This window comes from Bartonella sp. AA126HLJHH (genome assembly GCF_042197425.1).
GTDB lineage: Bacteria > Pseudomonadota > Alphaproteobacteria > Rhizobiales > Rhizobiaceae > Bartonella.
This window is the reverse complement of record NZ_JBHIRU010000003.1, coordinates 1-183,626: the sequence shown is the minus strand read 5'-3', so window position 1 is coordinate 183,626 and position 183,626 is coordinate 1. Positions and strand designations below refer to the sequence as shown.

General features: G+C 36.8%; 146 protein-coding genes, 6 tRNA genes and 7 pseudogenes. 99 read left to right on the top strand and 60 right to left on the bottom strand.

The window, feature by feature from the left end; translation table 11 throughout:
* The 32 genes and pseudogenes from ACFIQC_RS03205 to alaS all read left to right on the top strand — a co-directional run.
* Nucleotides 1-65 (top strand): annotated as a pseudogene (locus ACFIQC_RS03205) (elongation factor Tu); the annotation flags it as partial.
* Between the two features lie 61 nt (nucleotides 66-126).
* Nucleotides 127-435 carry a 30S ribosomal protein S10 gene (gene rpsJ, locus ACFIQC_RS03200; protein WP_005773267.1) on the top strand — a complete coding sequence of 103 codons (309 nt, stop codon included), beginning with the start codon at nucleotides 127-129 and terminating at the stop codon, nucleotides 433-435.
* Nucleotides 436-462: 27 nt separating this feature from the next.
* Complete coding sequence (gene rplC / locus ACFIQC_RS03195; RefSeq protein WP_375706728.1) at nucleotides 463-1,200, top strand: 50S ribosomal protein L3; 738 nt, start codon at nucleotides 463-465, stop codon at nucleotides 1,198-1,200.
* Nucleotides 1,201-1,202: 2 nt separating this feature from the next.
* Nucleotides 1,203-1,823 carry a 50S ribosomal protein L4 gene (gene rplD, locus ACFIQC_RS03190; protein WP_375706727.1) on the top strand — a complete coding sequence of 207 codons (621 nt, stop codon included), beginning with the start codon at nucleotides 1,203-1,205 and terminating at the stop codon, nucleotides 1,821-1,823.
* Entirely contained in the window at nucleotides 1,820-2,113 is a 294-nt protein-coding gene (locus tag ACFIQC_RS03185) for a 50S ribosomal protein L23 (RefSeq protein ID WP_375640528.1), read from the top strand. The genes rplD and ACFIQC_RS03185 overlap by 4 nt, the downstream gene beginning before the upstream one ends.
* A 20-nt stretch (nucleotides 2,114-2,133) precedes the next feature.
* Nucleotides 2,134-2,967 carry a 50S ribosomal protein L2 gene (gene rplB, locus ACFIQC_RS03180; RefSeq protein ID WP_375706726.1) on the top strand — a complete coding sequence of 278 codons (834 nt, stop codon included), beginning with the start codon at nucleotides 2,134-2,136 and terminating at the stop codon, nucleotides 2,965-2,967.
* Nucleotides 2,968-2,982: 15 nt separating this feature from the next.
* On the top strand, nucleotides 2,983-3,261 hold the full coding sequence (gene rpsS, locus ACFIQC_RS03175; RefSeq protein WP_004855734.1) for a 30S ribosomal protein S19: 279 nt from the start codon (nucleotides 2,983-2,985) through the stop codon (nucleotides 3,259-3,261).
* Nucleotides 3,262-3,263: 2 nt separating this feature from the next.
* Nucleotides 3,264-3,653, top strand: a complete 390-nt coding sequence (rplV, locus tag ACFIQC_RS03170) for a 50S ribosomal protein L22 (protein WP_375621437.1) — start codon at nucleotides 3,264-3,266, stop codon at nucleotides 3,651-3,653.
* Entirely contained in the window at nucleotides 3,653-4,363 is a 711-nt protein-coding gene (rpsC, locus tag ACFIQC_RS03165; RefSeq protein ID WP_273791408.1) for a 30S ribosomal protein S3, read from the top strand. Before rplV ends, rpsC begins: the two co-directional genes overlap by 1 nt.
* Before the next feature lie 36 nt (nucleotides 4,364-4,399).
* A complete protein-coding gene (gene rplP / locus ACFIQC_RS03160; protein WP_375611475.1) occupies nucleotides 4,400-4,813 on the top strand; it encodes a 50S ribosomal protein L16 in 414 nt (137 codons plus the stop codon).
* A gap of 12 nt (nucleotides 4,814-4,825) precedes the next feature.
* The gene (rpmC, locus tag ACFIQC_RS03155; RefSeq protein ID WP_375606714.1) at nucleotides 4,826-5,026 is read left to right on the top strand and encodes a 50S ribosomal protein L29; all 201 of its coding nucleotides are present in this window, start codon (nucleotides 4,826-4,828) and stop codon (nucleotides 5,024-5,026) included.
* A gap of 11 nt (nucleotides 5,027-5,037) precedes the next feature.
* Nucleotides 5,038-5,277 carry a 30S ribosomal protein S17 gene (gene rpsQ / locus ACFIQC_RS03150; protein WP_012231991.1) on the top strand — a complete coding sequence of 80 codons (240 nt, stop codon included), beginning with the start codon at nucleotides 5,038-5,040 and terminating at the stop codon, nucleotides 5,275-5,277.
* A gap of 144 nt (nucleotides 5,278-5,421) precedes the next feature.
* Complete coding sequence (gene rplN / locus ACFIQC_RS03145) at nucleotides 5,422-5,790, top strand: 50S ribosomal protein L14 (protein WP_004855715.1); 369 nt, start codon at nucleotides 5,422-5,424, stop codon at nucleotides 5,788-5,790.
* A 12-nt stretch (nucleotides 5,791-5,802) separates the two neighbouring features.
* Complete coding sequence (gene rplX, locus ACFIQC_RS03140) at nucleotides 5,803-6,117, top strand: 50S ribosomal protein L24 (RefSeq protein WP_375611476.1); 315 nt, start codon at nucleotides 5,803-5,805, stop codon at nucleotides 6,115-6,117.
* Complete coding sequence (gene rplE / locus ACFIQC_RS03135) at nucleotides 6,110-6,667, top strand: 50S ribosomal protein L5 (protein WP_375611477.1); 558 nt, start codon at nucleotides 6,110-6,112, stop codon at nucleotides 6,665-6,667. Before rplX ends, rplE begins: the two co-directional genes overlap by 8 nt.
* A 24-nt stretch (nucleotides 6,668-6,691) precedes the next feature.
* A complete protein-coding gene (gene rpsN, locus ACFIQC_RS03130; protein ID WP_273791412.1) occupies nucleotides 6,692-6,997 on the top strand; it encodes a 30S ribosomal protein S14 in 306 nt (101 codons plus the stop codon).
* Nucleotides 6,998-7,011: 14 nt separating this feature from the next.
* The gene (gene rpsH / locus ACFIQC_RS03125; protein ID WP_375611478.1) at nucleotides 7,012-7,410 is read left to right on the top strand and encodes a 30S ribosomal protein S8; all 399 of its coding nucleotides are present in this window, start codon (nucleotides 7,012-7,014) and stop codon (nucleotides 7,408-7,410) included.
* A 39-nt stretch (nucleotides 7,411-7,449) separates the two neighbouring features.
* Nucleotides 7,450-7,983 (top strand): 50S ribosomal protein L6, encoded by a 534-nt coding sequence (gene rplF, locus ACFIQC_RS03120; RefSeq protein ID WP_375621436.1) that lies wholly within the window; start codon nucleotides 7,450-7,452, stop codon nucleotides 7,981-7,983.
* 12 nt (nucleotides 7,984-7,995) lie between these two features.
* A complete protein-coding gene (gene rplR, locus ACFIQC_RS03115) occupies nucleotides 7,996-8,358 on the top strand; it encodes a 50S ribosomal protein L18 (protein ID WP_273791414.1) in 363 nt (120 codons plus the stop codon).
* A 111-nt stretch (nucleotides 8,359-8,469) separates the two neighbouring features.
* The gene (rpsE, locus tag ACFIQC_RS03110; RefSeq protein WP_015856574.1) at nucleotides 8,470-9,018 is read left to right on the top strand and encodes a 30S ribosomal protein S5; all 549 of its coding nucleotides are present in this window, start codon (nucleotides 8,470-8,472) and stop codon (nucleotides 9,016-9,018) included.
* A 31-nt stretch (nucleotides 9,019-9,049) separates the two neighbouring features.
* On the top strand, nucleotides 9,050-9,256 hold the full coding sequence (gene rpmD, locus ACFIQC_RS03105; protein WP_375611481.1) for a 50S ribosomal protein L30: 207 nt from the start codon (nucleotides 9,050-9,052) through the stop codon (nucleotides 9,254-9,256).
* A 20-nt stretch (nucleotides 9,257-9,276) separates the two neighbouring features.
* Nucleotides 9,277-9,744 (top strand): 50S ribosomal protein L15, encoded by a 468-nt coding sequence (gene rplO, locus ACFIQC_RS03100; protein ID WP_375706725.1) that lies wholly within the window; start codon nucleotides 9,277-9,279, stop codon nucleotides 9,742-9,744.
* A gap of 161 nt (nucleotides 9,745-9,905) precedes the next feature.
* On the top strand, nucleotides 9,906-11,252 hold the full coding sequence (secY, locus tag ACFIQC_RS03095; protein ID WP_375621434.1) for a preprotein translocase subunit SecY: 1,347 nt from the start codon (nucleotides 9,906-9,908) through the stop codon (nucleotides 11,250-11,252).
* Nucleotides 11,249-11,827, top strand: coding sequence for an adenylate kinase (locus ACFIQC_RS03090; protein WP_375640515.1), 579 nt, complete (start codon nucleotides 11,249-11,251; stop codon nucleotides 11,825-11,827). Before secY ends, ACFIQC_RS03090 begins: the two co-directional genes overlap by 4 nt.
* A 181-nt stretch (nucleotides 11,828-12,008) precedes the next feature.
* Nucleotides 12,009-12,377: a 30S ribosomal protein S13 gene (gene rpsM / locus ACFIQC_RS03085; protein WP_026500557.1), complete on the top strand. Its 369-nt coding sequence runs from the start codon at nucleotides 12,009-12,011 to the stop codon at nucleotides 12,375-12,377.
* Between the two features lie 114 nt (nucleotides 12,378-12,491).
* Nucleotides 12,492-12,881 (top strand): 30S ribosomal protein S11, encoded by a 390-nt coding sequence (gene rpsK, locus ACFIQC_RS03080; RefSeq protein ID WP_007347762.1) that lies wholly within the window; start codon nucleotides 12,492-12,494, stop codon nucleotides 12,879-12,881.
* Between the two features lie 94 nt (nucleotides 12,882-12,975).
* On the top strand, nucleotides 12,976-13,989 hold the full coding sequence (locus ACFIQC_RS03075; protein WP_375611485.1) for a DNA-directed RNA polymerase subunit alpha: 1,014 nt from the start codon (nucleotides 12,976-12,978) through the stop codon (nucleotides 13,987-13,989).
* 24 nt (nucleotides 13,990-14,013) lie between these two features.
* The gene (rplQ, locus tag ACFIQC_RS03070) at nucleotides 14,014-14,442 is read left to right on the top strand and encodes a 50S ribosomal protein L17 (protein ID WP_375706724.1); all 429 of its coding nucleotides are present in this window, start codon (nucleotides 14,014-14,016) and stop codon (nucleotides 14,440-14,442) included.
* Between the two features lie 267 nt (nucleotides 14,443-14,709).
* Nucleotides 14,710-16,104: a DegQ family serine endoprotease gene (locus ACFIQC_RS03065; protein WP_375621432.1), complete on the top strand. Its 1,395-nt coding sequence runs from the start codon at nucleotides 14,710-14,712 to the stop codon at nucleotides 16,102-16,104.
* An 8-nt stretch (nucleotides 16,105-16,112) separates the two neighbouring features.
* Nucleotides 16,113-17,438: a replication-associated recombination protein A gene (locus ACFIQC_RS03060; RefSeq protein ID WP_375632411.1), complete on the top strand. Its 1,326-nt coding sequence runs from the start codon at nucleotides 16,113-16,115 to the stop codon at nucleotides 17,436-17,438.
* Between the two features lie 989 nt (nucleotides 17,439-18,427).
* On the top strand, nucleotides 18,428-19,471 hold the full coding sequence (gene recA, locus ACFIQC_RS03055) for a recombinase RecA (RefSeq protein ID WP_375706723.1): 1,044 nt from the start codon (nucleotides 18,428-18,430) through the stop codon (nucleotides 19,469-19,471).
* Between the two features lie 204 nt (nucleotides 19,472-19,675).
* On the top strand, nucleotides 19,676-22,342 hold the full coding sequence (gene alaS / locus ACFIQC_RS03050; protein WP_375686133.1) for an alanine--tRNA ligase: 2,667 nt from the start codon (nucleotides 19,676-19,678) through the stop codon (nucleotides 22,340-22,342).
* A gap of 1,261 nt (nucleotides 22,343-23,603) precedes the next feature.
* Here the strand turns inward: alaS and ACFIQC_RS03045 are convergent.
* A complete protein-coding gene (locus ACFIQC_RS03045) occupies nucleotides 23,604-25,385 on the bottom strand; it encodes a glucan ABC transporter ATP-binding protein/ permease (RefSeq protein ID WP_375621429.1) in 1,782 nt (593 codons plus the stop codon).
* Between the two features lie 206 nt (nucleotides 25,386-25,591).
* On the opposite strand from ACFIQC_RS03045, the gene ACFIQC_RS03040 reads away from it, so the two are divergent.
* The 6 genes from ACFIQC_RS03040 (at nucleotide 25,592) to ACFIQC_RS03015 (ending at nucleotide 33,353) form a co-directional block, all read left to right on the top strand.
* A complete protein-coding gene (locus tag ACFIQC_RS03040) occupies nucleotides 25,592-26,575 on the top strand; it encodes an RluA family pseudouridine synthase (RefSeq protein WP_375621428.1) in 984 nt (327 codons plus the stop codon).
* Nucleotides 26,576-27,372: 797 nt separating this feature from the next.
* Nucleotides 27,373-28,392, top strand: coding sequence for an ATP-binding cassette domain-containing protein (locus ACFIQC_RS03035; RefSeq protein WP_375706722.1), 1,020 nt, complete (start codon nucleotides 27,373-27,375; stop codon nucleotides 28,390-28,392).
* Nucleotides 28,367-29,191, top strand: a complete 825-nt coding sequence (locus ACFIQC_RS03030) for an ABC-2 family transporter protein (protein WP_375630112.1) — start codon at nucleotides 28,367-28,369, stop codon at nucleotides 29,189-29,191. The genes ACFIQC_RS03035 and ACFIQC_RS03030 overlap by 26 nt, the downstream gene beginning before the upstream one ends.
* Nucleotides 29,175-29,963 (top strand): ABC-2 family transporter protein, encoded by a 789-nt coding sequence (locus ACFIQC_RS03025; protein ID WP_375630113.1) that lies wholly within the window; start codon nucleotides 29,175-29,177, stop codon nucleotides 29,961-29,963. The genes ACFIQC_RS03030 and ACFIQC_RS03025 overlap by 17 nt, the downstream gene beginning before the upstream one ends.
* A 2,120-nt stretch (nucleotides 29,964-32,083) precedes the next feature.
* Nucleotides 32,084-32,443: a hypothetical protein gene (locus tag ACFIQC_RS03020; protein ID WP_375706731.1), complete on the top strand. Its 360-nt coding sequence runs from the start codon at nucleotides 32,084-32,086 to the stop codon at nucleotides 32,441-32,443.
* Nucleotides 32,444-32,987: 544 nt separating this feature from the next.
* Nucleotides 32,988-33,353 carry a response regulator gene (locus ACFIQC_RS03015; protein ID WP_273724078.1) on the top strand — a complete coding sequence of 122 codons (366 nt, stop codon included), beginning with the start codon at nucleotides 32,988-32,990 and terminating at the stop codon, nucleotides 33,351-33,353.
* A 311-nt stretch (nucleotides 33,354-33,664) separates the two neighbouring features.
* On the opposite strand, the gene rpsI is transcribed toward ACFIQC_RS03015, so the two are convergent.
* Together rpsI and rplM are read right to left on the bottom strand one after the other, a co-directional pair.
* Nucleotides 33,665-34,150: a 30S ribosomal protein S9 gene (rpsI, locus tag ACFIQC_RS03010; protein WP_375630114.1), complete on the bottom strand. Its 486-nt coding sequence runs from the start codon at nucleotides 34,148-34,150 to the stop codon at nucleotides 33,665-33,667.
* A gap of 2 nt (nucleotides 34,151-34,152) precedes the next feature.
* The gene (gene rplM, locus ACFIQC_RS03005; RefSeq protein WP_015856544.1) at nucleotides 34,153-34,617 is read right to left on the bottom strand and encodes a 50S ribosomal protein L13; all 465 of its coding nucleotides are present in this window, start codon (nucleotides 34,615-34,617) and stop codon (nucleotides 34,153-34,155) included.
* A gap of 296 nt (nucleotides 34,618-34,913) precedes the next feature.
* Between rplM and recJ the strand changes: the two genes are divergently transcribed.
* Nucleotides 34,914-36,698, top strand: a complete 1,785-nt coding sequence (recJ, locus tag ACFIQC_RS03000; protein ID WP_375706721.1) for a single-stranded-DNA-specific exonuclease RecJ — start codon at nucleotides 34,914-34,916, stop codon at nucleotides 36,696-36,698.
* A gap of 17 nt (nucleotides 36,699-36,715) precedes the next feature.
* On the opposite strand, the gene parE is transcribed toward recJ, so the two are convergent.
* The 4 genes from parE to ACFIQC_RS02980 all read right to left on the bottom strand — a co-directional run bounded on the left by parE (nucleotide 36,716) and on the right by ACFIQC_RS02980 (nucleotide 41,222).
* Nucleotides 36,716-38,782 carry a DNA topoisomerase IV subunit B gene (gene parE, locus ACFIQC_RS02995; RefSeq protein ID WP_375621422.1) on the bottom strand — a complete coding sequence of 689 codons (2,067 nt, stop codon included), beginning with the start codon at nucleotides 38,780-38,782 and terminating at the stop codon, nucleotides 36,716-36,718.
* 78 nt (nucleotides 38,783-38,860) lie between these two features.
* Entirely contained in the window at nucleotides 38,861-39,598 is a 738-nt protein-coding gene (gene lipB, locus ACFIQC_RS02990; RefSeq protein WP_375613128.1) for a lipoyl(octanoyl) transferase LipB, read from the bottom strand.
* Between the two features lie 146 nt (nucleotides 39,599-39,744).
* Nucleotides 39,745-40,596 carry a TPM domain-containing protein gene (locus ACFIQC_RS02985; RefSeq protein ID WP_375621421.1) on the bottom strand — a complete coding sequence of 284 codons (852 nt, stop codon included), beginning with the start codon at nucleotides 40,594-40,596 and terminating at the stop codon, nucleotides 39,745-39,747.
* Nucleotides 40,596-41,222 carry a LemA family protein gene (locus ACFIQC_RS02980; protein WP_375706720.1) on the bottom strand — a complete coding sequence of 209 codons (627 nt, stop codon included), beginning with the start codon at nucleotides 41,220-41,222 and terminating at the stop codon, nucleotides 40,596-40,598. Before ACFIQC_RS02980 ends, ACFIQC_RS02985 begins: the two co-directional genes overlap by 1 nt.
* 420 nt (nucleotides 41,223-41,642) lie before the next feature.
* On the opposite strand from ACFIQC_RS02980, the gene ACFIQC_RS02975 reads away from it, so the two are divergent.
* From ACFIQC_RS02975 to ACFIQC_RS02935, 9 genes and pseudogenes are all read left to right on the top strand, one after another.
* On the top strand, nucleotides 41,643-42,419 hold the full coding sequence (locus tag ACFIQC_RS02975; protein WP_375621419.1) for a class I SAM-dependent methyltransferase: 777 nt from the start codon (nucleotides 41,643-41,645) through the stop codon (nucleotides 42,417-42,419).
* A 1,318-nt stretch (nucleotides 42,420-43,737) separates the two neighbouring features.
* Entirely contained in the window at nucleotides 43,738-45,276 is a 1,539-nt protein-coding gene (hutH, locus tag ACFIQC_RS02970; RefSeq protein WP_375706719.1) for a histidine ammonia-lyase, read from the top strand.
* Nucleotides 45,277-45,675: 399 nt separating this feature from the next.
* Nucleotides 45,676-46,035, top strand: a complete 360-nt coding sequence (locus ACFIQC_RS02965; protein ID WP_375621417.1) for a hypothetical protein — start codon at nucleotides 45,676-45,678, stop codon at nucleotides 46,033-46,035.
* Between the two features lie 449 nt (nucleotides 46,036-46,484).
* Nucleotides 46,485-47,867 carry an amino acid permease gene (locus ACFIQC_RS02960; protein ID WP_375706718.1) on the top strand — a complete coding sequence of 461 codons (1,383 nt, stop codon included), beginning with the start codon at nucleotides 46,485-46,487 and terminating at the stop codon, nucleotides 47,865-47,867.
* Nucleotides 47,868-48,587: 720 nt separating this feature from the next.
* A pseudogene (locus ACFIQC_RS02955) lies at nucleotides 48,588-48,874 on the top strand (hypothetical protein); the annotation flags it as partial.
* 222 nt (nucleotides 48,875-49,096) lie between these two features.
* Complete coding sequence (locus tag ACFIQC_RS02950; protein ID WP_375706717.1) at nucleotides 49,097-49,501, top strand: hypothetical protein; 405 nt, start codon at nucleotides 49,097-49,099, stop codon at nucleotides 49,499-49,501.
* A 366-nt stretch (nucleotides 49,502-49,867) separates the two neighbouring features.
* On the top strand, nucleotides 49,868-50,269 hold the full coding sequence (locus tag ACFIQC_RS02945) for a hypothetical protein (RefSeq protein ID WP_375706716.1): 402 nt from the start codon (nucleotides 49,868-49,870) through the stop codon (nucleotides 50,267-50,269).
* A 149-nt stretch (nucleotides 50,270-50,418) separates the two neighbouring features.
* A pseudogene (locus ACFIQC_RS02940) lies at nucleotides 50,419-50,868 on the top strand (hypothetical protein).
* A 946-nt stretch (nucleotides 50,869-51,814) separates the two neighbouring features.
* On the top strand, nucleotides 51,815-54,568 hold the full coding sequence (locus ACFIQC_RS02935; RefSeq protein WP_375706715.1) for an autotransporter outer membrane beta-barrel domain-containing protein: 2,754 nt from the start codon (nucleotides 51,815-51,817) through the stop codon (nucleotides 54,566-54,568).
* A 970-nt stretch (nucleotides 54,569-55,538) separates the two neighbouring features.
* Here ACFIQC_RS02935 and ACFIQC_RS02930 read toward each other — a convergent pair.
* From ACFIQC_RS02930 to ACFIQC_RS02910, 5 genes are all read right to left on the bottom strand, one after another.
* The gene (locus ACFIQC_RS02930; RefSeq protein ID WP_375706714.1) at nucleotides 55,539-56,804 is read right to left on the bottom strand and encodes an acetyl-CoA carboxylase biotin carboxylase subunit family protein; all 1,266 of its coding nucleotides are present in this window, start codon (nucleotides 56,802-56,804) and stop codon (nucleotides 55,539-55,541) included.
* Nucleotides 56,801-57,661, bottom strand: a complete 861-nt coding sequence (locus ACFIQC_RS02925) for a DMT family transporter (RefSeq protein ID WP_375706730.1) — start codon at nucleotides 57,659-57,661, stop codon at nucleotides 56,801-56,803. The genes ACFIQC_RS02930 and ACFIQC_RS02925 overlap by 4 nt, the downstream gene beginning before the upstream one ends.
* 80 nt (nucleotides 57,662-57,741) lie before the next feature.
* Nucleotides 57,742-58,359, bottom strand: coding sequence for a DUF6421 family protein (locus tag ACFIQC_RS02920; protein ID WP_375706713.1), 618 nt, complete (start codon nucleotides 58,357-58,359; stop codon nucleotides 57,742-57,744).
* 84 nt (nucleotides 58,360-58,443) lie between these two features.
* Nucleotides 58,444-58,941 (bottom strand): hypothetical protein, encoded by a 498-nt coding sequence (locus ACFIQC_RS02915; RefSeq protein ID WP_375706712.1) that lies wholly within the window; start codon nucleotides 58,939-58,941, stop codon nucleotides 58,444-58,446.
* Nucleotides 58,928-59,329 (bottom strand): prephenate dehydratase domain-containing protein, encoded by a 402-nt coding sequence (locus ACFIQC_RS02910; RefSeq protein ID WP_375706711.1) that lies wholly within the window; start codon nucleotides 59,327-59,329, stop codon nucleotides 58,928-58,930. The genes ACFIQC_RS02915 and ACFIQC_RS02910 overlap by 14 nt, the downstream gene beginning before the upstream one ends.
* 807 nt (nucleotides 59,330-60,136) lie before the next feature.
* Here ACFIQC_RS02910 and ACFIQC_RS02905 point away from each other — a divergent pair.
* Complete coding sequence (locus tag ACFIQC_RS02905) at nucleotides 60,137-60,919, top strand: ATP12 family chaperone protein (protein ID WP_375706710.1); 783 nt, start codon at nucleotides 60,137-60,139, stop codon at nucleotides 60,917-60,919.
* 34 nt (nucleotides 60,920-60,953) lie between these two features.
* On the opposite strand, the gene ACFIQC_RS02900 is transcribed toward ACFIQC_RS02905, so the two are convergent.
* The 4 genes from ACFIQC_RS02900 to uvrA all read right to left on the bottom strand — a co-directional run bounded on the left by ACFIQC_RS02900 (nucleotide 60,954) and on the right by uvrA (nucleotide 67,444).
* Nucleotides 60,954-61,499, bottom strand: coding sequence for a hypothetical protein (locus tag ACFIQC_RS02900; RefSeq protein ID WP_375621407.1), 546 nt, complete (start codon nucleotides 61,497-61,499; stop codon nucleotides 60,954-60,956).
* Between the two features lie 156 nt (nucleotides 61,500-61,655).
* Nucleotides 61,656-63,065, bottom strand: coding sequence for a type I glutamate--ammonia ligase (glnA, locus tag ACFIQC_RS02895; RefSeq protein WP_375706709.1), 1,410 nt, complete (start codon nucleotides 63,063-63,065; stop codon nucleotides 61,656-61,658).
* A 59-nt stretch (nucleotides 63,066-63,124) separates the two neighbouring features.
* Complete coding sequence (locus ACFIQC_RS02890) at nucleotides 63,125-63,463, bottom strand: P-II family nitrogen regulator (protein WP_015856528.1); 339 nt, start codon at nucleotides 63,461-63,463, stop codon at nucleotides 63,125-63,127.
* 1,065 nt (nucleotides 63,464-64,528) lie between these two features.
* Complete coding sequence (gene uvrA / locus ACFIQC_RS02885) at nucleotides 64,529-67,444, bottom strand: excinuclease ABC subunit UvrA (protein ID WP_375706708.1); 2,916 nt, start codon at nucleotides 67,442-67,444, stop codon at nucleotides 64,529-64,531.
* Nucleotides 67,445-67,774: 330 nt separating this feature from the next.
* On the opposite strand from uvrA, the gene ssb reads away from it, so the two are divergent.
* From ssb to ACFIQC_RS02850, 7 genes and pseudogenes are all read left to right on the top strand, one after another.
* Complete coding sequence (gene ssb, locus ACFIQC_RS02880; protein WP_375621405.1) at nucleotides 67,775-68,281, top strand: single-stranded DNA-binding protein; 507 nt, start codon at nucleotides 67,775-67,777, stop codon at nucleotides 68,279-68,281.
* A 241-nt stretch (nucleotides 68,282-68,522) separates the two neighbouring features.
* On the top strand, nucleotides 68,523-71,306 hold the full coding sequence (gene gyrA, locus ACFIQC_RS02875) for a DNA gyrase subunit A (RefSeq protein WP_375640469.1): 2,784 nt from the start codon (nucleotides 68,523-68,525) through the stop codon (nucleotides 71,304-71,306).
* Between the two features lie 24 nt (nucleotides 71,307-71,330).
* Nucleotides 71,331-71,850, top strand: a pseudogene (gene coaD / locus ACFIQC_RS02870) (pantetheine-phosphate adenylyltransferase).
* Nucleotides 71,840-72,433, top strand: a complete 594-nt coding sequence (locus tag ACFIQC_RS02865) for a peptidylprolyl isomerase (protein ID WP_375621402.1) — start codon at nucleotides 71,840-71,842, stop codon at nucleotides 72,431-72,433. The pseudogene coaD and the gene ACFIQC_RS02865 overlap by 11 nt, the downstream one beginning before the upstream one ends.
* An 18-nt stretch (nucleotides 72,434-72,451) precedes the next feature.
* On the top strand, nucleotides 72,452-72,964 hold the full coding sequence (locus ACFIQC_RS02860; RefSeq protein WP_375613107.1) for a peptidylprolyl isomerase: 513 nt from the start codon (nucleotides 72,452-72,454) through the stop codon (nucleotides 72,962-72,964).
* Between the two features lie 1,462 nt (nucleotides 72,965-74,426).
* Nucleotides 74,427-75,545 (top strand): tRNA guanosine(34) transglycosylase Tgt, encoded by a 1,119-nt coding sequence (gene tgt, locus ACFIQC_RS02855; RefSeq protein WP_375706707.1) that lies wholly within the window; start codon nucleotides 74,427-74,429, stop codon nucleotides 75,543-75,545.
* A gap of 1,217 nt (nucleotides 75,546-76,762) precedes the next feature.
* The gene (locus ACFIQC_RS02850; protein WP_375686142.1) at nucleotides 76,763-77,962 is read left to right on the top strand and encodes an MFS transporter; all 1,200 of its coding nucleotides are present in this window, start codon (nucleotides 76,763-76,765) and stop codon (nucleotides 77,960-77,962) included.
* Nucleotides 77,963-78,006: 44 nt separating this feature from the next.
* Here ACFIQC_RS02850 and ACFIQC_RS02845 read toward each other — a convergent pair whose 3' ends face one another.
* The 3 genes from ACFIQC_RS02845 to ACFIQC_RS02835 form a co-directional block, all read right to left on the bottom strand.
* Nucleotides 78,007-79,434, bottom strand: coding sequence for an MFS transporter (locus ACFIQC_RS02845; RefSeq protein ID WP_375706706.1), 1,428 nt, complete (start codon nucleotides 79,432-79,434; stop codon nucleotides 78,007-78,009).
* Nucleotides 79,435-79,552: 118 nt separating this feature from the next.
* A complete protein-coding gene (locus ACFIQC_RS02840; RefSeq protein WP_375706705.1) occupies nucleotides 79,553-80,767 on the bottom strand; it encodes an NADP-dependent isocitrate dehydrogenase in 1,215 nt (404 codons plus the stop codon).
* A 789-nt stretch (nucleotides 80,768-81,556) separates the two neighbouring features.
* Nucleotides 81,557-81,631 (bottom strand) — tRNA-Glu (locus tag ACFIQC_RS02835).
* A 1,341-nt stretch (nucleotides 81,632-82,972) separates the two neighbouring features.
* On the opposite strand from ACFIQC_RS02835, the gene ACFIQC_RS02830 reads away from it, so the two are divergent.
* Both ACFIQC_RS02830 and glpX read left to right on the top strand, forming a co-directional pair.
* A complete protein-coding gene (locus ACFIQC_RS02830; RefSeq protein WP_375706704.1) occupies nucleotides 82,973-84,289 on the top strand; it encodes a homoserine dehydrogenase in 1,317 nt (438 codons plus the stop codon).
* Nucleotides 84,290-84,429: 140 nt separating this feature from the next.
* Entirely contained in the window at nucleotides 84,430-85,416 is a 987-nt protein-coding gene (gene glpX / locus ACFIQC_RS02825; RefSeq protein ID WP_375706703.1) for a class II fructose-bisphosphatase, read from the top strand.
* Between the two features lie 105 nt (nucleotides 85,417-85,521).
* On the opposite strand, the gene ACFIQC_RS02820 is transcribed toward glpX, so the two are convergent.
* The gene (locus ACFIQC_RS02820) at nucleotides 85,522-86,628 is read right to left on the bottom strand and encodes a branched-chain amino acid aminotransferase (RefSeq protein WP_375630167.1); all 1,107 of its coding nucleotides are present in this window, start codon (nucleotides 86,626-86,628) and stop codon (nucleotides 85,522-85,524) included.
* Between the two features lie 304 nt (nucleotides 86,629-86,932).
* Here ACFIQC_RS02820 and ACFIQC_RS02815 point away from each other — a divergent pair, with 304 nt between their 5' ends.
* Nucleotides 86,933-87,208: a hypothetical protein gene (locus ACFIQC_RS02815; RefSeq protein ID WP_375630168.1), complete on the top strand. Its 276-nt coding sequence runs from the start codon at nucleotides 86,933-86,935 to the stop codon at nucleotides 87,206-87,208.
* A gap of 180 nt (nucleotides 87,209-87,388) precedes the next feature.
* Here ACFIQC_RS02815 and ACFIQC_RS02810 read toward each other — a convergent pair whose 3' ends face one another.
* From ACFIQC_RS02810 to ACFIQC_RS02800, 3 genes are all read right to left on the bottom strand, one after another.
* Nucleotides 87,389-89,905 (bottom strand): SPOR domain-containing protein, encoded by a 2,517-nt coding sequence (locus ACFIQC_RS02810; protein WP_375706702.1) that lies wholly within the window; start codon nucleotides 89,903-89,905, stop codon nucleotides 87,389-87,391.
* Nucleotides 89,906-90,056: 151 nt separating this feature from the next.
* Nucleotides 90,057-91,814, bottom strand: coding sequence for an arginine--tRNA ligase (argS, locus tag ACFIQC_RS02805; RefSeq protein ID WP_375706701.1), 1,758 nt, complete (start codon nucleotides 91,812-91,814; stop codon nucleotides 90,057-90,059).
* Nucleotides 91,815-91,844: 30 nt separating this feature from the next.
* A complete protein-coding gene (locus ACFIQC_RS02800; RefSeq protein WP_375706700.1) occupies nucleotides 91,845-93,047 on the bottom strand; it encodes a deoxyguanosinetriphosphate triphosphohydrolase in 1,203 nt (400 codons plus the stop codon).
* Nucleotides 93,048-93,155: 108 nt separating this feature from the next.
* Here ACFIQC_RS02800 and ACFIQC_RS02795 point away from each other — a divergent pair, with 108 nt between their 5' ends.
* The 5 genes from ACFIQC_RS02795 to glmS all read left to right on the top strand — a co-directional run bounded on the left by ACFIQC_RS02795 (nucleotide 93,156) and on the right by glmS (nucleotide 98,701).
* Entirely contained in the window at nucleotides 93,156-93,479 is a 324-nt protein-coding gene (locus ACFIQC_RS02795) for an iron-sulfur cluster assembly accessory protein (protein ID WP_273791197.1), read from the top strand.
* Between the two features lie 39 nt (nucleotides 93,480-93,518).
* Nucleotides 93,519-94,508, top strand: a complete 990-nt coding sequence (locus tag ACFIQC_RS02790; RefSeq protein WP_375621340.1) for a carboxypeptidase regulatory-like domain-containing protein — start codon at nucleotides 93,519-93,521, stop codon at nucleotides 94,506-94,508.
* Nucleotides 94,509-94,551: 43 nt separating this feature from the next.
* Nucleotides 94,552-95,340: a cytochrome c biogenesis CcdA family protein gene (locus ACFIQC_RS02785; RefSeq protein ID WP_375610470.1), complete on the top strand. Its 789-nt coding sequence runs from the start codon at nucleotides 94,552-94,554 to the stop codon at nucleotides 95,338-95,340.
* A 14-nt stretch (nucleotides 95,341-95,354) separates the two neighbouring features.
* Nucleotides 95,355-96,704, top strand: coding sequence for a bifunctional UDP-N-acetylglucosamine diphosphorylase/glucosamine-1-phosphate N-acetyltransferase GlmU (gene glmU, locus ACFIQC_RS02780; RefSeq protein WP_375610449.1), 1,350 nt, complete (start codon nucleotides 95,355-95,357; stop codon nucleotides 96,702-96,704).
* Nucleotides 96,705-96,877: 173 nt separating this feature from the next.
* Nucleotides 96,878-98,701, top strand: a complete 1,824-nt coding sequence (gene glmS / locus ACFIQC_RS02775; protein WP_375621326.1) for a glutamine--fructose-6-phosphate transaminase (isomerizing) — start codon at nucleotides 96,878-96,880, stop codon at nucleotides 98,699-98,701.
* A 354-nt stretch (nucleotides 98,702-99,055) separates the two neighbouring features.
* On the opposite strand, the gene recG is transcribed toward glmS, so the two are convergent.
* A complete protein-coding gene (gene recG, locus ACFIQC_RS02770; protein ID WP_375621325.1) occupies nucleotides 99,056-101,164 on the bottom strand; it encodes an ATP-dependent DNA helicase RecG in 2,109 nt (702 codons plus the stop codon).
* A 401-nt stretch (nucleotides 101,165-101,565) separates the two neighbouring features.
* Between recG and dnaE the strand changes: the two genes are divergently transcribed.
* A complete protein-coding gene (gene dnaE / locus ACFIQC_RS02765; RefSeq protein WP_375706729.1) occupies nucleotides 101,566-105,033 on the top strand; it encodes a DNA polymerase III subunit alpha in 3,468 nt (1,155 codons plus the stop codon).
* A 191-nt stretch (nucleotides 105,034-105,224) separates the two neighbouring features.
* Here the strand turns inward: dnaE and ACFIQC_RS02760 are convergent, their stop codons facing one another.
* Together ACFIQC_RS02760 and ACFIQC_RS02755 are read right to left on the bottom strand one after the other, a co-directional pair.
* Nucleotides 105,225-106,472 carry an FAD-binding protein gene (locus ACFIQC_RS02760; protein ID WP_375706699.1) on the bottom strand — a complete coding sequence of 416 codons (1,248 nt, stop codon included), beginning with the start codon at nucleotides 106,470-106,472 and terminating at the stop codon, nucleotides 105,225-105,227.
* A 52-nt stretch (nucleotides 106,473-106,524) separates the two neighbouring features.
* Nucleotides 106,525-106,773, bottom strand: coding sequence for a zinc-finger domain-containing protein (locus ACFIQC_RS02755; protein WP_375611536.1), 249 nt, complete (start codon nucleotides 106,771-106,773; stop codon nucleotides 106,525-106,527).
* A gap of 325 nt (nucleotides 106,774-107,098) precedes the next feature.
* Between ACFIQC_RS02755 and ACFIQC_RS02750 the strand changes: the two genes are divergently transcribed.
* Complete coding sequence (locus tag ACFIQC_RS02750; RefSeq protein ID WP_375706698.1) at nucleotides 107,099-109,279, top strand: RNA degradosome polyphosphate kinase; 2,181 nt, start codon at nucleotides 107,099-107,101, stop codon at nucleotides 109,277-109,279.
* A gap of 6 nt (nucleotides 109,280-109,285) precedes the next feature.
* Nucleotides 109,286-110,803 carry an exopolyphosphatase gene (ppx, locus tag ACFIQC_RS02745; RefSeq protein ID WP_375611538.1) on the top strand — a complete coding sequence of 506 codons (1,518 nt, stop codon included), beginning with the start codon at nucleotides 109,286-109,288 and terminating at the stop codon, nucleotides 110,801-110,803.
* A gap of 286 nt (nucleotides 110,804-111,089) precedes the next feature.
* Here the strand turns inward: ppx and ACFIQC_RS02740 are convergent.
* Both ACFIQC_RS02740 and rnd read right to left on the bottom strand, forming a co-directional pair.
* Nucleotides 111,090-111,260, bottom strand: a pseudogene (locus ACFIQC_RS02740) (helix-turn-helix transcriptional regulator); the annotation flags it as partial.
* Between the two features lie 646 nt (nucleotides 111,261-111,906).
* On the bottom strand, nucleotides 111,907-113,061 hold the full coding sequence (gene rnd, locus ACFIQC_RS02735; RefSeq protein ID WP_375706697.1) for a ribonuclease D: 1,155 nt from the start codon (nucleotides 113,059-113,061) through the stop codon (nucleotides 111,907-111,909).
* A gap of 132 nt (nucleotides 113,062-113,193) precedes the next feature.
* Between rnd and aspS the strand changes: the two genes are divergently transcribed.
* Nucleotides 113,194-114,987, top strand: coding sequence for an aspartate--tRNA ligase (gene aspS, locus ACFIQC_RS02730; protein ID WP_375632183.1), 1,794 nt, complete (start codon nucleotides 113,194-113,196; stop codon nucleotides 114,985-114,987).
* Nucleotides 114,988-115,767: 780 nt separating this feature from the next.
* Nucleotides 115,768-118,017: a DNA topoisomerase IV subunit A gene (gene parC, locus ACFIQC_RS02725; RefSeq protein ID WP_375706696.1), complete on the top strand. Its 2,250-nt coding sequence runs from the start codon at nucleotides 115,768-115,770 to the stop codon at nucleotides 118,015-118,017.
* Between the two features lie 467 nt (nucleotides 118,018-118,484).
* On the opposite strand, the gene ACFIQC_RS02720 is transcribed toward parC, so the two are convergent.
* The 10 genes from ACFIQC_RS02720 to rpe form a co-directional block, all read right to left on the bottom strand.
* Nucleotides 118,485-119,741: a multidrug effflux MFS transporter gene (locus ACFIQC_RS02720; protein ID WP_375611542.1), complete on the bottom strand. Its 1,257-nt coding sequence runs from the start codon at nucleotides 119,739-119,741 to the stop codon at nucleotides 118,485-118,487.
* 71 nt (nucleotides 119,742-119,812) lie between these two features.
* On the bottom strand, nucleotides 119,813-120,145 hold the full coding sequence (grxD, locus tag ACFIQC_RS02715) for a Grx4 family monothiol glutaredoxin (protein ID WP_375606638.1): 333 nt from the start codon (nucleotides 120,143-120,145) through the stop codon (nucleotides 119,813-119,815).
* A gap of 98 nt (nucleotides 120,146-120,243) precedes the next feature.
* Nucleotides 120,244-120,477, bottom strand: a complete 234-nt coding sequence (locus tag ACFIQC_RS02710; protein WP_375611543.1) for a BolA/IbaG family iron-sulfur metabolism protein — start codon at nucleotides 120,475-120,477, stop codon at nucleotides 120,244-120,246.
* A 58-nt stretch (nucleotides 120,478-120,535) separates the two neighbouring features.
* The gene (gene purL / locus ACFIQC_RS02705) at nucleotides 120,536-122,746 is read right to left on the bottom strand and encodes a phosphoribosylformylglycinamidine synthase subunit PurL (RefSeq protein ID WP_375630178.1); all 2,211 of its coding nucleotides are present in this window, start codon (nucleotides 122,744-122,746) and stop codon (nucleotides 120,536-120,538) included.
* Between the two features lie 293 nt (nucleotides 122,747-123,039).
* A complete protein-coding gene (gene purQ / locus ACFIQC_RS02700) occupies nucleotides 123,040-123,711 on the bottom strand; it encodes a phosphoribosylformylglycinamidine synthase subunit PurQ (protein ID WP_375613086.1) in 672 nt (223 codons plus the stop codon).
* Between the two features lie 11 nt (nucleotides 123,712-123,722).
* Nucleotides 123,723-123,962 (bottom strand): phosphoribosylformylglycinamidine synthase subunit PurS, encoded by a 240-nt coding sequence (gene purS, locus ACFIQC_RS02695; RefSeq protein ID WP_375611546.1) that lies wholly within the window; start codon nucleotides 123,960-123,962, stop codon nucleotides 123,723-123,725.
* A 78-nt stretch (nucleotides 123,963-124,040) separates the two neighbouring features.
* Entirely contained in the window at nucleotides 124,041-124,805 is a 765-nt protein-coding gene (gene purC, locus ACFIQC_RS02690; protein ID WP_273791179.1) for a phosphoribosylaminoimidazolesuccinocarboxamide synthase, read from the bottom strand.
* Nucleotides 124,806-124,978: 173 nt separating this feature from the next.
* Entirely contained in the window at nucleotides 124,979-125,527 is a 549-nt protein-coding gene (locus ACFIQC_RS02685) for an RBBP9/YdeN family alpha/beta hydrolase (RefSeq protein ID WP_375611547.1), read from the bottom strand.
* Nucleotides 125,528-125,595: 68 nt separating this feature from the next.
* Nucleotides 125,596-126,903 carry an adenylosuccinate lyase gene (gene purB / locus ACFIQC_RS02680; protein WP_375613148.1) on the bottom strand — a complete coding sequence of 436 codons (1,308 nt, stop codon included), beginning with the start codon at nucleotides 126,901-126,903 and terminating at the stop codon, nucleotides 125,596-125,598.
* Nucleotides 126,903-127,589 (bottom strand): ribulose-phosphate 3-epimerase, encoded by a 687-nt coding sequence (rpe, locus tag ACFIQC_RS02675; protein WP_375621318.1) that lies wholly within the window; start codon nucleotides 127,587-127,589, stop codon nucleotides 126,903-126,905. The genes purB and rpe overlap by 1 nt, the downstream gene beginning before the upstream one ends.
* Nucleotides 127,590-127,735: 146 nt before the next feature.
* Between rpe and ACFIQC_RS02670 the strand changes: the two genes are divergently transcribed.
* Entirely contained in the window at nucleotides 127,736-128,275 is a 540-nt protein-coding gene (locus ACFIQC_RS02670) for a flavin reductase (protein ID WP_375611549.1), read from the top strand.
* Nucleotides 128,276-128,582: 307 nt separating this feature from the next.
* Nucleotides 128,583-128,999 (top strand): RNA polymerase-binding protein DksA, encoded by a 417-nt coding sequence (dksA, locus tag ACFIQC_RS02665; RefSeq protein WP_015856486.1) that lies wholly within the window; start codon nucleotides 128,583-128,585, stop codon nucleotides 128,997-128,999.
* A gap of 52 nt (nucleotides 129,000-129,051) precedes the next feature.
* On the opposite strand, the gene ACFIQC_RS02660 is transcribed toward dksA, so the two are convergent.
* Nucleotides 129,052-129,528, bottom strand: a complete 477-nt coding sequence (locus ACFIQC_RS02660) for a hypothetical protein (RefSeq protein ID WP_375700802.1) — start codon at nucleotides 129,526-129,528, stop codon at nucleotides 129,052-129,054.
* 217 nt (nucleotides 129,529-129,745) lie between these two features.
* Between ACFIQC_RS02660 and ACFIQC_RS02655 the strand changes: the two genes are divergently transcribed.
* Nucleotides 129,746-132,280: a response regulator gene (locus ACFIQC_RS02655; RefSeq protein ID WP_375706695.1), complete on the top strand. Its 2,535-nt coding sequence runs from the start codon at nucleotides 129,746-129,748 to the stop codon at nucleotides 132,278-132,280.
* Between the two features lie 282 nt (nucleotides 132,281-132,562).
* Here the strand turns inward: ACFIQC_RS02655 and purN are convergent, their stop codons facing one another.
* Both purN and purM read right to left on the bottom strand, forming a co-directional pair.
* Entirely contained in the window at nucleotides 132,563-133,174 is a 612-nt protein-coding gene (gene purN / locus ACFIQC_RS02650) for a phosphoribosylglycinamide formyltransferase (protein WP_375640400.1), read from the bottom strand.
* Nucleotides 133,171-134,262, bottom strand: coding sequence for a phosphoribosylformylglycinamidine cyclo-ligase (gene purM, locus ACFIQC_RS02645; protein WP_375706694.1), 1,092 nt, complete (start codon nucleotides 134,260-134,262; stop codon nucleotides 133,171-133,173). The genes purN and purM overlap by 4 nt, the downstream gene beginning before the upstream one ends.
* 158 nt (nucleotides 134,263-134,420) lie before the next feature.
* Between purM and ACFIQC_RS02640 the strand changes: the two genes are divergently transcribed.
* From ACFIQC_RS02640 to ACFIQC_RS02620, 5 genes are all read left to right on the top strand, one after another.
* Nucleotides 134,421-135,632, top strand: a complete 1,212-nt coding sequence (locus ACFIQC_RS02640) for an AI-2E family transporter (protein ID WP_375700804.1) — start codon at nucleotides 134,421-134,423, stop codon at nucleotides 135,630-135,632.
* Nucleotides 135,629-136,318, top strand: coding sequence for a DnaA regulatory inactivator HdaA (gene hdaA, locus ACFIQC_RS02635; protein ID WP_375632189.1), 690 nt, complete (start codon nucleotides 135,629-135,631; stop codon nucleotides 136,316-136,318). Before ACFIQC_RS02640 ends, hdaA begins: the two co-directional genes overlap by 4 nt.
* A 712-nt stretch (nucleotides 136,319-137,030) precedes the next feature.
* Nucleotides 137,031-137,107: transfer RNA gene (locus ACFIQC_RS02630), tRNA-Pro, on the top strand.
* Between the two features lie 89 nt (nucleotides 137,108-137,196).
* Nucleotides 137,197-137,502: an ETC complex I subunit gene (locus ACFIQC_RS02625; protein ID WP_375611556.1), complete on the top strand. Its 306-nt coding sequence runs from the start codon at nucleotides 137,197-137,199 to the stop codon at nucleotides 137,500-137,502.
* A gap of 39 nt (nucleotides 137,503-137,541) precedes the next feature.
* Nucleotides 137,542-137,618, top strand: a tRNA-Arg gene (locus ACFIQC_RS02620).
* A gap of 1,875 nt (nucleotides 137,619-139,493) precedes the next feature.
* Here ACFIQC_RS02620 and ACFIQC_RS02615 read toward each other — a convergent pair.
* The 3 genes from ACFIQC_RS02615 to ACFIQC_RS02605 form a co-directional block, all read right to left on the bottom strand.
* Nucleotides 139,494-139,568 (bottom strand) — tRNA-Val (locus ACFIQC_RS02615).
* Between the two features lie 97 nt (nucleotides 139,569-139,665).
* Complete coding sequence (gene cpdR / locus ACFIQC_RS02610) at nucleotides 139,666-140,028, bottom strand: cell cycle two-component system response regulator CpdR (protein WP_005773448.1); 363 nt, start codon at nucleotides 140,026-140,028, stop codon at nucleotides 139,666-139,668.
* Between the two features lie 840 nt (nucleotides 140,029-140,868).
* Nucleotides 140,869-141,786 (bottom strand): serine aminopeptidase domain-containing protein, encoded by a 918-nt coding sequence (locus tag ACFIQC_RS02605; RefSeq protein WP_375621311.1) that lies wholly within the window; start codon nucleotides 141,784-141,786, stop codon nucleotides 140,869-140,871.
* Nucleotides 141,787-142,044: 258 nt separating this feature from the next.
* Between ACFIQC_RS02605 and ACFIQC_RS02600 the strand changes: the two genes are divergently transcribed.
* Nucleotides 142,045-142,512 carry an Hsp20 family protein gene (locus ACFIQC_RS02600; RefSeq protein WP_375611558.1) on the top strand — a complete coding sequence of 156 codons (468 nt, stop codon included), beginning with the start codon at nucleotides 142,045-142,047 and terminating at the stop codon, nucleotides 142,510-142,512.
* A 252-nt stretch (nucleotides 142,513-142,764) separates the two neighbouring features.
* On the opposite strand, the gene ACFIQC_RS02595 is transcribed toward ACFIQC_RS02600, so the two are convergent.
* A tRNA-Pro gene (locus tag ACFIQC_RS02595) sits at nucleotides 142,765-142,841 on the bottom strand.
* A 609-nt stretch (nucleotides 142,842-143,450) separates the two neighbouring features.
* Here ACFIQC_RS02595 and ACFIQC_RS02590 point away from each other — a divergent pair.
* On the top strand, nucleotides 143,451-143,816 hold the full coding sequence (locus tag ACFIQC_RS02590) for an iron-sulfur cluster assembly accessory protein (RefSeq protein WP_375618518.1): 366 nt from the start codon (nucleotides 143,451-143,453) through the stop codon (nucleotides 143,814-143,816).
* Nucleotides 143,817-143,886: 70 nt separating this feature from the next.
* On the opposite strand, the gene mazG is transcribed toward ACFIQC_RS02590, so the two are convergent.
* The 8 genes from mazG to ACFIQC_RS02550 form a co-directional block, all read right to left on the bottom strand.
* A complete protein-coding gene (gene mazG / locus ACFIQC_RS02585) occupies nucleotides 143,887-144,702 on the bottom strand; it encodes a nucleoside triphosphate pyrophosphohydrolase (protein WP_375621309.1) in 816 nt (271 codons plus the stop codon).
* Between the two features lie 33 nt (nucleotides 144,703-144,735).
* The gene (locus ACFIQC_RS02580) at nucleotides 144,736-145,665 is read right to left on the bottom strand and encodes a lipid A biosynthesis lauroyl acyltransferase (RefSeq protein ID WP_273791402.1); all 930 of its coding nucleotides are present in this window, start codon (nucleotides 145,663-145,665) and stop codon (nucleotides 144,736-144,738) included.
* Between the two features lie 6 nt (nucleotides 145,666-145,671).
* Entirely contained in the window at nucleotides 145,672-146,700 is a 1,029-nt protein-coding gene (locus ACFIQC_RS02575) for a zinc-binding dehydrogenase (RefSeq protein WP_375613072.1), read from the bottom strand.
* Between the two features lie 57 nt (nucleotides 146,701-146,757).
* Nucleotides 146,758-148,032 carry a beta-ketoacyl-ACP synthase gene (locus tag ACFIQC_RS02570; protein ID WP_375611561.1) on the bottom strand — a complete coding sequence of 425 codons (1,275 nt, stop codon included), beginning with the start codon at nucleotides 148,030-148,032 and terminating at the stop codon, nucleotides 146,758-146,760.
* A gap of 15 nt (nucleotides 148,033-148,047) precedes the next feature.
* Nucleotides 148,048-149,223, bottom strand: coding sequence for a beta-ketoacyl-ACP synthase (locus ACFIQC_RS02565; protein ID WP_375651261.1), 1,176 nt, complete (start codon nucleotides 149,221-149,223; stop codon nucleotides 148,048-148,050).
* Between the two features lie 10 nt (nucleotides 149,224-149,233).
* Complete coding sequence (locus ACFIQC_RS02560) at nucleotides 149,234-149,518, bottom strand: acyl carrier protein (protein ID WP_005773457.1); 285 nt, start codon at nucleotides 149,516-149,518, stop codon at nucleotides 149,234-149,236.
* 189 nt (nucleotides 149,519-149,707) lie between these two features.
* A complete protein-coding gene (locus tag ACFIQC_RS02555) occupies nucleotides 149,708-152,026 on the bottom strand; it encodes an NADP-dependent malic enzyme (protein ID WP_375706693.1) in 2,319 nt (772 codons plus the stop codon).
* A gap of 1,002 nt (nucleotides 152,027-153,028) precedes the next feature.
* Nucleotides 153,029-157,588, bottom strand: coding sequence for a hypothetical protein (locus ACFIQC_RS02550; RefSeq protein ID WP_375673784.1), 4,560 nt, complete (start codon nucleotides 157,586-157,588; stop codon nucleotides 153,029-153,031).
* 655 nt (nucleotides 157,589-158,243) lie between these two features.
* Between ACFIQC_RS02550 and hfq the strand changes: the two genes are divergently transcribed.
* From hfq to ACFIQC_RS02530, 4 genes are all read left to right on the top strand, one after another.
* Nucleotides 158,244-158,483, top strand: coding sequence for an RNA chaperone Hfq (gene hfq, locus ACFIQC_RS02545; RefSeq protein ID WP_005773461.1), 240 nt, complete (start codon nucleotides 158,244-158,246; stop codon nucleotides 158,481-158,483).
* A gap of 53 nt (nucleotides 158,484-158,536) precedes the next feature.
* A complete protein-coding gene (gene hflX / locus ACFIQC_RS02540) occupies nucleotides 158,537-159,880 on the top strand; it encodes a GTPase HflX (RefSeq protein WP_375611565.1) in 1,344 nt (447 codons plus the stop codon).
* A 144-nt stretch (nucleotides 159,881-160,024) separates the two neighbouring features.
* Nucleotides 160,025-161,851, top strand: a complete 1,827-nt coding sequence (locus tag ACFIQC_RS02535; RefSeq protein WP_375706692.1) for a hypothetical protein — start codon at nucleotides 160,025-160,027, stop codon at nucleotides 161,849-161,851.
* Between the two features lie 146 nt (nucleotides 161,852-161,997).
* Nucleotides 161,998-163,074 carry a COX15/CtaA family protein gene (locus tag ACFIQC_RS02530; protein WP_375630278.1) on the top strand — a complete coding sequence of 359 codons (1,077 nt, stop codon included), beginning with the start codon at nucleotides 161,998-162,000 and terminating at the stop codon, nucleotides 163,072-163,074.
* Between the two features lie 20 nt (nucleotides 163,075-163,094).
* Here ACFIQC_RS02530 and argC read toward each other — a convergent pair whose 3' ends face one another.
* A complete protein-coding gene (argC, locus tag ACFIQC_RS02525; protein ID WP_375621303.1) occupies nucleotides 163,095-164,027 on the bottom strand; it encodes an N-acetyl-gamma-glutamyl-phosphate reductase in 933 nt (310 codons plus the stop codon).
* Nucleotides 164,028-164,349: 322 nt separating this feature from the next.
* Here argC and glyA point away from each other — a divergent pair, with 322 nt between their 5' ends.
* The 6 genes from glyA to nusB all read left to right on the top strand — a co-directional run bounded on the left by glyA (nucleotide 164,350) and on the right by nusB (nucleotide 168,889).
* The gene (gene glyA, locus ACFIQC_RS02520; protein ID WP_375706691.1) at nucleotides 164,350-165,663 is read left to right on the top strand and encodes a serine hydroxymethyltransferase; all 1,314 of its coding nucleotides are present in this window, start codon (nucleotides 164,350-164,352) and stop codon (nucleotides 165,661-165,663) included.
* An 11-nt stretch (nucleotides 165,664-165,674) separates the two neighbouring features.
* Nucleotides 165,675-166,157, top strand: coding sequence for a transcriptional regulator NrdR (nrdR, locus tag ACFIQC_RS02515; protein WP_375611570.1), 483 nt, complete (start codon nucleotides 165,675-165,677; stop codon nucleotides 166,155-166,157).
* A complete protein-coding gene (ribD, locus tag ACFIQC_RS02510; protein WP_375613062.1) occupies nucleotides 166,150-167,280 on the top strand; it encodes a bifunctional diaminohydroxyphosphoribosylaminopyrimidine deaminase/5-amino-6-(5-phosphoribosylamino)uracil reductase RibD in 1,131 nt (376 codons plus the stop codon). Before nrdR ends, ribD begins: the two co-directional genes overlap by 8 nt.
* Nucleotides 167,262-167,879, top strand: coding sequence for a riboflavin synthase (locus tag ACFIQC_RS02505; protein ID WP_375621301.1), 618 nt, complete (start codon nucleotides 167,262-167,264; stop codon nucleotides 167,877-167,879). Before ribD ends, ACFIQC_RS02505 begins: the two co-directional genes overlap by 19 nt.
* Before the next feature lie 81 nt (nucleotides 167,880-167,960).
* Entirely contained in the window at nucleotides 167,961-168,416 is a 456-nt protein-coding gene (locus ACFIQC_RS02500; protein WP_375621300.1) for a 6,7-dimethyl-8-ribityllumazine synthase, read from the top strand.
* 2 nt (nucleotides 168,417-168,418) lie between these two features.
* Nucleotides 168,419-168,889, top strand: a complete 471-nt coding sequence (gene nusB / locus ACFIQC_RS02495; protein WP_375621299.1) for a transcription antitermination factor NusB — start codon at nucleotides 168,419-168,421, stop codon at nucleotides 168,887-168,889.
* A 75-nt stretch (nucleotides 168,890-168,964) separates the two neighbouring features.
* On the opposite strand, the gene ACFIQC_RS02490 is transcribed toward nusB, so the two are convergent.
* Nucleotides 168,965-169,444: an outer membrane protein assembly factor BamE gene (locus tag ACFIQC_RS02490; RefSeq protein WP_375607172.1), complete on the bottom strand. Its 480-nt coding sequence runs from the start codon at nucleotides 169,442-169,444 to the stop codon at nucleotides 168,965-168,967.
* Between the two features lie 221 nt (nucleotides 169,445-169,665).
* Between ACFIQC_RS02490 and ACFIQC_RS02485 the strand changes: the two genes are divergently transcribed.
* The 5 genes from ACFIQC_RS02485 (at nucleotide 169,666) to ACFIQC_RS02465 (ending at nucleotide 173,559) form a co-directional block, all read left to right on the top strand.
* Nucleotides 169,666-170,223: a DUF177 domain-containing protein gene (locus tag ACFIQC_RS02485; protein ID WP_375611573.1), complete on the top strand. Its 558-nt coding sequence runs from the start codon at nucleotides 169,666-169,668 to the stop codon at nucleotides 170,221-170,223.
* Nucleotides 170,224-170,372: 149 nt separating this feature from the next.
* Nucleotides 170,373-171,443: a phosphate acyltransferase PlsX gene (gene plsX, locus ACFIQC_RS02480; protein ID WP_375611574.1), complete on the top strand. Its 1,071-nt coding sequence runs from the start codon at nucleotides 170,373-170,375 to the stop codon at nucleotides 171,441-171,443.
* A 49-nt stretch (nucleotides 171,444-171,492) separates the two neighbouring features.
* Entirely contained in the window at nucleotides 171,493-172,467 is a 975-nt protein-coding gene (locus ACFIQC_RS02475; protein ID WP_375630275.1) for a beta-ketoacyl-ACP synthase III, read from the top strand.
* A 77-nt stretch (nucleotides 172,468-172,544) separates the two neighbouring features.
* Nucleotides 172,545-172,859, top strand: a complete 315-nt coding sequence (locus ACFIQC_RS02470; RefSeq protein WP_375611576.1) for an integration host factor subunit alpha — start codon at nucleotides 172,545-172,547, stop codon at nucleotides 172,857-172,859.
* Between the two features lie 196 nt (nucleotides 172,860-173,055).
* Nucleotides 173,056-173,559: a MerR family transcriptional regulator gene (locus ACFIQC_RS02465; protein WP_375607116.1), complete on the top strand. Its 504-nt coding sequence runs from the start codon at nucleotides 173,056-173,058 to the stop codon at nucleotides 173,557-173,559.
* Nucleotides 173,560-174,607: 1,048 nt separating this feature from the next.
* Here the strand turns inward: ACFIQC_RS02465 and thrS are convergent.
* From thrS to ACFIQC_RS02450, 3 genes are all read right to left on the bottom strand, one after another.
* A complete protein-coding gene (gene thrS / locus ACFIQC_RS02460; RefSeq protein ID WP_375613056.1) occupies nucleotides 174,608-176,584 on the bottom strand; it encodes a threonine--tRNA ligase in 1,977 nt (658 codons plus the stop codon).
* A 111-nt stretch (nucleotides 176,585-176,695) separates the two neighbouring features.
* Nucleotides 176,696-177,046, bottom strand: a complete 351-nt coding sequence (yidD, locus tag ACFIQC_RS02455; RefSeq protein ID WP_375607118.1) for a membrane protein insertion efficiency factor YidD — start codon at nucleotides 177,044-177,046, stop codon at nucleotides 176,696-176,698.
* The gene (locus ACFIQC_RS02450; RefSeq protein ID WP_375621296.1) at nucleotides 177,047-177,475 is read right to left on the bottom strand and encodes an iron-sulfur cluster assembly scaffold protein; all 429 of its coding nucleotides are present in this window, start codon (nucleotides 177,473-177,475) and stop codon (nucleotides 177,047-177,049) included.
* 125 nt (nucleotides 177,476-177,600) lie between these two features.
* Here ACFIQC_RS02450 and folE point away from each other — a divergent pair, with 125 nt between their 5' ends.
* The 4 genes from folE (at nucleotide 177,601) to ACFIQC_RS02430 (ending at nucleotide 180,444) form a co-directional block, all read left to right on the top strand.
* The gene (gene folE / locus ACFIQC_RS02445) at nucleotides 177,601-178,212 is read left to right on the top strand and encodes a GTP cyclohydrolase I FolE (protein WP_375611579.1); all 612 of its coding nucleotides are present in this window, start codon (nucleotides 177,601-177,603) and stop codon (nucleotides 178,210-178,212) included.
* 137 nt (nucleotides 178,213-178,349) lie between these two features.
* Nucleotides 178,350-178,434, top strand: a tRNA-Leu gene (locus ACFIQC_RS02440).
* Nucleotides 178,435-178,627: 193 nt separating this feature from the next.
* Nucleotides 178,628-179,800, top strand: a complete 1,173-nt coding sequence (locus ACFIQC_RS02435; protein WP_375607121.1) for an alpha/beta hydrolase — start codon at nucleotides 178,628-178,630, stop codon at nucleotides 179,798-179,800.
* 137 nt (nucleotides 179,801-179,937) lie between these two features.
* On the top strand, nucleotides 179,938-180,444 hold the full coding sequence (locus ACFIQC_RS02430) for a hypothetical protein (protein WP_015856440.1): 507 nt from the start codon (nucleotides 179,938-179,940) through the stop codon (nucleotides 180,442-180,444).
* Nucleotides 180,445-180,797: 353 nt separating this feature from the next.
* On the opposite strand, the pseudogene ACFIQC_RS02425 reads toward ACFIQC_RS02430, so the two are convergent.
* Together ACFIQC_RS02425 and ACFIQC_RS02420 are read right to left on the bottom strand one after the other, a co-directional pair.
* Nucleotides 180,798-181,821, bottom strand: a pseudogene (locus tag ACFIQC_RS02425) (tyrosine-type recombinase/integrase).
* A 394-nt stretch (nucleotides 181,822-182,215) separates the two neighbouring features.
* Nucleotides 182,216-182,437, bottom strand: a pseudogene (locus ACFIQC_RS02420) (hypothetical protein); the annotation flags it as partial.
* 722 nt (nucleotides 182,438-183,159) lie between these two features.
* On the opposite strand from ACFIQC_RS02420, the gene ACFIQC_RS02415 reads away from it, so the two are divergent.
* The coding region (locus ACFIQC_RS02415; RefSeq protein WP_375706690.1) for a POTRA domain-containing protein at nucleotides 183,160-183,626 on the top strand (467 nt) is incomplete at its 3' end.

The window sequence follows — 183,626 nt, the reverse complement described above, 5'->3', positions numbered from 1 at the left end:
GTTTTGCTATTCGTGAAGGTGGTCGTACTGTTGGTGCCGGTATCGTCTCTAAGATCATTGAATAAATAATGCTTGTTGAGTGCTTTGATTATTGAAGGCACTTTGTATAACAGGGAAATAAAGAGCATGAACAGTCAGAATATTCGCATTCGCTTGAAAGCGTTTGATCATAGAATTCTTGATACGTCGACGCGTGAGATCGTATCGACTGCTAAACGTACCGGTGCAAATGTCCGTGGTCCCATTCCGCTTCCGACGCGGATTGAGAAGTTTACGGTCAATCGTGGACCGCATATCGATAAGAAAAGTCGTGAGCAGTTTGAGATGCGAACACATAAGCGTCTTCTTGACATTGTTGATCCAACGCCGCAAACAGTGGATGCGCTTATGAAGCTCGATCTTTCTGCTGGTGTGGATGTAGAAATTAAGCTCTGAGGTTTGAGGACAGAAGGAACAGACCCGATGCGTTCAGGTGTAATAGCACAGAAGCTGGGCATGACCCGTATTTATAATGATGCTGGTGAGCATGTGCCGGTGACGGTACTTCGTTTGGAGAATTGTCAAGTCATTGCTCAGCGTACAGTTGAAAAGAATGGTTATACTGCTGTTCAATTAGGTGTAGGCTTTGCTAAGGTTAAGAATACTTCACAAGCTCTTCGTGGACATTTTGCTAAGGCTTCTGTTGAGCCTAAAGCCAAAATAGCAGAGTTTCGTGTGAGTCCCGACAATCTTCTTGATGTTGGTACTGAGATTACAGTGGAACATTTTGTTCCAGGACAAAGAGTTGATGTGACTGGTACCAGTATTGGTAAGGGGTTTGCTGGTGTTATGAAACGACATAACTTTGGTGGACATCGTGCTTCTCATGGTAATTCGATTACACATCGTGCTCATGGTTCTACAGGGCAGTGCCAAGATCCTGGTAAAGTTTTTAAAGGTAAAAAAATGGCTGGCCATATGGGGCAAGTGCGTGTAACAACACAGAATATTGAAGTTATTTCCACTGATAGTGAGCGTGGTTTAATTTTAGTGCGTGGTGCTGTTTCTGGTTCTAAAGGTTCTTGGATTTTGATACGGGATGCTGTGAAGAAGCGTCTTCCTGATAATGCTCCAAAGCCTGCTGGTATTCGCCGTCTTGTGAAGGAGAAAGCGGAAATGGTTACTCCGGTGATGGAAACCTCTGAGGTTGAGGGAGCCTAATAATGGATCTTGTAATTAAAACTCTTGATGGTAATGAAGCTGGCAAATTAAAGGTTTCTGAAGCTATTTTTGATCTTGTTCCGCGTGAGGATATTTTGCAACGTGTTGTTCGTTGGCAGCTTGCACGTCGTCAGCAGGGAAGTCATCAATCCCAAGGTCGTTCTGATGTGTCGCGAACAGGGGCAAAAATGTTTAAACAGAAAGGAACTGGGCGTGCTCGACATTCATCTGCACGTGCACCGCAGTTTAGGGGTGGGGGTAAGGCACATGGACCGGTGGTTCGTAGCCATGCGCATGATCTTCCTAAAAAAATTCGTGCTCTTGGGTTGCGTCTTGCTTTATCTGCAAAATTAAAAGCAAAAGATTTGATTATTGTGGATGAGTTGGCTGTTAAGAATGCTAAAACGAGGATGCTTGTTTCTCATTTTTCTAAGCTTGGATTTAATAACGCTCTCTTGATTGGTGGTAAAGAGATTGATATTAACTTTTTTCGTGCAGCCTCTAATATCCCTAATATTGACATTTTGCCTATTCAGGGAATTAATGTTTATGATATTTTGCGTCGCAGCAAACTTGTTTTATCAAAAGCAGCTGTTGAGGCTCTTGAGGAGCGTTTTAAATGACAGATATTCGCCATTATGATATAATTATTAGTCCAGTTATTACTGAAAAGGTGACTATGATTTCTGAATATAATCAAGTTGCTTTTAATGTCGCGCCGAAAGCGACGAAGCCTGAGATTAAGGCTGCTGTTGAAGCGCTTTTTAGCGTAAAAGTTAAAGCAGTTAACACGATAGTCCGTAAGGGTAAAGTGAAGCGTTTCAAAGGTATAGTTGGTCGGCAGAGTGATGTCAAAAAAGCGATCGTAACTCTGGCCAGTGGTCAGACTATCGACGTTTCGACAGGTCTTTAAGAGGCTCGGAGATAGGAATAATGGCACTTAAGCAATTTAATCCAACTACACCTGGGCAGCGTCAGCTTGTTATTGTGGAACGTTCTTGTCTTTATAAGGGAAAACCTATAAAGATGTTAACTGAAGGTTTGTCTTCAAAGGGTGGGCGTAATAATCGCGGTCGTGTTACTGCTCGTTTTCAGGGTGGTGGACATAAACGTAGTTATCGGTTTGTCGACTTTAAGCGTCTTAAACATGATGTTTCAGCAAAGGTTGAGCGTTTAGAATACGATCCTAATCGTACCGCTTTTATTGCTTTAATCCGCTATGAGGATGGGCAATTGAGTTATATTCTTGCGCCACAGCGTCTTGGTGTTGGTGATTCTGTTATGGCTGGTTTAAATGTGGATGTTAAACCAGGTAATGCTATGCCTCTTGGTAATATGCCTGTAGGCACAATTATTCATAATGTTGAGATGAAGCCAGGAAAAGGGGGGCAGATTGCACGTTCAGCAGGTGCTTATGCGCAGTTGGTTGGACGAGATCATGGTATGGCTATTCTTCGTTTAAATTCTGGTGAACAGCGTTTGGTTCCGAGTAGCTGTTTTGCAACTGTTGGCGCTGTTTCAAATCCTGATCATGGGAATATTAATGATGGTAAGGCGGGTCGGTCACGTTGGCGTGGTAAACGTCCACATGTTCGTGGTGTTGCTATGAACCCCGTTGATCATCCACACGGTGGTGGTGAAGGTCGTACATCGGGGGGACGCCATCCAGTTTCTCCCTGGGGTAAACCTACGAAAGGTAAGCGTACGCGCTCCAATAAAGCCACTGATAAATTTATTATGCGTACGCGTCATCAACGCAAGAAATGAGAAAGGTAGTCTGAGGTGGTTCGTTCAGTGTGGAAAGGTCCGTTTGTTGACGGCTATCTTCTTGGTAAAGCAGAGAAGGTACGTGCAAGTGGGCGCAATGAAGTTATAAAAATATGGAGTCGTCGCTCTACTATTTTACCGCAATTTGTTGGTTTAACTTTTGGTGTTTACAACGGTAATAAGCATATTCCTGTTTCTGTTTCTGAAGAGATGGTTGGGCATAAGTTTGGTGAGTTCGCTCCTACCCGGACTTATTATGGTCATGGTGCCGATAAGAAAGCGAAGAGGAAGTAGGAATGGGAAAAGCTAAAGTTTCGCGCCAGCTTAAAGATAATGAAGCAAGAGCTGTCACGCGGACAATTCGTGTTAGTCCGCAGAAGCTTAATTTAGTTGCTGCAATGATTCGTGGTAAAAGAGTTAATGTAGCGCTCGCTGATTTGATGTTTTCACGCAAGCGTATTGCTGCTACTGTGAAAAAAACGCTTGAATCAGCAATTGCAAATGCAGAAAATAACCACGATCTTGATATTGATTCGCTTGTTGTGGCGGAAGCTTATGTTGGTAAGTCGATAGTGATGAAGCGCTTTCATGTTCGTGGTCGAGGGCGTGCTAGTAGAATTGAACGTCCATTTTCGCATCTTACTGTTATTGTTCGTGAAATTACCGAAAAAGTGGAGGCCGCGTAATGGGGCAGAAGATCAATCCAATAGGGCTTCGTCTTGGTGTTAATCGGACTTGGGACTCTCGTTGGTATGCTGATAGTGGTGAATATGGGCGCCTTCTTCATGAAGATTTGAAAATTCGTTCATATGTGCTTGAGGAGCTTAAACAGGCGGCTATTTCTAAGGTTGTTATTGAGCGTCCTCATAAAAAGTGTCGTATTACAATTCATTCTGCACGTCCTGGTTTGATTATTGGTAAAAAGGGTGCTGATATCGAAAAGCTTCGTCGTAAGCTCTCAGAAATGACGGATGCTGAAACTTCATTGAATATTGTGGAGATTCGTAAACCGGAGATTGATGCGACAATTATTGCGCAATCAATTGCTCAACAGTTAGAGCGTCGTGTTGCTTTTCGTCGTGCAATGAAGCGTGCTGTTCAGTCTGCTATGCGTCTTGGTGCGGAAGGTATTCGTATCAATTGTTCTGGCCGTCTTGGTGGTGCTGAAATTGCTCGTATGGAATGGTATCGTGAAGGTCGTGTTCCACTTCATACCTTGCGTTCTGATGTTGATTACGGTACAGCAGAAGCTAAGACCGCTTATGGTATTTGTGGTATTAAAGTTTGGGTCTTTAAGGGTGAGATTCTTGAGCATGATCCGATGGCTTCAGAACGTCGTGCTACGGAAGCTGATCAATCTGGTTCTTCATCGAATCGTCGCCGCGAAAATGCTTAGTTTTTGAGATTGAACTAAAATTTGGAGTAGAGAACAATGTTGCAGCCAAAGCGCACAAAGTTCCGTAAACAGTTCAAAGGCCGTATTCACGGTTTTGCGAAGGGTGGTACGGATTTGAATTTCGGTGCCTACGGTTTGAAGGCTGTTGAGCCGGAGCGGGTTACTGCTCGTCAAATTGAAGCGGCGCGTCGTGCGATTACACGTTATATGAAGCGTTCTGGTCGTGTGTGGATTCGCATTTTTCCAGATCTTCCGGTTACATCTAAACCGACTGAAGTTCGTATGGGTAAAGGTAAGGGAAGTGTTGATTATTGGGCTGCACGTGTTGCTCCTGGTCGCGTCATGTTTGAGCTTGATGGAGTTCCGGAGGATGTTGCACGTGAAGCACTAAGATTGGGTGCTGCAAAGTTGCCTATAAAAACGCGTTTCATCCAGCGTATTGCTGAATAATGAGGTTAAGCGATGAGAGCCACAGAATTACGGGCGCAAACGCTCGACCAAATGAAAGATGAATTGGCTAAGTTAAAGAAAGAGCAATTTAATTTGCGTTTTCAAAAAGCAACAGGTCAATTAGAAAAGACAGCGCGCGTTAGACAAGTTCGTCGTGATATTGCGCGTATTAAAACTTTTCTTCGTCAAAAGATAAGTGAAAGTAAGGTTTAAGGAAATAAGAGATGCCTAAACGCGTTTTGCAGGGTGTTGTTATTAGCGACAAAAGTGATAAGACTGTTGTTGTCAAAGTTGAACGCCGTTATTCTCATCCGCTTCTTAAGAAGACTGTTCGGCAGTCTAAAAATTATAAAGCGCATGACGAAAACAACCAATTCAAGATTGGGGATCAAGTTTCTATTCAAGAATCTAGACCAATTTCGAAAGATAAATGTTGGATTGTTGTAAAAGACAATGTAGCGTAAAGAGTTAAGCTTATTGTTTTAGAATTTAACAGTGTGGTTATCATTGATAAATTTGAAGACGATAACTTTATCGTTATTTGGCAGGCAAATCCGAGTGTGTAAAAGATACAATCGGATATATGTATTAAGAGAAGGTGGCCAGTCATGATTCAGATGCAAACAAACCTCGACGTTGCTGATAATTCTGGAGCGCGTCGTGTCATGTGCATCAAAGTGTTAGGCGGTTCAAAGCGGAAATATGCTTCGGTCGGTGACATTATTGTTGTTTCGGTTAAGGATGCAATTCCTCGTGGCCGTGTTAAAAAAGGTGATGTTATGAAAGCTGTTGTGGTTCGTACTGCTAAGGATATTCGTCGCGCAGATGGTAGTGTCATTCGTTTTGATAGTAATGCTGCGGTTTTAGTGGATAACAAAAAAGAGCCGATCGGTACTCGTATCTTTGGACCTGTTCCCCGTGAATTGCGTGGTAGGAATCATATGAAGATCATCTCGCTTGCTCCTGAAGTTCTGTAAGGAGTAAATGTTATGCAAAAGATTCGAAAAGGTGATAAAGTTGTTGTTTTGTCCGGTAAGGATAAAGGATGTAGTGGTGAAGTAATTAAGGTTAATCCAAAAGAGAATAAGGCTTTTGTTCGTGGGATTAATATGATTAAACGTCATCAACGTCAAACGCAGAAGCAAGAAGCTGGAATTATTTCTAAAGAAGCTCCGATTCATCTGTCTAATTTGGCGATTGCTGATCCTAAAGATGGTAAGCCTACACGTGTAGGCTTTCGTATGAATGCAGATGGTAATAAAGTTCGTTTTGCCAAGCGTTCGGGAGAGTTGATTAATGGCTGAGGAAAGACAAATACCGCGTATGAAAGCGCATTATTTTGAAGTGATTCGTAAAGTGCTTCAAGAGAAGTTTAATTACAGAAATGCGATGCAAATTCCGCGGATTGATAAAGTTGTAATAAATATGGGGATAGGTGAAGCAACTGCTGATTCGAAGAAGCCTTCCCTTGCCGCTGAGGATTTAGGGCTAATAACGGGTCAGAAGGCTGTTGTTACGCGTGCGCGTAATTCTATTGCGACCTTTAAGGTTCGTGAAGGAATGCCTCTTGGGGCTAAAGTTACATTACGTAAAGATCGTATGTTTGAGTTTTTAGATCGTCTTGTGACGATTGCTCTTCCGCGGGTTCGTGACTTTCGTGGTTTAAATCCAAAGAGTTTTGATGGTCGTGGCAATTTTGCTATGGGTATTAAAGAACACATTGTGTTTCCAGAAATCAACTATGATAAAGTTGATCAAATTTGGGGCATGGATATTATCGTTTGTACGACAGCAAAAACGGATGATGAAGCTCGTGAGTTATTGCGTGCTTTTAATTTTCCTTTTCGTTCGTAACGGCAAACGTAGTGAGGTGAAATTATGGCCAAAGTAAGCGCCGTTGAAAAAAATAAGCGTCGTGAGGTGATGGTAAAGCGCTATGCTGCCCGTCGTGCACGTTTGAAAGCAATAGTTATGGATCAGAAGGTTTCTCTTGAGGAACGTTTTAAAGCTTCTGTTCAGTTGGCAGAGTTGCCGCGTAATTCTTCGAAAGTTCGTATTCGTAATCGCTGTGAGGTTTCAGGTCGTCCGCGGGCTTATTATCGTAAATTAAAAATGTCGCGAATTGCGTTGCGTGAGCTTGGCTCTATTGGCTATATTCCTGGTATTGTAAAGTCTAGTTGGTAAGAGGAGATTATTTAATGTCTATGTCAGATCCTCTTGGTGATATGTTAACACGTATTCGTAATGCACTTGGTCGTAAAAAAGGTAAAGTAGTTACTCCAGATTCGAAGCTTCGTGCGCACGTTCTTGATGTTCTTCAGTCGGAGGGTTATATTCGCGGATATAATCGAATTGATTTAGGTGATGGGAAAGCGGAGATTGAAATCGAATTGAAGTATTTTGAAGGGCTGGCTGCTATTCGTGAGATTTCACGTGTATCAAAGCCAGGGCGTCGTGTGTATGTTTCTGCTAAGTCACTTCCTCAGGTGGCAAATGGCCTTGGTATTTCGATTTTATCGACTCCTAAAGGCGTCATGGCAGATCATGAGGCGCGTGAACAGAATGTTGGTGGAGAACTCCTTTGTCGTGTTTTCTAAGTTATGTCAAGAAAACGGAAGAAAAAGTAGGTTAGAACAATGTCTCGTATTGGAAAGAAACCCATTTCAATTCCTTCTGGAGTTACTGCTACTGTTGAAGGACAGCTGGTTAAGGCAAAAGGTCCAAAAGGTGAGCTGAGTTACGTCGTCAATGATGAAGTCTTAGTCAAACTTGAGGAGAATATCATATCAGTTATGCCGCGGGATCAGTCAAAAGATGCGCGTTCTAAATGGGGTATGTCGCGCTCAATGATTGAGAACATTTTTTGTGGTGTGAAAGATGGTTTTGAAAAGAGGTTGGAGATTAATGGGGTTGGTTATCGTGCTGCTTTGCAGGGTAAGGATGTTCAACTATCTCTGGGCTTTTCGCATGATGTGGTTTATAAAGTTCCGTCGGGTGTTACTGTGACTGTTCCTAAGCCAACGGAAATTGTTGTTTCTGGAATTGATAAACAGCAAGTTGGACAAGTTGCAGCGGAGATTCGTGAGTATCGTAAGCCTGAGCCTTATAAAGGTAAAGGTGTTAAGCATGCAGATGAACGTATCTTCCGTAAAGAAGGTAAAAAGAAATAAGGATTTTGTATTATGGTTTCATCTAAGGACATTATCCAACGTCGTGCAAGGCGCGTTCGTCGTAGAATTAAAATGGTTTCTCATGATCGTCCTCGCCTTAGTGTTTATCGTTCAAATCAGAACATTTATGCTCAAGTTATCGATGATTTGCGGGGATGTACACTTGTTTCAGCCTCTACTCTTGAAAGTGATTTGAAAAAATCGTTAAAGAGTGGTGCTGATAAAAAGGCGGCCTTTGCTGTTGGTAAGTTAATTGCTGAGCGTGCGAAGAAAGCGGGTGTTAATGAGGTGGTTTTTGATCGTGGAGCGTATGTGTACCATGGTCGCGTCAAGGCTTTAGCTGAAGCTGCTCGTGAAGGTGGTTTGAATTTCTAAAATTTCTTATTTATGAATGAGTAAGGAGAGTTTAGAGTATTTCGTTTAAGTTCTTCCGGTTTGATGAGGGACTTTGTTATCGTGCTTCCGGAAAAGAAAAAGGAATGAGGAATGGCACAAAAAGAACGTGGTGAGAGAGAAGAACGCGATAATGAATTTGTCGATAGGCTCGTTCATATCAATCGTGTTGCTAAAGTTGTAAAGGGTGGTCGGCGTTTTGGTTTTGCTGCTCTTGTTGTCGTTGGAGATCAAAAAGGGCGTGTGGGTTTTGGACATGGTAAAGCCCGTGAAGTTCCAGAAGCCGTTCGTAAAGCAACGGAATCTGCAAAGCGTGGGATGATTTATGTTCCACTTCGGTCTGGGCGTACATTGCATCATGATCTTGAAGGTCGTCACGGAGCTGGGCGTGTTTTGCTACGCTCGGCTTCTGCTGGTACTGGTATTATTGCTGGGGGGCCGATGCGTGCTATTTTTGAAGCTCTTGGTATGCAGGATGTCGTTGCAAAATCACTAGGATCGTCGAATCCTTATAACATGGTTCGTGCAACATTTGATGCATTGAAACATCAAATGCATCCTAGAGATATTGCTGCTCAACGTGGTATAAAGTATTCGACTTTGCAGGCGCGTCGTCGCCATTTAGTCGACCTAGAAGGGTAGTTTCTGAGATTATCAGAAAAGGAATTAGGAAATGGTTCAGAAAAAATCTCAGAGTGGTAAAACTGTGACGGTGGAACAAATTGGAAGCCCTATTCGAAACTCACAGATTCAGCGTGCAACCTTAAAGGGGCTTGGACTAAATAAAATGCGTCGTCGGCGCGTTTTAGATGATACACTTTGTGTGCGGGGTATGATTGCTCGGGTTCGGCATCTTGTTCGCGTTATAGATGAAGGTTAAGGGTTGCGGGAGTATTAGATATGAAACTCAATGAACTACGTGATTGCGAAGGCGCAACAAAAAATCGTAAGCGTGTTGGGCGTGGTATTGGTTCCGGTACGGGTAAGACTGGTGGTCGTGGTGTAAAAGGGCAAAAGTCACGTTCTGGTGTTTCCCTTAATGGTTTTGAAGGTGGGCAAATGCCCATCTATCGTCGTTTGCCAAAACGTGGATTTAGGAATTTCTTTGCTAAAACCTACAATGAAGTTTCACTAGGACGTATTCAGTTGGCAGTTGATGTAGGTAAGTTGAATATTGAAAAGCCTGTTGATATGGTTTCTTTGAAAGAGGCTGGTATTATTCGTCGTGAAAAAGATGGGGTTCGTCTTCTTTCTGATGGTGATTTGAAGGCTAAGATTACCTTTCATGTTTCTGGTGCTTCACAAGCTGCTTGTGTTAAGATTGAAAAAGTGGGTGGTCAGGTTATTCTTCCTGATATTGCTCGATAATTTTTTAATATGAATAGAGACCTAAAGAAGAATAATATCTGTTTTGTGGGATCTTTTGTGGAGAATTGTTTAAGTTCTGCATTTGTTTGTGTATGCATATATGAATTTTAGGATTATACTTCTGTGATTTGAAGAACTGAAGTGTAAAGTGGAGACGTTTTATGGCATCAGCAGCAGAGCAATTTGCTTCCAATATAAATTTCGGCACCTTTTCGCGTGCAACTGAATTAAAGAAACGCATCTGGTTTACTCTGTTGGCGCTTCTTGTATATCGTTTTGGCACTTACATCTCTCTTCCAGGTATCAATATCGATGCTTTGCGGCAAACATTTGAACATCACGCGTCGGGTGTATTAGGACTCTTTAATATGTTTGCTGGAGGTGCCGTTGGGCGTATGGCTATTTTTGCGCTGGGTATCATGCCTTATATATCGGCATCTATTATTGTGCAATTGTTAACATCTATTATTCCTTCTTTGGAAACTCTTAAAAAAGAAGGGGATTTAGGTCGTAAGATTATCAATCAATATACGCGTTATGTAACAGTCGTATTGGCAATTCTACAAGCTTTTGGTATTGCGGTTGCGCTTGAAAGCGGTATAGGGTCGGGGCTTCAAATTGTTTTAGAACCAGGTCTTATGTTTCGTATTTCTTCTGTTATTACGCTTGTTGGCGGAACGATGTTTCTTATGTGGCTTGGCGAGCAAATTACGTCACGTGGTATTGGTAATGGGGTTTCTCTTATCATTTTTACAGGGATTGTAGCCAACTTTCCTTCTACTTTTGCTCAGCTTTTGACAGCTCATAGTCAGGCTGATTTATCAACTTTTCTTTTAATAGGAATCGTTCTTATTGCTGTTTTGGTTATTGGGCTTATTGTTTTTATAGAGCGTGCGCAACGGCGAATTCTTATCCAATACCCGAAACGTCAGGTCGGTAATCAAATGTTTCAAGGAGATATGTCGCATCTTCCTTTAAAGTTGAATACTGCTGGTGTTATTCCACCTATTTTTGCTTCATCTTTATTATTATTACCTGCCACTATTAATAATTTTTCTGATAAAATGCCACAATGGGTTCAGGAGATTTCTTATGCTCTTGGTCATGGACAGCCACTTTATATGATTGTTTATGCATTTTTAATGGCGTTTTTTTGCTTTTTTTATACAGCTATTGTGTTTAATCCAAGTGATACTGCAGATCAGTTGAAAAAACATTCTGGTTTTATTCCAGGGATTCGTCCAGGTGAGCGTACTGCCGAATATATTGATTACGTTTTGACGCGTATTACTGTTGTGGGCGCTATTTATATTATCTTGGTTTGTTTGTTACCTGAATTTATGATATCTGCATTACAGGTTCCTTTTTATCTTGGGGGAACATCCTTGTTGATTGTTGTTACTGTTACACTTGATACGGTTGCTCAAATTCAGGGGCATCTTGTTGCCCACCAATATGAAGGGTTGATAAAAAAATCAAAACTTCGTGGAGGTAAAAGGAATCGATGAGAGTTATTCTTTTAGGTCCTCCTGGAGCGGGAAAAGGTACGCAAGCAAAAATGTTGACTGAGGAATATAACATTCCTCATTTATCAACAGGGGATATGTTGCGTGAGGTGATTGCCAAAGAAACGGAGATTGGTAAAAAAGCTAAAGCTATTATAAGTTCTGGTACTTTGGTACCTGATAGTATTGTTAATCAAATCGTATCAGATCGGATTGATGAAGCTGATTGTGTAAACGGTTTTGTTTTGGATGGATATCCGCGAACTGTGGGGCAAGCAGAAGCGTTGCAACAGATACTGGATTCAAAAAATATGCGGCTTAATGCTGTTATTGAATTGTGTGTTGATGAAGACGTGTTGATTGAACGTATGAAGAAGCGCGTTGAGGAAACAATAGCGACTGGTGGACAGGTTCGTTTAGATGACAATCCTGTTGCTTTTGCAAAAAGATTAGTAGAATATCGTGAAAAAACAGCTCCCTTATCAAAATTTTATTCAGAGAGGGGAATGTTGAAGGTTATTGATGGAATGATTGGTGTTGCTGAAGTGACACGTATGATTAGAGGGTTTCTTTCATGAGATTTTTTTTTAGAAATAAATGAAAAGAGTTGACTTTTGAGATAAAATCTATCAAAAGTGAATTTAATTTATTTTAGTGAAATAATAGGATTCGGAAGAATTTTTTTCTGAGTCTATTTTTTTCTGTAAGGTATATCAGGTATTTTATAACAATTTGTCAAAATAACTAAGGAGAGTAGGCGTGGCTCGTATTGCTGGCGTCAATATCCCGACAAATAAGCGTGTAATTATTGCGCTTCAATATATCCACGGGATTGGACCAAAATTTGCTCAAGAAATTATTGAAAGAGTTGGCATTCCTTTGGGGCGTCGTGTGCATGAGCTTTCAGATGCTGAGGTGCTGCAGATTCGTGAGGCAATAGATCAGGGGTATCAAGTTGAAGGTGATCTTCGTCGTGAGGTTGCTATGAATGTTAAGCGTTTGATGGATCTTGGTTGTTATCGAGGATTGCGTCATCGCCGGTCTTTGCCTGTCCGAGGACAGCGTACACATACGAATGCCCGTACACGTAAAGGTCCGGCTAAGGCAATCGCCGGTAAGAAGAAATAAGGGCCTTTGTGGAAGGTTTTTTATATATTCTTTTTCTTGTTTGATTTTTTTGACAAGGAAAAAAGGTGGAGCTGCTGATGTTACGGCAGTGATGAGATCGTTGAAAGGGAAATTATGGCCAAGGAAGCCACACGTGTTCGTCGTCGCGAACGTAAAAATATTTCATCGGGTGTTGTGCATATTAATTCAACATTTAATAACACAATGATTACTATTACTGATGCTCAGGGTAATGCAATTGCTTGGTCATCTGCGGGAGCTCAGGGGTTTAAAGGTGCGCGTAAATCGACACCTTTTGCTGCTCAAGTTGCTGCGGAGGATTGTGCAAGAAAAGCGCAAGAGCATGGTATGCGTTCTTTGGAAGTTGAAGTTTGTGGACCTGGATCAGGGCGTGAATCTGCTTTACGTGCATTGCAATCTGTTGGTTTTGTCATTACTTCTATTCGCGATGTAACACCAATTCCTCATAATGGATGTCGTCCGCGGAAAAGGCGGCGTGTTTAATTGGGTGTTGTTTTTTGTTGTCGGAGATTTCTCTGATGTTCACATTGGTCGTTACGATTGAATGGTAACGGAACTAAAGAACGGGAATAAAAATATGATCCAGAAAAACTGGCAGGAACTTATTAAACCCAATAAGGTTGAATCATGTGCACATGATAATCCAAATATTATAAGTGTGATTGCTGAACCTCTTGAGCGTGGTTTTGGTTTAACGTTAGGAAATGCGCTTCGTCGCGTTTTGTTATCTTCGCTTCGTGGTGCTGCTATTACTGCTGTGCAGATTGACGGTGTCTTGCATGAATTTTCATCGATTCCAGGTGTGCGTGAGGATGTTACGGATATTATTCTGAATATAAAAGAAATTGCGCTTCGTATGGAAGAAGAAGGGCCTAAACGTGTCGTCGTTTATAAAGAGGGGCCTGGTGTCGTGAAAGCGGGAGATATCAGTACAGTTGGAGATATGGAAATTCTAAATCCAGATCATGTTATTTGTACTCTTGATGAAGAAGCTGAAATTCGTATGGAATTTATTGTCAACACAGGAAAGGGGTATGTTCCATCTGATCGTAATTGTGTTGATGATGCACGTATAGGGCTTATTCCAATTGATAGTCTTTATTCACCGATCCGTAAGGTATCTTATAAAGTAGAAAATACACGCGAAGGTCAAGTTCTCGATTATGATAAATTAACGCTCACGATTGAAACAAACGGTGCTGTTAATGGTGAGGATGCTGTTGCTTTTGCAGCACGCATTCTTCAGGATCAATTATCGTTATTTATTAACTTTGAAGAGCCACAGAAGGAGCCTGTTGAAGAGGCTGATTCTGAGCTTTCTTTTAATCCTGCACTTCTCAAAAAAGTGGATGAATTAGAACTTTCAGTTCGTTCGGCAAACTGTCTTAAGAATGATAATATTGTTTATATTGGTGATCTGATTCAAAAAACAGAATCTGAAATGCTTCGGACACCGAATTTTGGTCGCAAATCGTTGAATGAGATTAAAGAAGTTTTGGCGTGTATGGGTTTACATCTTGGGATGGAGATTCCTGCGTGGCCGCCTGAAAACATTGATGATCTTGCAAAACGTTATGAAGATCAATATTAAAATTAGAATTTAAGGAGAGGGCTTATGCGCCATAGTAAGTCAGGACGCAAGTTGAACCGTACTGCCAGTCACCGTAAAGCGATGTTTGCAAATATGGCAACTTCGTTGATCGAGCATGAGCAGATTGTGACAACGCTTCCAAAGGCTAAAGAAATTCGTCCTATTGTTGAAAAACTCGTTACTCTTGGTAAGCGTGGTGGTTTGCATGCGCGTCGGCAAGCTATTGCAGCACTTCGTGATGCAGGAAAGGTTGCAAAATTATTTGATACGCTTGCGCCACGTTATGCATCACGCAACGGTGGGTATTTGCGTATTATGAAAGCGGGGTTTCGTACCGGTGATAATGCGCCCATGGCTGTTATAGAATTTGTTGATCGTGATGTTGAAGCGAAGGGTGCTGGGGATCGTGCTCACATGGAAGCTTCTGAGAATGAAAAGGGAACATCTTCGTAGAGTTTTTTATTCTGTTGGATTTTTAAAGGCCGCCTTGTCTTGGGCGGTTTTTTTGTGAGCATTTTTAAGTTTGTTTTAGTTGAGAAATAGGTGCAGAGAGAAAATTATAGAATATTGAATTATCTTATTTTTATAATATTTATTGTTCAAATAGGTTGTTTTTATTCTCTATTATGAAATATTAATAGAGGTCCTTAATTTGCGGGGATACGTTTTTTTATTCTATTAATCTTCAACAGAATGTGCTGATTTTATAAGGAGTGGATTATGAGGTATTCTTTTTGGGTGCGGATTTTTTTTGCAATTATGATGCAGATATCATTTGATCATGTATATGCTCATGTTCCTCAAACACAAACAGAAATCACTCTTTCATTTGCTCCTTTAGTTAAAAAGACAGTTCCATCTGTTGTAAATATTTATGCAGCTCGACAAATTAGAGCTCGATCACCTTTTGAAGGCGATCCATTTTTTGAGCAATTTTTTGGTCGTTTTCAAAATAAATTTCCTGTTCGTAAGCAATCGTCATTAGGATCAGGGGTGATTGTTGATGCACGTGGTTTGATCGTTACAAATTACCACGTCATTAAAGATGCAAGCGAAATTAAAGTGGCTTTTTCTGATGGACGGGAGTTTGAGAGTAAGGTCGTGCTCAAAGATGAAGCAACTGATATTGCCATTCTTGAAGTTAAGGAAAAAGATGCTCAATTTCCGGTTCTTTCTTTGGGAAATTCTGATGCTGTTGAAGTTGGTGATCTTGTTCTTGCTATTGGTAATCCTTTTGGTGTTGGTCAAACAGTTACAAGTGGTATTGTTTCAGCGCAAGCGCGTACACGTGTTGGGGTTTCTGATTTTGACTTTTTTATTCAAACAGACGCAGCCATTAATCCAGGGAATTCTGGTGGCGCTTTAATTGATATGAAAGGTCAGTTAATCGGAATTAATACGGCTATTTATTCGCGTTCCGGTGGTTCTGTAGGGATTGGTTTTGCTATTCCAGTTAATCTTGTAAAAGTGATGCTTGATACTGTTAAACGCGGTGGAAAATATTTTGTGCCGCCTTATATTGGGGCTTCTTTTCAAAATGTTACAGCTGATATTGCTGGTGGTTTAGGTTTAGAACGTCCCTATGGTGCTCTGATTATTGAAGTTATCAAAGATAGTCCTGCTGAAAAAGCTGGATTGAAAGTAGGTGATGTTATTTTGAGTGTGCAGGGGGTACGCGTTGACAGTCCAGATAGTCTTGGTTATCGTTTGATGACAGCTGACGTTGAGCATAGTCTTGCTTTGGAATATTTACGAAGTGGAAAAACTTTAAAAACACAAATAACAGTTTCATCGATATCAGAAACTGCATTTTTAAAATCTGAAAAAATTACGGGTGACAGTCCTCTTGCTGGTGCTGAAGTGTTAGATTTGACACCGCAAAATAGTCGACGTTTTCATCTTCCTATATCTGCAAAAGGGGTTGTGATTACCAATCTTGATAAAATGAGCAATGCAGCTGGAATTTTTCAGTCAGGAGATATTCTACGTGTTGTAAATGGCCATAAAATTCAAACAGTTCATCAGTTGAAAAAGGTTCTTATGCAAGGTCGCTCAAATATGTGGCAATTGGAATATGAACGTGATGGTATGTATATTCGCCAATTTATTCGTTGAGGTTTTTTTTGAAGAAAGATTTTTTTACTTCGTCGTTTGATTTTCAAGTTAATAAAAATCAGCCACTTGCAGAAAGAATGCGTCCTTGTTCTCTCAATGATGTTGTGGGACAAAAGCATTTGATTGGAGAGGATGGTTTGCTTTCACGTATGGCGGCAACAGGCTCAATTGGATCGATGATTTTTTGGGGACCTCCAGGGACGGGAAAAACGACTGTTGCACGTTTGTTAGCCCTTGAAACAAATTTCGCGTTTGAACAGGTTTCTGCTATTTTTACAGGAGTTTCTGAACTTAAAAAGATTTTTGAAGTTGCGCAGAGGCGTTTTATATCTGGGGATAAAACACTTCTCTTTGTTGATGAAATTCATCGGTTTAATCGTGCACAGCAGGATAGTTTTCTTTCTGTAATGGAAGAGGGTACTGTGGTACTTATAGGTGCAACAACCGAAAATCCTTCTTTTGAGCTGAATGCTGCCCTTCTTTCGCGTGCACGTGTTTTAACATTTCTTTCTCATGATCATGAAAGTTTGGACATGCTTTTGAGGCGTGCTGAAGAAGTGGAGGGAAAAACTCTTCCCTTGGATAATGATGCCAGAGACGTTTTGATAGAGATGTCTGATGGTGATGCGCGGGTTGCGTTAACATTGGCAGAGGAAGTTTGGTCTATTGCACCATTGGGAGAGATTCTTGATGTTGTTGCTTTGCAAAAAGTTATTCAGCGTCGTGCGCCTATTTATGATAAAGGACGAGATGGGCATTATAATCTCATTTCAGCGTTGCATAAATCCGTTCGTGGATCTGATCCTGATGCTGCGCTTTATTATTTGGCACGTATGTTGGATGCTGGTGAAGATCCTCTCTATATTGGGCGAAGATTGGTTCGTATGGCCGTTGAAGATGTTGGTTTGGCGGATCCTCAAGCTCTTGTCATTTGTAATGCAGCAAAAGATGCCTATGATTATTTAGGATCACCAGAAGGAGAATTGGCCTTGGCGCAAGCATGTCTTTATGTTGCAACTGCGCCAAAGTCAAATGCAGCATATCTTGCGTATAAAGCAGCACTGCGTTGTGCGCGCAAAAATGGCTCTTTACCACCTCCTAAGCATATTCTTAATGCGCCTACGAAATTTATGAAGGAAGAAGGGTATGGAAGTGGTTATTGTTATGACCATGATGAACCAGACGCTTTTTCAGGACAAGAATATTTTCCCGAAAAACTTGGGCGTCAGAGTTATTATAAACCAGTTGAGCGTGGTTTTGAGCGTGAAATTGTGAAACGTCTTGAGTGGTGGCAACAGTTGCGCAAAAAACGTAAAGATCAAAATAAAATTTGAGTTGAAATACGTTTTTTATTGATCTTGGATTTATTATTTTATCTCTTATGTTATTGTATGAGAAATTTAGCTTATATTTTAAACATTTATTGCATTGCTTGTAGAGATTTTTTTTGATATTTTCAAAAGTGCATGTTTTTTCAAATTTAAATATGTCATTCAACTTTTAAGCTGCTGTATTTTTTTTTGGTTTTTATTAAATAATATATTGACTTATAATGATGATTGACTGTTTCGTAAGTTGAATGAAAGTTTCAAATACCGTAAATTTCTCTCATCCCAAGTCTGTTATTTGTTGAAGCAATCAAGTTATTCGCTTGCATGTTACAAGCAGGATTAGCGTGTGATAAAAACTGTACAAGAAAAGACTAAAAATCCCTCTTATGAATTGTCTCAAGTGCCGAGAGCTGTTGCAATATTGGAGGATGATAAATAGTGTGATGGTGCCGGCTTGCTCCTTCTATAGAGTAAAGATGGTGGTGCCTAAAGGGTTTTGCAGTATACCACATTCATAGGTGTTGTCACAAAATGAGCTTGGAAGTTTTGAGAGATGTTTCTTAAATCAAGTGCATGAATATGCAACACAATAGCGTTTTGTTCTTCGATGCAATAGGGTATGAGGTTGATTGATGATGCGTTTTTTGTGTGATCAATAGCGGGAGAATTCTTAGTCTCTCAAGTATTTAATCAAAGGGATAAGCAGAAGGGTTGTAGAACATTGTGTTTAAAATTAAATTGTTCCTTTTCTAGAGAGATATAAATATGTTAACTATGCTCCCATAGAGATATTACTTTATTGGAGTTTATTATGTGTCATAAGATAAGCAATGCCAATTCTTTATTGTGATGGTCATGAATGTTTATGGACATAATGTGGAGATAGGAATGGAAATAGTCTGTGAAACTCTAAACTCAAACCTTTAGTTAAATTAAAAGTACAGTGTACACTAAAGTTTTAGGTTATTATGAATTCGGTCAAGGATATAATCGTGGATAAAACAAAAGCTCTCGATGCTGCTCTCTCACAAATTGAACGTTCTTTTGGTAAAGGCTCGATTATGCGTCTTGGGCAAAAAGAGCAAGTTGTTGAAATTGAAACAATTCCAACAGGATCGTTATCCTTGGATATTGCTTTAGGGATTGGTGGATTACCGAAGGGGCGTATTGTTGAGATTTATGGACCAGAAAGTTCTGGGAAAACAACATTGGCTCTCCATGCTATTGCTGAGGCACAGAAAGGTGGTGGGATTTGTGCTTTTATTGATGCAGAGCATGCGCTTGATCCTATTTATGCGCGTAAGCTTGGTGTTGATTTAGAAAACTTGTTCATTTCTCAGCCAGATACCGGTGAACAGGCATTGGAAATTACAGAAACGTTGGTTCGTTCTGGTGCCGTTGATGTGCTTGTTGTGGATTCTGTCGCAGCTTTAACACCGCGAGCAGAAATTGACGGTGAAATGGGTGATGCTTTGCCCGGATTGCAAGCTCGGTTAATGAGTAAAGCGTTACGAAAATTAACCGCAGCAATTTTTCGCTCTAACTGTATGGTTGTTTTTATTAATCAAATTCGCATGAAAATTGGTGTGATGTTTGGTTCTCCTGAAACGACAACGGGTGGAAACGCTTTAAAGTTTTATGCTTCTGTTCGTTTAGATATTCGTCGCATTGGATCCATTAAAGATAGGGATTCAATCGTTGGTAATCAGACGCGCGTTAAAGTGGTGAAAAATAAATTGGCACCTCCATTCAAACAGGTTGAGTTTGATATTATTTATGGTGAAGGTATTTCCAAAGTAGGTGAGTTGATTGATTTGGGTGTCAAGGTTGGTGTTGTGGAAAAATCTGGTGCATGGTTTTCTTATAATTCTCAGCGTTTAGGGCAGGGGCGTGAGAATGCAAAGCAGTTTTTACGTGAACATGTGGAAATAGCTACAGAGATTGAAGCAGCTTTGCGCCAAAATGCTGGTTTGATTGCGGTTGAATTGTTAGAAAATGCAGGGTCAGAAAATATAGAAAGTGATGAAGCCATTTGATGGGGCGTTTTTTTCGTCTATAATTTTTTTTCTTTAAGATTTTCCTGTTTTTTGTTTGAGTTTTTAAATACGCAGTCATTTTTTTCTCAATTTTTTAAAACAAATATTCCATTTTTGATTAAATTGACTCCATGCGTGGCGAAGAGGATTTAATGAGGGGGGTTTTTCTTTTATGGTTTTGTGCTGTATTGAGCAGGTGTCAACATGAATAGTGTTAATAATATTCGGTCAACATTTTTGGATTATTTTCATCGTAATGGGCATAAAGTTCTTTCTTCTAGTCCGCTTGTTCCGCGGAATGATCCTACACTTATGTTTACAAATGCAGGGATGGTGCAGTTTAAAAATGTTTTTACTGGACTTGAACAACCTTCTTATACGCAGGCAACAACGGCACAAAAATGTGTTCGTGCGGGTGGAAAGCATAATGATCTTGATAATGTTGGTTATACGGCGCGCCATCATACATTTTTTGAAATGTTGGGTAATTTTTCTTTCGGTGATTATTTCAAAGAAGAAGCCATTTTTTTATCATGGAATCTTTTAACAAAGGAATTTTGCCTGCCAAAAGATAAATTGTTGGTGACAGTTTATCAGAGTGATGATGTTGCTGCTGAACTGTGGCGTAAAATTTCAGGTCTTCCAGATGAAAAAATTGTTCGTATTGCGACGGCTGATAATTTTTGGTCGATGGGAGAAACAGGACCTTGTGGGCCTTGTTCGGAGATTTTTTATGATCATGGTGATGAAATATGGGGCGGTCCTCCTGGAAGTGCTAATGAAGATGGGGATCGCTTTATTGAGATTTGGAATCTTGTTTTTATGCAGTATGAGCAAGTTTCCAAGGAAGAACGTGTTAACTTACCTCACCCTTCTATTGATACAGGCATGGGATTAGAGCGTATTGCTGCTGTTTTACAGGGCGTTCATGATAATTATGACATTGATCTTTTTCGTGCATTAATTGCTGCATCAGAAGAAATTACAGGGATTGAGGCAAAGGGTGATTTTATTGCCAGCCATCGTGTCATTGCTGATCATCTTCGCTCATCTGCATTTTTGATTGCTGATGGTGTGCTTCCTTCTAATGAAGGAAGAGGATATGTTTTACGTCGTATTATGCGTCGTGCTATGCGTCATGCGCATCTTCTTGGTGCTAAAGAGCCCTTAATGTGGCGACTTTTGACTGCTTTAATTCGCGAAATGGGACAAGCTTATCCTGAGTTGACACGTGCTGAATCTTTGATTTCAGAAACTTTAAGGTTAGAAGAAATACGTTTTCGTAAAACGCTTGAACGAGGACTTGGTTTGTTGAACGAAGCAAGTACCGATCTTAAAGAAGGAGACTATTTGAATGGTGAAGTTGCTTTCAAACTTTATGATACCTATGGTTTTCCGCTTGATTTGACGCAAGATGTTCTTCGTCGTCGCGGAATATCTGTTGACGTTGGTGCTTTTGATAAAGCGATGGAACGCCAAAAAGAGGAAGCACGTGCCAATTGGTCTGGTTCTGGAGAAGCTGTAACAGAGAAAATCTGGTTTTCTGTTCGTGATCAAGTGGGGGCCACAGAGTTTTTAGGTTATGAAACTGAGACAGCGAAAGGTATTCTTACAGCTCTTGTATGTGATGGTAAAATTGTTGATCATATTTCTTCAGATCAGAAAGCTATGCTTGTTGTTAATCAGACACCTTTTTATGGTGAATCTGGTGGGCAAATTGGTGATAGCGGTATCATTTCTGGTGAAAATTTTATTTTTAAGGTGCATGATACCCAAAGAAAGGGTGATGGTGTTTTTATCCATATTGGGGAGGTGAAATCTGGTCAGGCATCGAGGTCTGATTGTGTAGAATTAACGGTTGATATTGTTCGTCGTAAGAAAATTCGTGCGAATCACTCTGCTACTCATTTGTTACACGAAGCTTTACGCCAAACATTGGGGGACCATGTTACACAAAAGGGTTCTCTTGTATCGCCAGATCGGTTGCGTTTTGATTTTTCCCATCCAAAATCCGTTTCACCAAAAGAGTTGAAAAAAATAGAAGATTTAGCCAATGAGATTATTTTGCAAAATAGTAAAGTAATAACGCGCCTCATGGCTGTAGATGAGGCCATTTCTGAAGGAGCCATGGCATTGTTTGGTGAAAAATATGGTGATGAAGTTCGCGTTGTTTCTATGGGGGAGCCACTTGAACAGGAAAGATTAAAAAAGCGTTGGTCAATTGAGCTTTGTGGAGGGACACATGTGGAGCGAACAGGTGATATTGGTTTAATTCATATTGTTTCTGAAAGTTCTGTTTCAGCTGGAGTGCGGCGTATTGAAGCTTTAACAGGCAAAGAAGCACGTCTTTATCTTAGCCGCCAAGATGAACGTATTCATGAAATCGCTGATCTTTTAAAAACTTCTTCTGCTGGTGTGGAAGAACGGGTGCGAATTTTGCTTGATGATCGTCGTAAACTTGAAAAAGAATTGAATGATGTACGCAAGAAAATGATGTTGAGTGGTGGAATAACAGAAAGGAGCCAAGATGATATTATCATCATCAATGGGTTTTCTTTTACCGGACGCGTTGTTAAAAATATTTTACCACGGGATCTTAAGGCGCTCGTCGATTCTGAGAAAAAACAAATTGGATCTGGAGTGGTTGCTTTTATTAGTGTCTCGGAGGATGGAAAAGGGAGTGCTGTTGTCGGTGTTACGGATGATTTAACGGATAAATTAAATGCTGTAGATCTCGTTCGTATTCTTTCAGCGATGCTTGGTGGTAAAGGTGGAGGTGGCCGTCCTGATATGGCGCAGGCTGGTGGTCCTGAGGGGAACAAAGCTGATGAGGCATTTGCGGCACTAAAAGATTTTCTTGAAAAAAATTAAAGAATGAAATCATTCTGCATAGGTATTTTTCACATTGTTATATTTGGTTGGCATCTATGTATCATGAATATCTGTCTGGTGTATTTCTGAAATGCAGATACAGCGTAATTGGGGAAAATACAATTGTAAAGATAAAGACAGTGTTTGTCTTTATCACCACTTTATCATTTGGCTTTATAGCTTCCAAGCGTTTCAGGAGTCACCTTTTTAAGATAAGATAGATTATGCAGCACTTCATGCTTTACTGTGTATTCTTTTACTAGGAAGACTAGTTATTGTGTTGCTCTTATAGATTTTTTGAAGAAACATCTCTTTTTATGAAAGGAAAAATACAAGATTTATTGCATACGATTATCCTTATAAAGTTATAAGCTATCATTATTCTATTAGTTTTCAAATGAATAAAATCTCTTTTCTTGAAAAGGCTTATAAAAGAGTTGTTGTATCTTAGAGCTATTGTGTTGTTTTTATTTTGCTTGTTATGTACAAGAAAACAGTTTTTTGGTTTATTATTAAAAGGTTTGGAAAAGAATATTCTCCTATCTTTATAAATCTTTATTTCAAGTTATAAAGTAATGAATTATCAATATAAATCAAATGAATATCACATAAATCTAAAGATTTAGATTAACATCTAATTTATTTATGATAAAATTGCTTTAATATATTGAATTATAATGATAATTTATCGTTTTATCTTTTGAATAAGAGCTACGAATATTCGTAGGGTTTTATTATTTCAAATTCTGTGTATGTTAAATTAATCAAAACCACTCACGAATGTCGTTGTGAAATGGGCTTAAGAGCATTGAGAAATGTTTCTTAAAAAAAGTTATATGAATGTGCAAAACAATGATGTTCTGTTCTTTATGAGAGGACTATAAAGAAAGTGATAAACAAAAGTGCAACGCAATACATAATATTCATTATTTAAAAGATATTACTTTAGTTCGTTTTGAAATTCGTAAAGCTGAGTGAAAGGAAGACGGTAAAACTGGAAATTGTTTTTACCTTTACATCTTTACATTTTCCCTAAATGAGAATGTATACTCGTCAGTATGCACAGATATAGGAAAATATTTTTGTTCTAATCTAGTAAAATTGCAATAGCAGAGAAAATACTAAACTGTTTTAATATTTTTCTTAAATACCTAAAATGGATTGTGGCATTTTTAGAAATCTTTTTACTTGTATCATATATAAGAACTCTTATTGTATTGAAGAGGCATTTTTTGCATAAGATCTATGAAGAGTATCGTTTTTATGAAGCTATGGCTTCATGTAAGGGAATAACATTTTCTCCTTCTCTTTCTGGTGGTTTGATTGTTAAACCACTTGCCTTTAAAAAATTAGAGAAACGTCCCCCTTTATCGATCAATTCTTGAAAGTTTCCTTTTTCCATTAAGTGACCATGATCCAGAAAGAGTATCACATCAGCGTTGCGTACTGTTGAGAGGCGATGTGCTATAATAAAAGTAGTACGGTTATGGCTTATGCAATCGAGAGCATCTTTGACACGTGCTTCTGTTTCAACATCAAGAGCGCTTGTTGCTTCATCTAGAATGAGAATAGGGGCATTTTTTAAAACAGCACGTGCAATTGCTAGTCGCTGTTTTTCTCCACCGGATAATTGAGATCCTCGTTCGCCCACCATTGTGTTATAACAATCAGCTTTTTTTAGAATAAAATCGTGAGCTTCTGCTATTTTTGCTGCTTCATAAAGTTCTTCATTCGTTGCGCTCGCTTTTCCTATTGAAATATTGTCATGAATAGTACGGTTAAAAAGACCCGAGTCTTGAAATACTGTTGCTAGAGATTTGCGTAAAGATTCGCGATTGATTGAGCATATATTTATTCCATCAATGGAGATATGCCCAAGGGTAGGGTCGTATACGCGCTGTAACAGATTGATCAATGTTGTTTTTCCAGCCCCTGTTGGTCCTACAATTGCAACAGTTTGTCCTGCTTTAACCTCAAAGGAAATATCAAAAACACCTTGAGAAGAATTTGGGAATTGATAGGTCACGTGATGAAATTGTATGGCGCCTTTAACATTTTGGAGGGAAGGAAGATTTTGCGGTTCGTTAATATGAAAGGTTGAGTCTTCCATTTCAAAAAATTCTTGCAGTTTTGCTTGTGAGGATATTGCACAATTAATAAAATTGCTCATTTGGTCTAGGCGGCTAATCATGAGTTGTGCAAATCCAACAAAAGCAACGACTTCACCTACTCGTAATTGATCTTTTGCAACAAAAAAAGCTCCAAGGAGAAGAACACAAACGATTGAAATTGTTGAAGCCATTCGATTTAAGCCACTGGCGAGCGCCCACCAATTGAGAACAGGATTTTGTGCTTTAAGCAGAGCATTTGTATGTTGATGTAGTGTAGAAGCTTCTTCTTTTATTCGGTTATAACTTTGTACAATGGAAACATTAGAGATTGAATCACTGACATGTTTAAAAAGGTTATGATGATAGCATTCTACAGCAGCTTGTCCGTCTTTTGTTTTTCGCATCACTAAACGTGCAATTAATACATAGGTGATGGCAAGCACAACCAAGACTATTGAAAGACGCCAATTCATATTAAACGCTATGGGGATGAGAACCAATAAGGCGACAAGCGTTGAGAGATGTTGGCGCATAAAATCAAGCCATATGGTTGACATGGAATCTATTGCGCGCAAAAGTGTATGGAGTGCGTTGGAAGTTCCACGTTGTTGATGCCAAATTAAAGGCATAGCAATGATACGTTCGAAAGATTCCGTTAAAACCGTTAAGCGGCGTCTATGGGCTAAGCGGTCAGCACCGCGAGCAACAAGGACATAAGCAATAATATGTGAAAGTCCAAAACAAACCCAAATGGTAAGAGTAGGAATGATAGCTGATTTTTCTGAAATAGAATCAATAACACGTCCGAATAAAATAGGTTCTGCAATAGTGATAATAGCTAACATAACATTAGCGGTACAGATTAAAAGGGATGCATTTTTTTCTCTATTTAGGTAAGTGAGAACACGTGCATAGGTTTTAAATAAGGACACGGTTAATTATCTCCATTCGCTATTAAGCGTAAAGGCTGTTGATTTTTACAACGCTTAGTTTTTAGCTAATAAAATTTGGACGTTAAGAAAAGGCAATTTTGGATACTAACTGTAATATGGTGTGATAAAACCAACTAAAATATGAATTTTTGTGTTTATAAAGGCGCAAAAATAGATCAATAAAATTATCAGGTAAGGGAATTTTCATGGCAGGCATAGAAATAAAAAAAGTTGAGGCAGATGAAAATGGAATGCGCTTAGATCGCTGGTTTAAAGTGCATTATCCAGGACTTGGTTTTGGAGCTTTGCAAAAATTGTTGCGTTCTGGTCAGATACGGGTTGATAGTGGACGTGTTAAAGCCGATACGCGTCTTTGTATAGGACAGGCTGTTCGTATTCCACCTCTCCCTATTAATGACAAGGAAAGTCTTTCAATAACGGATAAAACACTTCGTGGGCAGGATGATGGGACCGTTTTGAAAAAAATGCTGCTTTATGAAGATCCAAAGGTATTTGTTTTTAATAAACCAGCTGGGTTGGCTGTACAAGGAGGCTCTGGTTTAACTCGTCATATGGATAGTATGCTTGAGGTATGGCGCAATAAAAAAGGTGAAAAGCCGCGTTTGGTTCATCGTCTTGATCGTGAGACGTCGGGTGTGCTTATTGTTGCGCGATCAAGGGGAGCTGCTCAGTTCTTAACTGCTGCTTTTAGAGCGCGAGAAACAAAAAAGACTTATTGGGCGTTGGTTCGGGGTGTGCCTAAAAAAAAGCAAGACAAAATTTCAACGTGGATGGTTAAGGAAATGACTGCACAAGGTGACAAAATGCGTGTTTGTGAACATGGGGAGCCAGATTCACATCATGCGGTTTCCTACTATCGCGTTTTAGATACGCGAGGGCGGGCTCTTTCGTGGCTTGAAATGGAACCCTATACAGGGAGAACACATCAGCTTCGTGTGCATGCAGCCCATATGGATCATCCTATCATTGGCGATACAAAGTATTTTTTTTCTGATAGTAATTGGACATTACCAGGAGGAATTCAAAATCGTCTTCATCTTCATGCACGTCGTATTCGTATTCCGCATCCTTCAGGAGGAATATTGGACATTGTTGCACCTTTACCACCTCATATGGTCCAAAGTTTTAATCTTTTATCTTTTAATGAGAGTGATGCTGAAACCGACTAAACAAACTTCATTTGTTCTTTTTGATTGATACAAATTTTGTCTATAAATTTGATAAGATGAATAGGGCATCTATTTGAAGAAAGTTTTTGATAAGTCAATCGCTATGAGAAAATTGTGTTTTTGAGTGATGAAATTTTCGAATATCATGGCTTTCTTTCTACAGTTCTTTATCCATAATTGATTGTATTGTTATTTTTGGATATGGTGTATCATTTAATAATCTGAGTTTATGAAGCTGATTCTTTGAATTATCTATAGAGGTCATATATTGGGAAGGCGTGTCTGTTGAGGGAGATGAGTTAGATAAAATCTGAAAGATATTTACTAAAATAGAGAAAGCGATTTTAGTTTTTTTATGGGGAATAATGGAGGCATTTTATAGTAATGCTGAGGAAAAGTAGCCTCTCAAAAATTCCTGTTGTCAAGGAAGTTTGTTTTATTATCAATGTGGTTTGATATGCTTATAGTATAGATTTATGCTTTGTATCTTTGCTTACACAATGAAGCTTTCTTAGCAAAGTTCTCCTTTCAATGAGCAATTATTTTTCTACTTACTTAGTTTATCCAAAAGACTATCGTTCATAAAAGAAGAAATAAGTTTTTAGTATCTTAATGCTGCATTGAAGTGAACTCATCACATTGAAAAAATATCTAGACAAAAAATTGGAGATAAAACGTCAGGCGCGTTTTATTGCTCTAGGGAGGGCTTGAACACTTTTGTTTTTTCTAGTGAACAAAAACAGATATTTATTATGGAAACATTCAAAGGGGGGATAAGTTGAAATGAGGAGTGACTGATGGGATCATTATTGATTGACGTTAATAACGTCTCAAAAATATATCGCAACATTGACAGAGGAATTGGTTTTAAAAACAAGGTCTTTTCTCTCTTCAAGCCGGTTTATACAAATCATCATGTGTTAAAAGATATGAGTTTTACCCTCTTTTCAGGGCAATCGTTAGCAATTCTTGGCCCTAACGGAGCGGGTAAATCGACACTGATTAAAATACTTTCTGGTATACAATACGCTGATGAGGGGTGTGTTAAAGTCCTTGGTGTTGATCCTTATAAAGCGAAGAAAAATCTGTTCAAGTCTTTGGGTGTGGTCTTTGGTCACAAGAATTGTTTATGGTGGGATTTGCCCTTACGCTACAGTTTGGATATGGTTCAACCATTATATGGTCTTGAACGCGCCTCTTTTACCCGTGATCTTAAAGAGATCGCTGAGTTGCTGGGTCTTGAGCATATTATGGATAAGCCAGTGCGGATGCTTAGTCTGGGTGAGAGAGTGAAAAGTGAATTGGCATTTAATTTCTCCTTTAAACCTAAACTGTTGTTTCTCGATGAGCCAAGTATTGGTCTTGATATTACATCTAAGCATGAAATCAGGGAGCTTCTTAAAAAACTGAAAAAGGAGCGTGGCACTGGGTATATCATCACAAGTCATGATATGGGAGATATTGATGGATACGTCGATGATATTATTCTTTTGCATAAAGGAAAGAAACAGTTTCATGGTAATCTTCATGCGCTTAAAAGTGTCATTCCTTCTTTGGTGAGAATGACACTTTTTTGTGAACATATGGCTGCACCTTCAGCTGTTGTAGAAAAAATTGATGAGATTGCGTTGAAATTATCTACTCCTTTAAAAGATAAGCACTTTAACGCTGAAGAATGCTCGCTGGAGGTTTCGCTGCCCCGTGAGGATTTTGTGCGTTTTGTACGCGAAATTACAACCGAATTGAACTGTACGTTCTCTGTATCCACTCCCTCGCTTGAAGAGATGCTCCGTGTTAAATTTAAAGAATTTATCTAACCACTGCTTTGGTATGTTTCTTTTTGCCAAGAATGGATTACTCACTGTTCTAAGTGATAGAGCAATGTTTTTTACCGATATTATCATTGGGACACTTTCGCCATTTGTTATTCAATTTCTATTATGGAATGCACTTTTCTCTGATACGGGCAACACCATCAATGGCTTTAGCTTTTATGATATGATGTATTATTATGCTTTTGCTTTAGTCCTAGGTCGCTTAAATAATGGTTATAATGTGATTAAGTTTTTCTCTCATCATGTTAAAGAAGGTCAATTAGAAGTATATCTTACAAAGCCCTTTAGTTATATGACACAAATGCTTTTTACTTTTTTAGGGGAGAGTGTATTATATAGCATCCCGTTATTGGCTTTTTTTGTTGTTAAGCTTGTTTTATCCTATGAAAATATTCTGGGATTGGTCATCGCTTTTCTGTTCTTTTTTCTGGTTGTTATTCTATCACAATTGCTTTGTTTTTTACTCTCTTTTGGAATTGCCTTATTAAGCTTTTGGGTGATTGAGTACAATATATTACTCTCTTTCAGTATTCTCAGTTCAACGCTTCTTGGGGGTGTTCTTTTACCACCATCTTTTTGGCCGGTGTGGCTTATTCCGCTTATGCAATTTAATCCCTATCGTTTCATGATATCAGCTCCTGCCGAGTTTTTCGCGACGCAAAATTTAGCGTTGTTTCAGCAGTTTATTTTCGGAAGTTTTACTTCTATTTTGTGTTTTTTATTCTTAATTTATATTGCTTGGAATAAAGGGATGAAAGCATATAATGGAGCAGGTGGTTGAGATGAAAATAATCCTTCATTTTATCATTTTGAATATCCGCCGACAGATTGTTTATGGTAAGAATTTGGCTGGGGAGTTTATTCTTTCTCTATGCTATTATTTTATTCAATTCATATTTATTGATAGAATATCTTCTTTTTCAGGAAAGATCGGTAACTATAGCAGAGATGAAATCCATTTTATCTTTGTTGTCTTTGTTCTACTTGGAATATTTTTGAATATTTTTACTAATTCTATTGAAACGTTTTTTGAAAAAGTAGCGGATGGTAAAATTGAACCATACTTGATAAAGCCTGTTTCAAGCTGGTTGTTGATGTTGTTTGGTTGGTGTAAATCTCTTAATTTGATCAAGCTCTTTGTTCTTTATGTTAGTGCCTATTTATTTGTATCATTACCGGATATTTCTGATCTTAAGCTCAGATGGATCTCTTTTGTTGTTGCAATATTTTGTGTTTTTATTGTCAATATTTGTTTTTTTCTGATGTTCAATTTTATAACATTTATTATTAGCCGTAAGATGCCTGTCGAATATTTTCATGAAATGATTTACGAGCTTTCATTTGTACCAATAGGAATTTATCCTTTAAGCATCGTAAAATGGCTTTTGTTTATGCTTCCTATGGCTTTTTCTGCTTCCTTGCCTGTGTCATTGTTGCTTGGTAAAGGCGAATGGAATATTGGATATCTTCTGTTGAGCGCTTTTCTTTCCATGGTCATGACTTTCATAAGTTATAAGAAAACAATGCGTAAATTTAATGGATTAGGGGGATGAGATGAAAGTCAGCATGATTATAAAAATAAAAAATTGAGTGAAAATTCTATCGTACTGTAAAATATCGTTATTTATGCTGGCGGTATAGGGTATGTAAAATTTACACATGAGGATTTTTATTAGACATATTCATGCATAAAATCGGTTGTATTTCTATAGCTATGAGCAAAGAATTTACAACAGAAATCATAGAGTTAAATTTCTTGGTTTTAAATCAGTTTTAGTTTGAGTTTGGATGGCTGCTTGATGACACAAGCCAATTGTAAGATGGTATACAATATTAGTAGTGCTTTTTCCTCCGAGCAAAATTTACTTTTGTTGCGTTTATAGTGCTAAAAAACTGTCAAAGATGGGTAATTTTTAGATGTGTAGAATGTGGTTATTCGTGCGGATTTTGTTGGTGCATTCAATATATTATTACGTGGATGAGTTTTTGCTTAAACAATAAGAAAATTGACAGAATAAAGCTTTTAAGTTGCCTGATAGAAAGCTAAGAGCTGCGCTAAACAACATAATAGCAATTATCAAGAAAACAATCACATAGAGATTTTTCAGCATGCTGAGCAGTCAAAGTTCAGTTAATAATTGCTTGGAAATAAAAGGATTCACCAATCCAAGCAGGCAAAAACGATGGCAACGCAACTGAGCTCAATAACATAATTAAATATATTTCTTTGTTGCACTTATAAACCAATAAAATTATACTTAATTTTATTATGAATTTCTTATTTCATGTTATGATTTTATTTAATAGAAAGATAATTATTATGTAATATTTTTATTATTATTATAAACATTATTATTTAATTGAAAATATACAATTTAAATATATACAATATAAACATAATATATTTATATTATTTTAAATAGGTTATTTTAAAAAGTAATTAAATAATATATTATTTTGTAAAAAAATATTTTCTATTTTTTAATTATTAATAAGATCATTTTTCAATTTTTCTTAACAAAGATAAGAGAAAAATGAAGTTTTACATCCTCTTTTACAATAAATAAAAATGATACTTTAATCTTGTGTTGCTCTTTAAGCTTAGAGCTATACAGATGTTATTGCTTATCATTAATAAAACTAATGTGATTGATGGCGTAGAGATTACAAAGGGCTAAATTTTTTTCAAAATATATATCTACGCTAATTTTCGTGATTGATATCTTTTCTAAGATGAAAAGGGGCATGAGCTGATTTGAATATCGATAAATTTTTCGTATCAACTCAAAAAATATACGATCATATAATTTTATGGCTATTCTAGATTATCATTTTGATAAACTGAAGAAGTATAACGATTAGCATTACAAAGGTTTGTGCAAAAATGCTTTTATTGGACATTATTAAATTTTTTATGATTTATATTTTAATCATTTTATCTTGGTTAGAAAGAAGGTGGACTCATTTTTATTTCTCTATTTTATCTTAAAATCGTGGAATTATATTAATGTTAGAAAGTTATAATTGTGGAAGACAATGAACTTTATTAAAATTATTCCATGTTCTGGTAGAAACGCATGGCTGTGAAAACGTTGAAATGTGTAATAGCTTATGGTATTAGATTTAGCGCATTCACCAAAGTTATCCCTTATCTTATCTAATTTAGCTTTTTCAATCAAAGAGTTAAGCTGGTTCTTACGCTAATTGTAGCTGGGGCAAATATTTTTTCTCAATCTATACTAAAGAAAAATATTTTATAAAAATATTTATTTTAATATATTATACAAAAAATAAAAACATTGCATGTAACTAAAAAAACAACATATTGATATTTTTTATATTATAAAATCATAATAATAGTTATGATAATAAAGCTAAATTTATAATAAAAACAATAAAATAACTTTTTTTAATATATTTTTATCTTTAAATTACTCAATGTAAATTACAAATAAAATAATTGACAATCCTTAAATAAACATGTAACGGATATATTGTAAGTGTAATATAATATAAAAATAACAATTAAAATAAAATTATTAATTAAATTTTGTATTATATTTTTATTATCAGAAGATAAATATACTTTATCGATAGATAACGGAATGTTTTCTATTTAGAGGGGGCGGTAAAGAAAATTTATTTTACTAAATATTGTAATTAGGTGGTTATGATGAAAATATTCAAGCATTGTATAGTATGTTTTGTTGCAGTAGCGATTTTCTTTTCACAGATTTTAAGAGCCAATGCTGATTCTTTAAATGGCAGATTTCAAAATGCTAGTTTTATTTCTGTAATGACACAGGAAAATAGAGTTATTAAAGCTGTTGATATGATTATTAGCCAGTTTGGAGGACAAGGGGGTGAGAAAAATGTCCAAAAAGTTGCGGGTTTAATGGGGTTGGAGACAGCGATTTTTGGTCTCATCGCATATCTTGTATATTTCTTTACTAGAAAGCCACCGAGTCCTAACAGAGAGACAGGTGGAAGAACATTCGATGCTTTTGCTCATAGTTCATGGGCTTTGAATTAAAAGATATTATCCTTGATAAACTTTGAATTATGCTGTTATTGAATGTTTTATATTAAATAAACCGTGATATTTAATCACGGTTTATTTATTTTTTTAATCTTAATGACCTTGATAAGTTTATCCTTTTATATCATTAAGATATTGTTTTGTGGATGCCAGTATATGGTGCATTAAATTCAGCTAATCAGTTGCTTTTTAAATTTACTTAAATTTTTTTCTCTTCAAAATGCGCATTTGAGCTAAGTTTGTGGTTGATATTTTTTTTATGATGAAAACGCGAATGCATTAATTGAGATATCCATAAACTTTGTATATCAACTCAAAAAATACAAGGTCACACAATCTTACGACTATTTGTGGGTTTTATGTTGATGAACTGAATAAGTATAGCGATGCGTCTTACAAATATTTGCAAAAATGCTTTTATTGGAATCTTTTAATCTCTTTGTGGTTTACAATTCATTTTATCATTTTATCTTAAGCAAAGAGAATGTGGATTCATTTCTATTTCTCTATTTTATCTGAGAAGGGTGGAGTTATACGAATGTCAAAAAAAGTCATGATCGTGGAAGATAATGAGCTTAATATGAAGTTATTTCGCGATCTTGTAGAAGCGAGTGGTTATGAAACCGTTGAAACACGTAATGGTCTTATGGCATTAGATTTGGCGCGTTCATCAATGCCATCTCTTATCCTTGTGGATATCCAGTTGCCAGAGGTCTCTGGAATAGATGTTATTAAACAATTAAAAGAAGATGAAGAACTTCGATCAATCCCCGTTGTTGCTGTAACAGCTTTTGCTATGAAAGGCGATGAGGAGCGAATTCGTGCCAGTGGATGTGAAGAATATATGTCAAAGCCTATTTCTGTCCCTCATTTTATTACAATGGTAAAGCATTTCTTGGACTAAAGCTTGTTAAGTGATGATAGAAAAAATATTGAAAAGCTTATAAGATTGCTAAAGTTGTCGCGTAAATATTTTTGTGCTTTAGCACGTCGATATATTACAAGTTAGTAAAACAGATTTAAAAAATTGAAACTGAAGTTTTGAATTTTTTCGGTCTATTTTTCTTGCCTTTTATCTTAAGAGAAGAGGTTGTTTTGCATTCTTGTTTTTTCTAATCGGTATAGATTTGTTCCTACATTCATCTAAAAGTCTGTTTTAGCAGTTTAAAAAAGCCCCGTTTTTGTCCGAGGCTTTATGCATTGCAAAAATTGAAATTAACGCTTTGAGAATTGGAAAGAACGACGTGCTTTTGCTTTACCGTATTTTTTACGTTCAACAACACGACTATCACGGGTAAGAAACCCACCTTTTTTCAAGATTGAGCGAAGTTCTGGTTCGTAATAGGTTAAAGCTTTGGAAATGCCATGGCGCACTGCACCGGCTTGTCCAGAAAGACCACCGCCTGCAACGGTTGCAATAATATCAAATTGGGTATCCCTATTTGTTGCAACAATTGGTTGACGAAGAATCATTCTAAGAACAGGACGAGCAAAATATTTGTCAAATTCCTTATTGTTGATCGTGATTTTTCCAGAACCTGGTTTAATCCATACACGCGCAACAGCGTCTTTACGCTTTCCTGTTGCGTAAGCACGTCCTTGTGAATCAAGCTTCTGCATGTGAACAGGAACAACATTTTCATGTGTTTCTGTAATACTTGTTACTATGCTAAGCTCAGAAAGAGAATTAATTTCAGCCATAATCAAGCAATCCTTTTGTTTTTGCGGTTTAAAGCACCAACGTCAAGAGATTCAGGCTGTTGTGCTTCATGTGGATGTTGGCTTCCAGCGTAAACACGTAGATTCTTCAATTGACGGCGACCAAGAGGTCCACGAGGAATCATGCGCTCTACTGCTTTTTCAATAACGCGTTCGGGAAAACGCCCCTCAAGAAGTTGACGTGCTGTACGTTGTTTGATTCCACCAATATAGCCGGTATGCCAATAATATTTTTTATCCGTATATTTTTTGCCAGTGAGAGCTATTTTATCTGCATTAATGACAATAACGTTGTCACCATCATCAACATGTGGAGTAAATGTAGCTTTATGTTTGCCACGTAAGCGGTTAGCAACAAATGTGGCAAGACGACCCAAAACAAGGTTTTCTGCGTCAATAATAACCCATTTTTTCACCACTTCAGTTGGCTTTTGTGAAAAAGTTGCCATAGAAGTATCCTTTATTAGAACCCTTTTAATATAAGGGAATTTTTACTGTTTTGCGTTGAAAATTGTTACCATAGCGAAATATTTAACGCATACTACTTGCTCTGATATAATGTCTTTTGATTAACGTCAAGAGAAAATAAAAACTTTATAAAACAACATGTTACAAGAAGGGTATTATAATACCCCATTAAAAGAAGTTTGTAGACCATTTAAACTTAAAATGAATGTTGCAAAAGACTATTTTATCTTTAACGCATGATTGTATTTTATCGTTCTTCATTATAAAATAAGCAATAATGCAGTGGTCTCGTTATTTTCTCAATGTTGAATCTTCTGCTTGTGGTCAAGCTTGGTTAGATGCCCTTGATGTTCAAGGGATAAATAACGCGCGCGCTATTTCTCAAAAATTTGGCTTTCCAGATCAGTTAGCTCGAGTACTTTCAGCAAGAGATGTGGATGAAGCTGAGGCTGTTGCTTTTATTAATCCAACATTACGTACGCTTATGCCTGATCCAGAAAGTTTTAGGGATATGCAATGCGCTGCAGAGCGTATTGTTAAGGCTCTTCTCAATCAAGAACAGGTTGCTGTTTTTGGTGATTATGATGTTGATGGTGCTTGTTCATCGGCACTCATAGCGCGTTTTTTTCGTTATTTTGGTATTGAAGTCAAAATTTATATTCCTGATCGTATTGTTGAAGGCTATGGTCCGAATGAACAAGCAATGAGGATGCTTGTGCAAGAAGGCGCTCGGTTAATTATCACTGTTGATTGTGGCGCAAACAGTCCAGATGCCGTAAAAGCAGCGAGGCTTGCTGGTGCTGATGTTGTGATTTTAGATCATCATCAAATGTCAGAGATTCATCAAGAAGCTGTTGCTCTTGTCAATCCTAATCGTCCTGATGATTTTTCTAAACAGGGGCATTTATGTGCAGCTGGCGTTGTTTTTGTTACGTTAGCTTGGGTTCATCATTTGCTGCGGAAAAAACAATTCCAAGGACCGCTGCCTGATCTTTTAAGTATGCTTGATCTTGTTGCATTGGCAACCATATGTGATGTCGTTCCATTACAGGGGGTTAACCGTGCTTTTGTGTTAAAAGGGCTTCAAGTTGCTCGTTCTATGCATAATCTAGGAATAACAGCTTTAACAAAGGTTGCACGAATAGGGGAGCCGCTTAATAGTTTTCATTTAGGTTTTTTATTAGGTCCTAGAATTAATGCAGGAGGGCGCATTGGTGATCAAGCTTTGGGAGCACGTTTGCTTAGCTGTGAGAATAAAGATGAAGCGGACAGAATAGCAGAACAATTAGATCGGCTTAATCAAGAACGCCAAGAAATGGAGAATATTCAATTAGCACAAGCGGAATCTTACATTTCTTCTCTTTATCAAGATCAAGAAATACCATTGTCACTTGTCATTTCTCATAAAGAATGGCATCCGGGGATTATTGGTATTCTTGCTTCCCGCCTCAAAGAGCGTTTTTTTTGTCCTGTTTTTGCTATTGCTTTGAAAGAAGATGGAAATGGCGTAGGGTCGGGACGCTCAATTAATGGTATAGATTTAGGAGCAATCGTTCGTGAAGCTGTTACATTAAATTTATTAGAAAAAGGAGGGGGGCATAGTATGGCAGCAGGAATTACAATTCAATCAACAAAAATTGAAATTTTTCGAAAATGGCTAGAAGAAAAAGTTTCTTTAATGGTTTCACAGTTGCGTGCAAAAAAATCTCTTAGTATAGATGGTTCTCTTTCTGCTTCTGGTGTTAATGAAGCGCTGTTTGAATTGCTTGAAAAAGCAGGGCCATTTGGGGCAGGGAATGCAACACCTGTTTTTGTTCTTCCCTCTCATCGACTGGTGAATCTATCTGAAGTTGGTAAAGGACATCTTCGCCTCATTGTATCTAATGTTGAAGGAAAAAAACTACAAGGAATAGCTTTTCGTGCTGTAGGGACATCGCTAGGTGATTTTCTTTTTGAAAATATTGGTGAAATGATTCATTTAGCTGGTCATCTTAGTTTGAATTATTGGAATGGAACGATCAATCCGCAACTGCGCGTGATTGACGCAGCTGCAGTGGTTTGAAAGGGATATTTTTTATATTAGATGTCTAGATTAGAAGCAAAAGTAGAGTTTTCTTGTATGAAACGAAATCGTGCTTCTGGTTTTGTTCCCATGAGACTTTCTACAGTCTTTTTCGTTTCTTGCATTTCCACGGCATCAATAGAAACACGAAGCAATGTACGTTTTTGAGGATGCATAGTCGTTTCTTTAAGTTGTTCTGCGCGCATTTCACCCAGCCCTTTAAAACGCCCGATTTCGATTTTAGCTTTTCCAGTAAATTCAGTTTTGAGCAATTCATCCTTATGAATGTCGTCACGAGCATAAGCAACTTTTCCTCCTTGCGATATTCTATAAAGGGGAGGGACGGCAAGATATAAATGTCCCTGATGAATAAGGTCAGGCATTTCTTGAAAGAAGAAGGTAATGAGCAGTGACGCAATATGAGCACCATCAACATCAGCATCTGTCATGATGATAATACGTTCATATCTGAGATCTTTTTCACGATACTTGGAGCGTGTTCCACATCCAAGAGCAAGGATCAGATCGCTAATTGTTTGGCTTGAGTTCATTTTTTCATGTGCAGCACTGGCGACATTTAAGATTTTACCACGAAGAGGTAAAATTGCTTGGTTTGCTCTATTTCTTGCTTGTTTAGCAGATCCTCCTGCAGAATCCCCTTCAACAATGAATAGTTCAGCACCCACAGCATGGTTCTGGCTACAATCTGCAAGTTTACCGGGCAGACGTAATTTACGGACAGCAGTTTTTCGACTTATTTCTCTATCTTGGCGTCGTCTAACACGTTCTTCAGCACGTTCGATAACCCAATCGAGAAGTTTTGTTGCTTCTTGTGGGGAATTTGCTAACCAATGATCAAAAGGATCGCGGATTGCATTCTCAACGATACGCTGTGCTTCAATGGTTGCTAATCGATCTTTTGTTTGTCCAACAAATTCAGGGTTACTGATAAAGACTGAAAGTATTGCGGCTGTTGAAATCATAATATCGTCAGACGTAATAATCGTTGCGCGCTTGTTTCCTATTAACTCAGCGTAGGATTTCAATCCACGCAAAAGAGCTTGACGTAATCCTATTTCATGTGTTCCGCCTTCTCCTGTAGGAATCGTATTGCAGTAAGATTGCACACAAGAATCACCACCATGCCAAGCGATAGCCCACTCAACGGAGCCATGGCCATTATTGTGTTGTGTTTTGCCAGAAAAAATTTCTGACGTTACTCGATATTCATCTTTTAGTGACGAAAGTAAATAGTCTTTAAGCCCATCGGGAAAATGAAAAACAGCTTTTTCAGGAATATTTTTTGCGCCTTCAAGTATGACGGGATCACAAGACCAGCGAATTTTTACGCCACCAAAAAGATAGGCTTTGGAGCATGTCATCTTATAGATTTTTTCTGGATCAAAAGCTGCTTTTTCACCAAAAATTTCATGATCAGGATGAAAACGAACGCGTGTACCACGACGATTATAAACATCTCCCAGATCTTCCAATCCAGATTGAGGAATACCGCGTGAGAAACGTTGGCGGTAAAGTTTTCGTTCTCGTGCAACTTCAACTTCCATATCATCAGAAAGAGCATTGACGACAGAAATTCCTACTCCATGAAGTCCACCTGCAGTTTGATAAGCCTTTCCATCAAATTTTCCCCCTGAGTGGAGTTGTGTCATAATAACTTCAAGAGTCGATTTCTCAGGCATTTGAGGATGATTTTCAACAGGAATACCGCGTCCATTATCTGTAACGGTTATATAACCGTTCCTATCTAATGAGACCTCAATAGAATCTGCATAACCCGCAACAGCTTCATCCATCGCGTTATCAATAATTTCGGCAAATAAATGATGAAGCGCTTTACTGTCTGTTCCACCAATATACATTCCAGGGCGTAAACGTACCGGCTCTAAACCCTCAAGAACTCGAATAGAGAGAGCATTATAGTCATCTTCTTGCGTATCTTTTGCACTTTTTCTTGAAATCATCGCGTTTGATTTCATTGGAGACTGCAGAGTGTTTTCTTTTGTATTTACCCGAGATTGGGCTTTATTTAAAACACTAAAAAGATCCTTTTTGTTATCGCTCATAGCGTTTAACTATCCACCTCATAAAATATTTCATTAAAATAAATTTTATGCCTGTTTTTTATTTAAAAATCAATGCACTTAGGAAACATCGATTGTTGGACCAAAAATTTTTTCAAAAGCGTGTTTGAGAGCAATATCAATATCATGCATTGCTACAGGGCAACCTAGATCAAGAAAGCTTGTTACACCGTGGTTTGTAATTCCACAAGGAACAATTCCTGAATAATGGGCTAAATTAGGATTAACATTGATAGAAACTCCATGAAAACTTATCCATTTGCGCACTCGAATGCCAATAGCTGCAATTTTATCTTCGGAAGAAAGATCATTTTGTTTTGATGGGCAATGAGACTGTTTAACCCAGACACCAACGCGATCTTCTCTGCGTTCGCCTTTAATATTAAAGTTGGCAAGCATCTGTATGATCCATTCTTCTAATGCACTAATGAAAGCACGAATGTCTTGTTTCCGGCGTTTAAGATCAAGCATGATATAAGCAATACGCTGTCCTGGACCGTGATATGTAAATTCACCTCCACGTCCTGCTTCATAAACAGGGAATAAATTAGGCGCCAAAAGATCTTTTTTATTTGCACTCGTTCCCGCTGTATAAAGGGAAGGGTGTTCGAGAAGCCAAACTTGTTCATGCGCAGTTTTTGCAAGAATTTTTTCTACACGTTCTTGCATATAACGCAGAGCTTCAGGATACTCAACTAGATGATCGCTTATTTTCCATTCGACGGGTGGATTTTCTAGAATTGCATTAAAATGATGTGATAAGTGATTACGATCTGTATGTTTCAATTCACATGTCATGGGTAATATTTATCTTGATGTTTGAGTTTATTTTGTAATCAATAAAAGTGATTACAGAGTAAGGTATAGAATTGTTGAATAAAAGAGAATACGTTCATAAATTTTATCTTAAGAAGATTTGCTACGCTTAAAAATCCACGTTCCTTTTACCATCTTCCTGTTGCACCACCACCACCTGATGATCCACCACCACCCCTAAATCCCCCTCCACCTCGAGGACCACCGAACCTTCCACCAGGATATCTGCCACCGGCACTTAAGTTAAGAAACCAAGGTGTGAAGATGATCCCCAGCCAGAGATACTTTTGTGGACCCACTTTTTTACCAAAAATCATTGCAAGAATGGGCAAACCAACGACTATAAAGAGAATGAGAAACATAATTGCATTGATTACCATTTCTTCTTTTTCAGCTTGTTTACGTTGTTCTTCAACGATTTTAGCTTTTTCTTTGATGCGAAAAGTAAAATCAGAATCACTTTCTGTAATAACTTTGATAATTGCATCAACTGCTTCAGCAATTCCTTTTTGATAATTTCCTTCGCGAAAATTAGGAATCATGAAGCTATTAATAATGACAGAGGAAAGAGCATCTGTTAGCTCTCCTTCCAAACCATATCCAACTTCGATACGTGCTGTGCGTTCATTCGGTGCAATGACCAGTAATACACCATTATTGATCTTCTTTTGGCCTAATCCCCATGTACGAAAAAGAGAATTGCTGTACGTTTCTATATCGTTGCCCGAAAGAGTAGGGAGTGTTACAAGAACAATTTGATCTCCCGTTTTCTCTTCGAGTGCTGCCAGTTTTTTTGTCAAGTCTTCCTTGGTTGCATTATCGAGCAAATGAGCCACATCATTAACATAACCTGTTAAATGAGGAAATTTTATTTGCGAACAAGCGATACTTCCTAATGCAGCAACTAAATACAGAGAGCAGATAAAAGCCCATAATTTTGGAAATACAATACGTTGCAAAGAGTATCGAAATGATTTCATTAATTAAAATTAACCTTTGGTGTTTGTTGGCTATCAGTATCGATGGTAAAAGTTGGCATAGGTTTAGCATCACGAAACCATAATTTTGCCCAAATCATCGTCGGCATTGTTTTGAGTGCAGTATTGTAGGCACGTACTGTTTCAATATAATCCCGGCGCGCAACGGAAATACGGTTTTCTGTTCCTTCTAATTGTGATTGAAGAGCAAGAAAGTTTTGGTTTGCTTTAAGATCCGGATAGTTTTCAACAACAGCCATAAGTCGCGAAAGTGCACTTGATAAATTTGCTTGATTTTTGAGATATTGCTGCATAATTTCTGGATTATTCAACATATCTGCATTAATGTTGACTTGTGTTGCTTTAGCACGTGCTTCAATTACATTTGTGAAAACACTTTGTTCATGAGCTGCGTAAGCTTTAACTGTTTCTACAAGATTGGGGATGAGATCTGTACGACGTTGATATTGATTGAGCACTTCACTCCATGCTGCATGTGCTTTTTCTTCATTTGTTGGTATCGTATTAAATCCGCAACCACTTAAAAATGGCACTAACCATGCCAAAAGAATCACGATTGGAAATTTTTTTAATATTTTAAACATTGAAGAAGTTTGTACATTTAACATAAAGATGTCTCCACAGATATTTTATGTATTATATAGGGTTTATTTTCTTGGTGGAAAGTATTTTGAACTTTATAAACAGGCGTATTTATCAATAAATTGATATCTCTCTGCGTTTTAGGTACGCTTAAGTGACTTGTTGATATTAAAATAATAATAGTAATATAGATGTCATCTTATAAAAGATCAATAATATTAATATTAATTATTATTACAGAAAATTATATTATTTTCGTAGGAGTTTTGGGTTTCAAAATGTGCAGATAATAACTGGAAAAGAGAAAAATGTAAGGATCAATTTTATAGAAAAATAGAAGGTAAGGGCAGTTCCTATTTTCTTCCTTTAGAAGTTATGCTTAACGTATTGGATAAAAAGACTTTTTAATTATGTATATCAGCAACTGTAAGGAGAGACAAAGTCCTATGATAGAAAGTGTTCAGCGGCAAAGTGAAAAGTTTGATGGATTGGCTAATGATTATGATCGTTATCGTCCTCGCTATCCCCTTACTTTATTTAAAACCATGCTCTTTCCTTTTAAGAACAAAAAGAATTTGTCCATCGTGGATATAGGCGCTGGGACAGGCATCGCATTAGAGGGGATTGTTAAATTTTTAGGCAACGAGCACCAATATCATGCTATTGATGTATCGGAAGATATGATTAAGCAGGGACGAAGAAAATTTCCGAACGTGCGGTGGTATCAGGGCCGAGCCGAAGATCTATTGCCTCAAATAGGCAAGGTAGATCTTATCGTTGCAGCGCAGGCATTTCAATGGATGGATCGCCCTAAATTGCTTTGCGTTATTTCAGATCAACTTCGGGTCAATGGTGTCATGGCGGTTATTCAAAATAATCGTGATTTCAAGCATAGCGAATTTCTAGAGGCTTATGAGACATTGTTAGAGAAGATGAGTCCAAATTATTCCCGTTATTATCGTAATTTTGATTTTTTACAGGAAATGAGTGATGGCTTTGGGGTAGATCCAGAAAAGATTTCTTTTCATACGCACAATTGGACGATGATGATCCCATCTGAAGCTTTTATTGGAATGAGCCGCTCTTCAACGCAAGTGCAACGCGCTATTGCTTGCTATGGGGAAGAATATTTGCGGCAATTGGTCGCATTGATAAAGAAATATGAAGTGCAAGGCAATTTGGAGCTTTTGTATCAAAGTGAGCTCTATATGTATGCAGGATAATCCGATATCGATGATTGCTTTTGCTCTTTTAACACATCAGAGTGGGCGGTATTCAGAAAATTAACGCCTTATTAAGTCAGACTTTGAGAGAGAAAGGTTTTTTCTTCTTCAGCATTCACATTGACATCTTATTACCGCTGATTTTCATTGTTCATTTAATATGAGAGAGTTTAAATAGAAAACTTATGCTCTGCATTATAGCATCGAAGCGCTTTCTTTACTGCAGTTTAACAACAGATTATTTTATAAAATGGAAAGAGGTAGATTGAATAGAAATGTTTGATAATTCTTTGTTTTTATGATTGCTTTTTATTATTAAATGAGAGTGTTTTTAATAAATTTTGACAAAAATAACTGAAAAAGTACAAAAAATTATCATAATCAGAAATTTGTAGTAAAAAAGGTAATGGCTTGGAAGAACCTTAAAAAAACAACTCATTTTGAAATTATCTCTAAATTTAGATTCAGTATAACAAAAAAGTAAAATATAAATATGCTATATGAAGCATTTCTCTGTTTAAAAGATATAATATAAAACAATATATTAATTATTTTTTTTGATATAAGAAAACTTCTTTTATTTTCTATTTTAAATAACGGGTTAGGCCGATTCTTATGTGGTTTTATTGAAGATGTGTTTTTCAAGATTTAATCTGGCGCTTTAAATACAATTTTAGAAGTGGCAAATAAGCTCAATTTCTTCTCTGTTGTGATGTGTTGAATAAGTTTTTTAATTTTCTATAGAGTTTAATTTTTGCAATCATGATAGATTGTGACAGCTATCTATTTAAGATTTTTATAAGTTTAGTAGGAATAGCTTGATGATAAATCCATTGAGTTCTCCATCTTTACGCTTCATAAAAGAATAAGCCTGCACCATCACACACTTTGTCATTTCCCAATGTTGTGACAGCTCTTGACACGGCTCATAAGAGGAGTAGTCCTTTTTTGTACAGTTTATCCATACGCCAATTTCGCTTATGACGTGCAAGCGAATGGTTTTGATTGATTCAACATACACAGATTTGGAATGAGAGAGTCTAAAGATATTCCGCTCTCTCATTTAATATGAATCATGCTAGATTATAATTATAAATTAATGCGTTATCTATTTTTAAAATCCATGACCTTGGTTGTGTTTGTCAATATTTCATTTTCATTTATCGTCAACTATTCTACTTTTGGATAATAACTCCATTGTAAGGAATACCTTTAAGAAAGCATTCTCGCTTTAAAGAGTCGTTATAGTTTTTTTTGTTTTATAGAAGGATCAATAATGCTAAACGTTATACTTTGATAAAAAAAAAGAAAGTAAATTATGACTATTATACTGAAACCGAGCGAGGTGACGCTTAGTGAGCTTGCAGCTATTTATTTTAATGATGAAGTAAGTAAACTTCATAATGACACGCATTTAGCTATCGAGAAAGGGGCTCAGCGCATTGCTGAAATTGCTGCTGGAAGTGAGCCTGTGTACGGTATTAATACTGGTTTTGGGAAGTTGGCTTCCATTAAAATTGATGCGGACGATGTCGCTGTTTTACAGAGAAACCTTATTTTGTCCCATTGTTGTGGGGTAGGAGAGCCTTTAGCTGAAAATATTGTGCGTTTGATAATGAGCTTAAAGCTTATCTCTTTAGGAAGAGGGGCTTCAGGAGTTCGTCTAGAATTGGTAAATTTGCTGGAAAATATGCTTGCAAAAGGCGTCATTCCTGTCATCCCTGAAAAAGGGTCTGTTGGCGCTTCCGGTGATCTCGCCCCACTTGCTCACATGGCGGCTGTTATGATGGGAGAGGGAGAAGCATTTTTTAAAAATATTCGTATGAGTGGAGCAGCTGCGTTAGAAAAAGCGGGATTGTCCCCTATTATTTTAAAGGCAAAGGAAGGTCTCGCTCTTATTAATGGGACTCAAACCTCAACAGCCCTTGCACTTGCCGGTCTTTTTCGAGGTTATCGGGCATTGTGTGGTGGATTGCTGGCAGGAGCTTTGACAACAGATGCCCTCATGGGGTCAACGGCGCCATTTCATCCTGATATCCATATTTTACGAGGACATTATGGGCAGATTGCCGTATCGAAAACATTAGAAAAACTTGTAGAGAATTCAGAAATTCGTGCAGCACATCTACGGGGTGATGAGCGTGTACAAGATCCTTACTGTATACGTTGCCAGCCACAGGTGATGGGGGCATGTTTTGATATTTTGCTGGCAGCAGCAAAAACACTGATTATTGAAGCAAATGCTGTTACAGATAATCCTTTGATTTTAAGGAATGGTGAAGTTGTATCAGGTGGGAATTTCCATGCAGAACCTGTAGCATTTGCTGCTGATCAGATCGCTCTTGCTTTATGTGAAATAGGATCTATTTCTCAGCGGCGTATTGCTCTTATGGTTGATCCAGCTGTTTCTTATGGACTTCCAGCTTTTTTAGCGCATAATCCAGGTCTTCATTCAGGTTTTATGATCGCTGAAGTAACAGCAGCAGCTTTAATGTCTGAAAATAAGCAAATGGCCTATCCTGCTTCCGTTGATTCAACACCTACTTCAGCTAATCAAGAAGATCATGTTTCAATGGCTTGCCATGGAGCGCGTCGGTTATTGGTCATGAGTGAAAACCTTTTTACACTTATTGGCATTGAAACGCTTGTTGCGGCACAAGGAATTGAATATCGTGCACCTTTAAAAACAAGTACTTTTTTGCAATCTGTTATGGAATGTTTACGAAAAAATGTTGCTTCTCTTAAGGAAGATCGCTATCTGGCTCCAGATCTTCATCAAGCACATATACTTGTGCGTGAAGGGCACTTATTATCTGTTTTACCAGAAACAATTTTTCCTTCATTAAGTTTTCAATAGTATTTGTTTTAAGGTCAATGCTGAAGGGGGGATATTGAATTTTGAAACTTCCTCATATGAAAATATAGAGGAGCAATACTATATTTGAATTATTTAATAAATTATATATTTATTACTGTATATATCTGATTTTTGTAGTTAACTAGATATTTTGTTATTTTATAGAAACTATAAAATTAAAGCACCTATATTTTCTGATTTATATCAGAAATTTTAATATAAGTTAAATAATATATACGAATTATATATTCGTGATATTGTATTTTTATAAATATAAATTATGATATATGTATTGTATCAAGTAAAAATAAAAGTTTTAATTTATATTCTTCTTATTTTTTAATACTTTATGAATTTTATAGTTCATTTTTGATATTTAAAATAAAAAAGGAGAAAAGAATGTTTAAAAGTGCTAAATTATGTGTTTCAATAACAGTTCTTTTTTTCTCTCAAATTCTTGAGATTCATGCAAATTTTAGGAGAGCTAGCTTTCCAGAGGAAGTTTTCATTATGATAGTGGCTCAAGAGAAAGAGCCTCTTATTTCAGCGAAAAACAAAGATTTTATTGCTATCTCAGGGCAAATTCCCAGAGGTAATGAGAACGCTATCATCGGACCAACAATCAAAGATGCTCTTTTTATCGTATATTTTTTTTTCATTGGAAAGCTTGTCGTTAAGGCAGCTGGAGTCCTTAAAAGATGGGTTGTAGATAAATTTTCTCATGCTTTTGAAGACTTGCGAGATTCGTATTATCATTGATTGAGCTATTCAATTGGCATAAAAAGTTTGTTTTATGGGCTTAAAGAAAGTTTGCTTAAAGTAACAAAAAATTAATTTTATGCGTAGTTAATGTGTTTGTTATGAATTTTTAGGCTTCTATTTCAGTGCACCGAAATAGAAGCCTAAAAGTTTAGCTTACATTAAGGTTAATTTTCTCTGTAAAAAACTATAGAATACGAAATGAATTAAATGACAATTGTGAAAAAATTCATTATCACTTTATTTGAATAAAATAATACGAAATTGTAGGCTATAAAAGCTGAATAATTCGCAATAAAAGTATTTTTTCATTGTTTAGAGCAAAGTGTTGGACTGGCTGGTCTTCGATGTTTTTTGAAATATATTTGTGAAAGAAACATGAGGCTTTATTTATCATAGGGCTGTTATCGTGGTGTGGATTGTCAGCATTTCAAAAAGTAAGGAAAGAAATGGCAATAAATGAACTGAAACGGGGTATGAGTAAGCGCCAAGTTATTTTTTTAGCTCTTGGTTCTGCTATTGGAACAGGTCTTTTTTATGGGTCTGCACAGGCAATTAAGCTTGCGGGTCCCAGTGTTTTGATTGCCTATTGTATTGCTGGTTTAGCTATTTTTATGGTTATGCGGGCTCTAGGAGAGATGATACTTCATAATCCATTGCCTGGTTCTTTTGCTCGTTATGCGGCAAATTACATATCACCATTAGCAGGTTTTTTAACGGGATGGACATATGTATTTGAGATGATTCTTGTTGGTTTGGCTGATATTACAGCTTTTGCGACTTATATGGGGTTTTGGTATCCTGATGTTGCTCCTTGGGTATGGGCACTGAGTATTACATTAATCATCACAGGTATTAATTTAGCGGCTGTAGAAGTCTATGGTGAACTAGAGTTTTGGCTATCTTCTATTAAAGTTATCGCTATCATTGCGATGATTATTTTAGGAATAGCAATTATTTTTTGTGGGTGGGGTGAAGGTGCAGATTTTTCTACCGTTACTGTTCATAATTTATGGAAAAATGGTGGACTTTTTCCCAATGGTTGGTTTGGTTTTTTAGCTTGCTTTAGTGTTGTTGTTTTTGCTTTTGGTGGCATAGAAATCATTGGCATGGCAGTTATGGAAGTTCAAAACCCTCATCAAACGATTTCAAAGGCAATTAATTCTACTCCAGTTCGTATTTTGCTTTTTTATGTCATGACGTTAGCTATTTTAATGTCTCTTTATCCTTGGAATGAGATTGGTCTTATGGATAGCCCTTTTGTATCCATTTTTGAAAATCTTGGGATTTCGTATGCAGCAAATATTTTAAATATTGTTGTTGTTACAGCGGCTATTTCAGCAATGAATAGTGGAATGTATGGTGCTTGTCGTATGATCCATGGTTTATCGCAGGAAGGTTATGCTTTAAAAAAGTTTCAATATTTATCAAAAAATGGTATACCAGTTTTTGTTATTTTGATGATCTTCGGTATCTTTCTTCTTGGTGCTGTCCTTAATTATTTTTATCATGAAAAGCTTTTTTTTCTTATTGCCGCAATGGCAACATTTGCGACAGTTTTTGTTTGGATGATGATTCTACTGTCACAATTTTTTATGCGAATTAAGATGCCTAAAGAAGCTCAGAATGGTTTAAAATTTCCCATTCCATTTTGGCCAATAGGATCGATTTTTTCTATTTTATTTATGGTTTTTATTTTTATTCTCCTATGGTATTTCGATGAGACACGACCAGTTTTAATTATAGGTGTTATTTGGATTGCTTGGCTTGTTATTTGTTTCTATGCACTTAAACTTCATAATTTTAAGCAAAAGAAGCTGAATAAAATGTGAATAGAGAAAAAACTCAAAACAAATAGCTGATGTCATCAGGAGAACAGGTGTTTGATTGTTTTCTCTAAAGGTTAGAACAATCTAGATTGAAAAAATCTGCTCGTTATTATTTTGCTTTGGAAGTTTTTGTGAGCCATTGTTTACGGTAACGACAAAATCATATAAATATTAGGCGTTTTTTTGATGGTGAGCTGTGCCATCAATATAAGTCTTTCAGGTTAAAATGCCTAACAGTGCAAATAGATTTTACCAGATACATGATTATAGGCAGATATCTTTTTCTAAACGTATTAATGAAGTTCTGTTTCACGAAAGAAGTTATTGTAAGAATTGTTTTTTGGCTCTTTAAAAAATTGGTTGTTTAAATTTTGTTGTTTAGAAAATTACTATTGCTTTTAGAAGCGAAGATAAAGTTCTTTATGTATTTTTTCTCAAAGAGGATTGGCGTTGGTAGAAAATAGTGGATAACAAAGTTACATGAGGCATTGTATCATTGTTTTTACAAAAACTTTAATAAACAGCAGCAAGGTATTACAATAAAATCTCATAGAAGAGTAAATTAAAGAGAACAATGAACGTGTGACAGTTTTAAGATTGTTATTGCTTTCACAAGAGGAAGGATCAAACTTATTTTTTTAATATTGATACAAGAGTAATTTTTATCACAAGTGGAGGCGGACAAAATGCACTCCGCAACTGTATTTCGGTGCAAAATTATTCAATATTACCATAAAAGGTGTTCAAGAACACTACGATCAGCAAAAACAGTCGTCATCAAGTGGCTTTTTGCATGAGAAATCGTCTGATAGCTCTGAACACACACAACAACAATTCTCTCTATCCTTGAGGCAACAGGCAATGTTGATATGGATGTACAATGAGATGCTACGATTATTGCTTCTCATATGATTTCTGGTCAAGATATCAATGTAATGGGGGAAAGTATGACGATTGTTGGCATGACAGACCATCATAGCAGCCATTCACAGACGCATGAAACAGGTTTTTGATAGGTATAGATATGACTTTGTAAGCCGATGGATTGGCGGTAATGGCTATACCTACGAGACAATACCTGCTGGTAGTAACTTTTTGATAGAATGGTAGAGAGTGGCTACAAATCCCATAAATTCCCATACCTGTCTTGGAGATGTGGATTATAAATGCCAAAAGTTTTATGGCACATTTCATTTAGAACAAAAGCCTTGAATTAAATCATGGAGTAAAAAATGAAACAAACTTTAAAATTATTAAGTTCGATAATTCTATTGGGTATAGCTGGGTGCCAGTTTAATAAACCTCCTCCAGGAGAGGTGGCTACGTGGGAGAAAAATGGTGTTACTGATTTTACTGAGGTAGGAAAAGCTTTGTTAGAACGTGGTATGCCAAGCCTTATTGATGCCGATCCAGAAAACAGAAAACTCAGCTACAATGCATGGGCAACTATTGATGCCTGTATGGTTCAATCGGGATTTCGTGATAAAGTGGGGGGAGGGACTTGGTGCGAGAATCATAAAGCCGAAGATCTCCCGATTTGTCGTTCAGGCGCTGTCATCCCGAGGCGCAGTGTCAAGAAGCGCTTGAACAGCCCTTTTTGTAAAAAATATAAAAATGCACCTGAATGCAAACCTTAAGTCTTGCTGTTTGTGACGATCACAATCCCTACCTTCATGTTTCTCATACCCGTACGCGGGGGGCTTAATTCAGCATGTCAATGCTATTTATTTATGGGGACTACAACTGTTGGCGCAATAATATAAAATATCTATTTTGGTTGTAATCAAAATATTGATAATAATTATAAGCATATCGTTGATAGATAGATGATTTTAGTAATAATTTTACCGTATTTTTGATATAATATCGGTGGCATAATTATCGGAAAGAGATAAATAACCATGAAGGTTGATAATGTTCATCGTTATTTTGGAAGTGAAAAAACAGCATGTAAAGTAATTTATGGATTGTTTCATAATATCAAATTATTCAAGGATAGGAAAATGAAGCAGATTTTAAAATTATTAAGTGGGATGACCCTATTTGTTATGGCTGGATGTTATCCAGAAAAGCCTTCTCAAACAGCTGTAGATGCATGGGAAAAGTCTGGTGCTGATCAACTTGAGATAAAAAAAGCTCTGTTAGAGTGTGGAATACAGTATCTTGATGGTCGTCTTGATACAGAAACAAGTACTGATGAGAGATTCAATGCAGAAGAGTCTGTGAATGCATGCATGATAAAAGCAGGTTTCCAAGATAAATTGGGAAGGGTAAAGTGGTGTGAAAAGTATGAAAATCTTCCAATTTGTCAGCCTGATGCTGTTATTCCTCAGCGAAGTGTAGAGAGGCGCTTGAATAGTCCTCATTGTGAAGAGAACAAAGAGCAGCCCGAATGTCAACCTTAAATATTGATGCTGTTGTAATCAATAATCCTTATATTTTTGTTCTCGCAAGGGGGCGGGATTGTTTTTCTCAATAGACTAGCAATCTTACATGTGAAAAAATTAGCACAGGCTTATAGGCTTTTTTATCGTAAATATTGACGGAGGGGGAAATGAAAAAAACATTGAAATTATTGATTGCTATAATTTTATTAAGCTCTGCTGGGTGTATTAGCAAACCTCCCCCATCGATATTGGCATGATGGGAAAAGCCTGGTGTCAATAAATCTATGGTTCAACAAGCACTGTTAAAACGTGGATGGAAACCAATCTACGTTTCTTCTGAAAATATGGATTCGCGTGCAAGTGATTTTGCAGCAGTTTATGAGTGCATGACTAAAGCAGGTTATCGGTACAAATTACAAGATTCAAAGGGAATCTATTTTTCATCAACGCCGCGAAGTGATTCATTTTTAGTCAATTTAATGGTAGCAGGGTATCAGCAGGTTATGGACAATGATACTTTTGGTGTAACCAATTCGACAAAACAAGAGCGAGATTTGATGTTACGTTTTGAAAATGATAAAAAGCGCCAGAAAATAAAAAAAGCTTTGCACAAGTGATCATCAACAGTAGAACGTTAATTTTTAAAGCAATAATTAAATAAACATATTAAACGGGAGAAGAGAGAAATATAGCTCTTTTGTCTCTAATGTAGTTATATTCATCAGCTACGAGATTGGCAATAGTGTTGTTGTCAGATGATGCTAGCGGAGGAGAGTGAGTTGTTGTTTAGAGAAATTTATTCAATATAAAGAATGGCAAATAATAGCTTTGCTAAAATATCTTCCTTAACGATAATAAACAGATAGCTTTCATAGAGCTAATTTTGATGAAATTTTATTTTGGTGTTTTTAAAGTTCAGAATGGTGAGTGTTTTACTGTATTTTAGATTTTATCAAAAGATCTAAAATATTACATTTATTAATTCAAATCATTGATGATAGGGTATTAGGAGAAGTTTTTTATTTATTCAAATTTCTTTGTTAGATATCTAGCATTTTTAATATAGAAATTGTGTACATCAGCTTATACATTAGTGTGCAATTTCTTGTTTTTTTGTTGTAGTTGAAGAGATGATGCGGTTATAGATTTCGTATACTGTATCTTTTTTTGCTGTGTTTTATTAAAACGTTTTAATCGTTTAATCTTAGAAGTTATTCTCATTTTGTTGTATTTTTATTTTTCGGTGGTGAGATAAATTGAATATTATATCTCTTCAAAATTCGCATTTTTTCACGTTTTTTTAAGATTGGTTTTTGGGCCTTTTGTAATTGCAGTTTTCAGCGGTTTTTGAGATGCCTTCTTTAGAGGGATTGTCCTCCTAAATGGTATTTTTAAACTTTTTGTTCTTTCTTTACATAAAACACAAAACATATTATTGAATGCTGTAATTTATCATAAAAATAAAATAATTTTGTTCGTTTTATTCTTGTTGTGTTTAATTTGTGGTTTATTTTTTTGCCAGCATTTTTTGTTTTTGTTGAAAAAAGAAAGTTTTGAAAAACAATGATAGTCAAGGTATCTAACAATCACTTGTATTCGTGCGTTTTTACAGCAGCTATTTTTTCTTTTTTGTTAAATATAAATATTGAGGCACATTCTCATTCATATACATCGCTGTCATGTGACAAAAACAAATTACCTTATGAATGCAGTGATGGTTCAAAGCATACAATTAGTGATAAAGTATATAAATTCACGGCGCCTGTTAAAAAAAAGAATGGGGAGGATCGTTCTCTCATGTTACCTGCTGCTATAGTAGTACAGGAGCCAAATACAGTTATTGAGGCAATGCGTGTAGAGGTTGAAGGGACTGCAAGTATAGAAGATATTTATGGTGTTTTTGTATCACAAGGGGGAAAAATTGTTTTGAGCGATTCAGCTTTTAAAAATGTATCAATAGGTCTTAAAGCTGATAGTGGAATGATTGAGGTTAATCGTGGAACAATTGAGGCTTCTCAGATTGCTGCTTATGCAGAGAAGCGAGGAGCATCTGTTACGTTAACGAATACAAAAATTAAAGTGGAAGGTTTGGGTATCGGTCAAGAGAGTGCTCTTTTCGTTAGTGCTGATGCGGGTATTCAGATGAAAAGTGGATTTATTGATGTGAATGATGCTGCTGCGCTTTATGTGGGGAGAGGGGGGAGTGCGACTTTAGATGGTGTTACCATTGCTTCAAAATATCAAAAAACAGAAGACAAAGAAAATACAAATGAAAAAATTATACATACAGTTTTCAATGTAAAACATCAGGGTTCTGTTTATGTAAAAAATACGAATATTATTTCTACTGATGTTCATATTTTAACAGTTGGACAAGATTCTAACACGCCATCCAATAACGGCAGGGAAGGAAATATTTTAATTTCGCGGGTTAATATTGAAGATTCAACAATTAAAGCAATAGGTAACAAACAAGGTATGTATTTTGAGAGGGATGGGGAAAATGATGCGTATGAACAGGGGCTTGTCTTTTTGAAAAGGACGATTTTTGAGGTTCCAGATGGGACAGCTGTTCATAGTCATAACAGTCGTATTTATATTGGAGTAACAGAAGGTACAAAAATTTTTGGTGACTTATTATTAACAGCTGAAAAAGGGGGAAGTGTAGCGATTTTGGCTAATTCTTCTTCATTGATAGGAGGGACTCGTGTTGCCGATGATTCTATTGCTGAGCTTTATTTAACAAGGGGATCAAAATGGTTTTTGACAAAAAGAAGAGAGATCGATTTGCAAGTTGCAAACCGTACAAGTTCGTCTATTTCATTTGTGAAAGTTTCTGATAGTTTTATTGCTTTTGAGACTCCAATGTTTCAGGAGTATCAGACACTTCATATTGGGAAGGGAGAAAAAGAAGTTTATAGTGCGCAAGATAGGGCAGATATTTATCTCAATACGTATCTCAGTAGTGATGGTTTGCTCGATAATACAAAAACTGATCGGCTTTTAATACATGGTGATGTTTCTGGAAAAACAACAGTTTATGTGCAATTTGTTGCAGGAAATCAGGGTGAGATAGCAACCGGTGAAAATGCTCATAGTATTTCACTTATTCAGGTTTCTGGAAAAGCGGCAGAGGATTCTTTTCAGTTAAATCGTGCTTATATCGCATTAGAGGGTTTGCCTTACCAATATTATCTTCATGCGTATGGTCCAGCTTCTGCTCTTGGAAATGCACAAACTTCTCAAAGATTGGTTGAAGGAGATGGAGATTTTTGGGATTTTCGCCTTGAAAGTAAATATATTCAGCCTGTTTTAGAGGTGTCTGCTATTCCCCCTTCTGAGTTAAAGGTCAGAGAGGTTGTTCCACAAGTTCTGACCTATCTTTTGTTACCAAATGCTTTGTTTCATGTTGGGCTCATGGATATTAGTCATCAACAAAAGCAGTTGCAAGTTAGGCGGTCTATTCCTCGTAAATTATTAAAAGTTGAAGGGAACTTTGCTTTATCTGTCCACGGTTATGGTGGGAGTTATCGTTATGTCTCAGATCTTTCTACACTTAAATATGGGTACGATGGTCATGTTGATTATAACGCTATAAAAACAGATATTTTGCTCAAAACAATAGAGGGTGCATATAGTACGACATCTTTTGGGATTATGGGAACCTATGGAAAGCTTTCCTTACAACCTCATAACGTGGAACAAAGTCAAAAGAGTACGTTTAATAAATGGTCATTTACGGCATATGCTAGTGTGAAACATTACACTGATTTTTACGTAGACGGTCTTTTATCTTATGGTTTGTTTAAAGGGGATGTGCGTAGCCGTGTTTGGGGTAAGACGGCGACATTAAAAGCAAATCCTTTGAACGTGTCGTTTTCTGCTGGTAAAGTGTCTATGACAGGATATAAAGATCTTATTTTTGATCCACAACTTCAGCTTATTTATCAACATCTTCAATTTGATAAGTTTCGTGATATTGATGGATTTGATGTTGAGATGAAAAAAATAGATCAATGGTTTGTGCGTGTTGGTGGGCGTTTAAGTAAAACATTTACAGCCTCTGATAAGGATTGGATCACTTCTTTTTATGGCAATATTCATTTTGCTCATTGTTTTGATAAAGAACAATTTGTTCATTTTAAAGATGTTTTCCAGTTGGGTTCTTTCGGTTCTTCCTTAGAAACAGGTTTGGGTATCAATGCGCAGTTTTCTTCTAAAGTTACACTTCACAGTGATCTTAGCTATCAGCATAGGTTAACCAAGGCTGGTTTTTCTGGAGTTCATTTTTCTGGTGGTTTGCGCTATCATTTTTAATAAATCTTTTTAAAAATAATAAATGTGATTTTTAAAGTTTTGTTTTATTGTCGTGATTTAAACCATTGATGATGCAGAATTTTAATTGCTTCTTTTAATAATGGTATCATGTGTTTTAATAGGTATGGAAGGATCACGTTGATTTATTTTTTATCTGATTGATAGGGGAGCTTAAATGCTTCAAAAAAAATGATAATGAGACTGTAAATCTATTTGTGTTATTTTTGCTATAAATATTGGGGATGTGTTTGTCATCAGCTTTTTAAAATAGTAGCCTTATTATCCTATCATGTTGTAAAGACTGGCGTTTGAGGTCGCTGATATCAATCATGAAAGGCAGGGAGATATTGACTGTTGATTAAAAGCTTTTGCTGTTAAGCAAAGGAGGGGATATATGCAATATACAGCTCTATCGTTTCGTGGATGATGCGTATTTTTTTGCTTTAAAATTTTGCAAAAAGTGTTTTTGAAGCTGTTCGTATCGTTTGCATTGTTGTCGATGGATAATAAGAAAAGTGGTAAAGCATGATCACTTTTAACATCAAATTCAATATCTTCAGTTCTTAATAAAGATAAATCCTTTAAAAAAATTGTTCTAATGGCTGTATTGAATATATGAACAAGATCATTGTCTTATTTGTTAAATAGATATGAAATATAAGTTTTATATCAAAGTGGGGAGATAAGATTTTTTTCTTCTTTTAAGACGTGGGGAGAAGAGGTTGATCGTATCAAAAAAATCGTTCATAAGTTCTTATTATTGTTTCAAATATAGAAACATTGAAGAGCTTTTATTAAAATGGGGTGTAAAAGTAGATTATATCTTCCTCAATTCCTGTTTTTTTTAAATATGCATCTTTAATGGAAAAACGTTTGCAAAGTTTTAGGCAATTGCATTCGCATTGTAATTTCGTTTGTATCGATAAGATTTATATCAAAGTTCAGGGACAGTAAAAATATCTTTATCGGGCTATTGATAAACATGGTGTTTCCATATGATGCTTAAGGTGTCATCGAGCCATTTGTGGTAATTGCGTGCTTCTTCGTTTGAGTTATGAACAGAGAAAATAAAACCAGGATATCCACCAAATGCTGGTGGAGGTGGTGAAATGTGATTGGTTTCAAAGAAAATGATAGTTCTGGCGGTTTGAGGATGCTGTGCAACCTTATCTAGACCTGAAAATCCAGAAAACCGTCCATACCCATGAAGAGGAATAATATAATTTGCCGCCACTTTTTTAGCTGGGAGTATATCGGGAAGGTCTAAGTTTTTTTCAGCTAAAGCGGCATTCATACATAGTTTTGCAAATGAAATTCCTGTGCCTTGCTCAACAATAAAATGGGAAACACCTGATCCACCTATACGAGCGCCTATCTCAATGATATAAGGTAAATTATTAGCATCTAGGCGTAGCTCTACATGGGCAGCACCCATATTTATACCAAGAGCTTTAACTCCAGAGCATGCAGCCTCACATAAAGCAATAATTAAAGGATCATCTATATCACATCGTTGACGATAAATTGTTTCTTCAAACCATGGTCCCTCAGGCTGTCCCTTGTCTCCAACGGATAGAACGTGTACACCTGCTGTATCAACAAAGCATTCTACGACAAATTCTTTTCCTGGCAAATACTGTTCTACGACTAAGCCTACAGGTTTACTTTTATCATTAAAACGTGCCATGTCTTTATGCTGAACATTCCATACGGCTTTAATGAGATCAGGAAGTTCAGCGGAATTTTTAGCTAACATGACGCCTGCACTTGCCCATCCAGAGACGGGTTTAATAACGACTGGATAATCCAAGGCTTGTGTTTTTGATAGGTCTTCTGGATGATCTATATAAAAGAATCCTGGTGTTCTTAAGCCTGCTTTAGCGAAAGCTTGACGCATGAGATATTTATTTCTGGTTAATGCTGCTACTTCTGGTTCAATACTTGGAGTATTGATTTTTTTTGCAGCCAAAGCTGTCCATAGGATGGCTTCTTCGCGAAGGGTCATAACCCCAGCAATATTGCGTTCTTTTGCTCCTGTTGCAAAAGTGTCTAGAGCTGCCTCTGGGTTATCAAAAACAGGAAGTTGCCAAGTTGAAGTGACTGCTGCGGGGTGTTGAGTGGGAGCGCTTTCAGCGGTATCATAGATCATTATTAATTCGATATTAGCTGCTTGTGCTGCTTCAAATATAAATGGTAATTTTGCATTGCGTTGGCAAACTAACGCGAGTTTTTTCATTTTGTTTCCTCATTAAATTTGGAATTTTGGGCACGACGTTTCTGTTGCCATGTAGATACCTTTGATGCATCTATAAATAAGAGTGTCATCCCTATAACAACTACAATCATAGCAATTATTTTGATCATATTGAGGGAAGGGCTCGAGCCGATTATCCATTCACATACAACCACTGCAAAAGGGGATAATACGCCGATAGTGTTGGCGTATAATACGCCTCCTTCGGCTAAAACTTTTTGATATAATACGTAAACTGGTGCCGAGCAAACAGTTCCTAAAATCAATATTTTAAATATATCTTCTAACTTAAGATAGAAGAGTGGGGCAGGATCAAAAATAAATAATGGCATAAATGATGCTGCAGAAATTGTCGTGATCCAAGCCAGTGAGGTGAGCAAAGGTAAATTTTTAAGATAACGTTTAGACAATAAGCCATAAGCAGAGTAAGAAAGGGCTGCTGTTAAAGCAAGAGCTATTCCTATTAGGTTGTATCCACTTTCTCCACTGTTTATATTGAATGCTACAGCTGCTACACTGACAATTATCACTCCACTAAGCTTCAGCCATGAGAATTTAAGGATATTTGTCAATGCACCTAATATATAAGTAATTCCTGGAATAGTAGCGAGCACCATGGTTAAATCACTGGCTTTGAGTGATTTTAATGCACCAAAGCTGCATACAAAATATAACGAGAATCCTAACACTGAGAGAATTAAAAAAGAAGGTATCATGGAAAGTAATGGTATGGATCTGAAAACAGCTTTCTCACGAAATACTGCAATCAGCCATAAGGTAGCAGCGGTGGAAAACAACCTAAGTCCAACCGCATGCATGACGGGTATATTGCTAACCAAATTCTTAGATAATAACCAACTTATGGAAAACAATGCTAGAATAGTAAAAGTAAATAATAATAACCGTCCTTTTATGAAACTCAATGATTTAATCCTCTAATCACTCGCTGTGCATAATATGATGTTGAAAAATTAAATCGTGACTGTGAAGTTTGCGGCTTACCAAGATTATTTTGGATATAATCCTTAGCTCCTGCCAAATAAGCGTCATCATCTAATGCTTCAAGTGTTTCTATATCTGCTATCATCAATATTATTACTTTTTCAAGACGCTCCAAATCAAATTGAAGATAACCTTGATTTGTTTCAATCAATGCTTTGTTCCGCATCAATATTTCAAAAAGCAAGATCCCTGTACTAGCATCGAATGTCATATGCTGATCAGAATCTTTTGGATAACGGAATATGCGTTCTAATAGGACAAATTCAGTTATTTCTTTCCAAAATTTTGGATGATTTTGTAGCATAATACGCACTATAATTAAACCAGCTTTAGTTTCTTCTAGAAGACCTGTAAACCAATTTAATTTTATATACAGATTTTTATCCAATGGCCGCGGTCCGGTATGATGTGCATAGTCATGATAATAGCCCCACAAACAGCGAGCATCGTAAATGTCTTCTTTAGATAAGTTACGACTCTGCAATTGACCGAGCAGGAATTTACTGTCTCGACCGAGTAAAGGTTCAGCTTCCACAATTGTTTGCTTGTTGTAAATATCAAAGAATTTACTGAAAAAAAAACAAAGCAAATGCTTGCTTATCAATTTTTTGAGCCGTCGCTACAGATTCTGGGAATAGAACTTGCCTTCTAAAAATCCCTTTGATGCTATTCCCATTTTTATACATTGAAATGGTGATACATAATTATTTGTATATTTCGAGGCGTCAGAAAGATAGGCCGTTTCATGACGATATCCTGTAACTAATTCCAGCCGGAATCCTTCTGGATCAGGTCCATTTGTTGCACGCATTGGAGCCAAGAAAAACAAGGGAGCATCTGGTAATGGGGCTTTGAAAGCAGCCAAAGTGTTATCAAATTGAGGAGGGGGCGTTAAACCGCTGAGCATCCACTGAAGAAGATCATCAGAAATGATCGCTAAAAGTTTTGGAGATAATCCATCAAGAATATTAGCATGGTGGTTCAGCAGAGTGATCAATTTATTGATCATATCACTATCTGCTGAAGTTGGTTCCTTAATGCTCCCATTTCGTTCTTGGCGCATACGGAATTTGTCAACCAAGTTAACAATGGAAAGAAGCACTTCAGATTTTTTCATGATGAGTTGACTTTAGCGAGTGGAGCAAAAAGGCCATTGGCACTTGTCCAAAATTTTCAACAATATTCAGCTTATAGCGATTTGCCGCAACCGATGTTGTGATACAAGCATCGGCTTTTTCAGCCTTACAAAGAACGGCTGCATCAGCATTGCTGTTGGCAAATACTTTGTCATATTGATGAGCTACCAGAGATTGTGGGGCAGGATGAGTCGCTACGGTTTTAATTTCATCAGCGTTATTGCGTTTAGCTAAAACCATAGAGTGAGTAGGCATGATAAAGCTGTCAAATAATTGCATATCACCTAAACGGGTAAATATGAGTGTATGCAAATCAGGGTAAGCAGCACAGCTTAAGAGATAAGCATCTTTTTTTTTGAGCAAGTTCATTAAATGCTTCTTCAAGAGTTGCGTATAAGATAATACGGGATCTCGAGTCAGTGGACAAAATATTTTTATTGTGATTGTTAAGCCACTATTGTTCTGCTGCTGCACAGTTAGTATCTGCAGGGCCAAGTGTATAGATAAAAGTATTATTTTCAGATTGCATGATCTCTATTCTTTATAAAAATATGCCTAAATTTAAAATAGTGTAATATGTAGAGTATATCAAGAACAATGCGTTAAATAATTTAGTGCTTTATAAAATAATGTATATATGAAAGAAAATTTACAATTATAATTTTGTCTGTTCATTATTCTATCATGCCGTAAAACATCGTCGTTTAGGGGAGTAATTGAGCAGGAAAAATTCTATGCAGGGTATTTATTGGATATGTTAGAGAATTATTGAAATGGTTAAGCGAAGGTGAATGACACGTAAACCGCACTGCTCTATCATTTTTTGGATGAGCAGCGTTTTTGAATCTGTTCATATTGATAATACTATTATAGGTGAATAATAAGCAAATTGGTAAGGCGTGAACATCTTTGCCATAAAACTCAATATATTTAACTTCTTAATTAAGATAATACTTTTAAAAATTGTTTTACTATTATGATTGTATTAAATATATAAAAGGCAATCATCATTGTCTTGTTTGTAAAAGAAACATGAAATATAACTCTTAAATCAGATTGAGATTGGCAAGATTTTTTTCTTCTTTGGAATCGTTAAGAAGGTCAGATTAAACCTTATTGAAGCTACAGAACCTAAAGAAACAGTCGTTTTTTTGAAAAGATCAGAGGTAAACAAATATGCGTGAGATTTTGGATCATTTTGATATGCCATTGAATAAGAAGAGTTCTGTTCAAAAGATTCAAAATCTTTCATGCCAATCACACCCAAAACGGTTTTATAAGCAAGTGAAGATCGCTTGTGAGGAGGTCGGCTTTACGATTTTGTTGGATGAACGTCCCGTAAAAACGCCCGCAAGGCGTCATTTTCATGTGCCAACAGAAGTGTTTGCTGAATATGTTGCTCAGGAATTTGAGAACCAAAAGCACGTTGTTGATCCTGCAAAAATGCCGATGACGCGTTTGGTTAATACTGTTATTGATGGTATCGCTGATGATATGCAGGTGGTTTTTGAAGATTTATTGCGTTTCGTTGCATGTGATATGATCTTTTATCGTGCACAGACACCTAAAGAGTTGGTGCAAAAACAATCTAAGCAATGGGATCCTTTATTAGATTGGGCAGAAAAAAAACTGGGTGCAAGGTTTTATTTGACAGAAGGGCTGATGCATGTGGAACAATCACCAGAAGCACTTCAAGCAGTCAGTAATTATTTACGTAGAGTTGAGTCTGCTTATATGCTTGCTGCACTTCATATGATGACAACATTAACGGGATCTGCTCTCATTGCTCTTGCTGTTGCAGCGGGAAACATTGATGCTGACCATGCTTGGTCTATTGCCCATTTAGATGAAGATTGGATGATGGAGCAATGGGGAACGGATAAAGAAACAATAGCACGCCGTGCTCATAAAAAAGTTGAATTTAATGCTGCTGCTACAATTGTTACAACTTGTTTATAGGGGAAAATCTTTTATTTACGTGCATTCTTTTCGCTCAGAGTATTTTTGTGACTTTTTGAGGATTGGTTTTTACTTTATCAAGTCCAGGAAATAGTTCATTGGTTATGGTTAAGAGCGCTTCGTCATTGCCACGGATAAAATACCATTGGTTATCGTGAAGTAGGGCAATAATTTCAGTTTGAATAGAGCATTTTTTTCCAGCATTTGTTGTGGTTACAAGCTCCACGGGTATAACAAAATAAGGGGTACCATTATCAAGGGTACCTTCACGTTTTTGTTTTTGATCAATGTTGATCGTTTCAATCTTGTAACTTTCTGCCAACCGTTCTATTTGGCTTTTCATGATTTGTAGAAATTGTGATTGATTAAGATTTTTTTTGGCGGTTAAGCGGTTGATGACTTGGGGAGGAATAGCATTTAAGATGGCATTTGCATCGGCATTTTTAAGTGCTTTACTATAAGCAGATGTTGCTTTCTCAAGAGTTGTAAGTTTTTGGTTGGTTATTGTATGTGCTTTAGTTGTTGATGTGATAAAGACAATGCATAAAAGAACGGGAACGAGAAAACAAATTCGCGGCATTAGAAACCTTTGTTAATTCATTTGAAGAGATTCAATACATTATAAAGGAAAAGCGGACGAGCAAAAAGCCTCTTGCGCTTTTGCATGAGAAGAATATCCACAAAAATGGAGGCTTTTGCCTCCACTTTAAAAATCAAAAGAATGCGTATTGATTGTTTAAACAGAATAGTACATATCAAATTCAACAGGATGGGGTGTTGTTTCGTAACGCAAGACTTCTTGCATCTTTACTTGAATGAAGGAATTAATCTGATCATCATCAAAAACGTCGCCAGCTTTAAGAAAGCCACGATCTTTGTCAAGTGCTTCAAGCGCTTCACGCAGGCTTCCTGAAACAGTAGGGATTTCTTTAAGTTCCTTTAAGGGAAGATCATAAAGATCTTTATCCATAGCATGTCCGGGATGAATTTTGTTTTTGATACCGTCAAGACCAGCCATTAAAAGGGCTGCAAATGCCAAATAGGGATTTGCTGTTGGGTCTGGAAAACGAACTTCTACGCGTTTTGAATTTGGTGAGGAGCTCATAGGAATACGGCAAGATGCAGAACGATTACGTGCTGAATAGGCAAGAAGAACAGGAGCTTCATAACCAGGAACCAAACGTTTATAGGAGTTTGTGGATGGGTTGGTAAAAGCATTTATTGCTTTTGCGTGCTTAATAACACCACCGATAAAAAACAGACAGGTTTCTGATAGTCCAGCATATTCATTTCCTGCAAAAATGGGTTTGCCATCTTTCCAAATGGAAATGTGGACATGCATTCCAGAGCCGTTATCACCAAAAACTGGTTTTGGCATGAAGGTTGCTGTTTTCCCATAACTATTTGCTATTTGATGTACAACATATTTAAAAATTTGCATCTTGTCAGCCTCGCGAACAAGTGTATCAAAACGAATACCCAATTCATGTTGGCCTGCTGCTACTTCGTGATGGTGTTTTTCGACCTGTACGCCCATATCCTTGAGTGCTGTGAGCATTTCAGAACGCATATCTTGGCAAGAATCAATCGGCGGAACAGGAAGGTAGCCTCCCTTTATTCGTGGGCGATGCCCTAGATTTCCTGTTTCATATTCCGTATCATCATTAGAGGGAAGTTCACTTGAATCGAGTTTAAACCCTGTGTTGTAAGGGGCCGTTTTATAGCGCACATCATCAAAGATAAAAAACTCTGCTTCTGGACCCACATTGATTGTATCTCCAATGTTTAAAGATTTCATATACACCTCAGCCCTTTTGGCGATAGAACGAGGATCTCTACGATAAAACTCACCAGAGACAGGATCAAGTACATCACAAAATATGACCAAAGTAGATTGAGCAAAAAAAGGATCAATATGTGCTGTTGCTGGATCTGGCATTAAAACCATGTCAGATTCATTAATTGTTTTCCAACCAGCAATTGAAGAACCATCAAACATGACACCATCACTAAAAGTATCCTCGCTGATCTCTGCGATATCCATTGTAATGTGATGCAATTTTCCTCGTGGATCAGTAAAACGTAAATCAACAAAACGGATTTCGTTGTCTGTAATCTGTTTGATAATATCTGATGCGGTTGTCATATTCAATTTCCTTAATATGGCGTTGAGGTGGATAAAAAAGTGAATTTTCTCGTTATTTATTAAAGGGCATCGATACCGGTTTCGTCCGTGCCTATACGAATTGCATCATCAATGGAAAAGACAAATATCTTTCCATCCCCTATATGTTTGGTTTGAGCTGCTTTACGTATTGCATCAACAGTTTGTTCCAGTTTTTCATCGGACACAACAATTTCAATCTTTACTTTAGGTAGAAAGTCAACAACATATTTCGTACCACGATAAAGTTCTGTATGTTCCCTTTGACGACCAAAACCTTTCGCTTCTGTTACTGTAATACCATGTAACCCAATTTTTTGAAGCGCTTCTTTCACTTCATCAAGTTTGAAAGGTTTTATAATGGCTTCAATTTTTTTCATGCTGAAATTATCTCCAACGTTATTTTGTCTTTTTAGACTGCATCACATTATATTGACAACTGTAAGATGTCCAACAGATACTTTGTGCACAAAAAGTCGAAAATAATGACACTCTATGCTCTGTTAGGAGAGTTTCTTTTGTAGAATACAGCCAAATACTGTTTTTTGAGAAAAAAACTTACAATTCTTATACAAGAATTCAAATAATATAATAAAAGAGTTTTGTTTCTTTTTTATTAGATAATATCTTGACTTATAAGGATAATTAGACGCTCTCCACATTGAATGAGAAACTCTAATAGCGTAAGATTTTCTCATTTTAGATCCTTTTATCGTCAACCAATCAAAACGATACCTTTATATATCATAAATAGTTATGAGTGTGTGGATAACAACATTTGAAAAAAGAAATAAAATGCTTTTTATGAAAGCTTTCGATAATTAAAGGCTTTACAATATTAGGGAGTAGGGAAGACAAATATTGGAAAAGAGTGTGATGATGGCGATTCATAAATGTAAAGATGGTGGTGTACAATAATGAGTTTATCATTATAGCATTCATAGGAGCCGTCGTGAAATAGGCTTGAGAGCATTGAGAAATGTTTCTTTAAAACAGATGTGGGAATTGGCAACGCAAATATATTCCGTTTGGGGCGTTTTGTTCCTTCGTGAGGAATGTGATCTTCATTAAGGAACGCGATAAATAAAAGTGTGAAGCAATGGCAATCTTCATTATAAGATATTGCTGTGGATGCCTTGGAAAATCATAAAGATAAATTAAAAGGAAATGGAAATATAGAAATTTATTTATACCCTTAAAACTTCATATTCTTCCCAGTTTAGGTTGTCTGGTCGTTTCAGGTATAAACAAAACAGAGAATAAATACGCAATTATGTGCGCGTTCCTATTTGGCAATACGACAACTGAAACAGCTTATAAAGCGCTAAATTGTTTTTAGTCTTTGCTTCAAACGTGTTGCACCACTGGAATTAGGTGTTGGTTTACAGGTAATAATAAAAGTACAGGCTTTGTTAGTATGCTGTATTTTACAATAGAAAGCGTTTCTAAGAATTGGAATTATAGAGAGATGGGCGCAGTAAAACATCTTTTAGAAATTTTCCCGTATAGGAAGCGGGAACCTTAATGATGTCTTCAGGGCGTCCAATTGCAACAATTTTACCACCGCGATCTCCACCTTCTGGTCCTAAATCAATAATCCAGTCGGCTGTCTTTATAACATCAAGGTTATGTTCAATGACTATAACTGTGTTGCCTTGCTCGACTAGTTCGTGAAGCACTTCAAGAAGTTTGGAAATATCATGAAAATGTAAACCTGTTGTCGGTTCATCCAAAATATAGAGTGTACGTCCCGTTGTTTTACGAGAAAGTTCTTTCGCAAGTTTTACACGTTGTGCTTCCCCACCAGAAAGTGTGGTTGCTTGCTGTCCTACTTTTATGTAACCCAATCCTACTTTAATGAGAGTTTCCATTTTATTATGAATAGCGGGAATAGCTTGGAAAAATTCCTCTGCCTTTTCAATTGTCATATCCAAAATATCGGCTATAGACTGTCCTTTGAATTTTATTTCTAGTGTTTCTCGGTTATAGCGTTTTCCTTTACAGACATCGCAAGTAACATAGACATCAGGTAAAAAGTGCATTTCAATTTTGATGACTCCATCACCTTGACATGCTTCGCACCGTCCTCCTTTAACATTAAATGAAAAACGCCCAGCTTTGTAACCGCGGGCTTTTGATTCTGGAAGATCGGCAAACCACTCACGAATCGGTGTAAAAGCACCTGTATAGGTTGCGGGATTAGAGCGTGGGGTGCGTCCAATAGGAGACTGGTTGATATCGATGACTTTATCAAGAAATTCTAATCCTTCAATTTTGTCATAGCTGGCAGGGCTGTGATGAGAGCCCATGATATGATGTGATGCTGCTTTGAAAAGCGTTTCAATAAGAAATGTTGATTTTCCTCCTCCAGAAACACCAGTTATGCATGTGAAGGTTCCAAGAGGAATATTCGCATTGATATTTTTGAGGTTATTGCCTTTGGCGCCGATGACTTTAAGTGTCTTCGTTTTTGATATTTTGCGTCGCTCTGTAGGCATTTTAACAGCCATTTTTCCTGAAAGGTATTGGCCTGTGAGAGAGGCTGAATTTTCTATAATTTCCTGCGGTGTTCCTTGCGCTATGATTTCTCCACCATGAACGCCCGCGGCAGGCCCCATATCGACAACATAGTCTGCTGTGAGAATAGCATCTTCATCATGTTCAACAACAATAACTGTATTGCCAAGATTGCGCAAATGGCGCAGCATTTCCAACAGGCGTTCGTTATCGCGTTGGTGTAAACCGATAGATGGTTCATCTAAAATATAAAGAACGCCTGTAAGACCAGAACCAATTTGAGATGCCAACCGAATGCGTTGGCTTTCTCCCCCTGAAAGCGTTCCTGAATTTCGAGACAAGGTAAGATATTCCAATCCTACATGATTTAAAAAAGCCAAACGTTCACGAATTTCTTTTAAAATACGTACGGCGATATTACGTTGTTTTTCTGTGAGATGTTGATGAACATTGGCAAACCAATTATCTGCTTTTAGAATAGAAAGATCTGATATTTGCCCAATATGCATTCCGTTGATTTTTACAGCAAGTGCCTCTGGTTTTAAACGATAACCGTGACAAGCTGGGCAGGGCGAAGAAGACATATAACGTTCGATTTCTTCTCGAGACCAAGCAGAATCGGTTTCTTTCCAGCGTCTCTCCATATTAGGGATGATTCCTTCAAAAGGTTGGGTCATTTTATGCGAACCAGAATTATTTTTATAGATAAAAGAAATTTCATCTCTTTTTGTACCGTAGAGAATAGCCTGTTGTGCTTCATTAGAGAGTTCACACCATTGATCTGTGAGTTTGAAACCGTAAGCTTTTCCTAATGCTTCTAAGGTTTGTTTATAGTAAAGTGAATCTGATTTAGCCCAAGGGGCAATGGCGCCATTCTTGAGGGTAAGATTTTTATTGGGCACAATTTTCAGTGGATCCATTGTTTTTTTTATGCCCAGTCCATCGCAGAGAGGACAGGCGCCAAAAGGATTATTGAACGAAAAAAGGCGTGGTTCAATTTCAGGAATAGAAAAACCCGATACAGGGCAGGAAAACTTTTCTGAAAAAATGAGCCGTTTGTGTGTATCATTTTTTGATTTATGAGCAGATTCCTTTGTTGTTTCTTTTTGTGCTAAGGGTTGGTCTGCCATTTCAGCAATGGCAAGCCCATTTGCTAGCTGTAAACAGGTTTCTATACTATCAGCCAAGCGAGAGGTGATATCCTTTTGTACAACAATGCGGTCTACCACGACATCGATGTCGTGTTTATATTTTTTATCAAGAGGTGGAATATCAGCGATTTCATAGAATTTTCCATCAACTTTAGCGCGTTGAAATCCTCTTTTTAAAAGATCTGTTAGCTCTTTTTTATATTCTCCCTTTCGTCCTCGCACCAAAGGGGCCATAATAAAAATTCGCGTTCCTTCTGGTAAGGACATAATTTGATCCACCATTTGGCTTACTGTCTGGCTTTCAATAGGAAGTCCTGTTGCAGGAGAATGAGGAATACCAATACGAGCAAAGAGAAGACGCATGTAGTCGTGGATTTCAGTAACGGTCCCTACCGTTGAACGAGGGTTGCGACTGGTTGTTTTTTGTTCAATGGAGATAGCTGGAGAGAGACCGTCTATGCGGTCGACATCGGGTTTTTGCATGACTTCCAAAAATTGGCGTGCATAGGCTGAAAGGCTTTCGACATAACGGCGTTGTCCTTCAGCGTAAATTGTATCAAACGCTAAGGATGATTTCCCTGATCCAGAAAGTCCTGTTATAACAATGAGTTTATCACGAGGCAGATCGAGATCAATATTTTTAAGGTTATGCTCACGTGCACCGCGAATGGAGATATATTTTTGATGAGTCATACTTTATCCTTGGCATATGTGGCAAAAATTGAGCACCTAAAATGGAATAAAACTGTTTTTTTAGAATTATAATGTGTTTAACTGCTTTAATGCAAAAGGAAGGTATAAGTTTTGTGAAAAAAATACAAATGAGCAGCTTTTTATTCTCTCGTGGTGGAATAAACTATGCGTTTTTATCATCTTTTGTTATAATTACACTGAATACAATATTGGTAAAGGATAGCAATACCTATATTGATGGTCAATTGCGACATGTAAATTGAAGGTCAAGATGGTTATAACTGTTATAGAACAGAGTATTTTACAAATTAAAATTTTGGAGTTTATGCGATGGCTGGTAGCCTTAATAAAGTTATTTTGATTGGTAATCTTGGTGCGGATCCTGAAATCCGCCGTTTGAATTCTGGTGATCAAGTGGCAAATCTGCGTATTGCTACTTCAGAAAGTTGGCGCGATCGGAATACAAATGAGCGAAAAGAACGCACTGAGTGGCATAGTATTGTTATTTTTAATGAAAACCTTGTCAAAGTTGCAGAGCAATATTTAAAAAAGGGGAGCAAAATTTATATTGAGGGGCAGTTACAGACACGAAAATGGCAAGATCAAAATGGAAATGACCGTTATACGACAGAGGTTGTTTTGCAAAAATACCGTGGTGAATTACAAATGCTTGATGGGCGCGGAGCAGCGGGTGGAGAGCAGGGAGCAAGTCAAGGGGGGAGTTACAGTGGTGACTTTGCTAATAGTAGTTTAAATCAAAGAAATACTTTTGGTCAAAATAATAACCAATTAGGAGAAAGTTTTTCACACAAATTAGATGATGATGTTCCTTTTTAAGAGGCTTTAAAGTTGCAGTATTATGATTGCTTTATGGTTTGTTTGTTTTAGATTTTTGAAGTTTAGCAAAGTGAAAGTTGTTAATTATTATTGGTAATTTAAAATATAAATTAATAACATCTTGAAAAATATTGTTAAATTTCTTTTTTGTTATGGGAGAGAAATTAGCATTTTTGTGTATTTTTCGATATAAACCGATATAAATAAAGTGAAATGATTCTTTTTTGAAAGTTTTTAAATTGTGACCGATCTTACTCCACACCCAGAACGTGATGTGCTGACCGGTATTGAACCAATCAGTATTATTGATGAAATGCAACGCTCCTATCTCGATTATGCGATGAGCGTGATTGTTTCGCGTGCACTCCCTGATGTCCGTGATGGTCTTAAGCCTGTTCATCGACGTATCCTTCATGCTATGAATGAGATGGGGCTTTCTTTCAATAAGTCGTATCGTAAATCTGCTGGTGTTGTTGGTGAGGTTATGGGGAAATTTCATCCCCATGGTGATGCTTCAATTTACGATGCATTAGTGCGTATGGCGCAGGACTTCTCTTTGAGAAATCCATTGATTGATGGTCAGGGGAATTTTGGTTCCGTTGATGGTGATCCACCTGCAGCTATGCGCTATACTGAGTGTCGTTTAGAAAAAGTTTCAGAAGAACTTTTAGCTGATATTGATAAAGATACTGTTGATTTTCAGGATAATTACGATGGGCGTGAGCGTGAGCCGGTTGTCTTGCCAGCACGTTTTCCCAATCTTTTGGTTAATGGGTCAGGGGGAATTGCTGTAGGAATGGCAACCAATATTCCTCCCCATAATCTTGGTGAAGTCGTTGATGGTTGTATTGCTTTGATTGATAATCCTGATATCACACTCGATAAAATAATTGAAATTATTCCTGGTCCGGATTTTCCTACAGGGGGTATTATCCTTGGCCACTCTGGTGTCCGTTCAGCTTATGAAACAGGGCGGGGTTCAATTATTATGCGTGCTAAAGTTGATATTGAAGAAATTCGTAGTGGTCGGCAGGCAATTATTGTGAGTGAGATCCCTTATCAAGTTAATAAGGCCACAATGATTGAGAAAATGGCCGAATTGGTGCGCGATAAACGCATTGAGGGAATCTCTGATTTGCGTGACGAATCGGATCGTGATGGATATCGCGTTGTTATTGAGTTGAAAAAAGATGTTGTTGCGGAAGTTGTTTTAAACCAATTATATCGTTATACGCCGCTGCAAACTTCCTTTGGTTGTAATATGGTTGCTTTGAATGGGGGAAAACCCGAACAGATGACGTTGCTTGATATGCTTCGTGCATTTGTTTCTTTTCGGGAAGAAGTTGTCAGTCGGCGAACAAAATATCTTTTGCGTAAAGCGCGTGAGCGAGCACATGTTTTGGTTGGCCTTGCCCTTGCTGTTGCCAATATTGATGAAATTATAGCGCTTATTCGCAAAGCTCCTGATCCGCAGACAGCACGTGCACAGTTAATGGAGCGACGCTGGCCAGCGATGGATGTCGCGCCTTTGATTAAACTTATTGATGATCCTCGTCATATTATTCATGAGGATGGTACTTATAATCTCTCTGAAGAACAGGCGCGTGCTATTTTAGAATTGCGTTTGCAACGATTGACAGCCCTTGGGCGTGATGAAATCGCTGATGAATTGAATAAAATTGGCGTGGATATCGCTGACTATCTTGAGATCTTGGCATCACGCGTACGCATTATGTCTATTGTTAAGGATGAGTTGAGTGCTCTTCGTGAGGAATTTGCAACGCCGCGACGTACCGTATTTGGTTTTGGTAGCGCTGAGATGGAGAGTGAAGATCTGATCGCACCAGAGGATATGGTGGTAACGGTAAGCCATAGTGGCTATATTAAGCGCGTACCTCTTAATACCTATCGTGCACAGCGACGTGGTGGTAAGGGGCGTTCTGGTATGTCCACGAAGGATGAGGATTTTGTAACGCGGTTGTTTGTTGCCAATACGCATACTCCGGTTCTTTTCTTTTCATCACGTGGGATTGTTTATAAGGAAAAAGTTTGGCGACTGCCGCTGGGGACACCCCAATCGCGTGGGCGGGCTTTGATCAATATGCTTCCCTTACAACAAGGTGAGCGTATTACAACGATTATGCCTTTGCCTGAAGATGAAGCGAGCTGGAGTGCATTAGATATCATGTTCGCGACAACACGTGGAACTGTGCGTCGCAATAAATTATCAGATTTCGTTCAGGTTAATCGTAATGGTAAAATTGCAATGAAACTTGATGAAGAAGATGAAATTCTTTCTGTTGAAACCTGTACAGAACATGATGATGTTGTTCTAACAACAGCCAATGGACAATGTATCCGTTTTCCAGTTGTTGATGTTCGTGTCTTTGCTGGGCGTAATTCTGTGGGAGTTCGTGGTATCAATTTAGCTAAAGGCGATAAAGTCATTTCGATGACAATTTTAGAGCATGTCGAGGCGACGTCCATTGAGCGTTCTGCTTATATTAAACGTGTAATGAATGAACGGCGTGCTTCTGGTGCAGATGCTGATGTTGAAGATATTGTCATTCTGGATGATGAGGATGGGGGGGCTGAAACAGAGTTAACAGATGAACGTTATGCAGAACTTCATGCACGTGAACAAATGCTTTTGACGGTGAGTGAGTTTGGTTATGGTAAACGCTCTTCTTCCTATGAGTTCCGGATTTCGGGACGTGGCGGAAAAGGGATTCGCGCAACAGATCCATCTAAAACAGCTGAAATTGGTAAATTAGTAGCGGCTTTTCCGGTGAAGGCGCAAGATCAAATTATGTTGGTATCAGATGGGGGGCAGCTTATTCGTGTCCCTGTTGAGGGAATTCGTACTGCTGGGCGCTCAACTAAGGGAGTCACAATTTTTAATACAGCCAAAGGTGAAAGAGTCGTATCGGTTGAACGTATTTCTGAACCTGAAGATGATACGAGTTCATTAGATGATGAAGGTGAGAAGCATTCTGATACAGTTGATATGAGCGAAGAAAAATAATTTTTAAGAGGAAGGAGTAAAGTCATGAAAATTGCTCTTTACGCGGGTTCTTTTGATCCTCTTACAAATGGTCATCTTGATGTTTTGAAAGGGTGTTTTGTGTTAGCTGATAAGGTGGTCGTCGCTATAGGGATACAGGCTGACAAAAAAACACTCTTTAGCTTCGAAGAGCGTGTTGATTTCATTACGCAGGTAGGGAAAGACTTATTTGGTGCAGATTCTAATCGATTGCAGGTTCTTTCATTTAGCAACCTTCTCATTGAGAAGGCGCGTGAAGTTGGTGCTTCATTTCTCATTCGTGGATTGCGTGATGGTACTGATCTTGATTATGAAATGCAAATGGCAGGAATGAATGGTGTTATGGCTCCTGAATTGCAAACTGTTTTTTTGCCGGCAAGTGTTTCTGGGCGCGCGATAACTTCTACATTGGTACGCCAAATTGCCTCTATGGGAGGTGATGTGACACCATTTGTACCGCCCAATGTTGCACAAGCTTTAAGCTCGAAATACCAATCTTTTAGGGGAGAATAATTGTGTCTCGTAGAATTTTTGCTGTTTTGATATGTGTGTTTTGTTTTTTTTCATTGTCTGCAGTCGCTGGTAATCCTAGCCCAGCAAGTGATGCAAGCCTTCTTGTTTTATCTCTCAAAGATGGTGATGTCATTATTCGTCTGCGTCCTGATTTGGCGCCAAAGCATGTTGCGCAAATCAAAAGATTAACAGAGGAGGGGGCCTATAATAATGTTGTGTTTCATCGCGTTATTCCTAATTTCATGGCGCAAACTGGTGATGTAGAATTTGGAAAAAAAGGCAGTAGAGATTTTGATCTGAAACGCGTTGGTATGGGTAGTTCAAATTATCCCAATATACCGGCGGAGTTTTCAAAACAGCCGTTTAAGCGTGGCACAGTTGGGATGGCACGATCACAAGATCCGGATTCCGCGAATTCTCAATTCTTCATTTGTTTTGATGATGCTGATTTTTTAAACGGTCAGTATACGGTTATTGGAGAGGTTATAAAGGGGATGGATGTTGTTGATAAAATAAAAAAAGGTACGACAAGTAATAATGGATCTGTAAAAAATCCTGATGTTATTAATGCTGCTACTTTACAAGTTGAGAAATGAATCAAGGGAGCTTTCCATATGGCTGAGAATAAAAATCCAGAGAATACTTTAATTCTTGAAACAACAAAGGGCAGAGTTGTTATTGAGCTTTTTGCTGATTTGGCACCTTGTCATGTTACACGTATTAAAGAACTGGTACGGGAAGGTGCTTATGATAATGTTATTTTCCATCGCGTTATTGATGGTTTTATGGCGCAAACAGGGGATGTGCAATTTGGAAAGAAGGATAGTGAAAAATTCAATTTATCACGTGCTGGTATGGGAGGGGCAGAAAAACCAAATTTAACAGCAGAGTTTTCAAATCTTTCTCATAAGCGTGGTACAGTTTCTATGGCACGGAGTCAGAATCCAAATTCTGCTAACTCTCAGTTTTTTATTTGTTTTGCAGATGCTCCGTGGCTTGATCGTCAATATTCCATATGGGGGCAGGTTGTTGAAGGTATGGAAAATGTTGATAAAATTAAACGTGGTGAACCTGTTGCAGATCCAGATTCAATTACCAAAGCCATTATTGCTGCGGATGTAGAATAGTATAAACTATACTGATTTCAATTGTAAGTTTCTAAGAAAAAATACTCTTTTCTGATCAATAAAGGCACACGAAACTCTTTTGTAGTATCACGCTTACCTTTTATAATTTCGAGCTAAGCATTGTCCATATATTTTCTTCAATCGGATCTTCCTGAAGAATATAACGCAACGGATTTGTACAAACACCTGTCAGAATAAGAAAACGCAAAGTCTGTTGTATTATGGTTGTTGTTTGGCAAAGTGTTTTATAAAAAATTCGGCATTTCTCTTCAATCCATTGTCGGTCTTAATGGTTTTATGATGTTACTTTCCTAAGAGAGCGTGTGCTTTTGTTTCTGCTCGTAAATCAACATCCAATCCTAATGCAGAAGCATGTTTGAAACACATATTAAGACGGATAAGAGCTTTACTAGCTCATCCAGTTTTCCTAGCAAGGTGGAAAACCAGCATTTATATATATTGGCGTAATCTTTAAAATAAGAAGACGGTTTAATCTTAGAAGAATATAATAAAGGCGCAGAAGTGAAACAAATGGCTAGTCTTGCCATCTCCTTTTTAATTCAACTTTACTTTTTTAAAAGTATCTAACGCAATATCTTTTAAATAATGAAGATTATGCATGGACTTACGCTTTTATTTTTCTCGTTTTTTAATAGAGGAATGCTCCAAACGGAATACACTTGTGTTGCGTATTTACGTGTTTTTTTAAGAAGCATTTCTCAGTACATATCAACGTTCACTTCCACGATGATATTCATGGCATGTATAGTTTTAAAGCTATAAATAGTATAAAATCTATTATGCACCACCTTCTTTAAAGCTTATGACGGAGCAAGCGGGTACCATCATACGCTTTTTCAGCCTCTAATGGTACGATAGAGCTTTTGGTATTTGAGAATCTTTACAAAAAGCATTTTTAGTTTTTTAAAGTATTTTTATTTACACGTTAATTTCTTTTGTGAATTATCTTAAATGCCAAGAGCTATCTCAATATTGTGAGTGGATAAGTGATTATGCTCATTTGCGCTTTTATTAAGCGTGAGGATCGCTGTGCCCAGTAGATGAAAAATTTTTATCTGTAAAAGTTAAAGAATATGTAAGCTGTACAATGCGTTCAAAATTTTCTTCTATGGGTACAAAGTTACTGCTTATGGAAGTATGTGAAGATGAAATTATTGTGATAATAATTTTGCAGTTCTGTTAAGGCTTTAGTGCGTTAAGCGTAGGTATTTTGTGGTATGATATTATAAGGATTTTACTATTTTTCTAGAGTTAGATTATCACTTTTATTATGGTGATTTCTTAATAAGAAATGTTCTTTTATTTCGTTTAATTTTTGATGCTGGTTACAATATTGAGCGAATCAAAAATTAATTCATAAAGCTTTTGACAATGCTCGTAAGGGGATATCTTTTTTCTTTCTATAGAGATATGCATTGATGGAATCAAAAAGACGAGAGTTATGATAAAGACATTTCATTATAGAAAAATTGCTCAAGATGGGTATGCACGTCGAGGCGAAATTATAACGGGGCGAGGATGTGTTCGTACACCCGCATTTATGCCTGTTGGGACGGCAGGAACCGTTAAGGCTATGTATATGGATCAAATTCGTGATCTTGGTGCAGATATCATTTTGGGGAATACTTATCATTTAATGTTACGTCCAGGAGCTGAACGTGTTGCGCGTTTGGGAGGATTACATGAATTTTCACGCTGGAGCGGACCTATTTTAACCGATTCTGGTGGCTTTCAGGTTATGTCATTGGCGGGAATCCGTAAAATTACTGAACAAGGTGTGATTTTTCGCTCTTACATTAATGGAGCTTACTATGAAATGAGTCCAGAGCGTTCTATCGAAATTCAAGAACTTCTTGGTGCGGATATCCAGATGCAGTTGGATCAATGTATTGCATTACCCGCAACTGAAAAAGAAATGGAAGAAGCTATGGAACTTTCATTGCGGTGGGCGCTGCGTTGTAAAACAGCTTTTGGAGATCAGCCAGATAAAGCATTGTTTGGGATTGTTCAAGGTGGTGATAATATGAAACTGCGTGAACATTCTGCTCAAGCATTAAAAGAAATTGATTTAAAAGGTTACGCTATTGGAGGGCTTGCTGTTGGTGAGCCGCAGAGTGTTATGACAGCAGTATTGGATACTACTTGTCCGATTTTACCAGAGGATAAACCACGCTATCTTATGGGAGTAGGGACACCTGATGATATTTTACAAAGTGTTGCTCGTGGTGTTGATATGTTTGATTGTGTTATGCCGACGCGTGCAGGACGTCATGGTTTAGCTTTTACCCGCTTTGGTAGAATTAATTTGCGTAATGCGCGTTATGCAGAAGATCCACTTCCTCTTGATCCACAGTCACTTTGTCCAGCAGCACATGATTATAGTTGTGCTTATTTGCATCATTTGATTAAATCTGGTGAATCTCTTGGGGGGATGTTATTGACTTGGAATAATCTTTTTTATTATCAACAACTTATGCAGGGAATTCGTGATGCCATTGAGGAAGGCTGTTATGCCGATTTTTGCGCTGAAACGCGTGCTCTATGGGCACAAGGACGCTAAAATATTAATCGTAATATAGCACCTCATTTTTTTATTGAATTTATTCTCGCACTTACAAATTTAGCTAAAAATATGAAATTAGAAACATCTTCCAAAATTATAAAATTCCACTATCTTAAGATATAACAGTGCGGTTTTATAGGGCACATATTCTTTTCTAATTACTATATAAAACAGAAACTGTTACTCCGGTACGCGCTACCTGATCCGGAGAAAAACAGTTTTTCTGTTTCTGATGACTGTTTACAGCAACAATGTTAATGAGGCGTTAGCGAACTCTTAAAGAAGTATGAAAATTGTACTTTTATGAGCTACTTTGTGTTTTTTATTACTAAAGGTAAAGAATGGATTATATACAATCGAACAGATAAATTTTTAGAAAAATTAAAATAAAACTAAAATAAAATTACAACATTTAAAATGTTATAATTTTATTTTTTAAGTTTTTATATATAAATTTAAATATTAATCACGGTAATTGTCATATTTATAAAATATAAATAAATATACTTATACAAAATTTATTATATTTGTTTTTTGCTTTGTTTATAGAATTTATCTGAAAATAATCATAATATATTTACGTGAATATTTTAATTTACAGATAGTGAGTTAGATATTTGATGCGATTCCTCTGTTAGATGAGGGAGGGGTAAAGATGTCTAAAAGAGGGTATTTAATAAATCTAGAAACCAAGCACTATTATCATGAGAATTTTTAAAAGACTCTATAATAATTTATAAGAATGGCCTAAAGTTGAAATTATAGCTTATCGATTTGGGGGATCTGTATTCAGGTAGCAAAATAAAGCAACAATAATTTTGGGGGAGAAGTTTTATCTTTGTATCAAGATAATGATGAGATATTATTCACTTGTTTGAAATGCATTCTTCGGCAAATTTTAGAATTATTTATAGGATATAGTATATCGTTGCAAAATAAAGTTTTCACTGTAAAATTACAATGGCTGAAAAGAGGAGACAAAGTTTATTATCTGGCAGATCTGATAAAAATAGGTGAATACGTCTGTGACCTTGAGGTTTTCAAAGGTTTTTCATTAAAGAATCTTACTTAAAACTCCATAAAATGCTTTATATATCAAAATATTTCTAAAACTTTATTGGGGACTATTGGGCATGCGTATAACAATGTTTTGAATTTTTATTTGTGTGTATTACAGATATTTACAGTTAAAACTCCTATCCAGAAGTGATAGTATGAAGGATTTTTATCAACAAAAGGTTCTTGCGTTGGGAATTGATTCGAGAATACGGCGTTTAATAATTTTAGCTCTTGCCGTGGGGAGTTTTGCTATTGGTACTGCAGAGTTTGTCGCAATGGGGCTACTGCCAGAGATGGCACGAAGTTCCTATGTTGATATTCCTACCGCTGGTCAATATATTTCTGCTTATGCATTAGGAGTTGTGATTGGAGCACCTCTTTTAGCTGTGGCAACAGCTCAGGTATCACGCAAAACTGTTTTGATGGGATTAATGCTTTTTTATGCCTTAGCAAATATTGCTAGTGCCTTTTTTTCTGATTTTAGCATATTAGTAGTATTACGCTTTCTCAGTGGACTTCCCCATGGAATCTATTTTGGACTTGCGGCTATGGTTGCCTCTTCAATGGTAGAAATGAAAGAACGTTCTAAAGCTGTTGGATATGTTATGCTTGGCTTAACAATTGCAACCGTTTTGGGAGCACCCAGTGCTACTTGGATTGGTCAACTTATTGGTTGGCAGATTGCTTTTGTCCTTGTGGGGATGATCGCTTTATTATGTTGTTTGCTTATTTGGAATTTTTTTCCTTGTGATTCAAGTTTTCCAAAAACGAATCCTTTGCAAGAAATGGGTGTATTAAAGCAAAAGCAGGTGTGGCTTCTTTTGTTGATGGTTTCGGTGGGAGCGTCAGGATTATTTTCTGTTTTCACTTATATCAAGCCAACATTAATGCATATTTCTGGTGTTTCACTTGAGTGGGTACCATTTATTATGCCGTTAGTTGGATTGGGAATGGTGATAGGAAATCTCTTGGGGCCTAAATTAGCTGTTAAAATTGGCATTTCACCGATGATATTTTTCTCTATGCTTTGGAGCGTATTTGTTTTTTTTCTTTTTTTCTTTTTATCCTATGCTCCGTTAACAGCGGCAATAGGATGCTTTTTTGTTGGAACTTCTTTTGCTGCTATGCCTTCTATACAAACAAAAATTATGGATGTTGCACTACAGGGACAGATTTTGGCAGGAGCATTAATGCAGTCTGCTTTTAATATTGCCAACGCTCTTGGTGCAGAATCTGGAGCATTAGTTTTAAAATTGGGCTATAATTATGAATATACAGCTGTTTTAGGAAGTGTTCTAACTTTGTGTGGATTAATGGTTTTTTGCGTCTCATGGTATATGGAGAAGCATGCTTAATATTTTTCATTTTTTAAATGAAGAAGGAATTTTTATATTTATTTTTAGTTATTGGAATGTCCTGTTGGGTTTTTCAATATGAAGTAAGAAATGCGCAGTGCTAATGGAATAGCAAGACAAAATAAAAGACCCATGAGCACTATAAGAAGAGTTTTTGCTGCTAAGATCATTCCTATTGTTCCTCCAGGATTAAAGAGGCCTGCAAGATTGGTGATGACTCCTGCTAGAGTTGCACTTAAGGCCGCTGAAAATAGTTGTACAGAGGTAAGGGATTCACTGGCACGGAGAGCATCTTCATCATTTGCACATTGTAAGATCCTTGTGAGCAAATGTGGCCATGCTATGCCCGCACTGATTCCAATAGAAAACAGTGCTAAGCAAATAATAAAAATATATTCAAGCGCGGAAACTTCTGTTGGGATGAGCCATAAAAGAATCATTATGCCTAACAGTTTTAATAGGGGCGAGTATACAATGATGTTGCGAATTTTTTTTGTGGAGAGACCAGCACTTGAGATGGCTCCACATGTCCACCCTAGGCTCATAAGTGCTGCTATATAACCAGCAATAAGTGGAGCTTGCCCATGAAGCTCTTGAAGAAAAAGTGGAAAATAAAGTTCTATACTGTATACGACTGTTGTCATAACGAGTATCAATGCGTAAACAGAAAAGATTTCAGAAGAGAAAGAAAAGGATTTGCGGGGCAACATAGGATGAGGGGTAGATGATTCGATTTTTGCTAGAACAAAAAGAAGACTAAGTCCGATAACTAATCCGCAAATTTTTGCTATTGTAGACTCCATAGCCCCTCCAACAGAAATAATAAAAATCAATAAGCTGAGTGTGAAAAGCTGGAGAAGAGGAAGAGGGGGTGTTGGAACATCGTTTTCATTCTTTTTTGGTAAAAATTTAAAGGCGATGAGTGAGAAAAATATAGCTAATACGCCAATGATCAAAAAGGATGCTCGCCATAGGCCATAATATACAGAAAGCCCCCCGATTGCTGGTCCTAACAAGGTTGATATTCCCCACATTCCAGAGATAATACTTAATGCATGTGACCATAAAGATGGGCTGAAAACAATCCGTACCATGGAATAGGATAGGGATAACAAAGAACCACTTCCAAATCCTTGAATAAAGCGTCCTATTAAAAACAATGGCATAGATGAAGAAATGCTGCACATAAAAGTGCCTAGGGTGAAGATAAGTCCAGAAATAACATACGCATTGCGAGGACCTAATTTCCCTAATATTTTTGTTGCAAGTGAAGTACCCACGAGTGAAGCTGTAATAAAGACAGTAGCCACCCAAGAATAATATATTTCACTGCCAATATGATTCATAAGAGAGGGTAAAATAGTAATAACAATATAAACGTTGGTAGCGTGTAACACAACTCCACCTGTAAACGTTAAAAAGTAAAGACCATTTTTACCCAATAAAAGCGCAGACCAGCCCTGTTTTTTCACTGTTGTTTGCTATTTAATAAAAATCTATCCTCTTTTTACTTATAAGGTACTTCTTTGAATTTGCCAAGAGAAATTCAAAGCTCTGTTTAGAGCTTTGAATTTTAATTTAAGTAATAACTTAATTGCCCATTGCTTTTTTGAGATTCTCATCAATTTTATCGAGGAAACCTGTTGTAGAAAGCCACTTTTGTTTAGGCCCAATCAAAAGTGCGAGATCTTTGGTCATAAAACCTTCTTCGACGGTTTTAATACAAACTTCTTCCAATGTCGTGGAAAAGTTTTTTAACTTCTCATTGTTATCTAGTTTAGCACGGTGCGCTAGTCCACGCGTCCATGCAAAAATAGATGCAATAGAGTTCGTTGATGTTTCTTCATTCTTTTGATGCTGACGATAATGGCGTGTTACAGTGCCGTGTGCTGCCTCTGCTTCAACAATTTTGCCGTCAGGTGTCATGAGAACAGAAGTCATGAGACCCAGAGAACCAAAGCCTTGGGCAACAATATCAGATTGGACATCACCATCATAGTTTTTACATGCCCATACGTATCCACCTGACCACTTTAATGCAGAAGCAACCATATCATCAATAAGACGGTGTTCGTAATATAATTTACGGTTTTCAAATTCAGTTTTAAATTCCGTATCGAATATTTCTTGAAAGATATCTTTAAAACGACCATCGTAAGTTTTTAGAATGGTATTTTTTGTTGAAAGATAAACTGGAACATTCCGTTGTAGTCCATAATTAAAGGATGCGCGGGCAAAATCACGAATTGACTCATCAAGGTTATACATAGCCATGGCAACCCCTGCGCTTGGAGCATCAAAAACATCATGTTCAATAACTTGATTGTCATCACCTACAAATTTAATACTTAATTTCCCTTTGCCTGGAAATTTAAAATCTGTTGCCTTGTATTGATCGCCAAAAGCGTGACGTCCGATAATAATTGGCTTTGTCCAGTTAGGAATAAGGCGAGGGACATTTTTACAGATAATGGGTTCGCGAAAAATGACTCCTCCTAAAATATTGCGGATTGTACCATTAGGTGATTTCCACATTTTTTTTAGGTTAAATTCTTTAACGCGTGCCTCATCAGGTGTAATGGTTGCGCATTTTATACCAACCCCATATTTTTTGATAGCATTGGCAGAATCTATAGTTACCTGATCATTGGTTGCATCACGATTTTCGACGGAAAGATCATAATATTTTAGATCAATGTCGAGGTAGGGATGGATTAATTTATCTTTGATATATTTCCAGATGATGCGGGTCATCTCATCCCCATCAAGTTCAACAACGGGGTTTTCTACTTTGATCTTTACCATTAGAAATCCTTTTTCTTTTAAGCAATACTACTTGTATAACACTTTCAAGTTTATAATGAAAAGTAAAAACAAGGGAAAAAAGCATTCAAATATGAGCTTTTAGAATATATTATCAATAGAGTGTAAAATTTTGGTGGAGGGTTTAATCTTTGAAAAGAAGTGATGTGTTGCAAATCTATAATTATTCTATGATTGATGAAGAATCTGTTTAATGGATAAGGTAGTTAGATCACCGGGGGACAGGGATTGTGCATTTTTATTATCAGAGATTCCATTTAATAAGTTGATCGTATTCTGAATTATAGTTTCTTGATTTTTTGTGTTAGGTGAATAAGAAACTATTTTTATATTGCTATTCCAATTCTAAGATTATGGTCTGTTTGTTTATAAAAAGTTTAATGTGATAACAAAGGCACTGTAATTAGAAATGCTTCATATAAAATGCGTTTGGGATAAACTTCAGTTTTGAAGGTTGGAAAAAACGTATAAATGATGCGGCTGGTTTTAATTTAAAAATTAACAGCAGACGCGAAAATATGACTTATAAATTACCGTATCGCGAGCTAGAATCTTCTAATTCTTATGTTTTATCGATTCTTATTGTTATTAACTGTGTGCTGTAAAGCACTATCCTCGAAATGCAACAAAGAAATTAGTTACCTAATGATTCTTGTATCCTTTTTACGAAGAGATACCTTTTAAAATCTTATTCCCTCATTTTTATTTATGCATTCCTCATTTTTAAAAACACAAATAAAATGAATATATTACACATATAAAAAAGAAACATGGTACGCCCAAGGGGAATCGAACCCCTGTTTCCGCCGTGAAAGGGCGATGTCCTAACCGCTAGACGATGGGCGCAAACCAATGATGAGGCTTATAGAGAGGATCTTTTTACTTCGCAAGCCCTCTGTGTCATTTTTTTTGAAAAAAGAGTGTTTTATTGAATAATTTTTGAGCGATTCCTGTTTGGATCATTTTATTTTCTAAGATTTTTTGTAGAAAAAATATAAAGTTATCATGATTGATAGAAAATTTTGATGTGGGAATCATCTCAGGGAATGATATTTTCAGTTTGAGGAGTAGGCAAAAATGATCAAAAACAGCATTTTTATGTATTTATTTTTTGCATATTTTATCGCTTGTTATCTTTGCTCACCACATGAGAATATTATTTAACTTGCTTGAAAGAGCCTTTATACAGAAGATTTCTCATTTGAGCTTATCATAAAACAAAAACTGTATAATTTATGAAGTAGAAAGACAATATTTATTACCAAATTAATAAATAATACCAATCATACAAAATTTTTTTGATGAATAATCCATAGATTATTTGCAGTTTAAAAAAATATAAATAGATATCTGTATGATAAAAATGAAAATATTAAAGCAATTTTTATATAATATATGAAAAAAATATTTTTTTATATTTACTTTTACATGTCTGTAAAATTTTTAAAATTAAAAACCATTCATTTGCTCTTTTACATATTGAGAAGGTTCTTGATTTGAAAATGAATTAGCGTGGATAAAGGGTAGATTGAGTTTTTTCTCATTTCAATTCGCTAGTTTTTCAAAGAGGTGGCAATAAGTTTAGATAAAATATTCGAGTTTTGTAAATTTATTCTCCATATTTATAATATTTCAGAATTATGGTATACAAATATTAATTCTTGTTTTTTAATTTAATGTAAGGTTCTATTTTGATATATGGGTTCATTAATATTTTTGCATTAAAGATTTATATTTCAAACTATGGAATGGTAGGAAGGAATGTGTTATTATTTACTGATCTAATTTGTTTTATCCATTCTTTTAATTTATCATATGAAAGAATGTTTTTTGTTCCGTATTTGTTAATTTAGAAGAGATGTTTTTATTCTTTCTTACTAATCCTTAATATTCTTTAACTTGTTATTGATTATTTTTTAGAACTTTTCTTTATGGCAACTTGCATTTATCAGTTTTACAGATTTTCATTCTGAATTAGATGTTTTATAAAGATTCTGAAATCTTTGAAGACAATAAATATTATATTTTTAGGAATGTTGATTGAACAAGCGGGGATCATTCTATTGGAGAACATGAAGTGAATAGAGCAGGGTATTTCTTTTGTTCTTATGAACATAAGTACTTTTTGTGTTGATTGGCACATCATTTAAACGATTTTTCAGTGAAGATAGGGATCAGTGGTTAATAATGGCAGAAGCTTTAAAAGTTGGTGTTGCGGGACTTGGTACAGTTGGTACTTCAGTTGTTCGAACTCTATGTGAAAAAGCGAATAGTTTAGCTTGTCAATGTGGGCGATTCATCAAAGTTGTTGCTGTTAGTGCGCGCGATAAAGTCCGCAATCGTGGACTTGATCTCAGTGATATAAAATGGTTTGATTCACCTGTGGAGTTGGCTGCTTCTGATGAGATTGATGTTTTTGTAGAGTTAATTGGTGGTGAATTGGATGTGGTGTATACCGCTGTTAAGAGAGCGCTTGAGGCGGGACATCATGTTGTAACAGCCAATAAAGCTCTTCTTGCTCGACATGGAGTAGAGCTGGCTATAATTGCAGAAAAAAAAGGTGTTTTTCTTCATTTTGAAGCAGCTGTTGCAGGGGGGATTCCTGTCATCAAAGCGATGAGAGAATCACTTGTTAGTAATCGCATATCGCGAATTTATGGTATTCTCAATGGAACCTGTAATTATATATTAACACGCATGTTTACGGAAGGTCTTTCATTTAAAGATTGTTTAGCAGATGCACAGAGACTTGGGTATGCTGAAGCAGATCCAGCTTTTGATATTGAGGGAAATGATACTGCTCATAAATTAGCTTTGTTGACAAGCTTGGCATTTGGAACAGCTGTTTCGTTAGATGATGTTTATGTTGAAGGAATTCATAATATTTCGCAAATTGATATTAGAGCAGCTGATGAATTGGGGTATCGGATTAAGCTTTTAGGGGTTGCATTAAAAACGGATTCTGGAATAGAGCAACGTGTTCATCCAACAATGGTACCAGCTTCCTCAATGATTGCACAGATAAATGGTGTAACCAATGCTCTTTCTATTCAAAGTGATTTATTAGGTGAATTACTGTTTTCTGGTCCTGGCGCCGGAGGAAAGGCAACAGCATCAGCCGTTATTGGTGATTTGGCTGATATAGCAAAAGCGCGTTCTGGTTTTCAGTATGCACCTGTTTTAAGACGTCCAGCATTAGAACTTACTCCTCATAAAAAAGCACGTATTTCGCATCATGCAGGTGGTTATTTTATTCGTTTAAATGTTCATGATCGTACTGGTGTTTTTGCCGCGGTCGCAAGGCATATGGCTGATAATCACATCTCATTGGAGTCGATTGTTCAAAGATCTTTTGTAGAAGATCAAATTGAAAAAACAATTATTTTAATTACGCATGAAACAACAGAGGTGAATGTACGACAGGCACTTGCAGAAATTGAAAAAGATGGACATCTTGTTGCAAAATCTCAATTTATTCGTATTGAACCTATGGCAAAGAATTGATAACTTTCTTGATAATAAAAAAGCACGCTTGAGTTCTTTTATCTCTTGTGGAAAATTTTCATCTTTGCCAAAAAACTTTATTCTTAGTATTTAATAAGGACTCATATTTTTCTGGTATTCATTCGGTAGGATTTTTTCATATGCCCACAACTCAGAAGATTTTAAATGGACTTGATCGTATTTTGACGCTTGAATTGGTACGTGTTACTGAACGTGCTGCTGTTGCTGCTGCACGCTGGCGCGGACGTGGCGATGAAAAGGCAGCGGATCAGGCTGCTGTAGATGCAATGCGGCAAGAACTTAATCGATTGCCTATTGATGGTACAGTGGTGATTGGTGAAGGTGAGCGGGATGAAGCGCCTATGCTTTATATTGGAGAAAAAGTAGGTTTTCAAAGTGGATTGGCGATCGATATTGCACTTGATCCACTAGAGGGTACAACACTTTGTGCTAAAAATATTGCCAATTCTTTGGCAGTAGTTGCAATTGCTGAAAAGGGTAATCTCCTTTATGCCCCTGATGTTTATATGAACAAAATTGCTATTGGTCCTGGTTATCCAAAGGGAGTAGTCGATATAGATGCTTGTCCTACCGATAATATACATGCTCTTGCGAAGGCTAAAGGAGTGACTGTTAATCAGATTGTTGTTTGTATTATGGATAGACCTCGTCATGAAAAATTGGTTAATGAAGTACGAGCGACAGGGGCGTCGATTCGCTTGATTGGGGATGGAGATGTGGCTGCTGTTATTGATACAACTGATCCAGAAGAAACAGGTATTGATATCTATATGGGGATTGGTGGAGCACCTGAAGGTGTCTTAGCTTCTGCTGCTTTGCGCTGCATTGGAGGACAGATGCAAGGTCGTTTGCTGCTAGATACAGAAGAGAAAATTGCTCGTGCAGCTAAAATGGGGATTAGTGATCCCAATAAGGTTTATACAATGGAAGAAATGGCAAAGGGTGATGTTTTGTTTTCAGCAACAGGGGTGACAGATGGCAATATGCTTTCTGGTGTTAAATTTACATCTCGTTACATTCAAACGGAAACTCTCGTAATGCGCTCCCATACGGGTACAGTCCGTAATATTAAAGCAAAGCATAGAAATCATTCGAAATTTGATTAGTGCTTTCTTTTTTGTCACTAAAAATAGAGGGAGTTTTTCTAGGAAAAACGCTTCCATGAATCTACTTTCATGGAAGCGTTTATAGATATGAGAATACCTTAAATATTATGAGAGCTGGACAGAATGTACCCAGCCATTTTTATCTTCTATGTTCCCTTTTTGAATGCCAACCAATTGTGTACGAAGCTGCTTTGTAACTTCTCCAACTGTTTCATTTCCAATAATAAATTCTCCCCCTTTATATCTAAAACGACCAATTGATGTGACAACGGCAGCTGTACCACAAGCAAAGGCTTCTTTAAGGTGTCCACTCTTTGCATCTTCTTGAAGCGCTGCAAAAGAATAAGGACGCTCTTCTATTTTTAATCCCATTTGTTGAGCTAACCTTAAGATTGAATCACGGGTTATCCCTGGAAGGATAGTTCCATTAAGTGGGGGGGTTACAAGTGTATTATTGTCCATAATAAAGCAGACATTCATACCACCAAGTTCTTCAATCCATTTATGTTCAATCATATCAAGGAAGAGTACTTGGCTACAATTATTTTCAGTTGCAGTTTTTTGTGCAAGTAAGCTTGCTGCATAGTTTCCACCACATTTGGCAGCCCCTGTTCCTCTTGGACCAGCACGACTATAATCTGTTTCAATCCAGACGCTGACAGATTTTTCTTCTCCTTTGAAATAGGATTCAACTGGAGAGGCTATGACACAAAAAAGATATTCTTGAGAAGGGCGGACTCCCAAAAAGTTTTCATTGCCAAACATAAATGGACGGATATAGAGGCTAGCGTTGGGCTGATCAGAAACCCATTTTTGATCAATCTTTACTAATTGATGAACGGCATCCAGAAAAATATCTTTTGGCAATTCTGGCATAGCTAAACGTTGTGCTGATTCTATAAAGCGTTGTGCATTGGCATCAGGACGGAAGAGCAAGATGCGTCCATCTTTTGCACGATATGCTTTTAAACCCTCAAAAATTTCCTGTCCGTAATGTAAAACGGTACTTGCAGGGTTAATTTCTAAAGCTTTGTATTGAGAAATGATGGCATTGTGCCAGCCTTTGTCTTCAGTCCATTGAATAGTACACATGTGGTCTGTAAAAAATTGACCAAAACCGGGACTTTTTAAAATTTCTTCATATTTTTCTTCTGACAGAGGAGATGGGTGTTTTTCTATTTTAAAGGGAAGCGATGATATGGGAGATTTCATAAAAAACCTTTTGAGTATGTTTCATTTTTATTAATAAAAATAATGAAATATTTTGATTATAACTCTATTATTAACAAAACCTTTGTGTCAATGTTTTATTATAGAACATAAAGGAGTTTATTATAGAATTCAAAGGTATGGTAGGTATTTTAATTCTATCCCTACCTCTTTTTCTCAACTTTATGAAGTAAGCTGGAACTTTTGTCTATAATTATCGTTTTCTCACAATAAGTATCTGAATAATTTCATATATGCATATTTTCTAGAAATTTAAAGGTAAGGGAATTGAGAAAAGGAATCCACTATGATTGATAAAAATTATCACACATATGAAGAACGTATGGCAGCAGAAAGAAGAGATAGTGAACAACGTGTTTCAATCGCTAAGGGTATTTTTGCTATTCTTCTTGCGATGGTTATTATCTGGTTTATTTTTGGTTTTTTAGGATCTTTTTTTGCAAAATCTCCTGAACATAGTTCGCGTTATAATACCCCAGAAACAAGCCAAAGTGTAACAACGCCGAAAAAAGATTTAAATTCGCTTCCTCCTGTACCTTATACCTATAAGGGTACGGAGTAATTTTTTCGTAAATATAATCTTTTAGATAGGGCGAAAATCGACGTAGATTAAAGAATAAAGTCAGTGCAAACAGATAAGCGAAAAAGATAGGACGATTTTAATTTCTGAAGTTTTTGATAAGTAATTAAATGGTATGGAAATAAATAATGCAACGGTTGTTAAAACCGTTGCATTATTGGTTTAGCGTGTGATGAAGCAGCTTCCACCAGAACTTTTAATGGATTCACAAAGGATTATGGCTTCATTACGGTCTTGCGCTTGAAGTCGAACACGGTAATAAGTACCTTTTCCTGGTATAAAAGCGGATTGAATATTTAAAGAACGGGCACCGATAAGGAATCCAAATTTAGATTTCATATTTTTTAAAGAATTTCTAGCGAGCTCATACGTTGGTTGAGATGCAAGTTGTACGTAATAACTTTCTGAATTTTGTGCTGCGACTCTGTTTGGTGATATGGGGCGAGACGCGGCTGGTGTTTCAACTTGTGTATTTCTTTCTGCATGAGAAGGGATAGGGATAAATTTTTCTTCAATATTTGAGCTAGAATTATTTTCTGCGATTATTTTATCAATATTATTTTTGAGATCATGATCTCTTTCTTGGTCGTTTATATCAGAATCATGCGACGAAACAAGGGACGGATCTTGAAGTTCATTAGAAGTTTGATCAATGCTTTCTTCAGATTGAGCAGCAGTTTTGCTGTTTGTTTGATGCGCGGGGGCTAGTGTAACTGTACCATCTTGATTGACAATAACAGTTTGTATTTCTCGCATTGGAATAGTATGGTTTATGGCTTCTGTGACTGCATCTTCAACATCAGATTCATTTAAAGACGATGAGGAAACGTTTGAAGATTCTTCAGGGTTTAATTCTTTTAAATTTTCAGGTTGTTCAGAGTTATCAATAAGAAATTGTTGTGTATTTTCTTGTTTCTCATTTTGTTCAGTTGTTTGTTTATAGATATCTAAATTATGTGCAACATCATTTTTCGTTCCAGTTGTTTCTGGTTTGAATTTAAAAGGCGTATTATCAGCGTGGATAATGATCGTTTCTTCATTTTTTTGTGATGGCATAAAAAAATGAGAATAACCAGCAAACCCAAGTCCTATTAAAATAAGTATAAAAAAACCTTTAATGAAAGTTTTACCAAAAATAAAACTTTTTAAGGGAGGAGGAGCTGATGGAGGCGTGGGAACCTCATCTGAGCTTGTGTATGATGAATTCTCGCTAAAAGAGGGAAAATTATATTCCATATTGGCAGAAGAAAAATAGTCGGAATTTTGTTCTTTAGAGTTTATATAAACACCTTCTTTTGAATTTTGCATAGACTGATGAAAAACTTCACTAAAAACCTCATTTTTCTGTTGTTTTTGAGAAAAATTATCCGTTGGGACATTCCCTACATTGAGTACATCAGCAAATTCTTCTTCTAAACCACCATTAGTTGGCACATCATATTCTGGCGCTTCGTACGGGACTTCTGGAACCATAATAGGACCAGTTTTTTCTACGATTTCCTCTGAAAATTTATAAGTATCAACATTGGGAGGGGGAGTATCTCTGTGCGTATAGTTATGGGCAAAAAAGCCATCCGTTTGTTTTGTATTTAAAGAGGGGGATGAGGAAAGAAACTCATCTAAATTATTTTCATTATATGAAATTTCTCTATTTGGGTTAGAGGCACCTTCGCCGTTATTGATGTATTGGGCTCGAGCCTCATCATATATCGGAACTTTTTCGCCATAAGTTTCTTGTTGTGAGGGGTTTTCTGCAAAAAAATGGGGATAATTGGTTGTATGATCTTCTTGTGAAGCCCCCTTTAAATAAGATTGTCTATCAACTGGTGGAGAATCTAAAGGTGAGGAGAAGGTACTTGTTGTTTGATTTCTTGCAGTGTTTTGTCTTTCTGACACAAGATTAGAAGATGAGAAAAACTCATTTTCCTCTGTAGAAGAGGAGACATTAGGATAATCCTTTTTAATCCAATTTTCTTGATCAGCTGAAATTTTATAGGGATGGTTTATAGGAGTGTCATAGAGGTTTTGATTGTCCTCATAAGTTTTTTGTATATTCGTAGTCTCAGGTTGTTGTGAATTTATTTGTGAAAAACGATTGGTTTGTTCAACATCTTCTGGCGTCTCTCTCTTATTTTCGTGCCTTTCAGATTTATCAAAAAAGAAATTTTCTGATTCTGATTGTGACATAAGATTACTTTTTTCAAGAAAAGGATCAGCACTGGTTGCTGTTTTTTTCTGTTGATGTGATTGATTTTTTGGGATTGGTAATGGAGAAAGCTCATCTAAAATTTGTTCTTCATCATGACTGCTAGGTGAAGAATATTTCTCTTCAGATAAATTATTTTGTTTTGAATGGTTGAAAGAAGAAGATTGTGCAATATCTGAGGCTGTTGCGTTGCTGGTTGCATGCAAGTCCCATTGTTTTTTTTGATCATCAAACGGTAAGTCATGTGCTAAATTTTTTTCAAGTTCCTCTTCTAGAAAGGAGAAATCAAAATCATCATCATGGGATGATGTTTCGGGGCGAGATGTTGATCGTTCTGTTTTTAAAGAAGATTGCTCATTTTGGTTTCCGCTTTGTTTGTGCGGATTAAAAATGCGCGTAAGCCTTTCTAAAGGATCATGGTGTTCATGATCGTGTTTTGTTTCGTGTAGATTTTTGCGATCGTTATCGCTCATAGCTTTTCTCACATGATGGTTTGCACTTACGTGCAATCACTGGTTGATTTTGATTTGTTATATTAAAATTATAAATTTTCCCCCTCTCATGCAAGGATACATGAAAAAGTTTATCAATAGAGTACCTATTGTATGTATTTATAGAACTTTTTCAACGCATTTCTATGGGTGCTTCGACTCCTATGATGGTAAGCCCTGATGATAAAATATTGATAACAGCTTGTATCAATCCTAATCTTGCAAAGGATAACTCTTTATCATCAGGTTGAATAAAGCGTAAATTGAGATTTTCACTCCCTTTATTCCAATGGGTGTGAAAGCTGGAGGCAAGGTCATAAAGGTAAAACGCTAATCGATGCGGTTCTTTATGAATTACGGCCTGTTCAATGATACGTGGATATTCAGAAAGTTTGCGTATTAACAATATTTCATGGTCATCTGTTAATCGATGAAGATGGGCAATCAATGTATTATTTGAAAAGCTTTTAATATGAAGCGCTTCTTGTGCTTGACGAAAGACTGAGTGACAACGTGCACTTGCATATTGTACGTAAAAGATGGGGTTATCTTTTGATTGTTCTGTTACTTTTGCAAAATCAAAATCAAGAGGTGCTTCACACTTACGGTATAGCATCATAAAACGCACAGGATCACGCCCAACCTCTTCGACAACATCCCGTAGAGTGACAAAAGATCCTGCTCTTTTTGACATGCGTACAGGATGACCGTTGCGAAAAAGTTTTACCAATTGACACAAGAAGACACTTAATTTAGCTTTACCCCCAGAAATTGCTTTTGCCATTGCCTCTAGCCGCTTTACATAGCCAGCATGGTCTGCGCCTAGAATATAAATCATTTCATCAAAATGACGATTAAATTTATCCCGAAAATAAGCAACATCAGCAGCAAAATAAGTGTAAGAACCGTCAGATTTGACTAAAACACGGTCTTGGTCATCACCGACATTTGTTGAACGGAACAAAGTTTGTTCGCTTGGTTCCCAGTCTTCTGTATTTTGTCCTTTGGGAGGGGGGAGTTTTCCTTTGTAGATATAACCATTTAAAGTGAGGTCGTTGATGGTGTTACGAATGGCGCGTGCATTATCTGCATAAAGCATTCGCTCAGAGAAAAAGATATCATGATAAATATTAAGAGCAGCCAAATCTTCGCGAATCATGGACATCATTGCATGAATTGCACGTTCTTTCACAAGAGATAAGGCTTCATCTTTATCCATCGTGAGGAGTTGGTCACCAAACTCTTGAGCAAGCGATTGACCCAATGGTATCAAGTATTCTCCAGGATAGAGTCCTTCTGGAATTTCATTAATTTCTTGCCCAAGAGCTTCACGATAGCGCAATAGTACCGAATGGGCGAGGACTTCGATTTGTTGACCCGCATCATTGATATAATATTCTTTCGTAATGTTATAGCCCGTAAATTGTAGCAAATTGGAAAGGACATCTCCAACAACGGCTCCGCGGCAGTGTCCTACATGCATTGGTCCAGTGGGATTTGCTGAAACATATTCAACATTGACACGTTTTCCTTGTCCCATTGGGATACGACCATAAGAAGTACCTAATTCAAGCATGGATTTTATAACATCTTGCCAAAATAATTTTGTAAGCTTGATGTTGATAAAACCAGGACCGGCAACATCTATATTTTCGATAGAGGAATCATTTTTAAGAAGTTCTATGATTTTATCTGCAAGTGCACGTGGATTGATTCCAATAGATTTTGCAAGCACCATAGCAGCATTGGTTGATAAATGACCATGGGAGGAAACACGCGGAGGATCAACAGTGATTTTTGATAAATCTAGATCTTCTCCATTTTTTCCTTTTATATCAGATAATTCAATTGATCTCTTAATTTTTTTTTCGAAATTTTTAAAGATATTCATATTTAGCTTCCATGATGATGCCAAAAGCCATTAAACGAAATTATCTGTATGGTCAAATAAACGCTGATATTCACGTAGAGCGTAGTGATCCGTCATGCCTGAAAGAAAGTCTGCAATCAAACGTGCTAACTCTTGATTTTTTAAGTGCACTGTTTTGCTCTGCCAACTTTCAGGCATTGTATTTGGATTTTCATAATAACAATTGAATAATTTTTGTACAATGCATTTTGCTGCATTGCGACGACTAAGAACTTGTTCATGGTAGTAAAGATTTTTAAATAAAAAGTTTTTTAGTTCTTTTTCATAAACGGTCATTGTCGGTGAAAAGGTGACAATAGTTTGTTTTGCTTGGTGAATATCGTTTATGCTTGTTGGTTTGATGCGTGCTAAATTTTTTTGTGACTGTTTGATAACATCTTCAACCATGGTTGTTATTTGTCTTCGTACAAGCGTGTAACCGCGACGCGTTTGGTCGAGCTGGGGATGCTCATCTGTTATATCTTGTAATATTGCTGCTGTTAGTGAAACATGTTCAAATTGATCGAGTGTTAAAAATTGCGAACGTAGACCATCATCAATATCATGCGCATTGTATGCGATATCATCTGCAATAGCAGCACATTGCGCTTCTAGTCCTGCAAAACAATCGAGTGCAAGGTCTTGCTTTACATTGTATTGTAAAATATCGATAGGAACCTCCTTATTCTTCGCGTGAGGACCTAAAAGGGGACCATTATGCTTTACAAGTCCTTCGAGGGTTTCCCATGTAAGGTTAAGTCCATCAAAATTTGCATAGCGCTGTTCTAGTTTTGTTACAATGCGTAATGCTTGTGCATTATGATCAAAGCCGCCACAATGTACCATGGCTTCATTAAGAGCATCTTCTCCAGCATGGCCAAAGGGTGTGTGTCCAAAGTCGTGAACAAGGGCAATGGCTTCGGCAAGGTCTTCATCAAGACACAGGGCACGGGCTAATGTTCTTGCAATTTGAGAAACCTCTATGGAATGGGTTAGGCGAGTACGGTAATGATCGCTTTCATCAGCAATAAACACTTGCGTTTTATGTTTAAGACGTCGAAATGCATTAGAATGGATAATACGATCTCTATCTCGTTGAAAAGGTGAGCGTGTGGTGCTCATCGTTTCATGGTATAATCGACCACGGCTTGTTTGTGGATGAGCACTGTATACTGCTCGAGATTGGTAATTGAAGTTGATATTTCCTATATCCATTGCAAGCTGTCTATTATCATCTTAAAATTGAGAGTGGTTTATGAGAAATAAACTGCTCTTTGAGTGTAGGATACTCTTTCTTGATGGTTTAATGCAAGGATATATAAAATGAATGTGAAAATTTCAGATGTTGCTGCCAAAAAAATTGCACAGATACTTTTGCGTGAACCCGATAAAATAGCATTACGTATTTCTGTTGAAGGTGGTGGGTGTTCTGGTTTTTCTTATAAATATGACTTGGTTTCTGAAATGTGTGAAGATGACCTCGTTCTCAAAAAAGACGGGGCAGTTGTGTTTATTGATTTACTATCACTTCCTTTTATGGAAGGAGCTGAGATTGATTTTGTTGATGATCTTATGGGGCAGTCTTTTCAAATCCACAATCCCAATGCTGTTTCATCATGTGGTTGTGGTGTAAGTTTCTCAATTTAAAATGATGGCTGTGTGATATTGTTTCTTGAAAAAAAGATCATGTTGGTCAACAATGCAAAAATGGGTATTCTTATAAAAATAGTGCACCGATGTGTATGGTTGTGCGTGGTGCTTGCTTTATTGACTTGGAGTCACTGTGCTTTTTCTGAAGCAGGAGAAGGGCAAGATCAGCAGCAGAGACAATCAAGGAGTTTTATTGTAAAGACTCAAGAGCAGGAGAACGAAAACTTAGCATCTCAAACACAACTCATTTTGAATGCTCGATTAACAAATAGTCATCCGGATATTGAAAAAGGGCTTGTCTGGCGGGTTTATGCCCCTATTCTAGGGATTGATAATAAGTTACCATTAGTGGCAACCTATAAGGGGGGAGGTGCACGTTTTAATCTCGAACCAGGAAATTATCTTGTTCATGTCTCATTTGGTCATATGAGTGCTGTGCGCCATATTCGTTTAGAAAATGGGCAGAGTCTTGTAAAAAACTTTAATCTTGAGGCTGGTGGTGTCATTTTAAATGCAACACTGCTCAATGGCGTAATGAATGAAAAGGAACTCCGTTTTACCATTTATGAGGATGAAAAAGAAAATGATGATACGGGAGTGATTATATCAAATGTTAAACCCCACTCAGTTGTGCGTTTAAAAGCTGGCCGCTACCATGTTGCTTCCCATTATGGTTCTATTAATGCGACGGCTCGTTCCGATATTCAAGTGGATGCGGGTAAAATAACAGAAGTTACTCTTGAACATCAGTCCGCTCAGATTGTCTTAAAGTTGGTGCGACAAGAAGGAGGAGAAGCGCTTGCAGATACAAGTTGGTCTCTTGCCAATGATTCTGGTGATATCGTTTATGAAACAGTTGGTGCGTATGTTTCACTCGTGTTAGCAGAGGGAGAGTATATTGCAATTGCTAAAAATAAAGATAAAATCTATCAAAAAGTTTTTTCAGTCGTTTCTGGTCATGATGAAGATATAAGTGTGATAGCGAATGAAGAAAATATGCAACAAATTGATGAAGATGTGGATTGATCATTGTTCATGGGGGTAAACTATGATGAAAGACGGGGTATGAATTTTGATTGAAATTTCAACAGTTGGTGTGTTTTTTGCTGGGGCACTCTCTTTTTTGTCACCATGCGTTTTGCCGTTAGTTCCTCCTTATTTGTGCTATATGGCAGGGGTTGGTATTGATGATTTTCGTTCAGAAAAGCCTGATGAGAAAGTCTTTATCCGGTGGGCTTTATTATCTTCTGTTATTGCTTTTGTTCTTGGGTTTACGACTGTTTTTGTTGCTTTAGGTGCCAGTGCTAGTACAATTGGGAAATTCATCGGTTATTATCGTGATTGGTTTGCCCTTGCTGCTGGAATTGTCATTATTATTTTTGGTTTAAATTTTTTGGGGATTTTCAAGATCGCTTTTTTATTTCGTGAGGCGCGTTTTCAGACCAAAAAAACACCTGCTGGTCCTTTAGGCGCGTATATTATCGGTTTAGCTTTTGCCTTTGGTTGGACACCGTGTATTGGCCCTATTTTAGGTCCTATTATAACGCTTGCTGGAACAAAAGAAACTGTGGGAGAGGGAGCTGTTCTCTTAGCGGTTTATGCATTAGGTCTTGCTATTCCTTTTATGTTAGCAGCTTTATTTTCGAGCAGTTTTATGCGATTTTTAGGAGCTTTTCGTATTCATTTAGGAAAAGTTGAAAAAATCATTGGTGTTTTTCTTATTCTTACAGGGATTTTGTTTTTAACAGGTTCTATGCAGGATCTTTCATTTTGGCTTTTAGAACATTATCCTTCGTTGAGTTATATTGAAGATATTCGTTGGCACAGTATTATGAATTTTTTTGGATTTTCTCGTTAGTCTTATGTGTTTTTATGGTTAGAAGTTGTCTTTCTATTGTTCTTGCCGCAGGTGAGGGGACGCGCATGAAATCGTCTCTGCCTAAGGTACTTCATAAAATTGCTGGATTGCCTCTTATATGCCATGTTCTAAAACAAATAGAATTGGCAGGCTCTTCACAATTAGCGGTTGTTGTGGGATATGGTGCTAAGGAGGTTATGCACGTTGTTCAGTCATTTGTAAAAGATGTAATGATTTTTGAACAAAAAGAGCGTTTAGGAACTGCCCATGCTGTTTTGTCTGCTCGTTTAGCTTTGCAAAAGGAGGTGGATGATGTGCTCATTGTTTTTGGGGATACTCCTCTCATTCAGCAAGATTCATTGCACCAAATGCGTGCACAGCTTGCTGATGGAGCAGATGTTGTTTTTGCAGGTTTTCATACCAAACATCCAACAGGTTATGGACGTCTTCTCGAGAAAAATGGTCAATTGATTGCAATTGTAGAAGAAAAAGACGCTAGCGATGAAGAAAAAAAGATTTCTTTTTGTAACGGTGGAATACTCGCTATGCGTGGAAAACATGCACTTTCTCTTTTAGAGAAAGTTGGTAATAATAATGTGAAAAAAGAATATTACTTAACAGATATTGCTTCTCTTGCAACACGCGAAGGATTAGATGTGCGTGTTGTTGAAGTTCCTTTTGAAGATATTGTAGGAATTAACAACGGTTTTGAGCTTTCTGAGGCTGATTCTTTGTGGCAAAAACGTAAAGCGCGCGATTTAATGTTATCGGGTGTTACACTCTTAAAGCCAGAAACACTCTATTTTTCTTATGATACAGAAATTGCACCAGGGGTGGTGATAGAACCAAATGTTTATTTTGGGTTAAACGTAAAAGTACAATCTGGTGCGGTTATTCATGCATTTAGTTATCTCGAAGGTGCTGTGGTTGGTAGAGATGCACAGATTGGTCCCTATGCACGTTTGCGTCCTGGAACAGAGTTGGCTAAGTCCGTAAAGATTGGAAATTTTTGTGAAGTCAAACAAGCTAAGGTAGGAGAATCTTCTAAAATCAATCATTTAAGTTATATTGGTGATGCCGAAATTGGTGCACATACCAATATTGGAGCCGGTACGATTACTTGCAATTATGATGGATTTAACAAATATAAAACCATGATTGGTGATCATGCTTTTGTTGGGTCTAATACGGCACTTGTTTCCCCATTGGTAATAGGGGATGGCTCTTATGTTGCTTCAGGAAGTGTTATTACTGAAAATATTCCTATGAACAGTATGGCTTTTGGGCGTGCACGACAGGTTATAAAAGAGGGCTATGCGACAAAATTTCGAGAGCGTTTGTTAGAAAACAAACAGAAAAAATGATTATTTTCAGCTTATTCTTTTGTTTCGTGTTAATCTAACGATGGATGGAAGATTTATTCTTAAAGATTGCCGTATTCCATGTTTGAATTATTTTTATTATTTATAGTTTTAAATAAAGGCTGTTGGATTGTTTTGTAAAATTTGAATCTTAAGATGTGGGTTGGAGCTTTTTAATGTGTGGAATTATTGGAGTTCTTGGAAAGAGGTGTGTTACGTCCTCTTTGGTTGAGGGGTTAAAACGTCTTGAATATAGAGGGTATGATTCATCTGGGGTGGCAACGGTCCATAATGGGCATCTTTATCGTGTACGTGCTGAGGGGAAGCTTGTTCATTTAGAAGAAAAATTAAAAAAAACACCTCTGGAGGGAAGTTTAGGGATTGGTCATACCCGTTGGGCTACGCATGGAATTGCTGTTGAACGCAATGCGCATCCCCATGTGACTGAAAAGCTTGCGATTGTTCATAATGGTATTATTGAAAATTTTGTAGAACTGCAAAAGGAACTCATAGAGGATGGTTGTATCTTTGAAACAGAGACGGATACGGAAGTTATTGCACATTTAATAACGCGTGCATTAAAAGATGGTCTTTCTCCGCAAGAAGCCATACGTACCAGTTGGAAAAGGCTGCAGGGGGCTTTTGCTATTGCTCTTATTTTCGAAGGTGAAGATAACCTTATGATTGCGGCTTGTTCTGGTCCACCTCTGGCAATTGGTTATGGAAAAGATGAATTTTTTGTGGGGTCAGATGCCATAGCTTTGGCACCATTCGTTGATTATATTAGCTATATGGAAGATGGGGATTGGGCTGTTCTCACACGGGAAGGTGTTACAATTTATGATGCTAATAACCAACCGGTCAAACGTCCTGTGACGACATTACTTGAAGGGGCTTTATTGATTTCTAAGGGTAATCATCGTCATTTTATGCACAAGGAAATGTTTGAACAACCTGAAGTGATTTCTCATAATTTGGCACATTATCTTGATCTTGGAAATTATGTCGTTCGACCGCTTAAGAATTTGATTGATTGGAAAAATATTCATCGGCTTCTTTTTGCGAGTTGTGGAACGGCTTATTATTCAACCTTAGTTGCGCGCTATTGGTTTGAGAAATTTGCCGCTTTAAGTGTTGATAATGATGTTGCTTCGGAGTTTCGTTATCGTGAACCTCCTATAACGTCTGATGTGTTATCGCTGTTTGTTTCTCAATCTGGTGAGACAGCTGATACATTGGCTTCTTTGCGTTATTGTCGTGAGCGGGGTGTAAAAACAGCAACAATTGTGAATGTAGAGCAATCAACAATGGCAAGGGAGGCTGATTTTATTCTCCCAACACTTGCTGGACCGGAAATAGGTGTTGCTTCAACAAAAGCTTTTACCTGTCAATTGGCAACGCTTGCTTCACTCGCTCTTAGTGCGGCTAAACAACGTGGCTATCTCTCGGCTCAAATAGAAAAGCAATTGGTTCAACAGTTGGCAGAAGTTCCACGTATTTTAAATGAGGTCTTAAAATTAGAGAGAAAAATTGAATGTATTTGTCGTGATTTGGTGAATGCAAAAAGTGTTCTTTATCTGGGACGTGGAACTTCTTATCCGATTGCTTTGGAGGGAGCTCTTAAACTGAAAGAGCTTTCTTATATTCATGCTGAAGGTTATGCGGCAGGTGAATTAAAGCATGGACCAATTGCTCTGGTGGATGAGACAATACCCGTTATTGTTGTTGCACCTTATGATCGGTGGTTTGAAAAAACTTTTTCTAATATGCAAGAAGTGGTAGCGCGTAATGGTCGTATTATTTTAATAACCGATAAAAAAGGAGCAGAGGTGGCTTGTCTTAAGACTTTATCAACGATCACTTTGCCAGATGTTCCAGAATTTATTTCTCCTATTATTTATGCACTCCCTGTTCAGTTAATCGCTTATCATACGGCTGTTTTATTAGGAACAGATGTTGATCAACCCCGTAATTTAGCAAAATCAGTCACGGTTGAATAAAAGTATATTTCTGAATCTTTTGGAGAATAATCAAGTGTAAGAAATTGATTTATAATGAAACTTATTTTTTCATTTTCTCTGTTGAACGAGAATGCTGTAGACAGTTTTTTTCTTTCTCAATCCTTTACGATAAAACGAAAAATATCTTCTTACCTATCAAAAAATGGATCAGCTATGTGAACATAATGGTAAAAAAGACGCAATATTGCTTCTACTGTTTTAATGCAGTTGATTTGTTATTCGTTCATGAAGCATAAAGATGGTAAGAGACTGCGTAGATCATTTATGGGTAATTCTAAGAAAAAACCATATTTGAACAGAGAGATATTTAAGTTTTTTATTAGAGGGTCTTTGTTATCCTGCTCGTAAGAGGCGTGCAGCATCGTTGTGTCCGAAAAGATAAAGGAGCAACCGTAAAGCTTGTCCTTGCTCAGAAGAAAGATGAGGATCGCGTTGTAAAAATAAACGAGCATCTTTTCTTGCCATTGACAAAAGATCGCTATGAACTGCAAGGTTTGCTATATGAAATTCAGGGACTCCAGATTGTTTTGTACCTAAAAGCTCTCCTTCGCCTCGTAGGCGCCAATCTTCTTCAGCGATTTCAAAACCATCTTCTGTATTGCGGATAATATTAAGGCGTGTTGCTGCTGTTTTAGTCAGTGGATCTTTATAGAGCAAAATGCAGGAAGACTTTTTATCACCTCGTCCTACACGTCCACGTAATTGGTGCAATTGTGAAAGGCCAAAATGTTCCGCGTGTTCGATGATAATGATCGAAGCATCTGGAATATCTACTCCCACTTCAATGACTGTGGTTGCAACTAAAATACGTGTATTTCCACATTTAAAAGATGCCATAGCGGCTTCTTTTTCTGCTGTAGACATTTTTCCATGGATCATACCAACGTGTGCTCCAAAGCGCTCATGGAGAAATGCAAAGCGGTTTTCAATTGAAGTGAGATCAAGAGCTGTCGATTCCTCTACTAAAGGACAAATCCAATAGAGCTTTTCTCCTTTTTCTAATGCAATTGCGATTCTCGCTATAAGCTCATGAAGACGTTTCAAAGAAAGCGTTGCTGTTGTAATGGGTTGTCGTCCCATTGGTTTTTCGGTAATTTTAGAGACATCCATATCACCAAAAGCTGTTAAGACAAGTGTGCGCGGAATGGGCGTGGCGGTCATAACCAGCATATCAGCTTTATTGCCTTTTTCTGTAAGAGCGATACGTTGATGGACACCAAAACGGTGTTGTTCATCGATAATGGTTAAAGCGAGATTATTATAAGTAACACTGTTTTGTATGAGAGCATGGGTTCCGATGACAATAGAAACTTGACCTGACAGAATATCATTCACGATATTTGTCCGCAATTTCCCTTTTTCTCGTCCTGTTAAAAGCGTTGTTTGTAATCCGACCTTTTCGGCAAGAGGAGCGATGGTGGCAAAATGTTGCCTAGCAAGCACTTCAGTTGGTGTCATTAAAGCTGATTGTCCTGAATTTTCAGCAATTTGTGCCATTGCCATCAATGCAACAACAGTTTTTCCTGCGCCTACATCACCTTGAAGTAGTCTTAGCATCGGTTCTGGTGAAGCAAGATCATTTGCGATATCTTCTACTGCTTTTTTTTGTCCGGTTGTGAGTTGAAAGGGGAGGATATTAAGCAATTTTTTAGTATAAATTCCTGTTGATGGTCGAGAAGTGCCAACAAGAGATTTAGTTTTCAAACGCACGAGTCCTAGTGCCAATTGACAAGCGAGCAATTCATCATAGGCAAGACGTTTGCGTGCTGTACTTTCTAAGGATAGATCATTGGGGTTAATGGGCGCATGGATACGGCGTAAAGCAACGGAAAAAGAAGGAAAATTTTGCTGCTTTTTTACATTTTCATCTATCCATTCTGGTAGAAGAGGAATAAAATCAAGAGCGTTTTGTATGGCGCGTCTTAGTGTCTTTACAGTTAGTCCGGCAGTAGAGGGATAGACAGGTTCGATCAGAGGTATCTGATTTGATTGTTCGCTTGGGGCAATATAGTCTGGATGCGCCATTGAAAGCTGTCCATTAAACCATTCAACTTTTCCTGATATAATGACTTTTTTTCCTTCGGGGAGTTGTTTTTTTAGCCAAAGAGGTTGAGCATGAAAAAAGACTAAATTTATTTTTCCTGTGTGATCATGGGCAATAACACGATAGGGAATTCGGTTGTGACCACGGGGTGGTGGTTGATGCTGATCGATGATAATTTCGAGCGTAACAGTATCTCCTTCTTTTGCACAAGCAATGTTGGGACGCATTCTGCGGTCTATAACGGAATGGGGCATTAATTGAAGAAGGTCAATAAGGGTTGCTTCGCGTTGTGTGGGATTAACATCTAAGAGTTTGGTCAATAAACCATAGACTTTAGGTGTAATACCAGAAAGAGTTCGGATAGAATTAAAAAGTGGGGTAAGAAGACTTGGAGGCATGAGCAAATTTAACCTGCCCTTTTTGTTTTTTCTAGACCTTTAGAAGAGCTTTTTGGGGATAAAGTCATAAAGAGGAGGTTGCTTTATTTACACATTGAACTTTAGGAAGAGAAATTAATATTTAAAGAAAAATACAATTAAATGGTCAAAAATTAAAGTGCTTAGATGAGGTATATTGTTTTTCTTTTTATTTTAGGTGTTTATTTGCTGTGAATAGAAGCATTTTCTTGATAGAACTCTCTTATAAATATTAATAAAATTGGGATATTGCTCCTATGTAGGATGATGAATTTATAGCTTTAAAGTTTGATGATAAACAGAATTTTTTCTTTTATAAGGGGTGCTGTTTAGCATTTATTTTGTAATGGGAAATTGTGAGAGTGGTAAAAACTAAAATGCAAATGCAAGAGAACAAAAATTCTCTTCCTCGCTTTATTCATTTGAGAGTGCATTCAGCTTATTCCTTGCTCGAAGGGGCTTTAAAAATCCCCCAAATTATTCAACAGACGATTTCAGATCATGCACCAGCGGTTGCTATTACCGATACCAATAATTTATTTGGTGCTTTGGAATTTTCACAGCATTGTCTTTCTCATGGGGTCCAACCTATTATTGGTTGTCAGCTTACTGTTGATTTTTGTGATGAAAATGATCATTCACGTTTGGCTAAATGGCGTAATGCTTCTGATTTCTGCTCTATTGTTCTTTTGGCTGCTAGCGAAACCGGTTATGCTCATTTGGTTCGTCTTGTGAGCCGTGCTTATCTTGATAAGTGTGATACTGATCCTCCTCATATTAAAGCTGATTGGTTGTCAGAACACAGTGAAGGCATAATCGCTTTAACGGGTGGAAAGGGAGGACCTATTAATCTTTCTTTGGCAGAAGAGAAAAAAGAACATGCTGTTGAGCGCTTAATTTATTTGAAAAAATCTTTTGCTGATCGTCTTTATGTGGAGTTACAACGGCATGGCTCTTATGACCGGAGAGTAGAAGCTGATCTTATTGAATTGGCTTATGCGCATGAAATTCCTCTTGTAGCAACGAATGAAGCTTTTTTTCTGCAAAGAGAAGGGTATGAAGCGCATGATGCGCTGATGGCTGTTTCAGAAGGACAAATTGTCTCTAATCCAGATCGCAAACGTGTGACACCAGATCATTATTTGAAGTCACAAGATGAAATGGTTACACTGTTTTCTGATCTTCCAGAAGCTTTGGAAAATAGTGTTGAAATTGCATTGCGTTGTCATATTGCCTCGCCTCTTCGAAAACCGATATTGCCTCGTTTTATAGAACAATCTGTTAATTCAGAAACTACTTTAGAAATAGAAGATAGTGAGTTATTAAATCAGGCTAAAGATGGTTTGAAGATTCGGCTTGAAACAATAGGGTTGGCTGAAGGGTATACGATTGCAGATTATGAACAGCGGCTTGATTATGAAATTTCAGTTATTACGCGTATGCAATTTTCTGGATATTTTCTTATCGTTTCAGATTTCATAAAATGGGCAAAGGTTCATGACATTCCCGTTGGACCAGGCCGGGGTTCTGGTGCTGGTTCACTTGTTGCTTATGCATTGACGATTACTGATGTGGATCCCTTGCGGTTTTCTCTTCTCTTTGAACGTTTTCTGAATCCAGATCGTGTTTCGATGCCAGATTTTGATATCGACTTTTGTCAAGAGCGGCGCGAAGAAGTTATTCAATATGTTCAAAAAAAATATGGACGTGATCAAGTTGCTCAAATTATTACCTTTGGTAAGTTACAGGCACGTGCAGTTTTGCGTGATGTGGGGCGTGTTTTAGAAGTTCCTTATCGTCAGGTGGATTATCTTACAAAATTAATTCCTGCCACCCCAGGAAGTCAGGTAGAATTAGCAGATGCTATTAAGGATGAACCTAAATTTGAAGAAGAAAAGAAAAAAGATCCCGTTGTTGGACGCGCATTAGATATAGCGCTTCAGTTGGAGGGACTTTATCGTCATGCTTCAACTCATGCTGCTGGGATTGTTATCGGAGATCGTCCACTTTGGGAGCTTGTCCCGATGTATCGTGATCCTCGTTCTGATATGCCTGTTACACAATTTAACATGAAATATGTTGAACAAGCGGGGCTGGTAAAATTTGATTTTCTTGGATTAAAAACGCTTACTGTTTTGAAAATGGCAGTCGATTTTGTTGCCAGAAAGGGGATTAAAATAGATTTATCAAATATTCCTCTGAATGATGAAGCAACCTACGCTATGATGGCACGTGGTGAAACGGTTGGCGTGTTTCAGGTGGAAAGTTCTGGTATGCGCAAGGCGTTGATTGGAATGAAGCCAGACCGTATTGAAGATATTATTGCGCTGGTTGCACTTTATCGTCCAGGTCCAATGGAGAATATTCCAACCTATAATGCACGCAAACATGGGGAAGAGGAAATTGCTTCTATTCATCCTAAGATAGATCATCTGATCAAAGAAACACAAGGTGTTATTGTCTATCAAGAACAGGTGATGCAGATTGCTCAGGTTCTTGCTGGCTATTCGCTTGGAGAAGCTGATTTACTACGTCGTGCTATGGGGAAAAAAATTCATGCTGAAATGCAAAAACAGCGTACGCGTTTTGTCAATGGAGCTGTTGCAGGTGGCGTGGATAAAGATCAAGCTGATATTATCTTTGATCTTTTAGCAAAATTTGCCGATTATGGTTTTAATAAATCGCACGCTGCTGCTTATGCAATTGTTTCTTACCAAACGGCTTATATGAAAGCAAACTATCCCGTTGAGTTTTTAGCTGCTTCAATGACATATGATATGACGAATACAGATAAGCTCAATGATTTTCGGCGTGAAGCATTAAGGTTGGGTATTGAAGTTATTGCACCTTCTATACAAACATCTCATCGTGTTTTTGAGGTTGGTGATAATTGTATTTATTATTCTCTTGCTGCCATTAAAGGTGTGGGAGAAACTGTTGTAGATCATATTGTTTCTTGTCGTGGGAGTAAGATTTTTAAGGATTTGGAAGATTTTTGTGCGCGTGTTGATCCTCGTATTGTTAATAAGCGTGCGATGGAAAGTTTAGTTTGTGCTGGTGCTTTTGATTGTTTTAACATTGCACGTGAGGTTTTATTAGCCAATCTTGGAACCCTTCATGCGCGTGCACTTCGTATTCTCGATGACAATTCTAGCGGGCAGGTTGATATATTTGGAATGGCAGGCGGATTAAAAGAACCATTGATTTTATCGCAAACAACCCCTTGGTTGCCGGCTGAGAAACTTTATCGAGAATTTCAAGCTATAGGTTTTTACTTTTCTGCGCATCCTTTGGAGGAGTATCAAGCTATTCTGAACAAAAAACGTATTCAGACTTGGGGTAATTTTGCCAATGCCGTTAAAGGGGGAGCAACGGCTGCACGGCTTGCTGGAACTGTTGTGGCAAAAAACGTGCGCAAAACAAAATCTGGTAAAAAAATGGGAATTATTCATTTTTCTGATACAAGTGGACAATATGAAGCAGTTCTCTTTTCTGAGGCACTCTCGGATTATGAAGAGATGCTAGAACCCGGAAAATCTTTTATTATTACGGTGAGCGCAGAAAATCGTTCTGAAGGAGTTAGTTTGCGAATTGAAACAATTCAGTCTTTGGAAAATGAATCATTACAACAGCATAAAATGATGCGTCTCTTTATAAAAACAGTTGATATGCTTCCACAAATTGAACAAAATTTAAATCTTGGGGGGAATGGAGAGGTTGGGCTTATTTTAATTCAAGAGGATGGATTGCGAGAAGTCGAAATTGCGCTTCCTAAGCGATATAAGGTAAATTCACATGTCGCAAATGCTATGAAATTAATTCAGGGTGTTGTTGATGTAGAATTGAGTTAAAGAAAGATTAAATATGGGAGCTGATTTTGAGTGGTGTTTTTGCTTTTAGGAGAGCTAAAAATGGAGCTTTTAAAATCGGATTGTAGGTTTCGAAAAATATTGCTTTTATTAGAGTAAATTATGATATTTTTTAGTGTCATAAAATTAAAAAAATCTCGTTCTTTCGTAATATTCAAAGTGCCGGAAGAATTTTATAAGTTTTTATCATTATTTTTTATAGAATTCATCGCATCATACATGTAAAGCCAATTGAGATCTGACATAATGCTCTCTGGTGTACGAATTTTCATCATGAGATTGCGTGCAATTGCTATGGGACCGGTTGCGTGATAGGCTAATCTATTGAAATCTCCGCGTTTTTTTACTGCTACAATACGCGGGGTGCGTGTTGTTTCGTAAAGCGAAAGTGCTTTCGTTAATGAAAAATCTTTCAATGAAAGTGCTTTTGCTAATGTGGCGGCATCTTCGATTGCCATAGCGGCACCTTGTGCTGCAAAAGGTAAGGCAGCATGTGCGCAATCGCCAACAAATACTTGTCTCTCTAAACCGATAAAACGATTTTGTTTCATTTGAAAAAGTGGCCAATAACTCCATTCATCAATATGATCGAAGATTTGTAAGATTTTTGAATTCCAATCTTTAAAAAGAGATTTGAGTTTTTCTTTATCTCCTTTATGAGCCCATCCTTCTTTTGAACTTTCTCCATTCGTAATGGCGACAAAATTAAAATTTTTTTCTGACGATTGAATGGGGTAGACAACAAGATGATTTTTTGGTCCCATCCAAGCCGTAATTGTCTTCATATTTTGCAATGAAGAACGAAAGTTTTGAGGAAGATTATCAGATGTTGTTGTTGCACGCCAAGCAATAAAGCCACTAAAATTTGCTTTTTCATGAAAAGGAGATTGTTGCCGTAATGTTGACCAAACGCCATCACATCCGATCAAGAGGGGCGTTGAATAAAGCTGTTCTGTTGCCGTATCTGTTTTTATGGTCGTGATTTTAATGTTGGTTGCCGATTGGGTAGAAGATACAATCGTTTCGCCTGCTTTGTATTTGATCAAAGGATTTTCAATCACTGCATTATATAAAATTTTTTGTAAAGCCGCGCGGTGAATCGTCATATAAGGGGCTTTCCAATATTTTTCTGTTAGATTAATAAGATGAGCCCGTAGATGTATTTTTAAAGATAATCCATCTTTTAACTCAAGAAAATATGGGATTGTCGCGACTTCAGTGAGTTTGTTAAGAAGTTTCCAGCGAGCAAGAATAGATGTTGCATTTGGTGTCAGTTGAATACCAGCGCCTATCGTTTCAAGTTGCTTACACTTTTCGATAATGGTGCTTGCAATTCCTTTATGAGCGAGTGCTAAAGCGGTGCTTAAACCAGCAATTCCTCCTCCAACGATGATGGGTGATTGTTCCACAAATGATTTCATATTAAACAAGCAGAATTAAAAGAGGGGTTATTAAGAAAGCCAAAAAACGCAATTATAATAGCTTTTCTGGATGATATAAGCATCCTGTTGGGTTTGTTTGATCGTATGATAGCGAGGGAACATAACGATAAAGGGTTGAGCAGTAAGGGCAAATTTTCTCATCTGCTGCTCCCATATCGATAAAGATATGAGGATGATCGAATGGGTGTGTAGCGCCTACACACATAAATTCTTTCACACCAATTTCGATTGTTTTATATCCAAGGTCATTTTGGAAATGAGGAATATTGTGATCAGCCATGGCATACAAACTCCAGAATAAATTTTCTCATCAGCTATGATTGGGCTCTTCTATTTTATAGGCGTGAGTTTGTAATAAAGCGTATAATAATGCAAGATGCTTTTTAAGACAAATTTCTCTTCTTTTATGCTATATTAGAATAGTTGTCTTACTTTTAGTGCTTTGCGCATAGCAATAATTCCAAGTACTTTTAAATATTAAATGGAAAAATGATGAGGGAAGTTAGGCATTGATATATTATTATGATGATAACATATTATCAAATGTTATGTGAGATATTTCGTCAAGGATTTTAGAAAATATAGAAGAAAATTATTTAGGATATATGGAACAGAGGGTGGTAGATAAAATTTCTATATCGAATATAACAATGAAAAATCCGGTACGATTTATTAATCGAGAGTTTTCATGGCTACAATTTAATAATCGTGTTTTGATGGAAGCGGCTAATTCGAAACATCCTTTATTAGAACGTCTACAATTTCTTTCTATTTCAGCTGCAAATCTTGATGAGTTTTTTATGGTTCGTGTTGCAGGACTAGCAGCTCAAATTCGTGCTCGCGTTACAGCGTGCAGTGCAGATGGGCACACTCCACAGGAACAACTTGATATTGTATTAGCTGAGATTTCAAAGCTGCAGGCTCACCAACTACGAGAATTGAATGTTTTACGTGATGAATTAAAAAAGAATGATATTGAAATTATTTGTTCTGATGATCTTTCAGAAATTGAAAAATCATGGCTTGAAAAATATTTTCTTGAGACAATTTTTCCTGTTTTAAAACCTTTACCTGTTGATTCTACTCATCCTTTTCCATTTATTCCTAATTTAGGGCTTTCTATTGGGCTTCAATTGTCTGGAGAAACTGATCAGAATTCACACACAGTGTTGTTGTCTATTTCAATGCTTTTAAGGCGTTTTATTCTTCTTCCTCAAGAAGGCAATCATTTTCGTTTTATTGCATCTGAAGATGTTATTTGCCTTTTTATTAAATATGTATTTCCTAACTATGAGGTTAAAGGAATTGGTACATTTAGAATAATCCGAGATAGTGATATTGAAGTAGAAGAAGAAGCTGAGGATCTTGTTCATTTTTTTGAAACTGCTCTCAAAAGGCGGCGCCGTGGGCAGGTTATTCGAGTTGAGTTTGACGCAAAAATGCCAGAGAGTTTACGCCAATTTATAGCGAATAGTCTCGCTGTTCCTGATAATTGTATTAATGTCCTTGACGGATTTTTAGCGCTTAATACGGTATCAGAAATTGTTTCTATTCCCCGCGATGATCTTAAATTTATTCCTTATATTTCTCGTGTTCCAGAATGTATTCGTAAACATAAAGGGGATTGTTTTGCGGCTATTCGTGAAAATGATATTGTGATTCATCACCCCTATGAGACATTTGATGTTGTTGTCCAATTTTTACGTCAAGCTGCTTGCGATCCTGATGTTGTAGAAATAAAACAAACACTTTATCGTACATCAAATGATAGTCCAATTGTTGGCGCTTTGATTGAAGCAGCTGAACAGGGAAAGTCTGTGACTGCTTTGGTAGAACTTAAAGCACGTTTTGATGAGGAAGCAAATATTCGTTGGGCCCGGGATCTTGAATGTGCTGGGGTTCAAGTTATTTTTGGTTTTATTGCATTAAAAACGCATGCTAAGATGTCATTAGTTGTGAGACGTGAGGGAAAACGTCTTCGCTCTTATGTTCATCTTGGAACAGGAAATTATCATCCCATTAACGCTAAAACTTATACCGATCTTTCTTTTTTTTCCACGGATGATGATATCGCTCATGATGTTGCGTTATTGTTCAATTATATTGCGCAATATGAGCGTCCAAATGAAACAATGAAGATTGCTTTTTCACCCTTAACATTGCGTGGTCGTATCTTAGAGCATATTGAGGGAGAAATTGTTCATGCACAACAGGGAAGGTTTGCTGCTATTTGGATGAAAGTTAATGCATTGGTTGATCCTGAAATTATTGATGCTTTATATCGTGCCAGTCAAGCAGGGGTGCAAATTGATTTGGTTGTGCGGGGGATATGTTGTTTACGTCCTGGTATTCTAGGAATTTCGGATAATATTCGTGTAAAATCAATTGTCGGGCGTTTTCTTGAACATAGTCGCATTTTTTGTTTTGGAAATGGTCAAGATTTGCCTAATGAAAATGCACTCGTTTACTTAGGCTCTGCTGATATGATGCCTCGTAATTTGGACTATCGTATTGAAATATTGGTTCCAGTTTTTAATAAAATAGTGCGTCAAAAAATTCTTTTACAGATTATGTTAGCTAATATCATTGATAATCAACAAAGCTTTGATATACTTAAGGATGGAACATCAAAACGTATTACACCGCAGATAGGTGAAAGTCTATTTAATGCGCAGGAGTATTTTATGGCCAATACAAGTTTTGCGGGGGAAAATGAGTCTTTTGAGTCTTCTGTTTCGCGCTTGGTTGCGTTGCATCGGCAACAAGCCGAAATACATAAAGACTAAAATCCAATGACATATAGAGATGCTCAAGGTCGGTTAAAAGGGCGTAAGCCTGTTGCTGTTATTGACATTGGCTCAAATTCTGTTCGGTTGGTTATTTATGAGGGGCTTGTTCGATCACCAACAGTTTTATTTAATGAAAAGATTCTTTGTGGTCTCGGTCATGGTGTGGCGAAAACAGGATTTTTAGAAGAAAAATCGATGAAAATGGCGTTGCAAACACTGAAACGGTTTCGTACGCTTTGTCGACAGATTGGGGCAGATGAGGTCTATACTTTAGCAACAGCAGCAGCACGAGATGCACAGAATGGCGTAGCATTTATTCAGCATGCTGAAGATATTTTGCAAAATAAAATATATCTTCTTTCAGGAAGTGAAGAAGCTATGTATTCAGCATATGGAGTTGTGTCTACTTTTTATCAACCAAAAGGTATTTCTGGGGATCTTGGTGGTGGAAGTCTTGAGCTGATTGATATTGATCATTCTGATGTTGGTGAAGGGATAACGCTCCCATTGGGTGGTTTAAGGCTACAGTATATGTCAAATAATGATAGTGCTGTAGCTACAAAAATTGTACATGAGCAATTTTATAAATCGTCTGTTGTTCGTGCTCGTAAAGGTATAGCACGTTATTTTTATGCAGTAGGGGGGACATGGCGTAATTTGGCAAAACTCCATATGGCAATGAAACACTATCGGCTCCCTGTTATGCACGGCTATGAAGTTGATGCTGTTGAAATGGAGAACTTTTTACGTCTTGTAGCACGTGGCAATATTGATAATATGAGAGGGATTGCAGCGGTTTCTCAGAACCGTCGAAAACTTTTATCTTATGGGGCAATAGTTCTTATTGAACTCATTCAGTGTATGGAGTTTGAAAAGATAATCTTTTCTGGTGCTGGCGTTCGTGAAGGTTTTCTTTATTCACGATTGCCGCAGGCGATTCGACTTTCAGATCCTCTCATTGCAGCATGCACAGAAATGGCTATTTTACGGGCACGTTCACCAAAACAAGCAGAAGAACTCATTGATTTTACGACGAATGCTTTTGAAGTTTTTGGAATTTCAGAAACCGAAAATGAATGCCGTTATCGTCAAGCCGCTTGTCTTCTTGCGGATATTGGTTGGCGTATACATCCAGATTATCGAGGCAATGAAGCAGCAAATCAAATAGCTTTAGGATCTTATCCAGGAATTTCTCATGAAGGGCGCCTTTATGCGGCACTTGCTGTTTTTTTTCGCAATACGAGTTTATTGGTTGATAAAGAATCTCTTCCCATTTTTCAATTAGCAACTCAAAATATAATTGAAAAAGCACGTATTCTTGGCGAAACTATGCGTATTGCTCATCTTTTTAGTGCTTCTGTTGCAGGAATTTTACCTCATTTATTGTGGCATAAAAAAGCAGATCATATTATCCTGCAGATCCCAAAGAATTACGCTGGGTTATTAGGAGAACGTCCTCTTGGACGATTACAGAAGTTATCAAAAATAATAAAACAACCTCTTGCTTTTGAAATTTTTTGATTTTTTTCCTAATTTATTCGTGTTTTATGTCTTAATAATAGGGCCATTGACAGGGATAAACTAGGTAGCCTATCATCATGAGCTGGACAATAGGACTTGTTCCATAACGCCCATGCTAGACACCACGCAAAGCATTTGTAATGCCTGAGCATTCATAAAAGAAAACATAATTTTTTATTCTGTTACTTGAATCACAGGATGGATTTTTCACTTCATAAGCTTCATGTGAAAATGAAAAGTTTTGTCCATTTTTACGTGAAAAGGTTTTCTTTTTATGCTGCGTCGTATAACGTTTCTGTTTAGCTTGCTCGATTATCTTGATAAGATTACGATTGTAACCAACGCGATAAAAAACAAGTTTTAAAGATTTTGGGAGAGATCCATTGGTTACATGACGCTGGAATGTTGAAATACTCATATGAAACAGTTTTGCACTTTCACGGTCTGTCAAAAGAATATCATTTCAGTCATTATAAAATCCTTTCACTATAAAAAATAGAAATAAATCACAACTATTTATTAACCATGATTTTCGAATCCTTTGAAAGGTGTTTAATTTATAAAAAACAGCGCTTTATCATATAATTTCTTATGTGAAACTTTATGAGTCTTATTGAGATGGAGTGAGAGAATCTTACGATATTCGGAGGTCTAATTCAATATAAATAACGCTAGATTATTTTTAGAAATCAATATATTGCTTTTGTTAGGTATTTTAGTTGTTATGCTGGCTCGTTTTTGATTGTTAGATTGCAATCTCGGTAGTTTTTAATACGATATGGTGACGTGAGGCATTATATCTTTGTTTGTTCCTATTGCGAGGCTGCTATTTTTGTAACGAATGCGCTTTTATTATTAAGAACTTTTTCTTTTTAAAACTTTTAAATGAGGAGCTGTCTGTTTTTTTTAGATTATTTTTAATGGGATTGCTATTTGATTAACCTGATAAAGATTTAGCTATCATTTTAATGAGAGTTTACTATTTAATTTTTTAACTTTGTCAGAAGTGGGCTTTATTTATCCTGTTTGCGTTGGTCTATAGGGCATACCAATTGATATAGATAATGAGTAGCATAATGGATTTTTCAAAATGAAAATGTAAATTAAAGCTGTTTTGTGCTTATTTTTCCATCGTTAAAGTAAAACCCTATCTGGCCCTTTAGCAGTTGTTCGGCTTTTTTACCAAATATTTCATAGCGCCAGCCATTCATAGCGGGAATATTTTTCTTTATTCCTCCATTGGCAATTTTTTCTAAATCATTAGATGTTGCAATAATTTTAGGGGCAATGCTGTTTTCATTTGCAACAATTTTTAATAACACTTTGAGCAGATCGATAACAGCGGCTGTCGTATCATTGAGTGGATTATGTTTAGGAATGGGGGGTAAAGTAGAAAGATCCACCTCTAAGCCTTCATGGACAGCTTTGATTAATGATTGAGCAATTGAGAGTTTATCCCAATTCTTATTAAGACTGCGCAATCGTTTTAATGCAGATTCATCTTTTGGTTGTTGGGTTGCTATTTCTATAAGACATTCATCTTTTATGATATGACGACGTGACATATTGTATCTTCGTGCTTCACGTTCACGCCAAGCTGCTATCTTTTGTAATACAGCAAGTTCACGTGGCTTTTTAATTTTTCCTTTCACTTTTTTCCATGCTTCATCTTCTGGCATATCATAGGTTTTAGGATTTAAAAGGATTGTTAGTTCATCATCCATCCAGTGAGCACGTTGATTTTTTTCTAACCTTTTTTTCAATAACAGGTAAACATCTCTTAAATAGGTTACATCGGCAAGTGCATAGAGCAGTTGTTTTTCAGACAAAGGTCGGCAACTCCAGTCTGTAAAGCGGGAAGATTTATCAAGATGATGCCCTGTACAGCGTTGTACAATTTGATCATAGGAGATAGAATCACCAAATCCACAAATTGATCCTGCTATTTGCGTATCAAAGAGAGGGGAAGGAATAACACCTCCAAGATGATAAATTGTTTCAATATCTTGGCGCGCAGCATGAAAAACTTTTACAACTTTTTTATCGATCATAAGGTCAAAAAAAGGTTGTAAATTAATATCTGGTGCTATGGGATCAATCAAAACTGTAACATTTGGTGAGGCGAGCTGTATTAAACACAGTTGAGGCCAAAAAGTTGTTTCGCGGATAAACTCAGTATCGACTGTTACAAAATCAGAGGTACGTAGAGCGTTAAGTGCAATTTCAAGATCTGTTGTTTGTGTAATAAGATTCATCATTTTATTATAATTCGATAAATTAAATTTGTCCTTTGTTGACTTTATTTTTGAGTTTTTATTCTCATATCTTGACAAATGGTTATTAAAAAGCGTTTGTAGCGCATGTGAATATTATAATCAAAGGCAAAAAACATGCATCGTTATCGCAGTCATCATTGTGCGGCTCTTCGTAGATGTGATGTAGGAACACAAGTTCGTCTTTCGGGGTGGGTTCATCGTGTTCGTGATCATGGAGGGATTCTTTTTGTGGATTTACGTGATCATTTTGGAATCACACAAATTGTTGCAGATCCTGCTTCACCAGCATTTAAAGTGATTGAAAAAGTGCGTTCTGAATGGGTTATTCGTGTGGATGGGGAGGTATGTGCACGTGCTGATGAGGTTATTAATGCAGCGCTTCCAACAGGTGAGATTGAAATTTTTGCACAAGAGGTAGAAATTCTTTCAAAATCTGATGAGCTTCCTTTACCGGTTTTTGGTGAGCCTGATTATCCAGAAGATATTCGATTAAAATATCGTTTTCTTGATTTGCGTCGGGAGACTATGCACAAAAATATCATGCGTCGGACTGAAATTATTGCGGCTATGAGACGAGCTATGCAAAATAATGGTTTTACGGAATTTACGACGCCACTTTTGACAGCTTCATCGCCGGAAGGCGCACGTGATTTTTTGGTTCCAAGTCGTGTTCATCAGGGAAAATTTTATGCGTTACCGCAAGCGCCACAGCAATATAAACAGTTGTTGATGATGTCAGGTTTTGATCGTTATTTTCAGATTGCTCCATGTTTTAGAGATGAAGATCCAAGGGCCGACCGTCTTCCTGGTGAATTTTATCAATTAGATGTTGAAATGAGTTTTGTTGAGCAAGAAGATGTTTTAGCAACTATGGAACCTATTATGCGTTCTATTTTTGAAGAATTTGCAGATGGAAAGACTGTGACACAAAGCTTTCCTCGCATTTCCTATGATGAAGCAATGCGAAAATATGGTTCTGATAAGCCTGATCTGCGTAATCCGATCATTATGGAAGATGTTTCTCAGCATTTTTATAATTCTGGTTTCAAAGTCTTTGCTCAAATTTTAGCGAATGATGAGAATGCACAAGTGTGGGCTATTCCAGCTAAAACGGGTGGAAGTCGTGCTTTTTGTGATCGTATGAATGTATGGGCACAAGGCGAGGGGCAACCAGGACTCGGCTATATTTTCTGGCGTGAAGAAGAAGGAAAATTTGAAGGAGCAGGGCCTATCGCCAAAAATATTGGTGAACAGAGGACTGAAGCAATCCGTATACAGCTTGGTCTTGAAAGTGGGGATGCCTGTTTTTTTGTAGCTGGCGATCCAAAAAAGTTTTCATCTTTTGCCGGAGCAGCACGCACAAGGGTAGGGGAAGAATTAGATCTTCTTGATAGAGATAGTTTCTCTTTGGCGTGGATTGTTGATTTTCCATTTTTTGAATGGAATGAAGATGAAAAAAAGATTGATTTTGGCCATAATCCTTTTTCCATGCCTCAAGGGGGAGAAAATGCCCTTGCCTGCCAAGATCCTCTTACTATTAAAGCTTTTCAATATGATCTTGTTTGCAATGGTTATGAAATTGCATCAGGTGGAATTCGTAATCACTTACCAGAAATGATGCTTAAAGTTTTTGAACTTGTAGGACTTTCTAAGGAAGTTGTGAAAGATCGTTTCGGTGGTCTTTATCGTGCATTCCATTATGGGGCTCCGCCACATGGTGGCATGGCTGCGGGAATTGACCGCATTATTATGCTGTTACAAGGTGTTAAAAATTTGCGTGAAGTTGCTTTATTCCCTATGAACCAACAGGCGCTTGATCTTTTAATGAGCGCTCCGTCTGATGTTTCTCCTACACAATTACGTGATTTAGGAATCCGCATGGCTCCTACTCACAAAAATAGCTCATAAAGTTGATAATGGATTGTTTTCGTCTTTTTCTACGTAGAGTGAAGTTTTGATGCCTTTCAAGAGTCAACGGTGTGTGCGTGTACTGTTTGTGAAATTTAGATAGGCAAAACGCTATTGTGTTGATTCTTTATGAGGCATTTTTATTCCTTGTTTCTATAGTGGCTTTTCCCCTTGTGATAGGTGAGGAAATAATTATAATTGCTTGATCATGAATAAATTAGAAATAAAAGAATTCTATAATATTCGGGAGCCTCATTTTAGTTGAAAAAAAAATTAATTATCTTTATATGTCAATATATTATTTATTTTTTATTGAAGTTTTTACAACGTTGTAGCAGAGAATTGTGTCTCTTCGTTTTTATGAGAATAATGTGGTTTTCCATTCTATGGACTTACTCTGAAAAGTTTAAATTTCATAAGCTTTGAACATTTTTTTGGTTTTTCGTAGAAAAACTGAATGGGGTTGTTATACAATTTATCTTTATAATAAAAGATGATGTTTGAAAGGTGCTTTTGTCATTTCAGAAAAGATGAAATAACTCTTTGTGGGCAGTTAAATTATCGTCGAATTTAACAAAGCTTTCAATAAATTACTTAGGACAAGGGGGGAAGGACATGTATAAATTTTTCAAATTGATATAATTTTCTGTTCATGTTCTAATTGCAGCGTTTGTTTTTATGTAATTGACTTTTAATAAAAAAGTCGACTCATAGAAGATTTCATTAAATAAATCCTATAAAATAATTTCTTATTATTGTGGGAATTGTTGTTTTAATACTATGTCTGATAAAATGAATTTACCTTTTGATAAAGAACATATTGAACCAATAGAATTACGTTCTGCTTTACAGGAACGTTATTTGGCTTATGCACTTTCTACGATTACACATCGTGCATTGCCTGATGTACGTGATGGATTGAAGCCTGTCCACCGGCGGATTGTTCATGCGATGCGTCTTCTCAAACTAAATCCTGGACAGTCTTATGCGAAATGTGCGCGGATTGTTGGTGATGTCATGGGAAAATTTCATCCTCATGGGGATGCGTCTATTTATGATGCCTTGGTGCGCTTGGCTCAAAGTTTTGCTGTTCGTTATCCGTTGGTTGATGGGCAAGGCAATTTTGGTAATATTGATGGTGATAATGCTGCTGCCATGCGTTATACGGAAGCACGTATGACTGAAGTGGCTGCATTGTTACTTGAAGGAATTAATGAGAATGCTATTGATTTTCGTTTAACCTATAATGAGGAAGATGAAGAGCCTGTTGTTTTACCAGGAGCTTTCCCTAATCTTTTAGCAAATGGTTCTTCTGGTATTGCTGTTGGTATGGCAACATCTATTCCCCCCCATAATGTTGCTGAGCTTTGTGATGCAGCACTCCATTTGATTGCGCATCCCGATGTAAATGATGAGGCATTAAATCAATTCGTTCTTGGTCCTGATTTTCCGACGGGGGGAATTTTAGTTGAACCTAAAAAAAGTATTGAGGAATCCTATCGTGTTGGGCGTGGATTCTTTCGCTTGCGTTCACGTTGGCATCAGGAACCTGGTAGCCGTGGTTCTTATGTGATTGTTGTGACTGAAATTCCCTATCAGATTCAAAAGTCACGTCTTATTGAAAAAACAGCAGAGTTATTGCTTGCACGCCGATTGCCAATGCTTGAGGATATCCAAGATGAATCAGCAGAAGATATCAGAATCGTGCTGGTTCCTAAAAATCGGTCGGTTGATCCGGAGCTCCTTATGGAGTCTCTTTTTAAATTGACTGACTTTGAAGTAAGATTTCCCCTTAATCTGAATGTTTTGTCTTTGGGAAAAATACCCAATGTCCTTTCTTTGCGAGAAAGTTTGCAGCAATGGCTTGAACATCGTCAAGAAGTGCTTATTCGTCGCTCTCATTATCGGCTTGATCAAATTGATAGCCGATTGGAAATTCTTCATGGATATCTTATTGCCTATTTAAATCTCGATGAGGTCATTCAGATTATTCGTGAAGAGGATGAACCGAAAAAGAAGCTGATTAATCGGTTTGAATTAACAGAAAATCAAGCTGAAGCTATTCTTAATATGCGCTTGCGTTCTTTGCGTAAGCTTGAGGAATTTGAAATTCGTAAAGAATTTGAAAGTTTGAAAGCTGAAAAAGAAAAGCTACAGAATTTGTTAGCTTCTCCTATAAAACAGTGGAAAATAATTTCAGAAGAAATCAAAAAAGTTCGAAACACTTTTGGTCCTGAAACACTTTTGGGGAAAAGACGTACGACGTTTGAAGAAGCACCAAGACATGATCTTGATGATATTCAACAAGCAATGATCGAAAAAGAACCGATTACTATTGTTATTTCTGAAAAGGGGTGGATGCGTGCTTTGAAGGGACACTTGAACGATTATAAAGCACTTTCTTTTAAAGAAGGAGACAGTTTAAAGTTAGCCTTTCCAGCATTTACGACCGACAAGATTGTGCTGATCAGTACGGGGGGGAAGTTTTTTGCTATTGGTGCAAATAATTTACCTGGAGGGCGGGGACATGGTGAACCTATTCGTCTCTTAGTTGATATGGATGATGAGCACGATGTTCTCACAGCGTTTGTGCATCACGCCGAGGAAAAATTGCTCTTGGTTTCATCTCACGGTAATGGTTTTATTGTTTCTTCTGCAGAAGTGATCGCCAATACACGAAAAGGAAAGCAAGTGATGAATGTGAAAGCTCCTGATAAGGTAAAGCTTTGTGTTCCGGTAAATGGTGATCATGTTGCTGTAGTCGGTGAAAACCGTAAAATGCTTATTTTTTCTATTGAACAAATACCAGAAATGAATCGCGGTAAAGGTGTTCGTTTACAGCGTTATAAAGAAGGTGGTGTTGTTGATGCCAAGACTTTTAATTTATCAGAAGGCTTAAGTTGGCAAGATATAGCTGAACGAATCTTTAACCGTCAAGCTGATGATCTCATTGAATGGATGGGAATGCGTGCGGGCGTCGGGCGTTTGGTTCCAAGAGGATTTCCAAAATCAGGAAAATTTATCAATTAAATGTATTTTATAAATGGGAAAGTTTCCTATGGTTTTATGATTGTGTAAGATATTAATTTATAAAGATAATTTATTATTTTTTATATTGAACGAAAGACCTAAAGCGTAAGTTTTTCTCTTATTTCGATCTTGTTTAGGTTAAACCAATCAAAACTGTTTGTTTGCCTGTCATGAGATGAGAGACTAGCCCGTCTTCATAAAAACTATTGAAGAAAAGAATCAAAATATTTTTTAATAAACCGTTTCACAGACAAGAGTTGTTGCAACAATAGGTATGTTTGTTTTTTTACATTATACCATTTATGGGTGCTGTCGTGAAATGATTTGATATTTCGAGAGCTGTACCTTTAAACAAACAATGTGAATGTTTAACACAAGAGTGTTCTATTTGGAGATGTTTTATTTTGTCTGATAGGTTTATTTTCTTATTGTTCAAGAGAGATGTTATTAATCTTTCGTAGTAATATTTATTCGTTAGGATTACTATGATATTGCCTAAAAAGATGACCACGTTCAGCCCATAAGACGAGAAGTATGGCAGTGAGACTCAGAAAGAAAAATCCTGCTGAGTTTGGGATGGTTGTTTCATCGAATTGTTGGGCAATAAAAAAGCTAAGTCCTGCGCCGATAGATGTTTGAAGAAAGCCGGATACAGAAGAAGCTGTTCCAGCTATTTCTCCTACAGGTTCAAGAGCGAGTGTATTGAAATTGGCCATAATACCACCGCAGGTAAACATTAATATACAATATAACGTCATATAAAAAGGAAAAGGGATAACACCACCTGCTAAGATGGACCCAATAAACCAAATGCATGAAGTGGCACAAAAGAGCAAAAGCATAGTATGAGCAATACGCCGCATTCCAAGGCGTCCAACGAGTTGAGAGTTAAAGAATGATGATAGAGCTTGAAATGCAGCACCAACTGCAAAAGCAATAGGGAACCAAAGTCCTAGATTATAGATCCCTTCATATGTTTGTTGTGATGTATTAACGGCGGTAAAGATACAGCCTAAAATAATGGAAGTTGCAAGTGTATAGCAAAGTGTTGTGCGATTGGTTATTACAATCCATAAGTTGTGTTTAACTGAAGAAAAGGAAAGAGAGCGTTGCGCATAAAGAGTTTCAGGCAAGCGCAGTTGAATCCAAATCATCAGTCCTAAACCAATCATTGCCATGAAAATAAAAATATATTGCCAATGTCCAAGAAGTAAAATGATCTGTCCTGTTGCGGGACCAACCATTGGTGCAACAAGAAAAACCATCATAACAATAGACATAACTTCTGCCATTTTTCGACCACTGTAAAGATCACGTACGACGGAAACTGTAAGAACTCGCATAGCAGCCCCTCCAATACCTTGCAAGATACGTAAAATAAGTAAGAGAGAAAAATCAGTTACAAAGGCACAGCCAATCGCCGTAAATGAATAAAAAGCGAGCCCGAGAAGAATAAGTTTACGTCGTCCATACCTATCGCTTATTGGACCGAAAAATATTTGAGCAATACCATAGCTAATAAGATAACTCGAAATGATATAATGTTGATCATTTTCATTGAGAACATTTAAGCCGTCTAAAATATCGGGCATAGCTGGCAGCATAATATCAACAGCTATAGCGTTAATAGCCATGAGCGAAGCAATAAGAATAACAAATTCTTTATAGCCAATTTTGTTTCTAATCGCATCTCTATGCGTTTGTTCATCGACTGAATATGACATATGGCATCCTTGAAATAAAAATTTCGTCTGAAAACAGCTCTTTTTAAGAGTCTGAATAAAATGAAAGATACCTATGATTGATTACATGGAATATTTTTTTCTTTCAAAAGTTCCTGTAACTCATTGTTTTGAAACATCTCTTTAACAATATCACAGCCTCCGATAAATTCACCTTTGATATAAAGCTGTGGAATTGTTGGCCAATTTGAGTAATCTTTAATCCCTTGACGCAATTCGTTAGAAGTTAAGATATTAATCCCTTTATAATTCAATCCTAAATAATCAAGAATTTGAACAACTTGTCCCGAAAACCCGCATTGCGGAGCGTCAGGTGTTCCTTTCATGAATAAAATGACGTCGTTTGTTTTAATTTCGTTGTCAATAAAATCATGAACAGTGGTCATTTTTATCCCTCGATATTTCAGATTCTTATCAGTGTGTAATTTATATTCATACTGCTTTTAATCGTATTAAATGTGTGAATGCAAGAAGAAATTTTAGATTATTTTGGGACATTTGTTTGCAACATTAAGGCGTGAAGGTCATTTCCCATATTGCCTTTAAGGGCATCATAGACCATTTTATGTTGTTGAACACGGGTTTTACCACGAAAACTTTCAGAAATAACTTCTGCAGCATAATGTTCCCCATCTCCAGCAAGATCACGAATTCTTACTGTAGCATCAGGAATGCCTTCACGAATAAGCGTTTCAATTGCATGGGCACTCATTGCCATCATTATTCTCCTATGTTGTTCATTTTTTATAAAGGCTGTTTAAGAGAAAAAACAATTTTTACTCTTCACCCATAAATTGTGGAAACCAGTTTTCATAGGCTTTTGTGAGTTTGTCTATAGAAAGTTTTAGTATTCCATCTATATCAAGTGCATCACCTGCAACTTGACCTAGCTTTGTTAAAGAAACTGTATTGATTTGTGCGAGCTCTTTAAGACTATTAAGAGAGTGAGGTTTGACGGCTAAAAGATAACGTCCTTGGTCTTCTCCAAAAAGTTCTGCATGATGGAGTGATTTATTGCTTAATTTTACTTTGATTCCTTTACCTGCTTTAATCACCATTTCAGCAAGTGCTATCGCTAATCCTCCGTCAGAAAGGTCATGGGCGGCGTGAATAAAACCACGATGTATGACATCTCGAACAAATTGACCATGCTTTTTTTCAAGTTGTAAATCTACAGGTGGGGGGGCGCCTGCATCAATATTTAAAATGTTACGTGCATAGATTGATTGTCCTAAATGGGAGCCGCAATTTCCTACTAAAACAAGAATATCTCCATTTTGCATACCACTTATTGTTACCATTTTAGACCAATCATTAAGAAGGCCTACACCAGCAATTGTGGGGGTTGGAAGAATGGCTTCCCCATTTGTTTCGTTGTAAAGAGAAACATTGCCTGAAACGATAGGAAAATCAAGGATTCTACAAGCTTCTCCTATACCTTTAATAGCAAAAACCAGCTGTCCCATAATTTCAGGTTTTTCAGGGTTACCAAAATTGAGATTATCTGTAGCAGCCAGTGGTGTTGCACCTGTCGTACTAATGTTTCGCCAGCATTCTGCGACAGCTTGTTTCCCCCCTTCATAAGGGTCTGCTTCACAATAGCGAGGTGTTACATCAGAAGAAAAAGCAAGAGCACGTTTGCTGTTGTTTCCTACACGGATAACGCCTGCATCACCTCCTGGACAAACAAGGCTATTTCCTTGGATAAGGGTATCATATTGTTCATAAACCCATCGCCGAGAACTTTGATCAGCAGAATTCAATAAGCACAGAAGCGCATCACCAAGATTTTCAACTTTTTTGACGTCTTCTGCTTTCAAGGGTGTTTTTTTTGCCGGCTCACTCCAAGGACGATCATAAACAGGCGCTTCATCACCAAGCTCTTTGATGGGAAGATTGACAACTTCTTCCCCTTGATGAAATACACGAAAACGTAAATCATCGGTTGTTTTTCCAATGATAGAAAAATGTAGTCCCCACTTATGAAAAATTGCTTCTGCTTGCTTTTCTAGTTCTGGTTTAAGGACCATGAGCATACGCTCTTGACTTTCAGAAAGCATCATTTCATAGGCTGTCATGTTTTCTTCTCGAACAGGAACTGTATCAAGATTAAGCTGTATCCCCAGATTTCCTTTTGCTCCCATTTCAACGGCAGAAGAGGTGAGTCCTGCTGCCCCCATATCTTGGATAGCAACCACGGCTCCAAGTTCCATGAGCTCTAAACATGCTTCAAGGAGACATTTTTCTGTAAAAGGATCACCGACTTGAACGGTTGGACGTTTTTCACTGATTGAAGAATCAAATTCAGCAGAAGCCATTGTTGCTCCACCGACACCATCACGTCCTGTTTTTGCACCCAGATAAACAACAGGGAGTCCAATACCTTGTGCTTTAGAATAAAAAAGGGCGTCTGTCTTTGCAATACCGGCGACAAAAGCGTTAACAAGGATATTGCCATTATAACGCTCATCAAAATTTACTTCTCCACCAACCGTTGGAACACCAAAAGAATTGCTGTAACCACCTATTCCAGAAACAACACCAGAAACAAGATGGCGTGTTCGTGGGTGATCAGGAGCACCAAATCGCAATGCATTCATAGCAGCAACAGGACGGGCTCCCATTGTAAAGACATCACGTAAAATACCACCAACACCTGTCGCTGCACCTTGATAAGGTTCAATATAAGAAGGGTGGTTATGGCTTTCCATTTTGAAAACAACACATTGTCCTTCGCCAATATCGACAACACCAGCATTTTCACCAGGTCCTTGGATGACACATTTTCCTTCTGTCGGAAGAGTTTTTAGCCATTTTTTAGATGATTTATAGGAACAATGTTCGTTCCACATCGCAGAAAAAATTCCTAGTTCAGTAAATGTTGGTTCTCTACCAATTAACGTTAGGATACGTTGATATTCATCTTCTTTTAGCCCGTGTTGTGCAATGAGTTCTGATGTAATAGTGATGTTATTGCAAGGCTTCATGAGTATTTATCCGTCAAATTAATCGAAATTTAGTATTTTTATTTTTTTAACCTAGCAGCTTATATTATAAACAATCATGTTGTTTAATAATAAAAATATTTATAGACAGTAAGCTGAAGATTTTGTCCGTTTGTTTGGTGGGATTTAAGACTAAAAATGGTCTTAAATAATTATGTGTTTAGAAAATAATATCCATTGTTGTTTGTGAAGAGCTTTGTTTATAGCTTTATGAAGCAAGAAATGGTATAAATCCTTATTTTTTTAAATTATGGAGCGCGAGTATTTTTGCAGCATTATCCATTTACTAACTCTAAAGCACTTTGAAAAAGTAAACGACCGTCAGTACCTCCGTGGGCGGGTTCAATAAAGTTTTCAGGATGGGGCATCATACCAAGAATATTACCAGCTTTATTAACAATACCAGCAATATCTTTCATTGAGCCGTTCGGGTTTGTATTTTCTGCATAGCGAAAAACAATTTGTTCATTGTCTTCCATTTGTTTCAATGTTTCACTATCAACAAAATAATTTCCGTCATGATGGGCAACAGGACAACGAATAATTTGTCCTTTAGAATAATATCGAGAAAATTTTGTCTTGGCGTTGACGACTTCAAGCTTGATTTCACGACAAACAAATTTTAAAGAAGCGTTACGCATTAAAGTACCGGGTAATAATCCTGCTTCCAACAAAATTTGAAATCCATTACAGATACCTATAATTGTCGTACCTTCTTGTGCTTTTTCACGAATGGCTTTTAAGACGGGAGTTCGCGCTCCAATCGCACCACATCTTAAGTAGTCGCCATAGGAAAAACCACCAGGAATAATAATAACATCTACATCTGGAATTGTTGTTTCTGTTTGCCAAATTTTTAGTGGCTCAACTCCCGTTATATGATGTAATGCTGCAACCATATCTCGATCACGATTTAATCCAGGAAGTTGAATGATGGCAGTTTTCATGAGCGTTTCACTTACAGAAGTTCGATTGTATAATTTTCGATGACAGTATTTGCGAGTAACTCTTCACACATTTGTTCAAGTTTTTTCTTTGCAGTTTCAGAAGGTAAATCATCAAGAACAATATCAAAAACCTTTCCTTGACGAATAGATTGAATGCCTTCGAAAGCCAAACTTTTTAAAGCACCGACAATTGCTTCTCCTTGTGGATCAAGAACGCTTTCTCTTAAAGTAACCGTAATGCGTGCTTTCATTTTTTGCTTCCTGCTTGTTAAAAGAACCTCTCCTTTGAAGAGGGGGGGTTGTATAAGGTGATGTTTTTTACCTTGTTTTTACTTTACGAGAACGGGACCACTTGGTCGTGTTGGTTCGTTTTCATTCATAATACCAAGACGTTTGGCAACTTCTTGATAGGCATTAATAAGCCCTCCCATATCACGACGAAAACGGTCTTTATCCATTTTTTCTTGTGTGTGCATATCCCATAGTCGTGCAGAATCAGGAGAGATTTCATCAGCAAGAACAATGCGCATTGTTTCATCTTCCCACAGGCGACCAAATTCCATTTTAAAATCAATTAATTGGATGTTAACACCGGCAAAAAGCCCAGAAAGAAAATCATTAATACGAATTGAAAGTTGCATGATATCTTCTATCTCTTGTGGCACAGCCCATCCAAAAGCTGTGATATGTTCTTCCGTTACCATAGGATCATCGAGAGAATCATTTTTATAGTAGAATTCAATGATGGATTGCGGAAGCGGGGTTCCTTCTTCCAGTCCTAAACGCTTAGCAAGAGAGCCGGCAGCAACATTGCGAACAACAACTTCCAACGGAATGATTTCCACCGCTTTAATAAGCTGTTCGCGCATGTTTATACGTTTGATAAAATGTGTTGGGATGCCCAAACGTCCAAGATGGCTAAAAATATGTTCCGAAATTCGGTTGTTTAAAACGCCCTTTCCGTCGATAATTTCATGTTTTTTTGCATTAAAGGCAGTTGCATCATCTTTAAAAAATTGAATATAAGTCCCTGGTTCAGGTCCTTCATATAAAATTTTAGCCTTGCCTTCATAAATACGGTGGCGACGATTCATCATGATTCTCTATTTATCTTGAGAGGTTTTTAATAACATTGATAAATGATACTATCCTAATTGATAGAATTTCTCAATGATATTGCTATGATACTTTTATAATTTTTATCATTACACGTTTACCCAAAGGTGAAGATACATAAGCGATGAGAAAGAAGATCACCTCTTTTGGATCAAATTTTTGCAAGAAAGTGAGAGAGGACCATAAGCCCTTCAGGCCAAGGTCCGTGTCCGGATTCTGCGTTAATATGGCCAGAATACCCAGCATCAACAAAGAGTGATCCCCAATCATTGGCAATTTTTTCTGCTACTGAAAATTGACAAAACTCATCGTTGCGACTGGCTATGACAATAGAAGGAAAAGGAAGCTTTTGGCGATGATAGGGGCCAAATGTCATTAAATGTTTGGGACGTATTTTTTCATTGGCGACATCTGGAGGTGCAACAAAGAAAGCGCCACAAATTTTTTCTGTATTTTGTACAGTTGCATGAATAACACTGGGAACTCCTAATGAATGAGCAATAAGCATAACAGGCCTTTGAGCTTTTGCGATGGCGGTTTTAACTTTGTTAACCCACTCTTCACAAACAGGCTTTGACCAATGGAGTTGTTCAATGCGGCTGGCTGTCGACAATTTTTTTTCCCAGCGTGTTTGCCAATGATCTGGACCAGATCCTTTGTAACCAGGAACAATAAGAATATCGAGTTGATTTGCTTTCATGAATTGTTTTCTTTGTTACAACAGATTTTTGATCATAGGTTGAATGGATTTTGGTTTTCTATGTCGCTTTATTGTTCTTCAAAAACACGTTTAAAAATCGTATTGATATGTTTGGTGTGGTAAGAAAGATCAAATTTTTCGCGAAGTTCTTCTTCACTTAAAGCTTTGGTAACATCTTTGTCGTTGAGGAGTTCTTCTAAAAAATCTTTTCCTTGTTCCCAAACTTTCATCGCATTTCGTTGTACAATCCGATAAGAATCTTCACGACTAATCCCTGCTTGTGTGAGTGCTAAAAGAACCCGTTGTGAGTGAACAAGACCGCGGAATTTATTGAGATTTTTTTGCATATTTTCTGGATAGACAATGAGATTTTCAATGACAGATGTGAGGCGAGAAAGAGCAAAATCAAGTGTAATAGTCGCATCTGGAGCAATATAACGCTCAACAGATGAATGGGAAATATCACGTTCATGCCAAAGAGCTACATTTTCCATGGCTGGGAGTGCAAATGCACGTACCATACGGGCTAATCCAGTTAAATTTTCTGTTAAAACTGGATTACGTTTATGAGGCATTGCCGATGAACCTTTTTGCCCAGGTGAAAAATGTTCCTCTGCTTCAAGAACTTCTGTTCGTTGTAAATGGCGTATTTCTATTGCTAGCCTTTCAATAGAGGAAGCAATAACACCAAGTGTTGCAAAAAACATAGCATGACGATCTCTTGGTATTACTTGGGTGGAAACCGGTTCAGTACGCATTTTCAAGGCTTTTGCTACATGTTCTTCAACGCGTGGATCGATATTAGCAAAAGTTCCTACAGCTCCTGAAATCGCGCAAGTAGAAATTTCTTCTCGTGCAGCAAGAAGACGTTTGCGACAACGAGAAAATTCAGCGTATGCAAGAGCAAACTTGATTCCAAATGTTGTCGGTTCAGCATGAATGCCATGACTCCGCCCAATGGTGATTGTCTCTTTATGCTCAAAAGCACGTCTTTTTAATGCTTCAAGAAGTTGATCTATATCCTCTAGCAAAATATCACTCGCACGCATCAATTGAATGTTCAGCGTTGTATCGAGAACATCAGATGATGTCATGCCTTGGTGGATAAAACGTGCCTCTGGTCCAATGAATTCAGCTAGGTGGGTTAGAAATGCGATAACATCATGTTTGGTAATTGCTTCAATTTCATCAATACGATTGACATCAAATTTAGCTGCTGCCCCTTTTTCCCAAATGACTTTGGCGGCTTCTTTCGGAATAATCCCTAAGTGAGCAAGAGCATCACAGGCATGGGCTTCAATTTCAAACCAAATACGATATTTTGTTTCAGGAGACCAAATTGTTACCATTGCAGGGCGGGAATAACGTGCGATCATCATTTTTTTCCTTGTTGTGAGAGGATTGCGGCTTGGCGCAATGCACTAATACGTGTTTTGTAAAGCTCTTTATTGCCATCTTTATAAATTGCAGAGCCTGCGACAAATACATTTGCACCAGCTTTTGCAGCTATCCCAATTGTATCAACGGTGATACCACCATCAACTTCAAGATCAATAGGGCGGTTTGCAATCATGCTTTTAACGCGCTTAATTTTATCTTTTATTTCTGGAATAAAACTTTGTCCACCAAAACCGGGATTGACCGTCATGATGAGAATGAGATCTAATTGATCAAGCAAATATTCAAGTACATGTTCAGGGGTGCTTGGATTGAGTGCGATTCCTGCTTTTTTCCCCATTTTTTTGATTGTTTGTAATGAACGATGAAGATGTGGACCTGCTTCAGCATGAATAGTTATAATATCTGAACCTGCTTTTGCAAAAGCTTCTAAATAAGGGTCTACTGGTGCGATCATCAGGTGGACATCAAATATTGCTTTTGTTAATGGGCGCAGAGCTTTGATGATTTCAGGACCAAAGGTGATGTTAGGAACAAAGTGCCCATCCATAACATCAAGATGAAGCCAATCTGCACCAGCATCAACAACATCTAACATTTCTTGTCCAAGTTTAGAAAAATCAGAAGCCAAGAGAGAAGGCGAAATGAGATGAGAATGGGGCATTAAAATCTCCTTAGATTGGCAGTTTTTATCATATCACTGTGTATACACAAATATTTTTTGTGTTATGACGGAAAAGAAAAAATATGTATTATAGGTCTTTTTATGGAAAGATTGCTTGAAATTTTAAAGCTTTATAAGTGAAAGATATGTCGAATCATAAAACATATTTGATGCCTGAACTTCAACATAAACATACTATTGCGGTTTCTTCCCAAGAATATCGAGATGCCATGAGTCTTTTTGCAGGAGCTGTGCATATTGTGACAACAAATGGTATTAAGGGAAGACGTGGGGTGACTGTTTCGGCGTGTTGTTCTTTATCTGATGATCCTCCAACCCTTCTTGTTTGTCTCATGCGTCATAATTTAAAGAATCAGGTGTTTATGGAGAATGGAAATTTTTGTGTTAATAGCTTGGCAGGAAAACATCGCTCATTAGCGGATGTTTTTTCGAGGCGTTGCAATTCTACACAAAATGAGCGTTTTGATGTTGCTCAATGGGGAGCTTTGCAAACGGGGGCGCCTAGTCTTTCAGACGCTCTAGCGTCGTTTGATTGTCGTTTGATTTGTTGGCACGAACACGCAACCCATTGTGTTTTGATTGGTGAGGTTGTTGCAATCAACTGTAATAAAGAAAAAGATGCTTTGATGTATTTGAAACGTGAATATCACACTTTGCCTTTATAAAGATTTTATTTTTTGCATTGATGAAATGATTTATTGTTGCTTCATTTAGATTTTTAACAATGTAGGGAGTAGGGGAGGGATGGCTCTGATATCTGATTTCCTTCTTTTTAAAGTTTTTCAATAAGCGAGAAAAATGATTCTGGATGAGATTTGATCAAGAATTCAATCTACATAAAAAAGCGATCAAACCTAAACAGTGCATTTAGATATATTCGTCGATTGTTATGAAAAAACATTTTACTCTTGTGTTGATGGGTATTGCACAATATATAGACCGCACATAGCATATGTGGAGGTTTTTTATTGCATGAGCGAAGAGATTGATGGTCAATATCGCCCTAGTGAAGATGAGCCTTTTATGAATGAGCGGCAAAAGGCGTATTTTCGTGCTAAATTGGTTTCTTGGAAGAATGATATATTAAAAGAAGCTCGTGAGACTTTGGAAAATTTGCAGGAAGAGAATGTTGGTCAGCCCGATTTGACTGATCGGGCTTCTTGTGAAACTGATCGTACAATCGAATTACGTGCTCGTGATCGTCAGAGGAAACTTATTTCAAAAATAGATGCTGCTTTAGAGCGCATTGATAATGGGACATACGGTTTTTGTGAAGAAACCGGCGAACCCATTAGTATCAAGCGTCTTGAGGCTCGGCCGATAGCCGTTTTGTCATTGGAAGCGCAAGAACGTCACGAACGACGTGAAAGAGTTTATCGCGATGATTAAGGTTATTGAGATGATAAACAAATGAAATTCGTGGTGATGAAATTGTATATTTTTATTTTTGAGGGATAGGAATGAATAAAGATGGTTCTTGCCGCCCCTCAATTTCGGCGGTGATGGCTGAATCTTTTACCCCTTGATTCGTAAAAGGAGAGGGACTTTTATCCGATACATCGTTTCTTTCTGGAGGGGCGGAATTTAGATGTGTGTCTGTTTCTCTTTTTTGTATTTTTGATGTACCAGTAATATCGGATTCTACAACCACATCTGTTAATCCGCCAATAAGGAGCAAATGTTCTTTATTATCGCAACGGACTAAAACAAGGCGGCGTGCTCGATCTATAGAAATTACTTCACATAATGCTAATCGTGATAGACTTTTTTTTCTATTAATGCTGTATCTTCCTGTACTTAAGCGACGTAAAAACACGATAATTACGGTAATAGCTGCGATTGTTATTATAAAAAGCAAAAAGCTTATCGTTATGTTTGCAGCAGATACACCTATCTGCTCTGATAACCAGATATACATAGATTTTCTCCCATTTTGGATGGAAATATTATTTTTTATTGAGATAAATTTATAAACATACCCTCAAAAGATTCACTTATAATGTAAGAAATAAACTTTTGAATATTAAGCGAGCTTATCTTAGATAATATCATAGTATATACTTTATAACAACATAACAACGAATATAAAGGAAGTTTGTGACATAAGAAATAGCTATAAGCTAAGGCAAAGAGAGATGGATAAAGATTTTCAGAATAATGAAAGATCAGCGTCTTCGTTTCACCGGAGAGTTGTGATTTTTGGTATTGTTTTTGTATTAGGTTTTCTTTTCATTGTGGGTATTTTAGGTTTTTTTTATCCACAAAACTATTTGCAACAGGTGATATCAATATCTTTTTTGATTCTAGCAATGATCGGTGTTGCAACACTCGTTTTGTGTGGAATGGGAATTTTAAGATATCATGTGTGGTCGCATGAAGATTTTGATTTTAGCATCTTTAATAGGAGCGATGATGCAATTGTAATCTCTGATCTTTCTGGTTTTGTTTATTATTCTAATCAAAACTATCGAAAAATTCTGACCTATAAGCCTGAAGTGTCTTGTTATAGGGTTATAGCGGATCTGCCAGGAGCTGGTGCACTCTCGTATCGCTTAAAGGTTGCAGCCTGTAATAATCTTGCAGCGCAAGAGGAATTAAGAGTAGAACAGCCAATTTTTACTGATTCTACACCAAAAAAATCTGTTTGGTATAATATTTCCATTCAACCTATCACAAAACAGAAAAAAAAGCTTTTATTTTGGCGTATTACTGATATTTCGCACTTACAACAAACGCGAGAAGTTTTTTTCTCGAACCTTCAAGAGGCTATCAATCACTTGGATCAAGCTTCTATTGGTTTTGTATCCGTTAATAGACAAGGAACTATTCTTTATGCCAATGCGACTTTTGCAGAATGGTTTTCAATTGATTTAGCGAATTTCTCAATTGGTCAACATAATTTTGATTCGTTATTTGATAGCGTTGGTGCTAAGAGCTCATGGAGTGATATCTGTTTACAAACCAACAGATATCAAAGTTCAGGTTACTCTTTACCTTATAGGTTTTCGTTATGTTTAAATTCACACACGACTTGTGAGAAAATATTCCATTGTCTTATATCTGTTTCTTCTCTCTTAGAAGAGGAAGCCATTTATCGTGTTGTGATCATTCCACAACAAATACAAAAAGAAGAGGATGATCAATTAAAATTACCCAGTATATTAGGAGAATATTTTGATGCGAGTCCTTTTGCAATAGCCGTGGTGGATCATGCAGGGCAATTGGTTCATATGAATAAAGCTTTTTCATCACTCACGGGATGTATGGACAAAGCTGTCAATTTTTATGATGTTATTTCTCGTCGTGATTGTGTGCAGTTAGAGCGTTCTTTTCAGAGAATTGCGACAAATAAAAATTATTTTGTTTCTCTAGAAACTGTTTTAGAAAAAAATGAAGAATGCCATTTACGGCTCCATATTATGTCTGTACCGCCCTATCACGGTGATGCATTGCAAGATTTGCTTATTATCTCTGTGATTGAAACAACCGAACAAAAAACTCTTGAAGATAAAATGATGCAAAGTCAGAAGATGCAAGCTGTAGGACAATTGGCTGGCGGCATTGCTCATGATTTTAATAATGTTTTAACAGCAATTTTAATGTCGTGTGATCTTCTTTTAAATACGCATCGTAGTTCTGATCCTGCTCATGCTGATCTGATCAATATTAAAAACAATGCTAATCGTGCAGCTGCTCTTGTCCAGCAATTATTAGCTTTTTCTAGAAAGCAAACACTTCGACCTGAAGAAGTCGATTTTACTGAATTTTTATCAGATATCCGCAATCTTATTTTACCACTTTTGGGGAATAATATTCAGTTAAAAATTATCCATGGAAGAGATTTGTGGAGCGTTGAAGTTGATCAAGCATCTTTTCAGCGTGTTATTATGAATTTGGTTATTAATGCGCGTGATGCCATGTTAGATGGAGGTATTGTTACGATTGCAACAAATAATATTACAAAGCAACAAAGTGCTGAATTTAATCATCTTGGATTAGCAATTGGCGAGTATGTGCAATTGACTATTTCAGATACAGGGGCTGGTATATCTGCTGCTATACAAGAAAAAATGTTTGAGCCATTTTTTACAACAAAAGAAGTTGGAAAAGGAACAGGACTTGGTTTATCAATGGTTTATGGAATTATCAAGCAGAGCGGTGCGTATATTTATTGTGAAAGTAAAGAAGGTGAAGGAGCAACATTTCATATTTTTCTTCCCCGTTATATCCCCAATATAAAAGGAGAAATTTCTCAAAAGATTGAAAAAGATGAAGAGAAAGATAAAAATATAGACTTAACAGGATCTGCGACTGTTTTATTGGTTGAAGATGAAGATGCGGTCAGAATGGGGGGGGTAAGAGCTCTTCAAATGAGAGGATATACGGTTTTAGAGGCAGCAAGTGGGGCGGAAGCACTCTCTATTCTTGAGGAACAAAAAGGAGATGTTGATATTATTGTTTCCGATGTGGTGATGCCAGAAATGGATGGGCCCACTTTATTGAAGGAAGTCCGTAAAAACTATCCTGGTATCAAATTTCTTTTCGTTTCTGGATATGCAAAAGATGCTTTTGCTAAAAATCTTCCACAAGATGCTGTTTTTGGTTTTTTATCTAAACCTTTTACACTCAAACAGTTAGCTGTAACAGTTAAAGAAACACTTTCATCATGAGAAAAAATTTATGCAATAGAAAAATTGCGTATTTTAAGATTTTTTAGGCTAAAGACGAGAGCATTTTGATAAATAGAGCTTATGATAATGTCATAGAACTAAATAAAGAAGAAGAATTTTGAAAATGAAATAAAATTCAAAAAATCACATGTTTTGTGCAAAAATTTATGAAGAGATGGGCTCTATTATGTCAACATTTCATAGAGATTTTCAATTGTAGATACTGAGCAGAAACTATGTGTAAAGCATTGAAATATGCTGATTAATAGATTGTTGATACACTCAAAAAGATAAAAGCTGTTGTTGCGTATCGACTATTTTGCTCTTTCCTTCAATAAATGCTTTTAAAGCTTCAGGGTAGAGTTTATGCTCTACTTTAAGAACTCTTTCTGCTAAGCACTCAGCAGTATCATGGGGATAGACTGGAACGGCTGCTTGGGCAAGGATTTTTCCTGCATCCATGTCTTCTGTAACAAGATGAACAGTGCAACCCGTGATTTTTACACCTGCTTGTAAAGCTTTTTCATGTGTGTTTAAGCCTTTAAATGAAGGCAAAAGAGAAGGATGAATGTTTAAAATTCGTCCTTCATAAAGTTTTACAAAACGTGGTGAGATAAGACGCATATACCCTGCAAAGCAGAGAAAATCTGGTTTATATTGATCTAAAATCGTAAAAATATCTTCTTCATGCTCTTCTTTTGTTTTGTAAATTTTACGATCAACAATATGAATAGGTAAGTTATGGTTTTGCGCCTTTTCAATACCGTTTGCACGCGGATTATCGCAAATAACCGCGACAATTTCAGCAGGATATTCTTTTTGTTGACTAGCTTGAGCAAGGGCGACCATATTGGACCCATTACCAGAAATGAAAACGACGATTTGTTTTTTCATAAATGCAGTACCCCTTGATAAAGTATTCCTTTATTTTGATCTTGGCATTTTGTTAAAATACCAAGGGGAGTTACAGTTTCTCCTTTTCTTTCAAGAGCTTGTGTAATTTTTTCAGCTGCATGCTGTGCTACGATAATGATCATGCCAATACCACAATTGAATGTTCTTAACATTTCTCTTTCTTCTATTTTACCTTGTTTGGCAATCCATGAAAATACTGCTGGAACATTGATGGTAGAAAGATTAATTTCAGCGCAGAGAGAAGATGGAAGGACACGTGGAATATTTTCAGGAAAGCCTCCACCCGTAATATGAGCAAGAGCTTTAATCCCTTCATATTTTCGCATGATAGGAAGAAGCGATTTTACATAAATGCGTGTTGGTGTAAGAAGTGCTATGCCAAGGCTGTTTTCAGGGGAAAAAGGGGCAGGGTCATTCCATTTGAGATAATTTTGCTGGATGATTCGTCGAACAAGCGAAAAGCCATTGGAATGAATTCCAGAGGAGCTTAGACCTAATATAACATCACCTTCTATCAAATCTTTTGAAGGGAGTAGCTTGCTACGTTCGCATGCTCCTACAGCAAAACCGGCTAGATCATAATCTCCCTCTGCATACATTCCTGGCATTTCTGCAGTTTCTCCTCCAATAAGAGCAGCACCGGCTTGTTTACATCCTTCTGCAACACCAGAAACAATCGCAGCCCCTTGTTCAGGGTCGAGCTTTCCAGTTGCAAAATAATCCAGAAAAAAGAGCGGTTCAGCTCCTTGTACAAGTAAATCATTGACACACATAGCAACGAGATCAATACCTACAGTATTATGGTGACCTACTTCGATAGCAATTTTTAATTTTGTTCCCACTCCATCATTGGCTGCTACGAGGATAGGATCTGTAAAGCCAGCGGCTTTTAAATCAAAAAGGCCACCAAACCCACCAATTTCTGCATCTGCTCCGGCTCGTTTTGTAGCGCGTATAAAGGGTTTGATTTTTTCTACCATGGCATTACCCATATCGATGTTTACACCGGCTTTTGCGTAGGTAAGGCCGACTTTGGATTTATTCTTTATAAGATCTTGATTGCTCATTGGAGCCTTCCTTTAATGGAAAATCAGGTTTTGATATTATGCAATGCCATGATAGAGTTCTCTCTGCAAGAGATATTGATAAGAAAATAAGCAACTTTTCTTGTAGCTTATTTTGAAGTTGTTTATAATTTTTTGTGAAGATTTTTTTAGGATATTTTATGAGCAAGATATCAGATAATCACGGACAGTCTTCTTGGCAACTTATGAGAAAGAAAGTGAGTGAGAATACATCTCGTGATCGTTATAAGACTTATGTGCCAGCGTATACTCAATTACCGTTGCCGAATAATATGAAAAGACAAATCTTTTTTTGGCTTGGTACGCTGATTTTTTTCATTCTTTTTATGTTTGTTTTTGGATCGATTTTGCTTCCTTTTGTGGCAGGGATTGTGTTGGCTTATTTTCTCAATCCCATTGTTCAATTACTTGAAAAATTTGGTATTCGTCGTGTGTTTGGGACTGTCCTTATTACCTTATTTATTGTTATTACCTTTGTTGCTGCTTTAGTTATTTTGATTCCTGTTATTAGTTGGCAAATACAGCAATTTATGAGTGATGGTTTACCTGTTTATATTAATCGTATTCAAACCTTTTTTGTTGAGCATGATTTTGATTGGTTAAGGCGCTATTTTGGAAGTGATCCAAATGAATTACGGAATAATATTAAAGGATTTTTGGGCGAAGGTTCGGATTTTATTACGTCTCTTTTGAATTCACTTTTAAAGTCAGGAAAATCTATCGTTAATATCGTTAGCCTATTTGTTGTGGCACCTGTGGTGGCATTTTATATGTTATTAGATTGGCCACGTATGGTAACAGCAATCGATTCGTTAATACCGCGTGATCATCTTGAAACCGTCCGTAGTATTTTTCATGAAATGGATAGAGCTATTGCAGGCTTTGTTCGTGGACAAGGAACAGTTTGTCTCATATTGGGAGGCTATTATGCTATTGGTTTAACGATTGCAGGACTCAATTTTAGTCTTTTGATTGGTATGTTTATTGGTCTTATTAGCTTTGTTCCTTATATCGGCACAATGAGTGGTTTGGTCCTTTCTGTTGGTATTGCATGGGTCCAGTTTTATCCCAATAATTGGGGGGGAATCATTGTTGTGATGGCACTTTTTTTAATTGGTCAATTTATTGAAGGTTATATTCTTCAACCCAAGCTTGTAGGTTCATCAGTGGGATTACATCCCGTATGGTTGATGTTTTCACTTTTTGCTTTTTCTTCACTCTTTGGTTTTACTGGTATGCTTGTTGCTGTTCCTGCGGCAGCGGCTGTTGGCGTTTTAGTTCGTTTTGCTCTTCATACTTATCTGAGTTCTCAGATGTATTCGCGAAGCGGAAATTCGGAGCCGCTAAAATGAATGGGCGTGAAACGCAATTATCTTTAAATTTTCCTTATGATCCGATTTTTCAATTTGAGGATTTAGTGGTAACGGAAAGCAATCGTATGGCTTTTCAGCTTATTGATCACTGGCCCAATTGGAGCTTACCTATTGCAGTTTTGGTTGGTAAAGAAGGATCTGGAAAAACGCATTTTTCTAATATATGGCTCCAAAAAGCAGATGCTTTCAGGATTCAGCACAATGAACTTGATCAGGCTGTTACTATGGCTTCTTTAGGCAGATCATTTTTAATAGAGGATATTGATACAGGTGAAATCAATGAGACAGAACTTTTTCATTTAATTAACAGTATTAAGCAAGCAAATCTTGATGCACGACAGGCTACTTTATTGATGACGGCACAAACACTTCCTTCCGCTTGGAATTTAATGTTAAATGATCTAAAAAGTCGTCTTAATTCGGTGATGTTCGTTGAAATTAATCAGCCTGATGATGCATTGTTAACAGCTGTTGCATTTAAGCTTTTTTCCGATAGGCAACTTATTGTACATCCAGATACGGTTTATTATCTTGTAAGCCGTTGTGAACGTTCTTTATTTTCATTGAAGCGTGTTATTGATTCTGTTGATCAGTTGGCATTACAAAGAAAAAGAAAAATAACACGTGCTGTTATTGCTGAAGTTTTAAATAGAAGAAAACCGTAAATACTCCTTATCATGGCTTACTTATTCTGTTCTTCTATTATCGTTTCAATATGTGGAAGACAAGTCATTTAAATTTTCTTCTTTTGGGATATCTATATAAGAGTAAAAAATAGTGTTTTTTTTACTCTTGTCGTATTTTTATTTTAAATAGCTTTGAGATTTTATTGTATGATGTTGAATTCTTACCATCTTCGCATTTGAAAATTTTTCTAAAAAGAGCGCTTTATTTTATTTATAATAAAACCTTTGTGCTTTGAAAAAATGTTTGTTGTTTATGGATTTGGATTGTAGAAGATTCTAGAATTTTTAATAAAAGAGTCTTTGGGAAGATAGAAAAAGAGGGGGAAAAAGCTTAATACAGCTGAATTCTTTGGCTTATGTTCTCTTTGGGAAAATTTATCTATGATATTTAAGTCGTTTTTTTCTAAAACTGTATCTGTGAAATGCGTTTTGATACAGTGAGAGCTTGCTTAAAACAGGATAAAAATTATGAAGTCCTTATAGAGAAATTCATTCTTTTTTAATATAGATTGGATTTTTTACGGAGGTTATTTTCTACTATTTGTCAATAAATTTGTTATTGAGTAGGGGAAAAAATTAAAAAATGTGCTTTTTTGTAAAGAAATGCAACAAAATTTAAAAAAAGTGTGTTTTTCTCTTGCACTTCTGTTGTGAAAATTTTAGGAAATGTGCATCAAGTAAATGTAAATGGCGGAGCGTAGCGCAGCCTGGTAGCGCACCTGATTTGGGATCAGGGGGTCGTAGGTTCGAATCCTATCGCTCCGACCATATTTGATTGAGTGTGTGAGAATGACCCAATTGGGTACGTGTGGTGAGAAACTATCATCCAAGCGTTGTGTAATCTGAAGGAAAAAGGCATGATCGCACGTATTTATAGTCCTGCTAAGACAGCTATGCAGTCAGGTAAGGGGAATACAGGTTTTTGGATTCTAGAGTATGAGCCAATGAAAGCAAAAATGCTTGAACCTCTTATGGGCTACACGGCAACGTCTGATATGAATAATCAGGTAAAGATTCGATTTAATAGGAAGGAAGAAGCGATTGCTTTTGCACGTAAGAATGCTATCTCTTACCGTGTAGAAAAGAAACATACATCGATTCGACGTGCTATTTCTTATTCTGATAATTTTCGCAGTGATCGGCAGCATTCTTGGACACATTGAATTGAAGATGCTATTTTGAATTGATAAAATAATCAGTTGGGTCCCGTAGCTCAGCTGGATAGAGCAACGGCCTTCTAAGCCGTGGGTCACAGGTTCGAATCCTGTCGGGATCGCCATGTTTAAATGATATTTATAGGCTATAAAAAGTTAGAGAGTTTTCCTTTTATTCTATTAGCTTATTTTTCTGTATAATCCCGAACCTTTTTGATGTTTTTTGGTTTATTTTGTTGCTACACGTTTTCTGTTGACTGTTTTAGTATAAAATAATGCTGTTTTATCTTTTTTCAGTAATAATTGTTTTTGATTATTGAAACTTATAGCATTGCATTTTCGTGCCGCGTGTTGCTACTACATTACATGCTTTAGGAAACAGATTGTAAAAATTATTTTTTAAGAGCTTCTTTTCATCTTTCTGAAAATGAATATTTTATTTCTTAGATTAGATTTACGCATTGCTGCTAATGCTGGTGAAATTGCCAAAAAACATCTATTGTGATTTTTTTTATTTTTTATGAATAATATTATTACGTTTTTTTGCATGATCTTTGGTAAGATCGATTTTGATTAGATACAAGGCATGATGGATTCGATTTAGAACAGTTTATGAAACATTGAAGAATAAAAACGATATCTGTTTATGATGAGAATTTACAGATGGCACAAGAGGTGAAAATATCTTCTTGTATTGGAAGCTGTGATTCATAACAAATTACTTCTTTATAGTTTTTTCGTATAAAAAGATGTTATATGTGCCGTCCAGATAAGATATTGTTTTTTTCAGTGAGAGACACTTGCGGACAATTTGATTTAACATGATTGTCACTGTTTTTCAGGTAGGATTGTAGGTTTCATCAATGTTTAGGTTTTCTTAGTCTTATAGGTTTAAGAATATACACTGTATATTTATATGAATGAAGATAGGTTGTATCTTAGAGTTAAATTTTTAGATTTCATATTTACATTTTCAAATGTTTTTTCTTATTTCTTTATAGCTTGTACATCATGTGAGAAGTATTTTAATATTGGATAACAATCACATTAAAATGTTATGCAGATGAGCTCTGAAGATCTAAACTCACACGGTTCAAGGTGATCATTATTTCAATAGGAATACAGTGTGAAGAGAATGCCATTTTACAGGCTTTGTTTTAAGAGATATCTCTTAAAGCTCACTTCACGCTGGCGCTCGTGAATGGTACAATGATAAATCCATTGAGCTCCATCATCTTTACACTTATGAAGAAATAAGCTGACATTATCATACACTTTGCCTATTTGTCAGCCTCCGATGTTGCAATAGATCTCAGTACTTGAGGCATTTATCGGCGTTTTTGTGCTTTTTATACAATTTTTACTTAATACTAATTCCTCTTATGACGTGTAAGAGAGACGGTTTTGTTTGATTCAATATAAATAGGTTTGAAATAAGAAAACATTACGATATTCGGATTTCTCATTCAACATAGCAAACAATAAAACATGATTATAAATCAATGTATTTTTAGAATGAAAAAATTTGCTTTTATCGTGTTTTTTACTCTTTTTAATATTTTATTATAATCTGTAATTGGTAAACTCAAAATACAGCTCTAAGGTTAAGTGTTTTATATCTATCGAAGTGACTGTGGTTATATCTAACTGTTTGGACAACAAGTTGTATACCAATAGACATGAAAGAATTAAGAAAAACAGGGGATAGATCAGGAAACAAACAATATTTTTCAGAACGGAAGCCTATGCTTGTGGAAAGAATTTTAAAATCAAACTTCTAATCTGTTGCAAAATGAGGCTGTTATTACGTTTGTGATACTTTTAGATGGCTTTCCCCCAAGAGGCGCTATCAGAACGTAAAAAATATTAGAAACACTCCGTAAAAAGTATGCCCTTTGTAGAGGCATGTTGCACAATCTTATTTCCGAATCTTTATTTACGCATCCCGTACCTTGGAAGAATACGATAACTCAATAATTTATTTATACTATAAAGTTGAATGGTGGGCGTGACAGGGATTGAACCTGTGACCCCTACGATGTCAACGTAGTGCTCTCCCGCTGAGCTACACGCCCATTCATTGATGTTGCATACACCATATAGAATGCCAAACGTCAATGCCTAATTTAATTTTCTCTTTCAACAGATGCAAATAACTTTAAAAAATACTTTTTAAGCAGCGATAAGGATCTTTTCAACTTCATTGACGAGTTCACGTAAGTGAAATGGCTTAGAGAGAACCTTTGCATCAGGAGGGGCATCACTATTTGAATTGAGTGCTACCGCTGCAAAACCTGTAATGAACATTACTCGTAAATCAGGGTCAATCTCAGTAGCACGTCGTGCGAGTTCGATTCCGTCCATCTCTGGCATCACAATATCAGTCAGGAGAAGGGAAAATGGTTCTTCTTGTAAACGTTCATATGCGCTAATACCATTATCGAAGTCGGCGACTTCGTAGCCTGCACGTTCTAGGGCTTTTACGAGAAAGCGACGCATATCGTTATCATCTTCTGCGAGCAGGATTCGTTTCATGATTATATTCCAATGGCTCCATTTGTCAGAGTTTTGCCGCATCAATTATACAACATAGAGTATTTATAAAAAAGATGGTAAAATGCTCATAATTGAAATGAATGGCAAAATGGTTAATTCTTACATTCTGATTCAAAATACAGCATATTCGTTGTGAGTTGGTTAAATTCGAAATATATGTGTTTTTGAAAAAAGAAGGGGGTCTCTAAAACTACTAAGATGATTCTTTACTATCTTTTCTTTTAAAGTTACTGATTATTATCAGAATTCCATTAAAAAACTTATGAAAACCGTTATTGTAGGGTTTTCATATATCGAGAAATTAGAAGAATATTATGTTAATTTATTGTTTTTAAAAAGTTCTCCTAAGAAATAGAAATTTTATAGTTATTTGTTTTTATAGAGATTTGTAATAAATATTATAAATGTGCTTTATTTCCAGTTTTTTCCTTAAATAGATGAAAACTATTTTTTTCTAGAATAATATTAAATTATCACTTAATAACAGATAAAAAATAGTATTTTGATGCTTTATTTGTAAATATGTATCATGTTATATTAAGATAGATTTATTATTTTTATTTATATAAATAGTTTTTTTATTAAGTTATTTTTTATGATGTAAAATAATATTGTTTAATGTAATGATATACTTTGTATATTAGTTTTTTAGTAGAATGCGTGGTGAATATTTAGGTTATGGCTTGCCTGTAAAGGCTAGAAAACAAATCATATGAGTGGTTGGAAAGAAAAATCTATTATATTTAAAAGTGTTTGTAGATCCAATGCTCGTAGAAACTTTCTTTTTTGATGGGGCGGAGCGGAAATTAAGGTTTAATGTTATTTTACAGATACATTATCGGGAATAAAGGCATCAAATGCAGCCCAAAATTGTTTTTTATAATCTTCGTTAATCATAATTGTATCCAGTTCAGCGCCTGTAATAGTAATACTTTCTGTTAGACGTGTGTGTTGGCATAATTGCCGCACTTCAATGTTGTTTGCAATATTGTTTTGATTGGCAAGAATAAAGAGTGTTGGGATTCGTAAATCTCCATGAAGTACATTTCTCTTCATAGAATCAATCGCATTAAATACTGAAGCCATCCATTGGGATGTTGGGGGCTTAATGGAAGGGAGCGGCACTTTATGTATGTGTCCCAATTGTATATTTTTTTGTTTTGTCTTGTTTAATTTTTTACTATCTTTCGCTGGTATAAAGCCAAGACCTATATCAGAAAGAAATTGTGTTAACTTATGTTGAAAACCATTCGTTTTATTGCCGAATGGAGCAAAAAGGGGAGAAACACAGAGCAATCTATTAAACTGATGATTAATGAGATCTAATCCGCTAAGTGCTATCAATCCACCTATGCCATAGGCGAGCATAGAGTAAGGCGGCGGACAATTAGGATAAACAATACTTTTAAGAAATTTATATAAGTCATTAATATCATTATTTATATCAAAACAATGATGTCGGCTTTGTTTTCTTATCTTGAAGGATGTTTTTTCTTGATCAAAGCAGTCAAATATTGCTGTATGAAAACCGCGTTTAGAAATTTCATTTATTAATAAAAAATATTTTTCTAAAGTATTTGCGTAGCTTTTGAGAATAACAATTGTTCCCTTAGATTTTTCCACCTCAGGATATGTTATAGCAAAACGAATTTCGTGATCTATTGCTATTTTAAGAGTATCATGATGGATATTAAGAGAAGTGGAACCCCAGTCTATGGGATAAAGAGGTGTTTCCAATTGAAATCCTTTACAGTGTATTTGCCACTTAGTACTTTGACATTTATGTAATAAAGAAAGAGGATTAAAAAAGGGGTATATTGCTTTTTAGATAGTTTTTATCAATTTAGGTCCCAAAGAGTTGAAATAAAGAAAAACGATTACTAGATAATATAGTGCGGTTGCCATGATGGGGCTGCAGGTTCGCAAGTAAGTTTGCCATATGGGAACTTTGTGAATTAGTTATAAATTATAGTCGCTCTAGAGGAGGGCAATATTATGCGTCAAGTAGATTTTTCACCATTTTATCGTTCCACAGTAGGTTTTGATCATCTTTTTAACTGGTTTGATTCTAGAACACAACCAGAGGAAGTTTCTTCTTATCCCCCTTATAATATCGAGCGTTTAACTGAAGATTCTTATAGAATTTCTATGGCTGTTGCTGGTTTTTCTCAAGATGAAATTGATATTGAAACGCATTGTAACCAGCTGATCGTTAAGGGAGACAGAAAGTCTAAAAATGATGATGAAGAGCGAGAATTCCTTTATCGAGGTATTGCTTCGCGTGCTTTTGAACGGCGTTTTCATTTGGCTGATCATGTTAAGGTTATTGGGGCAGAACTTGGAGATGGGCTTCTTCATATTCAGCTTAAAAGGGAAATGCCAGCTGAATTAAAACCCAAAAAGATAACCGTACAGATGTCACCATCCATTACAAAAAATGATAACAGCGACGTTATCGTGTAAAGAAAATTTAGAAAATATGAGATCGGATAATTATAAATTTTTCTGAAGAATAAAAAACGCGAGGCAAAAGGTCTCGCGTTTCGTATGTGTTTTCCTAAGAACGAAGCGCATTTTAATAAAACAGCTTATCTCGAATTTTTGATAAAATGTCATTGCACATTATTCTACGTTGAAGAAAAAGTTCATGTGTGTGCAATTGAAATGCATAATGATTCACTTTTTAAGTAAGCTTATTTTATAGCATTTTAAAAATGGTCGGAGCGGCGGGATTTGAACCCACGACCCCTTGACCCCCAGTCAAGTGCGCTACCAAGCTGCGCTACGCTCCGAGTTCGTGTAAAACGATTAAATGACTGTTTCTTTAAAGGCAAGAGAAAAAATAAACAGAATAAAATCTAAAATGCTCTTGCACTTAGAGCTTTTGAAAGTAAAATTTTTGGACATCAATATTTTGTTGTTAATTCAAGATAAACAACGAATTTGTAAAATTCTTTGTGATCATTAAATTTTTAGCTCTATAGTTAATAGATGTATGCATTTAATTACTTTTGAGATTGTGAGGAGGGGGTAAGATTGGTGAATTTAGGGGTATGAATTGGAGCAAATGAGTGCTGAAGGTATATTTTTTTCTTACCTAATCGTTACTTTTCTAAAAAGATAAAGATTTTCAAAAGAAGAGGAGTGAATGTATGGTTTTGAAAAGTTTTCGTTTTTTAGAGTTTTATAGACGAGGTATTTTCATTTTATATGGATAAAAAATTGTAAGTTCTGGATTGTATAATCACAAATCTCATTTTACGGGTATGTATTTTTACCGAAATAAGCAAGATCAGAATGCTTTAATTCATGTTTTGTTTTTTTTTTTTCTAAAATATCAGATAAAATATTGTAGAGGAAAAACTTTCAAAGTGTCTATTGAACTAAGAAAAGAGTAAAGGATGAGCCGTTTTTCGGTAATAAATTTGACGCAAGCAGCAGTGGATCGTGTTAAAGCGATTATGGATGCAAAAGATGCACAGGGTATTCTTGTTGGTATCAAAAAAGGTGGTTGTGCAGGGATGGAGTATACAATTACTCTTGTCAAAGAAAAGGGGATAGATGCGGATGTTGTTGAAGTGAATGGTGCCCGTGTTTTTGTAGCACATGATGCGGTATTATTTTTATTAGGGACGCAGATGGATTATGAAGTGACAACGCTTCGGTCTGGTTTTGTCTTTAAAAATCCTAATCAAGTATCAGCATGCGGGTGTGGCGAATCGGTGGAACTTCGTCCTGCTACGCAGGATCAATATAAAACAAATTGAGCTGAGCTAAATTATAATTTAGTAATTTTAGAGGGGCTTGTTCTTTTAGGTAGAAGAAATCTACTATTTTTTATCGTTCATTTTTAGCTTGCTTCCAAAGTGCTTCCATTTCATTCAAGGATGCGTCAGTGAGCGTTTTAGATTGAGTGGATAGCTTTTCTTCAATATAGGCGAAACGATTTCGAAATTTTATATTCGTTTTTTTTAATGCTTTTTGTGAATCAATCGCTAAGTGGCGCGCGAGATTAAGAAGTATAAAGTAGAGATCTCCAAACTCTGCTTCTATCTCTGAGTTTTGTTTATTTTTGATGGCTTCTTTGAGCTCTTCCAGTTCTTCTTCTATTTTTTCAAAAACTTTATCACTTTTTTGCCAATCAAAACCTACTTTAGCTGCTGTTTCTTGTAAAGCAAGTGCCTCTTGGTTTGCTGGCTGGATTTGTTTTACTGTTGCGAGTATGCTTATGGAGGAATTGTTGTTTTTTTCTTCGCACATTCTTTTTTGTTCAACCTGTTCTCTTTTTTTTATATATTCCCACTCCTCTTTTATAAATCCTCGTTTTTTTTGCTCGGCATTTCCAAAAACATGAGGATGGCGTCGAATCATTTTTTCCGTGATTGCATAAACAACATCTTCAAAAGTAAAGCTGCCTTCTTCTTGTGCTATGGTAGCATGATAGGCAACTTGTAAAAGAAGATCCCCAAGTTCTTCACAGAGATCCTTTCGATTTTTTCGTTCAATGGCATCAATGACTTCGTAAACTTCTTCGAGCATATAGGGTATGAGGGATTCAAAAGTTTGTTTTTTATGCCAGATACAACCATTATCAGAGTTTCGTAATGCAGTGATAATTGCAGTGAGATCTTTGATATCTTTTGAGGCCAACATTTTGCACTTCCTTTGTAAGCAATAGAGCTTATGTTAGATGTCCCAACGTCTATGTAACCACATCCATTGTCCAGGATATTCACGGACCCAAGATTCAACAATATCATTTAATTTTTGTGTAGAAGCAGCTATATCGATATCATTTTTTTCATCACGTGGAAGTTCTACATGTTCATATAACTCTAAACGATGACGTCCACTAGGCAAACGAATACAACGTGCTGGATAAATATCACAGTCATATTGTCGAGCAAGTTTTATAATTAAGGGGTTTGTTTTAAGAGGTCTGTTAAAAAATGTTCCCATGATACCGCGGCGAAATTTTTGATCAACGAGCATACCAACATTTTCACCTTCTTCTAATTTGGCTGCTAATGCCCATGCTGCACCGGCCTTGGAGGGAACAAGATGTCCCATAGAAGTTTGTCGTGCTTTAAGGATTCGTTTGGCAACATAGGGATTATTGGGTGGTCTAAATAATACCGTAACATTAAGATCAAAACTTTGTGCACAAATAGGCAGAAGTTCAAAATTGCCAGTATGTGCGGTGAAAAAAATATGTGGTTTTTTTTCATTTTTTAATCGCTCAAATATTTCAATGCCTTTAACCTCAATGAAACCTGGCTCGTCTGCATGAGGATCAAAATCAAAAATTTTATCAAGAAAAATATATTCAGCTAGGAAACGTCCTATATTTTCCCACATTTCTATTGCAATCGCACGGAGTTCTTGCTCTGTTTTTTCTGGATATGCACTCCTAAGGTTTGCAAGTGTGATTTGATGACGATGTACAAGGGGACCAATTTTTTTTGCTAACCAAGCAAAAAAAGAAATTCCCATTTTGGCTGGAAAACATTTTAGAATAAATAAAGAACCAAAGAGTAGATATGCCCATAACAAGTAGGATATTTTTTTAGCTATAATTTTAATACGATATATGAGATTTTTAAGAGAAAGCTTCATCATGATTTAATCGATTTTAAGGATAATTTTACCAAAAACATCACGACTCTCCATTCGTTTTAAAGCTGTATCAATTTCATCCAGCCCAACAATTGTATCAATGACAGGGTGTACGGCTTTTTGTGCCATTTTTTGCATGGCATTTTTCATATTTTCCATACGGCAGCCAAATGAACCGAATATCTTAAGCTGTTGCTGGAATAATTGCATGAGATTTATTGGTGCTGAAACACCAGAGGTAGAACCGCAAGTCACTAAGCGTGCTCCTTTTTTCATACATAACAGAGAACCGTTCCATGTATCGACACCAACATGCTCAAAAACAACGTCAACACCTTTTTTTTGGGTTAATTTACGCACTACACCTTCAAAACGATCTTTACGATAATTAATCACATGATCTGCCCCAAGAGAGTGCGCTTTTGCAATTTTTTCATCTGAACCTACAGTTGTGATAACTGTACAGCCCATGTGTTTTGCAAGTTGAATGGCTGCAGAACCAATACCTGAGCCACCAGCCTGTACTAGGATTGTTTCTCCTGCTTGTAGTTTTGCGTTATCGAAAAGCATATGTTCTACGGTACCAAAAGTAATTGGAGCAACTGCTGCTTGCAATTCATCACATTGGGGAGGTGATGGAACTAATAAACGTGCTGGCAAATTGACAAGCTCACACGCAAATCCATCAAGGTGAAAACCATAGACTCCCTTTACATTACTGCAAAGATTATCCCGTCCTTCATGACAAGCTTGGCATACTCCGCAGGTTTGTGCACCATAAATTGAGACAATCTGTCCAAGTTGGAGATGTTCAACGCCATCTCCTATTTGTATAACCTCACCAGAGGCTTCTGCACCAATGATGAGTGGCATTTTTCTTTTCGCAAAAGCCATGCCACGCCATCCCCATACATCAATATGATTAAGAGCAACGGCTTTTATCCGCACAGTTACTTCACCTATACTAGGTGAAGATGGCGGGGAAATATTGGTGATTTCAAGCCGACGATCATCGAAGAGTTGCAGTGCACGCATTATCATCCCCCTTAAATATATTATTGGTTAGCGTTATAAAATTTTATTATTACAGGATTATCCTTTATATGCAGTGATAACAAGACTCATATTTTGACCACCAAATCCAAATGAGTTTGACAAAACCGCATTGACACAGGACTTACGGCTATGATGAGGAACAACATCTAAGGGGATAGTAGGGTCAGGATTATCATAATTTATTGTTGGTGGGAGTATTCCCGATTGAATGGTTAAAAGCGAAAAAACCGCTTCTATTGCACCAGCAGCAGTTAATGTATGCCCAATCATTGATTTATTAGAAGAGACAGGAATATGCTCTAAAAGATCACCGAATACTGTTGATAATGCAAGATATTCCATTTTCTCATTTTCAGGTGTTGAAGTTCCGTGGGCATTAATATAGTCAATTTCATTGATGGTTATTTTTGCATCGTTTAAAGCTTTGCGAACGGATTCAATTGCTGGTGATGCATCGGGTTTTGAACGTGTACGGTGAAAGTCATCGGCGGTTTCTCCACAGCCAGCTAAAATTCCTAAAACTGTAGCATTACGGTTTAATGCGCTTTGAAGAGATTCAAGAACAAGAGCGCCTGAGCCTTCTGCCATAACAAAACCATCTCGATCACGGCTAAAGGGTTTTGCTGCTTTTTCTGGAGGCTCATTCTGAGTTGAAAGAGCAGATAGTAACGAAAAACGGATGAGAGATTCTGCTGAAACTGATCCATCTGTCGCAATTATGAGAGCTCGATTTGTTTCTCCCCGTCTAATAGACTCAACACCTAATTGAATTGCTGTTGCACCAGATGCACAGGCAGTGGAAAGTGTAACAGGAAGTCCTTTTGTGCCAAATGTTTTTTGAAGTTTTTCTGCAATTGCACCAAATTGTGTGGCTTCAAAAAGCGTCTCATGGAGTTTATCCTTACAGACTTTAAGAAGATGTGCATAAGAAGGCTCATTATTGAATTCCTCCTCTTGATCAAGACTAAAACGTGCTTTCCATTCAAGTTCAACAGGAGGAGCAGCTAGAAAGAGTGGTCCATTAAATTTTTTTTTATCAATAGCAGCTTGTTCTAAAGCTTCTTCAGCAGAAAGATATGCAAGCTTCTCAGAGAGAGCTGAAGCACCAAGTGTACTTTCTTTAAGAAAATCAATTGTTCCAGCAATATATGTATTTAATCCCTCAACGGGAAAACGTGTTATTTTGTGGATACCACTTACACCACTTGTTAATTTTTGCCAATTTTCATGTTTCCCTTGTCCCAGTGATGTGACAATGCCTGCACCAGTTATTGCTACAAGTGGACGCCCAAAATGATCATGATATTTCACTATAGAAATTCCCCTTCAAACAGCTGTAAGACGCACAATACCTTCAGCTCTTTTTATACCAATAGTTGTAACAAATATTTCACGTACTTCTTTAGAAAAAGGTTTTTCATGAGGACTTAACGCTGGAAAACAATGTTTTTTTTCAATTGAAAGTGCTGCAAGAGCTAGAGCTAGAGGAAATTGTGCTTCCCGCATATAACCAAATAATGTTGTAATGCCACGGTAAGATAGATCAGCATTATCAAGAGCATTTTGTTCTGCTTTTGTTGCTTCGTGAGCTCCTGAGGCTGCTGAAATGGCTAAGGCAGATTTAGCGCCCGCAGTTTTTAACATTGTTGCAATTGAATCTCTAAGTGGAATTTTGGTTCTATCTGTTTGGTCTGTAATAATTTGGCTAATTTCAGCATAAGCACGTGCATTGCGTTTTTTGGCATGTTCTCCACTTTCAATAACTAGGAAGATCCCACCAGAACCTGCTATGACACCGCCGCCTGGATAGATTCCACGATCCCACACTGGGCTCCATCCATTATGGGTTAAAAGACCACCAAGCTCATGCGCCAACAACATATCATAACTTTGTGCATTATAGGAACTTCCTACAAGAGCATGGGTGCTTTGACCTGATTTAATACGAGCTACAGCAATTTGAAGTGCAGAAAGACCACTGCCTTCTTCTCCCATAAATGTACGAGATGATCCAGTGACTTTATGAACAATTGAAATGTTTCCTGCCAAAAGGTTTGAAAGTTGTGCCAAAAATAATGTTGGACGAAGTTCAGTTGAAAGAGCAACATTTAACATAGAAGTATGATCGGCAACTGCGCGAGCTTTAGAAAGAATCTGTGTATCAACAGTAATATCACGTTCTCCCCCACTTGCCGCTACGATCATATCCATTGTTGAAGTGAGTTGTTCATTATTTTTCATGCCGGCATCATCAAGAGCAAGACCAGCCGCATAGGTACCAAGACGCTGCCATGTTCCCATTTGCCGTTGATCACTTTTTTTAGGAATTTGTAAACTCCAATCAATTTCGGGCAATTTATGAACCGTGTAAGGTGAAAAAGTTGTATAATCTAGGTTTGGTGTACGGATTGGATCATTTAAGAGATTCCAATGTTGATCAGTTCCTGCCCCCAAAGAGCTTATGAGACCTATACCAGTGATGAATACAGATTGATCATGCATGGCGAAAAAACTACTCTGCTTGTTTTAAGGCAACGAGATCATCAATTTTTGCACAAAGGTTTTTAAGAACAAAGTATTCTTCTGTTGCAACGGTACCTTCGTTGACTTCTTGTGTCCATTGTTCTAGAGGGACTTTTATTCCGAAAGCTTTATCAATAGCGAAAACAATATCAAGAAAATCAAGACTGTCGATTCCTAAATCGTCAATTGTATGACTCTCAGGTGTAATTGTATTGCGATCAATTTCACTGATTTCTGCAATGATATCAGCAACTTTATCAAACGTGGAAGGCAATGTACGGATTCCTTATTATAGAGTTAGTAAATTCAAAATACATTTAATATTGTTCTTCTAGCCTTTTTTCTCTTTAAAAAAAAGACTTAATCCAGAATATAGCTGTCTTTATCTATAGAGAAAAGAGGTTTACAGTACATGAAATACTATATCTCAATATTTAAAAAACTTTGAAATTTTATTGCGCATTTATTTTACAAGACTATTTTTTCTATTGGCAGCAAGGACAGCAAGGGCTGTTATATTAACAATTCCCCGAGAAGTTACTGAAGGCGTTAAGATATGGGCGGGACGTGCTGCCCCGATTAGAATAGGACCAACATGGAGTGCATTTGTGAGGCTTTTAACAGTGTTGAGCGTGATATTGGCTGAATCAAGTGTTGGAAAGACAAGCAAATTAGCTTCACTTTTAAGACGAGAATTAGGAAAAACACGATCACGAAAAACTTTGGAAAGGGCAGCATCAGCATGCATTTCACCATCTGCTTCTAAATCAGGGTGTAATTTGGCAAGAATTTCTGTTGCACGTCGCATTTTACGCGCACTTTCTGTGTTTTTAGAACCAAAGTTTGAGTGTGATAATAAGGCTGCTTTTGGTGTTATTCCAAATGCTTCAACTTCTTGAGCTGCCAACACAGTCATTTCAGCGATTTCTTCTGCAGAAGGATTTTCATTGACGTAAGTATCTGTGAGGAAAAGAGTACGTTGTTGAGAGATAAGCAAACTCATAGCAGAAAAACGGTGAACATGAGGATCAAGACCGATAATTTGTTCAATCAATTCAAGTTGACGTTCAAAGCGTCCTTCTAAGCCGCAAATCATTGCATCTGCTTCTTCACGCATAACGGCAAGGGCAGCAATAGCCGTTGTTGATGTTCTCACTACTGTTTTTGCCATTTCAGGCGTAACACCACGCCTCCCTGTATAATGAAAAAATAAATTAACATAATCACGAAAACGTGGATCATCTTCAGGGTTTGTTAATTCAAAATCTATACCAGGACGAATTCTTAAACCAAAGCGTTTCAATCTTGCTTCTACGACATGTGGACGGCCGATAAGGAGGGGCGTTGCTGTTTGTTCTTCAATGACAACTTGTGCTGCACGAAGGACGCGTTCATCTTCACCATTGGCATAGATGACGCGTTTACGTTTTGCTGTTTTTGCTGCAGCAAAAACAGGTTTCATTGTTAAACCAGAAAGAAAGACAAATCGATTGAGGATATCGTAGTAGGCCTCCATATCTTCAATGGGACGAATGGCGACACCAGTTGTCATTGCTGCTTTAGCAACAGCGGGGGCAATACGCAGTATTAAACGCGGATCAAAAGGAGAGGGGATTAGATAGTCTGGTCCAAAATTGGGTGGTTCTTTTGAGTATGCACGTGCTACAACATCTGAAGTTTCTTCACGTGCAAGGGCAGCAATCGCATGAACAGCGGCCATTTTCATTTCTTCATTAATTGCACTAGCACCTACGTCTAATGCACCACGGAAGATATAGGGAAAACAAAGGACATTATTAACTTGATTGGGATAATCAGAGCGTCCTGTGCAGATCATTGCATCTGGTCGTATAGAGCGTGCTTCTTCAGGCATAATTTCTGGTACTGGATTAGCCAGTGCTAAAATGAGTGGATTTTGAGCCATTCTTTTAAGATATTCAGGCTTTAAAACACCACCTGCAGATAGGCCTAGAAAAATATCCGCATCATCAATAATATCAGATAAAGTTCGTGCGTCCGTTTTTTGTGCGTAATTGATTTTCCAACGATCCATAAGGGTCTTGCGACCTTCATAAACAACTCCCTCTAAGTCACTAAGCCAAATATTTTCAACTTTTGCCCCAAGACGAACCAAAAGATTAAGGCAAGCGAGGGCAGCAGCACCTGCACCTGAGGTAACTATTTTTGCATTTTCAATTTTTTTTCCTGAAAGATTTAAGGCATTTAATACAGCCGCAGAAACAATAATGGCAGTTCCATGTTGGTCATCATGAAAAACTGGAATTTTCATTTTAGCACGAAGCTTTTCTTCGATGTCAAAACATTCAGGAGCCTTAATGTCTTCAAGATTAATACCACCAAATGTAGGTTCTAAAGTCGATACCGTTTGTACCATTTGTTCTATATCGGATGCATCAATTTCAATATCAAAGACATCAATATTCGCAAATTTTTTGAATAAAACGGCTTTACCTTCCATAACTGGCTTTGAAGCAAGAGGACCAATATTTCCTAAACCAAGAACAGCAGTTCCATTGGATATAACAGCGACTAAATTAGAACGGGAGGTATATTGAGCAGCAAGATTAGGATCTTCATGAATTGCAAGACATGGTGCAGCAACACCTGGAGAATAAGCAAGAGCTAAATCACGTTGATTATCAAGAGGTTTTGTTGCTTGTATTTCCAATTTTCCAGGTTTAGGGTACTGGTGATAAAAAAGTGCGGCACTGTCAAGTTCAGCTTTTGGTGAACTGAAATCACTATTTCGTTCTCTAGACATTTTTATGATATCCAAGTTAGCGTATGTGTATATGAGATGTTCCATCTACGATAAGGTTTTGTCCACTAATAAATCCTCATTTCTCTGAATATCAAAATGCATGAGTATGAGAAAATTCTTCTGGATCGTAAAACCAGTTTGATGATTCTTTTTGTTTGTGTGCATGAATAATTTCATTGATAGCAGCACGATTAGTTTTTTCTTTCCTTAATAAAACCCGTAAAAATTGATTAGTCTACAAACGAATAAAATATTACTAATAATTACATTACCAAGCCATTATTTTTTTTGCAATGCTTACAACTTAAGGAAAGAAAAGAAGAGTGTTTTCTATTAACTTCATCTTCTTTATTTAAATTTCTATAGGGAGGTAGAAGAAATTTTAAATAACAATTTGCAATTTATAAATTATTTTTGCAGCTATTTAAAAGGAAATTGGAACTTTAAAAATGGGAGTTGTTTTGTTTATTATTCAATTGAACTCTTAATAATGCAAACTTTATAATTTATAATGAAACATCTCGTATGTTGAATGAGAAATTTGAATACAATAAGATTCTTTTAGCTCAAATTCATCTAATATAATAAAAAATATTTACTTACATAATTCAAACGAGAGTAATATGTGGATAAAAAACATTAAAAAAATAAATAGAAGTGTTTCTATGAGCTATTTTAATACAAAAGCATGAATTTTTTTCACAATTAATAAAAATAATTATTACCGATTTTGTACCTTTATGAAACTATGAAAAATAAAGGAGTTAAGAAAAAGATAAGGAAATAGAAAACATGCTTTATCATTCTTAGAATGATACGTTGTTTGATAAGCCATTACGCTTCTTTAGGGTTATTGCTTAGGATATCAAAGAAAACCGCATGCCAATTATCCCAACCTTTGAAGTACAAAGCTACAGTTGAAAAAAAAGCATTCTATGATGAGCCATTAAAACAACTGGAGAGAGAAAGTGGAAAAAATATCTTTTTCCACTTTCTTATTTGTTATTGGATTCGACCACTTGCATGAGCAAGCATAGTATAAACTTTTCCGGTATCTGATATCAAGTACTTGCGAACTGAGTTGGAAGAGCCAGAACTGCGCGATATATCACGTAAGAGCTTTTCGAAATCTGTAACATATTGATTCACTGAACGTTTAAACCCAAAATCGCTCATATATTTTTTCTTAATCATTTCAAATATTTTTTGTCCATTTAAGGTATAAAGGCGTTCTGTTACGATGTTTTTTTGTCCACGTTGATAATGATCCCATAGCTCAATAATGGCATTGTGATTAATAGCTTGCACTATACCAGAAGCTAATGAATTAAGAGAGCAGTTTGCAGGAGATGGTTTTGTTTGCACTGATGTTAAAACATCATCACTAGGGGGAGCATCATAAAATGTTTCTTCACGTGAAGCTCTTTCTAAGAGATTTGATACCCATTTATTTGGTCTTTTTTTGCTTTGATCTTGTTGCAAAATAGGCTTAGGTGGCACAATCTTTTTAACAGACTCAGTGGAACTGTCACTTTTTTGATTAAACATTGATGATGTAGGAAATGCTGATATTAGCTGTTTTTGTGCGCTCTTTTGATCATTTTGTATAACACTGACTAAATCTTGTAACGCTGTAATCTGTTCATTCAAAGCTGTGCGAATTATTTGCGTTGTTTCTTTTGTTTTTTCTGGAAGTTTTTTTACATTTTCATTGATATCATTATTAATCTTTGAAAGCTCTAAACGAACTTCATCAGCCGAGCTACGTATATCTTCTGCTGCTTCTGAAAAACGCGTTGATGCTTCACTAACAAGCTTATTAAGTGATTGTTGGAATGAATTTGTGGAGTTACGCGCATTCTTATCAGAGCGTTCAAGTGCTAAGTTGAAGATTTTTTCATAATGCCCAATCATTTGATTAATTTCATGAGACTTTGAAACAAGAGCATCGCTTAATACAGAAAGCGTATTATGTTTTTCTTCAAGTGTTGCACTAAGTGAATTTTCAGACTGTTCAAGAACATGAATAGTTTGGGAAAGTGTCTTTGCATGTTCACCAAAACTGCTCGTTATATGATTAATTTGTTCAAAGGTACTCTTTGAAAGTCCTTGCAGAATTTCAACATTAGTATTGAGCGCTTGATTTGAAGCTGACAAACGCTCTGCTACTTGGTCCGTGTTGCGGAAAAAATTATTCGTACTCTCATTAAACTGCCCATCAATATTTTGAACAGCCGATAATAAAACATTACTATTTTCCTGAAAATTGTAAATTGATTGATTCAACTGTGTTAAGATGGATGAGACATTATTAACAAGCTCTTCCTTCATAATCGTTATTGTTTGAAGTGTTTCAGAGTTAGCTTTGGTTAAGCTATTCACTAAAGATTCATTATGCGCATAAATTCTTTGTTCAGCATCTTGTGTGGAAAGAGAGAGTTGTTCACCGATATGCTGTGTTAAAGAATCAATTGATTCTGTCGTATTTTGCGCTGCTTGATTTAAGTGATTTGTAAGCTCTGTTATTTTTCCAACATGTTGTGAAATTTGTGTTGTTGTTTGATTTCCAGCATCTTCCAGACGGCTCGTTACATCAGAGAGCTGATATCCTAAATTATTTTTAAGATTTTGCATAGAGTGATGAAGAACATCACAGCGTTCATTAAGAACTTGTTCTATTGCTGTTGTTGATGTGTGAATAGTTTCATTCAATAATGCTTGTGCATTATGGCTGGCTGTTGCGAAAGCTTCGACAGTATGCGCTGTTTGTTCAGACAGAACTGACAGAACTTTTTCACTGGTATCATAAACAGTTTTTTTGACATTTGATACAATGCGATTGCCTGATTCTGAGAGAATATTTTCTGCTTGTGCAGTAACATTTGTAACAGATGAAAGAATTTGTTCACTCGTAGAAGAAAGAATATCAGAAGCTTTTATAATCTTATTATGCAGGTTAGCTGTCACTGTATTAACAGAGTCTTCTAAGGTTACACGCATATTGTCAACACTGCTTTCCAGCGCTTGTTGAATTATCTGACTTTGCTCATTACTAATCATGAGAGACGTTTTTAATGTGTCAGAACGTTCCTCAATAACAGATGTTTGCATATCAATGGCTTCACAGATTTGGCTAAATTTTTCAGATAATGTTTCCTCTAGCGTTGTTGTCCGTTCAAAAATTTTGTGTGCACGATCTTCTAGATCTGTATCGAATGATTCCATACGTGTTTCAAGGGTTTCAAAGAAAACACCACTCGATTGAGAGAGCGTATTTTTTAAAATTTCGGCATGGCTTTCAAGGTTTTTGATATGATCTTGAACCGTTTCAGTAATGTTTTTATTATTGGCGACAATTGCACTCTCAACTAAATCTATTTGTTGTTTCAATGCAACATCGACACGTATATCACTTTTTGCAATGAGATTATGGATTGTTTCCATGCGTTGTTCAAGTGTGCGTGCTTGATCGGCAAGAACTTCATTGAGAGAAAAACTATTAATCGCTAAAGAATCGCGCAGAGCATCGGCACGGATATCAATATTTCTCGCTTGTGCTTCTAAAGCATCTTGGGTTGTATTACAACTTTGTACAATGACATCTTGTAACTTTTCAGTGCATTGGATGATGTTTGTAATATGATTTTCAGCTTGTTTATCAACGACTTGAACATTATCAGCCAAAACTCTTTCAATATGAGAAGTATTTTGGGACAAAACATCAATTTGATTTCTTAATGTATCCGCAATTTTATTTTTCTCGTTATCGAGCATGTCTGCCATAAGAGCTCGTTGATCAGAAAGTTGTACTTTAAAATCTTGTGAACGTTCTTGTATGATATCAACAATGGCATTGTCGACATATTGAATTTCTTCTCTCAGACTTTCTTTACTTTTATCAATTGCAGAAAGAATAGCTTCACGTCCATTTGTAAATGCATGGGTAATGTCTGCTGTTTTTTCTTGGAGGTTCTCATTTATTTTCAAGACATGAGCTTCCAAGAAGTTACCAAGTTTTTCAGCATTATCCTCTAAAGCCTGACTGCGTTCTATAAAGGAATCAATGATGGAATCACTATGTTCTTTAAGAGAAAGATCAACAGTTGCTAAACGTTGTTCAAAGGCTCCAATTGCTTGCGAGGTTACGTTATCAAATTTAGAAGAGAGTTTATGTGCTTGGTCGTCGAGCTTTAAGATCTTCTCATCAAAATTCTGTAGAGATTGATTATTACGATCAATAAGAGCTTTATCCAAGGCTTTAAACTTTTCATCAACAGCGTGCAAAGTTTGATCTGTTACTGCTTGTATATGTGTTGCAATTTTAGCAACATGTACTTCTGCTTTTTCAGCTGTTTCATTAAAAGTTTTTTCTATTTGTTTTTCATTATGATCAAATCGTTTTGCAAAGCCATCGAAGTTTTTTCCTAATTCATGAAAAAATTCCGTGTTTTTCTGCTGAATTTGTGTTGTTGTTTTGTTAAATTTTTCAACAAGCTGATTTGTTACGCCATCACCAGCATAGGAAAGTTTTTCAACGAGGTCTTCGCCTTGTTTTTGTAAAGTTTGAGAAAGGGTTTGTGCAAGCTTTTCAACATTGGTTACAATGTTAGAGGTAACCAAACCAAATTCATCACTCAGTTGTTCTTGGGTTCCTTTAATTGTTGATTGTACGCGATCTGCATGATTCAAAATGGCTATACGTTCGTTACTTAATTCTTTGATTAATGTGTGAATGCGTGATTCATTCTCAGCATAGGCTTGTTCTAGATTGTGAACTTCACCTTGTATGATTGCTTCAAGTTCAACAGCACGTCCGAGAGTACGTTCAATACCTTCGTTCATTGCCGCTACTTCTTCACGAATGGTTTGCCCTATAGCAATAGCTTGTTTTTCAGATAGATGTTGTGGTTCACTAAGGCGCTGTGCAGCATTGGTCATAAGAAGCGCAATATTATGCAAGTCATTTGAACGTTTTGTTAATTGAGCAACGCCCCAAGATATAAGGATAGGAATTGCTGTTCCGGCTGCTACAGCAAGTCCTGTTGGGGAGGTAACAAAAGTGCTGATATTGGATAAGGAGCTGAGTCCGGTAGGTGCGAGCTTATGCGCAATAAAAGCTCCTCCCGTTGCCCATAAAGCACTAAGCGCTGTTGTGTACCAGTAGACTCGAGAGGAAGAACGCTGCTTGAATGGTCCAAAATTTACAGGGGTTGTTATATCATCATTTGCGGGAAGAAGTTTTGTAGGCAATAATGTATTATGAACAGTTCCACCTGAAATATCAGGTGAAGGTTTTGGAGCAAAAAGCTGTTCAACAACGGATTTATCAATAACAGCTTCATCATGAATATTAGAAACAAAAGTTGACGTACCGTTTTCAGCAAAAAATTCTTCTTCTGCCATTGCAATTTTTTGAATCAGATCATCGACATTAACAACATTTTCAGAATTATTGGATGATATCGTTTCAAATCCTGTGTCATCGAAATCAAAGTTCATAGCTTTTGTGAGGGCTTCTTCAACTTCGACTTCAAATGTTTGCAATTTTGTTCTGCGTGCCATACTCGCCTCGTACTCTTACAGCCGGAAAAGGGATACGTCCTCTTCCACATAATTTCTACATACTAGCTGTTAATTATTTAGAAAGGAATATGCTTAGGGAAAAATTTTAAAAACTTATCAAGATAAAGTTAACGCGGTTTCTTGTACCCTGTTTGAAAATGTTATAAAATATAGTAAAAACAATTTATTATTTAAATCTAACTAAAACAAAAATACTGTTCACAACTTGTGTTTATAGAAAGCTTTATAAGCCGGCAGTCTTTGAAATAAGGACAATTTAATAGCGGTTATATATACAGTAAGGTGCGAATGCCTTTCTTTAATATCGATAATCGTTCATAAATGTTGTTGTCCGCTTACTTTTATTGATTCTAAACGAAGCAGATTCATCATCACATATAGTCCGTAATAGCTTAGGATGTATAAAAGTATGCCTTTGAATTGTAAGCTCATAAAAAAGTAAACGTAGAAAAATTTTTAATTTAATATAGCTTTTCGTAAGTTGTACTTTATTATTGTCTTAAAGAGCCGTTTTTTCTCTAATTTCAGTTGTTTGTTGCTGAATTTTTAAGCTTCTACGTTGACAATTGGATATTTTTCAGTCGATATGCATGCACGAATATTTTTATGCAATCTAGATAAAGGTGTAAGAATAATGGCAGAGCGATCACAACACCTGCAAGATGTGTTTTTAAATACGGTGCGTAAGCAAAAAATTTCCCTTACAATTTTTCTTGTCAATGGCGTTAAACTCACGGGTATTGTAACTTCATTTGATAATTTTTGTGTTCTTTTGCGCCGAGATGGACACGCGCAATTGGTTTATAAGCATGCTATTTCTACGATTATGCCTGGACAGCCTGTACAGATGTTTGAGGGTGAAAGTCCTGAGTAAACATATCATTTTAAGATAGACCTCTTATCCCATTTAAAAGTACTTAGATTGCTATGATAAATGAAAATGAGAGATTAGGAGGGGTATTTTCGCAGAATACAGAACAGGTGCGCGCACTTGTTCTGATACCGATTTTTCAAGAAAATAGAAGTGAAAGCTCTTTGAGAGAGTGTTCTATATCTTCTCGTGTTAAAGAATCATTGGGGTTAGCGCGTGCTATAAGGTTAGAAGTTGTTAATTATGAAACGATTAATATTGCAACGCCTCGCTCTGCGACTCTCTTTGGAAAAGGTAAAGTAGATGCGTTAACCTGTTATATAGATGAATATTCTATTGAGCTTGCGATTGTAGATCACTTTTTAACGCCAGTACAGCAGCGTAATTTAGAAAAATTATGGAATTGCAAAGTTATCGATAGAACGGCTTTGATTCTTGAAATTTTTGGGGATCGTGCACGAACAAAAGAAGGAGTTTTGCAAGTAGAGTTAGCGCGTTTGTCCTATCAAAAAGGGAGGCTTGTGCGGAGTTGGACGCACTTGGAAAGGCAACGGGGGGGGCGTGGCTTCCTAGGTGGACCTGGTGAGACGCAAATTGAAGCAGATAGGCGTCTTTTACAAGAGAAAATTATTCGTATTCGCCGCGAATTGCAAACGGTTATTAAAACACGTGCACTTCATAGAGCAAAAAGGAAAAAAACATCTTATCCTGTTGTAGCAATGGTAGGATATACGAATACAGGAAAGTCAACTCTTTTTAACCGTTTAAGCGGTGCAGATGTTTTAGCAAAGAATATGTTATTTGCAACGCTTGATCCGACTTTGCGCAAAGTTGTGCTTCCCCATGGAAAAACTGTTCTTTTGTCTGATACTGTAGGGTTTATTTCTAACTTGCCAACGAATTTGATTGCAGCTTTTAGAGCAACCCTTGAAGAAGTGGTTGAAGCAGATCTCATTCTTCATGTAAGAGATATGTCAGATCTTGATCATCGAGCACATGCCCAAGATGTTTTAGAAGTGCTTTCAAGTCTTGATATCGATATTGATGATATGGAGCATATCATAGAAGTTTGGAATAAGATTGATATGTTAGATGAGCAAGCATTGAATGTTTTACAAACAAGCGCAAAGACGCGATTAAATCCTGCTCTCATGGTATCAGCACTTAAGGGGGATGGACTCGATCAATTATTAAGAGCCATTGAAAAGCGAATTTTTGGAGAGGTGCAAAGCATTGAATATCTTTTACAACCTCATGAAATGTCGCTTATTGATTGGTTTTATGAAAACTCTGCGGAAATAGTGCAAGAAGGGCATGATGATGGGTCTATTACCATTAGAGCGGTTGTTACTTCTGAAGCAAAAAAACAACTAGAGAGCCTCAAAAAAAATATGAATTAAGTTCTTTAAAGCTATTGTTGAACATTTGTGCTTAAATTTTATATTTTTATTATCTCAAAATAATATGACAGCAAGTTAAGAGGATAGTTACTACTTTCTCTTAATAAAACAATATGAAGAAGTATTTTGCTGGTTAAAATAAAGATGAGTCTTACATGTAATAAAAGACTATTCGTACGTACCGTATGGCGAAGCATTTTGATTGTTTTGCTATTACAAATGCTATGTGTATCTTTGATTTGGTTGTATTATTTTGTCCAGCCCCGTGGTTACCAAGCAACTTTAACATTTTCATTATCTGATTCTGTAGGAAAGCCATTACCAATTAAAAAGCAAGACAATGTTATCGCCTTTTTGTTTTCACAGCTTATGTTCTTCAATGATTCGAATTTTTCTTTAAGTGCTTCTTATAAGAAAAAAAATCATGAAAATATCCGTTTATCGCGTCATGGTGATTTTATCGATCTTACTTTTGAAGCCGAGACACTTGAAGCAGCTCAACGTGGGTTGGAAACTTGGTTTTCCGCATTTTCACAAGCAATCATAAAACAGAAACAATTCTTGTTAAATGATAAATTAGAAGACAAACAATATGATAATATTGCAATCCTTAATATCGTGCAGGAATTTCGTAAATCTATTGATTCTTTTATTCAGCGTGGTGTAAAACAAACAGAGCTTTATGATCTTTCGATGCAATTAACGCAAGCAACTTTAAAACGTATTCATTTAACAAGTTTGAATTCAACGATTAACATGATGCGTGAAAATGGGCAGTCTTTACTGTCTTTATCGTTTATTGCAGGCAATTCAGCAATTGCTGCTCTGGAATCTAAACGTGATCTCTTGGAAACACAAAGAGCACATATGGCTGCACAATTAGGGTGGACACATCCTCAAATTAAAGCGATGACTGCAGAATTAGAGACAGTTTCTCATCAATTAAAAAATAAAATTTTACAAATCGTTTATCAAGTTCATTCAGATGAGGTTATTGCAACGGAATTAGAAAAACAGCTTCAAAAAAGGGTGAGTTTTTTTGTAAAAGATCAATCCCAATCTTTGAATGAAATATTTAACGAGTTTGAAAATAAAATAAAAGCAGCAGTCGATGCCCAAAATGAAGCGATGAGCAAGTCTGCTCAACGAAGAGAAAAAATTATTGATTCATATCGGAGATTGAGTGATGATCCTTTTCTCTTACAAAATACAAATATCCACGTGGTCGTGCCAACAACGTTAGCACCAATTTCTTTTATGGCTCTTTATGGAAAAAATATTCTTGTGAGTGCATTGGCCAGCTTCCTTACTCTTTTGCTAGGAATATTGTTATTCTATCCGTGCTTTAAAAGGAAAAAAGACCAAATCTCAGAAGAGGATTTGAGATCAAAAGAAAATGGTCTTAAGAAGAATGAGAGTATTTTAGTCTCTCAAGAAATGAAAAATTTTGAAGCTTTTATTACGATAGAGGGATTATCTGATGTTTTGAAATGGCGTGCTTCAACCATTATTTCAATCATTGGACCAGAAGCTGCACGGACAGCGGCAAAGCTTTCACTTCATCTCACAAAAGAGAACAAAACAATTTTGTTGGTCGATATTTCTGGTCAACAAATAGAGAAAGTCATTGGCCCACATCGCGGACTGAGTGATATTTTAACGGGCAATGCCAAGTTGCATGATGTTATTTACCGTGATTATGATACGGGGGTTGATATTCTTCCTCAGGGGTTAACAAGTGCTATTTCAGCACAAGATTTTTCAAATGATATTTTTCATATATTACAAGAATTTAAAAAAGAATATGATTTTATCATCCTAGAGATGGCAAGCGAACCAAAATATGGAGTTGAGCAATTTGCAGAGCTAACAGACTATTATATTTGTAATACTGTTCTTAATGAACAAGAATGGATGATGCGTATGGTAGACAGCTTTCCAAAGACTGTTTATCGCGTTGTAGCATCATAAGCTTCGTAAAAAAGAAATATGTATCGCATGTTATAGTGGTACGCTTGTTTTTTGCTAAAATTGTAGTACATACTAAAATAGACAAAGAGTTAATGTTTAAATTTTAAAATGCATTTTAGTTGGAGAGAAGCGTGGGGCAATCAGATATGGCAGTAAAGAGATTAAACAATAGCATTTTAACGCCTGTGCAAAAGGAAAATAGAAAACATATACAGGTGTGGCTTTACTCTATTTTATTGCTTTGTTTGGCAATTGTCTTAGTAGGTGGCGCTACTCGTTTGACGGGATCAGGATTATCTATAACGGAATGGAAGCCAATACACGGCGTTATTCCACCGATTGGTGAGGATCAATGGCAAGAGGAATTTTTAAAATATCAACAAATAGCACAATATAAGCTGCTTAATCCTGATATGACCTTAAGTGCTTTTAAGGTCATTTTTTGGTGGGAATGGGCGCATCGTGTTCTTGGGCGTCTTGTTGGTCTTGTCGCTTTATTGGGGCTCATTTGGTTTTGGGCGACTAAGCGTGTTGAAAAAAATATCTTACTCCCGCTTATTGTTGTACCTATTCTTATCGCCTTTCAAGGCTTTATTGGTTGGTGGATGGTTGCTTCAGGGATTGGGCAAAGTAATTTAACAAGTGTGAGCCAATATCGTTTGGCATTTCATCTTATAACGGCATGTTTTGTTATTGTTTTTGTTACTTATTTATCTCGAGGGCTTGCAGAATATTCAGAAAAGCCAGCAAATAAAAAGGTGCAATATTTTGCGGCATGGCTTGTTATTCTCGTCTTGATAGAGATTTATTTCGGAGCTTTGGTTGCAGGGCTTCATGCTGGAAAAGTCTATAATACATGGCCGCTTATGGATGGGCAGATTATTCCTGATGGATTGTTGCAGCATCGTCCTGTTTGGCTCAATTTATTCGAAAATTCCTTAATGGTTCAATTTATTCATCGGTTTTTTGCTTATTTTTTATTTATTGTCTCAGTTGTTCATGCTTTCTATGTACAAAAAAATGTTCCACATTCAACTCATTCTCGTCGTGCATTTCTTATTTGTGTTATGATTATTATCCAAGCAGTCTTGGGTATCTTAACAGTGTTACATGAGGTTCCGATAAGTTTAGGGCTCATTCATCAAAGTATGGCACTAGCCGTGTTATGTTTTGCGGTTGCACACTGGCGAGCAACGAAAGGGGCATATCGCGTTGTTGAATAAAAGTTTGTGGGTAGGGAGGTTTAGTCGCTTGCAAGCATTAAATCGAGGTTCTGGATAGCTGCAGCTGATGCGCCTTTTCCTAAATTATCGAATATGGCGCTGAGATTAAAAATACCTTCACGATCATTTCCAAATACGAACAGTTTCATACCATCTTTATTGGCTAAACACTCTGGATTAAGTCTTTCAAGTGAAACAGTTTCTTCTTGTGATGCAACTAAAATGGTATTTTGTCCATCGTAATGGTTTGCAAGAATTTCGCGCAAATCAGAACAGTTTGCTGATTTTGTGAATAAATGGCGATGCAGAGGAAGATTCACAATCATTCCTTGGGGAAAACGACCCACACTTGGTATAAAAACTGGGGTTTGATTGATTTGTCCATAGATCTTGATTTCTGGCACATGTTTGTGTTCAAGATTAAGACCATAGATAAAATAATTGCCCTGAATATTTTGTTGAGATTGATTTTCCATTTGTAAAATCAACTGTTTTCCACCACCGGTATAGCCGGAGATTGCATTAATCGAGATGGGATAATCGGCGTCTAGCAGTCCTGCTTCACGGAGTGGGCGAATCAAACTAATGGCACCGGTAGGATAGCATCCGGGATTGGTTATATAATGTGCTGCTTGGATGCGCTTTCTTTGTCCTGCTGTCATTTCAGGAAAACCGTAAACCCAGTCTGGTGCAACACGGTGGGCTGTCGAGCTATCAATAATCCTAATGTTTTTATTTTTTTGAAGCCAATGAACCGTTTCGCGTGCAGCATCATCTGGAAGACACAAAATAGCAATATCGGCTTGATTAAGATAGTCTTGTCGCAGATGAACATTATGGCGATCTTTATGAGCAAGAGAGAGTAGTTTTAAATCTGTACGCCTTTCTAAGCGTTTTTGTATTTGTAGTCCGGTTGTGCCATGTTCACCATCAATAAAAACTTTGGTTAGCATTCTTATTTGCCTTCGTATTAACTTTGCCTATTATATTCAGCTTTTCACATTATAAATTATTTTTAATCATTAAATTATTGAATTTCTTTAGATTATAGATATTTTTTGTAAAAGGTGTAAACAAATAAGAGTGTAAAAAAAGAAATGTAATCTCATTTTTTACTATTCTCGAGAGGAAAGTTTTTCGCTGTTTTTATAACAAAGAATAAGATAAATATTTGCCTCATTATTTTTGAGTGTAAGTAGTTTAAAATGTTTGGTTTGCATGGTTTGCTGTGTTATCGTTCTTTGACTTTATTTTTTTATGTTAGGAATGTGTTTTATGACTCAGCAAGAAAATGACGCACAAAAGCGCTTTTTTAATGATAATTTACAAACTGTTGATGGTGCAATTTTTGACGCAATTAGAGGGGAGTTTGAGCGTCAACAACATGAAATTGAGCTGATTGCTTCAGAGAATATTGTTTCAAGAGCGGTCCTTGAAGCGCAAGGGTCTGTTTTAACCAATAAGTATGCAGAAGGTTATCCAAGAAAGCGCTACTATGGTGGGTGTCAATTTGTTGATGTCGTTGAAGATTTAGCTATTGAAAGGGCAAAACAGCTTTTCGGTGCTGCGTTTGCGAATGTACAGCCTAATTCTGGTAGCCAAATGAATCAAGCTGTCTTTTTAGCTTTACTTCAGCCTGGTGACACATTTATGGGGTTGGATTTAAATGCTGGAGGTCACCTTACGCATGGTTCACCTGTTAATATGTCAGGAAAATGGTTTGATGTTGTTTCCTATGGTGTGCGTCAAGAAGATCAGATTATTGATATGGATGAGGTTGAGCAGCTTGCAAAAGAACGTAAGCCAAAACTTATTATAGCAGGGGGCTCATCTTATCCACGGCTATGGGATTGGAAACGATTCCGTGAAATTGCAGATGAAATCGGTGCTCATTTACTCGTTGATATGTCTCATATTGCTGGTCTTGTTGCTGGTGGCGTGCATCCTTCACCTGTTCCACATGCGCATGTTGTAACAACAACAACACATAAGTCGCTTCGAGGTCCTCGTGGTGGTTTAATATTGACAAATGATGAGGCTTTATCCAGAAAAATTAATTCTGCAATTTTTCCTGGTCTTCAGGGTGGTCCTTTAATGCATGTGATTGCCGCAAAGGCTGTTGCGTTTGAGGAGGCTTTGCGTCCCTCTTTCAAGAGTTACAGTGCCAATGTTGTCGCTAATGCGAAAACTTTAGCAAAAACATTACAGGGTAATGGTTTTAATATTGTTTCTGGTGGTACAGATAATCATTTGTTGTTGGTTGATTTACGTTCCAAAAATCTAACAGGTAAACGTGCTGAATTGGCTTTGGGACGTGCTCATATTACCTGCAATAAAAATGGCATTCCTTTTGATTCTGAAACGCCATCTATAACATCGGGAATTCGTTTGGGATCACCTGCTGCCACGACGCGTGGTTTTTTAGAAAAAGAGTTTATTCAAGTTGGTCATCTGATTTCAGAAGTTCTTGATGGTCTTCGGAGTGCAAAAAGTGATGAAGATAATCATGCCGTTGAAATGGCTGTTGAGAAAAAGGTAAAAGATATAACGAATCAATTTCCTCTTTACTCTTATCTTACCACTCGTTAAGGATACAAAGGATGCGCTGTCCTTACTGCCAATATGAGGATACACAGGTCAAAGACTCTCGTCCAGCAGAAGAGGGGGCAGTGATTCGCCGCCGCCGTGTGTGTTCCGTTTGTGGTGGTCGTTTTACAACTTTTGAACGTGTTCAGTTGCGTGAGCTCTTGGTTGCTAAAAAAAGTGGACGATGTGAACCCTTCGATCGTGATAAGTTAATGCGATCAGTTGATGTGGCTGTACGTAAGCGCAATATTGATCCTGATCATATTGAACGAGCAATTTCTGGCATTGTACGCCAGCTTGAAAGTTTGGGAGAACCAGAGATTTCTTCAGAAAAAATTGGGCATCTTGTGATGGAAGCATTGAAAAGAATTGATGATATTGCTTATATTCGTTTTGCTTCTGTGTATCGAGATTTTCGTAATGCAAGCGATTTTCACGATGTTATAGATGAATTGTCAAAGGGTATCGCGGATACAGAATCTCGTTTTGATGAATAAAAAAGTGCAAGATGAACGGTTTATGGCTGCAGCTATTCGTTTAGCAGAACGTCATGTCGGTCTTACAGGTGAGAATCCTTCCGTTGGTACGTTAATTGTGCGAAACGATAATGGTGCTGTGGGGGCTTTTATTGTTGGCTATGGCGTAACAGCTATTCATGGGAGTCCTCATGCGGAAGTGCAAGCTTTACACATGGCAGGTTCTTTGGCTCAAGGAGCGACAGCTTATGTTACTTTAGAACCTTGTGCGCATTATGGAAAAACTTCGCCGTGTGTGAATGCGCTTATTGATTCAGGTGTTTCTCGAGTTGTTGTTGCGCTGACTGATTGTGACAAGCGTGTTGATGGTCATGGTATTGCTCTTTTGCGAGCGGCGGGTATTGAAGTGGTTGAGGGCATTTTAGCTGAAGAGGCTTTTGAATCCTTATGGACGCATTGGTGCATAAGGAAGATACAACGCTGTGCGGTCACTTTTAAAATGGCAATTTCTGCCGATAATGGTGTTGGAAAAAGAGAGAAGGGCAGCGTAAAAATTAGTGGAACACTTTCTCATGCCCATACGCATATTCTACGTGCTCAAAATAATGCTATCCTCGTTGGTATTGGTACTATATTAGCAGATGATCCACAACTCAATTGCCGCTTGCCAGGGATGGAGATGCGCTCACCAATTCGTATTATTTTGGATGCAGATTTATCTATCCCCCTTGATGCAAAAGTTGTCCAAACAGCCATAAAAATTCCTACATGGGTTATTTGTGATGTGGATATTTCAAAGAAAAGCAAAAAAAATGCATTGGAGCAATATGGTGTGTCTGTTTATTCGGTCGAGATGAATAATGGTTGTGTAGAACCCTTTGCTCTTTTACAGATGCTTTATAAACATGGGATTAATAGTGTTTTATTGGAAGGGGGTGTCAAGACAGGGGAAAAATTTTTGAATGCTGGTTGTGTTGATCATTTGATATGTTTTCATACCCCCATTGTTTTAGGCAAAAATCGTATTGAAGCCCCTCATTTTGGAAATTATCTCTCGCAGTTTCATGAGATTGAGACAAGAATGTTTGGAAATGACCGTTTTTATAAGTGGAGACGTAAGACATTATGTTCACAGGAATTATAACGGATATTGGTTGTGTTGAAGATGTTCAACCTTTAAAGCAGGGGATTCGTTTAAAGATTTCTACCCGCTATGCTATAGAAAGCTTAGCAATTGGGGCGTCAATTGCTTGTTCAGGAATTTGTCTGACAATTGTAGAGCGAGGATTAAAGCAAGAAGATTCCAATTGGTTTGTTGTCGAGGCGTGGGAAGAAACATTACGTTTAACGAATCTTGTACAATGGATAAAAGGAACTTTTGTTAATTTGGAACGTTCGCTTCGATTGGGTGATGAAATGGGAGGACATTTAGTTTCTGGTCATATTGATGGTTTGGCTGAAATCATTGATCAAAAAAATGAAGGGGATGCAATTCGCTTTTATTTAAAAGTTTCAAGACAATTTATGCCTTTCATTGTTAATAAGGGATCTATTGCTCTTAATGGGACATCTTTGACTGTTAATGGTGTTGAGGATTGTGTTTTTGATGTTCTTATTATTCGCCATACACTTGAAATGACAACGTGGGGACAAGCTAAAATTGGAGATCGGGTCAATTTGGAAATTGATCAACTTGCTCGTTATGCTGCAAAGCTTTTTACTTTAAAAAGAGAAGGTGAATAAGCCAACACTCTATTGATTGTTTTCAGAATTTTATGCTTTATAACCTTGATTTTTTTGATTCGTTTTTTGTGGAATTCCATTATGATGAAAGAGATACGTAAAAAGCCTCACGTATTGATTGTTGAAGCACGTTTTTATGAGGGGATTTCTGATGCGCTTTTGAGAGGTGCAGTGAATACTTTGCAAAAAGCTGAAGCAAGTTATGATGTTGTAACGGTTCCTGGAGCATTAGAAATACCAAGTGCAATAGCTTTTGCTGAACAAAACAAGATATCGTATGATGGTTATGTTGCTCTTGGTTGTGTTATTCGGGGTGAAACATATCACTTTGAAATTGTTGCTAATGATTCTTGTCGTGCATTGATGGATTTAACTGTTCATCAGCACTTGGCTATTGGAAATGGTATTTTGACTGTTGAAAATGAAGAACAAGCATGGGTGCGTGCAAAACTAGATGATAAAAATAAAGGTGGTTTTGCGGCTGAAGCTGCTTTATGTATGATCGCTCTAAAAAAGAGATTTGGAGATAATCGTTAAATATGGCTGATATAAAAAGCAGACATTTTTCGCGTTCAGCCAATAAACGTGGAGCAGCAAGACTCGCTGCAGTTCAAGCACTCTATCAAATGGATATCGTGGGTTCGGGGGTGATGGAAACGGCAGCTGAGTATGAGGCTTATCGTTTGGGAAAAGATATTGATGGAGACCAATATCTTGAAGCTGATTTTCAATGGTTTTTGGCTATTATAACGGGTGTTGTAAAAGATCAAAAGCAGCTTGATCCGCTGCTTCATCAACAGCTTTCTGCAGAGTGGTCTCTTTCACGTCTTGATTCTATATTGCGAGCAATTTTACGAGCAGGTTTATGGGAGTTGATCAACCGTAAAGATGTTCCCGTTGCAGTTGTCATGAATGAATATGTTGACATAGCAAAGGCGTTTTTTGAAGGTGATGAGCCAAAACTTGTTAATGCAGTTCTCGACAGTATGGCAAAAAAAGTCCGCCTCTAAGAGCTACAAATCCCCCTATTATAGATCTGATATTATCAGACCTATAATATTGAAACGGTATGCAGACTATATAATTTAGTTATGGGGTGGCAAATTCGCAGGGCCTTTTATAATTTGAATTAAGAAAGGATGTTCTTTCGTTACAGTTGGCGTTGTTTGTGTAATAAAATCAAACACTTGACCGTCTTGTAATCCGTAATTTGCAACTTTTGCAACCTGATTATTTTTATTGAAGTAAATGGCTAAAACTTTGCGATCAATAATCTTTGTTTTCATAAACTGCATCCCACGATAACGTGTCTGTGAGATGTAATAAAAAACTTCATTATCATATTTTGTTTTTAATGAAGGGGTCCCTAAAGTTAAAAGAACTTGCTCTTGACTTGAGCCAATAGAGATAGAACTTAGAGCATTTTTATCAAGAACATAGCCCTCTCTATAAATTTGGCTCGAACCTGAAGAATCAAGAAGGCTACACCCAGCAAGCATTCCTATGCTTGCTATTGATAGACCAATCAATAATTTACGTTTGATTAAGGCTATTATGTGAGGCATTTGAAACAATGGTATCTCCTTTTTATACTGAGATGTAGGACAAGAAGGCAACCTCAAGTTTTTTCTAATTTTAACTTAATCTACCGTAGCTTACACTGAGTTTCCCTGTTATAAAGCAAATTATGCCATATAGAATTTCTTTAGAAAAGAAAAAAATGCATAAATACTTGAGATAAATAAAAACATAGTGCTTTACGCGTTTTTATGTTTGGGAGTTGTCAATGAATGTTCAAAATGTTCCTCAAATGACATTTGCTTTGGCTTATCCAATATCTGTACGTTCTCTACCTGCTAAAGGTATAAGGGTTCATTTTTGTGCAAACAAAAAAGAATGTACACATTTAGCCCAGAACCATGATTTAATTGAAGTAAAATCTTGTGAGGGAAAATTCCATATTTTCCCGTGGAAAAAACGCGGAGTGCGTATAAAAGGTCTGTTGCAAGCGCGTATACTACAGTTATGTGTTGTTACATTAGAACCATTAGAAAATATCCTTTGTGAAAATATTGAGGTTGTTTTTGTTCCTGAAGATTCAAATTTGATGAAGCCCCAAATATCAGAGGATACAGGGGAATTGTTTTTAGATGTGGAGGGGCTTGATACTCCTGAAGTGTTTTATGATGATAAAATTGATATTGGCGCAATCATGGAAGAGTTTTTTGAGTTGTCTATTAATCATTATCCACGTAAAGAAGGGATAAAGATGAATATGGTTGAAAATTTAGAAGAAGCAGAGCGAAAATTCTCTCCATTTTCTGTTTTGAAAAATTGGAAGTGATTGTAAAAGCATACAAAAAATATCTATTGTATGCTAAACGGTATTTTCTGCGGAGCGATTTTCGCAAGATGTGCTGTGTGAGTATTCAGGAGCTAAAAATCATAATATGTATTTAAAGATGTAAATGAGAAGATGTGGGATATGCAAGCGTGATTAGAATTTCTGTGGATGTCATGGGCGGTGATTACGGTCCAGAAGCAGCTATTGCAGGAGCAGCAATTGTACAAAAATATTTATCAAATATTTATTTTCTATTTTATGGAGTAGAGGAGGCTGTTCGTCCGGTTTTAAAAAAATATCCCTGTTTGGATTCTGTATCGCGCTTTTGCCCTACAGAAAGTTATACACGCATGGATGAAAAGCCAAGCCAAGCACTTCGTAATGGACGTGGTAAATCATCAATGTGGTACGCCATTGAAGCGGTAAAAAATGGTGAAGCTGATGCTTGCATTTCTGCTGGTAATACGGGTGCACTCATGGCCATGTCTTATTTTTGTTTGAAAATGCTTGCAGAGGCTGAACGTCCTGGTATTGCGGGTATCTGGCCAACACTGCGCAGTGAGAGTATTGTTTTAGATATTGGAGCAACAATTGGTGCCTCTGCTAGTCAGTTGGTTGATTTGGCGGTTATGGGAGCAGGTATGTTTCGCGCTTTATATCACACTGAAAGACCAAGTGTTGGGCTTTTAAATGTGGGGGTGGAAGAGGTTAAAGGACTTTATGAAATAAAAAAAGCAGGAATGATATTGCGTGAAGTGCAATTAGAAGGATTGGAATATAAAGGATTTGTTGAGGGCAATGACATTGGAAAAGGAACAGTCGATGTTGTTGTGACAGAGGGGTTTTCTGGTAATATTGCTTTAAAAACCGCAGAAGGAACCGCGCGACAGATAGGAGAGATTTTAAACTCTGCAATGCGCAGTTCTTTTTTAACATCTCTTGGTTATTTTTTATCACGGGGTGCTTTTCGTATACTGAAACATAAAATGGATCCTGATAGGGTGAATGGAGGAGTGCTTTTAGGTTTGAATGGTGTTGTTATAAAAAGTCATGGCAGTGCTAACGCTAATGGCTTTGCTTCTGCTATCCGTGTTGGTTATAAAATGGTTAATAATGGACTTTTACAAAAAATAACGGCTGATTTACGGCGATTTCATGAAAATAAAGAAACACTTTTTGACCAAGAAGATGAAGTGGTGATGAATGGAGAGTCCTTATGATAAGCTCTTATAATAGAAATGAAAAATTTGAAGAAAAGGTAAGAGCTGAATGATTCGGTCAATTATACGTGGTGTAGGAAGTGCTTTGCCGAAAAGAAGTTTATCAAATGAAGAGATTGCAAAGTTTGTTGAAACGTCAGATTCATGGATTGTTCAGCGTACAGGAATACGCCAACGTTATATTGCCAGTGAAAATGAAACAACTTTTTCTTTAGGAGTTGAGGCTGCGCAAGCAGCACTTACAAATGCTGGTTTAACAATAAAAGACATCGATTGTATTATTTTAGCAACGTCCACCCCGAATCGTACTTTTCCTGCTTCTGCTGTTGAAATTCAGCATGCTTTGGGAATGAGCCATGGATTTGCTTTTGATATTCAAGCTGTTTGCTCTGGTTTTATTTTTGCTTTAACAACAGGAGATTCTTATTTACGGTGTGGGGGAGCTAAAAGAATTTTAGTTATTGGATCCGATACATTTTCTCGAATTTTAGATTGGGAAGATCGTACGACATGTGTATTGTTTGGTGATGGTGCTGGTGCTGTTATTTTGGAAGCACTAGAAACTGAGGGGGGTATTGCTTTTGAGCGTGGTATATTGTCTGCGAAATTGCGTTCTAATGGTGCTTATATAGATAAGCTATATGTTGATGGTGGACCTTCAACAACACAAACGACAGGCTATTTGCGTATGGAAGGACGAGAAGTTTTTAAATATGCTGTTGGTATGATAACGGATGTGGTTGATGATTGTTTTGCAGCTGCAGGTATGGATTCTTCACAACTAGATTGGTTTGTACCTCATCAGGCTAATAAGCGCATTATTGAAGCATCTGCTAAAAAGCTGGGAATTTCACTAGATAAAGTTGTGATTACCGTTGATCAACATGGTAATACGTCTGCTGCATCAGTTCCGTTGGCTTTAACAACAGCTGTTTGCGATGGAAAAATAAAAGAAGGAGATCTTATCATGTTAGAAGCCATGGGAGGTGGATTTACATGGGGAGCAATTCTTATTCGTTGGTAAATTATGGCTACTTGACCATATTTCAAGAAAACGTATAAGTCATTTTGTAATTTTTAATATTTTAATAGGTGGTTATAATGACAAGTAAGACAGTAACGCGTGCAGATTTAGCGAGCGTAGTTTGTAAAAGAGTGGGCTTGTCACATACTGAATCAGCAGCTTTAGTCGAATTGGTTTTGGATGAGATTTGCAACTCACTTATAAGAGGTGAAGCGGTTAAATTATCTTCTTTTGCAACTTTTCAGGTTCGCAGTAAAAATGAACGTGTTGGACGCAATCCAAAAACAGGTGTTGAAGCACCGATTCCGCCGCGACGTGTTGTGACGTTTAAGGCTGCCAATGTCCTTAAACAGAGAATTTTAGATTCGCATCGTGCAAAACAGAAAAAATGATATCTCATAAATAAATGCCATGGTATGTTTGGTATTTGTTAAAGAAATGTATAAAATAAGGGTCTTTATTTTTTAGAAAAAGACTGGTGAGTAAGGTATCAATGATGGTCTTATTTTTGACTAATCTTGTTGAGAAATTGAGACAGAATGAGTCATTGTGAAGTAATTTATTTTGTTTTAAATAAGGTGTTACAAAATGGATAAAAGCTCTGATGCTTTTCGCACAATTAGCGAAGTAGCGGAGTTATTGGAGCTTCCGCAGCATGTCTTAAGATTTTGGGAAACACGTTTTAGGCAGATTAAACCAATGAAACGTGGGGGAGGAAGGCGCTATTATCGTCCGGTCGATGTTGATTTGCTCAATGGTATTAAGCAGTTACTATATGATCAGGGTTATACGATAAAAGGTGTGCAACGCCTTTTGAAAGAAAATGGTGTTGCTTTTGTGACTGCATTGGGTAATGGTGATCTTGATGCTATGAATGTGGTCATAGAGAAGAAACATGCAGGACAAACTTCTGAAAATGCTAGCAATAAGCCTAAGAAATCTTCTTTTGGGCTTTTGAGTTTCATGAGAAATGAGGGAGAAACATCTGTCGGTTCTGTGAATCTTTACAAAGATAAAACTGATAAAGCATTGTTACAAGAAATTCTGTTTGAACTCATTGAATGTAAGCGTGTTCTTGATAGAGCACGATAATAATATTTTTTTATTTTATATGTGTTTTGTAGATATTTAGATGTTTTATGGATGTGCCCAGAATTTTATACGTTCAGCGAGTAGTCATATATCGTATGTGTATATTTAACGAGTTTTTTATAAGAGTTTTTCATTTGGTAAAACATGAAGAAGAGAAAGAATAAACGCTGAGTTTTGCCATTTTTTTTGATTTGGCTTTATAAAAATTAAGGCAATATCTCATCAGTGTAGATTGCGGGATGTAGAATGCCATTAGCTTACCAATTCATGTGCTTGTTTTAAAGAGATGTTTCTTAAGGCTTCTTAATCTTATTTTATCATAATGCCTCGTGAATGATTAATGGTAAACTCGTTGAGTACCGCTATTTTTATACTTATGAAGGTTCAAGTCGGCATCATCATTATAATTATAGCCTGTTCTCAATGACTGCAACAATTCTTAGCACTTTAGGCGGTTCATTGTAGGCATTTTAAAAGTCCTTTCTCAATAATTTTTATCCACGCACTCATTCCGCTTGTTTCGTGCAAGCAAATGATTTTGATAGATTCAACATAAACATATTAAAAATAAGAGAAGCCTATGATATTCGAAACCTTATTTAATATGAATAACGATATATTATCATTATAAATCAATATATTGTCCTTTTTATAAGGGCTTATCTTACGAATAAGAAATATCATTGTTCAGCTAATTTTACATATTTTTTATTAATAAATATAATCTTGTTTTCAGTTTTCTTGCTTGATGTTTCTATAATTATTGTAATGATCTATCCATCATAATAGCAGAATTTTTTTATTATAAAGGTAAAAGATTAATGTTATTATTAATATTCAATTGTCTATGATTTTTGCATTTAAACAGCTCATAGCTTATATTCAACTTTTTCACCAATCCACCTTGTAGAGAAAGAGCACGTTATTCTTTCTGGTGACAGGTCATTGTGCATGAAACAAAAACACACTACAATATCAAATTATTTCATTTTGTACAAAAACTGAAAATTTATAGTAAAAAATTAACGTATTACCATCTTCCGTGATATTATGCATTTATTACACGTTGCAAATCTGGAGGTGTTGCTTCATTTGAGAGTTGTTTAATCACATCTTCTACAGATAAAAGGGTTTGATTTGTACTTCCTAAGCGGCGCATATTTACGCTGTTTGTTTCAGCTTCACGTTTGCCACATACCAAAATTACGGGGACTTTTTGTAAAGAATGTTCTCGTATTTTATAGTTAATTTTTTCATTGCGGAGATCTATTGTTGCGGAAAGCCCAACAGCTTTAAGTTTTGCTGTTATTTTTTGGGCATATTCATTTGCTTCGGATGTAATTGTTGCAACAACAATTTGTTCAGGAGCAAGCCAAAGTGGCATATGTCCAGCAAAATTTTCAATTAATATACCAAGAAAACGCTCCATTGATCCAAAAATAGCACGGTGGATCATAACAGGTTGACGTTTTTCTGAATCTTTATCAATATAGAATGCACCAAAACGTTCAGGGAGATTAAAGTCTATTTGTGTTGTTCCACATTGCCATTCACGACCGATAGCATCCTTTAATGTATATTCAAATTTTGGACCATAAAATGCTCCTTCACCTGGAAGGATGCTTGTTTTGATTTGTCCTGCAAATTTTGTTTCAATCGTTTTAAGGACAGATTCCATGATACTTTCTGCATGATCCCATAATGCATCAGATCCAACTCGTTTTTCTGGACGGGTTGAAAGCTTAAGACTAATTTCTTTAAAACCAAAATCGGCATAAGTTGATAAAATAAGATCATTAATACTGAGACATTCATCGGCTAATTGTTCATCAGTACAAAAAATATGCGCATCATCTTGTGTAAAACCACGCACACGCATAAGACCATGTAAAGAGCCTGAAGGCTCATAACGATGAACAAGTCCAAATTCAGCAAGTCTAATAGGCAAATCACGATAAGATTTTAAACCATGTTTAAAAATTTGCACATGACCAGGGCAGTTCATTGGTTTAAGGGCATAAACATTCCCATGATCTGAATCTTCTTCTGCTGAAATTACTTTGAACATATTCTCCTTATACCAACCCCAATGGCCAGATATTTCCCAGAGTGACCTATCGAGAACTTGTGGTGCATTAACTTCAGCATATTGATGATCATCAAGGCGTCTACGCATATAGCTGATCAAATTTTGGAACATTTTCCAACCTTTTTTGTGCCAAAAAATCATTCCTGGCCCTTCTTCTTGAAAGTGAAATAAGTCCATTTCACGTCCCAAGCGGCGATGATCACGTTTTTCAGCTTCTTCTAGCATATGGAGGTAGGCTTTTAAGTCATTTTCATTTGCAAATGCTGTTCCATAAATTCTCGTGAGCATTGGATTATTGGCATCGCCACGCCAATAAGCTCCTGCAACTTTCATTAATTTGAAAGCATTCCCAATTTGCCCTGTAGATTGCATGTGCGGTCCGCGACAAAGATCAAACCACTCCCCTTGATAATAGATTTTTAAATCTTGATTTTCAGGAATGCTATCAATAAGTTCAACTTTATAAAATTCCTTTTTCTCAGAAAAAACTTTTCTTGCTTTTTCACGAGACCAAATTTCTTTTCTAAAAGGTTTATTGCGTTGGATAATTTCACGCATTTTCTTTTCAATGACGGTGAGATCATCTAATGTGAAAGGTTGTTGGCGTGCAAAATCATAATAGAATCCATTTTCAATGACAGGACCTATTGTTACTTGCGTTTCAGGAAAGAGCTCTTGCACTGCTTCAGCAAGGACATGGGCGCAATCATGCCTTATGAGCTCAAGAGCGCGTGAATCTTCTCGGGTAATAATCTCTACTTGACCAGATTGTCCCAATGGATCCGATAAGTCTCGCGTGATACTATCAAGACTATAGGCGACTGCTTTTTTTGCAAGTGATTTAGAAATAGATTCTGCTAATTCCAAGCCTGTCATTTCGGCGGGGTAATTACGTTTTGAACCATCGGGAAAAAAAAGAGAAATAGAGCAAGACATAAAAACACCCTTTTAATCCAATTCCGCTAACGATTGCGGATGGTTTCGTGAAAATTGAGTAAAAAGCTTATAGACTAATTTTTTATCAATACATGTGAAAAAAGAAAAGGATTATTTGTTGTGTTTGTCAGAAATTTTCCAGTAACGCCAAGGTTTATAAAAACAGCAAGAATTTCCAAGCGATGGAGGGACTGGATCAAAGCCATCTGTTCCAAAGGGCCCACAACGCATGATACGAAAGAGTCCCATCCATGCACCAGCCCAAAGCCCATGGCGTGCAATCGCTTCATATGTATATTCTGAACAAGTCGGAGCATGGCGGCACTGATTACCTATAAGGCTCGAAAGTGTTATTTGATAGAAACGTATTAAGAAAATACCCAATAATCGTCCGGGTGTTTTTTGCCAAGTGCCTGTGTAATTCCGAGTCAACTTTTTTTGTCTAGATTGTGATTTGAACATTTATTTTTCTTCAATTTTTTGAATGCAGTCTATCATTGCATCAAAGGGTAATAGTGTTGCTGCATGGCGCACTTTATAGTCTTTAATGGGCTGTAAGCAAGAAAAATCCTCAAATGGAGCTTGAGGAGAAGGACCATTTTGCGTTAGCATTTGGTAGATAACTTCACGCAATATTTTAAGATCTTGAGTTGTTTGTCCGATGATATGAGATGCTAAAAGTGAAGCTGAAGCTTGCCCTAGCACACATGCATGTATTTCGTGAGCAAAATCGGTAATAATACCATTTTCCACTTTTAAATCTACAGTGATTGTCGAACCACAAAGGTGTGCATGTTTTCTTGATGTTGCATCAGGATTATTAAGACGCCCAATTTTGCCTATATGTGCAGCATATTTAAGTATTTTATCATTATAGATAGTATCAATCATGCGCTATTGCCTGAAATTTTGAAAGTCGTGATTGTTTAAACTTTTAATTCGCTTATATAGAGATTATACAAAATGAGATAGGTATGGAGCAAATGCTTTGTATAGAGTAAGCTTGGAGTTTTTGAATGCGTAATGTTGTTAAAGAAGACGCAAATTTATCTGAAGAAAAGCGTCCGAGTATTGAAAAGGTGGAAGAAGCGATTCGTACATTACTCTTATGGATAGGGGAAAATCCAAATAGAGAAGGGCTTTTAGATACTCCAAAACGTATAGCCAAGGCATATCGCGAGCTTTTTAATGGTTATAGTCAATCGGTTAAAGAAACCTTAGGTACAGTTTTTGAAGAGGTTTCAGGATACAATGAAGCCGTAATCGTAAAGAATATACCTTTTTATTCACACTGTGAGCATCACATGATCCCAATTATTGGGAAAGCACATATAGCATATCTTCCTAATGCAAAAATTGTTGGTCTTTCAAAAATTGTACGTGTTGTAGATATTTTTTCTCGTCGTTTACAAACTCAAGAAGCTATGACAGCGCAAGTGGCTCACGCGTTAAAAACGTATCTGAAGCCTCATGGTGTAGCAGTATTGATTGAGGCTGAGCACATGTGTATGGCTATGAGAGGAATCCAAAAACAGGGCTCTACAACAATTACAAAAAACTTTCATGGTTATTATGAAAAAGATCAAGCGGCACAAGCACATTTTATGATGATGGTTCAAAGGTCATAGTAAAGCCCATATTTCTCGTAATCTTTATTAAGTTATAAAGCATCCGGATAAAATAAATTATGAGAAAAAGAAAATTGGCTTGTACCTTTCTTTATGATTTGTTAAAGGCTAAAAACCAAGATTTTTTCTTTCCACGTGCGGTCGTGGCGGAATTGGTAGACGCGCAGCGTTGAGGTCGCTGTGGGGCAACCCGTGGAAGTTCGAGTCTTCTCGACCGCACCAGTTAGCAGTGAGTCTCTCCATAATGAGATGAAGTTATGTTAGAGAGAGGGGATTTATAGGCATTATAGAAAAATCTTTTTTGTATGTTATTTGTTGGTGTGTTGCCAATAATGTTTCGTTTTTTATTACTTTATCTATGCATTTGAAATGTTATATTTTTATAAGGTGGGGTGAAGTTGCAGTGAGAAGTATAATGATTCTGAGATATTTAACACTTCTTATTTGTATTTCTTTATTATCAGCGTGTAGTGATTCACGTGCTGTACTTTGGCATGGGGTGCATGCAACACCTTCTATGACTGCCGTAGAAAGGGAAGTTGAAGGGAAACCAGTTTCTCCAAAAGCCATCGTTCCAGTGTATGTTGCAACGAGTCGTATGATGCAAAATAATTACGCTCAACCTTATGGTGCAGAGCGATCAAATAAAGTTCATTATAATCGTGTTGACGTAGGAATTCCTCAGCAACATGTAAAGGGAGTTGTTGAAATAAATGCCTATAAACCTACACATGATAAGTATTTTGCAGCAGTAGCATTGCAAAAATACGATAATAAAGAACAGTTTAAACAGCAATTAAATGCTGCTTTAGCAAAAAAGCCAAAAGGAAAAAGAGAAATTTTTCTTTTTATCCATGGGTATAATAATAATTTTGCAGATGGTACATTTCGTACAGCACAGTTTACACACGATTATTCTTTAAATGTTGTCGCTGTGCATTATTCTTGGCCTTCGGCCGGATCAGTTCCTCTTTATATTTATGATCGTGACAGTGCTAATTTTGCCCGTGACGGATTGATAGAGCTTTTAACACTTATTAGTGAAACCAATGCTGATCAAATTTCGGTTATTGCACATTCTATGGGCAATTTTGTTATAATGGAAGCATTTAGAACGTTAGCGTTACAGGGAAAATATAGGCCTATTCGTCGTATTACAAGTTTATTAATGGCTGCACCAGATATTGATGTTGATGTATTTGAGCGCCAACTTAATGATATAAAAAAACTTCCGCAGCCAACCGCTATTTTAGTATCCAGAGCAGATAAAGCTCTTGCGGTTTCAGGACGTCTTACGGGTGGACATCATCGTGTGGGCGATGGCTCAGATATTGAAATGTTGCGTAAAAATGGAATAGCTGTTCTTGATTTTTCTCATGTGGATGGGGGAGCACACAATGTCTTTGCATCTTCGCCAACGTTGATGGCTCTTTCTCGAGAAGGTTCTTTGGCTTCCACAATTATGCAAGGTACAGAATTGTCACCTAGTCAAGCCCTTCTTGCTGATGGTAGTAGTGTGTTGGAAAAAACAACACATCTTATCCTTTATACACCTGTACGTTTTCTCTCTCCACGGATTCCACGTTGATCGTGAAAAGAGAGAAGGGGCTCCATCGAATAATGTATTGGAGGTAATATTTTTTAGCACTTTCTTTAGAATGGTCTTGTAAAATGAAAAATAAATAGCGGGATGAATGTAAAAAACAGTCATTAGGTGGGTTTGTGATGATTGCACGGAAACGCTATGTTAATACGCCTACAGTTGTTGATTATTTGTCTCATTCCGCAATTAAGTTATTAGACATTCATGCTATGCTTGTGAAGGTGAGAAAAGGTGATATGGGGGAAAAACCAAATTTATTGCGTCAAATTGATTCTACAAAAAAACAGTTAGATGAGATAAGCCATGCTCTTATTTTAGAATATCGTAAACGCCAAGAAAATGAGCGTTTTTTAAAACAAATTCTGCTATCCATTTCTGATCAACTTTTTGCACTTAATAATGGTTTTAAGGAAACAGGACGTCTTTTTTTTCAAGAAGTTAGAATACTTCAATCTCAGATGCAATGTTTATATGAGGGAAAGGAGAGGCTGCATTTGTTGAATAGCCAAGAATCTTTTTGTTCTCCGTCAAAGATTGATGAAGTCATTAAACAGTTACAAAAAGCACGAGAAAAGCTTATTCTTGAAAGCCCACATCTCTTTGAAAAAAGCACAAAAGCTAAACAATAAAAGTTCTTTAGTTGAGTAGATAGATAATTTGAATTTTACAGCAAAAACGCTGTTAGATAGAAGGCTATAACCTTTTTAAAGAAAAGAATTTGCTTTAATAAATGAAACACATGCCTTATATCTTTGCTAAAGTTAAGGCTGATTAATTAGGTGACTTTATTGAAAAAAATGTTTGTGGAAAGAATTTTACAAAAAACTTTCTGATTCTTTTAATAATAGCCCGCCGGATAATTTTACCAATGTCATGAAGTTGTTAGTATATTCATTAGGCAAATAAAAAGCAAGTAAAATAAAATAGTTATGTCTAATATAAGGGAATAGGTGAATCTTGATTCTATTGAGTTTTTTTGCCTCTATCCCTCATCTTTTTGAAGCTTTTTTATCGCCTCTATAGCGAACCTTTTGCGATCTGCGCTCTTTGTGTTAAAGAGATGCCATAGCATCATTTGTCCAACCAAAAATTGCTTTGAGTTGTGATACTATTGCACCAGAGTTAGCTGCGCGTGTTGCTGCTAATTTTTTTAAGCCATGTGCTGATTTTTTGATTTCTGCTACTTTACAAGCCTCTCGAAAAAGGTTGCCAAAACTTTCTTTAACTAGTTTTTTACCTTCTTTACCACAAATGAATGTTTGTTCTCCAATAGGACCAGCTTCAAGCGTTTTGGCTAATTCCGGTAAAATAGGTAGAAAGACATCTGTTTGGAATTTACTTTTCTCTGTTTTGAGATGAATAATATTGTCTTTGACATCTTTCCAGCCAATGCGAACCGCATCACCACGACGTAAGCCCGTATACAGAAGAATATCAATCCAAACGCGTTCATGGGTACCATGGGACCATCTTTGATAATATTTCTCAACATCTTCTTTTGTCCAAACAGGAAAGCCGCTTTTATTTTTAAGAGGAGGTTTTTTAACGCCTAAAGTTGGATTATTTTCCAAAAGACCTTGATCAATTGCCCAATTAAAAAGACCATTAAGGGACTTCAGAAAGTTTCTAGCCATTGCTGGTGTATCTTTACGCCGTTCAACACCGGCTATGATATGTTTCTTTTCAATTGCTTGGTATGGAATATTTCCTATGGAGTCGCATATCTTCATAAGAATGTATTCTTTTTGTTTCTTTGTAGTATTAGAGTAGCTATGCCAATTAGAGCTGTTAAAGTATTGTTTAAGCAGCCATGCAAATGACCCTTCAACAAGTTTACCGGTTTTTGATTTAGGAAGTATAAGCCCTTGTAACTCGGCAAGTGCGCTTTTGTAGTTATCAACAAACTCTTGCGTTCCATAGGTACCGCGTATTCTAATGCGTTTACCGTGACCAATACGTACATACCATACAATTTTGCCATGTTGAGTAATTTGTTTGATAGCCATAAAAGCGTTTATAGGCTCTATAATTCAAATGAGTGATTAAAGATCATACGCAACATTTACGTTCCTTTTGATAAGTTTTATATCTCTCATAAAGCACTTGCAATATGATACGTTTTGTATATATGCACTGATTACTCCATTGTGGATGATTCATTTTAATCAATAAGAATCGCTATTTGAAAGCCGCGTCATATCACTTGGCGCGGCTTTTTTTTATTTTACTCTCTCTTTTATGATATGTTTATAGCAATGCGTTTTATATGCGTTTATACACCATAAAAAGGCACGCCCCCCATATCTATTTTTATTCTGTTTTATCAGTTATATTGACAACATTATCGTTTTCATAAACCTTACATTTTTTTGGAACGACACTTACTTTACTTTGACTGTTTAATTTTGCATTGCCATAGGCTTTACCCCAGACCTTGGCATTGCCATAAACCCTAGCATTTTCATAAACGTGACCATTTTTAAACACAAGAGCCTCATCATAGTCCCAGCAATTGCACTCATGAGAGAGGTTATCTTCCTTTTCAATAAAGCCGCCTAAGGTACCTGCTTTGATATCAGCAAAATCTTTTAATGCTTTAATAATGAATTCAATTAAATCCATTTAGAATAAATAGCGAGTATCAGAAGAGGTAAAGTCATTCAAAAGCGGATAAATTTTTTTCAAAAGGTTTTTTAAATGCTGTTTATCCACAGCCTATGAGAGAGATCAGATCAGCAAAATAGTGAAATCTGCTATTCGTTTTATGAAAAAAAGACAAATGCACTATGTGCTTTAAAATATCAGAATGAGTATTTTGAAGAATTTTATTGCGAATTTTGCTTATAGGTTTTGAAGGTTTCTCACACCCTCAAAATACCTTCAAAAATATACCGCGGGTTGTATTTATAGGTTGTGTTTTAATATAGATTGTATCTCTAAAATGCTAATATATTGAAATATAATGATTTTTATTTTTCGATTGAAAAAAAATATATAAAGGGGGGTAAAAAGAACCCTCAAAATACTCAAAACCCCTAAAACTCATAGATGAGGCGTTCTTTGAAGGTTCACTCTATGAATGCAAGGAGATATGGTTGAGCAAATTTATCCTTTATATTTATGGGGATATTGATGTATTAACCATTGACGGGCTAAACAGTTTTGGTTAAAGGTCTTTTTATATAAATGTGGGGGAGAGATCTTCAGCAGTTAAAATAAAGCAGTTTTTGCGTGTCACTTTTTTGGTAACAGAGGCATGTGCTTTTGTTAAAAGCGTTATAGGGCAGTGGCTGTTTTGAGTGGACTTGTTAGAGGTTTCATGAAGTTCTTTTAAAGAGTGCTTCATGAATAATGCAAAGCGGGGGCAATCTGTATTGTTATTGATATTTTTACGCCAAAGTTCTCTTTTGAGAATTTTTCGTGCCATTGTTGTTTTCTTTGGCTTGTTTACAGGTGTAAATGTTTATGCGCGCTCCTCAGCTATTTTTCATTCCCCAACAGATAATTTTTCTCGTAGGTATTCAGAAAAGCAGCAATTAGAAAGAATTGAGAAATTACGGTCTTTAACGCCTAAAAGGATCAAGACGCCTTCAGAGCAAAATCCAGAAATGCTTTTGGGTGGGAAGCAATGTTTTCCCATTCATGCTGTTGTTGTTGAGGGAGTGCACCATGTCAAAAAGCGCTCTATATCAGCCGTAACAGAGCCTTATGTTGGAAGATGTATCGGTCTTGTCGATATTCAGCTCTTAATCAAGAAGTTAACCAAAGTTTATTTGGATCAAGGCTATGTAACGGCGCGTTTTTATATTCC

Coding starts and splice junctions, on each gene's coding strand:
- rpsJ (WP_005773267.1), top strand. CDS start 127: ATGAACAGTCAGAATATTCGCATTCGCTTGAAAGCGTTTGATCATAGA.
- rplC (WP_375706728.1), top strand. CDS start 463: ATGCGTTCAGGTGTAATAGCACAGAAGCTGGGCATGACCCGTATTTAT.
- rplD (WP_375706727.1), top strand. CDS start 1,203: ATGGATCTTGTAATTAAAACTCTTGATGGTAATGAAGCTGGCAAATTA.
- ACFIQC_RS03185 (WP_375640528.1), top strand. CDS start 1,820: ATGACAGATATTCGCCATTATGATATAATTATTAGTCCAGTTATTACT.
- rplB (WP_375706726.1), top strand. CDS start 2,134: ATGGCACTTAAGCAATTTAATCCAACTACACCTGGGCAGCGTCAGCTT.
- rplV (WP_375621437.1), top strand. CDS start 3,264: ATGGGAAAAGCTAAAGTTTCGCGCCAGCTTAAAGATAATGAAGCAAGA.
- rpsC (WP_273791408.1), top strand. CDS start 3,653: ATGGGGCAGAAGATCAATCCAATAGGGCTTCGTCTTGGTGTTAATCGG.
- rplP (WP_375611475.1), top strand. CDS start 4,400: ATGTTGCAGCCAAAGCGCACAAAGTTCCGTAAACAGTTCAAAGGCCGT.
- rpmC (WP_375606714.1), top strand. CDS start 4,826: ATGAGAGCCACAGAATTACGGGCGCAAACGCTCGACCAAATGAAAGAT.
- rpsQ (WP_012231991.1), top strand. CDS start 5,038: ATGCCTAAACGCGTTTTGCAGGGTGTTGTTATTAGCGACAAAAGTGAT.
- rplN (WP_004855715.1), top strand. CDS start 5,422: ATGATTCAGATGCAAACAAACCTCGACGTTGCTGATAATTCTGGAGCG.
- rplX (WP_375611476.1), top strand. CDS start 5,803: ATGCAAAAGATTCGAAAAGGTGATAAAGTTGTTGTTTTGTCCGGTAAG.
- rplE (WP_375611477.1), top strand. CDS start 6,110: ATGGCTGAGGAAAGACAAATACCGCGTATGAAAGCGCATTATTTTGAA.
- rpsN (WP_273791412.1), top strand. CDS start 6,692: ATGGCCAAAGTAAGCGCCGTTGAAAAAAATAAGCGTCGTGAGGTGATG.
- rpsH (WP_375611478.1), top strand. CDS start 7,012: ATGTCTATGTCAGATCCTCTTGGTGATATGTTAACACGTATTCGTAAT.
- rplF (WP_375621436.1), top strand. CDS start 7,450: ATGTCTCGTATTGGAAAGAAACCCATTTCAATTCCTTCTGGAGTTACT.
- rplR (WP_273791414.1), top strand. CDS start 7,996: ATGGTTTCATCTAAGGACATTATCCAACGTCGTGCAAGGCGCGTTCGT.
- rpsE (WP_015856574.1), top strand. CDS start 8,470: ATGGCACAAAAAGAACGTGGTGAGAGAGAAGAACGCGATAATGAATTT.
- rpmD (WP_375611481.1), top strand. CDS start 9,050: ATGGTTCAGAAAAAATCTCAGAGTGGTAAAACTGTGACGGTGGAACAA.
- rplO (WP_375706725.1), top strand. CDS start 9,277: ATGAAACTCAATGAACTACGTGATTGCGAAGGCGCAACAAAAAATCGT.
- secY (WP_375621434.1), top strand. CDS start 9,906: ATGGCATCAGCAGCAGAGCAATTTGCTTCCAATATAAATTTCGGCACC.
- ACFIQC_RS03090 (WP_375640515.1), top strand. CDS start 11,249: ATGAGAGTTATTCTTTTAGGTCCTCCTGGAGCGGGAAAAGGTACGCAA.
- rpsK (WP_007347762.1), top strand. CDS start 12,492: ATGGCCAAGGAAGCCACACGTGTTCGTCGTCGCGAACGTAAAAATATT.
- ACFIQC_RS03075 (WP_375611485.1), top strand. CDS start 12,976: ATGATCCAGAAAAACTGGCAGGAACTTATTAAACCCAATAAGGTTGAA.
- rplQ (WP_375706724.1), top strand. CDS start 14,014: ATGCGCCATAGTAAGTCAGGACGCAAGTTGAACCGTACTGCCAGTCAC.
- ACFIQC_RS03065 (WP_375621432.1), top strand. CDS start 14,710: ATGAGGTATTCTTTTTGGGTGCGGATTTTTTTTGCAATTATGATGCAG.
- alaS (WP_375686133.1), top strand. CDS start 19,676: ATGAATAGTGTTAATAATATTCGGTCAACATTTTTGGATTATTTTCAT.
- ACFIQC_RS03040 (WP_375621428.1), top strand. CDS start 25,592: ATGGCAGGCATAGAAATAAAAAAAGTTGAGGCAGATGAAAATGGAATG.
- ACFIQC_RS03035 (WP_375706722.1), top strand. CDS start 27,373: ATGGGATCATTATTGATTGACGTTAATAACGTCTCAAAAATATATCGC.
- ACFIQC_RS03025 (WP_375630113.1), top strand. CDS start 29,175: ATGGAGCAGGTGGTTGAGATGAAAATAATCCTTCATTTTATCATTTTG.
- ACFIQC_RS03020 (WP_375706731.1), top strand. CDS start 32,084: ATGAAAATATTCAAGCATTGTATAGTATGTTTTGTTGCAGTAGCGATT.
- ACFIQC_RS03015 (WP_273724078.1), top strand. CDS start 32,988: ATGTCAAAAAAAGTCATGATCGTGGAAGATAATGAGCTTAATATGAAG.
- rpsI (WP_375630114.1), bottom strand. CDS start 34,150: ATGGCTGAAATTAATTCTCTTTCTGAGCTTAGCATAGTAACAAGTATT.
- rplM (WP_015856544.1), bottom strand. CDS start 34,617: ATGGCAACTTTTTCACAAAAGCCAACTGAAGTGGTGAAAAAATGGGTT.
- recJ (WP_375706721.1), top strand. CDS start 34,914: ATGCAGTGGTCTCGTTATTTTCTCAATGTTGAATCTTCTGCTTGTGGT.
- parE (WP_375621422.1), bottom strand. CDS start 38,782: ATGAGCGATAACAAAAAGGATCTTTTTAGTGTTTTAAATAAAGCCCAA.
- lipB (WP_375613128.1), bottom strand. CDS start 39,598: ATGACATGTGAATTGAAACATACAGATCGTAATCACTTATCACATCAT.
- ACFIQC_RS02985 (WP_375621421.1), bottom strand. CDS start 40,596: ATGAAATCATTTCGATACTCTTTGCAACGTATTGTATTTCCAAAATTA.
- ACFIQC_RS02980 (WP_375706720.1), bottom strand. CDS start 41,222: ATGTTAAATGTACAAACTTCTTCAATGTTTAAAATATTAAAAAAATTT.
- ACFIQC_RS02975 (WP_375621419.1), top strand. CDS start 41,643: ATGATAGAAAGTGTTCAGCGGCAAAGTGAAAAGTTTGATGGATTGGCT.
- hutH (WP_375706719.1), top strand. CDS start 43,738: ATGACTATTATACTGAAACCGAGCGAGGTGACGCTTAGTGAGCTTGCA.
- ACFIQC_RS02965 (WP_375621417.1), top strand. CDS start 45,676: ATGTTTAAAAGTGCTAAATTATGTGTTTCAATAACAGTTCTTTTTTTC.
- ACFIQC_RS02960 (WP_375706718.1), top strand. CDS start 46,485: ATGGCAATAAATGAACTGAAACGGGGTATGAGTAAGCGCCAAGTTATT.
- ACFIQC_RS02950 (WP_375706717.1), top strand. CDS start 49,097: ATGAAACAAACTTTAAAATTATTAAGTTCGATAATTCTATTGGGTATA.
- ACFIQC_RS02945 (WP_375706716.1), top strand. CDS start 49,868: ATGAAGCAGATTTTAAAATTATTAAGTGGGATGACCCTATTTGTTATG.
- ACFIQC_RS02935 (WP_375706715.1), top strand. CDS start 51,815: ATGATAGTCAAGGTATCTAACAATCACTTGTATTCGTGCGTTTTTACA.
- ACFIQC_RS02930 (WP_375706714.1), bottom strand. CDS start 56,804: ATGAAAAAACTCGCGTTAGTTTGCCAACGCAATGCAAAATTACCATTT.
- ACFIQC_RS02915 (WP_375706712.1), bottom strand. CDS start 58,941: ATGAAAAAATCTGAAGTGCTTCTTTCCATTGTTAACTTGGTTGACAAA.
- ACFIQC_RS02910 (WP_375706711.1), bottom strand. CDS start 59,329: ATGAACTTGCTCAAAAAAAAAGATGCTTATCTCTTAAGCTGTGCTGCT.
- ACFIQC_RS02905 (WP_375706710.1), top strand. CDS start 60,137: ATGCGTGAGATTTTGGATCATTTTGATATGCCATTGAATAAGAAGAGT.
- ACFIQC_RS02900 (WP_375621407.1), bottom strand. CDS start 61,499: ATGCCGCGAATTTGTTTTCTCGTTCCCGTTCTTTTATGCATTGTCTTT.
- glnA (WP_375706709.1), bottom strand. CDS start 63,065: ATGACAACCGCATCAGATATTATCAAACAGATTACAGACAACGAAATC.
- ACFIQC_RS02890 (WP_015856528.1), bottom strand. CDS start 63,463: ATGAAAAAAATTGAAGCCATTATAAAACCTTTCAAACTTGATGAAGTG.
- uvrA (WP_375706708.1), bottom strand. CDS start 67,444: ATGACTCATCAAAAATATATCTCCATTCGCGGTGCACGTGAGCATAAC.
- ssb (WP_375621405.1), top strand. CDS start 67,775: ATGGCTGGTAGCCTTAATAAAGTTATTTTGATTGGTAATCTTGGTGCG.
- ACFIQC_RS02860 (WP_375613107.1), top strand. CDS start 72,452: ATGGCTGAGAATAAAAATCCAGAGAATACTTTAATTCTTGAAACAACA.
- tgt (WP_375706707.1), top strand. CDS start 74,427: ATGATAAAGACATTTCATTATAGAAAAATTGCTCAAGATGGGTATGCA.
- ACFIQC_RS02850 (WP_375686142.1), top strand. CDS start 76,763: ATGAAGGATTTTTATCAACAAAAGGTTCTTGCGTTGGGAATTGATTCG.
- ACFIQC_RS02840 (WP_375706705.1), bottom strand. CDS start 80,767: ATGGTAAAGATCAAAGTAGAAAACCCCGTTGTTGAACTTGATGGGGAT.
- ACFIQC_RS02830 (WP_375706704.1), top strand. CDS start 82,973: ATGGCAGAAGCTTTAAAAGTTGGTGTTGCGGGACTTGGTACAGTTGGT.
- glpX (WP_375706703.1), top strand. CDS start 84,430: ATGCCCACAACTCAGAAGATTTTAAATGGACTTGATCGTATTTTGACG.
- ACFIQC_RS02820 (WP_375630167.1), bottom strand. CDS start 86,628: ATGAAATCTCCCATATCATCGCTTCCCTTTAAAATAGAAAAACACCCA.
- ACFIQC_RS02815 (WP_375630168.1), top strand. CDS start 86,933: ATGATTGATAAAAATTATCACACATATGAAGAACGTATGGCAGCAGAA.
- ACFIQC_RS02810 (WP_375706702.1), bottom strand. CDS start 89,905: ATGAGCGATAACGATCGCAAAAATCTACACGAAACAAAACACGATCAT.
- argS (WP_375706701.1), bottom strand. CDS start 91,814: ATGAATATCTTTAAAAATTTCGAAAAAAAAATTAAGAGATCAATTGAA.
- ACFIQC_RS02800 (WP_375706700.1), bottom strand. CDS start 93,047: ATGGATATAGGAAATATCAACTTCAATTACCAATCTCGAGCAGTATAC.
- ACFIQC_RS02795 (WP_273791197.1), top strand. CDS start 93,156: ATGAATGTGAAAATTTCAGATGTTGCTGCCAAAAAAATTGCACAGATA.
- ACFIQC_RS02790 (WP_375621340.1), top strand. CDS start 93,519: ATGTTGGTCAACAATGCAAAAATGGGTATTCTTATAAAAATAGTGCAC.
- glmU (WP_375610449.1), top strand. CDS start 95,355: ATGGTTAGAAGTTGTCTTTCTATTGTTCTTGCCGCAGGTGAGGGGACG.
- glmS (WP_375621326.1), top strand. CDS start 96,878: ATGTGTGGAATTATTGGAGTTCTTGGAAAGAGGTGTGTTACGTCCTCT.
- recG (WP_375621325.1), bottom strand. CDS start 101,164: ATGCCTCCAAGTCTTCTTACCCCACTTTTTAATTCTATCCGAACTCTT.
- dnaE (WP_375706729.1), top strand. CDS start 101,566: ATGCAAGAGAACAAAAATTCTCTTCCTCGCTTTATTCATTTGAGAGTG.
- ACFIQC_RS02760 (WP_375706699.1), bottom strand. CDS start 106,472: ATGAAATCATTTGTGGAACAATCACCCATCATCGTTGGAGGAGGAATT.
- ACFIQC_RS02755 (WP_375611536.1), bottom strand. CDS start 106,773: ATGGCTGATCACAATATTCCTCATTTCCAAAATGACCTTGGATATAAA.
- ACFIQC_RS02750 (WP_375706698.1), top strand. CDS start 107,099: ATGGAACAGAGGGTGGTAGATAAAATTTCTATATCGAATATAACAATG.
- ppx (WP_375611538.1), top strand. CDS start 109,286: ATGACATATAGAGATGCTCAAGGTCGGTTAAAAGGGCGTAAGCCTGTT.
- rnd (WP_375706697.1), bottom strand. CDS start 113,061: ATGATGAATCTTATTACACAAACAACAGATCTTGAAATTGCACTTAAC.
- aspS (WP_375632183.1), top strand. CDS start 113,194: ATGCATCGTTATCGCAGTCATCATTGTGCGGCTCTTCGTAGATGTGAT.
- parC (WP_375706696.1), top strand. CDS start 115,768: ATGTCTGATAAAATGAATTTACCTTTTGATAAAGAACATATTGAACCA.
- ACFIQC_RS02720 (WP_375611542.1), bottom strand. CDS start 119,741: ATGTCATATTCAGTCGATGAACAAACGCATAGAGATGCGATTAGAAAC.
- grxD (WP_375606638.1), bottom strand. CDS start 120,145: ATGACCACTGTTCATGATTTTATTGACAACGAAATTAAAACAAACGAC.
- ACFIQC_RS02710 (WP_375611543.1), bottom strand. CDS start 120,477: ATGGCAATGAGTGCCCATGCAATTGAAACGCTTATTCGTGAAGGCATT.
- purL (WP_375630178.1), bottom strand. CDS start 122,746: ATGAAGCCTTGCAATAACATCACTATTACATCAGAACTCATTGCACAA.
- purQ (WP_375613086.1), bottom strand. CDS start 123,711: ATGAAAACTGCCATCATTCAACTTCCTGGATTAAATCGTGATCGAGAT.
- purS (WP_375611546.1), bottom strand. CDS start 123,962: ATGAAAGCACGCATTACGGTTACTTTAAGAGAAAGCGTTCTTGATCCA.
- purC (WP_273791179.1), bottom strand. CDS start 124,805: ATGAATCGTCGCCACCGTATTTATGAAGGCAAGGCTAAAATTTTATAT.
- ACFIQC_RS02685 (WP_375611547.1), bottom strand. CDS start 125,527: ATGAAAGCAAATCAACTCGATATTCTTATTGTTCCTGGTTACAAAGGA.
- purB (WP_375613148.1), bottom strand. CDS start 126,903: ATGATCGCACGTTATTCCCGCCCTGCAATGGTAACAATTTGGTCTCCT.
- rpe (WP_375621318.1), bottom strand. CDS start 127,589: ATGCCCCATTCTCATCTCATTTCGCCTTCTCTCTTGGCTTCTGATTTT.
- ACFIQC_RS02670 (WP_375611549.1), top strand. CDS start 127,736: ATGTCGAATCATAAAACATATTTGATGCCTGAACTTCAACATAAACAT.
- dksA (WP_015856486.1), top strand. CDS start 128,583: ATGAGCGAAGAGATTGATGGTCAATATCGCCCTAGTGAAGATGAGCCT.
- ACFIQC_RS02660 (WP_375700802.1), bottom strand. CDS start 129,528: ATGTATATCTGGTTATCAGAGCAGATAGGTGTATCTGCTGCAAACATA.
- ACFIQC_RS02655 (WP_375706695.1), top strand. CDS start 129,746: ATGGATAAAGATTTTCAGAATAATGAAAGATCAGCGTCTTCGTTTCAC.
- purN (WP_375640400.1), bottom strand. CDS start 133,174: ATGAAAAAACAAATCGTCGTTTTCATTTCTGGTAATGGGTCCAATATG.
- purM (WP_375706694.1), bottom strand. CDS start 134,262: ATGAGCAATCAAGATCTTATAAAGAATAAATCCAAAGTCGGCCTTACC.
- ACFIQC_RS02640 (WP_375700804.1), top strand. CDS start 134,421: ATGAGCAAGATATCAGATAATCACGGACAGTCTTCTTGGCAACTTATG.
- hdaA (WP_375632189.1), top strand. CDS start 135,629: ATGAATGGGCGTGAAACGCAATTATCTTTAAATTTTCCTTATGATCCG.
- ACFIQC_RS02625 (WP_375611556.1), top strand. CDS start 137,197: ATGATCGCACGTATTTATAGTCCTGCTAAGACAGCTATGCAGTCAGGT.
- cpdR (WP_005773448.1), bottom strand. CDS start 140,028: ATGAAACGAATCCTGCTCGCAGAAGATGATAACGATATGCGTCGCTTT.
- ACFIQC_RS02600 (WP_375611558.1), top strand. CDS start 142,045: ATGCGTCAAGTAGATTTTTCACCATTTTATCGTTCCACAGTAGGTTTT.
- ACFIQC_RS02590 (WP_375618518.1), top strand. CDS start 143,451: ATGAGCCGTTTTTCGGTAATAAATTTGACGCAAGCAGCAGTGGATCGT.
- mazG (WP_375621309.1), bottom strand. CDS start 144,702: ATGTTGGCCTCAAAAGATATCAAAGATCTCACTGCAATTATCACTGCA.
- ACFIQC_RS02580 (WP_273791402.1), bottom strand. CDS start 145,665: ATGAAGCTTTCTCTTAAAAATCTCATATATCGTATTAAAATTATAGCT.
- ACFIQC_RS02575 (WP_375613072.1), bottom strand. CDS start 146,700: ATGCGTGCACTGCAACTCTTCGATGATCGTCGGCTTGAAATCACCAAT.
- ACFIQC_RS02565 (WP_375651261.1), bottom strand. CDS start 149,223: ATGCATGATCAATCTGTATTCATCACTGGTATAGGTCTCATAAGCTCT.
- ACFIQC_RS02555 (WP_375706693.1), bottom strand. CDS start 152,026: ATGTCTAGAGAACGAAATAGTGATTTCAGTTCACCAAAAGCTGAACTT.
- ACFIQC_RS02550 (WP_375673784.1), bottom strand. CDS start 157,588: ATGGCACGCAGAACAAAATTGCAAACATTTGAAGTCGAAGTTGAAGAA.
- hfq (WP_005773461.1), top strand. CDS start 158,244: ATGGCAGAGCGATCACAACACCTGCAAGATGTGTTTTTAAATACGGTG.
- hflX (WP_375611565.1), top strand. CDS start 158,537: ATGATAAATGAAAATGAGAGATTAGGAGGGGTATTTTCGCAGAATACA.
- ACFIQC_RS02535 (WP_375706692.1), top strand. CDS start 160,025: ATGAGTCTTACATGTAATAAAAGACTATTCGTACGTACCGTATGGCGA.
- ACFIQC_RS02530 (WP_375630278.1), top strand. CDS start 161,998: ATGGCAGTAAAGAGATTAAACAATAGCATTTTAACGCCTGTGCAAAAG.
- argC (WP_375621303.1), bottom strand. CDS start 164,027: ATGCTAACCAAAGTTTTTATTGATGGTGAACATGGCACAACCGGACTA.
- glyA (WP_375706691.1), top strand. CDS start 164,350: ATGACTCAGCAAGAAAATGACGCACAAAAGCGCTTTTTTAATGATAAT.
- nrdR (WP_375611570.1), top strand. CDS start 165,675: ATGCGCTGTCCTTACTGCCAATATGAGGATACACAGGTCAAAGACTCT.
- ribD (WP_375613062.1), top strand. CDS start 166,150: ATGAATAAAAAAGTGCAAGATGAACGGTTTATGGCTGCAGCTATTCGT.
- ACFIQC_RS02505 (WP_375621301.1), top strand. CDS start 167,262: ATGTTCACAGGAATTATAACGGATATTGGTTGTGTTGAAGATGTTCAA.
- ACFIQC_RS02500 (WP_375621300.1), top strand. CDS start 167,961: ATGATGAAAGAGATACGTAAAAAGCCTCACGTATTGATTGTTGAAGCA.
- nusB (WP_375621299.1), top strand. CDS start 168,419: ATGGCTGATATAAAAAGCAGACATTTTTCGCGTTCAGCCAATAAACGT.
- ACFIQC_RS02490 (WP_375607172.1), bottom strand. CDS start 169,444: ATGCCTCACATAATAGCCTTAATCAAACGTAAATTATTGATTGGTCTA.
- ACFIQC_RS02485 (WP_375611573.1), top strand. CDS start 169,666: ATGAATGTTCAAAATGTTCCTCAAATGACATTTGCTTTGGCTTATCCA.
- ACFIQC_RS02475 (WP_375630275.1), top strand. CDS start 171,493: ATGATTCGGTCAATTATACGTGGTGTAGGAAGTGCTTTGCCGAAAAGA.
- ACFIQC_RS02470 (WP_375611576.1), top strand. CDS start 172,545: ATGACAAGTAAGACAGTAACGCGTGCAGATTTAGCGAGCGTAGTTTGT.
- ACFIQC_RS02465 (WP_375607116.1), top strand. CDS start 173,056: ATGGATAAAAGCTCTGATGCTTTTCGCACAATTAGCGAAGTAGCGGAG.
- thrS (WP_375613056.1), bottom strand. CDS start 176,584: ATGTCTTGCTCTATTTCTCTTTTTTTTCCCGATGGTTCAAAACGTAAT.
- yidD (WP_375607118.1), bottom strand. CDS start 177,046: ATGTTCAAATCACAATCTAGACAAAAAAAGTTGACTCGGAATTACACA.
- ACFIQC_RS02450 (WP_375621296.1), bottom strand. CDS start 177,475: ATGATTGATACTATCTATAATGATAAAATACTTAAATATGCTGCACAT.
- folE (WP_375611579.1), top strand. CDS start 177,601: ATGCGTAATGTTGTTAAAGAAGACGCAAATTTATCTGAAGAAAAGCGT.
- ACFIQC_RS02435 (WP_375607121.1), top strand. CDS start 178,628: ATGATTCTGAGATATTTAACACTTCTTATTTGTATTTCTTTATTATCA.
- ACFIQC_RS02430 (WP_015856440.1), top strand. CDS start 179,938: ATGATTGCACGGAAACGCTATGTTAATACGCCTACAGTTGTTGATTAT.